General features: G+C 40.8%; 209 protein-coding genes, 8 tRNA genes, 2 rRNA genes and 3 pseudogenes (1 of these 222 cut by a window edge). 160 read left to right on the forward strand and 62 right to left on the reverse strand.

Annotated elements, in window-relative coordinates:
* The 9 genes from FTT76_RS00005 to hisC form a co-directional block, all read left to right on the forward strand.
* Positions 1–116 (forward strand): 23S ribosomal RNA (locus FTT76_RS00005); the annotation flags it as partial.
* A gap of 176 nt (positions 117–292) precedes the next feature.
* Positions 293–407 (forward strand): 5S ribosomal RNA (gene rrf, locus FTT76_RS00010).
* Positions 408–697: 290 nt separating this feature from the next.
* A complete protein-coding gene (locus FTT76_RS00015) occupies positions 698–2,152 on the forward strand; it encodes an RNA polymerase factor sigma-54 (protein WP_180113850.1) in 1,455 nt (484 codons plus the stop codon).
* 168 nt (positions 2,153–2,320) lie between these two features.
* The gene (gene hpf, locus FTT76_RS00020; protein WP_078191195.1) at positions 2,321–2,653 is read left to right on the forward strand and encodes a ribosome hibernation-promoting factor, HPF/YfiA family; all 333 of its coding nucleotides are present in this window, start codon (positions 2,321–2,323) and stop codon (positions 2,651–2,653) included.
* Between the two features lie 135 nt (positions 2,654–2,788).
* The gene (gene ibaG, locus FTT76_RS00025; RefSeq protein ID WP_078191194.1) at positions 2,789–3,040 is read left to right on the forward strand and encodes a BolA family iron metabolism protein IbaG; all 252 of its coding nucleotides are present in this window, start codon (positions 2,789–2,791) and stop codon (positions 3,038–3,040) included.
* Positions 3,041–3,046: 6 nt separating this feature from the next.
* Positions 3,047–4,303 carry a UDP-N-acetylglucosamine 1-carboxyvinyltransferase gene (murA, locus tag FTT76_RS00030; protein ID WP_078191193.1) on the forward strand — a complete coding sequence of 419 codons (1,257 nt, stop codon included), beginning with the start codon at positions 3,047–3,049 and terminating at the stop codon, positions 4,301–4,303.
* Positions 4,303–5,004, forward strand: coding sequence for an ATP phosphoribosyltransferase (gene hisG / locus FTT76_RS00035; RefSeq protein ID WP_180049009.1), 702 nt, complete (start codon positions 4,303–4,305; stop codon positions 5,002–5,004). The genes murA and hisG overlap by 1 nt, the downstream gene beginning before the upstream one ends.
* A gap of 200 nt (positions 5,005–5,204) precedes the next feature.
* Positions 5,205–6,506, forward strand: a complete 1,302-nt coding sequence (gene hisD / locus FTT76_RS00040) for a histidinol dehydrogenase (protein WP_180049008.1) — start codon at positions 5,205–5,207, stop codon at positions 6,504–6,506.
* A gap of 181 nt (positions 6,507–6,687) precedes the next feature.
* Entirely contained in the window at positions 6,688–7,785 is a 1,098-nt protein-coding gene (hisC, locus tag FTT76_RS00045; RefSeq protein WP_180049007.1) for a histidinol-phosphate transaminase, read from the forward strand.
* Between the two features lie 119 nt (positions 7,786–7,904).
* On the opposite strand, the gene pabB is transcribed toward hisC, so the two are convergent.
* Positions 7,905–9,245 (reverse strand): aminodeoxychorismate synthase component I, encoded by a 1,341-nt coding sequence (gene pabB, locus FTT76_RS00050; RefSeq protein ID WP_180049006.1) that lies wholly within the window; start codon positions 9,243–9,245, stop codon positions 7,905–7,907.
* A 255-nt stretch (positions 9,246–9,500) separates the two neighbouring features.
* On the opposite strand from pabB, the gene FTT76_RS00055 reads away from it, so the two are divergent.
* From FTT76_RS00055 to FTT76_RS00080, 6 genes are all read left to right on the forward strand, one after another.
* Positions 9,501–10,550, forward strand: coding sequence for a DUF6160 family protein (locus FTT76_RS00055; protein WP_168378499.1), 1,050 nt, complete (start codon positions 9,501–9,503; stop codon positions 10,548–10,550).
* A gap of 196 nt (positions 10,551–10,746) precedes the next feature.
* Entirely contained in the window at positions 10,747–11,580 is an 834-nt protein-coding gene (locus FTT76_RS00060; protein WP_180147036.1) for a C39 family peptidase, read from the forward strand.
* Positions 11,581–11,640: 60 nt separating this feature from the next.
* Positions 11,641–12,840, forward strand: a complete 1,200-nt coding sequence (locus tag FTT76_RS00065) for a hypothetical protein (protein WP_180009927.1) — start codon at positions 11,641–11,643, stop codon at positions 12,838–12,840.
* Positions 12,841–12,852: 12 nt separating this feature from the next.
* On the forward strand, positions 12,853–14,517 hold the full coding sequence (locus FTT76_RS00070) for an OmpP1/FadL family transporter (protein WP_168378502.1): 1,665 nt from the start codon (positions 12,853–12,855) through the stop codon (positions 14,515–14,517).
* Positions 14,518–14,531: 14 nt separating this feature from the next.
* Entirely contained in the window at positions 14,532–15,884 is a 1,353-nt protein-coding gene (filE, locus tag FTT76_RS00075) for a putative pilus assembly protein FilE (RefSeq protein ID WP_180049004.1), read from the forward strand.
* 22 nt (positions 15,885–15,906) lie between these two features.
* Positions 15,907–17,922 (forward strand): hypothetical protein, encoded by a 2,016-nt coding sequence (locus FTT76_RS00080; protein WP_180189949.1) that lies wholly within the window; start codon positions 15,907–15,909, stop codon positions 17,920–17,922.
* A gap of 65 nt (positions 17,923–17,987) precedes the next feature.
* On the opposite strand, the gene FTT76_RS00085 is transcribed toward FTT76_RS00080, so the two are convergent.
* Positions 17,988–18,536, reverse strand: a complete 549-nt coding sequence (locus FTT76_RS00085; RefSeq protein ID WP_180009934.1) for an NUDIX hydrolase — start codon at positions 18,534–18,536, stop codon at positions 17,988–17,990.
* A gap of 126 nt (positions 18,537–18,662) precedes the next feature.
* Between FTT76_RS00085 and FTT76_RS00090 the strand changes: the two genes are divergently transcribed.
* The 9 genes from FTT76_RS00090 to FTT76_RS00130 all read left to right on the forward strand — a co-directional run bounded on the left by FTT76_RS00090 (position 18,663) and on the right by FTT76_RS00130 (position 27,020).
* On the forward strand, positions 18,663–19,271 hold the full coding sequence (locus FTT76_RS00090; protein WP_078191182.1) for a CoA pyrophosphatase: 609 nt from the start codon (positions 18,663–18,665) through the stop codon (positions 19,269–19,271).
* Between the two features lie 35 nt (positions 19,272–19,306).
* Positions 19,307–19,837: a gamma carbonic anhydrase family protein gene (locus tag FTT76_RS00095; RefSeq protein WP_180009924.1), complete on the forward strand. Its 531-nt coding sequence runs from the start codon at positions 19,307–19,309 to the stop codon at positions 19,835–19,837.
* A 162-nt stretch (positions 19,838–19,999) separates the two neighbouring features.
* A complete protein-coding gene (gene tsaB / locus FTT76_RS00100) occupies positions 20,000–20,665 on the forward strand; it encodes a tRNA (adenosine(37)-N6)-threonylcarbamoyltransferase complex dimerization subunit type 1 TsaB (protein WP_180164997.1) in 666 nt (221 codons plus the stop codon).
* 12 nt (positions 20,666–20,677) lie between these two features.
* Entirely contained in the window at positions 20,678–21,502 is an 825-nt protein-coding gene (locus FTT76_RS00105; RefSeq protein WP_180189950.1) for an undecaprenyl-diphosphate phosphatase, read from the forward strand.
* Complete coding sequence (locus tag FTT76_RS00110) at positions 21,496–22,314, forward strand: class I SAM-dependent methyltransferase (protein WP_218945800.1); 819 nt, start codon at positions 21,496–21,498, stop codon at positions 22,312–22,314. The genes FTT76_RS00105 and FTT76_RS00110 overlap by 7 nt, the downstream gene beginning before the upstream one ends.
* Before the next feature lie 125 nt (positions 22,315–22,439).
* Positions 22,440–23,831: a C13 family peptidase gene (locus FTT76_RS00115; RefSeq protein ID WP_168378508.1), complete on the forward strand. Its 1,392-nt coding sequence runs from the start codon at positions 22,440–22,442 to the stop codon at positions 23,829–23,831.
* A gap of 28 nt (positions 23,832–23,859) precedes the next feature.
* Positions 23,860–24,705 carry an S-formylglutathione hydrolase gene (gene fghA / locus FTT76_RS00120; RefSeq protein ID WP_180189951.1) on the forward strand — a complete coding sequence of 282 codons (846 nt, stop codon included), beginning with the start codon at positions 23,860–23,862 and terminating at the stop codon, positions 24,703–24,705.
* Positions 24,706–24,837: 132 nt separating this feature from the next.
* Positions 24,838–25,944 (forward strand): YjgN family protein, encoded by a 1,107-nt coding sequence (locus FTT76_RS00125; protein WP_168378510.1) that lies wholly within the window; start codon positions 24,838–24,840, stop codon positions 25,942–25,944.
* 14 nt (positions 25,945–25,958) lie between these two features.
* Entirely contained in the window at positions 25,959–27,020 is a 1,062-nt protein-coding gene (locus tag FTT76_RS00130) for a M48 family metallopeptidase (protein WP_180021427.1), read from the forward strand.
* Between the two features lie 31 nt (positions 27,021–27,051).
* Here FTT76_RS00130 and FTT76_RS00135 read toward each other — a convergent pair whose 3' ends face one another.
* Entirely contained in the window at positions 27,052–27,348 is a 297-nt protein-coding gene (locus FTT76_RS00135) for a DUF2218 domain-containing protein (RefSeq protein ID WP_180189952.1), read from the reverse strand.
* 603 nt (positions 27,349–27,951) lie between these two features.
* On the opposite strand from FTT76_RS00135, the gene rpe reads away from it, so the two are divergent.
* From rpe to FTT76_RS00180, 9 genes are all read left to right on the forward strand, one after another.
* A complete protein-coding gene (gene rpe, locus FTT76_RS00140) occupies positions 27,952–28,638 on the forward strand; it encodes a ribulose-phosphate 3-epimerase (RefSeq protein WP_078192356.1) in 687 nt (228 codons plus the stop codon).
* A gap of 614 nt (positions 28,639–29,252) precedes the next feature.
* Complete coding sequence (locus FTT76_RS00145; protein ID WP_180040867.1) at positions 29,253–29,768, forward strand: hypothetical protein; 516 nt, start codon at positions 29,253–29,255, stop codon at positions 29,766–29,768.
* 46 nt (positions 29,769–29,814) lie between these two features.
* A complete protein-coding gene (locus tag FTT76_RS00150; protein WP_180073847.1) occupies positions 29,815–31,797 on the forward strand; it encodes a multicopper oxidase domain-containing protein in 1,983 nt (660 codons plus the stop codon).
* The gene (locus FTT76_RS00155) at positions 31,784–32,740 is read left to right on the forward strand and encodes a copper resistance protein B (RefSeq protein ID WP_180189953.1); all 957 of its coding nucleotides are present in this window, start codon (positions 31,784–31,786) and stop codon (positions 32,738–32,740) included. The genes FTT76_RS00150 and FTT76_RS00155 overlap by 14 nt, the downstream gene beginning before the upstream one ends.
* 302 nt (positions 32,741–33,042) lie before the next feature.
* Entirely contained in the window at positions 33,043–33,360 is a 318-nt protein-coding gene (locus tag FTT76_RS00160; RefSeq protein ID WP_078191168.1) for a multidrug efflux SMR transporter, read from the forward strand.
* Between the two features lie 55 nt (positions 33,361–33,415).
* Positions 33,416–33,733: a quaternary ammonium compound efflux SMR transporter SugE gene (sugE, locus tag FTT76_RS00165; RefSeq protein ID WP_078191206.1), complete on the forward strand. Its 318-nt coding sequence runs from the start codon at positions 33,416–33,418 to the stop codon at positions 33,731–33,733.
* A gap of 37 nt (positions 33,734–33,770) precedes the next feature.
* Positions 33,771–34,253 (forward strand): methylated-DNA--[protein]-cysteine S-methyltransferase, encoded by a 483-nt coding sequence (locus FTT76_RS00170; protein ID WP_168378519.1) that lies wholly within the window; start codon positions 33,771–33,773, stop codon positions 34,251–34,253.
* Between the two features lie 39 nt (positions 34,254–34,292).
* Complete coding sequence (locus tag FTT76_RS00175; RefSeq protein WP_180189954.1) at positions 34,293–34,946, forward strand: nuclease-related domain-containing protein; 654 nt, start codon at positions 34,293–34,295, stop codon at positions 34,944–34,946.
* A 62-nt stretch (positions 34,947–35,008) separates the two neighbouring features.
* A complete protein-coding gene (locus FTT76_RS00180; protein WP_180048992.1) occupies positions 35,009–35,377 on the forward strand; it encodes an SseB family protein in 369 nt (122 codons plus the stop codon).
* A gap of 92 nt (positions 35,378–35,469) precedes the next feature.
* On the opposite strand, the gene FTT76_RS00185 is transcribed toward FTT76_RS00180, so the two are convergent.
* Positions 35,470–36,402, reverse strand: a complete 933-nt coding sequence (locus FTT76_RS00185) for a tRNA-dihydrouridine synthase (RefSeq protein WP_180048991.1) — start codon at positions 36,400–36,402, stop codon at positions 35,470–35,472.
* 449 nt (positions 36,403–36,851) lie between these two features.
* Here FTT76_RS00185 and FTT76_RS00190 point away from each other — a divergent pair, with 449 nt between their 5' ends.
* Entirely contained in the window at positions 36,852–37,061 is a 210-nt protein-coding gene (locus FTT76_RS00190) for a cold-shock protein (RefSeq protein WP_067761877.1), read from the forward strand.
* A gap of 154 nt (positions 37,062–37,215) precedes the next feature.
* On the opposite strand, the gene FTT76_RS00195 is transcribed toward FTT76_RS00190, so the two are convergent.
* Positions 37,216–38,025 (reverse strand): inner membrane protein YpjD, encoded by an 810-nt coding sequence (locus FTT76_RS00195; protein ID WP_078191164.1) that lies wholly within the window; start codon positions 38,023–38,025, stop codon positions 37,216–37,218.
* A 138-nt stretch (positions 38,026–38,163) separates the two neighbouring features.
* Here FTT76_RS00195 and ffh point away from each other — a divergent pair, with 138 nt between their 5' ends.
* Positions 38,164–39,567, forward strand: a complete 1,404-nt coding sequence (gene ffh / locus FTT76_RS00200) for a signal recognition particle protein (RefSeq protein ID WP_078191163.1) — start codon at positions 38,164–38,166, stop codon at positions 39,565–39,567.
* A gap of 283 nt (positions 39,568–39,850) precedes the next feature.
* Positions 39,851–40,444, forward strand: a complete 594-nt coding sequence (locus FTT76_RS00205) for an alpha/beta hydrolase (RefSeq protein ID WP_180048990.1) — start codon at positions 39,851–39,853, stop codon at positions 40,442–40,444.
* A 143-nt stretch (positions 40,445–40,587) separates the two neighbouring features.
* Here the strand turns inward: FTT76_RS00205 and FTT76_RS00210 are convergent, their stop codons facing one another.
* The 3 genes from FTT76_RS00210 to FTT76_RS00220 form a co-directional block, all read right to left on the reverse strand.
* Positions 40,588–41,265: a hypothetical protein gene (locus FTT76_RS00210; protein WP_180048989.1), complete on the reverse strand. Its 678-nt coding sequence runs from the start codon at positions 41,263–41,265 to the stop codon at positions 40,588–40,590.
* A gap of 222 nt (positions 41,266–41,487) precedes the next feature.
* Positions 41,488–42,216 (reverse strand): type III pantothenate kinase, encoded by a 729-nt coding sequence (locus FTT76_RS00215; RefSeq protein WP_180048988.1) that lies wholly within the window; start codon positions 42,214–42,216, stop codon positions 41,488–41,490.
* 23 nt (positions 42,217–42,239) lie between these two features.
* On the reverse strand, positions 42,240–42,995 hold the full coding sequence (locus tag FTT76_RS00220; RefSeq protein WP_180048987.1) for a biotin--[acetyl-CoA-carboxylase] ligase: 756 nt from the start codon (positions 42,993–42,995) through the stop codon (positions 42,240–42,242).
* A 29-nt stretch (positions 42,996–43,024) separates the two neighbouring features.
* On the opposite strand from FTT76_RS00220, the pseudogene FTT76_RS00225 reads away from it, so the two are divergent.
* The 5 genes and pseudogenes from FTT76_RS00225 to ligA all read left to right on the forward strand — a co-directional run bounded on the left by FTT76_RS00225 (position 43,025) and on the right by ligA (position 51,319).
* A pseudogene (locus FTT76_RS00225) lies at positions 43,025–43,836 on the forward strand (sulfite exporter TauE/SafE family protein).
* A 147-nt stretch (positions 43,837–43,983) separates the two neighbouring features.
* Complete coding sequence (locus FTT76_RS00230) at positions 43,984–44,679, forward strand: GntR family transcriptional regulator (protein WP_078191157.1); 696 nt, start codon at positions 43,984–43,986, stop codon at positions 44,677–44,679.
* A 10-nt stretch (positions 44,680–44,689) separates the two neighbouring features.
* Positions 44,690–48,139 (forward strand): chromosome segregation protein SMC, encoded by a 3,450-nt coding sequence (smc, locus tag FTT76_RS00235; RefSeq protein ID WP_180189955.1) that lies wholly within the window; start codon positions 44,690–44,692, stop codon positions 48,137–48,139.
* 1 nt (position 48,140) lies between these two features.
* Positions 48,141–49,187 carry a cell division protein ZipA C-terminal FtsZ-binding domain-containing protein gene (locus FTT76_RS00240; protein WP_180189956.1) on the forward strand — a complete coding sequence of 349 codons (1,047 nt, stop codon included), beginning with the start codon at positions 48,141–48,143 and terminating at the stop codon, positions 49,185–49,187.
* Between the two features lie 98 nt (positions 49,188–49,285).
* Entirely contained in the window at positions 49,286–51,319 is a 2,034-nt protein-coding gene (ligA, locus tag FTT76_RS00245) for an NAD-dependent DNA ligase LigA (protein ID WP_180008502.1), read from the forward strand.
* 241 nt (positions 51,320–51,560) lie between these two features.
* Here the strand turns inward: ligA and FTT76_RS00250 are convergent, their stop codons facing one another.
* The 3 genes from FTT76_RS00250 to FTT76_RS00260 all read right to left on the reverse strand — a co-directional run bounded on the left by FTT76_RS00250 (position 51,561) and on the right by FTT76_RS00260 (position 55,495).
* The gene (locus tag FTT76_RS00250; RefSeq protein WP_180005021.1) at positions 51,561–53,024 is read right to left on the reverse strand and encodes an amino acid permease; all 1,464 of its coding nucleotides are present in this window, start codon (positions 53,022–53,024) and stop codon (positions 51,561–51,563) included.
* Complete coding sequence (locus FTT76_RS00255; RefSeq protein ID WP_168378529.1) at positions 53,024–54,058, reverse strand: methyltransferase; 1,035 nt, start codon at positions 54,056–54,058, stop codon at positions 53,024–53,026. Before FTT76_RS00255 ends, FTT76_RS00250 begins: the two co-directional genes overlap by 1 nt.
* A 66-nt stretch (positions 54,059–54,124) precedes the next feature.
* Positions 54,125–55,495 (reverse strand): uracil-xanthine permease family protein, encoded by a 1,371-nt coding sequence (locus tag FTT76_RS00260; RefSeq protein ID WP_078191151.1) that lies wholly within the window; start codon positions 55,493–55,495, stop codon positions 54,125–54,127.
* A gap of 173 nt (positions 55,496–55,668) precedes the next feature.
* On the opposite strand from FTT76_RS00260, the gene typA reads away from it, so the two are divergent.
* On the forward strand, positions 55,669–57,504 hold the full coding sequence (typA, locus tag FTT76_RS00265; RefSeq protein ID WP_180008500.1) for a translational GTPase TypA: 1,836 nt from the start codon (positions 55,669–55,671) through the stop codon (positions 57,502–57,504).
* Between the two features lie 290 nt (positions 57,505–57,794).
* Positions 57,795–58,226: a large conductance mechanosensitive channel protein MscL gene (gene mscL / locus FTT76_RS00270; protein ID WP_078192339.1), complete on the forward strand. Its 432-nt coding sequence runs from the start codon at positions 57,795–57,797 to the stop codon at positions 58,224–58,226.
* A 38-nt stretch (positions 58,227–58,264) separates the two neighbouring features.
* On the opposite strand, the gene FTT76_RS00275 is transcribed toward mscL, so the two are convergent.
* The 3 genes from FTT76_RS00275 to mutM all read right to left on the reverse strand — a co-directional run bounded on the left by FTT76_RS00275 (position 58,265) and on the right by mutM (position 59,966).
* On the reverse strand, positions 58,265–58,639 hold the full coding sequence (locus tag FTT76_RS00275; protein ID WP_180008498.1) for a hypothetical protein: 375 nt from the start codon (positions 58,637–58,639) through the stop codon (positions 58,265–58,267).
* A gap of 197 nt (positions 58,640–58,836) precedes the next feature.
* Positions 58,837–59,115, reverse strand: coding sequence for a peptidylprolyl isomerase (locus tag FTT76_RS00280; protein WP_078192338.1), 279 nt, complete (start codon positions 59,113–59,115; stop codon positions 58,837–58,839).
* Positions 59,112–59,966, reverse strand: a complete 855-nt coding sequence (mutM, locus tag FTT76_RS00285; protein WP_180008496.1) for a bifunctional DNA-formamidopyrimidine glycosylase/DNA-(apurinic or apyrimidinic site) lyase — start codon at positions 59,964–59,966, stop codon at positions 59,112–59,114. The genes FTT76_RS00280 and mutM overlap by 4 nt, the downstream gene beginning before the upstream one ends.
* A gap of 389 nt (positions 59,967–60,355) precedes the next feature.
* Here mutM and FTT76_RS00290 point away from each other — a divergent pair, with 389 nt between their 5' ends.
* From FTT76_RS00290 to FTT76_RS00305, 4 genes are all read left to right on the forward strand, one after another.
* A complete protein-coding gene (locus FTT76_RS00290) occupies positions 60,356–61,609 on the forward strand; it encodes a carbohydrate porin (RefSeq protein WP_180008494.1) in 1,254 nt (417 codons plus the stop codon).
* A gap of 18 nt (positions 61,610–61,627) precedes the next feature.
* Complete coding sequence (locus tag FTT76_RS00295) at positions 61,628–63,733, forward strand: TonB-dependent receptor (protein ID WP_180008492.1); 2,106 nt, start codon at positions 61,628–61,630, stop codon at positions 63,731–63,733.
* Positions 63,734–63,745: 12 nt separating this feature from the next.
* Positions 63,746–64,861, forward strand: a complete 1,116-nt coding sequence (locus FTT76_RS00300; protein WP_180008490.1) for an NADH:flavin oxidoreductase/NADH oxidase — start codon at positions 63,746–63,748, stop codon at positions 64,859–64,861.
* Positions 64,862–64,941: 80 nt separating this feature from the next.
* Complete coding sequence (locus FTT76_RS00305; RefSeq protein WP_180008488.1) at positions 64,942–65,871, forward strand: AEC family transporter; 930 nt, start codon at positions 64,942–64,944, stop codon at positions 65,869–65,871.
* Between the two features lie 72 nt (positions 65,872–65,943).
* Here the strand turns inward: FTT76_RS00305 and FTT76_RS00310 are convergent, their stop codons facing one another.
* Positions 65,944–66,750, reverse strand: coding sequence for a tetratricopeptide repeat protein (locus tag FTT76_RS00310; protein ID WP_078191142.1), 807 nt, complete (start codon positions 66,748–66,750; stop codon positions 65,944–65,946).
* 249 nt (positions 66,751–66,999) lie between these two features.
* Between FTT76_RS00310 and FTT76_RS00315 the strand changes: the two genes are divergently transcribed.
* On the forward strand, positions 67,000–67,245 hold the full coding sequence (locus tag FTT76_RS00315; RefSeq protein ID WP_078191141.1) for a hypothetical protein: 246 nt from the start codon (positions 67,000–67,002) through the stop codon (positions 67,243–67,245).
* Between the two features lie 207 nt (positions 67,246–67,452).
* Positions 67,453–68,637, forward strand: coding sequence for a sorbosone dehydrogenase family protein (locus FTT76_RS00320; RefSeq protein ID WP_180008486.1), 1,185 nt, complete (start codon positions 67,453–67,455; stop codon positions 68,635–68,637).
* A gap of 80 nt (positions 68,638–68,717) precedes the next feature.
* On the opposite strand, the gene FTT76_RS00325 is transcribed toward FTT76_RS00320, so the two are convergent.
* From FTT76_RS00325 to FTT76_RS00335, 3 genes are all read right to left on the reverse strand, one after another.
* Entirely contained in the window at positions 68,718–69,926 is a 1,209-nt protein-coding gene (locus tag FTT76_RS00325) for a YgcG family protein (protein WP_180008484.1), read from the reverse strand.
* A 98-nt stretch (positions 69,927–70,024) separates the two neighbouring features.
* Positions 70,025–70,750, reverse strand: a complete 726-nt coding sequence (locus tag FTT76_RS00330) for a folate-binding protein YgfZ (RefSeq protein ID WP_257224250.1) — start codon at positions 70,748–70,750, stop codon at positions 70,025–70,027.
* Positions 70,751–70,867: 117 nt separating this feature from the next.
* The gene (locus FTT76_RS00335) at positions 70,868–72,967 is read right to left on the reverse strand and encodes a multicopper oxidase family protein (protein ID WP_180008482.1); all 2,100 of its coding nucleotides are present in this window, start codon (positions 72,965–72,967) and stop codon (positions 70,868–70,870) included.
* A 591-nt stretch (positions 72,968–73,558) separates the two neighbouring features.
* On the opposite strand from FTT76_RS00335, the gene acnD reads away from it, so the two are divergent.
* From acnD to FTT76_RS00450, 23 genes are all read left to right on the forward strand, one after another.
* Positions 73,559–76,177 (forward strand): Fe/S-dependent 2-methylisocitrate dehydratase AcnD, encoded by a 2,619-nt coding sequence (gene acnD, locus FTT76_RS00340; protein ID WP_180008480.1) that lies wholly within the window; start codon positions 73,559–73,561, stop codon positions 76,175–76,177.
* Between the two features lie 83 nt (positions 76,178–76,260).
* Positions 76,261–78,021, forward strand: a complete 1,761-nt coding sequence (locus tag FTT76_RS00345; protein ID WP_180008478.1) for an ATP-binding protein — start codon at positions 76,261–76,263, stop codon at positions 78,019–78,021.
* A gap of 66 nt (positions 78,022–78,087) precedes the next feature.
* A complete protein-coding gene (locus FTT76_RS00350) occupies positions 78,088–78,249 on the forward strand; it encodes a hypothetical protein (protein ID WP_180008476.1) in 162 nt (53 codons plus the stop codon).
* Positions 78,250–78,380: 131 nt separating this feature from the next.
* A complete protein-coding gene (locus FTT76_RS00355; RefSeq protein ID WP_111884814.1) occupies positions 78,381–78,596 on the forward strand; it encodes a hypothetical protein in 216 nt (71 codons plus the stop codon).
* A gap of 127 nt (positions 78,597–78,723) precedes the next feature.
* Positions 78,724–79,299: a DUF4126 domain-containing protein gene (locus FTT76_RS00360; RefSeq protein ID WP_111884815.1), complete on the forward strand. Its 576-nt coding sequence runs from the start codon at positions 78,724–78,726 to the stop codon at positions 79,297–79,299.
* Positions 79,300–79,457: 158 nt separating this feature from the next.
* Positions 79,458–80,327, forward strand: a complete 870-nt coding sequence (locus FTT76_RS00365) for an IS982 family transposase (protein ID WP_180008583.1) — start codon at positions 79,458–79,460, stop codon at positions 80,325–80,327.
* A 78-nt stretch (positions 80,328–80,405) separates the two neighbouring features.
* Entirely contained in the window at positions 80,406–80,543 is a 138-nt protein-coding gene (locus tag FTT76_RS17775; RefSeq protein WP_373686525.1) for a DUF2569 family protein, read from the forward strand.
* Positions 80,544–80,760: 217 nt separating this feature from the next.
* Positions 80,761–80,970 carry a hypothetical protein gene (locus FTT76_RS00375; RefSeq protein ID WP_180004724.1) on the forward strand — a complete coding sequence of 70 codons (210 nt, stop codon included), beginning with the start codon at positions 80,761–80,763 and terminating at the stop codon, positions 80,968–80,970.
* 105 nt (positions 80,971–81,075) lie between these two features.
* Entirely contained in the window at positions 81,076–81,333 is a 258-nt protein-coding gene (locus FTT76_RS00380) for a hypothetical protein (protein ID WP_180004725.1), read from the forward strand.
* A 1,109-nt stretch (positions 81,334–82,442) separates the two neighbouring features.
* Positions 82,443–82,685 carry a DUF6868 family protein gene (locus tag FTT76_RS00385; RefSeq protein WP_078191128.1) on the forward strand — a complete coding sequence of 81 codons (243 nt, stop codon included), beginning with the start codon at positions 82,443–82,445 and terminating at the stop codon, positions 82,683–82,685.
* A gap of 106 nt (positions 82,686–82,791) precedes the next feature.
* On the forward strand, positions 82,792–83,493 hold the full coding sequence (locus FTT76_RS00390; protein ID WP_168378549.1) for a DUF1003 domain-containing protein: 702 nt from the start codon (positions 82,792–82,794) through the stop codon (positions 83,491–83,493).
* A 607-nt stretch (positions 83,494–84,100) separates the two neighbouring features.
* Positions 84,101–84,559 (forward strand): GIY-YIG nuclease family protein, encoded by a 459-nt coding sequence (locus FTT76_RS00395; protein ID WP_180008474.1) that lies wholly within the window; start codon positions 84,101–84,103, stop codon positions 84,557–84,559.
* A gap of 85 nt (positions 84,560–84,644) precedes the next feature.
* The gene (locus FTT76_RS00400) at positions 84,645–85,310 is read left to right on the forward strand and encodes a pseudouridine synthase (RefSeq protein ID WP_078191125.1); all 666 of its coding nucleotides are present in this window, start codon (positions 84,645–84,647) and stop codon (positions 85,308–85,310) included.
* Positions 85,311–85,807: 497 nt separating this feature from the next.
* Positions 85,808–86,743 (forward strand): hypothetical protein, encoded by a 936-nt coding sequence (locus tag FTT76_RS00405; protein ID WP_180027254.1) that lies wholly within the window; start codon positions 85,808–85,810, stop codon positions 86,741–86,743.
* 133 nt (positions 86,744–86,876) lie between these two features.
* Positions 86,877–87,263 carry a ribonuclease E inhibitor RraB gene (locus tag FTT76_RS00410; protein ID WP_168378552.1) on the forward strand — a complete coding sequence of 129 codons (387 nt, stop codon included), beginning with the start codon at positions 86,877–86,879 and terminating at the stop codon, positions 87,261–87,263.
* Between the two features lie 329 nt (positions 87,264–87,592).
* Entirely contained in the window at positions 87,593–88,039 is a 447-nt protein-coding gene (locus tag FTT76_RS00415; RefSeq protein ID WP_078191122.1) for an SRPBCC family protein, read from the forward strand.
* Between the two features lie 45 nt (positions 88,040–88,084).
* Positions 88,085–88,453 (forward strand): DUF488 domain-containing protein, encoded by a 369-nt coding sequence (locus FTT76_RS00420; protein WP_180009302.1) that lies wholly within the window; start codon positions 88,085–88,087, stop codon positions 88,451–88,453.
* Positions 88,454–88,609: 156 nt separating this feature from the next.
* Positions 88,610–88,951, forward strand: coding sequence for a zinc ribbon domain-containing protein YjdM (locus FTT76_RS00425; protein ID WP_168378554.1), 342 nt, complete (start codon positions 88,610–88,612; stop codon positions 88,949–88,951).
* Positions 88,952–89,113: 162 nt separating this feature from the next.
* A complete protein-coding gene (locus FTT76_RS00430; protein ID WP_180009304.1) occupies positions 89,114–89,476 on the forward strand; it encodes a 5-carboxymethyl-2-hydroxymuconate Delta-isomerase in 363 nt (120 codons plus the stop codon).
* Between the two features lie 265 nt (positions 89,477–89,741).
* Entirely contained in the window at positions 89,742–90,077 is a 336-nt protein-coding gene (locus FTT76_RS00435; protein ID WP_180009306.1) for a YegP family protein, read from the forward strand.
* Positions 90,078–90,260: 183 nt separating this feature from the next.
* Positions 90,261–90,944 (forward strand): DUF2939 domain-containing protein, encoded by a 684-nt coding sequence (locus FTT76_RS00440; protein ID WP_180004734.1) that lies wholly within the window; start codon positions 90,261–90,263, stop codon positions 90,942–90,944.
* 25 nt (positions 90,945–90,969) lie between these two features.
* Positions 90,970–91,416, forward strand: coding sequence for a nuclear transport factor 2 family protein (locus FTT76_RS00445; protein WP_218948513.1), 447 nt, complete (start codon positions 90,970–90,972; stop codon positions 91,414–91,416).
* Between the two features lie 504 nt (positions 91,417–91,920).
* Positions 91,921–92,973, forward strand: a complete 1,053-nt coding sequence (locus FTT76_RS00450) for a DUF1176 domain-containing protein (RefSeq protein ID WP_180009308.1) — start codon at positions 91,921–91,923, stop codon at positions 92,971–92,973.
* 79 nt (positions 92,974–93,052) lie between these two features.
* On the opposite strand, the gene FTT76_RS00455 is transcribed toward FTT76_RS00450, so the two are convergent.
* On the reverse strand, positions 93,053–93,820 hold the full coding sequence (locus FTT76_RS00455) for a hydroxymethylpyrimidine/phosphomethylpyrimidine kinase (protein WP_180009310.1): 768 nt from the start codon (positions 93,818–93,820) through the stop codon (positions 93,053–93,055).
* Positions 93,821–93,918: 98 nt separating this feature from the next.
* Here FTT76_RS00455 and FTT76_RS00460 point away from each other — a divergent pair, with 98 nt between their 5' ends.
* On the forward strand, positions 93,919–94,590 hold the full coding sequence (locus FTT76_RS00460) for an HAD-IA family hydrolase (RefSeq protein ID WP_180009333.1): 672 nt from the start codon (positions 93,919–93,921) through the stop codon (positions 94,588–94,590).
* A 28-nt stretch (positions 94,591–94,618) separates the two neighbouring features.
* Here FTT76_RS00460 and FTT76_RS00465 read toward each other — a convergent pair whose 3' ends face one another.
* Positions 94,619–95,068 (reverse strand): hypothetical protein, encoded by a 450-nt coding sequence (locus FTT76_RS00465; RefSeq protein ID WP_180004736.1) that lies wholly within the window; start codon positions 95,066–95,068, stop codon positions 94,619–94,621.
* Positions 95,069–95,368: 300 nt separating this feature from the next.
* On the opposite strand from FTT76_RS00465, the pseudogene FTT76_RS00470 reads away from it, so the two are divergent.
* Together FTT76_RS00470 and FTT76_RS17565 are read left to right on the forward strand one after the other, a co-directional pair.
* A pseudogene (locus FTT76_RS00470) lies at positions 95,369–96,538 on the forward strand (low temperature requirement protein A).
* Positions 96,539–96,631: 93 nt separating this feature from the next.
* A complete protein-coding gene (locus FTT76_RS17565; protein ID WP_228144741.1) occupies positions 96,632–97,045 on the forward strand; it encodes a TM2 domain-containing protein in 414 nt (137 codons plus the stop codon).
* Between the two features lie 40 nt (positions 97,046–97,085).
* Here FTT76_RS17565 and FTT76_RS00480 read toward each other — a convergent pair whose 3' ends face one another.
* The 4 genes from FTT76_RS00480 to FTT76_RS00495 all read right to left on the reverse strand — a co-directional run bounded on the left by FTT76_RS00480 (position 97,086) and on the right by FTT76_RS00495 (position 103,451).
* Complete coding sequence (locus FTT76_RS00480; protein ID WP_180009312.1) at positions 97,086–97,685, reverse strand: DUF805 domain-containing protein; 600 nt, start codon at positions 97,683–97,685, stop codon at positions 97,086–97,088.
* A gap of 64 nt (positions 97,686–97,749) precedes the next feature.
* Positions 97,750–98,358, reverse strand: a complete 609-nt coding sequence (locus FTT76_RS00485) for a DUF805 domain-containing protein (RefSeq protein ID WP_168378561.1) — start codon at positions 98,356–98,358, stop codon at positions 97,750–97,752.
* Positions 98,359–98,527: 169 nt separating this feature from the next.
* Positions 98,528–99,811, reverse strand: coding sequence for a ribonucleotide-diphosphate reductase subunit beta (locus FTT76_RS00490; RefSeq protein WP_078191110.1), 1,284 nt, complete (start codon positions 99,809–99,811; stop codon positions 98,528–98,530).
* Positions 99,812–100,619: 808 nt separating this feature from the next.
* On the reverse strand, positions 100,620–103,451 hold the full coding sequence (locus FTT76_RS00495) for a ribonucleoside-diphosphate reductase subunit alpha (RefSeq protein ID WP_180164137.1): 2,832 nt from the start codon (positions 103,449–103,451) through the stop codon (positions 100,620–100,622).
* A 588-nt stretch (positions 103,452–104,039) separates the two neighbouring features.
* Between FTT76_RS00495 and bfmR the strand changes: the two genes are divergently transcribed.
* A complete protein-coding gene (gene bfmR, locus FTT76_RS00500) occupies positions 104,040–104,756 on the forward strand; it encodes a response regulator transcription factor BfmR (RefSeq protein WP_067764711.1) in 717 nt (238 codons plus the stop codon).
* Positions 104,757–104,801: 45 nt separating this feature from the next.
* A complete protein-coding gene (gene bfmS, locus FTT76_RS00505) occupies positions 104,802–106,463 on the forward strand; it encodes a sensor histidine kinase BfmS (protein ID WP_180189957.1) in 1,662 nt (553 codons plus the stop codon).
* 91 nt (positions 106,464–106,554) lie between these two features.
* Here bfmS and FTT76_RS00510 read toward each other — a convergent pair whose 3' ends face one another.
* Positions 106,555–106,911 carry a hypothetical protein gene (locus FTT76_RS00510; protein ID WP_180009319.1) on the reverse strand — a complete coding sequence of 119 codons (357 nt, stop codon included), beginning with the start codon at positions 106,909–106,911 and terminating at the stop codon, positions 106,555–106,557.
* A 567-nt stretch (positions 106,912–107,478) separates the two neighbouring features.
* Between FTT76_RS00510 and ndhC the strand changes: the two genes are divergently transcribed.
* The 16 genes from ndhC (at position 107,479) to FTT76_RS00590 (ending at position 124,586) form a co-directional block, all read left to right on the forward strand.
* Entirely contained in the window at positions 107,479–108,027 is a 549-nt protein-coding gene (gene ndhC, locus FTT76_RS00515; RefSeq protein ID WP_078191106.1) for an NADH-quinone oxidoreductase subunit A, read from the forward strand.
* Positions 108,028–108,033: 6 nt separating this feature from the next.
* Positions 108,034–108,711: an NADH-quinone oxidoreductase subunit B family protein gene (locus FTT76_RS00520; RefSeq protein WP_078191105.1), complete on the forward strand. Its 678-nt coding sequence runs from the start codon at positions 108,034–108,036 to the stop codon at positions 108,709–108,711.
* An 87-nt stretch (positions 108,712–108,798) separates the two neighbouring features.
* Positions 108,799–110,586: an NADH-quinone oxidoreductase subunit C/D gene (gene nuoC / locus FTT76_RS00525; protein WP_078191104.1), complete on the forward strand. Its 1,788-nt coding sequence runs from the start codon at positions 108,799–108,801 to the stop codon at positions 110,584–110,586.
* A 14-nt stretch (positions 110,587–110,600) separates the two neighbouring features.
* The gene (nuoE, locus tag FTT76_RS00530; protein WP_078191103.1) at positions 110,601–111,110 is read left to right on the forward strand and encodes an NADH-quinone oxidoreductase subunit NuoE; all 510 of its coding nucleotides are present in this window, start codon (positions 110,601–110,603) and stop codon (positions 111,108–111,110) included.
* Positions 111,107–112,438: an NADH-quinone oxidoreductase subunit NuoF gene (gene nuoF / locus FTT76_RS00535; protein ID WP_180009321.1), complete on the forward strand. Its 1,332-nt coding sequence runs from the start codon at positions 111,107–111,109 to the stop codon at positions 112,436–112,438. The genes nuoE and nuoF overlap by 4 nt, the downstream gene beginning before the upstream one ends.
* An 11-nt stretch (positions 112,439–112,449) precedes the next feature.
* On the forward strand, positions 112,450–115,128 hold the full coding sequence (gene nuoG / locus FTT76_RS00540) for an NADH-quinone oxidoreductase subunit NuoG (RefSeq protein WP_180009323.1): 2,679 nt from the start codon (positions 112,450–112,452) through the stop codon (positions 115,126–115,128).
* A 3-nt stretch (positions 115,129–115,131) separates the two neighbouring features.
* Complete coding sequence (gene nuoH, locus FTT76_RS00545; protein WP_078191100.1) at positions 115,132–116,148, forward strand: NADH-quinone oxidoreductase subunit NuoH; 1,017 nt, start codon at positions 115,132–115,134, stop codon at positions 116,146–116,148.
* 18 nt (positions 116,149–116,166) lie between these two features.
* Positions 116,167–116,709 carry an NADH-quinone oxidoreductase subunit NuoI gene (gene nuoI / locus FTT76_RS00550; RefSeq protein WP_078191099.1) on the forward strand — a complete coding sequence of 181 codons (543 nt, stop codon included), beginning with the start codon at positions 116,167–116,169 and terminating at the stop codon, positions 116,707–116,709.
* Positions 116,709–117,227 carry an NADH-quinone oxidoreductase subunit J gene (gene nuoJ / locus FTT76_RS00555; protein ID WP_171262661.1) on the forward strand — a complete coding sequence of 173 codons (519 nt, stop codon included), beginning with the start codon at positions 116,709–116,711 and terminating at the stop codon, positions 117,225–117,227. Before nuoI ends, nuoJ begins: the two co-directional genes overlap by 1 nt.
* The gene (gene nuoK, locus FTT76_RS00560) at positions 117,227–117,535 is read left to right on the forward strand and encodes an NADH-quinone oxidoreductase subunit NuoK (protein ID WP_067665227.1); all 309 of its coding nucleotides are present in this window, start codon (positions 117,227–117,229) and stop codon (positions 117,533–117,535) included. Before nuoJ ends, nuoK begins: the two co-directional genes overlap by 1 nt.
* Complete coding sequence (nuoL, locus tag FTT76_RS00565; protein ID WP_078191097.1) at positions 117,532–119,421, forward strand: NADH-quinone oxidoreductase subunit L; 1,890 nt, start codon at positions 117,532–117,534, stop codon at positions 119,419–119,421. Before nuoK ends, nuoL begins: the two co-directional genes overlap by 4 nt.
* Position 119,422: 1 nt before the next feature.
* Positions 119,423–121,036: an NADH-quinone oxidoreductase subunit M gene (nuoM, locus tag FTT76_RS00570; protein ID WP_078191096.1), complete on the forward strand. Its 1,614-nt coding sequence runs from the start codon at positions 119,423–119,425 to the stop codon at positions 121,034–121,036.
* Between the two features lie 3 nt (positions 121,037–121,039).
* The gene (gene nuoN, locus FTT76_RS00575; RefSeq protein ID WP_078192290.1) at positions 121,040–122,584 is read left to right on the forward strand and encodes an NADH-quinone oxidoreductase subunit NuoN; all 1,545 of its coding nucleotides are present in this window, start codon (positions 121,040–121,042) and stop codon (positions 122,582–122,584) included.
* A 126-nt stretch (positions 122,585–122,710) separates the two neighbouring features.
* The gene (gene upp / locus FTT76_RS00580) at positions 122,711–123,346 is read left to right on the forward strand and encodes a uracil phosphoribosyltransferase (RefSeq protein ID WP_180009325.1); all 636 of its coding nucleotides are present in this window, start codon (positions 122,711–122,713) and stop codon (positions 123,344–123,346) included.
* An 85-nt stretch (positions 123,347–123,431) separates the two neighbouring features.
* Positions 123,432–123,725, forward strand: a complete 294-nt coding sequence (locus FTT76_RS00585) for a cold shock domain-containing protein (protein ID WP_078192288.1) — start codon at positions 123,432–123,434, stop codon at positions 123,723–123,725.
* Positions 123,726–123,830: 105 nt separating this feature from the next.
* Positions 123,831–124,586, forward strand: coding sequence for a cold shock domain-containing protein (locus FTT76_RS00590; protein ID WP_180009327.1), 756 nt, complete (start codon positions 123,831–123,833; stop codon positions 124,584–124,586).
* A 23-nt stretch (positions 124,587–124,609) separates the two neighbouring features.
* On the opposite strand, the gene gigC is transcribed toward FTT76_RS00590, so the two are convergent.
* On the reverse strand, positions 124,610–125,488 hold the full coding sequence (gene gigC, locus FTT76_RS00595) for a LysR family transcriptional regulator GigC (RefSeq protein WP_111884894.1): 879 nt from the start codon (positions 125,486–125,488) through the stop codon (positions 124,610–124,612).
* A gap of 85 nt (positions 125,489–125,573) precedes the next feature.
* On the opposite strand from gigC, the gene FTT76_RS00600 reads away from it, so the two are divergent.
* Entirely contained in the window at positions 125,574–126,335 is a 762-nt protein-coding gene (locus tag FTT76_RS00600; protein ID WP_180009329.1) for a ferredoxin--NADP reductase, read from the forward strand.
* A 428-nt stretch (positions 126,336–126,763) separates the two neighbouring features.
* Here the strand turns inward: FTT76_RS00600 and FTT76_RS00605 are convergent, their stop codons facing one another.
* From FTT76_RS00605 to FTT76_RS00625, 5 genes are all read right to left on the reverse strand, one after another.
* Entirely contained in the window at positions 126,764–127,507 is a 744-nt protein-coding gene (locus tag FTT76_RS00605) for an amino acid ABC transporter ATP-binding protein (RefSeq protein ID WP_078191089.1), read from the reverse strand.
* The gene (locus FTT76_RS00610) at positions 127,504–128,187 is read right to left on the reverse strand and encodes an ABC transporter permease subunit (RefSeq protein ID WP_168378570.1); all 684 of its coding nucleotides are present in this window, start codon (positions 128,185–128,187) and stop codon (positions 127,504–127,506) included. Before FTT76_RS00610 ends, FTT76_RS00605 begins: the two co-directional genes overlap by 4 nt.
* On the reverse strand, positions 128,187–128,930 hold the full coding sequence (locus tag FTT76_RS00615; RefSeq protein WP_180007506.1) for an amino acid ABC transporter permease: 744 nt from the start codon (positions 128,928–128,930) through the stop codon (positions 128,187–128,189). Before FTT76_RS00615 ends, FTT76_RS00610 begins: the two co-directional genes overlap by 1 nt.
* Before the next feature lie 70 nt (positions 128,931–129,000).
* A complete protein-coding gene (locus tag FTT76_RS00620; protein ID WP_180004747.1) occupies positions 129,001–129,948 on the reverse strand; it encodes a transporter substrate-binding domain-containing protein in 948 nt (315 codons plus the stop codon).
* Between the two features lie 337 nt (positions 129,949–130,285).
* On the reverse strand, positions 130,286–130,708 hold the full coding sequence (locus tag FTT76_RS00625) for a hypothetical protein (RefSeq protein WP_078191199.1): 423 nt from the start codon (positions 130,706–130,708) through the stop codon (positions 130,286–130,288).
* 348 nt (positions 130,709–131,056) lie between these two features.
* Here FTT76_RS00625 and FTT76_RS00630 point away from each other — a divergent pair, with 348 nt between their 5' ends.
* The 4 genes from FTT76_RS00630 to FTT76_RS00645 all read left to right on the forward strand — a co-directional run bounded on the left by FTT76_RS00630 (position 131,057) and on the right by FTT76_RS00645 (position 133,925).
* Positions 131,057–131,335: a hypothetical protein gene (locus tag FTT76_RS00630; RefSeq protein WP_078191085.1), complete on the forward strand. Its 279-nt coding sequence runs from the start codon at positions 131,057–131,059 to the stop codon at positions 131,333–131,335.
* A gap of 273 nt (positions 131,336–131,608) precedes the next feature.
* Positions 131,609–133,387: a mechanosensitive ion channel gene (locus tag FTT76_RS00635; RefSeq protein WP_180007507.1), complete on the forward strand. Its 1,779-nt coding sequence runs from the start codon at positions 131,609–131,611 to the stop codon at positions 133,385–133,387.
* A 69-nt stretch (positions 133,388–133,456) separates the two neighbouring features.
* On the forward strand, positions 133,457–133,639 hold the full coding sequence (locus FTT76_RS00640; protein ID WP_180189958.1) for a hypothetical protein: 183 nt from the start codon (positions 133,457–133,459) through the stop codon (positions 133,637–133,639).
* Between the two features lie 124 nt (positions 133,640–133,763).
* Positions 133,764–133,925 (forward strand): hypothetical protein, encoded by a 162-nt coding sequence (locus FTT76_RS00645; protein WP_162689753.1) that lies wholly within the window; start codon positions 133,764–133,766, stop codon positions 133,923–133,925.
* A gap of 91 nt (positions 133,926–134,016) precedes the next feature.
* Here the strand turns inward: FTT76_RS00645 and FTT76_RS00650 are convergent, their stop codons facing one another.
* The 5 genes from FTT76_RS00650 to FTT76_RS00670 all read right to left on the reverse strand — a co-directional run bounded on the left by FTT76_RS00650 (position 134,017) and on the right by FTT76_RS00670 (position 139,656).
* On the reverse strand, positions 134,017–135,216 hold the full coding sequence (locus tag FTT76_RS00650) for an NAD(P)/FAD-dependent oxidoreductase (protein ID WP_180007509.1): 1,200 nt from the start codon (positions 135,214–135,216) through the stop codon (positions 134,017–134,019).
* A gap of 33 nt (positions 135,217–135,249) precedes the next feature.
* Positions 135,250–136,140, reverse strand: a complete 891-nt coding sequence (locus FTT76_RS00655; protein WP_180025847.1) for a 1-aminocyclopropane-1-carboxylate deaminase/D-cysteine desulfhydrase — start codon at positions 136,138–136,140, stop codon at positions 135,250–135,252.
* 130 nt (positions 136,141–136,270) lie between these two features.
* The gene (locus FTT76_RS00660; RefSeq protein ID WP_180007511.1) at positions 136,271–137,389 is read right to left on the reverse strand and encodes an HlyD family secretion protein; all 1,119 of its coding nucleotides are present in this window, start codon (positions 137,387–137,389) and stop codon (positions 136,271–136,273) included.
* Between the two features lie 62 nt (positions 137,390–137,451).
* The gene (locus FTT76_RS00665; RefSeq protein WP_078192276.1) at positions 137,452–139,101 is read right to left on the reverse strand and encodes an MFS transporter; all 1,650 of its coding nucleotides are present in this window, start codon (positions 139,099–139,101) and stop codon (positions 137,452–137,454) included.
* A gap of 6 nt (positions 139,102–139,107) precedes the next feature.
* Complete coding sequence (locus FTT76_RS00670) at positions 139,108–139,656, reverse strand: TetR/AcrR family transcriptional regulator (protein ID WP_180007512.1); 549 nt, start codon at positions 139,654–139,656, stop codon at positions 139,108–139,110.
* Positions 139,657–139,963: 307 nt separating this feature from the next.
* Here FTT76_RS00670 and FTT76_RS00675 point away from each other — a divergent pair, with 307 nt between their 5' ends.
* On the forward strand, positions 139,964–140,167 hold the full coding sequence (locus FTT76_RS00675) for an NF038215 family lipoprotein (RefSeq protein ID WP_078191077.1): 204 nt from the start codon (positions 139,964–139,966) through the stop codon (positions 140,165–140,167).
* Positions 140,168–140,403: 236 nt separating this feature from the next.
* On the opposite strand, the gene FTT76_RS00680 is transcribed toward FTT76_RS00675, so the two are convergent.
* A complete protein-coding gene (locus FTT76_RS00680) occupies positions 140,404–140,862 on the reverse strand; it encodes a DIP1984 family protein (protein WP_168378581.1) in 459 nt (152 codons plus the stop codon).
* A 171-nt stretch (positions 140,863–141,033) separates the two neighbouring features.
* On the opposite strand from FTT76_RS00680, the gene FTT76_RS00685 reads away from it, so the two are divergent.
* The 5 genes from FTT76_RS00685 (at position 141,034) to FTT76_RS00705 (ending at position 144,524) form a co-directional block, all read left to right on the forward strand.
* Positions 141,034–141,657 carry a LysE family translocator gene (locus FTT76_RS00685; protein ID WP_180007513.1) on the forward strand — a complete coding sequence of 208 codons (624 nt, stop codon included), beginning with the start codon at positions 141,034–141,036 and terminating at the stop codon, positions 141,655–141,657.
* Between the two features lie 243 nt (positions 141,658–141,900).
* On the forward strand, positions 141,901–142,575 hold the full coding sequence (locus FTT76_RS00690) for a CsgG/HfaB family protein (protein ID WP_180007514.1): 675 nt from the start codon (positions 141,901–141,903) through the stop codon (positions 142,573–142,575).
* A gap of 33 nt (positions 142,576–142,608) precedes the next feature.
* Entirely contained in the window at positions 142,609–142,965 is a 357-nt protein-coding gene (locus FTT76_RS00695) for a DUF4810 domain-containing protein (protein ID WP_180007598.1), read from the forward strand.
* A complete protein-coding gene (locus FTT76_RS00700) occupies positions 142,962–143,642 on the forward strand; it encodes a GNA1162 family protein (protein ID WP_180007515.1) in 681 nt (226 codons plus the stop codon). The genes FTT76_RS00695 and FTT76_RS00700 overlap by 4 nt, the downstream gene beginning before the upstream one ends.
* A gap of 294 nt (positions 143,643–143,936) precedes the next feature.
* On the forward strand, positions 143,937–144,524 hold the full coding sequence (locus FTT76_RS00705; RefSeq protein ID WP_180007516.1) for a DUF4375 domain-containing protein: 588 nt from the start codon (positions 143,937–143,939) through the stop codon (positions 144,522–144,524).
* Positions 144,525–144,814: 290 nt separating this feature from the next.
* Here FTT76_RS00705 and metG read toward each other — a convergent pair whose 3' ends face one another.
* Positions 144,815–146,872 (reverse strand): methionine--tRNA ligase, encoded by a 2,058-nt coding sequence (metG, locus tag FTT76_RS00710; RefSeq protein WP_180007517.1) that lies wholly within the window; start codon positions 146,870–146,872, stop codon positions 144,815–144,817.
* 171 nt (positions 146,873–147,043) lie between these two features.
* Between metG and FTT76_RS00715 the strand changes: the two genes are divergently transcribed.
* Positions 147,044–147,838 (forward strand): hypothetical protein, encoded by a 795-nt coding sequence (locus tag FTT76_RS00715; protein ID WP_180007599.1) that lies wholly within the window; start codon positions 147,044–147,046, stop codon positions 147,836–147,838.
* 241 nt (positions 147,839–148,079) lie between these two features.
* Entirely contained in the window at positions 148,080–148,478 is a 399-nt protein-coding gene (locus FTT76_RS00720) for a hypothetical protein (protein ID WP_180007518.1), read from the forward strand.
* A 49-nt stretch (positions 148,479–148,527) separates the two neighbouring features.
* Here FTT76_RS00720 and FTT76_RS00725 read toward each other — a convergent pair whose 3' ends face one another.
* Positions 148,528–148,851, reverse strand: coding sequence for a hypothetical protein (locus FTT76_RS00725; protein ID WP_180007519.1), 324 nt, complete (start codon positions 148,849–148,851; stop codon positions 148,528–148,530).
* A gap of 346 nt (positions 148,852–149,197) precedes the next feature.
* Between FTT76_RS00725 and apbC the strand changes: the two genes are divergently transcribed.
* Entirely contained in the window at positions 149,198–150,469 is a 1,272-nt protein-coding gene (gene apbC, locus FTT76_RS00730; protein ID WP_180007520.1) for an iron-sulfur cluster carrier protein ApbC, read from the forward strand.
* A 501-nt stretch (positions 150,470–150,970) separates the two neighbouring features.
* Here the strand turns inward: apbC and FTT76_RS00735 are convergent.
* Genes FTT76_RS00735 through FTT76_RS00745 form a run of 3 tightly spaced genes read right to left on the reverse strand, consistent with a single transcriptional unit; the run spans position 150,971 to position 154,459 of the window.
* Complete coding sequence (locus FTT76_RS00735; protein WP_180007521.1) at positions 150,971–152,983, reverse strand: TRAP transporter permease; 2,013 nt, start codon at positions 152,981–152,983, stop codon at positions 150,971–150,973.
* The gene (locus FTT76_RS00740) at positions 152,980–153,474 is read right to left on the reverse strand and encodes a DUF1850 domain-containing protein (RefSeq protein ID WP_257222191.1); all 495 of its coding nucleotides are present in this window, start codon (positions 153,472–153,474) and stop codon (positions 152,980–152,982) included. The genes FTT76_RS00735 and FTT76_RS00740 overlap by 4 nt, the downstream gene beginning before the upstream one ends.
* Positions 153,452–154,459 (reverse strand): TAXI family TRAP transporter solute-binding subunit, encoded by a 1,008-nt coding sequence (locus FTT76_RS00745; protein ID WP_168379308.1) that lies wholly within the window; start codon positions 154,457–154,459, stop codon positions 153,452–153,454. Before FTT76_RS00745 ends, FTT76_RS00740 begins: the two co-directional genes overlap by 23 nt.
* A 437-nt stretch (positions 154,460–154,896) precedes the next feature.
* Between FTT76_RS00745 and FTT76_RS00750 the strand changes: the two genes are divergently transcribed.
* From FTT76_RS00750 to FTT76_RS00775, 6 genes are all read left to right on the forward strand, one after another.
* Positions 154,897–155,490, forward strand: a complete 594-nt coding sequence (locus tag FTT76_RS00750) for a LysE family translocator (protein WP_078192265.1) — start codon at positions 154,897–154,899, stop codon at positions 155,488–155,490.
* 112 nt (positions 155,491–155,602) lie between these two features.
* A complete protein-coding gene (dcd, locus tag FTT76_RS00755; RefSeq protein WP_005008040.1) occupies positions 155,603–156,172 on the forward strand; it encodes a dCTP deaminase in 570 nt (189 codons plus the stop codon).
* 245 nt (positions 156,173–156,417) lie between these two features.
* Positions 156,418–158,478 carry a hypothetical protein gene (locus FTT76_RS00760; protein ID WP_180007522.1) on the forward strand — a complete coding sequence of 687 codons (2,061 nt, stop codon included), beginning with the start codon at positions 156,418–156,420 and terminating at the stop codon, positions 158,476–158,478.
* Between the two features lie 10 nt (positions 158,479–158,488).
* Complete coding sequence (locus tag FTT76_RS00765; protein WP_168379306.1) at positions 158,489–159,178, forward strand: hypothetical protein; 690 nt, start codon at positions 158,489–158,491, stop codon at positions 159,176–159,178.
* A 30-nt stretch (positions 159,179–159,208) separates the two neighbouring features.
* Positions 159,209–161,389 carry a DUF6160 family protein gene (locus tag FTT76_RS00770; RefSeq protein WP_180048962.1) on the forward strand — a complete coding sequence of 727 codons (2,181 nt, stop codon included), beginning with the start codon at positions 159,209–159,211 and terminating at the stop codon, positions 161,387–161,389.
* Between the two features lie 50 nt (positions 161,390–161,439).
* Positions 161,440–162,747: a hypothetical protein gene (locus tag FTT76_RS00775; RefSeq protein WP_180007524.1), complete on the forward strand. Its 1,308-nt coding sequence runs from the start codon at positions 161,440–161,442 to the stop codon at positions 162,745–162,747.
* Positions 162,748–162,811: 64 nt separating this feature from the next.
* Here the strand turns inward: FTT76_RS00775 and FTT76_RS00780 are convergent, their stop codons facing one another.
* From FTT76_RS00780 to FTT76_RS00795, 4 genes are all read right to left on the reverse strand, one after another.
* Positions 162,812–164,527 carry a proline--tRNA ligase gene (locus FTT76_RS00780; protein WP_180007525.1) on the reverse strand — a complete coding sequence of 572 codons (1,716 nt, stop codon included), beginning with the start codon at positions 164,525–164,527 and terminating at the stop codon, positions 162,812–162,814.
* A gap of 96 nt (positions 164,528–164,623) precedes the next feature.
* Entirely contained in the window at positions 164,624–167,728 is a 3,105-nt protein-coding gene (locus tag FTT76_RS00785) for an efflux RND transporter permease subunit (protein ID WP_180007526.1), read from the reverse strand.
* A gap of 23 nt (positions 167,729–167,751) precedes the next feature.
* Positions 167,752–168,855, reverse strand: a complete 1,104-nt coding sequence (locus FTT76_RS00790) for an efflux RND transporter periplasmic adaptor subunit (protein ID WP_180007527.1) — start codon at positions 168,853–168,855, stop codon at positions 167,752–167,754.
* A 46-nt stretch (positions 168,856–168,901) separates the two neighbouring features.
* On the reverse strand, positions 168,902–169,495 hold the full coding sequence (locus FTT76_RS00795) for a hypothetical protein (RefSeq protein WP_373684136.1): 594 nt from the start codon (positions 169,493–169,495) through the stop codon (positions 168,902–168,904).
* A 343-nt stretch (positions 169,496–169,838) separates the two neighbouring features.
* Here FTT76_RS00795 and pilG point away from each other — a divergent pair, with 343 nt between their 5' ends.
* From pilG to FTT76_RS00825, 6 genes are all read left to right on the forward strand, one after another.
* Complete coding sequence (gene pilG, locus FTT76_RS00800) at positions 169,839–170,222, forward strand: twitching motility response regulator PilG (RefSeq protein WP_078191060.1); 384 nt, start codon at positions 169,839–169,841, stop codon at positions 170,220–170,222.
* A gap of 29 nt (positions 170,223–170,251) precedes the next feature.
* On the forward strand, positions 170,252–170,620 hold the full coding sequence (locus FTT76_RS00805; RefSeq protein WP_078191059.1) for a response regulator: 369 nt from the start codon (positions 170,252–170,254) through the stop codon (positions 170,618–170,620).
* Positions 170,621–170,626: 6 nt separating this feature from the next.
* Positions 170,627–171,163 carry a chemotaxis protein CheW gene (locus tag FTT76_RS00810; protein ID WP_180007529.1) on the forward strand — a complete coding sequence of 179 codons (537 nt, stop codon included), beginning with the start codon at positions 170,627–170,629 and terminating at the stop codon, positions 171,161–171,163.
* Between the two features lie 44 nt (positions 171,164–171,207).
* Positions 171,208–173,283 (forward strand): methyl-accepting chemotaxis protein, encoded by a 2,076-nt coding sequence (locus FTT76_RS00815; RefSeq protein WP_180004985.1) that lies wholly within the window; start codon positions 171,208–171,210, stop codon positions 173,281–173,283.
* Positions 173,284–173,445: 162 nt separating this feature from the next.
* On the forward strand, positions 173,446–177,960 hold the full coding sequence (locus FTT76_RS00820) for an Hpt domain-containing protein (RefSeq protein WP_180007530.1): 4,515 nt from the start codon (positions 173,446–173,448) through the stop codon (positions 177,958–177,960).
* 3 nt (positions 177,961–177,963) lie between these two features.
* Positions 177,964–178,431, forward strand: coding sequence for a hypothetical protein (locus FTT76_RS00825; protein ID WP_180004987.1), 468 nt, complete (start codon positions 177,964–177,966; stop codon positions 178,429–178,431).
* A 66-nt stretch (positions 178,432–178,497) separates the two neighbouring features.
* On the opposite strand, the gene dapE is transcribed toward FTT76_RS00825, so the two are convergent.
* From dapE to FTT76_RS00840, 3 genes are all read right to left on the reverse strand, one after another.
* Positions 178,498–179,631: a succinyl-diaminopimelate desuccinylase gene (gene dapE, locus FTT76_RS00830; protein WP_180007531.1), complete on the reverse strand. Its 1,134-nt coding sequence runs from the start codon at positions 179,629–179,631 to the stop codon at positions 178,498–178,500.
* A 121-nt stretch (positions 179,632–179,752) separates the two neighbouring features.
* Positions 179,753–179,902: an entericidin A/B family lipoprotein gene (locus FTT76_RS00835; RefSeq protein ID WP_078191053.1), complete on the reverse strand. Its 150-nt coding sequence runs from the start codon at positions 179,900–179,902 to the stop codon at positions 179,753–179,755.
* Positions 179,903–180,065: 163 nt separating this feature from the next.
* A complete protein-coding gene (locus tag FTT76_RS00840; protein WP_180007532.1) occupies positions 180,066–180,929 on the reverse strand; it encodes a DUF1853 family protein in 864 nt (287 codons plus the stop codon).
* Between the two features lie 88 nt (positions 180,930–181,017).
* Here FTT76_RS00840 and FTT76_RS00845 point away from each other — a divergent pair, with 88 nt between their 5' ends.
* From FTT76_RS00845 to FTT76_RS00895, 11 genes are all read left to right on the forward strand, one after another.
* On the forward strand, positions 181,018–181,452 hold the full coding sequence (locus tag FTT76_RS00845; protein WP_168379293.1) for a YbaN family protein: 435 nt from the start codon (positions 181,018–181,020) through the stop codon (positions 181,450–181,452).
* A complete protein-coding gene (gene elsL, locus FTT76_RS00850; protein WP_180007533.1) occupies positions 181,445–181,939 on the forward strand; it encodes a cell wall-recycling L,D-carboxypeptidase ElsL in 495 nt (164 codons plus the stop codon). The genes FTT76_RS00845 and elsL overlap by 8 nt, the downstream gene beginning before the upstream one ends.
* A 462-nt stretch (positions 181,940–182,401) precedes the next feature.
* Positions 182,402–182,477, forward strand: a tRNA-Val gene (locus FTT76_RS00855).
* Positions 182,478–182,506: 29 nt separating this feature from the next.
* Positions 182,507–182,583: transfer RNA gene (locus FTT76_RS00860), tRNA-Asp, on the forward strand.
* A gap of 47 nt (positions 182,584–182,630) precedes the next feature.
* Positions 182,631–182,707, forward strand: a tRNA-Asp gene (locus tag FTT76_RS00865).
* A 21-nt stretch (positions 182,708–182,728) separates the two neighbouring features.
* A tRNA-Val gene (locus FTT76_RS00870) sits at positions 182,729–182,804 on the forward strand.
* A gap of 13 nt (positions 182,805–182,817) precedes the next feature.
* Positions 182,818–182,894, forward strand: a tRNA-Asp gene (locus FTT76_RS00875).
* Between the two features lie 31 nt (positions 182,895–182,925).
* Positions 182,926–183,001 (forward strand) — tRNA-Val (locus tag FTT76_RS00880).
* A gap of 44 nt (positions 183,002–183,045) precedes the next feature.
* Positions 183,046–183,122 (forward strand) — tRNA-Asp (locus tag FTT76_RS00885).
* A gap of 98 nt (positions 183,123–183,220) precedes the next feature.
* A tRNA-Val gene (locus tag FTT76_RS00890) sits at positions 183,221–183,296 on the forward strand.
* A 97-nt stretch (positions 183,297–183,393) separates the two neighbouring features.
* A complete protein-coding gene (locus tag FTT76_RS00895; RefSeq protein WP_180007534.1) occupies positions 183,394–183,855 on the forward strand; it encodes a DUF2750 domain-containing protein in 462 nt (153 codons plus the stop codon).
* A 54-nt stretch (positions 183,856–183,909) separates the two neighbouring features.
* Here FTT76_RS00895 and FTT76_RS00900 read toward each other — a convergent pair whose 3' ends face one another.
* The 4 genes from FTT76_RS00900 to yccS all read right to left on the reverse strand — a co-directional run bounded on the left by FTT76_RS00900 (position 183,910) and on the right by yccS (position 190,491).
* Complete coding sequence (locus tag FTT76_RS00900) at positions 183,910–184,680, reverse strand: YdcF family protein (protein ID WP_180007535.1); 771 nt, start codon at positions 184,678–184,680, stop codon at positions 183,910–183,912.
* Positions 184,681–184,784: 104 nt separating this feature from the next.
* Positions 184,785–187,487, reverse strand: a complete 2,703-nt coding sequence (locus tag FTT76_RS00905) for a sulfite reductase flavoprotein subunit alpha (protein ID WP_180007536.1) — start codon at positions 187,485–187,487, stop codon at positions 184,785–184,787.
* Positions 187,488–187,676: 189 nt separating this feature from the next.
* On the reverse strand, positions 187,677–188,237 hold the full coding sequence (locus FTT76_RS00910; protein WP_078191438.1) for a YcxB family protein: 561 nt from the start codon (positions 188,235–188,237) through the stop codon (positions 187,677–187,679).
* A gap of 85 nt (positions 188,238–188,322) precedes the next feature.
* On the reverse strand, positions 188,323–190,491 hold the full coding sequence (gene yccS, locus FTT76_RS00915; RefSeq protein WP_180004996.1) for a YccS family putative transporter: 2,169 nt from the start codon (positions 190,489–190,491) through the stop codon (positions 188,323–188,325).
* Positions 190,492–190,626: 135 nt separating this feature from the next.
* Between yccS and FTT76_RS00920 the strand changes: the two genes are divergently transcribed.
* The 10 genes from FTT76_RS00920 (at position 190,627) to FTT76_RS00965 (ending at position 202,653) form a co-directional block, all read left to right on the forward strand.
* Positions 190,627–191,829, forward strand: a complete 1,203-nt coding sequence (locus tag FTT76_RS00920) for a multidrug effflux MFS transporter (protein WP_180007537.1) — start codon at positions 190,627–190,629, stop codon at positions 191,827–191,829.
* A gap of 644 nt (positions 191,830–192,473) precedes the next feature.
* The gene (locus FTT76_RS00925) at positions 192,474–193,754 is read left to right on the forward strand and encodes a DcaP family trimeric outer membrane transporter (RefSeq protein ID WP_180007538.1); all 1,281 of its coding nucleotides are present in this window, start codon (positions 192,474–192,476) and stop codon (positions 193,752–193,754) included.
* A 633-nt stretch (positions 193,755–194,387) separates the two neighbouring features.
* Positions 194,388–195,629 (forward strand): sodium/glutamate symporter, encoded by a 1,242-nt coding sequence (gltS, locus tag FTT76_RS00930; RefSeq protein WP_168379287.1) that lies wholly within the window; start codon positions 194,388–194,390, stop codon positions 195,627–195,629.
* A 59-nt stretch (positions 195,630–195,688) separates the two neighbouring features.
* Complete coding sequence (locus FTT76_RS00935) at positions 195,689–197,164, forward strand: sodium:alanine symporter family protein (RefSeq protein WP_180007539.1); 1,476 nt, start codon at positions 195,689–195,691, stop codon at positions 197,162–197,164.
* A 242-nt stretch (positions 197,165–197,406) separates the two neighbouring features.
* Complete coding sequence (locus FTT76_RS00940) at positions 197,407–198,399, forward strand: patatin-like phospholipase family protein (protein WP_218945489.1); 993 nt, start codon at positions 197,407–197,409, stop codon at positions 198,397–198,399.
* A 386-nt stretch (positions 198,400–198,785) separates the two neighbouring features.
* On the forward strand, positions 198,786–198,962 hold the full coding sequence (locus FTT76_RS00945; RefSeq protein ID WP_171262670.1) for a hypothetical protein: 177 nt from the start codon (positions 198,786–198,788) through the stop codon (positions 198,960–198,962).
* A gap of 282 nt (positions 198,963–199,244) precedes the next feature.
* Complete coding sequence (locus FTT76_RS00950) at positions 199,245–199,766, forward strand: acyl-CoA thioesterase (protein WP_078191431.1); 522 nt, start codon at positions 199,245–199,247, stop codon at positions 199,764–199,766.
* A 195-nt stretch (positions 199,767–199,961) separates the two neighbouring features.
* Complete coding sequence (locus FTT76_RS00955) at positions 199,962–200,558, forward strand: TetR/AcrR family transcriptional regulator (RefSeq protein ID WP_168379283.1); 597 nt, start codon at positions 199,962–199,964, stop codon at positions 200,556–200,558.
* Positions 200,555–201,760: an MFS transporter gene (locus tag FTT76_RS00960; protein WP_180007540.1), complete on the forward strand. Its 1,206-nt coding sequence runs from the start codon at positions 200,555–200,557 to the stop codon at positions 201,758–201,760. Before FTT76_RS00955 ends, FTT76_RS00960 begins: the two co-directional genes overlap by 4 nt.
* The gene (locus FTT76_RS00965) at positions 201,760–202,653 is read left to right on the forward strand and encodes a LysR substrate-binding domain-containing protein (protein ID WP_078191428.1); all 894 of its coding nucleotides are present in this window, start codon (positions 201,760–201,762) and stop codon (positions 202,651–202,653) included. Before FTT76_RS00960 ends, FTT76_RS00965 begins: the two co-directional genes overlap by 1 nt.
* 119 nt (positions 202,654–202,772) lie before the next feature.
* Here FTT76_RS00965 and FTT76_RS00970 read toward each other — a convergent pair whose 3' ends face one another.
* Positions 202,773–203,681, reverse strand: coding sequence for a DUF4349 domain-containing protein (locus FTT76_RS00970; protein WP_180007541.1), 909 nt, complete (start codon positions 203,679–203,681; stop codon positions 202,773–202,775).
* Positions 203,682–203,896: 215 nt separating this feature from the next.
* Between FTT76_RS00970 and FTT76_RS00975 the strand changes: the two are divergent.
* Positions 203,897–204,503: pseudogene (locus FTT76_RS00975) on the forward strand (glutathione S-transferase family protein).
* A gap of 977 nt (positions 204,504–205,480) precedes the next feature.
* Here the strand turns inward: FTT76_RS00975 and FTT76_RS00980 are convergent.
* Both FTT76_RS00980 and FTT76_RS00985 read right to left on the reverse strand, forming a co-directional pair.
* On the reverse strand, positions 205,481–207,085 hold the full coding sequence (locus FTT76_RS00980; RefSeq protein WP_180007543.1) for a bifunctional 3-(3-hydroxy-phenyl)propionate/3-hydroxycinnamic acid hydroxylase: 1,605 nt from the start codon (positions 207,083–207,085) through the stop codon (positions 205,481–205,483).
* A 343-nt stretch (positions 207,086–207,428) separates the two neighbouring features.
* Positions 207,429–207,650: a hypothetical protein gene (locus tag FTT76_RS00985; RefSeq protein ID WP_078191424.1), complete on the reverse strand. Its 222-nt coding sequence runs from the start codon at positions 207,648–207,650 to the stop codon at positions 207,429–207,431.
* A 568-nt stretch (positions 207,651–208,218) separates the two neighbouring features.
* Between FTT76_RS00985 and FTT76_RS00990 the strand changes: the two genes are divergently transcribed.
* From FTT76_RS00990 to FTT76_RS01010, 5 genes are all read left to right on the forward strand, one after another.
* Positions 208,219–209,232 (forward strand): GTP-binding protein, encoded by a 1,014-nt coding sequence (locus FTT76_RS00990; protein WP_180007544.1) that lies wholly within the window; start codon positions 208,219–208,221, stop codon positions 209,230–209,232.
* Between the two features lie 65 nt (positions 209,233–209,297).
* On the forward strand, positions 209,298–209,828 hold the full coding sequence (locus FTT76_RS00995) for a YaeQ family protein (RefSeq protein ID WP_078191423.1): 531 nt from the start codon (positions 209,298–209,300) through the stop codon (positions 209,826–209,828).
* Between the two features lie 114 nt (positions 209,829–209,942).
* A complete protein-coding gene (locus FTT76_RS01000) occupies positions 209,943–210,566 on the forward strand; it encodes an MgtC/SapB family protein (RefSeq protein ID WP_180007545.1) in 624 nt (207 codons plus the stop codon).
* An 80-nt stretch (positions 210,567–210,646) separates the two neighbouring features.
* On the forward strand, positions 210,647–210,985 hold the full coding sequence (locus FTT76_RS01005; protein ID WP_180007546.1) for an FKBP-type peptidyl-prolyl cis-trans isomerase: 339 nt from the start codon (positions 210,647–210,649) through the stop codon (positions 210,983–210,985).
* Between the two features lie 187 nt (positions 210,986–211,172).
* Positions 211,173–212,969 carry a diguanylate cyclase domain-containing protein gene (locus FTT76_RS01010; RefSeq protein WP_180007602.1) on the forward strand — a complete coding sequence of 599 codons (1,797 nt, stop codon included), beginning with the start codon at positions 211,173–211,175 and terminating at the stop codon, positions 212,967–212,969.
* Positions 212,970–213,114: 145 nt separating this feature from the next.
* Here FTT76_RS01010 and FTT76_RS01015 read toward each other — a convergent pair whose 3' ends face one another.
* Positions 213,115–213,561 carry a GNAT family N-acetyltransferase gene (locus FTT76_RS01015; protein WP_180007547.1) on the reverse strand — a complete coding sequence of 149 codons (447 nt, stop codon included), beginning with the start codon at positions 213,559–213,561 and terminating at the stop codon, positions 213,115–213,117.
* A gap of 435 nt (positions 213,562–213,996) precedes the next feature.
* Here FTT76_RS01015 and FTT76_RS01020 point away from each other — a divergent pair, with 435 nt between their 5' ends.
* Positions 213,997–214,485 (forward strand): hypothetical protein, encoded by a 489-nt coding sequence (locus FTT76_RS01020; RefSeq protein WP_180007548.1) that lies wholly within the window; start codon positions 213,997–213,999, stop codon positions 214,483–214,485.
* Here FTT76_RS01020 and FTT76_RS01025 read toward each other — a convergent pair.
* Genes FTT76_RS01025 through FTT76_RS01035 form a run of 3 tightly spaced genes read right to left on the reverse strand, consistent with a single transcriptional unit; the run spans position 214,467 to position 216,811 of the window.
* Positions 214,467–215,030 carry a TetR/AcrR family transcriptional regulator gene (locus FTT76_RS01025; RefSeq protein ID WP_180007549.1) on the reverse strand — a complete coding sequence of 188 codons (564 nt, stop codon included), beginning with the start codon at positions 215,028–215,030 and terminating at the stop codon, positions 214,467–214,469. The two genes, FTT76_RS01020 and FTT76_RS01025, sit on opposite strands and share 19 nt — an antisense overlap.
* A gap of 50 nt (positions 215,031–215,080) precedes the next feature.
* A complete protein-coding gene (locus tag FTT76_RS01030; RefSeq protein WP_180007550.1) occupies positions 215,081–215,971 on the reverse strand; it encodes an alpha/beta fold hydrolase in 891 nt (296 codons plus the stop codon).
* Positions 215,972–216,025: 54 nt separating this feature from the next.
* On the reverse strand, positions 216,026–216,811 hold the full coding sequence (locus tag FTT76_RS01035; RefSeq protein WP_180007551.1) for a crotonase/enoyl-CoA hydratase family protein: 786 nt from the start codon (positions 216,809–216,811) through the stop codon (positions 216,026–216,028).
* Between the two features lie 222 nt (positions 216,812–217,033).
* On the opposite strand from FTT76_RS01035, the gene pnuC reads away from it, so the two are divergent.
* From pnuC to FTT76_RS01055, 4 genes are all read left to right on the forward strand, one after another.
* On the forward strand, positions 217,034–217,618 hold the full coding sequence (gene pnuC / locus FTT76_RS01040; RefSeq protein WP_180005315.1) for a nicotinamide riboside transporter PnuC: 585 nt from the start codon (positions 217,034–217,036) through the stop codon (positions 217,616–217,618).
* Between the two features lie 77 nt (positions 217,619–217,695).
* Positions 217,696–217,995: a hypothetical protein gene (locus FTT76_RS01045; protein WP_180007552.1), complete on the forward strand. Its 300-nt coding sequence runs from the start codon at positions 217,696–217,698 to the stop codon at positions 217,993–217,995.
* A gap of 109 nt (positions 217,996–218,104) precedes the next feature.
* Positions 218,105–218,398, forward strand: a complete 294-nt coding sequence (locus tag FTT76_RS01050) for a hypothetical protein (protein WP_180007553.1) — start codon at positions 218,105–218,107, stop codon at positions 218,396–218,398.
* A 165-nt stretch (positions 218,399–218,563) separates the two neighbouring features.
* Entirely contained in the window at positions 218,564–219,061 is a 498-nt protein-coding gene (locus tag FTT76_RS01055) for a DUF2505 family protein (protein ID WP_078192225.1), read from the forward strand.
* Positions 219,062–219,112: 51 nt separating this feature from the next.
* On the opposite strand, the gene FTT76_RS01060 is transcribed toward FTT76_RS01055, so the two are convergent.
* Entirely contained in the window at positions 219,113–220,393 is a 1,281-nt protein-coding gene (locus tag FTT76_RS01060) for an MFS transporter (RefSeq protein ID WP_180007554.1), read from the reverse strand.
* 741 nt (positions 220,394–221,134) lie between these two features.
* On the opposite strand from FTT76_RS01060, the gene def reads away from it, so the two are divergent.
* The 8 genes from def (at position 221,135) to FTT76_RS01100 (ending at position 227,261) form a co-directional block, all read left to right on the forward strand.
* The gene (def, locus tag FTT76_RS01065) at positions 221,135–221,617 is read left to right on the forward strand and encodes a peptide deformylase (protein WP_180007555.1); all 483 of its coding nucleotides are present in this window, start codon (positions 221,135–221,137) and stop codon (positions 221,615–221,617) included.
* Positions 221,618–221,807: 190 nt separating this feature from the next.
* Positions 221,808–223,019 carry a GGDEF domain-containing protein gene (locus FTT76_RS01070; RefSeq protein WP_180007556.1) on the forward strand — a complete coding sequence of 404 codons (1,212 nt, stop codon included), beginning with the start codon at positions 221,808–221,810 and terminating at the stop codon, positions 223,017–223,019.
* 18 nt (positions 223,020–223,037) lie between these two features.
* Positions 223,038–223,190, forward strand: coding sequence for a hypothetical protein (locus FTT76_RS01075; RefSeq protein ID WP_180007557.1), 153 nt, complete (start codon positions 223,038–223,040; stop codon positions 223,188–223,190).
* On the forward strand, positions 223,180–223,416 hold the full coding sequence (locus tag FTT76_RS01080) for a hypothetical protein (protein WP_180007558.1): 237 nt from the start codon (positions 223,180–223,182) through the stop codon (positions 223,414–223,416). Before FTT76_RS01075 ends, FTT76_RS01080 begins: the two co-directional genes overlap by 11 nt.
* Positions 223,417–223,506: 90 nt before the next feature.
* Positions 223,507–224,547 carry a molecular chaperone DnaJ gene (locus tag FTT76_RS01085; RefSeq protein WP_180007559.1) on the forward strand — a complete coding sequence of 347 codons (1,041 nt, stop codon included), beginning with the start codon at positions 223,507–223,509 and terminating at the stop codon, positions 224,545–224,547.
* 170 nt (positions 224,548–224,717) lie between these two features.
* Complete coding sequence (locus FTT76_RS01090) at positions 224,718–225,086, forward strand: endonuclease domain-containing protein (protein ID WP_180007560.1); 369 nt, start codon at positions 224,718–224,720, stop codon at positions 225,084–225,086.
* A 283-nt stretch (positions 225,087–225,369) separates the two neighbouring features.
* On the forward strand, positions 225,370–226,371 hold the full coding sequence (locus FTT76_RS01095; protein WP_180007561.1) for a hypothetical protein: 1,002 nt from the start codon (positions 225,370–225,372) through the stop codon (positions 226,369–226,371).
* A gap of 5 nt (positions 226,372–226,376) precedes the next feature.
* Positions 226,377–227,261: an S-4TM family putative pore-forming effector gene (locus tag FTT76_RS01100; RefSeq protein ID WP_180007562.1), complete on the forward strand. Its 885-nt coding sequence runs from the start codon at positions 226,377–226,379 to the stop codon at positions 227,259–227,261.
* 45 nt (positions 227,262–227,306) lie between these two features.
* Here the strand turns inward: FTT76_RS01100 and FTT76_RS01105 are convergent, their stop codons facing one another.
* Positions 227,307–230,201 carry a valine--tRNA ligase gene (locus tag FTT76_RS01105; RefSeq protein WP_180007563.1) on the reverse strand — a complete coding sequence of 965 codons (2,895 nt, stop codon included), beginning with the start codon at positions 230,199–230,201 and terminating at the stop codon, positions 227,307–227,309.
* Positions 230,202–230,385: 184 nt separating this feature from the next.
* On the opposite strand from FTT76_RS01105, the gene FTT76_RS01110 reads away from it, so the two are divergent.
* Positions 230,386–230,686: the beginning of a hypothetical protein gene (locus FTT76_RS01110; protein WP_180007564.1), read on the forward strand. It continues 371 nt past the right edge of the window; 301 of the gene's 672 nt are visible here — the first part of the coding sequence; the start codon lies at positions 230,386–230,388; its stop codon lies beyond the right edge, outside the window.

Genomic DNA, 230,686 nt, shown 5'->3' on the forward strand with positions numbered 1-230,686 from the left:
CTTGGACTTTATGTCCACTAAAGAGCCGTTGAAGACTACGACGTTGATAGGTTGGATGTGGAAGTGCGGTGACGCATGAAGCTGACCAATACTAATTGCTCGTGAGGCTTGACTATACAACACCCAAGCAGTTGTATATATAGCATCAATTGATTCACATATAATCAATCAAACTTGATTTAGTTAACGCTTAAGAACAAAATATGCAACTTAGATATGATCTGTTAATAACTCATTTGACCAAGCAACGGCACTGAAAAGATAAGACCAAATGCAAAGTCATAACAGTTGTGCTGGCGACCATAGCAAGAGTGAACCACCTGATCCCTTCCCGAACTCAGAAGTGAAACCTCTTAGCGCTGATGGTAGTGTGGGGTTACCCATGTGAGAGTAAGTCATCGCCAGCTCATTATTCGAAACACCCCCTGATATCTCAGGGGGTGTTTTTTTATGTCGGGAAAAATAACAAGAACAATGGAAAACAAAAAATACAGTGACAGCCGGAGTAAAATGAATAAGAAATCTAATTATATAGTTAATTTATAAGGCGAATTGTTCCTAATAAAAGAATAAATTAGCTGAATAATGTGTCTAAAAAAGACAAAAAATCGGGCGTTCTCTTCGAAATTATGCTATAAAAAATAAAACGGCATAAAAATTGCTTATAAAGTGCGGTTAATTATAGGGGGAGTTATTAATGAAATTAGCGATGGGGTTAAAGGTTGCCAATTCCTTATCATTAACACCTCAATTACAACAAGCCATTCGTTTATTACAGCTTTCAAGTTTGGAATTGGAACAAGAAATTCAAATCCAACTCGACAGTAATCCTCTATTAGAGAAAGTTGAAGAACAAAATACCGTTGAAAGTTTAAATAGCTTACAAGAACAAGAAAGGGAAAATAAAGACTTAACCAATGAATTAAATGCCGATCATTTGCCTGATGAGTTACCGGTAGATACGGAGTGGGATGATGTTTATACGCATCAACCTACAAGTTTAGGTGCTGCTGAATTTGAAGAGCGCGAAGATAATCGGCAGGGGCATCAAAGTTTACAAGCACATATGCTTGAGCAAGTTAATCTTTTACACTTTTCTGTGATCGATAAACTAATTGCACACTGTATTATCGATGCTTTAGATAACAAAGGTTTTTTAGATTGTGACTTAAATGAAATTACCCAATCTGTTCAGCATCTTTTAGATTCTATGGATTATGAAGAAGAAGTCGAAGATGACGAAGTTTTGGTGGTTTTAAAGCATATTCAGCGTCTAGATCCTTTAGGGGTAGGTTCACGTAATCTCGCTGAATGTTTAATGGTACAAGTTGAAAATCTTCCTGAGCATATCGAATATCGATATGAAGCTATTTTATTATTGAAAAATTATGAATTGCTGATTAGTAATGAATTACCCAAGTTGATTAAGCAAACCGGTTTAAATACGGAACAGCTTAAACTAGCCATTTCTTTGTTAAAAACATTAAAAGCACATCCAGGGCAAGAGTTTGAAGATAAAGATTCAGACTATCAAATTCCAGATGTAGTGGTGCTAAAAAAGAATGAACATTGGTTGGTACAGTTAAATCCTGATGTAATGCCAAAGCTACGAGTGAATTCTTTCTATGCCAATATGATCAAGCGTGCAGATCAAAGTGACGATAATCAATATTTACGTAATCAAATGCTTGAAGCTAAGAATTTCATTAAAAGCATTGATGAACGACATAAAACTTTATTAAAAGTGGCAACCTGTATTGTGGAGCATCAACGAGCGTTCTTTGAACAAGGGCCTGAGGCAATGAAGCCTTTGGTCCTGCGAGATATTGCGGAAGAAGTTGAACTCCATGAATCCACAGTTTCCCGTGTAACCACAAATAAATATATGCTCACACCACGTGGATTATTTGAGTTGAAATATTTCTTCTCAAGTCATGTTGGAACATCGTCTGGTGGGGAAGCGTCTTCGACGGCAATTCGTGCAAAAATTAAAAAGTTGATTGCAGAAGAAAATACACGTAAGCCTTTGTCTGATAATGCAATTGCAGTTTTGCTTAATGCAGAAGGTATTGATGTTGCTCGTCGTACAGTTGCGAAGTATCGTGAATCGTTACATATTCCATCATCTTCAGAGCGAAAAGTGTTGATCTAAATTTGAAAATCTGACTATTCTAGAGGTTCATTATGACGAAATAATGAATCTCTTTTTTTATAAGGAATGGCCGAAATGATCTGATTGTGTAAATGTATGCTTCGCATATTGAGTTGGATGATTCGGCTTGAACTTTTCCAGTCCTGAAAGAAGGTGAGGGATAGAATTATGCAGATTACAATTCGTGGCCATCATTTAACAATTACGCCAGCAATAGAAGAAAATATTCGTCTTAAATTTGCGGAAATGACCAAACATTTAGATCAGGTCAATAGTATGCAAGTCAAACTGACTAAAGATCATCAGGTTGATAAACGTTCAAAAAAAGGTAGTGATAATCATATTGCGGAAGCGATTATACGATTACCTGGGACAGAACTTTTTGCACAAGCGTGCGCTGATGATATGTATACCTCGATCAAAAAATTGTCTGAAAAATTAAAAAAACAATTACATAAACATCGAAAAATGCAGCTCATTTATATGCCTTTAACGGTTTAGATTGTAAATTGTACAAAAAGAGGTTTTTTATAACCTCTTTTTTTATATATATAATGTATGTGACTAATGAATTATTTTTTAGATTTATAGTAAAATGACGGGTTTTACACCGTTAGTCCTATATGGGGTCTTGTGATGAATAGTGAACAGCTCACTGAAATTTTAAAAGCTGCTTTTCCAGAAGCTGAGGTTGCAGTTAGTGGGCAAGGCGGCAAATTTGATCTACGCATTGTCGATGATCAATTTGAAGGCAAACGTCCTGTTGCTCGTCAACAATCTGTTTATGCACCTTTGAACTCCTACATTGCCAGCGGTGAAGTACATGCAGTAACAATTCGTGCAATGACCAAAGAAGAATGGCGCAAAGCAAGCTTATTCGGAGCTTAATAATTAATGGATAAATTTCTGATTCAGGGCGGTACTAAGCTCGAAGGTGAAGTTCGTATTTCTGGTGCGAAAAATGCTGCATTGCCATTACTCGCTGCAACTATCCTTGCGGATACACCTATTACATTAACTAATGTACCAAATCTAAAAGATGTGAACACCTTAGTGAAATTGATCGCAGGTTTAGGTGTTCAAATCAGTTATGAAGGTGATACGGTTAAGGCTGATACTTCTAGCTTAGATAATCAATTTGCACCATATGAACTCGTGAAAACCATGCGTGCATCTATTTTGGTGCTTGGCCCGTTATTGGCGCGCTATGGTAGTGCAAAAGTGTCTTTGCCGGGTGGATGTGCAATTGGTTCACGCCCTGTAGATCAACATTTAAAAGCTTTAGAAGCACTTGGTGCTGAGATCGAAGTTGAAGCAGGTTATGTGCATGCCAAAGTGGATGGTCGTCTAAAAGGTGGCGAAGTTGTCTTTGATATGGTCACAGTTGGTGGTACTGAAAATATTCTAACTGCTGCGGTTCTTGCAGACGGTGTAACGACCATTCGTAACGCGGCTCGTGAACCTGAAATTACCGATCTTGCTAATATGTTGATCAAGATGGGTGCAAAAATCGAAGGTTTGGACACAGATACTTTGGTTGTTACAGGTGTTGAAAGCCTACATGGCTGTGAATATGCCGTTGTTGCTGATCGTATTGAGACAGGTTCTTATCTCGCTGCAGCAGCGATCACTGGCGGTAAAATCAAAACCACACATACTGATCCAAACTTGTTGGAGTCTGTGCTAGATAAATTTGAAGAAATGGGCGCGGAAGTTACGCGCGGTGAAGATTGGATTGAACTGGATATGATGGGTAAACGCCCGAAAGCAGTTAGTTTCCAGACTTTACCACATCCAGAATTTCCAACCGATATGCAAGCACAGCTGATGGCTGTGAATGCAATTGGTCGTGGTTTTGCCACAATTTCTGAAACGATTTTCGAAAACCGTTTCATGCATGTACCTGAATTAGCACGTATGGGTGCCAATATTCAGGTTGAAGGTAATGATGCTGTTGTTACAGGTGTAGAGAAATTATCTGCTGCACCCGTGATGGCAACTGATTTACGAGCTTCTTTCTCATTGGTTTTAGCAGCACTTGCCGCTGATGGGGAAACGTTGATTGACCGTATCTATCATATTGACCGTGGTTATGAAGATGTTGAAGCGAAGTTACAAGGTTTAGGTGCCCAAATTAAGCGAGTAAGTTAATGAGCGATATGAGAAACGATGATCCCAATTTTGACGTAATGGGCAATTTTGATCATGGTTTAACTTTAGCATTAAGTAAGGGACGTATCTTAAAAGAAACTTTGCCATTGTTGGAAACAGCTGGCATTAACTTATTGGAAGATCCGGATAAATCTCGTAAGTTAATTTTTCCAACGACCCATAAGCACGTACGTATTTTAATTTTACGTGCTTCTGATGTACCAACTTATGTTGAAAATGGTGCTGCAGATATTGGGGTGGCAGGTAAAGATGTGCTGATGGAACATGGTGCACAAAATGTGTATGAACCATTGGACTTAAAAATTGCCAACTGTAAGTTAATGACCGCAGGTAAAGTTGGCATGGTTCGTCCGAACGGTCGTTTAAAGATTGCAACCAAGTATGTCAATTTGACCCGTCAATATTATGCAAGCTTGGGCGAGCAAGTGGATGTGATCAAACTTTATGGTTCTATGGAACTTGCACCATTGGTTGGTTTAGGCGATTACATTGTCGATGTTGTGGATACCGGGAATACTTTACGTGCCAATGGTTTAGAGCCTTTGGAAGAAATCTGTAAAGTGTCTTCACGTTTAATCGTGAACAAAGCAAGCTTTAAACGTAAACAAACTTTGTTGAATCCGATTCTTGCACAGCTAGAAAAAGCCGTGGAAGAACGCGAGCAAGTAAAGAAAGCATAATTTGTTGAGTTGCTAACTATGCTGATCAAACCGCTCAAATTTGGGCGGTTTTTTATGAAAACTGAAAAATAATGATAAAACTGTATTTTCACCAATTTTAACGAAAGTTATTTTCAATAAAACTCCACATGAACACATGCGATAGATATCCACAAGCTGCGCTAAAACAGGTAAACTAATCTTTTCCAATAGATTACCTTGTGGGTAAATTGATGCGACGTTTATCGACTCAAGATCAAAACTTCAAGCAAGCTTTTGCTGACTTGTTGGCTTTTGAAACTGTGAATGATCCAGAACTTTTAAAAACCGTTGACCAAATCATTGCTGATGTTCGTCAGTATGGTGATGCTCATGTTCTTAAATTGACACAGCAGTTCGATCGACATCCAGCGCATCAATTCTCAGAATTAGAGCTGACGCAAGCACAACTGAAAGCAGCATTTGAGGGTTTAAGTTCAGAAGTGCGTGAAGCCTTAGAACTTGCTGCGAACCGTGTTCGTGAATTTCATCAAGCGCAAAAGCAAGACGGCTGGACTTATGTCGATGCTTTAGGCAATACGCTTGGTCAAAAAGTCACACCGCTGGACCGCGTGGGGATCTATGTTCCGGGCGGCTTGGCTTCTTATCCGTCTTCTGTATTGATGAATGCTGTGCCTGCGCATGTCGCTGGCGTGCCTGAAATTATTATGGTGGTGCCTGCGCCGAATGGTGATTTAAATCCATTGGTTTTGGCAGCAGCTTACTTAGCCGGCGTACACCGTGTATTTACCATTGGCGGCGCGCAAGCGGTTGCAGCATTGGCTTATGGTACACAAACCATCCCATCTGTGGACAAAATTACTGGCCCGGGCAACCGTTTTGTTGCTGCAGCAAAACGTGCAGTATTTGGTCAAGTCGGTATTGATATGATTGCAGGGCCATCCGAAATTTTGGTCTATGCAGAAGGTCAAAACAATGCTGAATGGCTGGCTATGGATTTGTTGTCGCAAGCGGAACATGACACTGTGGCTCAAGCGGTGTTCATTACGCCAGATGCGGATCTTTTAGATCAAGTGGAACAATGGATTGAAAAGCATTTAGAAGCTTTGCCTAAAGCAGATATTGCGCGAACTTCAATCGAAAACCGCGGAGCATTGGTTTTAGTCAAAGACCGAGCGGAAGGCGCCGAATTGATTAACCAAGTTGCGCCTGAACATTTGATGCTGTGCTTAGATGAAGCGCAGGAAATGGCTGAAGATATCCGCCATGCCGGCGCAATCTTCATGGGGCGTTATACACCAGAAGCGATTGGTGATTATTGTGCAGGTCCAAACCACGTGTTGCCAACCTCCGGCACAGCGCGTTTCTCATCACCGCTCGGTGTATATGATTTCCAAAAGCGCTCAAGTTTAATTATGTGCTCTGAAGATGGTGTGAAAAGTTTAGCGAAAACGGCTGATACATTAGCGCAGCAGGAAAACTTAGATGCGCATGCGCGTTCAGCACGCTATCGTTATCAGTAAGAAAATATAGACTAGGTGAAAAACCTAGTTTTCCAAAACTATAAACCTCTCCCTAACCCTCTCCTGAAAGGAGAGGGGAAATCTCATAAAATGAATATTCCTCTCCCTGAACGAGCTTTAAGGATTCCTTTAAAGCGAAGTGCAAGAGAGGTTAGGAGAGGGTGAAAAAGAGCAAAATAAAATGCCAAATATTACCGCTGAACAAATGCGTTTTTGGAGCCCTGATGTACGTGAATTAGAACCGTACACACCGGGTGAACAGCCTAAAATCCAAAATATTTTAAAACTCAATACCAATGAAAACCCGTATCCGCCATCGCCAAAAGTGGTGGAAGCAGTACAAAAAGTACTGGAAAATTCTGCTGATGTTTTACGTTTATATCCAGATCCAGATGCGTCAGAGTTAAAGCAAGCGATTGCAAAACAACAGCAAGTACCTGTTGAGCAGGTTTTTGTCGGCAATGGCTCTGATGAGGTACTTGCGCACATTTTTAAAGCCTTTTTTGTGCAAGAGCTGCCGGTTCTGTATCCTGACATTACCTACAGTTTTTATCCGGTATATAGCCAATTTTTTAGTATAGCTGCCAATACTAAAATTTTGCCGCTGAACGATGACTTTGAAATTGTGGTGGATGACTATAAACAGCCGAATGGCGGCATCATCATAACCAATCCGAATGCGCCTACCAGTATTGCTTTAGGTTTGTCTGCAATTGAGGAAGTGCTGCAAGCCAATCCGAATTCAGTGGTTGTGATTGATGAAGCGTATGTCGATTTCGGTGCGGAATCTGCTGTGGCTTTGGTTGCGAAATATGAAAACCTTGTGGTTTGTCAAACGACGTCTAAGTCGCGTTCACTTGCCGGTTTGCGCGTTGGTTTCGCGATTGCGCAGCCGCATTTAATCGCAGCGCTTGAAGCGGTAAAAAACAGCTTTAACTCTTATCCGATGGATCGTTTTGCGATTGCAGCAGCCGTGGCGTCATTTGAGGATCAAGCGTATTTTGAAGCGCAAAATGCCAAGGTGATTGCGAGCCGTGAAAAGCTTGTAGAGCAGCTGTCTGAGCTGGGCTTTAAAGTATTGCCATCTGCGGCAAACTTTATTTTTGCCTCACTGCCATCTAAAGATGCAGGTGAGTTGGCTGCTGAATTACGCGAACGCGGGATTATTGTGCGTTACTTCAATAAGCCGCGGATTAATCAGTTCCTGCGGATCACCATTGGCACCGATGAACAAAATCAGCGCCTTGTGGATACGCTTAAAAACGATATTTTGGCTTGATTGCTGCAAGCTACTATAAATTTAAATCTACCCTAATCTTCCTTTCGAAAAGGTGAGAAGCACTGCTTCGCAAGGGGAGGGTTATAAAAAAGCGATTCAATTGAATCGCTTTTTTTTGTTTAATCTGGCTTATACCAGGTATTTAACAAATCCAGCATGGCTTCGACTTTATCAAAGCATTCTTGATATTCAGCATCGCAATCTGATGCGATGGTGATTCCGCCGCCCGCCCACAGCGAAACCTGATCTTGGTATTTTTGAATAGAGCGGATTAAAATATTCCAAGAGCCTGTACCATCGTGATTAAAATAACCCATCGAGCCGCAATAGGCGCCGCGCGGGGAGCCTTCAAGTTCATCAATAATTTGCATCGCGCGAATTTTAGGCGCGCCGGTAATCGAACCGCCTGGCAGGGCAGACATCAGAACATCAAAAGGGTGTACATCTGTTTTCAGCACGGCCTCAACTTCACTGACCATGTGATGCACTTGATTAAAACTTTCAATATCAAAAAGTTTAGGTGTTTTTACAGAACCTATTTCTGCATAAACACTCAAATCATTACGCAGTAAGTCGACAATCATGACATTCTCAGCCATGTCTTTTTCAGATGATTTTAACCGTTGTTTTGACTGCGCATCTAACACTGGATCTTCATAGCGAGGCATCGTGCCCTTGATTGGCTTAGTAATAATCTTGCGTTCAGGTTTAAAATCTATAAAAAGTTCAGGCGAACAACTTAAAATTTCAAAATCATCAATACGTAAGTAGCCTGAATATGGTGCATCAGTCAGTGACCAAAATTCTTGAGCAGTATCTAAGAGTGAACCTTTAGCTTGAGCTGTAAATTCTTGGGTTAAATTAATTTGATAGCAATCGCCCGCTTTAATATATTCCTGAACTTGATCAAAGGCTTTTGTGTAGTCTGACTTGGACCATCTTGCAGTACATTTTTGTCTTAATTTAAATTGATTCTGAGCGATCTTGGTTTGAATTAGGTGATCAATGTAGTCGTAAATCTTAGCTGCAGAATGATCAGAACTATAAAAATACCAACCATCATTTTCTAGTCTTAAGTAACTAGAAAATTGCCCCAAAAACAAGCGAGGTTGCGCTTTGGCATGGAGGGAAATCTGTTGCTGCGCTGCATAATCATAACTAATAAAACCAGACCAGCCCCCAGAAAACCCACTGCCTAATTTTGAACATAAATCTTGGAAGGCGATATCTGGCAAGGGTTGAGTATCACATTCCTCATATTGATCTAAATTGGTACGGACATAAGTTTTAAGTTCATCATTCTTAAATTGCTGATATTGATTTGCCAAAAAGCAAATAACAGGTTGGTTTTGATCTTCTAAAAAAATCACATGTGACAAGGGTGCAAGCGCTTGCAAAATATTTTGAGCACTAACATTTTGTTTGAGAATAAATTTTTTAAAAGAAATCGGTTTTTGCATCAACAGAGAAATTAAATTTAAAGACTAAAATGGATTTTATACCATTCCTAATTCATTTGGCTTGCAAATACCGTTTATCGGTAAGAATTAGATTGCGACCAACGACAGTTGAACAAATTTCAGCTTGGATATAATTTAATCGAGCGAGCAAACAACTCAAGGAAAGATTTAACAGTTGTCACAAAATAATATTACAGCTGAATAAATCGAGTGGTTGAAAATCAAAAAAAATAAATACTCTTGGGAGAGTACCGTATGAAAAATTTCACTAAATTAGCTCTAGTTTCTTCAATCGCATTTAGTGCGAATGCTATGGCTATGCAAGCAATGGACGATGCTGCACTTAGTTCAACCACTGGTCAAGATGGTATTAACATCGGGATTGGTATTTCAAAAGTTGCAATCGAGAAACTTTACATTCACGATAATGACGGTTTAGCAACTGATGCAAAAAACGTTGTGACAGGTACAAAAGTTACTTTTGATACAACTACAACTCCTCCTACGCCAACAGGTTTTGCTGCAAATGCAGAAGTTTCTTCAACAAATATTGTTGGTGGTACAGGTGTAGCAGGTGCTCTTTTAATTAAGGGGAACGGGATAGCCGGTGATGCTAATGAAAAGCATGGTCTTGTAATTACTGCGAATTCACAAGCTTTGTTAGCAAGTCATAATTTGGCTGATTTACGTATTGACTCAGATGCTGGTAATTCTGCAAAAGGTGGAGCGTTTGTTAATATTGCAGCACAAGTTTCGGGCTTAGATATTAAAATTGGTGAAATTGGTGTGACTGCATCAGGTACGGCTGGTACAACAGGTATTCGTCGTGGTGGTGATGATAGCAACTACAATGCAATTCTTTCTGGTTTAACTTTGAAAACAGGTCAGATGGCTGCAAATATTCAACTTGGTGCAGCTCCACAGGGTGCAATGATCAAATTGAATACAACTATGATTGGTGGTTTAGAGATTCAAAATCTAGGTATTCTGGATGCATCAACTAAAAACGCTACACGTGCTGCTGGTGAAATCTTTATTGAAAGCATAAAAGTTGCTGATGCGGGTAAAACAGACTTAACCATTAACCAAGATATTAGTGTTTATGGTGCAGAAGGAACATCAAAAGGATATATTCAAATGGTGAGCAACTCTGGTCCAATTGATAACTATGTGAAAGGTGTTCATTTAGGTAGTCGTACTGCTGGTTCAATTGGTGATATCGAAGTTCAAGGCTTGCAAACATATTATAGCCCTAGTTTAGGTGTTTATAATCCAGGTTCTGTGATTACGATTTCTAGTAAGTAATTTAGAATAAAATAAGGCGCGTGTTGATCACGCGCTTTTTTTTACAAAAAAGTGCGGAATGACCCAACAAAGCATAAAAAAATGCTGTTTTTTTATAAAAAAAAAGGTATCTTGCATAATACATGGATGTAGAGCATTAGCTCTAAAAAATAATGAAAAAAGGCACATCATTGCCGATAACTAAAAGTTAGAACTTATGTTAGAGATAGCTGTGGGCTCGGCATTGATGTATTACTTTGCCAAAGAGTCCTTCGAATTAAAAGAAAAGCCAGTCGGAACAGTTCACTATACCGAAACATTGGATTCACGAAATGATTCCTTTACTCGGATGCACCGTGAATCTGTAAAAATTAAACCTGCCATAGAAGATCAATTTCGAGGCATCGTTCGGCAAGCCTACGACTACAGTTGTGGTTCAGCAGCCTTAACCACTTTATTAAATGGTTATGTAGGTACACAGCTGACTGAGCAACAGACCATGAATGGTTTGCTGAAATTTGGTGAAACTGAAAAAATTATCGAACGTCGAAGTTTCTCCTTATTAGACATGAAACGTTTTGTCGCTGCTGTCGGGCTAGACAGTGGGGGCTACAAAGGTGAGTTTTCAGATCTAGTTAAGCAAGGCCAACCTGCGATTGTTCCGATTTCATATGCTGGTTTTAAACATTTTGTGGTTTTTAAAGCCTATAAAGATGGGCGTGTTTATGTTGCAGATCCAGCACTGGGCAATATCAGTTTCGATGAAGTTCGATTCCAAGAAATATGGGAAAACAACACATTATTCTTAATCAATGTTGCGCCTGAGCAACGTAAAAATTTATTGGCTTTGCAAGATTCAGACTTGCGACATGTTGAAGATGCAACCGTGAACCGTTATGCATTGGTTGATATTCAATATCCGCAGTTTTATATGGAAAAAATTGCGGACAAAGCATCTACGATACGACTTGATAAAAATATGAATGAAGAGTCGGAGTCTTATGGTAAATCGAATTACAACTTTCTAAGGCTTTACTATAAGAGTAAATAATTAGATGAATGCGTATAACAAAGCGTCAAGATTAAAAAAATAAAAACGGTGGGAAGGAACATGAATCGTAAATGGATGAACAAAACACTACTAGCCATGAGTATTCAAGTGGTGATGGGGGTTGCATATGCAGCTGAAGAGCCAAGTCTAGGAGAGTATGATCCGGTTGAGCAAGAGACAGTTGTTGAAGAGTCGGCATCTCCTGTTACGGCAACCCAAGCTGATACTACACATGAAGCTACTGCCGAGCCAGAAATTGGACAGTATGAATCTGTAGAAGAGCCCGTACAAGCTGAAATGCCACAATCCGAAGTCGCTACTGCCAATGAAAAAGCATCGACAGCACTTCAGCAACAAGAAGGTGATGCGAGCCAAGAAGCGAATTTACAGGAAGTATTTAGCTCGAATGAACGTCAGTATTCATTGATTAAAAAAGGTGAAATATCATCTTTTTACGATATAGATTACACCTATTACCGTGATACACAGCTTGATATGGAAATGGCACAAGGCCAGCTTTATCAACTACGTGTACAAGAAAATGCAACACATTCGATGACCAATACATTTACCGTGCAATACGGTGTAATGGATAATTTGACATTCTCTGCATCTTTGCCTTTAGTGGCGAAAACTGATTTATTAAAAGATACTTCAACTGCAGGTTTAGGGGATATTTCTTTAGGCGCACGCTGGGAACCATTCCCACTGAAGCAAGGTCGTTTGCCTCTTATTTTATTTGGTAATTTGTCCACGAAAACTGGTGATAGTCCATACGAAATTAATGCTGTAAATGATCTAGCAACAGGTAAAGGTTACTATTCTGCAGGTATCGGTGCCAGCACACGTAAATATATTGATCCCGTTGTGTTGTTTGCATCCGTCTCGGCAAACTATGGTTTCAAAGAAACTGACTTAAACCAACGTCGTGGTTCGCGAGTCATTGAAGAGTTTGAACCGGGGATTAGTGGCGGTTTTGCATTCGGTTTTGCATACTCGTTTAACTACGATGTTTCCCTTACCATGTCATATCAACAAAGTTTCAATACCGGCGCAGAATTTACGTATAGCAGTGGCGAATCCTATTCACCTGCAGACCAAACCAGTTCAACTCTAGCGATTTCTTTAGGTGTACGTGTATCTCCAGAGACCATTGTGAATGGTACGGTGGGGTTAGGTTTAACTGAAGATGCACCAGATGTGTCATTAGGGTTGTCTTTCCCGTTGGATATTCTAGGTTTTGGAAAAAAACTTCGTTAAGAGGGCTGTCGTATGCGTAAAATTCGACTCAGCCCACTTGTTAGTGCGATCGTTTTAACGGGCTGTTCTAGTGCTGCTTTTGCACAATTGGGTACCAACCTTTCAGTTGATGTACGGTCACTTGCATTAGGTAATGCAGTAACTGCGGATCCTCCAGGAATTAGTGCAGTACATTTTAACCCTGCAGCATTAACTAAGATTGAAGGTTTGCAAACAGATATGCAGGGCATCATTGCAAACTTTGATATTCAACGTGAATTTACCGTTCCTGCGGGTTATAACGTTTTTGGTTATTCAGATGATCCATTAGTCTGTAATGATGGTCCTGAAGTGACGGCTGATATTTGTACGGACTTTAAAGATAAGGTTTCTGGTGATGTTGAATATGCATCCTTATATGTACCTGTCTTAAAAAAGATGGTGGATTTTGGTGCTGGACAACCCATTGCCGCGCCAACGATGGGGATTGCCTACAATCCACCGGGTTCTAAAGCAACATTCGCATCAGCTGTTTATGCACCTTTGATTGCGGGTTTTGGTGCTGAAAATGGTAACCCAGGTAATTTCATGGGGCAACAAGTTGCTCTAGAGCGTATTACTTATCTATCGCCAACAGTAGGCTATCAAGTCAGTGATGAGCTATCGATTGGTGGTGGTGTGGGGATGTCCTATCAAGCCATTGGATTGAAATCTGACCTGCGATTTCCCAATGAATTGATCGGCATGTTAAGGATGATTGATGAAGTCGTCTGTACACCATTTAAGGAAAATTCGGACATTATTACCGACATCTTGCTATTGGGGATGTGTAATACCGAAGAAGGGATGAATCCATTTGGCAAATTTGGTCAGATGGAATTGGCTTTAGAGCAGTCACTGAGCCCAAGTTACAACTTAGGGGTTTTGTGGGAGCCACGCGAAGATTTTAGTTTTGGTATGGTGTACCAAAGTGCAGCGAAAATGCGCATGAAAGGTCGTTATCGCATACAAAATGCGAAAGCACCTCAGGAGATGATTAAGGGATTAATGTCATCACCAACAGGTCAAATTTTAGCTGCAATTTTAGGTTTCCCAAATGCTGTGCCAAACTCGGAGTCGGGTTTGGTTTCGATGGATTTTGAATATCCACAGCATGTACAGGCGGGGATCAAATATAAGGTTATGCCTGATTTACAAATCAATTTTGATGTGGGCTGGACCGATTATCGTGCTTGGGACAAATTCCGTTTTGAATTCGACCGTCAAATTTCAGCGCTGAAAATTGCAAAATTATTATCTGAAAATGTGACCGATAATTCTTTGGCCTTACCTTTGAAATTTACGTCGCCTTGGAACTGGGGCATCGGTATTGAATATTCAGCAACAGATCGTTTGAAATTGCGTGCAGGCTATGAACCACGGAGTACCTCTATTCCTGACGGTAAGCGAAATACCATGGTACCAATTAATGGTGCGCAACTCTTTGGTATGGGGATTGGATATCGTTTTGATGCAGATACGGATCTAGATTTATCAATCGGCTTTTTACGCAGTAAAGATAATATTCCAGCGAATGGTAGTAGTCTGGCAAACTTAACCGGTGTGAATAACATACTTTTAAACCCATATGCTGGAATGAATGTAAAAACCGATACGAAAATCACCATCCTAGGATTAAATTACAGAACTCGTTGGTAGGATAAGCAAACAGAATGAAAAGGATTTTATTCATAAACGCGTTACTTGTACTGTCTGTGGTGCAAGTGTCGTATGCCTATGCCGGGGCGTTTCATACCATTATTGGGCCGGATGGGCGCCCAATGGTGGTACAAATACAAGAAAAAGCTGTAAAGAAACCCAAAGAAAGTTCTATAGCTAAAATGATTGATTCACCATCTGTACAGCAACACGTTACTCAACCATCTGTAAGCATTAGTCCGTCTCAAACCAAGACACCGATGACGCGTCAAACGAGTCCAACAGCACAGGCTGCTGAACCGGTGAAGTTTCAGAGTTTAAGTACACGTGAGCCGGAAAAACGGGATGATAATAAAGCTGTCACAGTCGATAAAATTAAAGAGGTCTCAGGTGATAACGTTCCCAAATCTGAAAAATCAGTACAAGAGTCAGGTACTTCAACAAAAGTTGTACCTTCAACCACATGGACCGAAAAGTTACAGCAATCAGAGCTAACCCAACCTAGTGCTCCGTATCAGGCCAAAGTTCAGGCTGAAAAAGATAAACCTATCGTCGAAAAAAAGATCCTTGCTGAGAAAGTTGTTAGCACTGATAAAGCCGTACAATCTTCAGGTGAAAACTTAGAAAATAATTCTTCAAAACAATCGACTCAGGTAAAACAAGAGCAAGGTTTTTCGACCATGGCCGGTGAAAAGTATGTCAATAATGAATATCTGGAAGATAAAGAGTTTAACTTAGAAGGCAAAAAGCGCTTTTACACCATGCCCGAAGGCGTTATTGACAGCAAGATGGGGCAAACGCGGATGCAAACGATTGAACGTGAAAAAGGTGTCAGTCGCTCCGTCATTGATAATTTATTTAAACGCAATCAACCCGAAGATACAGGCCCAATCACTTTAGCCACATCGTATTATCGGGTCTCACAAGCTGACACCATTCAAGGTTTAGGTCAGCAATGTTTTTCGAATAAAAAAATGAAGAAAGCCAAAGAGCTCGACTTAGCTCAAGATATTAATTTATGGCCTCGAGCACCGTTGTCGGACGAATTTGACTATGAAGTCGTAAAACTAAAATCACCATTACAAAATATTCGTATACATTCATTTGCATCCAAAGTACAAAGTCCTACATTTTATTGGCCATTTGCGGTATTTTTAGACAGAAATGGCTGTGTCATGGAAGGCGCAGGTGGATTTAAAAATAACCAAGGTGAAGCGGATCATCTTTACCATGAAAAAATAGAAGGCGTGATTCAAGTGCCTAAAGGTAGCCAGTATTTATTCTTAACGCCTTTAGCAACAGCAATAGACGTCGATGGCCGCGTATTAACCAATCAAGGCCAACTTAAATTAACAGCAATCCGTTAAGGACATAAGAAAGAGAATTAGGATGAAAAATAAAATTTTATTACCGTTTGCTTTAACGGCATTGGTTGCAGCGCTCAGTGGCTGTGGCGGTGAAAGTGCAAATGTGAATCCTGAAATTTATGATACCAGTACGACTAATGGTACTTGTAAAAGTAATACCGAAGGCTGTGTCGAGTTTGTTTTAGATTATCCAATTGAAGGTCTGAACTTTAATTGTTCGAGCGACGTTAAAAATACCTATATTACCTTGTTTGATCTAAAAGAAGGTGTTTCGACAGGTGCTTGTAAGATTGGCGATACGGTAACTTTCTTTGTCCAAGGTGAAAAATCACGTCGAATTGATTTGGGTAAAGTAGATTTGAAGCAAATTTCAAATGTAGCCAGTGGCACGACACCCCCACGTTTGACCTTATTGGATTTGGCTGCCGGCATCGCGGGTAAACCTGCTGCAACGATTTCAAATAGCGACGCAACGGTTAAAGTGGCCATGCGTTTAGCCAAAATCATTCAAGCCTTGGCATTGAAAAATAATAGCGCAGTTACAGCTACAGACATCCAAGCGGTTTATATCAACAATGCAGATAAAGTTTTGATTGATCAAATCACTCGAAATGTCGCGACAGCAGATTTCAGTATCAGTTCAGATACGGAATTTAATGACCTATTTACACCTTGGCTAGACCTGTCCGAAGTCAGCAATGAAAATGCATTTACCTTAGTTTCAAAACTCATGAATATCTCAACGGCTGCGGTATATCAGCCTGAGTTTGCGTTATTTTCAACTGATGGCGTGATTACCAATGCCAGTGGTTCAAATGGACTGGTGGGCTGTGATAAAAATGAATGTTTGCCGACCGATAGTTCAAAAGTCAATTTATTTGGTCATTTCATGTTAATGACGGACCGCCAAGGTATGACCTTTGGTAGTGGTTTACAGTGGAAGGGCAAAGTTGATCAACAGTTGAGTACCATTGGTGGTGTGAATGTCTTGCTCTTGACACAGGTACGACCAACACGTTTAACAGCAACGCCGCAGGACAATTGGATTGATCCGCTTACAAAGCAAATTGATAAACCTGGCATACTGGGTTTCCGTTTTGATGCGGAAGAAGCCAATTCTGGCCCGCTGATTATTAAACAAGGGACGCTACTTGCCGACAAAATGGTGGTCGGTACAGGTGGAAGTTTATATAAAACTTTGATGGGTAAAAAAGACGATTATGTTCTGACGGCCGATGATAAGAAAAAATTAGGCCTATGGGAGCAAAACATTAACCAAGTGCAATTTAAAGGCACGATGGATTTATACAAGCTCTATCCGCTGTCGTATTTAGACAAAAAAGTCTTTAAGTCTGTTGAAAATGTTGCTGCTGGACAAAATTATATCTTCCCGTTATATGCAGATTTAACCTTTAAATTTACCGATACCTCGATCAAAACAGTGAAATTGGGTGTGGTGATTGACCGTAATGGTGATATTCGCACAAATATACAATCTGGCGTGCCAGATGATGTATTTACTCGTCAAGATAGTCAAATTGTCGATTTGTCTACACACGCGACGGAAGGCTGTAGTGGAAAAGATGTGCTCGATCCACTGTTAATGAAAGATGACAAAGGTGTACAGCAATACCGTATCGGAACGACAACCCGTACCTTTACGCCTGAAGGGAATATTAATCCCAATACCATTTCGATTCGTATGATTTTAGCTGATCCATATTTCCACACGCTTGATGGTGCGTTAATTGGAATGAACTCAAGTGTGAAAACTTCAGCGGACACCTCAATGGTTGTGGGCGGTGCTTTAGTGCAGTTACACAATATGATCAATGCCAATGCAGGCACACGTCCCTCTGGCGTTGCTTTGACAGATTCGGATAATAAAGTGGTGAAATGGGGGAATAGTTTGGCCAGCTTTAGTTATATTTATAGCTTAAAAAATCCAAATGATACTGCAGCTGCTCAAACGGCGAAGTTAAGTGGCGGTGATATTTCCTTAGATTTAGCCCCTTGTTACACCATCAAGGCAAAATAATCGTTAAATATGAGTAAAATAAAAACCCATCTTATGATGGGTTTTTTAATCAAGAGACCAGCAAATTAACCTGTGTGATCGAGTCGCGTACCAAGGGTTTCGAGATGCATTTCAAATTGACCTGTTTTGCGGTCAGCAAAATAATGCCGCAGCGTTCTTTCCACACTTGGAAAGGCTAAATCATCCCAAGGAATTTCTTCTTCACTAAACAATCGAGATTCAATGGTTTCATCACCCGCACCAAACTCACCATTGATTAGTTCAGATTTGAACAAGGCATAAATTTGCCCAATACGGGGAATGTTATACATGCAATACAGTTGCTCAATATTGACTTCTGCTTCAGCTTCTTCGCGAGTCTCACGCGCTGCACCTTGCTCCATCGTCTCATAGAGTTCCATATAGCCAGCAGGTAATGTCCACAGCCCATAACGTGGCTCAATCGCACGACGGCAAAGTAAAACTTGATTGTCCCAAACGGCTAAAGCACCACAAATGACTTTAGGATTCACATAATGAATAAACCCACATGCGGTACAAATACGGCGTATCTGATGATCTCCAAGCGGGATCGCTTCTTTTGTTTTTTGTCCGCAGTTTGAGCAAAAGTTCATATTCATCGTCATGGATTGTGTGAACCGTCAGAATAACTTAAAAATAAAACTTTGGCATCATTTCTAACCAGCTTGGCCGAAATTCAGCTATGATGAAAACAAGATAATTATAAGGATGTAATGTGGATGGATGAGGGTTTATTGACTCAGCGATTGCAGCAAAGTTTACGTTTTTCTAAGCGTATTCAACCTGCGCATGCTGCTGTATTGATTGCGATTACCCAAGAAGATAATCCACGTATTTTATTGACCCGCCGCTCACTCTATATGAATAATCATGCCGGTGAAGTGTCCTTTCCCGGTGGCAAACGTGATGCCCAAGACACCAGTAATATCGTGGTGGCGTTAAGAGAAGCCCAAGAAGAAACCGCTCTAAATCCATTTGATGTGCAACTTTTGGGTGATTTGCCAATGCAAAAAGCACGGAATGGGATGTTGGTTAAACCGATCGTGGGGTTGATCCCGCCTGATGTAAATTTGATACCTCAACCCACTGAAATTGACCGTATTTTTTTTGCATCATTAAGACAGCTTTTAGAAACACCGCCAACGCCATATGAAGTTCGTTTTGCCCAGCAATCACTATATTTCCCCAGTTTAAGAGTTGAAAATGAAATCGTTTGGGGTTTGACTGCACGGATGTTGATTTCCTTATTTCAATATGGTTTGAATTATCAAAAAGAATGGCCTTTTTTATTAAATTCTCCTTCATTTCATTTGGGCCGTGAGCCTTAAACCTTTTTTAGAAAGTCAAAATAGGATGTTTGATCATGTTGTACAAGTTTCAAGGATATAGCCCGAAAGCCACACATCAACCTTGGGATGGTTGGGTTGCAGAAAATGCAACGGTCATTGGGCAAGTTGAATTAGGCCGAGAAGTGAGTGTCTGGTTCGGAGCCGTCATTCGAGGGGACAACAGTCGTATCAAACTGGGTGATTTTACCAATGTACAAGAAAATGCGGTGCTGCATACCGATGCGGGCATTGAAATGATCATTGGTGATTATGTCACGATTGGGCATCAAGCCATGCTACACGGATGTACCGTAGGTGATAATAGTCTGATCGGAATCAATGCCGTGGTTCTAAATCATGCTGTGATTGGTAAAAATTGCATCATTGGTGCGAATGCTTTAATTCCAGAAGGGAAGGTGATTCCGGATAATTCTGTTGTGATGGGTTCACCGGGTAAAGTCGTCAAGACTTTAGATGAACAAGCCGAAGCACGTCTAAAAATGAGTGCCTTGCACTATGCCGCTCATTTTAAACATTTTACTCAACTCGAAGTCGCTGAACTTTAGAACGCTATACATGGTAAGCAAAAAAGCCTCGACGTTTGTCGAGGCTTTTTTATAGATTAAATACAGAAAGCGCTGAGTCTGTGGTGGAAAATCTCGCGAACTGCGATGGAGTGGAGTATCATATTCAACGTTTTTTAAGATTAAATTTAATTAAGGTTGCGCATGAAATTACTGGCATTGGAAACTGCCAATGAGCAGTGTTCCGTCTCGATTGTAGATGAAACTCAAGAGCTTTATTTTCAACTCGATTTACGGGCAAAAGCGCAGACGCAAACCATTCTCCCAATGATTGAGCAAGGGCTTAATCAAACTGCTATTGAGTTAGCGAATTTAACTGCGATTGCCTTTAGTCGTGGGCCTGGCTCATTTAGTGGTGTTCGTATTAATGCAGCGGTAACACAAGCCTTGGCATGGGCCAATGACGTACCTGTTGTTCCAGTATCGACTTTGCAAGCTTTGGCTCAAGCGGCGCATCGTGTACATGGTTTGACCCAAGTAACGGCAGTCCTTGATGCACGCATGCAAGAAGTGTACATCGCCAGCTATCAACTCGATGCCAATGGCATTATGCAGGCTGTTGATGAAGAACAATTATTAAGCTACGCCGATGCCACACCACAGATCAAATTTACTGTCGTGGGTTCTGGTAGTGAGCTCATTCAATCAGAACAAACACAATACAAAGACTTAAGTGCAACAGCACAAGATATTGCTACTATTGCCCGCGAAGCGGCGCAAAGAAAAGCATGGGTGAGTGCTGAACTTGCATTGCCCGTATATTTACGAGATAACGCCTGGAAGAAAATTTCAGAACAAGGCAAGCCATAATTAGGGTTATATATGGATCTTCTACTGCTGCTCAAAGCGGCAATCATGGGTATTGTTGAAGGTATTACCGAATTTTTACCGATTTCAAGTACAGGGCATTTAATTCTGGCTTCAGAATTAATGAACTTTTGGACCAAAGAAAAAAGTGATGTTTTCGTGATCGCAATTCAAATGGGTGCGATTGCGGCGGTGATTTATGAATACTGGGGCCGCCTGTGGGGCGCAGCAACCGGTATGGTGACTGGTGAAGAAAAAGGTCGCCGTTTAGGTTTTGGCTTAATTCTCGCTTCGATTCCAATCGTATTGATTGGTTTGACGTTTGGTCAGACGGTGAAAGAGCTGCTGTTCAATAACATTGCGATTGCTATGGGGTTGATTATCGGTGGTTTGATCATTATTTGGATCGAAAAAAATCCACCGCAAGTGCGTGCCAAAGAAGTAGAAGATTTAACCATTAAAGATGCGATTTGGATTGGTTTAATTCAAGTTTTGTCTTTAATTCCAGGGACTTCACGTTCAGGTGCGACTATTATTGGTGCCATGTTCTTAGGGGTTTCTCGTAAAGCAGCCACTGAGTTTTCATTCTTTTTGGGTATTCCGGTTATTGTCGGTGCAGGTTTGCTGGATTTATATCAAAGCTATTATGTATTTCAAGGCACTCAAGATTGGACTGTGATCGCCGTTGGTTTAATCGTTTCATTTGTCTCTGCATTGATTTTAATTCGTGCGCTTGTCGCTTATGTGGCAAAACGTGATTTCATGATTTTTGCGTGGTATCGAATTGTTTCAGGTTTATTGATTTTATTGTTCGCATTTACAGGCTGGAAATTATGGTAAGCGAAATCCGCTTATACACAGAACAAGAGTTTCATGAGAAAGCACAGCAGTATTCTGCTGTGCTTTCTTCACGTGGTGTATCTGTAAATATTGAATTGATTGAAAAATTAAACGCGCGTTTTTTACGTTTAAACTCTGAACTCAGTTTGTGTGTCGATGCAGATGGTTTGTGGTTAGCGGCCAATGGCATGAAGATGCAACCCGATTGGAAAGCAGAAGTGGGGCGTTTAAAGCGAGCATCCTTAAAGTCTGAGATGATTGCACGTGCGTGTAATTTGGCTGAAAAACCACAGCTTGTAGATGCAACCGCAGGGCTAGGGCATGATAGTTTATTGATGGCCCATTTGGGTGCGCATGTGACCCTTGTGGAACGTCATCCAATTTTATTTACCCTATTGGAAGACTCACATCAACGTGCGCAGCAAGATGCGTTTTTAAGTTCGGTTGTAGCTCGAATTGAATTGGTCTTTTCAGATTCGGCAGATTATTTGAAACATTTGTCGACGACCAATCAAATCTTTGACGTGGTTTATCTCGATCCGATGTTTCCGCAGCGAGATCAAAACCAGCAAGCCGTCAAAAAGCAAGCTCAGGTCAAAAAACAAATGCAATTATTGCATTTGCTGTTACCTGAAGATGGTGAGATGGATTTAGGTGATAATTTACTGGATTTAGCACAAAAAATTGCTAAACGTGTCGTGGTTAAACGTCCACGATTGGCGGTTTTTTTAGCGAATCAAGAGCCACAACATCAGTGGCAAGGTGATGCTTGTCGCTTTGATGCATATTTCCAACATGATCTTGTGACTTAAAATGATATTTGCTTCAATATTGTTCAAAGATTTGTTATATAGTTAAAAAATAGCATTGCTAAAAACGACATCAGGCATAAAATTATTTGTGCAATTAAGCGAGCCAAGGCCACCATCAGAACTATATGATTGATTTCAAACCCTCCATCAATTTTTGGCATGATTTTAAAAGCAACCAAACTGCGGGGATGTGGTTATTTTTGGGGTCTCGTCGTTCTTTACAAATCGTTCGACCATCGATTTTACAATTGGTGTTTTGGGGGATTTTAGGTGGTTGTGCCAACAGTTTATTTAGTTGGCTCAGCACGGGGCGTATTGGCGAATTTAATGCCCAAGGTCTCATTAGCTACGCATTGTGGCCATTTATTGCTTTAATCGTGGGGATTTTCCTGTCACAACGTGTGAATAATCCACGGTTAATGTTGGTCCCAGCATTGCTTTGGTTGGTGCTTGATACGCACATCATGTTGTTTCAATGTTTGATTCAATATTTGGGAGATCTCGATTTTCTTCCATACTTCTTGTACGACTACATTCCAACGTTATTCATTATTCTATTTGTTTGGCAAAGTCTGGCTGTCGTTTGGGTATTTTCACGTGAGCTGAAATGGCCATGGTGGGAGCGAGCACTGATTATGGGTGCGACGCTATTTACTTTGGTCGTGTGGCAAGTCTCAGTCAAAGATCAGCCGATTTGGAAAGTAGAAGAAGTTCCACCAAGCTTTGCTGAAGATGCCTTCTATGCACAAAGTCGTTTGCTGAATAAGTCTTTAGACGCAGTGGAATATGGTGAGTTTGCCCAATCCCATTGGTACTTCTTAGGGGTGGCAGGTGCGAGTTATCAAGATGTCTTTAAACTGGAAATTGAACGGATTAAAGAACAGTTTGATACACGTTTTGGTACTTATGGACGTTCGGTTGAGCTTATCAATAACCCTGCAACGCGCACTGAAATTCCGCTGGCATCTAAAACCAGTATGGAGTTGGCGCTGCGTCGTATCGGTCAGCAGATGAACCGAGAAAGTGATGTCTTATTTTTATATATGACCTCACATGGTTTACCAAATGTCTTTGAAATGGAAAATGCACCTTTGGATTTGGCGCAAGTCGATCCTAAATGGTTAAAAGAAGCCTTGGATGCATCCGGAATTCGTTGGCGTGTGATTGTGATTTCTTCATGTTATTCAGGCAGTTTTATTCCAGCACTACAAAATGATAATACTTTAATCATTACTGCATCGGCAGCTGATCGACAGTCTTTTGGCTGTTCGAATGAAGCTGAATACACCTATTTTGGTCGTGCGTTCTTTGATCAGGCGATGCGTGAGCAGACCAGTATTCAAGCGGCATTTAATGAAACCAAAGCGACTGTAGCGAAATGGGAAGCAGCGCAAGGTTTCGAACCTTCTGAGCCACAGTGGTCGATGGGGAAAAACATGGCATTAATGTTGCCTCAATTAGAACAACGATTGTTCCCGCCGACGACTACTGCACCGGCTACGACGGTTACGCCTTAAAAGATCAAAAAAGTTTAGGATAAAGATCATGGAATTAGTACAACGAAATACTTGTTTTGCTGGTGAGCAGCGCATTTATCAATTGGATTCTTCAAGTCTAAAGACCGCGACAAAGTTTGGTATTTTTCTGCCAGAAGTAGCCTTACAAGGCCAAGCGTGTCCTGCATTGTTTTATTTGGCGGGATTAACCTGTACTGAAGAAACCTTTGCCATTAAAGCGCATGCTCAGCGTTTAGCTGCGCAGCTTGGCCTGATTTTAATCAGCCCTGATACTTCTCCACGTGGGGAACAGGTAGCACAAGGTGATCATTGGGATATTGGGCAAGGCGCAGGCTTTTATATTAATGCAACGGAACAACCGTGGGCCGAGCATTATCAAATGGAACGTTTTCTTACTGAAGAATTGTATTCGCTGGTACAGGCTGAATTTCCGGTACAAAAAGGTGCGATTGGCATATTCGGACATAGTATGGGCGGTCATGGGGCATTAACTTTAGCGTTGAAGCATCCTGACCTGTTTAAATCGGTTTCTGCTTTTGCACCGATTTGTGCGCCGAGTCAGTGTCCATGGGGCGAAAAAGCCTTTAATCAATATCTAGGTTCAGACCGACAGCAGTGGCTTCAGCACGATGCTACAGCTTTAGTGAAATCTAAAGGGGCTTTGTTTAAAGCCATTTTGATTGACCAAGGTATTGATGATCAATTTTATAGCCAGTTAAATCCGATGTTGTTTAAGCAAGCGTGTGAGCAAGTTGGGCAGCCACTCGAAGTGCGTGAACATGCAGGCTATGATCATGGTTATTATTTTATTCAAAGTTTTATGGATGATCATTTGCAATTTCACGCTGTCCAATTGCAAACAGTAGTTCATTAATTTAAAAGTCAGTGGTTAAAAAAATATTGAGGCACAGCTTGCTTTGATATACGTATAAATAAGGCATGGTGATGAGCATTGCCATGCAAATGAATAAATTCGACATACCAAAAAAAATAATTTAGGGTACTTATGCAAAATTCACAATTGGAAACGCCGCTTCCGCCAGAGCTGCCCGTGATGAATCCACCGAGTCTATTTGGTGAGACAGAACAGGCTGATGTTTTGGGGCGAAATTATCATTTTAGGTTTAAAGGTAATGCGTCTGAATATTTCGGTATTTGGATTGTGAATATCTTACTGACGATTGTCACGCTTGGACTTTATGCGCCTTGGGCAAAGGTCCGCCGTTTACGTTATTTTTACGGTAATACTTGGGTATTTCAGCGTCGTTTTGACTTTACCGGTTTGCCTACAAAAATTTTAGTTGGACGAATCATTGCGTTAGTGGTCTATGGTGGTTTCTCTTTTGCTATAAAGTATTCTTGGGAAGCTTTCTTAGCGGGCTTTGTCCTGATCTTCTTTGCGGTTCCTTGGCTCATTCGATCTACGATTCGTTTCCGTGCTCGCAACAGTAAGTTTAGTAATAGCCGATTCTTTTTTTCAGGGACAAATAAAAGCGCATATTGGTGCTTTGTTAAATGTCTTGCGGTGGTTGTCTTTACCCTTGGATTGTTTACACCAGTTGCGGTCTGGCTATATAAACGTGAATGTCTGAATCATTTGTATCTGGGGCAGTTGAAATTTAATCTGAATAATACGTGGGGCGATTATATGCGCGCCATGTATGTGCCTTTATTTCTGTTTATGGGCTTTGGTGCATTGCTGGCAGTAATCTTTGCAATACTGTTTGGTAGTTCAGATGGTTTAAATGACGCATCTTATGTCTTCATTATTTTTGGTATGTATTTGATTGGCTATATGTTTATTTGGCCACTCACAGCTGCACGTATTTTTATTACCACTTGGAATAACACCACGTTGAGCCGCAGTCAGTTTCATACGGACTGTAATCAATGGCGCTATGCATGGATTGTCTTGAGTAATTGGTTGGCTAAAGTGATTAGCCTCGGTTTACTGACACCATGGGCAGTTGTGCGACTATATAAATATCAGACGGAATCTTTGCATTTAATGTTGGTCGATGATCCTGACCAATTACAAAATCAAATGCAGCAAGATCACAATGCAATTGCTGAAGAATTATCCGATATTTTTGACCTAGATATTTCCTTATAACACAGGTGAATTACATGAAAACATCAGTAGTGAATGCAACCTATTATGATGGGAAAGTGTCAAAACCCTTTGTTGCTCAAATCAGCGCAGATGGGGAACATGCCGTGATTGTGCGTTATGGTCAAGACCTAGAACAAACGCAGCATTACACCTATCAAGATATGACGCTGATTGGAGCGTTAGGTGATATTCAGCCAGTGATCGAGTTAAAGGACGATGCTCGTTTAGAGTTTCATCAACCCTTGCCGGAGTGGTTTAATCTCGATGTGAAGTCGCGTTGGCATTCGATTTGGAAATTAGAGCGTTCACCTTCTCTAATCATTTTTAGTGTGATTTTTGTGGTGGCTTTTGCTTTTGTCTTGATTAAATGGGGCATACCTGCGGCGTCACATGTGGTGGCCAATCAACTGCCTGAGACCGCTTTAACGAGTTGGGGCGATCAGGCGGAAAAATATATTATCGATATGACTGAACCCACAAAATTGCCACAAGCACGCCAAGACAAACTGAAACAAGAATATCAACAATTGGTGGCTGAAAATCGTCCTGCGAAGTTGTTATTCCGCGGTGGTGGTAGCATCGGTGCAAATGCATTGGCGATACCCAATAACACCATTATCGTGACAGATGAGTTGGTTAAATTAGCGAAAAATGATTATGAGCTCATAGGTGTGCTTGCACATGAGCAGGGGCATTTAGTTCAACGCCATAGTTTGCAGCAAAGTTTGTCAGGTTTAGGCATCAGTATTATTTTGTTGATGATTACAGGGGATGGCTCTGACATTCTCACCAGTTTGCCAGTGGCTGCGGTGGGTGCGAGTTACTCACGAGACTTTGAATCAGAAGCAGATTTATATGCCTTAAAACAACTTTCAAAACATCAAATTCCAACGGCACATTTTGCAAACTTCTTACAACGTATGGAAGATGAAGCTGATGGTGAAACAGCAAAAGAGAAAGGTACAAGGGATGAAACTGCCAAAGATCAGAGATCTTGGACAGACTTCTTTGAGTCACATCCAGCGACGAAAGCTCGTATTGATGCAGTTAGAAATTATCAATCACATCAGCATTGAGTGAAAGGCTTTGACAATATGGCGACGTAGACTACGGTTCGCGTTGCCATGTTGCACTGAGTTCTTCTTGTCCCATGCGGATTAAATGATCTAAAACCACATGTTCCAATTGATCTAGATTTGCACTTGGATCTTGGGCTGAAATTACTACATCTAAAAATGCAGCTTGTGGTAGAAGGCTGACCTCTGCGGAGGGTAGTTGAATCTTGAATGCAGTATTTTCTCCAATGATCTGTTCATTGACTTCAAATTTATGTTTCCAATGATTAACTAAGCGCTTAGCAACACGTGCTGCTTGGGCGGTGGTGATGTATGTTGAACTTTTCATAGATGCAATTTTATTATTAAGTCGTCAGTCCTTTAACTTAGCAAAGTACATAGATGCCCGTTAAGTCTAAAAATGCAACGCTGTGTTTCTACCGCAGTGGTCTTTATTCATATTAATCACTGATGTTACGCACGCAAAAAATAATTTTGCATTTTTAAAATGATATTTAAGTCAATTCGACGGAGTCTTACATCTAGGGCTTAAATAAAGGGATTAGCCTTCGGCTGGAGGTACTCTTACGAAACGATGTTTCTCATTAGGCAAAATGAGAAGCGAAGCTTCGCAACGAAACCATCTTGCAGAGCAATGCTCCTCACCGCAAAACTCGCTCTCTAGCGTCTATTTATTTAAAGTATTGCAAAAAAAAATTGATGAGAAGTCGTGCTGTCTCAAACAATTGCGGATGACGTTACCGCGTATCGTTCTTTTATTTGAACCAATTTCGCTTCTGATGTTACTGCGTAACATCAGTTCATCCTAGGTTTCTTTATTAGAGAGATCTCAATCATTGGCATCGAAAAAACGACTAAGGGCATGGGCAGCGAATAGGGGGACAATTTGCTATAATGCGTCAATCACTCCCTTTTCAAAGCTAGGTTTTTCATGTCCAAGCCATTCTTAATCGCACCTTCAATTTTGTCAGCAGACTTTGCGCGCTTAGGTGAAGAAGTTGAAAATGTTCTAGAAGCCGGTGCAGATGTTGTTCATTTCGATGTCATGGATAATCATTATGTACCGAACTTAACTTTTGGTGCGGGCGTTTGTAAGGCATTGAAAAAATACGGCATTAAGGCGCCAATTGATGTGCATCTAATGGTTTCACCGGTAGACCGTATGATTGGTGATTTCTTGGAAGCTGGCGCAGATATCATCACTTTCCACCCAGAAGCGACTGACCATATTGACCGCTCTTTACAGTTAATCAAATCTGGCGGTGCGCAAGCGGGCTTGGTGTTTAACCCTGCGACACCTCTGCATTATTTAGACTACGTTTTAGATAAAGTTGACCAAGTCTTGTTGATGAGTGTGAACCCAGGTTTTGGTGGTCAAAAGTTCATTCCAATGACCTTGGAAAAGCTGCGTCAAGCACGAAAAATTATTGATGCTTCAGGTCGTGATATTCGCTTAGAAGTGGATGGTGGTGTTACTCCAGCCAATATTCGTGATATTGCTGAAGCCGGTGCAGACATGTTTGTTGCAGGTTCAGCGATTTTTGGTAAGCCTGATTATAAAGCTGTGATTGATGACATGCGTTCAGAGTTGGCAAAAGTGCATGCTCAAGAGGCTTAAGCCTTTGGGTATAAGTTATTCCTCGCTTGTGGATAACTATATGGATAACCGTATGGATATCTGTGTAGATAACTATATGGATAACTTGGATAAATTATAAACGATTGTGCATCAATGGTTTAATAATTAGACGTATTAAGTATAAAAAGGACTCAATTGAGTCCTTTTTTTATGGAGTAAAGTGTTTGAAATGCTGTATGTTTATTAATCTATGGTAAATAATTAATCAGTTTAAAAAATAACTTTTATGTTTTAACTGGAAGATATGCGCTGATTTTTATGACAGCGCAATAAATTTAAAACTGTTGTGAATAACTGCACAATTAATTATGCTGTTAGCAACTATTGAGATACGCTGCGACTGGCAAAACACATCATCGATCGCACTAGATAGTGCTTTTAGATATTTCTGAATGTATCGTTCATGATGGATAAATCGGTCGAGCTGCATGTCATGTTGATACAAATGTCATGTGATTGCATTTGAATCGTAAATAATATCATCATGGTGTTTCATGCGGATTTCGGCTGAGCCGATCGCGTGATGTTTCTAAAGATGTGTTAATAGGGATATATTGTCACAGTGCATCATTGGGTTGAATTAGGATACTAAATTGTTTAATTTTTTGCGTAAGCATCTTGGCTTTGCTTGGCTCATGGCATTTGTCATGGGGTGGAGCAGTGTGGTCAGTGCACAGCAAAATTTTCAACATCAACAAATGATGACAGCGAATGCCCATCAGGCACCAGTTCATGCAGCACATACTGATCCTTCACGTTCAAATATAGCAAATTGCCATCAAAATCAGCGGCAAGCTGTTCCAGAGCATGCAGCACATCATGGCAAGCAGCCGACACCTGAAGTCATTTCAATGATGGACTGTCATCAATCTTTAGATTCGCCATCTGCACAGCAAGATGGTCTGGTGCATCATTCATCGATACAAAACACAGACTGTCAGGACTGTACACTCGCACATTGCCAAATCAGTACCTCTTATGTCGATAGCGCCTTGGTCGCATTGCAGACCTTCCATGTGCATCACTATGCAGAACCTCCTCGTTTCATTTTTGCTGGACAGCATTTAAAAGGCTTTTGGCAAGAAATTCTAAGACCTCCGCAAGCTTAACCTGAGTATTAAATACGTTTTTTCGTTATTTTATAAAGGTTAAGTCATGTCTAATTTATTTAAATCAGGCCTCGTGTTCGGGGTATGTCTGCTGTCTCCAACGTGGGCGTTTGCAGCCATTAAAGAATATCATCTGAATATTGATGAAAAGACCATCAATTTGACTGGTAAAGCGGTCAAGAAAATCAGCGTCAATGGTCAGTTTCCAGCACCATTACTGGAGTTTGAAGAAGGCGATGATGCGGTCATCCATGTGCATAATCAGCTCAAAAAACAAAATACCTCAGTGCATTGGCATGGTCTATTACTGCCCGGCTTAATGGATGGTGTCCCCGGCTTTAATGGTTTTAATGAAATTCAGCCTGATGGTAGCTTTACTTATAAATTTAAAGTCCGTCAAAGCGGAACCTATTGGTATCACGCGCATTCCAAAGGCCAAGAACAAGACGGATTGTATGGCGCTTTGGTAATTTATCCGAAAGGTAAACAAGCACTTGCCGTACATGAACAGACGCAACGTGATTATGTGGTCATGCTGTCTGATTTTCATGAATCATCTAGCGCTCAGATTATGGCAAATCTGAAAAAGTCTGCCGAATACTATCAAAATCAGCGTGAAACAGTTTCAGATGTATGGACGCAAATGCAACGAACGGGTTTGAAAAATACTTGGCAAGACCGTTCGATGTGGAATCAAATGCGTATGCTGAAAACGGATTTGTCTGATGTAACGGGTTATACGTTCTTATTGAATGGTAAAACTCCAGAACAAAACTGGACAGGTCTATTTAAGCCTAACGAAAAAGTTAGACTTCGTTTTGTAAATGCTGCGGCCATGTCGTTTTTTGATGTGCGTATTCCTCAGCTCAAAATGACGGTGGTCAGTGCAGACGGTCAAGCGGTCAAGCCGGTCGCTGTGGATGAATTCCGCATCGGTGCTGCAGAAACCTATGATGTGATCGTAGAGCCTAAATCTGCGCATTATCAGATTGAAGCTGAGTCGATTGATCGGACTGGATTTGCGATTGGCACTTTACATGATGAAACGCAGCCTCAGCACTCAGGTATTCATATACCAAAAGCACGGCTACGCGCTTTGCTGACCATGGAAGATATGGGGCATGGTTCAATGTCAGGTATTGACCATAGCAATATGGGACATATGGCTACAGGTTCAACCCAAACTTCAGCAATCCAGCAAGTGAATGCTCATGAGCACAGCGCGCATACTGTCGATCCGTCAAAGATTCAGCCGAATCAAGCACATGATCATGCAGCTATGGGACATGACATGGACCATTCTCCAGTGACTGCACATACTACTATGCAGCATCCAGAGATGCATAAACAGAACATGTCTGATTCAGCGCATGCCAATATGGATCATAGTGTGATGGATCATTCATCTATGAACCACTCCTCAATAGATTCATCTATGAAACATGATATGCATACAGCGATGGAGCATGCACAGTCTAAAGGAGAGATGCGGGCAGTTGAAAATTCAGCAACGGTTATGGGTTGGGCCAATGCTTCAACACCTGTCGGTGATAAGGCACTGCAATATAGTGATCTAAAAGCGTTAACCCCGCAGCCTGATACACGTGAACCGACGCAAGACTTGGTCATTCATTTGGGTGGAACTATGGAACGCTATATGTGGACCATGAATGGCAAAAAATTTAGCGAAGCTGGACCACTAAAAGTGAAATATGGTGAGCGAATCCGACTGAAATTTGTCAATGACAGCATGATGGCGCATCCGATGCATTTACATGGCATGTTTATGCAATTGGAAAATGGGCAAGTGTCTTCTGAAATGCCAAATAAACATACGGTGATTGTGCCGCCGGGGAAAACAGTGACGGCTCTGTTAACGGCCAATGAATTAGGGGAATGGGCGATTCATTGTCACTTGCTGTATCACATGTCTGCAGGGATGATGAATAAACTTGTGGTCGCAAATGTCGCAGAGAATACGAAAACGGCATCTGTACCGCAAAAGGAGGTGTCTCATGCGCATCATTAAACCATGCACATATACGGTTCTAAGTTTAGCTTTGGCATCGGTCACTCAAATGACCATGGCGCAAGATGCACATCACAGCATGCCGATGTCAGCTCAACATGAGTCGCATTCCTCACATGATTCGTCGCATCAAGTGATGCAAACAAGGATCGAATCGAACAAGATGGAGCATACTGCAGAACATGCAGAACATGCAGAACATGCAGAACATGCAGAACATGCAGAACATGCAAATGCATCATCTATTGCGTCACGTGCTGCTTCTGCGCAGTTTCCTGTTGATCATAAGCGTGAACATGGTGGACAGATTTATCAAGCGACTGAGATAGACAATCGATGGCTCAATAATGCCGATGGCAGTGGAAGTTTAAAGACCGAAATTGAGAGTCGAATCGGGACCGATGAAAATAAGCTCTTTATCAAACTACATGCCGATAAAGCAGAATCTCAAGATGCTGATTATGCGGCTCAAGTGATGTATAGCCGTATGATCTCCGACTTTTGGGATGCGCAAATTGGCGCACGTTATCGGGTCGATGAACATCAAGTGATGGACAAGGAACAGTTTGATGCTGCGGTGGGTCTGCATGGTCTGGCACCGTATTTCTTTGAAACTGATGCTTATCTATATCTTGGTACAGATAATCAGGTCAGTTTTTCTTTAAAAACCGAACGTGATCTGCTGCTGACGCAAAAACTGATTTTAAAACCGTATCTAAACCTAGATGTAGTGCTGAGTGATGACTCTGCCTATGCACAAAAAACAGGACTCAGTTCTGTATGGCTAGGGCTAGAAACACGCTATGAAATCAATAAAAAGTTAATGCCATTTATCGATGTTGCTTACAGCTACGAAAAAGGAAATCAGCATACGGCATGGCAAGCTGAAACTGGAAGTGAAAAACAATGGTGGTATGGCGCAGGACTTCGTCTGAAGTTCTAATCGGCCAATAGACCAAATAAAGAGGGCATCATCAATAGGTTTTGGTGATGCTTTTTTTTTATGTCTGAATCTATCCTTTGAACAGACATGCCATGTTTTGGTGCAATTCATCTGCACAAGTTTTTTCCTTAACTGAATAACGGCCTAGATTTGGTCAAAAAATGTAAAGAATGCACTAAAATTCAGCATATTTGCTATACTGAGACGATATTCGGAGGAACGACCTCCCTTACATCTTTGTTCAAAGCCAGTAAGAAAAATCGTCAGGACGACCTGACTCTACTAATATGGAGGAAGGCATCATGGCCTGGGTTGTTCTAGTATTCGCTGGTATTTTTGAAATCGTTTGGGCCTATTCGATGAAGCTCTCAGAAGGCTTTACAAAACTTGGCCCAAGTTTAGTCACTTTATTTTTTATGATCCTGAGCTTTGGTTTATTGGCCTATGCCATGAAAACGTTGCCTCTAGGAACGGCTTATACCATTTGGACAGGAATCGGCGCGATTGGCTCTTTCCTCGTGGGTATTTTTATACTCGGTGAGCCTGCAACTGCCATGCGGATGTTAGCCGCAGTACTGATCATTTCTGGTCTAATCTTGATGAAATTATCTTCAAGTTAATATGTTCTAAAGCACAGCGGTCATTGACCCCTGTGCTTTTTTTATGGGTAAAAATATGGCTTGGGTTTTATTAATTGTAGCGGGATTGCTTGAGGTAGTCTGGGCATATTGTATGAAAGTCTCTGAAGGCTTTAGCAAACTGACGCCAAGTATTTTGACCATTGTTTTCATGATCGCAAGTTTTGCTTTATTGTCTTATGCAATGAAATCCTTACCGCTGGGTACAGCCTATACAGTATGGACAGGCATTGGTGCAGTGGGTTCATTTATCCTCGGCATCGTTGTATTGGGTGAGCCTGCCAATGCCATGCGTATGCTAGCTGCGGTCCTGATTATTTCAGGACTAGTCTTGATGAAATTATCGTCCTCCTGAATAATGAAGTGTTGCGATTTTGAGCTTGGAGTATGTCATGCAACTTTCTTATCAGTTTTTAGATTCACCCGTTGGACAATTAAAACTTGTTGCACATGAAACCGCATTGGTGGCTGTTCTTTGGGAAAATGAAAACCCTAATCGTGTGCGATTGGCGGCTTTGGTTGAAGATCTGCAACACCCGATTTTGCTCAAAACCGCACAGCAATTAAATGAATATTTTGCAGGTAAAAGACAGCAATTTGACTTGCCGCTAGACTTTGAAGGCACCGCATTTCAGCAACAAGTTTGGCAAGCTTTACTGACGATTCCTTTTGGAGAAACTCGCAGTTATAAACAAATTGCAGAGCAGATCGGCAATGTCAAAGCCGTACGTGCTGTCGGTGCAGCCAATGGTAAAAATCCAATTTCAATTATTGCACCTTGTCATCGTGTCGTGGGCGCAAATGGAAAATTAGTGGGTTTTGCGGGTGGTCTAGAAAATAAAGAAATATTGTTAAAAATTGAGAAATTACAATAAAATAGAAAATATACTTATTTAAAATAATGAATCAAATTAATGAATATTTCTCAAATCTTTGCACCCTTCATTTCGACGTTGTGGTGGCTAATTCCATTGTTACTGATTGTGGGGGCAATCAAAGCATTTAAACCTTATTTAAAGGGGAAAATGGGGGAGTTTGCTGTCGCCGTTCATGTCAAACTTTATTTGAAAGACCATTATATCTTGTTAAATGATTTGACCTTACCAGATGGCGAAGGAGCTACAACTCAAATTGATCATCTTCTTTTAAGCCCATTTGGTGTGTTTGTGATTGAAACTAAAAACTATAAGGGCTGGATTTTTGGGAGCGAGAGACAAAAACAATGGACGCAAAAGATTTATAAAAAAAGTTTTAAATTTCAATATCCAATTCACCAAAATTATAAACATATGAAAGTGTTAGAACAGGTGTTGAGCGATATTGTGGATAAAGACAATATGCATTCTGTGATTGTTTTTATGCCTGAAGCAGTGTTTAAAACAGAGATGCCGTCGAATGTATTTCGGGGTACAGCTTGGGTGGACTATGTTCAAACCTTTCAGCAACCCGTGGTCTCTGAAATGAAACTTAAACGAATACAGTTGCGTTTAGAAAAAGAAATTTTAGAAAAATCGTGGAAAACAAATCGACAGCACGTTGAAGATTTAAATCAACGGCATAATTCATAAACTTCCTGTATGCTGTGGATGGTGAACAGTATCTGACTGATAAAAATAGACGGACAATAACAATGAACGACACGCTTCAACATCTTTATGAATCGACTTTAGATCATCCTGAGCAATACCAAGACTTTTATCAGCAACTTTTAGCCAGCCAAGTGTATTGTCTGGGTGAGCGTGATGCTGAGCAGCATTTACATTTTCAATTGATGGAAAAGGAGCAGGGCGAGCAAGCCATTCCATTCTTTCTGAGTCTTGCGATGCTTCAACAGGATGTTGGCGCAGACGCAGAATTTGTCATGATCAGTGCTGAAAAATTGTTTGCCATTACCAAAGGCGCAAGCTTGGTGATGAACCCGACTTCGGAACATCCGAAAGAGTTTTTGGCAGATGAGATCGATGCAATTTTAGAGTTTGCCAAACAACAAAGCCTTTGAACACTGTAGGTGTAATCAAAGGCTCTGCGGCTACGCTGAGATAGCTGTTTTCACACTTTTTCGTTTTCATATTGGGCGATGTGCTTTAAAACTTACATACCGGCTTTGAGTTTTTGCACGATTTCATCAAGTGGTTTGACACGTTTTACTTCATCCCAAAGGACTTTGGCTTCTGGATAGTGCTTCGACATCATGCCGAGCCATTGTTTATAACGACCGACCATATTCATTTCTTTTTTATACGAACCGTTTAAGAAACGAATTTGTAAGCCAAGCAGTTCATGCCATGTAATCAGCGGCTCATCGGTATTACGACGAATACACTGTGTAATGTCAGGGGTGGTCACCGCAGCACGACCAATCATCAGGTCTTCACAACCAGATTCGAGTTGGCATTGTTTGGCATCGGCATTGTTCCAAATTTCACCGTTGGCAATCACGTTAATTTTCAATGCTTCACGAATGGGTTGCAACTGATCCCAAAAGGCAGGCGGGGTATAACCATCGGCTTTGGTTCGCGCATGGACTGTAACCCATGCGGCACCCGCATCTTCGATGGCATGCGCATTTTCCATGGTGAAGTTATGATCCATATAACCCAAACGCATTTTTGCCGATACAGGAATATGACTCGGAACAGCATCACGCACAGCTTTGACTAACTCATACACCACTTCAGGCTCATCTAGCAGAACTGAACCGCCACGGTGGCGGTTGACGGTTTTTGCAGGGCAACCAAAGTTCATATCAATTGCAGGGGCACCAAGTTCTACCGCGCGTACAGCATTTGCCGCGAGCATAGTGGGATTGTTACCTAAGAACTGCACATGAACCGGTGTTCCTGCTGCAGTTTTGCCCTCATTGTTTAGTTCAGGACAATAGCTATGATAAATATGGTCGGGCAGGACAGAGTCCGTGACACGGATAAACTCGGTTACACACCAGTCAAAACTCCCCACATGCGTCAACACATCTCGCATAATTGGGTCGGTTAAGCCTTCCATCGGCGCAAGAACAAGTTTCACGGTCACACAGCCAAAAATTGAAAAACGGAGTTATACGTGGTTTTGAAAGGGATGTCTAGGTTTTGTGCTTCTGGTGACGCGGAATACGAAATCACAAAATTTTATGTAATTATTTGGTGAAATTAGGACCAAAGTCGTAAAGTCTTGACTGACATAAAACTTAAACAATAAAATGAGTAAATACAGATGGATAGTAATAATAAGAAGATGGCTTTTACTGTTGTTTTTTAATGGAATCAACAACATATACTGTGCTTGAATATTTTAAGATTTCATGTATGATGGCAGCAACTAGAAAAAAAGTATTGTTTCGTAAATTTTCTTTAAGTATCGCAGTGTTAGTCATAATCCTTCGTTTTTTACAGAAATGAAGTTCAATTCTTTATTATTTTCCAAGTTATAGTCAGTCATCATCCAATGGCTAAATCAACAAATTAATAGGTATTATTATGTCTAATACAGTTACTGGTACAGTTAAATGGTTCAACGAAACTAAAGGTTTCGGTTTTATTGCACAAGACAACGGTCCTGACGTTTTTGCTCACTTCAGCGAAATCACTGGTTCTGGCTTCAAAACTTTGCAAGAAGGCCAAAAGGTTTCTTTCAGCATCGCTCAAGGTCAAAAAGGCCCGAATGCTGTAAACATCGTTGCTCTATAATTTAGACGTAATGAAAAAAAAGCGCTGTATAGCGCTTTTTTTATGCCTGTTATTTCTGTGTGAATAATCAAGCTATAAAAAAAAAAGAGAGCCTTAGCTCCCTTCGTAATAAAACTTACTTCTTTATAAAACTTAAAATCGTTTCATCGTCGACTTAGCGGCCTAAAACCATTTCTAAAATAAACTTAGAACCAATAAAGCCGACTGCCAAGAGACAAAAACCAATGATGGTAAAGCGAATGGCTTTTTGACCACGCCAGCCGAATCGATAATGCCCAATGAGCAAGGCACCATAGACGAACCATGAAATGATGCTAAAGGCAGTTTTATGCGCCAAATGCTGTGCAAAGAAGTTATCGATGGTGAAGAAACCAAACCCAAGTGCCACGGTCAGTAGTGCAAAACCAGCAATCAATAAGTCAAATAGTAAAGATTCCATGGCTTGGAAGGATGGAAGCAGGCTCACCCATACACGCTTTTTCTGCTTGTTTTTTAGTTCACGGTCTTGTAAACGCAAAATAACCGCTTGAATAGTTGCCATCAGCAGGACGGCATACGCGGAAAGCGACAAAATAATATGGATGTCTAAACCCAGCGAATGTTGTTCTATAAATTGATTTTGTCGACTAAATGCGAAGCCCAAAATCAACCCTGTCGCTGCCACAGGAATGCCCAACAGGTTCATTGCCAGCACAGGTCGATAGGTACTAAATAACACACTGAGCAATAGCATGAGACCTGAAGTGAAAGACATCAGGTTGAACACGTCATAGTTCACACCCATAGGCGTCAACATGTCGTTATATAAAACACCTGCATGCAATAACATGCCTAAACCAAGTACAACACCAATAAACCAATGGTTCGGCGCACGTTTAGACATTAAATGGCTGAATAAATACCAAAAAGACGTGGTATAAGCGATTAATGCTAGGATCGTGTAAACCAAGGGGAGACTGATCATGTCAAACCTTTTTCAGGATGTTGAATATTCATTTATATAAATTCTGCAAGAACTAAAGTATCCTATAGCATTCTATGCATAAATTTTCTATTTTAAGAAACAATTTTTTGCTCATGGCTATTTTAAGCGGATTTTGCAATGTTTGATACCTTAACAGAACGACTCACGCAGAGTTTAAGAAATGTTACTGGCTCAGGGCAGCTAACCGAAGACAATATTAAAGATACGTTACGCGAAGTACGTATGGCACTTCTTGAAGCCGATGTTGCGTTACCTGTAACTCGTGAATTCATCGCGAAAGTTAAGGAAGAAGCATTGGGCCAAGAAGTGATGACTCAGTTATCACCGGGGCAGGCTTTCGTCAAAATCGTTCATGACGAATTGACCAAAATGATGGGTGAGGCGAATGAAAGCCTAGACCTAGCGGCAAAACCACCAGTTGTTGTGCTACTTGCAGGTTTGCAAGGTGCGGGTAAAACAACCACTGCGGCAAAACTTGCACGTTTCTTACAAGAACGTCAAAAGAAAAAAGTAGCAATGGTGTCTGCCGACGTTTATCGTCCAGCAGCGATTAAGCAGCTACAAACGGTTGCAGGTGAAGTTGGCGCGATTTTCTTTGAATCAAGCGCAGACGAAAAACCAATTACCATCGCTAATCGTGCGATTGAGCAAGCAAAAATTCAATTTGCTGATGTCTTGATTGTCGATACAGCAGGTCGTTTACATGTAGACGACGAAATGATGGATGAAATTAAAGAGCTTCATGCAGCAATTAAGCCGACTGAAACATTGTTCGTGGTTGATGCCATGACCGGTCAGGATGCGGCGAATACGGCAAAAGCCTTTAATGATGCTTTGCCTTTAACAGGTGTGATCCTGACAAAAACGGATGGTGATGCACGTGGTGGTGCGGCACTTTCTGTTCGTGCTATTACTGGCAAGCCGATTAAATTCTTGGGTATGGGTGAAAAACTCGATGCCCTAGAGCCATTCCATCCTGAACGTATCGCACAGCGTATTTTGGGTATGGGTGACGTACTTTCTTTGGTCGAAGAAGTTGAACGTAAAATCGACAAAGAAAAAGCCGAAAAAATGGCGAAAAAACTGCAAAAAGGCGGTAGCTTCAACTTTGAAGATATGCTGATGCAGTTTGAACAAATGAACAAAATGGGCGGTATGATGGGCTTCCTGGATAAACTTCCAGGCATGAGCAACTCAGGGATTCAAGATGCAATTGCACAAGCAAATCCTGAAAAGCAAGTGAAGAAAATGGAAGCGATTATTCAATCGATGACCATTAAAGAACGTCGTAACCCAGACTTGATGAATCCAAGCCGTAAAAAACGTATTGCAGCAGGCTGTGGTATGGATGTTGCTGAAGTGAATAAACTCATCAAGCAACATGCGCAAATGGCGAAAATGATGAAGAAATTTGCCAACCCAACGGGTATGGCAAAAATGATGAAATCATTAGGCAATATGCAAAAACAATTTGGCGGCGGTGGCATGGGTCCATTGTTTGGCAGTAAAGATCCGAAGTAATTTGGACTGAAAAAAAGGCGCTTTCTGCGCCTTTTTTTATGGCTGCAATTTGACGAGACTGTGCGTTCAAGTAAAGTGGTAGGGTACATTTGATAGCAAGTACTGGATGAAGGAATCTTGCTATACCAGCAGATAGATACCGAACTGAGCTAAATCATTACAAAAAGATGCCAAATTGACATTGAGAGCGTGTAGGTGACAGGTTTAAAACAGAGGTGAAAATTTGCCGAACTGCAAATTGAAAGCTTCACTAAAAATAATCACCTAAAATAAGAATCAAATCATGAATACACCGCATACGCCAGAAAGCCAAAAGATCTATATTGTTCATGGTCATGATGCATCGCCTAATGATCATTGGTTTCCTTGGTTGGGACGAAAGCTGCAAGAAGCAGGACATTATTCTCGACGCATCGTGATGGCAAATGCGGCACAACCTGATTTTGACCATTGGCAGAAATTTCTAGCGTTGCAAATGCCTGATTTGGATGAAAATACCATTGTGATTGCACATGGTTTGGGGTGTTTAACCACGCTGCATTATCTCAATCAATATTTTGAAAAGCATGGCACACGGATTAAAGCGGGCGTTTTTGTATCGGGTTTTAAAAGTAGTTTACCGACACAACCTGAATTAACCGCATTTATTCAACGTGCAAAAATGGATAGTGGTGTTTTACAGACCTATATGCCAATTTGTATCAGTTTGATTTCATCCAATGATCCTATCGTGCCGCCGCCGGTTGCGATCCAATTGGGCAATTTTATAAATGCACAAATTTATGAGGTGAAAGAAGCGGGGCATTTCACAGCACAGGATGGCTTTTCTGAGATTCCACAACTGTGGCACGTATTAAAGCCGATTTTAACGGCTTAGGTAGGTTGTATGCGCGTGTTTAATAGATCGCGTGTTTTGTAAATCAGGTAATCGTGAAAACTAAAATTGATCATGCAATAGGTGCAATTGAAGAGAAAAAAGGCGCAATCTGCGCCTTTTTGTTTGATCGATCTTTTGATAGATCAGTCGAGTTCTAAAGCAACACGTTCACGAATGTCGTCAATGTCATCATTGGCTTCGCGACCATCTTCCTGCCATGCTTTATAAGCACCAACATATTCACCATCGGTATCGACGACATATTCAGCCGCAATTTTTCCTGAGGCATACCATAAGCGATAGGCATCATTGCCATTTTCATCGACTTTATACGCTGCGCCACGTTGTCCTGTTGGATAAAACTCTTCACCTTGGATGCTCACGCCATCTTGATTCACAAAGGTTGATTCTACTTTGCCGTTTTTGCGATAAAGTGTTACTGGGCCTTCGATGTCACTGCCACTAAAACTAAATAGTTTCATCGGATCTTTGACCCAAGCAGGTGAGGATTGAGGGGTTTTGGTTTCTTGGTAAAAATCTTGAACTAAAAAATCTCCTGTGGCATTACGACCTAAAAGTACACGGTAATAGCCGTCTTTGACTGGGGTCATGTAATAACTTGAATCAATATACGATACGCAGCCGCAGTAATCGGGATTATCTTCATCTCCAAAATAGCCCAAAACTGCTTCAGAGGTGCTGAGCTGTGATTTGATTTCGGCAGGGATTTTAGAGTTGGCTAGATTTTGTGTCGTGGTACAACCGCCGAAGAATAATGTAGAGGTGAGCAGGCTTAAACCCAGTAAATTTTTAAATTTCATATCTATACTCTTCGTCTTATATTCTATCTTGAAAGACATTTTTAAATTATAAAGTTGCTGATGTATCTGTCGATCATCGCAGGCTATTGTAATTCGTTGGGCGAAAAAAGGTCATGAATCGCGATACAATTTGTAATTATGCTTGTATGAAATGATTGTAAAAAAAGCGTGATGATCATTGATCATCACGCTTTCACAGTTTGCTATCAAAAAATGGCTAAATTACACGCCATTTACATAACTTTGTAGGCCTCGAAGCAGCAAATCTGCTTCGACAGCTGGCTGATATTGTTCTAAATAGCGTGCAAATAGCGCAGCATCGCCACCGGTTAAAATCAACTGACTTGGATATTTGTCGAGAACCTTTTCAATGGTGCTGACCAAGCTGAGCAAGATGCCATGATGAACAGCATCTATGGTGTTTTTACCAGGAGACAGCTCATCAAAGGTGGCATCTGGAATTTTAATGCCTTTGGTGTTTTGGATGAGCGAATCACGTTGCAAATACAAATTTGGCAAAATATAGCCGCCTAAATGTTGTAAGCCATCCGTTAAGTCAATGGTGAGTGCCGTGCCACAGCTAATGACACAGTATTTTTGTGTAGGGTCTTTGACCACAGCCAGCATTTGCAGCCAACGGTCGATCCCGAATTTACTGGTGTCTTCATATGCACAGCGTAAGCCCGCATATTCGGCATGTACTTTGGCAATAGTGACAGGAACGGCTAAAAATTTAAGAATTTTTTGAATCCGATCATTATTTTTTTTGTCGAGTACCGAGGAAATCCCGACCTGACCTAAGTCCAAACTTTTAAAGTGCTGGATTAAACCGAGTAGGAGTTCGGCAGGCGACTGTAAATGCAGTTCCGCAGCATGCTCTATAATTTGATCGTGTTCGGTAATCCAGTATTTCAGCCGGGTATTACCGACATCGAGCCATAATTTTTTCATCAGTAGGCCTTTGCAATCCTGTTTTATGGTTGATCTGCTAAACGTAAGCGACCTTGGAAATGATTTTCTAAGTGCTGCGAAGTTTGGATGTTGATCGAACCATCATTTTCAATACCGAGAAAGCGGCCTTGGCTTTTGCCTTGCAGGTGTTCAAGTTCAACGGGCTGTTGCATAAATGCAGCATAATGGTTGAATCGTGCAGCGAGGTTATAGCAGTTATGATCGAACCATTCACCTGCAAGTTGAATCGCTGCATATAGTTCAGAAATTAACTGCAAACGGTTTGGCGAGGGAAGTCCGAGTTCAGATAACGAGGTTGCACGTTGCTCAATTCCTGCGGATGGAATCGGAAATAAGTTCATGCCAACGCCGACAATCGCTTGATGTGGCGAAATCGGCTCAATCAAGATCCCGCCCCATTTGCCTTGTGGGCTATACAGGTCATTGGGCCATTTCACTTGTAAAGCGAGATTTTGCAAACTTGGCATTTGTAAGATATTTAAGGCAATTTCGAGTGCAAGCCGTCCATCTATCGCTGTTTGTAAATTCAGCAATGTGCTTAAATAGATATTACCAACGGGTGAGACCCATTGATGATCGCGTTGCCCACGCCCCTGAGTTTGCTCTTCACTGCATACCAAAACATGTTGAATGCCTTTTTTGGCAATCTCACGAACATCGTCATTGGTCGATGTGGTAATGGGCTTCAGTAATAAAACTTCAGGCGGCTGAGGTACTGTGCTCAGCAATTGCTGTAAGTGTCTGGTCTCTAAATCCATTTGAATCTGAGAGTTGTGGAATAATATTGATGGAGTTAATCATATATTTACTGATTGGTGCAATCGCTGGTTTTGCTGCGGGGCTATTTGGTGTTGGCGGTGGCCTGATTATTGTGCCGATTTTATTCATTGTCTTTACCCAACTTCAATATGATCCCAGTGTGATTATGCACATGGCGGTGGGCACATCTTTAGCCACGATTATTGTGACCTCACTTAGCTCGGTTTCGGCGCATCATAAAAAAGGTGCCGTGCTGTGGAATGTCTTTCGGAATTTGTCACCGGGTTTGGTGATCGGTTCATTTCTCGGTGCAGGCATTGCAGATTATTTATCAGGGCAGGGTTTGCAACTGTTAATTGGCTTTTTTGCGGTCTGGGTGGCCTTTAAAATGTTTCGCGGTGCAGCGACACCAGTCGATCCGAATAAACATTTACCCTCACAAGCCATGCAAATGGCAGCAGGGGGGGTATTGGGATTGCCTCTGCGATCTTCGGTATTGGTGGAGGTAGCTTAACCGTCCCGTATTTGAATAAAAACGGCGTCATTATGCAAAAAGCGGTCGCAACCTCTGCTGCATGTGGTTTACCGATTGCGATTGCAGGGGCACTCGGCTTTATGTGGTTTGGTCATCATGCCGATATCGAGGTTCCCAATACCATTGGTTATATCCATATTTATGCATTTATCGGGATTAGTGTAATGAGCTTCATCACTGCGAAATTGGGTGCGAAAGTGGCTCATATGTTGTCACCATTTATGCTAAAGCGTTGTTTTGCATGCTTATTAACAACAGTTGGTTGCTATTTTATTTATCAAGGTGTGCAAGCCTTTGGCGCTTGATTGTCCGTTTTGACTGACAAAATTGGCTTTGTTGACACAAGATTGTCAGACAATGTCATGTTCAATTAGGTTGCTTATCGTTTCTAATGCAAATAGATTGAGTGTAAATCTGAACATTGCATCTTATAAAAAAAAGATAGGAACAGTATGCAACAACAAGAAGCGGACAGTTTGTCAGAACAAATTGCCAAACACATCGGTGAACAAATCATTCGCGGTGAGTTGGTCGAAGGCGAGCGTATTCAGGAACTTAGAATTGCGGCCGAATTGGATGTGAGCCGTGGCTCTGTTCGTGAAGCTTTATTGATTTTAGAACGGACCCAGCTCATTGAAATCTACCCACGCCGTGGCGCCTTAGTCTCTGAAATGTCGGCTTTACAAGTGCGTTCATTATTTGATATTGCAGCATTATTGTTGGGTCAAATTGTGCATCGTATGGCGGAAACGTGGCGCAGCCATGAAGCTGAACGTATTCAGTTATTACTTGAACAATTAGACGTGGAAACTCGCCAAGGCAATACCGAAAAGTTTTATGATCTGATTTTTCAGGGCATGGCTCGTCAGCATGAAATGGTGGGAAATACCTACTTGATGCGTTATTACCAAGAATTGTTGCCATCACTCAGACGTAGTTATTTCCTGACACTGAATATTTCACGACGTGAACTACAAGAATCTTTTGATTTGTTTAAATTAGTGACTGATGCAGTTTTAATCAGAAAATCACATCAAGCCACTTTATTTATGGAAGATTTTTGTCGACACTTACGCAACCTTGTGTTGGAATCACTAACACGGATGAAACAAATCGAATTAGCGTGGGCGAGACGTTCACGCCGCTGATCAGGACATTATGCGTTTAAGCAGTTTAAAACTTTCCGGCTTCAAATCTTTTGCCGATAGCACAACTCTAAAATTTGAAGGCAACCGTAGTGCGGTTGTTGGACCGAACGGCTGTGGTAAATCCAATGTGATTGATGCCATTCGTTGGGTTATGGGTGAATCCAGTGCCCGTCAATTGCGTGGTGGCACCATGCAAGATGTTATTTTTACCGGAACGGCAAAGCGTAAACCAGTCGGGATGGCGAGTGTTGAACTGCGTTTTGATAACACCTATGGCAAGTTAGGTGGTGCTTATAATGCCTATACTGAACTGGCAGTTCGCCGTCAGGTCAATCGTGATGGTAAATCCGAATATTTCCTCAACGGCACCAAATGCCGCCGTCGTGATATTACTGATATTTTCTTAGGTACCGGTTTAGGTCCGCGTTCGTATGCGATTATTGAACAGGGCATGATCAACCGTTTGGTCGATGCCAAACCTGAAGAAATGCGCGTGTATATTGAAGAAGCCGCAGGGGTTTCTCGCTATCAAGCCCGCCGTCGTGAAACTTTACAGCATCTAGAACACACCACTCAAAATTTAGAACGCCTCGAAGACATTGCATCAGAACTGAAATCTCAGCTGAAAACCTTAAAACGTCAGTCTGAAACGGCAGTGCAATACAAAGAATTAGAAACCCAGATTCGTACTATTAAGATCGAAGTGCTGTCTTTCCAATGTGAACAAAGCACGCGTTTACAGCAAGAATACACGCTTCAGATGAATGAGCTCGGGGAAACCTTCAAACTGGTTCGTTCTGAGCTGAACACCCTTGAGCATGACTTATCTTCCACCAGTGCTTTATTTCAACGGCTTATTCAACAGTCCACGCCATTACAAAGCGAATGGCAACAGGCGGAAAAGAAACTGTCTGAGTTGAAAATGACGCTGGAGCAAAAGCAGGGTTTATTTGCACAAAATTCGGCAAGTTTGGTGGAGCTTGAAAAGCAAAAAGCTCAAACCAAAGAACGTTTACAGCTATTAGAGTTACAACTGGAAACGCTGCAAGAACAGCAAGATGGATTTGTTGAGCAATTACAGCGCCAAGAAAGCAGTAGTCAAGATCAGACTCAACAATTGGCCGATTTGAAAGCTCAGCATCAACAAGCAGTTCAACAATTTGAACAATGCCGTGGGCAAGTCGAAAAGCAGCAACAGCAAAAGCTACAGATGTTGGCGCAGAGTGAACAATTGACCAAAAATATTGGTCGTATTGAGCAACAACGTGAGACCCTGCAACAGCAACGAGGTCAAATTCACCATCAGGCGCAGCAAGATGAGTTGGAGCAGTATCAGCAAGATAAGCAACAACTCGAACAGCAAATTGTGCAACAAGAGCTGGTGATTGCCGAAACGCAAACACTGCTTGCAGCTGCACAAGAACAGCAGGCACAGCATAAAAATATGATGCTGCAGCTAAAGTCAGAAATACAGGTGCTGTTGTCAGAGCAGAAAAACCTAAATCAATTGATGATTAAAGCTAGTCCAAAGCAGCAAAGTCAGCGTCAACATTTAATGCAGCAGTTGCAGTTGAGCACACAGGGTAAACAGCATGCACAACTGGTCGAGAAATTTTTGTCTAAATGGCTGAGTGCCCAAGTCTTGGGACACAGTGATAATTTTCAAGACAGTATTGCACGTCAGGTCAAAGGCAGTCATCACACCGCAGCACAAATCGTTGGATTAGACGCTTTGGCGACGTGGATTGAAGCACCACAGCTTTCAATCTGGCAGCAGGTCGCGATTGCTGAAACATTGACGGTGGCATTGAGTCATCAGGCTAAACTGGCTGCTGGTCAGTCGATACTCACGCTCGATGGTTATCATGTCGGTGCGGATTGGGTGATTGGTCTAGACTATGATGAGGACAGCCAAGCAGGGCAAGGTGCATTGAGCCACCGTATTCGTTTAGATGAATTGACTGAATTACTTGCAGAGCAGCAGCCAAAGCTGACGCAACTAGAAGGCCAATTGCCTGAGTTGCAAAATGCCGTACAAGCTTTACAGCAAAATCTGCAACAGCAACATAGCCAATTAAAAAATTGGCAAAAAGACATTCAAAATGCTGATGTTGCGATTGCGAAGGTACAAAGTTCCAATCAGGCATTTGCATTACAAAAGCAGCAGTTAGAAGATCAATTGCAGCAACTTGAAGCGCAGCTTGAAGAAGATGCCATGCAAAAAGACGATTTGGAAATAGATCTGCATGCGCTGACGATGAAGCTTGAGCAAGCCTTGCCCAATTATAAAACCTTGCAATTCCAAGTTGAGGAATTGAGTCTAGCGCTGGAAAGTGCTCAGCAAGTGGCATTACACAGTCAGCAAGAATTGGAAATCGTGCGTCGTCAGTCTGTACAGACGAAACAACAGATTGAATTATTAGAAAAAGACACGGTGTTTTTGAAAGCGCAAACTCAGCAAATTATTGGACAGATGGAACAAGCAAAGAAATTTGTTGATCCTGTACAGTTAGAATTGCCTGCGCTTGAGTCACAGTATTCAGAGCAAGCCCAAGTCACTGAACGTTTACAAAAAACCTGGAATGACTGGCAGCTTGAACTGAATAACGTGCAGAGCAAACAGCAGACATTGACGGAACAACGCCATTCACATCAACAGCAAGATGAAAAATTGCGTACGCAATTGGAAGAAAAGCGTTTGGCTTGGCAATCCGTGCAGTCTGATTTGCAGCATTATTCTGAACAGCTGAAAGAAATGAACAGCGAAATGCTGACGGGCTTAAGCATTGATGTGATATCCCATCAGCAAAAACTCGAAAAAGCACAGCAGCAGTTTGATAAATTGGGCGCAGTCAACTTAGCTGCGGCAGAAGAATATACTGAAGTTTCTAAACGCTTTGATGATTTAAGCCACCAAATTGATGACTTGCAAAAGACCGTTGAACAACTGCAAGCTGCGATGAAAAGCATTGATCAGGAAACGCGAAAGTTGTTTATGACCACCTTTGATAAGGTCAATGCAGAACTTCAAGAGTTGTTTCCGAAAGTATTTAATGGTGGTGAAGCAAGTTTAAGCCTTGAAGATGGTTGGCAATCGGGTGTAAAACTGATGGCACGACCACCGGGTAAACGAAATAGCTCTTTAGCATTATTGTCAGGTGGTGAAAAGGCACTGACCGCATTGGCTTTGGTTTTTGCGATTTTCCGCCTAAATCCTGCACCATTTTGCGTTTTAGACGAAGTCGATGCACCTTTAGACGATGCAAATGTAGGAAGATTTTGTAATCTTGTAAAAGAGCTTTCAGAACAAGTGCAATTTATCTACATTACACACAATAAACTGGCAATGACAATGGCAACTGACTTACTTGGTGTGACCATGCCAGAACCAGGAACTTCAAAATTAGTGACTGTGAATATTGAGCAGGCCAAAGAATACGGTTTAGCTGCGGAGGCATAACATGGAAATCACCACTATAGCTGGGATTGTAATCGCTGTAATTATCATGGTTGTGGGCATTCGAATGATGTTTCGTAAACCTGCGGATGCAGCGCCATCACTCGACACCGAATTACATATTGACCCTGATAGTCAGCAACCTGTTATTCCGCGCCATGTACGAAATCAGTTAAATACATCTGAAACCACGCCACGTGTAGAGCCGACTTTGGCTGAGAAAAAAGTTACAGCGGTTGAAGCGACTGAAACTGTTCAAGCGAATGTAACGCAAGAAGCAACGGCAACGGAACCAACTGAGCAGAGCGTTGAAGCTAAGACTGAGGCGACTACGACGGATCCCGTTTCAGTTGAAAAAGCTCAAACTGCAACAGAAGACAATACATTGTCTACAGAAACAACAGAATCTGCAACGGTTGCAACTGTAGCCACCGATGCCAATCACGCAGCGACTCCTGCGACGAATGTTCAGGCTGACGCTGTTCCTGCAGAAAAAGCACCAGAATTTAGTGTAAATAGTGCAATTGAAAAAGCTGAAATTAGCGATTTTGATGAAGAAAGCAGTATTTTGGATGCGCATTTACATGAACAAAAAATTGTTGATGAAGAAAGTGCTTTAGCGACTGCGGAAACTTATATCGCCTTAAATGTGTTCCCTGATAGCCGTGCCTTGTCGGGTGAAAAAGCATTAAAAGTGTTACTCAAATACGGCCTGCGTTTTGGCGAAATGGCCTGTTTCCATCGCTATGATGAAGAAGGCACAAAGTTATTATTCTCTGTATTACAAATGAATAATGATGGCGCTGCGCAAGGTTTTGATCTTGAAACTTTATCGACTGAAGAAGTAAAAGGTTTGGCTTTCTTCTTGGCGCTGCCACACAGCGATGTGCAAAATGCCTTTGATACCATGGACAGCATTTCACGTCTAATTGCACGTGAAATTGACGGTACTGTGTATGATCAAAATAACCAAGAATTTACACAGCAGATGCGTGAACATTGGCGTCATCAAGCGATTGATTATCGTCAAGGTCAAGCTATCGAAGTCTAAGCGTCTTTGATTGAAACTCACCGAGTGGGTTTCTATAATAGCAACAGATAATGAAATTTGAGGGCGGAGCATGAACCGCCCTTTTTTATGGTGAATGTATGACACAACAATCCACTGTCGTTGCACAGATGCGACAACTGATTCAACTCTTGGCGAAGCATAACCATGCCTACTATGTCATGGACACGCCAGAAATTGAGGACAGTGAATATGATCAACTTTTTCACCAATTAAAAGCCTTAGAAGAGCAATACCCTGATTTAGTACAACCTGATACACCAACTACAAAAGTGGGTGGAAAGGCCTTATCTAAGTTTGAATCTGTAACCCATGCAGTACCCATGTTGTCATTGGGTAATGTGTTTAATGCAGAAGATTTATTTGCCTTTGCGCGTCGTGCGGAAGAGCGCTTGCCGAATCAAAAAATTGAATATGATGTCGAATTAAAATTTGATGGACTGGCCATTTCTCTCTGGTATGAAAATGGCATTTTAGTCCGTGGTGTGACACGGGGTGATGGTGAAACTGGGGAAGACATTACCCAAAATGTCAAAACCATTCGTAATTTACCTAAAGTACTGACTTCTACACAGACTGAAATTCCAAGTCTGCTTGAAGTCCGTGGTGAAGTCCTGATGCCAAAGTCAGGCTTTGAAAAGCTTAATGCTGAAAATGAAGCCAAAGGTGAAAAAACCTTTGCCAATCCACGAAATGCAGCAGCAGGAAGCTTACGTCAACTCGATCCTGCAATTGCGGCTTCGCGTCCTTTGGCTTTTTATGCCTATGGCATTGCACAGTGTGAACCACATCATGGGCAAATCACCATGTCTGCAAGTCTTGAGTGGCTGACACAGTTTGGTTTTGCTGTCGGTGAACGTCACTTTATATGTGACAGCATTCAGGACGTACAAGCTGCATATGAGCAAATGATCATTGATCGTCCAAGCCTGAGCGTTGAAATTGATGGCATGGTGATTAAGGTAAACAGCCTGAAGCAACAGCAAACACTGGGCTTTTTAAGTCGTGAACCGCGCTGGGCAACGGCATATAAATTCCCTGCAGTTGCAGCGCTCACGACGGTTGAAAATATTGATTGGCAAGTGGGGCGTACAGGGACTTTAACTCCAGTCGCACGTTTAAATCCTGTTGCAGTCGGTGGCGTAACGGTTTCCAATGTCACTCTACATAATATTGGTGAAATTCACCGTTTAGATGTACGTGTAGGAGATACGGTCAGTGTCTACCGTAGCGGTGATGTGATTCCAAAAGTGGAAAAAGTATGGCCTGAATTCCGTCCTGTAGATACGGTAGAAGTTCAGTTACCTGTATGTTGTCCAGTCTGCGCATCTCCAGTGGTGATGCCAGAAGGTGAAGCCTTGGCACGTTGTTCAGGTGGTTTGTACTGTGCTGCACAGCGTATTGAGGCGATTCGTCACTTTGTATCGCGTAAAGCTATGGACATTGAGGGCTTAGGTGACCGTTGGGCGGAATCACTTTTACATTTGGATTTACTCAAAGATGTTGCTGATATTTATAGCTTGCATGAGCATCGTGAAAAATTACTGACCATTGAAAAAATGGGTGAGAAGTCGGTTCAAAACCTCATTGACTCCATTGAAAATAGTAAGAAAACGACGCTAGGTGCATTTATTTATGCACTCGGCATTCGAGGCGTGGGTGAAACCACGGCACGCATGCTCGCGAATACTTTCCAAACTTTTGATGCGATTCGTCATGCAGATCTCGAATCCTTGAAAAAAACGCCAGACGTTGGTGATATTACCGCAGAATGGATTGTCGACTTTTTCCAAGCGCCGCATAACCTCGAAGTGGTTGATCGTTTGTTGGCAGCAGGGATTCATTGGGATGCACCCGTTGCACCAAGTCGTCAGCCACTGAATGGCGAGAGTTGGGTGATTACAGGGACTCTGAGCACCATGGGTCGTGATGAAGCGACGCAAATGCTACAAGCCTTAGGCGCACGTGTCAGTGGTAGTGTTTCGGGTAAAACCAAATGTGTAGTTGCAGGTGAAAAGGCAGGTTCTAAATTAGAAAAGGCTGAAAAGCTGGGTGTACCTGTGATGAGCGAAGACGAGTTTATTGCCTTTGTACAACAGCAAAATGCTTCTTAAGTATTGAAAAATTTAACCTGAAAACGTAGTTACTTTTGAACAAACGCCTGATGCATTGCATTGGGCGTTTTTATTTGAGCGCTTAAAAATGATCGAATGAATAGATAAATTGGCGGTTATAGGTGAGACAGCGTACTTTAAATAGACACTAAGCATTTTGTTAAAGCGTGAATGTATTGAGATACAATTTTAGCCATAAAAAAGCAGCCCTGAAGCTGCTTATTTTTATTCAATGATCACATTATTCTTGATCAACTTTCATTGGTTTTACATCCATTTCTTGATAGGAAACCAACTTAGTTTTGTGTTTCCACTTATAACCGAACCAAATGGCAAGGAATAAGAAAATACCAATATAGGTAGAAACAACGGCCAACCACTCACCATCTAAAACGGCTTGATAGTTCTGACCAAGGACCACGATGGCACACAAAATAAAGGCAAACCACGGTGCAAATGGGAAGAATTTTGCACGGTAAGCAAGATCTTCCAATTTATTGCCTTGAGCCAAGTAGCCTTTACGGAAGCGATAATGTGAAACTGCAATACCGAGCCACACAATAAAGCCACACATACCTGACATGTTCAGTAACCAGTTAAAGACCGCTTGTTCACCGATAAATGTGGTTAAGAAGCACAGTGCCGCAATCGCTGTAGTTGCATAAAGTGCATTCATTGGTACGCCACGTGCATCTAAGCGACCAAAGACTTTCGGCGCACTGCCTTTACGTGCCATATCAAACAGCATACGGGTAGAGGAGTACATACCAGAGTTACCCGCTGATAAAATCGCAGTCAAGATCACCGCATTCATCACCGATGCAGCAAAGGCAAAACCTGCTTTTTCATACAGTAAGGTAAATGGTGATAGTGCAATATTTTCAGTAGATGCTGCTTGTAATAAACGTGGGTCATCATAGGCAATAAGAGTGCCGATAATGAAAATACACACGATATAAAACAACAAGATACGCCAGAAAATTTGCTTGATGGCAATAGGAATGGTCTTTTCAGGATCTTTCGATTCACCTGCAGCCACACCAACCATTTCAGTCCCTTGGAAAGAGAAACCGGCAATCATGGCGACACCAATCAAGGCAGATAAACCACCGACAAATGGGGCTTCACCCTTGCTCCAGTTGGCAAATGTTTCTACACCCGGTGTCAGCATGATTTTGCCAATCATAAACAGACCGATAATGATAAAGGCAACAATTGCGAGCACTTTAACAAGCGAGAAGAAGAATTCAGATTCACCAAAGCCTTTTACGGTCAGCGCATTAATGGCAAAGACGATTGCGAGGAAAATCGCACTCCAGTAAAAGCCCGGAATATCTGGAAACCAGAATTTCATAATGAATTGGACTGCGACCAATTCAAATGCCACGGTAATCGCCCAGTTGTACCAATAGTTCCAACCCAAAGCGAAGCCGAAACCGCCCTCGACATATTTGGTGCCGTAGGTAAAGAATGCACCCGAAGTTGGGTTATGTGTTGCAAGCTCACCTAAACTGGTCATCAAGAAGTAAATCATGATACCAATTAAGCAGTATGCGAGCAGGGCGCCACCCGGGCCTGCATTGGCAATGGTTGCACCTGAGGCAAGGAATAAACCTGTACCAATTGATCCACCAATTGCAATCATGTTGAGATGGCGAGCACCCAACTTACGCTGAAGCTGAGCTGGTTTTTGAGTTTCGCTCATCATTGTTCCTTAAGATTTTTTTGCGTGCTCGCAAACAAGACTTTAAATCCTTGTTGGTCGGCTTTGATTGTACATTGACCATAATGCTGCTCAATTAAAGTCGGATAATTGAGGAATCGGTTGGCAACAATCCAAAGCTCACCCCCAGACTTCAAATGTCTGCGCGAAGTTTTGCATAGATTTTCACTGGCATTGTAGTCGGTTTGAATCCCTTGATGGAAGGGTGGATTGCTGACTATGGCATGTAAAAATAGTGGTGCATCCTCGATTCCTGTGACCGCTTTAATTTCAAGTTGTTCAGGTTCAAGCAAATTTTGTTCAAATGTCATTTGTGTAGACGCCAGTGCAAAGGCATCTACATCCATGGCAAAAATACGATTTTTAGGATTCAGTTTGGCTAAATATGCACTGATAACACCCGCTCCACAGCCAAAATCAGCAATTTTGCCCGAAGTCATCTGTGATAAATAAGGCAATAAGGTAGCCGTACCCACATCTAAACGGTTCTGGCTAAAGACACCCGGCAGTGCGCAAATCGTAAGCTCACCATTTGGGGTTTCAACTGGATATTTTTGCACCCAATCTTGCAGTGGCTTCAGTGTGACAGTTTTTTCCAATAGGGTTTGCCACATTTGACAGTGACGCGCGCTATCAATTTTTAGTGTTTTACCAAAGGGCTGTAATTGTTTTGCAGCGCGTTCAACACCGCCTTTTTTCTCACCCACGAGGAAAATAGATGCACCTTGAGCAAGATGACTTGCGACATTGTGTAATAAATAATTTAGCAGTTCTTTTGATTTCGGAACAAAAATAACCGCTTGATCAAACTGACCTTCAGGAAAATCGACACCAAAATGGACGTTTGACTGTTGATTTTGAAAGTACTGAAAATCATTAAAATTCCAGCACCAAATCGATGGCTTAATATTGTCATTCAATTGACTGAGTAAGTCATCTGTCGGTGCATTTACGAAAAGCACGCGATCTTGTAATAAATCGATCTGTCGTATAACGACTTCACTTGTGAGATCCATAGATTTCTCCATCATAAAAAACACTGCCTAGGGCGGAACCTAGGCAGTGTTCTTTGACAAATGAACTTACTTCTTCACTTCAGGAAGAACAATATTCAAAATAAGGGCAGCGATACCACCAGTGGCAACGCCTGAACTGAAGATATTACGGAACAATTCAGGAAGATGTTCAAGGATTTGTGGTACTTGTGCAACACCTAGACCCAATGCCAATGAAATCGCAATGATTAATAGTGCGCGGCGGTCTAAATGAATGCCTGACAAGATATTGATACCCGAGGCAGCCACGGCACCGAACATGACCATCACAGCACCACCAAGCACGGCTTGTGGAACCGCTTGAATGACACCTGCTACAGCAGGAAGTAAGCCTAAAATAACCAAAAGGGCAGCAATCCAAATGCCCACATAGCGGCTTGCAACACCTGTTAACTGAATGACACCGTTGTTTTGCGCAAATACAGAACTTGGGAACGTGTTAAAGATACCGGCAAGGAATGAGTTTGCACCATTCACCAATACACCACCTTTAATACGCTTCATCCATTCAGGACCATCTACAGCTTGATTTGAAAGCTTAGAAGTCGCGGTAATATCACCAATCGCTTCCAAGGATGTCACAAGGTAGATAAATGCCATTGGAATGAACAAGCTCCAAGAGAAGCTTAAGCCAAAGTGCATCGGTGTTGGAATTTGAACCAGTGGCGCATCTTTTAAACCATCAAAGTTTAAATGACCCATAAAGCCTGCAAGGATGTAACCCACGACTAAGGCAATCAGGATGGCAGAACTCTTTACCCATGTAATACGTACACGGTTCAGTAAAATGATAAGTGCCAAAACGGTACAAGACATGATGAGGTTGTCTGCATTGGCAAATGTTTTATCGCCCATGGCTTGATAACCACCACCCATGCTGATCAGGCCTTCTTTAATTAAAGTCAGACCAATCAATAACACCACGATACCTGTTACCAATGGAGTGATCAGTTTTTTCACCCACGGTAAGATCCGTGATACGCCCATTTCAATGAATGAACCCGCGATCACCACACCAAAGATAGATGCCATCACTGCTTCTACAGGTGTACCTGCCGCAACCATTGCAGAACCAATACCGATAATAGGACCAATAAAGTTAAAGCTGGTTCCTTGTACAATCAGTAGACCTGCACCAAATGGACCGACTTTTTTACATTGTAAAAAGGTTGCGATACCAGAGATCACCAATGACATCGAAAGAATCATATTGGTGTCTTCTTTTGACACACCAAGTGCCAAACAGATCAGCAGACCCGGCGTCACAATTGGGACAATAATGGCCAATAAATGTTGAAACGCAGCGAGGAAAGCAATAAAAGGTTTTGGTCGATCATTCAATCCATAGACTAAATCGAGTTGATCTTTTGCTTCGGGAGATTGGTTTAAATCAGACATGCGGCACTGAAAATTAAGGCTAGGTGGCGCTATTCTAATCTGTTTACACAGCTTTACAAAACCAAAAGCGTGCCAGTCGTCAAAAAAAATGCGATTGTCAATAAACTGTCACTACTAAAATCTATATTTTTTCTGTATAATTTGCCCTCAAACTTTAGGCGTATCGAATTCACATGTCAGATATTAAAACTCTCCGTAACATTGCCATCATCGCGCACGTCGACCATGGTAAAACTACTCTTGTAGACAAACTTTTACAGCAATCAGGTGCTCTTGGCGATCGCGCAGGCGAGATCGAACGTGTAATGGATTCGGGCGCTATTGAAAGCGAACGTGGTATTACCATTCTTGCAAAAAACACTGCAATCAAATGGTTAGACAAACGTACTGATACTGAATACCGTATCAATATCGTGGACACCCCGGGACACGCCGACTTCGGTGGTGAAGTAGAACGTGTAATGTCAATGGTTGACTGCGTACTTCTTCTTGTTGACTCTCAAGAAGGCCCAATGCCACAAACTCGTTTTGTAACGCAAAAAGCGTTCGCACGTGGTTTGAAACCAATCGTAATTATTAACAAAGTCGACAAGCCAAACGCTCGTCCAGACTGGGTAATTGACCAAGTATTCGATTTGTTCGACAACCTTGGTGGTTCTGACGAACAGTTAGACTTCCCAGTTGTATATGCTTCAGGTCTTCGTGGTGTGGCTGGTCCATCTCCAGAAGAACTTGCTGAAGACATGACTCCATTGTTCGAAACAATTGTAGACATCGTTGAACCCCCAGCGGTTGACGTTGACGGTCCATTCCAAATGCAAGTGTCTTCACTTGACTATAATAGCTTCGTAGGTGTTATCGGTGTTGGTCGTATTCAACGTGGTTCAGTGAAATTAAACACTCCTGTAACTGTAATCGACAAAGACGGTAAAACACGTAACGGTCGTATCTTAAAAATCATGGGTTACCATGGTTTAGAGCGTATCGATGTTGAATCAGCTTCTGCTGGTGACATCGTTTGTGTAACGGGTATTGATGAACTTCATATCTCTGACACAATCTGTGATCCAAAAGCAGTTGAAGCTTTACCTGCACTTTCTGTAGACGAACCTACAGTATCGATGACTTTCCAAGTAAACAACTCACCGTTTGCTGGTAAAGAAGGTAAATTCGTAACTTCACGTAATATCCGTGAACGTCTAGATCGCGAATTGATTCACAACGTAGCATTACGTGTTGAAGATACTGACAGTCCTGACCGTTTCAAAGTATCTGGTCGTGGTGAGCTTCACCTTTCAGTTCTTATTGAAAACATGCGTCGTGAAGGCTTCGAAATGGGCGTATCACGTCCACAAGTAATCATCAAAGAAATTGATGGTGAAAAACAAGAGCCATACGAAAACGTAACGTTTGACGTTGAAGAGCAGCACCAAGGCGCTGTAATGGAACAAATGGGTCACCGTAAAGGTGAAATGACCAATATGGAAGTTGACGGTAAAGGCCGTATCCGTATTGAAGCAACAGTTCCTTCACGTGGTTTGATTGGTTTCCGTTCTGAATTCTTAACTATGACTTCAGGTACAGGTATCATGACTTCAAGCTTCTCGCACTACGGTCCTATGAAACAAGGTACTGTGGCGAAACGTCAAAACGGTGTGTTGATTTCTATGGTTCAAGGTACTTGCTTGGGCTATGCGCTATTCAGCTTACAAGACCGTGGCCGTCTATTCGCTAAACCTCAGTTAGAAGTTTATGAAGGTATGATCGTTGGTATTAACTCGCGTTCAGACGACATGACTGTTAACCCAACTAAAGCGAAACAGTTAACTAACGTACGTGCTTCTGGTACTGATGATGCGTTGACTCTCGTTCCGCACATTGAATTTACGCTTGAACAAGCGCTTGAATTTATTGAAGACGACGAATTAGTTGAAGTAACACCTAAGTCAATCCGTATCCGTAAACGCTGGTTGACTGAAAACGAACGTAAACGTAACCGTAACGGTTAATTTTACAGTTTCAAAAAAACCGCTGACTTAGGTTAGCGGTTTTTTTATGCGTGGGTGTTTTGAATAAAAATGCAAAAATTGAATGACTTTATTCATTTAATTCGACATGCATAATTTTGATAAATCCTTTTTAATAGAATGTATTACCAAATTCAAAAATGTTTTGTGTGAATTTTTATACATGGTATTTAGAATCTAATATAAACCAAGTAAATTAGGTGGAAATAGTTATACAGATATAATGTATACTTCGTCACAAAATTAAAGCTGAAAAAATTTCTGGAGATCACATGAGTATTATTCAAGAATTTAGAGAATTTGCCGTAAAAGGCAACGTGATGGACTTGGCTGTCGGTGTCATCATTGGTGGTGCTTTCGGTAAAATCATCGATTCCATGGTAAAAGACATTATCATGCCTTTTATTTCTTGGATCCTTGGTGGTGACGTTGATTATTCAAATTGGTTCTTAGTATTGGGCGATAACCCAAACAATTTAACCACGCTAAAAGCAGCACAGGATGCAGGCCTTAATGTTTTGGCTTACGGTAACTTCTTAACTATCTTAATCAACTTCTTGCTTTTGGCATGGGTCGTATTCTGGTTAGTGAAATTGATGAACAAATTGCGCCGTCAAAAAGTTGAAGAGCCAGCTCCAGAGGCGACTCCAGAAGATATCGAATTACTTCGTGAAATTCGTGATGAATTAAAACGTAAAGGTTAATCCTTTAGCAGTGAAAACGGCGCTTAAAGCGCCGTTTTTTATTGTGAATTTTGTTGAGGCGTCATTTTCATAAACTTAGGTTCTGATGTCGAAAAAACAATGCCATTTCGAATGCCTGTAAATACTTCATTTGCTTCTTCAGGTGATTCGGGTGCGCAGGCTTGTTGACCTAATATAAATAAGACTAAAGGGGGATTTTTGGATAATTTGCTAATTTGCTGTATCGCATCATACCATTTTGATTCATCGTTACGATTCCCATCTAAATCTAGTGCCAACTGGACTTCACCATGAGGGTTCATATCTTGATCATCATATAATGCTTGGATAAGTGCATGCTTTCGTTCACCTCGAATGATTGTAAAATCTGTTGTATCGACAGTGCCAAGACGAAAATAGTTGTAATAGCCCAATGGAATGTCCTTTATTTATTATTAAGTAGAATTGATTTAGTGCAATGTTATCTGGTTGCTATGATTTATATTATATGATTGAAAACCGCCAGCCAATGTTCTGAACGATTGAAAAAAATACTGGGATTATGTGCTTTAAGATGAAAAGCACATATTCGCGATATACTCGTTATAGCATGTTCAATGTGGGTGCTATGTTACATCCGAAACTTAATTTCTAATAAATGCCAGCCAAATTGGCTTTTGATCGGACCATGCAGTTCACGTTCGGGTAGGGTAAATACCGCCTTATCAATTGGACCAACCAGTTGGCCTTTTTTAATGTCGCCAAGCTCACCGCCTTTTTTACCCGAAGGGCATGTCGAATGCTGCTTTGCAATTTTGGCAAAGTCCGCACCGCCTTTGATTTTCTTTTTCAGTTGCTCACATAGTTCTTTATCTTTGACTAATATGTGGCGAACAATCGCAGACTTCATGCTTTATTTCCTTTCACGGTTTTCTTAGTCAGCATTTTAACCTTTTTTAAAGGCTGACACTCTGGGCAAAACACCGATGCACGTTGCCCTAGTTTGATATTGTGCAAGATGGTTTCACAGTTGATGCACATTTCACCGGCACGTCCGTAGGCGAGCAGAGTTTGTTGGAAATAACCATTTTCGCCCATCGCATTGGTGTAATCACGTAACGTCGAACCGCCTAAATCAATTGCCTGTTTTAAAATACGTTTGATTTCGATGACCATTTTTTCAACTTGTTCAAAACTCAAACTTGATGCAGGCTGCGCAGGGTGTATGCCTAAGTTAAATAAGCTTTCCGTTGCATAGATATTGCCCACACCGACTACGATGTGATTGTCCATGATCGATACTTTGATACTGGTCTGCTTATTTTTAAATTTTTGGAATAAGTATTCAGCATTAAAGTCATCACTCAGCGGTTCAGGGCCAAGCGTGTCAATCAGTTTGCTTTGAGATGATGCATCTAACCATAAAATACAGCCAAAACGGCGTGGATCGTGATAGCGTAATTGCATATCTTCAAAATGAATCACCAGATGATCATGCTTTCGTAATGCTTCATGACCTTCACAAATCCGAAAACTGCCAGACATGCCCAAATGCCACAACATGCTGTCCTGTTCAAATTCAGCCAAAATATATTTTGATCGACGGCTGAGCTGAAGCAGCTTTTGTCCGACGAGTTTTTGAATGTCGTCAGGAATAGGCCAACGCAGGCTCGACTGAAAAACCTCAACTTTGAGAACCTTTTCATTCAATAATGGCAATAAACTGGTTTTAGTGGTTTCTACTTCTGGTAATTCAGGCATAAAAGTCGAAGCAATGGATCATTCAAGTTATGCATACTATTGGGTCTAGCCCTACAGAATGCAAGTTTCATCGCGGCCTAAGGGAGTGTATGAATAGGTTATTGATTATTAATTGTGAGAATAATAAACCAACAAGTCACAATAATGAGTTTGAAAAAGCGATCAGAAGTTAAACAATTGAATTAATAGATATATAAGATATTGAAAAATAATCACTAAAAATATTACATAACAATAGATTTATTTAAAGTCACTTATTGATAAATTAAAGTTTTGTGAATGATAAAAATAATGCTGAGATAGAACGTGAAAAATTATGTAATTTTTGTGACATTAGATTTCAAGCCATGTGGCTTGTCTAGAGACTCTCTCCAGATTTAGGTTTTACCATGAAAAAATACAGTCTAGCTCTTCTACCTGCATTTGTTGCAGCAGCCATGACACATGTTCACGCCGCAGAAGCATTCGACACTAAAGATCAGTACATGCTCGGGGATTGGGATGGTAAACGTAACGAACTTGCACAACAAGGTGTGAAGTTTGAGGCCAATATTGCTGCTGATGCTGCCTATCTTGCCGATGGCGGTCGTAATCCGGGACATTCAGCAACGGTAGCCAGCCAATTGTGGTTAGGTACACAGCTTGATATGGAAAAACTTGCAGGTTGGGATGGCGTGACTGTGCGTGCTGTAATGACTGCTCGTCAAGGTCAAAGTACCTCAGTTCGTGATTTGCAAGGGGATGTTCCTCAATTGGCAAATGCACAAGCCAATTTTGGTCGTGGTAATCAGAAAACTCGCTTATCTGAACTGTCTATTGAAAAGCAATTTAAACAGCAAGGCTTAAGCATTAAAGCAGGCCGTTTAGGTTTGGGCATGGACTTTAACGTGATGGGCTGTGACTTTGCCAGTACTGCGTTTTGCGCTGCGCAAATGGGTAAATGGCAAGGCAATATTTGGATGAATACCCCAGTTTCACAGTGGGGCGCACGTGTGAAGCAAGAGCTTAGCCCAGAACTTGCTGTACAAGCGGGTGTGTATGAATACAACCCTGAAAATGCTTTGGAACGCCATGGTTGGAATTTGGATACCGATGATGCCGATGGTGTAACTATTCCTGTAGAAATCATTTGGACACCGAAAGCATTGGTGAATGGCTTACCGGGCAGCTACCGCTTTGGTGCGATGTACAACACTGCAGATAATGTAAAAAATCAAAAAGACATTATTTCGGGTGAAGCTGAAGATCGTACCTTTGGTGGTTGGGTAGCGATTGAGCAACAGTTAACGTCTACAGGTGAAGGCAAACGTGGTTTGCATAGCTTTGCCAATTTTACTTGGCATGATCGTGTCACCACAAAAGTTGATAACTCACAGCAGTTGGGTTTGAAATACATTGGATTGGCCGATCGTTTACCTAACGATATGGTTGGCTTGGGCGTGAACCGTGTACATGTCAATGATCGACTTTCTGCTGAGAAATTTGATGCAAGTGCAGAATATAATGTCGAGTTGAACTATAGCCATAACCCGACGAAATGGTTGATGATTCGCCCTAGTTTACAATATGTGATTAACCCAGGCTCAACAAATCGAGTTGATGATGCTTTCCTAATTGGTTTAAGCTCTAAGGTAATCTTCTAATGTCAAAATAGGTGCTCTATGCAAAGTAAATTTAACGTCACATCATTTAAGACACATTTACTTTGCCTGACGGCATGTATTAGCCAACAGCTGTATGCAGAAACAGGTTCTACGGAACCTGTTTTACTTCCTGAGATTACCATTGAAGCACCACGAACCAATACCACGTGGTTAAAAACACCTGCATCGGTATACCGTGTACAGCAGGCTGAAAATAATAACAATACTGGAGTGAATCTGTCCGAAACCTTAAAAGGTGTGCCCGGACTACAACTGAATAACCGTGAAAACTATGCACAAGACTTGCAACTCTCTATGCGAGGCTTTGGCGCACGTTCAACATTTGGTGTGCGTGGTATCCGTTTATATGTTGATGGAATCCCTGCGACCATGCCGGATGGTCAGGGACAGACATCAAATATCGATATGAGTAGCTTAAATCATATCGAGGTATTGGGCGGGCCATTTTCCTCTTTATACGGTAACTCTTCGGGTGGGGCGATCTTAACAACAACCAAGCAAGGTACTGGAAAAGACTCTATCGAACTCGGCTATTCGGGCGGCAGTCATCATAAAAGTCGTGCTGATATTGTGCTGCAAGGTGGCTCAGAACAGGCCAATGAACCTAGCTATGTTGTGAGTTCTTCTTATTTTGAAACCGATGGCTACCGTGATCATAGTGCTGCAAATAAGGTACTCAGCAATGCAAAACTGACGTGGGATTTGGATGATGGTTCCAAGGTCAATTGGATTGTGAATCATGTGGATATCAATGCCGATGATCCACAAGGTCTGAATCGGGAGCAATTGCGTCAAAATCCGAAACAAGTTAATGATGCCAATAATACCTATGATGTACGTAAGGAAATTAGCCAAACTCAAACTGGGTTGACGTGGAAAAAACCATTGAATGAGCAGCATGAACTCAATGCAATGGTGTATATGGGGCAACGTGATGTGGTGCAGTATCAGTCCATCCCCAAAAATCCACAAAATAATGCGCGCCATGCAGGTGGTGTGATTGATTTTAGCCGTGATTATTATGGAACAGATATTCGCTGGACAGGCAAAGACCTCTTGCCGAATACGCGTTTAACTGTAGGCCTTGCCTTTGATTATATGGATGAAGACCGTAAGGGCTATGAAAATTTTGATGCCAATGGAAATTTTGGCAAGAAAGGCAATATTCGTCGAAATGAAAATAACACCTTGTGGAATTTAGATCCCTATGTACAAGCTTCATGGAATTTTTTACCTAATTGGACTTTAGATACAGGGCTACGATATAGCAATGTTCATTATGAATCTGACGATAAATATGTCGTGGGTTTAAATAAGGATGACAGCGGTAAAACTGACTTTGACAAAGTTTTACCTTCAGCAGCAGTAAGCTTGAATATTGCGCCTCAACTGAATGCCTATGCCAGTTATGCCAAAGGTTTTGAAACACCAACCTTTACAGAAATGGCCTATTCTAAAGATGACGGCATGAATTTTGATTTAAAACCAGCCAGTAGCGATAACTACGAGCTTGGGCTTAAATCACAAAATGTATGGGGGAATTTCACTGCAGCGGTGTTCCAAAGCAAAACTCAAGATGACATCGTCTCTGCAGGAAGTATCAATGGTCGAGCAACCTATAAAAATGCCGATAAAACCTTACGTGAAGGTGTTGAGCTTTCGTGGAATAAACAGCTATGGCGAGATTTAAGCGCGCAAGCAAGCTACAGTTATATCGATGCCACTTTTGATGCCGCAATTCCTGACAGTGATGTCGTCAAAGGCACTTATATACCGGGTATCGCCAAAAACCAAGCGTTTGCCGCACTGAATTGGCAGCCAGATATTGGCTTTAATGCCGGCCTAGATGTTCGCTATATGGATAAAGTCTATGTCGATGATGCCAACAGTGATGCCGCGTCGAGCTATACCGTGGTTTCTGCCAACGCAGGTTATGTGTGGAAACAAGCAGATTGGAAAGTCAAAACCTATGTACGTGCAGATAATTTGTTTGATGAGAACTATGTCGGTTCAGTGATCGTCAATGATGGAAACGGACGCTTCTTTGAACCCGCAGATGGTTTGAATTGGAGTGCAGGATTAAGTGTGACCAAAGCCTTCTAAAAGGAGAGTAATGTGGCGTTGTTATTTCAACCAATTCAGTTTGGAACATTGGGGCTGAGTAATCGAATCGTGATTGCACCCATGTGTCAATATTCTGCCAATGAGCAAGGGGAGTTAAGCTATTGGCATGAGCAACAATGGGCGAATTATGCTTTGTCAGGTGCCGGACTTTGTATCGTCGAGGCAACGGCTGTGCAGGCAGAGGGGCGCATTAGCTATGCAGACCTCGGCCTTTGGAATGATATGCAACGCGCACAGATGAAGGCACTATTGGCCAAGGTGAAATCACTTTCACCTATGCCATTTGCTATCCAACTGGCACATGCGGGTCGTAAGGCATCGACAGATAAACCTTGGGCAGGACGTGGACAATTACCCCCAGATCACCCTCAAGGATGGCAAACTGTTTCAGCAAGTGAGTTGCCCTTTAATGTCACAGATCATGCACCCCATGCTTTAAGTCGAGATGAAATCCAGCAGATCATTCAAGACTTTGCCGATTCAGCAAAACGAGCGGTAGATGCAGGCTTTGACTTAATTGAGTTACATGCCGCACATGGTTATTTGCTGCATCAATTTATGTCGCCATTGTCGAATCAGCGTAGCGATGAATATGGTGGCAGTCTGGAAAATCGCATTCGGCTGACGCTTGAAGTGTTCCAAGCCATGAAAAATACCGTTCCTGAAGATTATCCAATTGGGGTACGTATTTCCGCAACTGACTGGATGGAATATACTGAAGCACCGAGTTGGGATCTAGACTCGGCTGTTGGCTTGTCAAAAGCGCTTGCACAACTAGGCACAGCCTATATTCATGTTTCTAGTGGCGGCTTAGATGTTGCGCAAAAAATTCAATTACAAGCCAGTTATCAAGTGCCTTTTGCTGAAGCCATTAAGCAAGCCGTTCAGGTTCCCGTCATTGCTGTGGGTTTAATTACCGAAGCAATGCAAGCCGAAGGCATCTTACAATATGGCATGGCAGATGCGATTGGTCTTGCTCGTGCAATTCAATATGACCCGCGTTGGCCATGGCATGCCGCTGCTGAACTCGGTGAAAACCTAAAAATTTCTCCGCAGTACTTACGCTGTCAGCCGCATGCACAAAGAAGTCAATTTACGGCTTTCTAATTTTCAAAATTTATAGCGTCCGATCTACACTCTCAGGTTGAGGGTGTGGATGGCAGAGTCTATTACACAGGATATTTCGTATGGTCTTTGAGGTGATTGGTCCAATCTTTTTTCTTTTGGCCTTGGGATATCTGTCTGTAAAATGCAGTTTATTGAGTAAAGAACAGGTCGGAACCATTGGTGCATTTGTGGTTAAGATTGCACTGCCGGCTTTGTTTTTTCAGTCATTAGCTTCTAAAGATTTGCATCAAATTTGGTATCCCGGCTATTTCTTTGTTTATACCGGAGTCACGTTTTTACTGTATGGTATGGCCTATTGGCTATTGTCGACACATTTTAAAAATAATATGTCGCAAACAGCGGTACTGTCATTAGGCGCTGGCATGTCAAATACAGGCTTAATTGGCACTGCAGTGCTAAGCTTGTTGGTCGGTCAAAATGCGATGACCTATACCTCACTAATCGTCATTATTGAAAGTGTGCTGCTGATTCCAACGGTACTGGTCCTTGCGCAATTAGGAAGTTCACAGCAAAAAGCCAATATTGGCGACATCATCAAAAATACCTTAATGACCCTGTTAAAAAATCCACTCTTTGCAGGGGTAATGCTAGGGATTGGGTTTGCAATTTTCCAAATTCGTTTGCCTCATCAAATCAATGATGTACTAGCGATGTTAGGTCAAACGGCTTCACCACTGGCACTGTTTGCAATTGGTGGAGGGATTGTCGGTATGAGCTTAAAGTATGTGAATGCTCAGAGCTTCTATTTGGTGATTTCAAGCAACTTGGTGATGCCTTTACTGACTTATTTAGGCTTACGTTATTTGACCGATGTCAGCCAAGAGATGTTATATGCAGGGACGATTATTGCCGCATTACCGATGCCGACGATTTTTGCCATGCTTGGACAAGTTTATGGCTTAAATGAAAAGACCTTAACGCCTTTGTTGATGAGTACTATCTTGGGCTTTGTCGTAACAGGTGTATTAATCAGTCTGTGGTGGGCGTGATTTTGATCAGCTCAAGATTTGCTTAAACCCATGAAAAAGCCCTGCATGTGCAGGGCTTTTTTTAATGCTCAATTAACTCTTTTTCGCATTGGCTTTAGGTGCTTTGGCTTGTTCAGCAATCATTTTATCCACGGTTGCCAAAGATTCTTTGGCTTGTGGAATATTTTCTTTGGCTAATGCACTGAATATTTTTTTAGCTTCAGGCAAATTTTGCGGGATGATATTGCCATTTACAAACATATTGCCCACCGCCATCAATGCAGGGACATAGCCTTTTTTTGCTAACTCTTGAATGCTATTTAGACCTTGCTGAATAGGCTTTTCATTTTTAGCTTTAAAGCCCGCACTGATGTCATAAAGTGCTTTGGCATGAATCGCAGGGTAGTTGCCTTTTTTAATCAGCGGATCAAGTTTGCTGAGTGCCAATTTATCTGACTCAGGTTTATTTTCTGCAAAAAGTAAAATGGCATAGTCGATGGAGGCATCGTCAAAACCTGCCGAAGATGCGCGTTCTAAATATTGTTTGGCCTTATTGGTGTCTTGTTTTAAGCCCAGTGTGCCCGTTGCATAATTTTTACCTAAAACATAGTTAGCAACAGGGTAGCCTTTGGCTGCAGCCTGTTCATAGAGTTGGATGGCTTTTTTCTCATCCTTCGCTACGCCTTGACCTGTTTGAGTAAGATAGCCCAAATTATAAATGGCCTGAGCATTACCTTTTGCTGCAAGCTTGCTCAGTGTTTGGTAGGCGCCATTCATATCTTTGGCCTTGACCATGGCTTCCACTTTAGCAAATTCAGGATCGACGGCATCTGTTTTAGTTTCAGCAAAAGCGAATTGAGTGCTCATTGCCAAAATGCTTGCAAGTAGGATTTTTTTCATCTTAAAACCTTTTTTAAATCATGCACATAATTCCATTTATGTGTTTTGGTGGTTATTTTTGTCGGTTTTTACATCATAGGTAGATTTACGTAAATGTAAAGTGAGGAATTGTGATTTAAAGCGTTTTTATAAAATAATGTTGATTGCCGTTAGCACTTTAAATGCCATGACTTTATTGCATCAAAAGCCTTTGCAAAAAAGCAGGACTCTGATTTAATCGCGCATTGTTATTTTCTCAGAGGCAGCGCGATGTTTATTAAAGGCATTAAACGCAATTACGATAAAATTAATGCAGATGAATCGATTGCAGATGAAGATAAAATTGATGCGCTTTTGATGAAACTGGGTGCAGAGTTTTTAGTCAGTAAAGAGGATCGTGTTTATATTTTCAAAAAAGGCGATTTAGAAGCTAAATTTGATGCCAAACATGCGCGCGCCTATCATTTTAAAGAATATGTATGCAAAGACATGAATAAGTTGTTTCATGGATTTTGATTAAGATCATGATTTAAAAACGAAAACGTGAGGGGGAATAAAGTTCCTCCTTATTTTTGATTGTTGTGTACTGCAACAGCGTATGTAATTTAAAAAATCTTTATTTTCAAAAGTATAATATTTTCTAAAAATATAAATTGAATAAAATAGATACAAGGCATCTATGATGAATACAGATATACATGATTCATTGAGATGTATTTAAATATGATAAAAATAAGCGCCATCTTGATCCTTGGTTTCGTCTGTTCAATGACCAGTTGGGCTCAACAACCCAAGCTTGTACCGCATCCAATCCATTTAAAAAATGGCAAGCAGTTTTCATTAAATTTGCCTGCGCAGTATGAAATTATTCCTGCTGCCGAAGGTCTCAAACGTGTTCGTTTTTTAGCGCAAGCACCTGATCGCAGAATGTTTGTCACGGATATGTATGATCTAACAGATAATAAAAAAGGTACTGTATATATATTGGATGATTGGAATGCTGACACAGGTAAATTTGGCAAAATCATTCCTTATCTGACCGGTTTGAGAAATCCAAATTCAGTTCAGTTTTATACCGATGCTCAAGGACAGGATTGGCTCTATTTGGCGGAAACGCACCAACTGACACGGCAAAAATTCAACAGAGGTGAAACTCAGCCTTCGAGTAAGGCTGAAGTTTTAGCGACATTTCCTGATTATGGTTTGAGTTATAAATACGGCGGTTGGCATCTGACGCGGACGATTGCAGTCGGTGGAAATGGAAAGATTTATGTGTCGGTTGGCTCGAGTTGTAACGCCTGTGTAGAAAAAGAAAAAGTGCGAGCATCCGTCATCGAGATGAATCCTAATGGTTCAGAGCAACGGATTTATGCGACAGGTTTGCGTAATGCTGTTGGTCTAAAATGGATCGGTAGATTTCTATTTGCAACTAATCAAGGTTCTGATCATTTGGGAAGTAAAAAGCCAGATGAAACTTTTTATGCGCTAAAACAGGATGTCGATTATGGTTGGCCCGCATGTTATTCATGGCAGGGCAAAGTCTTGGCGGATGCTAAATTTAAACGTGCATCAGGCTGTAAAAATGTTCCATCGCCCTATGCTTATTTCCCTTCGCATTCCTCAGCACTGGGTTTTGATTATTTTGATCATCCAGACACAGATGCCACCATTAAAAATGCATTTTTAGTGGCCTTGCATGGCTCTACCGACGAAGCGATTGGCCATGGCTATCAAATTGCAATTATGCGTAAAGGACAAAAACTTGAAACCTTTATGGATGGTTTTTTAGTCGGTAAAAAGGTGTATGGGCGACCTGCTGATATTTATAAGATCGATGAAAAATCTTTTTATTTTTCAGATGATCGGGCAGGGGTGATTTATTATGTGAGGGAAAAAATGAGTGATTAAAAAGCCAAAGTTTTTAGGCTTTGGCTTTGAGTGATTGGATTTAAAAAAATTAATCTTTAATCGTCACGTCGTTTTAGGTATTACCATGAACCCGATGCGCCGCCGCCGCCTGAGCTGCTTCCTGATGAAGAACTGCTGCTTGACGATGAAGAGCTGTAACTAGAGGAAGAAGACTGACTTGATTCGCTCGTTTTATTGAAAGGATTTAAACGCTCATATTGTTCATCCAACATTTTTTGACGTGCTTTTTCTTGTAAATATTGATTATAAAAAGCGGTGAGATAGGTATTTTCAGTCCCTGCTCTGAATCGATATAAAAACACTGCATATCTTAATAAAAGTAAAATAAAACAAGTGGTTATGGATTTTAATATAATGAATGATATTTGAGGATAGAATTCGATGAAGTAAAAAATGCCGAAGCCAAATAAAGCAAAAATCTGAAGTGGTAAGCTGTATAAAATAGTTTTAAGTAATCTGTATGGTTCATTGAAGGGAAGAAATATAGTCAACATAAAAGGGGCATAAAGAGGAATAGATGCGCAAAGTAAAAATGCAATTTTTCCAAAATTTAAATAACCAAAAATCAAAAGATGAATAAAAATTTCAAAGATAAGGAGTCCAATAAAAGCACCTAAGGCACCATTAGTACCAAATTTAATAATCACTTTTGTGTAACACCAATAGAGTGGGATACACAATAAGAATGATAGAGATATTCCAGCTATTGTTTTTAGAATGTGATCTATTTTTTGATCTTCGTTTTTAGGTTTACCAAGAGTAATTGATTTATCTAGTAACTTTTTTTGTGTTTCTTTAAAGCCATTAAAATAGTCATTATTTTGGAAATTTGGAGCGAGGGTGTGTCGAATTATGCGCCCAGCTTCTATATCAGTTAAATCTCCCTCTAAACCATAACCTACCTCGAACCGCATTTTACGATCATCTTTTGCAACCAAAAGTAGTAAGCCGTTATCGAGCTTTTCATTGCCAATTTTAAGTTTATTGAATATCTCAAGTGCATATTGATCAATAGCTTTTCCATTGGTCGAGGGAATCATCAAAATTTTAAAGTCGATATGCTTTTGCTGATAAAGCTGCTCGTTTTGCTTTTTTAACTGGACAATTTCATCGCGGGAAAGCGAGTTGGTTTGATCGACCACATTGCTATTTTTTAGCTCTTCCAATACCGCTGAATTTATCTCGGCATAAATATTTGGCGATATAAAACAACTGAAGAGAATGAGGCAATTTAATAAGAAAAAGCGAAATGGGAAAGGGATGAGCATTTTTATAAATCTTTATAGTTTGTTGTAATTTTAAATAGTAATCAGAATAAGAGCCAAACAGCTTTTGTAATTTGGCTCTTATTTAAAAATTAAGATGCTTAAGCAGGACGTGCCACATCACCATTTAATGCTTCAGGCAAGGCTAAAACAGTTACATCTAACTCTTCTAAAGCTTCTAGGCGTGCCACAACTAAAGCCACGTAACCATTTTCAACAGCCGCGCTATTGACCACTTGTACGCCTTTATTCAGCTGTTCGCCTTGTGCAGGAGCAGTACCTGTACCTGAAATCGCATGCAACCAAGCTTTCGGTTTGGCTTTAAACCATAAACGTGCAATCACTTCCTGACCCAAATAACAACCTTTGTCATAGTGGACGCCTTCACGCTGATGTAGACGTAACTCTTGAGGTTGGAACACATGTTCAATGGCTTGGTCAATATAGGCCTGACCCGCTTGAATGGCTTGAACTTCCCATGCTGCAATATCCGTCGGCGCCGAAGCAAAAGTCGTGTCATCACCGGCTAAACTTGGAAAAACTGCACCAGTTTCTTCAAGTTTCATCTTAGAAAATGCACCAAATTTTTTAATATGTTTGGCAAATTCTTCGGCTTGATCTGCTGTAGTGACAATAGAAAAACTTTCAGCACTGTGTTTGGTGAGCCATAAACCAAAGTGAATACGGCCTTTGAGGTCGCAGATTGCAGTATAACGTGTTGCATTTTCTTCAAGGCGTTCAACATGCAAAGTCACTTGCCCTTGTAGAAATTTTTGTGCATCGACACCGTTGAGAGAAAAAGATGTGAATGCCATAGACGTTGTCATGACCAGCCTCAGTATAAATTTTAGATATCATTAATCATGTTATTTTGCAGCAAGCCGCAGTGTTAGGCAAACAAAAAGCCCATATTGATACGGGCTTTTGTACAGCAGAGATCGGTCTTAGTGATTGTGTGTAGGCATATCGCTTGCAGTCATATCCATAGTGGAATGATGCGAAGGCGGTTCACTATTACAATCATATTGATCGCCACAAATACGCACGGTTTCCATCATGCCTTGATCTTCATGGTCTAAAATATGGCAGTGCAGCACAAAGTCGCCTTCAAATTTTTCGTATTTACTGCGTACAAAGATTTTATAGCCCTGTTTAACAAAGAGTGTATCTTTCCAAACGCCTTTCATTCCATGATATTGCGAGTCAATATTTCCTGCACCATCTTTATCTGAGCTGCCGATCGCACTGACATCGACACCATTTTCATTCAATATTTTCACCACTTGGAATGGATTGACATGAATATGGAAGGGATGACTGGCAACATTACTGCTTAACTCCCACTCTTGAGTTTGCCCGATTGGAAGCTTGCGGACATAGCTATGGTGGGTATGGTCTTCATCATGGTAGGCATCGCCAAAGCTGATCAAGGTACCTTCTTCGGCATGACGAATACCAAATTTAAAGCTGCCATCTGTATTGAACAGAATGTCAAAGTTGGTGATTTGCTTCGTCATCGTTTTGAGCATTTCATCGACTTCAGCAGTCATTAAACTCGCATGAGAGATAAAGGCTGATAAATCACCCTGTTCGAGCTGTGCAATCACTTCTGGTGCCAGTTTTAGTTGGGTGGCCTGACTTTTTAAAAAGTTAAACGGCGTTTGCTGCGGTAGTTGAGTTGCTTGCACATTGACCCAACCGAGGAGCTGTGTATTGAGTTTTTCTTCTGGTGCACGACGAAGTAACGGACTTGATTCAGGCGCATTAATTTCATCTTCTAGATTCAGCTTGGTATCGTATACACAGTATTTATTGGTGGTCGGGAAGGAGAGCATGGCATCAAAGCGATAACCCGGTTGAAAAATTTCAACCCCTTGCTTTTGGATTTTTCCCATGGTCAAGCCGTCTTGTGCAAGGGTATATAACGGTAATGTTTTCAGTGTTTTAAACTGTGAAGACATCGACTTGCTTTGATACTTTTGACATTCACTAAGGGTTTGCTCTGCGGTAAAGTGCGCAGAATCAGGTAGTTCTTTGATGGTCAAACCAATGGTGTCACGGATACCGCCGTGAATCATGCGCCAGCGGTGGTATTGGTTCTGATCCACCTTAATTTCACCAAACATTTTGCCATTGATACTGGTAAAACGATTTTCATCCGCCCATGAGGTGGGTATATCGAGTTTTGAATAATCTTCTAAGCTATAGATGCAGGGTGTACCATTCACTTGGCTTAAATTGCTGTCGCAATCTTCATTGTATTGAATCTGCTGGAATAGCATGATTTTTTCATGGTCATACTGCTGGGTTTTTTGATTTTTCCATAAGATGTCCAAATCTCCAGTCTGCTGAATTTGCCCCTGACGAATGACAGGTTTTCGCTCTCCCTCAATAATCAAAGGGCCAGCCATGCCACTTGAGACCTGAATCGCGGTTGAACCATGCACATGCGAGTGATACCAAAATGTTCCCGCAGGATGATTCGGTTCGATCTTAAATTCGTAATGAAAATCTTGCTGAGGTTTTAAGCTCAAAAATACGTTGTCACTATTTCCTTGCGGGCTAACCCAAAGACCATGTGTATGTAAATTTGTGGTGTTAAAACAGTTCCCTTGGTTAATATTGGTCACTGGACTTGGACAGGTCTCCGTCGATTCAACAGGGAGGTGATTGACCAGATGAATTTTTAAATTGTCACCTTGTTTCGCACGAATTTGTGGGCCAACCAGTACATCAGAGACACTGCCATCGCTATTTTTCGAGTTCCAGAGTTCAGGTTGAGTCAGATAGCCTCTGACCTGTAATAGGTCATTTTCACCCGTTTCAGGGTCGTATAAGGCTTGGCGTTTATAGGCAATTAGCAGTTCATGCTCACCTTGTGCATTGGCTTTCAAACGTGGTGGATTCGAGACGACAGTCGGTGAGTCCGCTTCCTCTTCTTGAATCGTCGAATCTGTTGTCGATTGGTCGTTGTCGCCACAGGCAATGAAGCTGAGACAGCTTAAGAGGCAGCCAGCCCCAATGATGGTTTTAAATTTTGTCATGATCTTTCCCCAAAGCATAATGACGGTAGAACAGTAGTCGCTGATTTATTTAGCTAAGGTTTTGTATATATTGTGATTATTTTGGCGAGTACAGCGAATTACTGTGCTTGTATGTCGTGCTTTTATTATCTGAGAGAGGAGTGATTCGACGCTATCCCTGCAAATAGGGATAAATTGAGAATTAAGATGAAATAAATGATAAAACAGTGTTTTGATTCACATTGTGACTTTGAGGCGCAATGAGCTAATGAAGTAATTTAATACCTTGATTATTAAATACTAAAATTGATAAGACTGATTTTTAATCAATTTGGTTGATATTTAGATTAAATATTATGCAGTGCAATTTTTCTTAGACTAAAGAATGAGGCGGATTTGCAGCTATTTTTCAAAAAAATTCACATTTAGAGAGAATATTCCAAAGTTAGTGTAACTAAATATTTCAAAAACCCCTATTTTTATATTTAACTCTATGAAATATATGAGATTTGGGAAATGGGTTTTCGGCAGTGTAGTATGCCTATCGAACAAAGATGAATTGTCTATGAAAAAGACAACGCAAAAAAATGAAAGACCGAGGGCAGGAACGCTATGAACAACAACTACCGTAAACCGCTGCAAGGCACCCAGCTAGAATACTTCGATGTACGTCAAGCCGTAGAAGATATTCAGCCAGGCGCATACGCAAAACTCCCATATACATCTAAAGTTCTTGCAGAGCAGTTGGTTCGTAAATGCGACCCTGCAATCTTAGAGCAGTCTTTAAAAGAACTGATTAACCGTAAACAAGACCACGATTTCCCTTGGTACCCTGCACGTGTGGTGTGCCATGACATCTTAGGTCAAACAGCATTGGTTGACCTTGCAGGCTTACGTGATGCGATTGCTGACCAAGGCGGCGACCCGTCAAAAGTCAATCCTGTTGTTCCAACGCAGCTCATCGTTGACCATTCTCTAGCTGTAGAATTTGGCGGTTTTGACCCTGACGCATTTGAGAAAAACCGCGCAATTGAAGATCGTCGCAACGAAGACCGTTTCCATTTCATTGAATGGACCAAAACAGCATTTGAAAATGTTGATGTGATCCCTGCGGGCAACGGTATCATGCATCAAATCAACTTGGAGAAAATGTCTCCAGTGATTCAAAACCGTGATGGTTTAGCTTTCCCTGATACTTGCGTGGGTACAGACTCACATACGCCGCATACTGATGCATTGGGTGTGATTTCTGTCGGTGTCGGCGGTCTAGAAGCTGAAAACGTGATGCTCGGCCGTGCATCTTGGATGCGTCTGCCAGACATCATTGGTGTAGAACTGGTGGGCCAGCGTCAAGCGGGCATTACTGCAACTGATATCGTGTTAGCGCTTACAGAATTCTTGCGTAAAGAACGTGTCGTCGGTGCTTATTTAGAGTTCTTCGGTGAAGGTGCAGACAGCATGTCTGTAGGTGACCGTGCAACGATCTCGAATATGACCCCTGAATATGGCGCAACGGCAGCGATGTTCTACATTGACCAAAACACCATTGATTACCTGACTTTGACAGGCCGTGAAGCGGATCAAGTGAAATTGGTTGAAAGCTATGCCAAAGAAATTGGTCTTTGGGCGTCGGATATGACAGCGGCAGAATACCCGCGTGTACTACGTTTTGATTTATCACAAGTCACTCGTAATATTGCAGGTCCATCGAACCCGCATGCGCGTGTATCGACGGCTGACTTAAAAGCCAAAGGCATTGCAGGAAACTTAGAAGCAGCACGTGCGCAAGAAGCAGAAGGTTTAATGCCAGATGGCGCGGTGATTATTGCTGCCATTACCTCTTGTACCAATACCTCTAACCCCCGTAATACCGTTGCGGCAGGTTTGTTGGCACGTAAAGCAAATGAATTAGGTTTAGTGCGTAAACCTTGGGTGAAATCATCATTTGCACCGGGTTCTAAAGCAGCCGCTTTATACCTAGAAGAAGCAGGTGTACTCGGTGATTTAGAAAAGCTGGGCTTTGGTATCGTGGCATATGCATGTACCACGTGTAATGGTATGTCAGGTGCTTTAGATCCAAAAATCCAACAAGAAATTATTGATCGTGATTTGTACGCAACTGCGGTACTTTCAGGTAACCGTAACTTCGATGGTCGTATCCATCCTTATGCAAAACAAGCGTTCTTGGCTTCGCCTCCACTCGTTGTGGCGTATGCCATTGCAGGGACGATTCGTTTTGATATCGAAACCGATTCACTGGGTAATGACAAAGACGGTAATCCAATTTACTTAAAAGACATTTGGCCGTCTGATGCTGAAATTGATGCATTGGTGAAAGAAGCGGTGAAGCCTGAGCAGTTTAAGAAAGTGTATATCCCAATGTTTGACTTGGGTGAGCGTGAAAAAGCGGCAAGTCCACTATACGACTGGCGTCCGCAAAGTACCTATATCCGCCGTCCGCCGTATTGGGAAGGGGCATTGGCTGCACCACGTACACTTGCAAATATGCGTCCGCTTGCGATTCTGCCTGACAACATCACCACAGACCATTTATCGCCTTCAAATGCGATCATGATGGATTCGGCAGCGGGTGAGTATCTGCATAAAATGGGTGTACCTGAGGAAGACTTCAACTCTTACGCAACCCACCGCGGTGACCATTTAACGGCACAACGTGCAACATTTGCCAACCCGAAATTGTTCAATGAAATGGTGGTTCGATCTGACGGTACGATCAAGCAAGGTTCAAAAGCGCGTGTAGAGCCAGAAGGCGAAGTGATGCGTATGTGGGAAGCGATTGAAACTTATATGAACCGTAAGCAGCCGCTCATCATTATTGCGGGTAAGGACTATGGTCAGGGTTCGAGCCGTGACTGGGCTGCTAAAGGTGTGCGTCTTGCGGGTGTAGAAGTGATCGTGGCAGAAGGTTTTGAACGTATTCACCGTACTAACTTAGTAGGTATGGGCGTGTTACCGCTTGAGTTTAAAGCAGGAACAGACCGTAAAACTTTGAAGTTGGATGGTACTGAGCTATATAGCGTGATTGGCAATATCGCGCCTCGTTCTGACTTAACTTTAGTCGTTGAGCGTTCAACTGCAGATGGAAAAAATGAAATCATTAAAGTGCCTGTGACTTGCCGTTTAGACACTGAAGAAGAAGTGCATGTGTATGAAGCGGGTGGTGTGTTACAACGCTTTGCACAGGACTTTTTAGAAGGGAATGTAGCTTGAGACTTTAAGCCGATATAATTGATTTCGTTGTAAAAAGACCCTATCTTTGTGATGGGGTTTTTTTAAATTAAAGTGAACTGAAAGTGCATAATTTAGCAGAAGTAACAATTAAAAATTTTAAATCTTGTCAGGCAACTTTTTTAAGGTTAGAGCCTTTTACTGCCTTAGTTGGATACAATAATGCAGGAAAATCAAATTGTTTAACAGCTATACAATGGTTAATACGCAAATCTAGTTTTTCAGAAAAAGATTTTTACGATGAGTCTCAACCTATAGAAGTAATTGCAACGATTAAGGGTATTTCTAATGAGTTACTAGATTTAATGCCTTTAAACCAAAGAAAATCTATTGAAGAACAAATTGTTAGTGGTGAGCTTAGGATTAGAAGGTTACAAGAAAAACCAAATGCAAAAGTTTCAGAAATAAAATTATCCGTTTGGGATTCTATATCAAATGATTGGATTCCTAATCCAACAGGAATAGATAATGCAATTATGATTTTATTACCTGAACCAATTCGTATTGGTGCAATGGAAAATGCAGCTGAAGATGCAGCAAAATCAAAAACGACGACTACTATTGGGAAACTTTTAGCTGAAATTTTAGCACCGCTAAAAGCTACTCATGAGGCTGAATTAAATCAACATTTAAATGAAGTGGAATCAAGAATTTCTAGTGAAGGAAGCCAAAGATTTGGTGAAATAGGCTTGATTGATAATGGGGTAAATCTGAAGATAAATGATTTATTTCCTGGAATGAGTGTACGATTACATTTTGAGACTCCTAATATTGATGATCTGATAAAAGCTGGAACTCTAAAAGTATTTGAAGGGCAAGGAAGTGGTCGTGATTTTCAATCTTATGGTCATGGAGCGCAACGCTCAATACAAATAGCATTAATTCAATATTTAGCTGAAATTAAAAGAACAAGTAGCAATCAATTATCTACGACATTGTTATTAATAGATGAGCCTGAGTTGTATTTACACCCGTTTGCAATTGAACAGGTAAGAGAGTCATTATTAACATTATCTAAAAATGGTTATCAAATAATCATCTCGACTCATTCAGCTCAAATGATTACTGCTGAGGGTGCAGAAACAACTTTATTAATCAGGAAAGATGCTAATACAGGAACTTATTCAAGAACTAGATTAGTTGATGCAATTCAGAATGTCGTTCCAAATTCAACTCATCAGATGGAGCAGTTATTTAGTTTGACTCATTCAACACAATTGCTTTTCGCTGAAAATGTGATTTTAACTGAAGGTAAGACAGAGTTTAGATTATTACCATTTTTATTTAAGAATATTTCAGGATTAACAATGGGGCAGGAGAAGCATGCTTTGGTGGCACAAAGTGGTGTTAATGATACACAGAAATCATTAGCAATTTTAGTTGAGATGGATTTACCAGCAAAGGCTATATGTGATCTTGATTACTGTTTTAATGGGGCTATTACTCATAATTTCTTATTAGCAAATGATAGTGATATTTTAGCGCTAAAGGTAATTTTACAAAATATTTCACAAGCAAAAGGTATTACTATAAATGCCACTACCGGGTTACCTCAAAAAAATCAAAATATTACGGTTGCAAAGGCTTATGAAATTTTAGCTAGTGAAACAAATGCAATACCATTAATTGATTCATTGCATGGAAAAATGAGAGCGCAAAGTATTTGGATTTGGAAAAAAGGTGCAATAGAAGCTCATCTTGGTACAGTTAGTAAAACAGAGAGTGAATGGTTTCGATTTAAGCAAGATGTATTAAATAATGGGATGCCTGCCACTTGTAATGACTATCAGGGAATTGTTGATTTAGTGGACTGGCTGAGAAGTTAGTTTTAATTAATCTAGTTCCATCTTACTAAGATGGAACTAGAACGCTCTAAATACTAGGAGTTTAAAATGCCTATAGAAAAAGAGACACCACATAAAATTGAAGAAAATGTGCGTCAAAATGAAACCATTGACATAGAAAAGCTATTTAAATCACTTTCTGAAATGCCTAGTGACTTCTATGCAGAAACAAGAGTAGACGAACCACCGCAAGAACGAAAAGCAAAGTAAATTAGAGATAAAAAGAATTTCTGCGTGTAGACGAACTGCAAGTAGAAAACTAGCTCAGCAAATCGCTGTAAACCCACCAAAATTTCCATTCGAAATTATGCTTTGCCTAAATGCCATTATCAATTGTCGAAATGACCAATAGACATTCATCACAAGAGGGTTATACTGAATCTACCATTTCTAAAAACACATGGAGAACAAAAATGGTTACTGCTGGTCAAAAACCCGGAACAGGCTTCTATTTTTGTGTTCAATGCGGACACCGCGTCTACTTAGAAATTGGTACTGATCGTTTACCACCGTGTACCAAATGCCAAGGCAATCAATTTAACAATAAGAATGCCTAAGCTGCAAAACACTAACAGTTATCCGCTGTTTAGAAAGAAAAGCCCTATCACTCGATAGGGCTTTTTGCTAACGTTTAACACTGCATCTATAAAAACAAATTGTACGTTTAACCGTTCGGAGAAGCCCATGGAAACAATATTAGGACTGTGTATTGGTATTGGCTTAAGTGCTGCTTGTGGCTTCCGTGTCTTTGTACCTTTATTGGTGATGAGTGTTGCTTCCATTTTAGGACTATTTGAACCGATGAAAGGATTCGAATGGCTGTCTATGCCTGCGGTTTGTATTGGCTTAGCAATTGCGACGGTTTGTGAAATTGCAGCTTACTATATTCCTTGGGTAGACAATGCCCTCGACACCATTTCAACACCTGCAGCGATGATCGCAGGGACCATCGCTACAATGGCAGTAAGTTCAGGTGAAATGTCACAGTTTGCCAGTTGGGCGGCAGCAATTATTGTCGGAGGTGGTACAGCAACAGCAGTACAAATGAGTACCGTCGCTGCGCGTGGCGTATCTACCGCAACCACAGGTGGCGTTGCAAATCCGATCTTATCTACAGGGGAATGGATTGGCGCTGCAGTCTTGTCAGTATTGGCTTTTTTAGTCCCATTTTTCGTGGTGATCTTAGTGATTGCAATCGTGATCTGGTTGGTTCGCCGCATACGCCAAAAACGAACTGTACAGGTCGATACCCCTTTATAAACCAGTCAAGATTCCACTCTAAAATGAATCCATCTTTTAGAGTGAGTGATCTGCGTTATGCTTAATAAACCCGAATCGCGGATAAGAAATAAACTTGAAAATAAGAAGACTAGAGCCATCAGTTGAGTTACCACACAAAACTCACAACTCTAGTCCTAATGTTCAATAGTACCGAATTATTCTGCGTAATTGATGATTTCTTTCTTAAATTTGAAGCAACTTATTGGAACTTTCTCAAACAAAATAGCCATTCTTTAAGAATCAGACGTGCTCATCTGACGATCTCGGAAATCTGCTTTATTGCCATTTGGTATAAATGTTCTTATTTCAGCAATTTCAAAGCCTTTTTCATATGGTTAAAAGAAGATAAAAGACATTTGTTTAAAAGCTTACCATGTTACCAACGGATGATTCATCTGATCAATATGCACCAATTAGCAATACATGCTTTACATGTGGCTCTGATGAAAGGTCAAAATACCCAATATTTGTGGATTGATTCAACGACTTTGCCAGTCTGTAAAAATCAACGTATTCAACGCCATAAATCATTAGCTCAAATAGCATCTCGTGGTAAAAGCTCGATGGGCTGGTTTTATGGCTGTAAGCTACATATTGCGATGAACCCATTTGGTGAAATCGCTTGTTCTGCTTTATCAAATGGGCATATAGCTGACATAAAAATGGTTGAGCAATTGGCTGACGGCTTAGAAGCAAAGCTATATGGAGATCGTGGTTATATCAGCCAGGAACTAAAAAGTAGGTTAAAAGATCAAGGTATTGATTTGATTACTTACCATCGAAAAAATATGCAATCCATCCAACTATCTGCATCAGATGAATATCACTTAAGACAACGAAATAAGATAGAAACGTTATTCAGCTTATTGAAAGGACAATACAATTTAGTGACGAGTAAAGCTCGTAGTATTCATGGATTTCTGAGTGGGATTTACGCATCGTTATGTGCATATCAACTTAATCATCAAAATAAACCAACAATTCAAATTATGGAATTATTGGCTTAAGCGGGATTCGGGTTAATAAATATAGAAATAAAAATCCGAAACTGAGTTTTTCAGTGGTTGATAAAGATTATATAAATTATAAAAAGTGCTACTGAGACAGAGAGCATCATACAGTTAGCGACGAGTAATATAGGTTGTCTGATTTGGACGCCGTATTTGTTAATGCCAGTTCGGGTGAAAAATACCTTTATTCAACATTCCAAGCACTCGGCTTAAGCGCAAAAAATGAAATCGAGCAATCCCACCTATCCATCCTAAAAGAGCACATCATTCTGCGTTTAAGTCATCCAAGAGACGCCTAAAAATATCTTTAAAATATGGTTGATTTTTAAACAACAAAGGCATAATTTTAGTATGTGATTATAAATCACATAATTTTTATATGGATTTATTAATCTTTGAATTTTATAAAAAATAATGAGGGGAATGGTAGATGATTAAATTTATAGTCGATGAAAATGCCTTAACGAATGGCTCGCATTTAATTCACAATGGTTCGCAAGGATGTGTAGACATGCCGCAATTTGACCAGCAAATATTGATTGGTTATTTTGCCAATTTCGAACTCGCTTATAAGCGTGCACGAATGAGCTGGCCAACAGAAAAAGTTGTCGGTTGCGATAAATGCTGTAGTCAAAGCTAGAAATTCAACATGCATTAACCTTGAAATAAAGCTGTATATCCAAGAATAATGGCGCAGAAATTGCTAACTAAAACAGGTAATCGCGTTATTAATAGGATATACAGCATGACCACAGAAACCATCCGTTCTACAAAATATCCAGCAGTGGCACATGCCTATGCAGCATGGCCTTTGATCCTGATCATAATTGGTGGTGCGATTGGACTGGTATATGCCGTGATTGCTTATTTGATCAATCTCAAAATATATGCATCAGACCTCAGTCGAATGAATAAAATTTTGGCCAATTTACTCTGTGGTATGGCGGCATGTAGTGGTTGGTGGTTTAGCGCACAGTGGGTACAAAGCTATTTAGCTCATTGACCAATAATGCATTGAATAGATCATCCATTAAATAACTGATGTTACACACTTAAAAGTAGTTTTGCATTTTTAAAATGATTTTTAATTCTATTCGACGGCATCTTATATCTAGGGATTGAATAAAAGGATTAGCCTTCGGCTGGAGGTACTCTTACGAAACGTTGTTTCTCATTCGGCAAAATGAGAAGCAAAGCTTCGCAAGGAAACCATCTTGCGGTGCAATGCACCTCACCGACAAAACTCGCTCATTACCGTCAAATTATTCACAGTATCGCAAAAACATTTTTGATTAAAAGTAGCCCTGTCTAAAACACTTGCGAATGACGTTACCGCGTATCGTTCATTTATTTGAAGCAAATTGCGCTTCTGATGTTACTGCGTAACATCAGTTCAATAAGTAGAACAAAGATAGATCTAGATCATTAGTTACTCACTGAGCGGTGTTTTGTGAGTCATGATTAATGTAGATAATTCAAATGAAGGGATGAATGTTCAGTGGCGATACATTTTTTAATTTGCCACTGTGTTTGCACGTTTAATCTATTGTGAAAGAAAATTTTCTTATAATTGGGCAAATCTGCAGATAAAAAACGCTGAAATGAGCTGAAAAGATAAAATATCCTGCTAAACCTAAAATGGCTGAAAAAATTTGCTGAATTTGCAGAAAATTAGAAAAACTTAGGAAATTAATCCCGATGCCCTTTGGTTAAAGTATATCTCAAGGGTGTGATAGAGATTGAAAAGAGTAGCATGCTGTCAGTGGTGCAAAACACGCGTACAGTACTCACCCAAAAGGTCTCGATTCAGCTTAGGACGCTATAAACCAGAAGTTTATAGGCTATAAGATCATGACTTACAAAGTGATGATAGTTGAAGTAAACAACATTGTTTTCTCTTATACCACCCCAAAAATTTAAGCCAAAATAAAAAACAATAATTACTCCTTTAATCCGCACAAAACAAACCACACCAGTGAAATCAGCACAAGCTCAAAGATCGTCAGGCATCTCTCATAAAATAGTCCAAATCTAAGCGGAAATTTAAAAGCAATATTCAATTGCTCGAAAGGGGCATAAACTAAGGATAAAAATACGCTTAGGAGATTTGCCATGAACTTGAGTCATTTAAGCGATTTCTTGCTGTATAGCTTAGTGATTAACTATCTGATTTTAATCATTTGGTTTGTGGTATTTGTCTTTGCTAAAGATTGGATGAAACGCCTGCATGGGCAGTGGTTTAAGCTGAGCGATCAGCAGTTTGACGCTATTCATTATGGTGGAATGGCTGTCTATAAAATTGGTATTTTACTTTTGAATTTAACCCCCTATATTGCATTGCACTATCTAAAATAGGCTTAACCATAAAAAATACTGAGTGTAAAAGCACAAGCTGCTTGCATTAAATTTAGGCAAAACAGTATGCTCAAAAGAACATAAAATTCAATTGGGCAAGGCAAGAATGAACGGGAAAGTAGAATGCCGTACTTGTTTGGTGTGCAAAAAAAGTTTCCCACTGAAAAATATGATTCCAATGGGAACCGTGCGTAAAGTCATTACAGAAGAAATTGCACAGGATTTTCCTGAATCTGGTGCTCAGGACTATATATGCCAAACTGATTTGACCAAATACCGTATGCAATATGTACAGTCAATTCTGAACTCCGAACAAGGCGAAGTCTCCAATTTAGAATATGAAGTGCTGAACAGCATGCAGCAGCATGATCTGATTAGCAAAAATGTTGAAGAAAAGCTGGATCAGCAGTGGAGTTTTGGCGAAAGGCTAGCGGATAAAATTGCAACATTCGGCGGTAGCTGGGCATTTCTTATTTGTTTTACATTGTTTTTAGCGGTGTGGATTTTAGTCAATACGGTGGTGATGGTGAAGCACCCTGCTGATCCTTATCCTTTTATTTTGCTGAATTTGATGTTGTCTTGCCTCGCTGCCATACAAGCGCCCATTATTATGATGAGCCAGAACCGTCAAGAAGCTAAAGACCGCATGCGTTCGGAGAATGATTATCAGGTGAATTTAAAAGCTGAATTAGAAATTCGCCATTTACATGAAAAGATAGATCATTTGTTGATGCATCAATGGGATCGTCTTGCCAAGATTCAGGAAATTCAGCTGGATTTGCTGTCTGAAATGAGTAAAAAGAAGTAATAGTTTGCTTTGAACAGCATAAATAATTGTTGTTTGAGTACTAAGTTGTGGCGGAAATTCTCGGAAAAAGTCATTTATAAGATGGAAAAAATGCTAAAAAATGATACAAGGAGAAAATATTTTCAATATATCTTTAAATGTGAAAAATATTTTTAAAATAAGCCAAAAACAGTAATTTTCAGGGAAACAATCCCTCTTCGATATCACTACTATATATCCCAAGGGTGTTACAGAGATTGAAAAGAGTAGCATGCTGTCAGTGGTGCAAAACACGTGTACAGTACTCACCCAAAAGGTCTCGATTCAGCTTAGGACGCTATAAACCAGAAGTTTATAGGCTATAAGATCATGACTTACAAAGTGATGATAGTTGAAGTAAACAACACTGTTTTCTCTTACACCCTAAAAAATTTTAAAGAATTCAAACGAATAATAAATCCTTCCATCTTTTTCAAAATTCCAAACTTCGCATTCATTCCCAACACACTTTGATTATTGCTGATGTAATAAATATCACGCAGAAGAACTCAAACTTAATCTAAGCTTCAGATTGTCCTTTTTCACAAAGTTGTTATGCTTAACTGTCTAAATTTTAAATAATTTTGTTATGGGTTATCTGGATCAATTGATACAGGATTGTCTGCAAGCACAGCAGACTAAAGCGGAATGTATATTTGAGTTTTCAAGTTTTGATGATCTTGCTCAACACGCACATTATATTTATGTAATAGAGCAGGTCGGTGGCGATATACAGCAGACATATCAGGACTATGCCGCATTTAAGGCATTGAAAACCCATGCCTGTGCCAAGTTAAATCAACCCAATCATATCCTGTATGTTGGATCATCACGGACAGGTATCAAGAGTCGTTTAAAACAACATTTAGGTTTTGGGCCTAAACGAACCTATGCCTTGCATTTATCGCAGTGGTTTCAGGGCAAATATCGCATCACACTACATCAGTATCCTTTAACCACGAGTGCAAGCATCTTACAGTTACTGGAGGATGATTTGTCTCATTCATTAGCACCAGCCTTTGGTAAATTGGGGACCAATAATCGTTAGGGTTAGACCTGATCGGCCAAAGTCGATTGACAGCGAATTAGTCAGTTGTTATTTTGCCGACATTCTCCCAGTACACAGTCTATCCATGCCTTTAGATCCCAACTTTGTCTATGCGCCGCCTCAAGGTCCTCTACGTATTTTGTATGAAGATGCAGACTTGGTTGTTATCGAAAAACCGGCGGAATTGTTGTCGGTTCCGGGACGTTTGCCTGAGCATCATGACAGTGCCTACCTTCGTGTTTTGGAGCAGTATCCTGCTGCAAAAATTACCCATCGTTTAGACATGGCAACATCAGGCATTTTGATGTTTGCGAAACACCGCGATGCAGAAGTGGCAGTGAGTAAAATGTTCCAAGCGCGGACGGTTCAAAAGCAATATGTGGCTTTAGTTCAGGGCAAACTTGAAGGTGAGGGCAGTGTTGAAGTGCCCCTCATTACGGACTGGGAAAATCGCCCACGTCAGATGGTGCATTTTGAATTGGGCAAACCCTCAAAAACCTTGTATCAAGCCATTAGCTATGACGCAAGCAAGGACATTAGCCGAGTATTATTAACACCAGTGACAGGGCGTTCTCATCAGCTACGTGTACACATGATGCATATTGGGCACCCAATTACAGGGGATCAACTGTATCACCCGAATGCAAAACAGAGCTCACTCGGACGGATGGCGTTACATGCTTGCGATCTGGCATTTACCCAGCCTTTAACTCAACAAGCTGTTCATATTCATTGTGCGGCAGAATTTTAAAGCATATTCATGTGAATGCTCATTGTTCATAAAAACTGCTGCATTGAATTAAAACCTTTGGGACTCGTAAAAAGCGCAGAATATCTACAGCTTTAAATAGGTTTTTCTGCTTAAAAATGATTCATGATATACACTATATCCCCAATTCTGGGGATATATAAATAATTTAAATATCTCTATAAAGTATGTGAAAAATTTAGAAAGATTGATATTAAATTTCTTTGTAGCTTTTAGTAAATAAACGCCATTTTTAAGGTTTTATTATATTTTCTAATGAATATTGAATGATTACTTTTTTAATATAAAAATATTTTATTAAAATGATTTAAAACAGCATTTTAGTTAAATTGTGTGCAAGTGTGTATTTGGTCAGATAAATACAGTTTTTTGCATTTATTCTGCTAATATGAAATAAATTATTGATTTTAATTTTTATAAATTAGGTTTGTTTTGGGGAATAAACTTAAATTATTGAAGCTTATTTTGAGGATTGGCAAATGATCAATATTGCTTTAATTGTCCTTATCATCCTATTAATTGTGGCTCTCCTTTTTGTTTATAACCGCAAATTGAAAAATGATAAAACCCTACGTTCACTGCAGGAAAACTTCGATCGTGCGCGGTTAAAACTGGCTGAAACAGAGTCGCAACAAGATGAACTGAATTATGAAATCAGTCAATTACGCATTCAAAACAGTGGCTTAAAAATCCAAGTCGATAAAGTAGCGAAATATCAACATATTGTGGATATTGAACAATATGTTGAGTATCGAACTTTACAGGCAGATGGCTTGTTAGAAGTCACCAAAGCCAATGCAGATATCATGTTGAATGATATTCGCGCCAAGATCGAACAAGTGCGTCAGTATTTGAGCAAATATCAAGAAAAAGCCAAATTACAAACGCAGGAACAAGCCCGTGCCGAGTTAAAAGGTTTATATAGCCAAGCGCTGGATCAGCAGCATTTGGAAAACATCAACCGTGCTTTGGACAACAAAATACGGGGCTATCAGTCAGCGTTCTTTTTGCCTTTACAGAGTATTTTAGATCAGCTGATGGATGGTATGAATGAATCTGCGGCAAAGCAAAATTTGACTGCGGTACGTTGCAAAATGATTGATGCAATGGAGCAGCAATCGACTGCAAACTGTAATTATGTTGATGAAGAACGTCGTTTGGCTGCGATGCAATTATTTACATTGGTGTTTAATAGTCGTGCTGATTTGTATTTAGCCCAATTAAATACCAAAAACTTAGGTGAGCTATTGCAGGCTTTGGCGGATGATTTCACCTTGCTCAATGCGCATGGTGTACATTTTAGTCAGGCACGGGTACTCGACAGTTATCTACAATTACGCTTAGAAGAATTGAAAATGGCAGCTTTGGTTTTACATCTCAAAGAAACTCAGGCCCACATGGATGTTGTGGTTTAATTTGAATTGTTATCAGAAAGATCACTTCGGCGGTCTATTTCTGATTAAAGAGATTTCGCTAATGCAAATTGCAACAATTATCCGTTAATCTAAGTCAACAGAATAAAATTCATAAACGATAAGGGAAAGTACAATGACTCGTGATTTTAAACAATTTCCAGATGATGATAATGGCAATGTGCTGTGGCAGATGCAGCAAGATGGTGATGATTTATCTGTGCCGCACGAAATCGAATATTCAATTGCCTTTTCGAACGAAGCGCAGGCTGAACAGTGTGCATTGTATTTATTGAAAGAAGAGCAAAAAATTTCGTTGTTCCAAGATGAAGAATCAGATCGCGTGGAATGGATTATCACGGTCTATGTCTATATGGAACCTGATTATGAAGATATCGTTGATTTAGAGCAGTGGTTTATTAAAATTGCGGAACAACATTCGGGCGAATATGATGGCTGGGGTTGTATGGCTTATATCTATGAAGATGATGATCTGGAAGAAGATGAAGCACAATTGAGCTAAGTCTCACTATTGCATCTTTAGCAACAAGAACCCAGTCTTTCAACTGGGTTTTTTATTATTTAAATTTTAGAGAAATTGTGTAAAATTTTGATTTTTCAATATTTTTATAAAAATCAATATAAATGCAGCTCACAAAACATAACACGGCATTGCGTTAAAGTGATGGGATCAATCTGTAGGATTCACTATAGTATTGAACAGCAATGACCTTTCTCGCATGTCTCAAAGCTGTTTCATTTAGAACGTTTCAGTGTGATAAAAATGGACGATAAAGCGAGGGTGAATGCATGTGGATGATTCAGTGAAAACAATGACACAAGGACATCATCATGAGCAATACTGTTCGATTACATCGTGTTTTTAGTGCGCCTGTAGAGCGCGTTTATCGTGCCTTTGTGGAGCCAGATGCTTTGGTGAAATGGATGGCACCGCATGGATTTACGGCCCATGTGGAGCATTCGGATGTGCGTGTAGGTGGCTCGTACCGCATGTCGTTTCAAAATTTTTCAACGGGAACCACACACGCTTTTCATGGTGATTATCATGAAGTCGTGCCGAATCATTTACTGCGCTATACAGACCAATTTGATATGCCAGAGTTAGCTGGTGAAATCGAAGTCACTGTTGAGTTTAAAGCGGTCTCCGTAGGAACCGAAGTGACGATTGTACAGGCAGGGTTGCCGAGCGTTATTCCACCTGATGCCTGTTATTTGGGGTGGCAGGAGTCTTTACAGTTGCTGGCTTTTTTAGTGAATCCAGCGATCCCCGATGAATAATCTGAAGAATGATCGAAAAACTATAAATAGGCGAAGGAGGGCTTAATGACTGTACACATTAAACGTATTTATGATGAGATAAGCCCAGACGACGGTAAACGCATTTTGGTCGATCGCTTGTGGCCGCGTGGTATCAGTAAAGTGAGCGCAGAGCTAGATTTGTGGCCGAAGGCATTGACGCCATCTACAGATTTACGTCGTTGGTATCATCAAGATGAGGCAATGGCTTCTCGATGGGACGAGTTTAAACAGCGCTATTTGCAAGAAATACAGCCACATCAAGCCGAGTTGGAACAACTACGGGCATGGGAAAAAGAGGAGCCACTAACCTTACTCACAGCGGCTAAACATACGGATAAAAATCATGCGCATATCTTAAAAGCGTTAATATTAAACACCTCATTAGATATCTAAAATTTAAACCTTCAAGTGCTGTAGCGTTGTGAAATTTACGACCTTCACAAGGTGATTAAACCATACGATATTTATGGTTTTTAAGTTCATGAAATACATAAAAATGTTATATTAAGTTTTTATGGATTTTTACATCCATCTTTTTTGAGGTCTTTTATGTCTTTACCCAATTGTCCCCAATGTAATTCTGAATATACCTATAATGATGGTGACTTACTGATTTGTCCTGAATGCTCACACGAATGGCGTGAAGGCGAAAGCGCTGCAGATGAACAGGTGCTGATTAAAGATGCCAATGGCAATGTATTGGCCGATGGCGACACGGTTACTGTGGTGAAAGATCTTAAAATTAAAGGCTCATCGTCAGTGGTGAAAGTTGGTACCAAAGTTAAAAATATTCGACTTTTAGCTGATGCAACAGATGGTCATGACATTGACTGTAAAATTGATGGTATCGGGGCTATGAAACTCAAATCTGAATACGTGAAAAAAGTTTAAGTTTCGTTTTTGTTCGCTCTAAAGCAACCTTCAAGCATCCTAAGCGAAGTCAACACTTGGCTTAGGATGTCTACTTAAACATGAAATTGATATCTAATCCGCTATAGATTTTACTTTTCAGCCTGCATAATAGACGCATTACAGGTTTGAAATGTCTTTACTATGCCGCATATTCATTTGGAATATTCCAATAACCTTGACGTCGAAGCTCGACCTTTACTTAAAGCGCTAAACGCTGCCTTATTTGAATCGGGTCATGTGAGTGCCATCAATGATATTAAGAGCCGTGCTGTCGCTCAACAAGATTTTGTTGTGGGCTTGGATGAACACGCTCAACATGCGTATATGCATGCCAAAGTTTCATTATTGACGGGTCGAACGGTCGAAGTGCAAAAGCAAATTTCATTGTTGTTATTGGACGTGCTGAAACAACATGTCACAGCTTCAGTAGTAGAAGTGCAACTTTGTGTGGAAATTTTAGAAATGAATAAAGCGACGTATTCAAAGCAGATCGTGAGTTCTTAAGACATTCATTACATGCAGAAACGCGCATATATTTTGAAATACATCATGCTGTAAAAATGATGAAATCTGACTTCGGTCGGATTATTTTTTATTGGAATTATTTATTAAAAAATCCCTTTTTGATTAAATTTTGAGCTTTATACTGATCAAAAAAGACATTGAAAAATGTGACCGAGTTCATTTATATTCTGTAGATCAGGTTGAATTTCCAACAACAAATCCTGATCGAATAATAGATAAAACAATGAAAATGAAGGGGTAACCTATGTCGGGATGGTACGAGATCAGTCACTCTAATGATCAGCAGTTCCGTTTTGTTTTAAAAGCGGGTAACGGTGAAATCATTTTAACGAGTGAATTATACAAAGCGAAAGCATCAGCACAAAACGGGATTGAGTCTGTACAAAAGAACAGTGCAGATGACAGCCGTTTTGAACGACTGACAGCCAAAAATGGCAAACCTTATTTCAATTTGAAAGCGGCAAACCATCAAATTATTGGAACTAGCCAATTTTATGCCAGTGAGCAATCGCGAGATAAAGGCATTGAATCAGTTAAAACCAATGGTGCAAGTACCCAAATTAAAGATCTAACAGTTTAAATTTGCAATAACCTGATAGAGATAGTTGAAAGGGAATAAACCCTGATGGCTCATCAAAATCACTAGGTCAAAAGCAATATGGTTCTCAGATAAGTGCTGTTGGGTTGGACGCTATTCAATCAGATCAGGCTTATTTGACGGTACAAGGAAGTACCACAACTTCACTGGCTAGAGTGGTGAACGATGAATAAGCAGAATCATATTTTGTATTATGGGCTCATTACGATTTTGATCATCGTCATGGGTTGGATGATTGCGTCTCCGTATTGGGTGTTGTATCAAATACGTCAAGCCTATGAGCACAATCAACCTGAAAAAATTGCTCAATATATCGATTTTGCGGCAGTCAAATCGAGTCTAAAACCACAAGTTGAAGACCTCATTCAACAGAAAACTGGGCTACAGCATTTACCCGAATTTGCCCAGTCTTGGGGTGGGCAGCTCAGCACAGTCCTCAGTGCAACGCTAGTCGACAGTCTGGTCAATCCAACCAGTATCATGCTGCTTTTACAAGGCAAAGCATTAAAAGAGTCGATCCAACTACCAGAAATAACCAAACTGACCAATCCGAGCATGATTAGCCCAGGGATTGAACTATTCACGCATGCTGAAAATAAGGTCGCAGAACAACCTTATGCGTCAACACTATCCAAAAATGACGAAACTGCAACCGCTGTTGCTTTAAAGCAAAGCCAGCCACTTGAACCCAAAGCCAGCTATAGCGCTTGGAATCGATTTGATCTGTATGTGCCGCTCCAAGGCCTAAGCGAAGAAAAATATACCGTATTTAGTATGCAACGCCGCGGTTGGAGCTGGAAGATCGTTAAAATTCAACTTCCAAACGCCGCCCAGAACAATGCTTCATAAAAAATAAAATAAATAGGTGCCAGAGATGCAAGATAAAATCAAAATAGTTGGTGACCAACAGGCCGCTGACGAAATTCTGCAATTTTTAGCCAATTGGGATGAGGTCATCTGCCAATTGAAAATTGAAAATATTGCTGAATCCTGCGCAGCAGATGTGTACTTTTTTGATGCCAGTTGTGAAATGCGTGGCTTAATGGCATATCAAAAAATGTGGGAATTTTATCGGGAGTATTTTCGTGAAGGCTTAAAGGTATTTAGGCGGGAATTGGTCATCCATGCAGATCCTGATATTGCCTTTCTGCACTGTTATTCCAAAATTGATGATCAGAGCGGGATACCGACGCCGGGGATCTCGTGGTGTCGTAATACCATTGGGATGAAAAAAACGCAGTCTCAATGGAAGATCGTTCATCAACATATTTCTGTTCCCGTGGATATTGTGACTCATCAAAGTAAAGTAATTATCTTTTAATTCATCTGAAAACACAGCCATGTCGCTCTGTTTTTTTTTTGCAAATCATTACATGAAATTCGTATGCAGTTCTAAAACTTCAGCCTAAATTAAAAATAATGACCATCGTTCAGAAGGGCTTTGTTGCACAAATATTTAAAATGAATACTTCCTCAATTTACTAAAATTTAAGTCACAACTCGGGTAACCGCATTCGCTTTTTATACAGGCGTTGCGCTTAGAGGTCGTAATAGTGTTGCGTTGTGAAGTTTCTATATTTTAAATCGGCAGCCGAATCAAATGGCTGCAAATGACTATAGATGATATGAGTCTCTTAAAAGGACTGGCGGCAGATTTGATGAATACGCTCAGTGATGAAAATGCGAAACGAAAAAAATGTGAAGAGATACAGCAACTGAATGATTCATCTCTATAAATTTAAATCATGTAGCAGATCCATTTAAACTGGAGTTTCAGTGAAAAGCATTCTAAGATGGCTCTAATATAATTATTCGAGCCAAAGACATGAACAAAAATAATGTCATCTGGCAACTTTTATTGGGCTACGTTGCTGCATTGGGTTGTAGTGTGAGTTTTGCTCAAATTCAAGGAAATTATTTTTCACATAAGGATTGGGAAATCGCTTGTGATAATACGGGGACTTGTCGCGTTGCAGGTTATCAGGCGGAGGGCAATCAGCCCGCTATTTCTGTATTATTACAACGTGCTGCGGGCGCTCAAGCGCAAGTCAGCGCACGAGTGAAACTCGATCCTGAAACGTTAAGTGCGGCAAATAAACCACTTCAACTTTACACTTTAGGTAAAAATCAGGGAACTGTGCAGCTTGATGCCAAAACTGCGGAAGGTCAGTTAAGTGCAGCTCAAACTCAAAAACTGATTCAAGCCTTACAAGCCAATCAACCGATTGTGTGGAAAGGCAACAACAAAACATGGTTATTGTCTGTGCAGGGCGCTAGTGCAGTTTTACTCCGTATGGATGATTTTCAAAAGCGCATAGGGACAAATTCGGCATTATTGCGTAAAGCCAATAGCAGTTCGGCCAATGTACTCAAACCTAAAAGTATTCCGAAAGTGTATATTCAAAATTATAGTAAGGGTTTACAAACGCGGTATGCCGTCAATGCTCCCACAGCCAAACAATTATTTGGATTGATAAAGAAAAAAACGACAGTGGAAGATTGTCCTCAACTCTTTGATGCAAATTTCTTAGAGGATGATCGAGTCGTGGTGTTTCCAATCAATGGAAAAAATGCCTTGGTCGAAGTGCCATGTTGGCGTGGGGCATATAACAGTGGTAATGGCTATTGGCTGATGGATCGTAACTTAAAGCAAATCAAACAACCCGTGACCTTTTCTGGAAGTGGGTTTAGTGAAGGACAAATTTTCTCCAACCAACGTGGACGAGGCATTGGTGATTGTCAAAGTAAAGGGGAATGGTCGTGGAACGGTCAGCGCTTTATCCAAACTTATATGGCAAAAACCACACAGTGCAAAGGATTTGCTGGCGGTGCATGGGAAATTCCAACCTTAGTATATTGGGTTCAACTCGACTCTTAATTACAAAAAGCCCTGATATACAGGGCTTTTAAATCATATAAAGTAGTTTTTATCTGCTTAACATGAATAACCAACAATACTAAAAACGTTTTGGAATTTTTTGTCCGCCCACAACAGGTGATTCAGCGATTTTCAACACACCAAATAGCCATGTTTCGGCATGATGAACAGCCGCTTTGAGCTCATCACCTAAGGCTAAACGCCCAGCTATAAAACTCGCCAATGAGCAGCCTGAGCCGTGATATTCCCCATCTAGTCGTGGACAACGGGTTTCAGAAACTAATTCACCCTGAATGTACAACGAGTTTTGGATATAGTCTGGCGTATTTTCATGGCCACCTTTTACTAATACCGCTTGAGCGCCCATCGCAAAAAGTTTTGCTGTAGCTTTAGATATGTCGTCTTCACCTGTGAGTGCGCGTAATTCTACGGTATTAGGTGTAAGCACAGTGGCAAGTGGAATTAGTTCTGCAAAGGCTTTGACCAAAGTTGCTTGATCGCCCAAAGAGCCACCACTATTGGCAACTAAAACGGGGTCGAGAACATAATGATATTCGGGATGTTCACGTAAAAACTCAGCGAGAGCCGCGATATTTTCAGTCGTTCCTAGCATTCCTGATTTTACACAGCGAATAGGGAGGTCACCGACGACAGCATGTGCTTGGGCCAGCAATAACTCACGAGAGGTTGCTTCAAACGAATACACTCGTTGTGAGTTTTGAACGGTTAATGCTGTACACGCAATGGCAGCATGTGCGCCACTTTGACCAATGGCTTCAATGTCCGCTTGCAGTCCTGCACCACCTGAAGGGTCAAGACCTGAAAAGCACAGTACAGTAGGGCGCACAATGATGTCCTTATTACACAAAATTTGCGATAGTATAGGCAACTTTGAGCGAACACTCGATAGTATTTTTGCAGAAGTGAATGGATAAGGTAAAAGCTGTGATTAAGAATATATTGATCGATCTCGATGGAACATTAACAGATCCAAAAGTTGGCATTACCACTTCAGCACGCTATGGACTGGCGAAAATTGGACATCCTATTTCGGATGAGACCAATATCGATTGGATCATTGGACCACCTTTGAAAGCCTCTTTGGCCAAAATCCTCAATGTCGATATGCATAATGTACTTGCAGATCAGGCTTTACTTGGTTATCGCGAGCGCTTTGCCGTTACGGGCTTATTTGAAAATAAAGTGTATCCTGCGGTTGCCGACACTCTAGCAACTTTACAACAGCAAGGCTTTCACTTGTACGTCGCTACAGCAAAGCCGACGGTCTATGCCCGCCAAATTTTAGAACATTTTGATTTGGCAAAATATTTTACTGTGATCTATGGCAGTGAACTGAACGGTGAGCGAACCAACAAAGGCGATTTAATTGAATACATTTTGCAGCAAGAACAGTTGGATGCGAAGGAATGTGTGATGGTGGGAGACCGTGAGTACGATATTTTAGGCGCGCGCCGTAATGCTGTGCCGAGTATTGCTGTGAGCTATGGTTATGGTAGTACAGAAGAAATTCAAATGGCTGCACCAGCGCTAGTAATTGACGGTTTTAACGATTTGATTTCGAGTATTGAGCAATTGCAGCAGCAGAAAGTGTCGTAGTTGCACCGAACCTAATGAATGATGCTGATTATTTAAAGATAATCAGCAAAATGAGCAAGATCACCCCACAGAAAAGCCATTTGAGCAAAGGAGACTCATCATTTTTGATGGTTTCTGCTTCGAGTGCGATACCATGTTTGTCGTAAACAAATACAAAATGTGCATTTGCGCTTAGAGCCATTTCTTGAATGGCTTGTAGCTCGAGTGCGCTGACTTCTTCACTTAAGCGTTCTTTTAACTGAATAAAAATAACCGGCTGTCCAAACTCATACCACTTGAAGTGGATCTGTTGTATGAGTTGGTTGAAGCACTGTTCTGCAACATGATAGTTTCGGACAAAACTTCCACGTTCTATAAAAGCCAGAGGGCAGTTTTGTTCAGCTACAATTTGATGATCACGCGTTAAAACTTGCATTTGATCATAATGAATCTGTACCCAAACTGCGTCAGGAAAAGACGCTAATTTTTCTTCTAACATTACTTTTAGGTTTCATTATTATTTTAGTGGATAGCAGTATGTCATTAAAATTTAGAGAAAAATATAGCTGAGATATAAAAAACACATCGATCTATCGAGTTTTTATCTTAAAACGTCTTTCGCAGTTTTGTCACTTTGAATTTTTAACTTCTACAATTGAAATATCTAAATCTTAAGTGTGTTTTTAAAGCCATTATCCTTTTTCTAGAAAACTGTTTCTCATCTGATTTATGTAATCGATCTTGTAACTGTTTCAGGCTTTTGAAAAAATTCAGACAGAAAACAATAAAGCTGAATGCTATGTCCAAATCATTTTTATTCCCTAGTCAGTGGCTCAAACCTTTGCACCCACGTGATCCACATGAGCATCATCGTGTCGCGACCTCTTTAGAATTGCTTTTTGACTTGATCTTTGTCGTGGCGATCGCAACAGCAGGGCAGCAACTGCATCATGCCATTGTTGAAAATCATTTAGCTCAGGGTTTAACGCTGTATGGCATGGTGTTTTTTGCCTTGTGGTGGGCGTGGATGAACTTTAGTTGGTTTGCTTCGGCGTATGATAATGATGATGCGCTCTATCGAATCTTAACTTTCGTACAGATCATTGGTTCTTTGGTCATTGCTGCAGGTATTCCAAGCGCTTTTCAAAAGCAGGATTTTGACGTAATTGTGATTGGTTATGCCATTATGCGTCTGGGCTTAGTTACGCAGTGGTTTCGCGTTGCAAAGCATGATCTGTCCCGTCGGAAAACAGCATTACGCTATGCTTTTGGCATCATACTTGTGCAAGTGGGGTGGCTGTTCTTTCATTTTTCACCGCTGCATTTCACCGTTTATCTTTTCATTTTGCTCGCAATTGCTGAACTGTCTGTGCCAGTTTTTGCAGAAGCTGCAAGCCGTACACCGTGGCATGCGCATCATATTGCAGAGCGATATTCACTGCTCACCATTATCGTTTTAGGCGAATCTATTGTCGGCTGTTCGATTGCGATGACTGATGCATTAACAAATCAGCGTTTTAGTACTGAACTGATCTTTTTGATGGTAGGCGGTCTGATGATGATGTTCACCATGTGATGGTCTTATTTTGATACCAGTATTGCAGAGCGTTTAAATAGCCGAAAAATGGCATTTACTTGGGGTTATGGACATTTCTTTGTCTTTATTAGTATCGCGGCGATTGGTGCTAGTTTAGCTGCCGCAGTCGATGTGGTTTCGCATGAGGCACTGATTAGTTCTGAAAAAGAAAGCTACTTTGTGGCGATCAGCCTCGTGATTTATACGACAAGTTTATATTTACTCCATGAATTGCATCATCAAAGTGGCTTTAGAAAACTTTTATATCCTTTAACCGTGGTGATTGTTTTATGTATTCCGTTGTTTATTACTCCTGCGGGTTATGCAATATTTGCGATGGCAGTGGTATATGCATTGAGATTGATGTTTACAAAATGCTATTTGGCAAGATAAGTTAATGATATGATATTCATCAATAATTCGTTATATTGCTGATGAAAATAACGTCCAAGAATCATCAAATAAAGATAAAACATAGAGGATTATATGAAAGGGCAAATACTCGATTTTTCTGTTCAAAATAATACAGGCATCATCAGCGGAGATGATCAGAATCGTTATCAATTTTCTGGAAGCGATTGGAAAGGACAAACTGTTCCTGCTCGTGGACAATTTGTTGATTTTGAGACAAGTGGAATGGGTTACGCAACCGATATTTACTTAGTCGCTGTGCCGAATGCTTTAGGCACGCAATACGGTCAAAAGAGTCGAATTGTTGCTGCACTCTTAGCATTCTTCCTTGGTGGATTTGGTATCCATAAATTCTATTTGGGTCGTATTGGATGGGGGATTGTGTATCTACTATTCTGTTGGACCTTTATTCCATCCATTGTTGCTTTTATTGAATTTATTATTTATCTATGCACTTCAGATGAAGATTTTGCGCGTAAATATGGCTAAAGTTTTTTGTTAAAAGATAAGGCGCATTGTGCGCCTTATTTTATTGTTGCAGATCTCTAGCGGGTTGACCCCATTGGTTGTTCTCGGCTTTGGTGTCTGTAGCCCACCATATAATCAGTGGGATGATCCCAATGATTGTGAGCATTAAAAGTTGCCACCAACCTGAACGTCCCGTGTCATGTAGTCGACGTGCGCCAACAGCTAAGCTAGGAATAAGTAAAACGATATTGGTAATATTTTCTAGCCAAGGTTCACTGTCAATAACGAAATCGCAAATAGAGGCAAGTATAGTGACCAATATACAAAATAGCCAAAAGAACCAGAACTCTTTACGTCGAGCACGTCCTTCAAATTCAGCAAACTTTTTCAGTGGTTTGAATGACCACGCGAAAAAGTCATAGTTTTCCTCTTTTTCACTGTAGTTTGCTCGCGTATTCGTGGAAAAACTTTGTTGGTGTAATGCAATATAGACTTGAATCGCTTGCCCACTTTCATCCAAAGCAAAATCAACCTGTTCTCCACGTGTAGGTGGTCTTTGACCTCGCCATTCATGACCAGCAAATTGATAGTGTTTTCCATCTTCAGCACTAATCACCCCAGTATTAGTTTGAATCGAAAAATCTAGTATTTGTCCTTTCATATTTTTCCTGAGTTAATGTGCTGTAGATAGGGTGGCTACATAAATAGTAGCCACGATTTTTTATTTATTTGGCAGGTTGTCCCCATTGGTTTACTTCAGGTTTGGTTTCTGTTGCAAGCCAAATTAGAACCAGAATTGGTCCAACGAGCGGAATCATTTGTATTAACCAATACCAACCAGATTTATTAATATCATGTAAACGACGTACTGCAACGGAAAGGGACGGAATAACCATTGCTAAGATGAAAATACCTGTGAATATTCCTTTGGTTCTAAGCACTGAATCGACAATCAGAGTAATAATCATTGCGATAAGATAGACCAATACAAAAAACCAATATTCTTTACGGCGTGCACGTCCAGTAAAGTTGGCATAATTTTTTAGACATTTGACAAACCAATCAATCATGTTGAATTTTGATTCAGCTTGGTCTTGGTTTGAAATTTTATCGAGTTGCTGTGAAATTTGTTGAATAGGATTACTGCTGCCAAGAGCATTGAATACTTGAACAGCTTGACCTTCTGGACTGATATCGAAATCTACATGATCGCCGCGTTTAGGTGAGTTTTGGCCACGCCATTCTGCACCTGTAAACTCATAACGGTTTTGATCATCTCCACTGATAATGCCTGAATTGGTTTGTACTGAATAATCTAATATCTGACCTTTCATTCTGTCCTCTTTTATTATGTGATTTTTATTAATTGATGTATTTTTATACCGTTTTATATTAGCAGAATATGAATTAAATTAAATGCATAGATTTGCTTGGGTGAATGAAATTCTTCATAAAAAAAGCGGAACACTTTGTTCCGCTTTTGATATTTCGCTGAAAAATTTATTACCAGCTTAACGCTCCACCAGTTTGGTAGTCAGTTACGCGAGTTTCAAAGAAGTTCTTCTCTTTACGTAAGTCCATCATTTCTGACATCCACTGGAATGGGTTATTCACACCAGCAAATTGTTCAGGTAAACCTAATTGGCTCAAACGACGGTTACAGATGAACTTCAAGTATTCTTCCATCATGCCTGCATTCATACCCAATACACCGCGTGGCATAGTGTCACGTGCATATTCGATTTCAAGCATTGTACCTTCAAGAATCATTTGAATGATTTCTTCTTGGAACTCAGCAGTCCATAGGTGAGGGTTCTCGATCTTGATTTGGTTGATCATGTCGATACCAAAGTTCAAGTGCATAGATTCATCACGTAAGATGTATTGGAATTGCTCAGCAACACCATTCATCTTGTTACGACGACCCATAGACAAGATTTGGCTGAAACCACAGTAGAAGAAGATACCTTCAAGTACGCAGTAGAACGCGATCAAGTTGCGAAGCAAGATTTGGTCGTTTTCAGGTGTACCTGTTTTGAACGTAGGATCACTTAAAGATTGTGTATATTTCAGACCCCAAGCTGCTTTACGAGCCACTGAAGGAATTTCACGGTACATGTTGAAGACTTCGCCTTCGTCCATGCCTAAAGATTCGATACAGTATTGGTAAGCGTGCGTGTGAATCGCTTCTTCAAATGATTGACGTAAGATGTACTGACGGCATTCAGGGTTGGTGATGTGACGGTAGATTGCAAGAACCAAGTTGTTTGCAACCAATGAATCCGCAGTCGAGAAGAAACCTAAAGAACGCATAACAATGGTACGTTCATCTTCGGTTAAGCCATTTTCAGACTTCCAAAGTGCGATGTCATGATTCATGTTCACTTCTTGCGGCATCCAGTGGTTTGCACAACCGTCTAGATATTTCTGCCAAGCCCATTCGTATTTGAACGGTACAAGTTGGTTTAAGTCAGCGCGGCAGTTGATCATCGCTTTATCGTCAACTTGAACACGCTGAGCACCCATTTCTAGCTCTTCTAAGCCAGGTGCAACGTCTAGATTTTCTAGAGCGTTAGATGCTCTTGCCAACGGATCGGTTGGATCTGTTGGTCGATTTGTACTGGTTCGAGCGGGTTGTGCAGCTGCCAAATTCGGCGATGAGTGCTGTGCATTAGATACCACTTGCGAATCAGTCGTTTTTTGCGGTTCGACGGGCGCAGGCTGGTGAGCTTGTGCAGCTTGTTTCGGTTCATCATCTTCGAAATCGTCCCAACTTAGGATAGACATAACAGTTCTCTCTTCGTTGCTTTATATCTTTTATAGACATCCAGCGTCGCTGAGATGTCCTACTATACGCTCAATTTGTGTAAGCAAAATTAAGTTTTGTCGATCACTGCTCTAAAAGTGTTCGGTAGAGCAAATATCCCCACTACTTATTTTGATTACGCGATTTATATGCCTTAAACCAGAAATAGGCGATCGGGACATAAAAAGTCAAAATAAAGGAAACCACCAAGGCGATAAGCCCTAACTGATAGTTATGCGTCATATGTGGCATGGGGTAGTTTCCTTAAAGTCTTTAATAAGAGGCCTATAGGCCTCTCATGTTTACCACAAGCTTAGCTGAGCGTGGTTTGGAAAACTCCGGCAGTGTGAACGAACATATTCAGTTCGATTGAATCGAACTCGAGTATAGTCGCAAACACTAACAGGTTTATCCAATGAGCACATTACTCTCATCAGCAACTCCTTTTTGTAAAAGATGCTTTCAGAGGAGTGACTCATACCCTAAACTTTGCTAAAGTATCTTTCGTTAGATCGCCAAATTTAACATTCAATAACTTTAGCATGTCAGGGAAGTATTTCCTCTGAAAGCTTGGGTTTTGAAACTAATGGTCTGTCACTTGTGATAGGCCATTTTTTATTGCTTAAACTTTATAAATCTCTACATCCGCACCTCCTATTTTATTTTTATTCAGTTTGGAATCCCCCTAAATCCCCCTTTTGCAAAGGGGGACTTGCATCCCGCCATTTGCTTCGAGGAATCTCCCTCCTTTATTAAAGGAGGGTTGGGGAGGATTTAAAACCTGTCAGATTACTGACAAGCTTCACAATCAGGGTTGTCAATTGAACATGCCATTGGCACTGGAGCTGCTTGACCAAAACCTTCTTCTTCAGCAGCAACTTCAGCTTTAGGTTCTTCTTTCGCAACAGCAGTTACAGGTGCTGCAACAGTAGCAGGCTTAACCGCGTTCAATGCACCAGTGTTAATGGTTGATTTCTCAGCAGACGTCGCACCCAATGCACGTAGGTAGTAAGTGGTTTTTAGACCACGTAACCATGCCATTTTATACGTCATGTCGAGTTTCTTACCGTTTGCACCAGAGATGTAAAGGTTAAGAGACTGAGCTTGGTCGATCCATTTTTGACGACGTGATGCAGCATCAACAATCCAACGTGGCTCAACTTCGAACGCAGTCGCGAAGATTGCTTTAAGCTCTTCAGGAATACGTGCGATTTTTTGAACCGAACCTTCGAAGTGTTTCAGGTCGTTCACCATTACAGAATCCCAAAGACCGCGATCTTTTAACGCACGCACTAGGTACGGGTTGATCACTGTGAATTCACCAGAAAGGTTAGATTTCACATACAGGTTTTGGAATGTTGGTTCGATTGACTGTGATACGCCACAAATGTTCGAAATGGTTGCAGTTGGTGCAATCGCCATCACGTTTGAGTTACGCATACCGTCTTTTTGAACTTTAGTACGTAAAGTATCCCAGTCCAAACGTGTTGTACGGTCAACTTCGAACATACGGTCAGGACGTGCTTTTTGTACGATATCTAAAGAGTCAATTGGCAAGATACCTTGATCCCAAAGTGAACCTTTAAATGTCTCGTAAGTACCACGTTCAAGTGCCAAGTCGCTAGACGTTTGGATTGCGTAGTAAGAAATCACTTCCATAGATTCGTCAGCGAACTCAACCGCAGCATCAGAACCATAAGCCAATTTCATTTCGTATAAAGCATCTTGGAAGCCCATGATACCCATACCCACTGGACGGTGTTTCAAGTTCGAGTTACGAGCTTGAGGAACAGCGTAGTAGTTGATGTCAATCACGTTGTCGAGCATACGAACAGCAGTTTTTACTGTACGAGCAAGTTTTTCACGATCTAACACACCGCCTTGAACGTGTTGTACAAGGTTGATTGAACCTAAGTTACATACTGCGATTTCATCTTCGTTCGTGTTCAGCGTAATTTCTGTACACAAGTTAGAAGAGTGAACTACACCAACGTGTTGTTGTGGTGAACGTAAGTTACATACGTCTTTGAATGTGATCCAAGGGTGACCAGTTTCAAACAACATAGACAACATTTTGCGCCATAAGTCTTTCGCACGGACTTTCTTATGTAGCATGTTGGTTTCTTTCGCAATGCCTTCGTAGTAAGCATAGCGTTCAGCAAATTCTGCACCTGTTAGGTCATGCAAGTCAGGTGTTTCAGATGGTGTGAACAGAGTCCACTCAGCATCTTCGAATACACGTTGCATAAACAAGTCAGGAACCCAGTTCGCTGTGTTCATGTCATGGGTACGACGACGGTCATCACCTGTGTTCTTACGAAGTTCTAGGAATTCTTCGATGTCCAAGTGCCAAGTTTCAAGGTATGCACATACTGCACCTTTACGTTTACCACCTTGGTTTACTGCAACAGCAGTATCGTTGGCAACTTTAAGGAACGGTACAACACCTTGTGACTTACCATTCGTACCTTTGATGTACGAGTTAAGCGCACGAACTGGCGTCCAGTCATTACCTAAACCACCCGCCCATTTAGACAGCATTGCGTTATCACGCATTGCGCCATAAATGTTGTAAAGGTCATCTGAAATTGTTGTTAAGTAACAGCTAGATAACTGTGGACGTAAAGTACCAGAGTTAAATAGAGTAGGCGTAGACGCCATGTAATCGAAGCTAGACAATAAGTTATAGAATTCGATTGCACGTTCTTCACGGTTGTCTTCGTTCAATGAAAGACCCATTGAAACACGCATGAAGAATAATTGTGGTAATTCGAAACGTACGCCATCTGAGTGGATGAAGTAACGGTCAAATAAGGTTTGTAGACCTAAATAAGTAAATTGGTTTGAGCGTTCTGGTTGAATCGCAGCAGCCAATTTTGCAAGGTCAAAGTTAAGTAGTTCTGGAGAAAGAAGATCAAGTTCGATACCTTTCTTCAAGAAAGTTTCTAAAGCGTCGCCTTCATTCGTGTCAGTATCTAAACCTAAGAACTCTAAACCTGTAGCAACAAGGTCATTACGCAATAAACGCGCAGTCACATATGTATAGTTTGGTTCTTGTTCGATACGTGTACGAGTAGCCATCATCATGGTCGTTGAGATGTCTGACTCTTTTACGCCGTTATAAAGGTTTTTTACAGTCTCATCGATAATCGCTCGAACATCGATGCCTTCTAAACCTTCAGCTGCTTTAACAATATTTGCCTCAAGCGCGCCAAGATCAAGCGGTTTAAGCTGACCGTTTGAACCTGTCACTTGTAAAGTAGGGTGATGGTGAGCACCAGTTTGTTTACGAGCTTCGGCACGTTGTTCGCGGTAAATCACGTAAGAGCGAGCAACTTTTTGCTCACCTGTACGCATAAGCGCAAGTTCAACCTGATCCTGAATTTCTTCAATATGAATGGTACCGCCAGAAGGTAAACGACGGTTAAAGGTATTCAATACCATCTCAGTTAATTGAGAGATACGGTCATGAATACGGCTGGAGTCAGCGCTTTGCTGGCCTTCAACGGCCAAGAACGCTTTACCAATCGCCACAGAGATTTTTTCTGCATCAAAAGGTGCAACGTCACCGGTGCGTTTAATCACCTGAATTTGACCAGGGGTTGAATTCGTTACGCTCATGCTAGCATAGCTCCATTTGTCATCTATTTTTATGTTAGGACCGTTTGAACTGGGCAATTTTTATGCCACAGTGTTTGAGGTTTAAACACAAGACCTAGTGGTTTAAAAATTTATTGAACACAAGATACGGGAAAATTCAGGGTATATCAATATTGACATTTTACTAAATACTTTGAACATTTCTGGCAGAAATCCATCTCAAAAAATCCCTATTTTTTATCTTTGTTATATATGCCTTATCCGACAAGGGCATAGCATAGCAAAGTCGAAAAAGAGTGCTTATAGATAACATTGTGGATAACTTTAGAAAGCGTAAAAAGTTGTGAATCAACCAGTCAGTTTTTATCCGATGAAAATGTATCCAAATTTATAATTGTTGCTATTGTGAGCAATAGGTCATGGAAATGATCGGTAAATAAAATTGCAGAAATATGGCAGGTTAAAATTTATTACAAAATACGATATTGATGTATCAGTTTCGTGAATGCCATCTTGTTTACAATGTAAACGTGTGTATATTGCAAACTATGTTTAAGCGTATCTATCGGATTTCAAATAGGATACGCCCAATCAAATAAGGGGCAATCAATGAGCCAAGAAGAAAAGTTACCTAAAATTTTAATTGTTGAAGACGATGAGCGTCTTGCTCGTTTAACTCAAGAATACTTAATCCGTAACGGACTTGAAGTTGGGGTAGAACCAGACGGTAACCGTGCAATCCGCCGTATTATCGCTGAACAACCAGACATGGTATTACTTGACGTAATGCTTCCGGGTGCAGATGGTTTAACCATTTGTCGTGAAGTTCGTCCGCATTACCATCAACCAATTTTAATGTTGACTGCACGTACCGAAGACATGGACCAAGTTTTGGGTCTAGAGATGGGTGCAGATGACTACGTTGCAAAACCTGTTCAACCTCGCGTTCTACTTGCGCGTATTCGTGCATTATTACGTCGTACAGACAAAGCACCAGAAGATGAAGTTGCACAGCGCATCGAATTTGATGACCTTGTGATTGATAATGGTGGTCGTTCTGTCACGCTCAATAATGAGTTGGTTGACTTTACTAGTGCGGAATATGACCTTTTATGGTTATTGGCATCTAATGCGGGTCGCATTCTTTCTCGTGAAGATATCTTTGAGCGTCTTCGTGGTATTGAATACGATGGTCAAGACCGTTCAATCGACGTGCGTATTTCACGTATTCGTCCAAAAATTGGCGATGATCCTGAAAACCCGAAACGTATTAAGACCGTACGTAGTAAAGGTTATTTATTCGTAAAAGAAACCAACGGCATTTAATGTAAAATGCCGTCCCTCAGTTTGGCAAAGTAGGACACTTTTTACGTGTTTAAACACAGTATATTTTTGCGCGTCTACGCGGGACTACTGATATTAGTCTTCTTAGTCGCTACATTTGGCTATTTGCTGGTACAGATCATCAACTACCAGCGCGCGCAAGAATATCGTGAGTCGCTTACTGACGGCTTGGCTTTCATTATTAGTGAAGGTATTGCACGTCAGCCAAACGAACAGCAAAAGTCGGATTGGGTGTCAGATGCATCTGATCTACTTGAGTTGCCGATCTATTATGTTAAAGCCAATCAGGTTGATTTAACCCGAGCGGAAACCAAGCGTATAGAAGAGCGCAAAGCTGTGGTGCGTTGGGACGCACAAACTACGGCAGCCTATATTATTATTGGCTTAAAAGATGACCCTGCGCATCTGCTGTATATCAAAGCCGATAATATTTCAGAACGCCAAATGAAGGCGTTGCCTGTCTTTATACTGGATTATTTGGTTTATTACCCAGGTCAAGAAAAACAATATCTTGAAAAAATTCAGCATCATTTTTCATATCCAATTTCAATTCAAAATGTTCAGAGTTTACCTTTAGATTCTGAGCAAATCGGCCGATTACGCTTAGATCACAGCATTATTTTGTATCGTGACAGTGCGACGGAGCGCGGCACGACCATTTCGATTGTATCGCCAATTCCAAGTTCAACTTCAGAAGTCTTGGTCATGGGGCCGGTACCATTATTTAATTGGATGCCTTTCCAGTTGGCAGCCGGTATTACGCTACTAAGCTTATTTGTCTTGAGCTTGGGTGTTTATGGTCTATTGGTGCCGATGCAACGTAAGTTACGTGCTGTAAATTATGCGTTAAATAAAATGAAGGGCGGGGACTTAACTGTACGTCTGCCTGTCGAAAGTACCGATGAATTTGGTACCTTGGCATCGAGCTATAACTCAATGTCAGATCATATTGAACGTTTAATTGAAGCACAGCGTGAGTTGATGCGCGCGGTATCGCATGAACTGCGAACACCTGTGGCGCGGATTCGCTTTGGTGTAGAAATGATGGCGGATGAAGATGACTATGACTACCGTCAGCAGCAAGTTGAACAAATCGACAAAGATATCGAAGCCCTCAATACCTTAATTGATGAAATCATGACTTATGCCAAGCTCGAACAAGGCATGCCATCTTTAGAGTTTGAAGATGTCAGCTTGTTTGAAGTTTTAGATCAGGTCTTGATTGAAACCGAAGCCTTAAAGACTGGGAAAACTTTGGAATTGCAAGCACCACCGATTGGGGTGATTGTGGAAACCGAGCGTCGCTATTTACATCGCGTTGTACAAAACTTAGTGGGCAACGCAGTGCGTTATTGTGATGATAAAGTGCTGATCAGTGGTGGTGTGAATGATGAAGGCATGGCCTATATCTGTGTTGAAGATGATGGCCCTGGTATTCCGGAAGAGGATCGTAAGCGTATTTTTGATGCCTTTGCACGCTTAGATGATAGTCGTACCCGTGCTTCAGGGGGCTATGGTTTAGGTTTATCGATTGTCAGCCGTATTGCTTACTGGTTTGGTGGAACAGTTGGGATTGATGAAAGTCCAACATTGGGCGGGGCGCGTTTTACCATGACATGGCCTGCGACACGTTTTAAGAAAAATAAACCGAAGCTAGATGGTAAAGAGCTGAGTGCCAATGAAAGCTAAGCAGCCTAATAAATCTACCTCAGCTGCATTTGGCGAATGATACATAAAAAAAGCCATTCAATTTGAATGGCTTTTTTTATCAGGTTTTTACTTATTCGGTAATCGTTGCATCAGGTTCAATAATGGGTTTGCCATTTTTCAGAGCAGCAAGGGCATCTGCATTGAAATCGATGAGTAAAGAGTTGTTTTTAGCATCGATAGAATAATTGCTAATGAGTTTTTGGTCGCCGTTTAGGGTCTCAATTTTATATTCATCTACAATATTCATAATCCCGCTAAGGTTGGTGGTTGCAGAAGCTAAATCTTGACGTAATAACTCATAGATATCGCGTAAATCAAAAATGGCATTTTGAGCATCAGGATGCTTATCTAAGTAGTTTTTAATATGGTGAATCACCAATTGCGCAGATAGAAAATAATCAGGTTTATGCGTAAATTCTAAAGTCATTATTGTCTCTCCGTTGTGATTGCTTTTTGTGTTTTAACTACAAATATCACACTCTTTATAGGTCGTGTCAAAGAATTGCAAAAAAGCCACAAGAAGCTAAAAAAAGGTCTTTTTACATAGACTCAATACGGTTCAGTTTTCAGTTGAAGAAAAGACCAAAATCAGAAGAAGTGAATAAAGAAACAACAAAGTTGAGGTGGGGGAGTATTTATTTAATAAATGACGCAGTTGATAAAAATACGGCAATTTGAATGTGTATGCTGAGATATGAAGGGTTTGTTGATGAAACTGAACAGTCATAATTTTCTGATAAAATCACATAAATGTAATAATTAATAAAAAAATGCAATCTAATCTAATTAAGCGATTAATCCTAATTTTAAGGGAGTAAACCCAATTTAAATGCTGAAATGATTAAAAAATCATCCTAAAGACGAATACCGATAAGCTAGCAAGAAGCCTCCTCAATCAGGTACAATTGGCGGGATTAATTTTGTGTTTGGTGTATTTGAAGGCCAATACATACATTCTTTGTTAATAAATAGGCCTGCCAGGAGTTATCCCCGCATGAGTGCCATTACTCCATACGATTGGGCAATTATTGCCTTCGTGATCGGCGTTACATTCCTTTGCGTCTTTATGCTGACCGTCCCTTTACTCCTTGGGGGTAAATCATGGGGTCGTGCTAAGCAAGAGCAGTTTGAGTCAGGTGTAGTAGGTGCTGGTGGTGCACGTATTCGCTTGTCTGCGAAATTCTATTTAGTTGCAATTTTCTTCGTCGTGTTTGATATCGAAGCACTTTATCTTTATGCATGGTCTACTTCTGTTCGTGAAGCAGGCTGGTTTGGTTTTACAACCGTGGTTATTTTTGTGGTCGATTTATTGATTGCTTTAATTTACGCGGTAAAAGTAGGTGCATTAGATTGGGCGCCTTCTGATAAGCGTAAAGCTGCAGGTAAAGCGTTGAAAATTGGTTCACCAAATATGGACATCGCAGAAATCACACGCTTTAACTCTATTGAAGAGTTGGTTATGGACCCTACAGGTCAAATTCCAGCGCAATCATCTGGTCGTGTGAAATCTAAGTCACCGACTGCATCATCTGACAAGGAGTAAGACGGGATGAAATATACATTAACCCGTGCGAATCCGGATGCTGATCAATATCCACTTCAAGAGCGTCAAATCGTTACCGATCCGCTTGAAGAAGAAGTGAATAAAAATGTGTTCATGACTCGTTTAGAGGATGTTGCACATACAGCAGTAAACTGGGGTCGTAAAAACTCAGTTTGGCCGTTCAACTTTGGTACATCTTGCTGCTACGTAGAGTATGCAACGACTTTAACAGGCGTGCATGACTTGTCACGTTTCGGTGCCGAGGTTATTCGTGCTTCACCACGTCAGGCTGACTTGATGATTGTTGCAGGTACATGCTTCATGAAAATGGCGCCTGTAATTCAACGTTTGTACGAGCAAATGCTTGAGCCTAAATGGGTAATCTCAATGGGCGCATGTGCAAACTCTGGTGGTATGTACGACATTTATTCAGTTGTACAAGGTGTGGATAAAATCATCCCTGTCGATGTGTATATCCCGGGTTGCCCACCACGTCCTGAAGCTTTAATTCAGGCATTGATGTTATTGCAAGACCAGATTCAACTTGAGCGCCGTCCTTTATCGGCCGTGATTGGTGATGATCTTAAGCCAGTGTATAAGCCAAAGATGATGCCAGAACGTGACCGTAAGAACGCACAGCGTATTGCAGTGAAAAACTTACGCTCAATGGATGAAATTAAATAATCACTGCGACGAAATATTGATACACCCGGACTGGGTGTAATTGTCGTTTTGATTGACTGAATTTGTATTAAATAGGAAGCCAAGCCAATGGCTGAAACTGACATTGCTATGCCAGAATCAACTCCAGTTGATTCCCGCCCTGCATTTGCAATTGTAGAAGAGCTCAAAACCAAATTTGGTGAGAACTTCTACGTGCAAACGACTTTTGAAGACTTTCCAACAGTCTGGGTTGAGCGCGCACGTGTACAAGAAGTTTTAATGTTCTTGCGTACGGTGTCACGTCCATACGTGATGCTGTTTGACTTGTCTGCGGTTGATGAGCGTTTACGTACACACCGCGATGGTCTGCCTGCATCTGACTTCACTGTGTTCTATCACTTGTTATCGTTAGAGCGTAACAGTGATATTCGTATCAAGGTTGCATTAGCTGAGAATGATGTAAACATTCCAACGGCAACGAATATTTGGCCTAATGCCAACTGGTACGAACGTGAAGCTTACGACATGTTCGGTATCAACTTCGAAGGGCATCCAATGCTCCGTCGTATCTTGTTGCCAACATATTGGGAAGGTCACCCGTTACGTAAAGAATATTCTGCGCGTGCGACTGAATACACGCCTTATCGCCAAAACCAAGCGAAACAGGATTACGAACAAGAACATCTTCGTTTCGTACCTGAAGATTGGGGTATGAAGCGTGGGAACGATGATGAAGACTTCATGTTCCTAAACTTGGGTCCTAACCATCCATCTGCGCACGGTGCCTTCCGTGTGATCTTGCAGTTGGACGGTGAAGAAGTGAAAGACTGTGTACCTGACATTGGCTATCACCACCGTGGTGTGGAAAAAATGGCTGAGCGTCAAACATGGCACTCATTCATTCCGTATACAGACCGTGTTGACTACTTAGGTGGTTGTGCGCAAAACATGCCTTACGTTCTTGGCGTAGAGCAAATGGCAGGGATTACGGTTCCTGATCGTGCACAATGTATCCGTGTCATGATGTCTGAATTGTTCCGTATCAATAACCACTTATTGTTCATTGGTACTGCGATTCAGGATGCCGGCGGTATGACCCCAGTATTCTATATGTTCGCTGACCGTCAAAAAATCTATGACGCGATCGAAGCGATCACGGGTTACCGTATGCACCCAGCATGGTTCCGTATCGGTGGTACAGCGCACGACTTGCCAAACAACTGGCAGCACCTCATTCGCGAAATCCTAGATTGGATGCCGAAGCGTATGAACGAGTACTACACTGCGGCACTGAAAAACTCAGTGTTTATCGGTCGTACCCGTAATGTTGCTCAGTATGATGCAAAATCAGCATTGGCTTGGGGTGTAACAGGTACAGGTCTACGTGCTACAGGTATTGATTTCGACGTTCGTAAATACCGTCCTTATAGCGGCTACGAAAACTACGACTTCGATGTGCCTTTAGAGTACGAAGGCGATGCTTATGCACGTGTTCTTGTTCACTTCCGTGAAATTGAAGAATCACTGAAAATCATCAAACAATGTTTAGACAACATGCCTTCTGGTGCATACAAAGCAGACCATCCATTGGCTGTTCCACCACCAAAAGATAAAACTTTACAAGACATCGAAACATTGATTACGCACTTCTTGAGCGTGTCATGGGGTCCTGTAATGCCAGCAGGCGAAAGCTCTGTAATGGCGGAAGTGGTAAAAGGTGCGTCGAACTACTACTTGACTTCAGACAAGTCAACGATGAGTTACCGTACACGTATCCGTACACCAACCTTCACGCACTTACAGCAAATGCCTTCTGTGATTAACGGCAGCTTAATGTCTGACTTAATCATTTATTTAGCGACAATTGACGTCGTAATGGCTGACGTGGATCGCTAAGGGGTAATCGCATTATGATGATTTTGACTGACAAAAAACCACGTGTGAACGTTGAAGGGATTTTAACTGCGGAAGAAATCCACGATATCGAACATCACATTGGTCACTATCCGTACCCACGCGCAGCATGTCTTGATGCGCTGAAGTGTGTACAACGCCGTAATGGCTGGGTAGATGATGCACAGATGAATGCTATTGCTCAATTGCTTAGCATGAGCCTTGCAGACTTAGAAGGTGTTGCTACTTTCTATAACCGTATTTACCGTCAACCAGTTGGTCGCCACGTAATTTTATTATGTGACTCGATTGCTTGTTTCTTGATGGGTGCGGAAACACTTGCTGAAGCATTCCAGCGTGAATTAGGCATTTCATTTGGTCAAACGACTGCAGATGGTCGCTTTACTTTATTGCCAATTTGCTGCCTAGGTAACTGTGACAAAGGTCCGACGTTAATGATTGACGAAGACACTCACGGTTTAGTTGAAGTGACTTCAATTAAACAGTTATTGGAGAAGTATGTATGAATACTGAACCAAAACCAATTTATGGCGACGGTAACCCAGAAACTCACCCATTAACTTGGCGTTTGAGCAAACAGGAACACGTTCGCAGTGCAGATGATTACGAAGCACTTGAAGGTTATGCCGGCTTTAAGAAAGCTGTTGGCATGCAACCGAAAGAAGTGCTTGAAGTGATCAAAGCTGCGACTGTAAAAGGTCGTGGTGGTGCGGGCTTCCCAGCAGGGATCAAATGGTCGCTTATGGCACCAAATGATAACTCAGGTCCTCGTTACCTCATCTGTAATGCCGATGAAATGGAACCAGGTACCTTTAAAGACCGTCTGTTGATGGAAAAACTTCCTCATCAGTTGATTGAAGGTATGTTGATTGCTGCTTATACATTAGAAGCAACACAAGGTTATATCTTCATCCGTGGTGAATACATTGAAGCGGCTCAATACTTAAATGAAGCATTGGACCAAATTCGTGCCAAAGGCTACTTGGGTGAAAACATCCTAGGTACAGGTTGGAACTTTGAGTTACACGTGCATACCGGTGCGGGTCGTTATATCTGTGGTGAAGAAACTGCATTGATTAACTCGCTTGAAGGTCGCCGTGCGAACCCTCGTACTAAACCGCCATTCCCACAAGTTGCAGGTGCTTGGGGGCGTCCTACGATTGTTAACAACGTAGAGACTTACAACAACTTACCCGCAATTATGCTTCGTGGCCCTGAATGGTATATCGGTTTATCAGAAGGTAAGTCGAAAGATCCAGGTACTAAAATCTACGGTGCATCAGGTAAGGTGACTTTCCCAGGTCTTTGGGAACTTCCATTTGGTACAACTGCGCGTGAAGTGATTGACGATCATGCTGGTGGTATGCGTGATGGTTTAAAACTCAAAGCATGGTTACCGGGTGGTGCTTCTACAGACTTCCTTGCTGCTGAACACATTGACCTTCCTATGGATGCTGAAAGCATCATGAAAGCAGGTTCACGTTTAGGTACGTGTTTGCTCATGGTGGTTGATGAAACTCAGTGTATGGTTTCTGCGACACGTAACTTAGAAGAATTCTTTGCGCGTGAATCTTGCGGTTGGTGTACACCATGCCGTGATGGCTTACCTTGGGCGGTTAAAGCGCTTAAAGCCTTGGAAGATGGCACAGGTAAGAAAGAAGATATCGATCACTTACAAGAACTTACTCGTAAGCTTTGGATTGGTAAAACTTTCTGTGCGCATGCTCCAGGTGCGATGGAACCGTTAATGGGCGCACTCAAACATTTCCGTGGCGAGTTTGAAGCTAAAGTCGTAAATGCGGCAGCTCAAACTAGCAACGTAGAACAAGCTTAAGGAATTCGACTATGGCTACAATTCATGTCGATGGAAAATCGTATGAAGTCAACGGCTCAGAGAACTTGCTACAAGCATGTCTTAGCCTTGGCATCGACATCCCATACTTTTGTTGGCATCCATCCTTAGGTTCTGTCGGTTCTTGCCGTCAATGTGCTGTGACTCAATACGCGAATCCTGAAGATACTCGCGGTCGTTTAGTTATGTCATGTATGACGCCTGCATCTGACAATACCTACATCTCGATTGAAGATGACGAAGCAAAAAATTTCCGTGCTTCTGTTGTTGAATTCTTGATGACCAACCACCCACACGACTGCCCAGTCTGTGAAGAGGGTGGTCATTGTCATTTACAAGATATGACTGTAATGACTCAGCATGACCGTCGTCGTTACCGCTTCACAAAACGTACGCATTACAACCAAGAGCTAGGCTCTTTCATTTCTCATGAAATGAACCGTTGTATCGCGTGCTACCGTTGTGTGCGTTACTACAAAGATTATGCAGGTGGTACGGACTTTGGTGTGTATGCAAACGCTTCGCGTGTTTACTTTGGTCGTCCAGAATCAGGTACTTTAGAATCTGAATTCTCTGGTAACTTGACTGAAGTTTGCCCAACAGGTGTATTCACAGATAAAACTCACTCTGAACGCTATAACCGTAAATGGGACATGCAGTATGCGCCAAGCGTATGCCAAGGCTGTTCTTCAGGTTGTAACATCTCTCCGGGTGAACGTTATGGCGAACTACGTCGTGTAGAAAACCGCTTTAACGGTGACGTGAACCAATACTTCCTTTGCGATAAAGGTCGTTTCGGTACAGGTTATGTGAACCGTGAAGATCGTCCACGTCAACCACAATTCCGCTCTGGTGCAAATGTGACTACAGTTTCTGTAGACCAAGCATTGGATACCGTAATTGAAAATATCCAAGGCAAAAAAGTATTGGGTATCGGTTCACCACGTGCGTCACTTGAATCAAACTTCGCGCTTCGCGAACTTGTAGGTCAAGACAACTTCTCAACAGGTATGTCTCAAAAAGAGCAAAAACTTGTTGAGCTTGCAGCTTCTATCATGCAAACCGAAGGTGTTTATAACCCAGGTATGCGTGAAATCGAAAGCTACGATGCTGTGTTGATTTTGGGTGAAGACTTAACTCAAACTGCACCACGTATGGCTCTATCTGTTCGCCAAGCTGCGAAAAATAAAGCCAAAGAAATGGCTGCAGAGCGCCGTACGCAAGAGTGGTTGGCTGAGCCTGTACAACGTATTGCTCAAGATGCGAAATCTCCGATTTACATCCTTGCTGCAACTCAAACACGTTTAGCTGATGTTGCAACAGGTGAAGTTGTTGCATCACCTAACGACATTGCACGTTTAGGTTTTGCGGTCGCAGCTGCTGTCAAAGGTGAAGTGATCTTAGGTTTGGATGACGATGCAAAAGCATTTGCACAAACCATTGCTGACACTTTAAAAGCTGCGAAAAAACCATTAATCATCTCTGGTACAAGCTTGCAAGACGCATCAATCATGGAAGCTGCTGCACAAGTTGCACAGAACCTTGGTAATGCGGGCTTAACATTGACTGTTCCTGAAGTGAACTCAATGGGCTTAGCGATCTTTGGTGGTCAAAGCTTAGAACAAGCATTTGCACAAGATTACGATACCGTGATCGTGGTGGAAAATGACCTTTATCGTCGTTTACCAGCCGCTCAGGTGAATGCTGCACTTTCTGGTAAAGAAGTGATTGTACTTGATCATTCTGAAACTGAAACTGTGAAGAAAGCCAACATCGTACTTTCTGCTGCTTCATTTGCTGAAGGTGACGGTACTGTTGTCTCTCAAGAAGGCCGTGCACAACGTTTCTACCAAGTGTATGACCCAAGCTACTATAAACCTGAACTTGCGATCAAAGAATCTTGGCGCTGGTTACATGCCATTGAAACTGGCGTGAAAGGCAAAGCCATTTCTTGGACACTTCTTGATGACGTGATCGAGTCAGTAGCGAAAAACGTTCCTGCACTTGAAGCGATTCAAGATGTCGCACCAGATGCTGGCTTCCGTGTACATGGTCTGAAAGTGGCACGTGAACCACGTCGTTACTCAGGTCGTACAGCGATGCGCGCACCACTTTCTATTCATGAACCAAAACAACCAGTCGATAAAGACTCTGCGTTGACGTTCTCTATGGAAGGTTATGTAGGTAACCAAACTCCAGCTTCACTTGTACCATTTGCTTGGTCTGCAGGTTGGAACTCTCCACAAGCTTGGAACAAATTCCAAGACAACGTGGGTGGTCACTTAAAAGGTGGTGATGCAGGCGTTCGTTTATTCGATCGTTTAGCGAAACGTCCAGCACGTACTTTCGTTGCACCTGCACCTGTTGCGGTTAATGGTGAAAGCTTCCGTCTTGTACCGATGCATCACATCTTCGCTTCTGGTGAATTTACAGTGAAAACACCTGCGATGGAATCACGTATTCCTGAAGCAATGTTTGCTGTGGGTGAGCAAGATGCAGCACGCTTAAATGTTCAAGATGGTCAACGTATCGCTGTGAAAGCAGGGGATGCAGAAATCATCCTTCCAGTTCAAGTGATTGAATACTTACCTACAGGTTATATCGGTTACCCAGTGGGTCTTGCACCTACAGTATCGCTTGCAGAACCTGTTTCAGTCGCGGTAGGAGTGTAATTCATGGAACAAGAATTAATCCGTCAAACGCCGCTGTGGGCTGAAAACTGGCCAATCGCCTATTCAGTTCTTCAAGCAATTGTGATCTTACTGGTTGTGGTATTGATCGCTGCGTTGATGTCTTTTATTGAACGTCGTTTACTCGGCTTGTGGCAAGACCGTTACGGTCCGAACCGTGTAGGTCCGGGCGGTATGTTCCAGATTGTTGCCGACATGCTGAAAATCATGTTCAAAGAAGACTGGACACCAAAATTTGCTGACAAATTGACTTTCCGTATGGCTCCAGCAGTGGCGATGGCAACTGCGGTGCTATCGTTCATGGTTATTCCTGTTTCACCTTATTTAGGTGTTTCAGACATGAGCATCGGTCTATTGTTCTTTATGGCAATGGCTGGTATTGCGGTATACGCAGTATTGTTCGGTGGTTGGTCATCAAATAACAAATACGCATTACTTGGTGGTTTACGTTCTGCTGCTCAAACCATTTCTTATGAAGTGTTCTTGGGTATTTCACTAATGGGTGTGGTTGCGATTGCAGGCTCATTCAACATGCGTGAAATTGTTGAAGCTCAACGTGATGTTTGGTTTGTTATTCCTCAGTTCTTAGGTTTCTTGATCTTCGTGGTTGCGGGTGTTGCGGTAACTCACCGTCATCCATTTGACCAACCAGAAGCAGAACAAGAATTGGCGGAAGGTTACCATGTTGAATACGGCGGTATGAAATGGGGTATGTTCTTCGTTGCGGAATACGTCAACGTAGTACTGATCTCTGCATTAATCGTGACTTTATTCTTCGGTGGTTGGTTAGCGCCTTTCAACCTAGATATTCCATTCATTCCAGCTGCGTTCTGGTTCATTATTAAAACAGCATTCTTTGTCATGATGTTTGTCTTGGCTCGTGGTTCTTTAATGCGTCCACGTTATGACCAAGTCATGAACTTTGGTTGGAAAATTTGCTTGCCATTGGCGTTGGTTAACCTTCTGGTAACTGGTGCTGTGATTCTGATGAATCAGGCCTAAGACAGCAGGGAGAATAAAATGTTTAAATTTCTAGCTGGATTTGGGTCAATTGTACGTTCGTTGTGGATGGTATTCTCACACGCGACACGTAAACGTGACACCATTTTATATCCAGAGGTTAAAGCGGAAGACATCGTACCACCACGTTTCCGTGGTCGTATCGTGTTAACGCGTGACCCTGATGGTGAAGAGCGCTGCGTTGCATGTAACCTTTGTGCGGTTGCATGTCCAGTCGGCTGTATTTCACTACAAAAAGCTGAAAAAGAAGATGGTCGTTGGTATCCGGAATTTTTCCGTATCAACTTCTCACGTTGTATTTTCTGCGGTATGTGTGAAGAAGCATGTCCTACAACTGCGATTCAAATGACACCTGACTTTGAGTTAGGTGAGTATGTTCGTCAGGACTTAGTTTATGAGAAAGAAAACCTTCTTATCTCAGGTCCTGGTAAATACCCAGACTATAACTTCTACCGCGTAACAGGCATGGCTGTTGCTGGTAAAGATAAAGGTCAGGCTCAACGCGAAAGCACACCAGTTGATGTACGGAGTCTATTACCATGATGTGGCCATTTTATTTGATGGCGCTTGTGGCCATCGTCTCTACCGTTCGTGTTGTAACTAACACGAACCCAGTACACGCTTTATTAAGCTTGATTATCTCTTTACTTGCAGTTGCAGGTATCTTCATGATCGTGGGTGCGCCGTTTGCCGGTGCCCTCGAAATTATCGTTTACGCTGGCGCAATCATGGTGCTATTCGTATTCGTCGTGATGATGCTGAATCTTGGTCAAAATACAGTTGAACAAGAAAGCAAATGGCTGACTTCTTCAGCGTGGGCATATCCTGCGTTGATGAGCTTTCTAATGGGTCTAATCCTTGTTTGGATGTTGAAGTCAGACTACACAACTGCAGGCACTGTCATGGGTGCTCAAGTTGTCGGTCCGAAAGAAGTGGGTACTTCACTCTTTACTCAGTACTTATTGCTGGTTGAAGTTGCTGCGATGTTATTGCTTGGCGCACTTGTCGCTGCATTCCATCTTGGCAAACGTGAGCCAGGTGCAGAAGAGGACAAAGAATAATGGGCAACATCCCTTTAGAACATGGTTTGATCGTTGCAACCATTCTTTTTGCACTGGGTTTTTACGGTGTGATGGTTCGACGCAACCTACTATTTATTTTAATGAGCCTTGAAATCATGATGAACGCTGCTGCTTTAGCGTTCGTTTTGGCAGGAAGCGCATGGGCACAGCCAGATGGTCAAGTGATGTTTATCTTGATCTTAACGCTTGCTGCAGCAGAGGCGTGTATCGGTCTTGCGATCGTCCTTCAGTTCTATCATCGCTTCCATCATCTGGATGTGGATGCTGCTAGTGAGATGCGCGGATGAGTTATTTATATTTAACAGTACTTTTCCCGCTAATTGGTTTTATCCTGTTGGCGGCAGGTCGTAAAAATCTTCCTGAATCAGTTGCTGCAATTATTGGTGCAGGTTCAGTTGGTCTTTCAGCTTTATTTGCTTTAATTGCGGGTATTGACTTTGTTAATAATGGTTCAGTTGCAACAACTCAGCATCTTTGGACTTGGTTCAGTGCAGGTAACTTAGCACCGGGCTTCACGCTTCATTTAGATGGCTTATCATTATTGATGATGGGCATGATTACAGGTGTGGGTTTCTTAATTCACATCTTTGCAACATGGTACATGCGTGGCGAAGAAGACTTTGCACGTTTCTTCTCATACTTCAACCTATTCGTAGCAAGCATGCTGCTTTTAGTGTTGGGTGACAACTTAGCGTTGTTATTCTTGGGTTGGGAAGGTGTAGGTCTATGTTCATACCTATTGATTGGTTACTACTACCAAACACCTGCAAACGGTTTTGCTGCAATTAAAGCATTCACTGTGACACGTGTGGGTGACGTATTCTTACTGATTGCATTGTTCTTGATCTACCAACAATTCGGCACTTTAAACATTGCAGAAGTTGTGGCTGCTGCGCCAACAGTTTTGGCTCAGAGTTCTTCGATTGCAATTTGGACTGCATTGATGTTGTTCTTGGGTGCTGCAGGTAAATCTGCTCAGATCCCATTACAAACATGGTTGGCAGATGCGATGGCTGGTCCTACACCAGTATCTGCATTGATCCACGCAGCAACAATGGTAACAGCAGGTGTTTACCTATGTAGCCGTATGTTCAGCGTGTTTGAACAAGCGCCAGAAGTGATGATGTTCATCTCAATCACAGGTGCGGTAACATTGTTGGTTGCGGGCTTTGCTGCATTGGTACAAACAGACATCAAACGTATTCTTGCTTACTCTACTATGAGTCAGTTGGGTTATATGTTTATGGCTGTAGGTGCTGAAGCTTACCAAGCCGGTCTATTCCACATGCTGACTCACGCATTCTTCAAGGCATTATTATTCTTGTCTTCTGGTGCTGTGATTTTGGCTTACCATCACGAACAAAACATCTTCAAGATGGGGGGGCTATTCCACAAAAACAAATTCTTGTTTGCTTGTTTCGCGATTGGTGGCGGTGCATTGGCAGCGATTCCATTCATCACGATCGGCTTCTTCTCGAAAGATGCGATTCTTGGTGCGGTATGGGTGAAAGGTCAAGCGATTGCAGTTTATGACTGCTTGTACTGGACTGGTGTAGCAGGTGCGTTCTTAACTTCAATTTATACATTCCGTCTTATTTGGGTTGTATTCTTTGGTAAAGAAAACACGCCTTACCATGAAATCAAAGGTGTTACTTACTGGGGTCCATTGGCGATTCTTGCAGTGCTTTCAACTGGTTTAGCTTATGTATTAAAAGCACCAGTAACGAATATTTTAAATGCTGCACAAATCCCAGCGTTTAATATTCCAGAAGCGCTAGAACATGGTATGCATAGCGCTGAATACACAGCTGTTGGTATTGCACTTGCAGGTCTTGCAGTGGGTGTGGTGTTATTTGCCTTTGCTTATGGTGCAGTGAAATCGTTCGCGAAAACTTCACTGGGCGCGGGTCTTGCAAATATCTGTCGTAATGCACTTGGTTTCGATGCTTTGTACAACATTGTTTTCGTTAAGCCTTATTTGCTACTGGCTAAAATCTTTGGTCGTGATCCAATTGACGGCTTATGGCTTGTATTGCCTGCACTTGTTAAAGGCGGTAATAGCTTTACAAGTTCACGTCAAACAGGTTCATTGCGTGAATACGCATCTAGTATGGCATTCGGTACGTTTGCATTACTATTGATCCTGGTCGTGATTCAGGTCGTGGGGAAATAAAATGGAAACTCCAAACAATTTAATTCTACCCGCTCTGATCCTTATTCCGTTCATTGCAGGTTTTGTATGCTGGCTTGTCGATAAACTCGACAAGCACTTACCACGCTATATTGCCTTAATTGGTATGCTATTAACGTTGGTGTTAACCGTCGTTTTATGGCAAAGCGGTACTTATAACTACGAGTTGGGTACACAAGCTCCACAGTGGGCTGCTCAATTTAACCTACCGTGGATTACCACTTTAGGGATTAACATTCACCTTGCGGTGGATGGTCTTTCACTGCTTATGGTGGGTTTAACTGCATTACTGGGTGTACTTGCTGTCGGCTGTTCATGGGGTGAGATTCAAAAGAACGTTGGTTTCTTCCACTTAAACCTACTGTGGTCTTTAGGTGGTGTGATCGGTGTATTCTTAGCGATTGACATGTTCCTATTCTTCTTCTTCTGGGAGATGATGCTAGTACCAATCTACTTCTTGATCGCACTTTGGGGTCATAAAGGGGCAGAAGGTAAGTCACGCGTTTACGCTGCAACTAAATTCTTTATCTATACTCAGGTTGCGGGTCTGATCATGTTGATCGGTATCTTGGGTCTAGTGGTTGTTGGCTTCCAACTTCACGGTCAAATCAGCTTTAACTATGACTTCTTGATGAGTGTTGCACACACTGTTGAGGCGAAAGCTCCAGCACTTGCGTATGCATTCATGATCTGTATGTTCATTGGTTTTGCGGTAAAACTTCCAGTTTTCCCATTACACGGCTGGTTACCAGATGCACATGCACAAGCACCTACAGCGGGTTCTGTCGACCTTGCAGGTATCTTGATTAAAACTGCGGCTTATGGTCTTTTACGTTTCGTTATTCCATTCTTCCCAGTAGCATCTGCTCAGTTTGCTGACATCGCGATCATTCTTGGTCTAATCGGTATTTTCTACGGTGCATGGTGTGCATTCCAACAAACAGACATGAAACGTCTGCTTGCGTACACATCTATTTCGCACATGGGCTTCGTACTTCTTGCTTTGTATGCAGGTAACATCCTGACATTCCAAGGCTTGATGATTATGATGCTGGCTCACGGTCTATCTTCTGCTGCATTGTTCATTATGTGTGGTCAGGTTTACGAACGTCTGCATACACGTGACATGCGTTTGATGGGCGGTATCCGTGGTCAGTTCCAATACCTTTCATTCTTCTTAATGTTCTTTGTTGCGGCACTTGTAGGTATTCCGGGTCTAGGTAACTTCATCGGTGAATTCCTGATCTTGATGGGTTCTTATGACAAGTTCCCTGTGTACACAATCCTTGCTGCAGTAAGCTTAGTATTTGCCGGTCTTTACGGTTTAATCCTGATCCACAAAGCGTTGTTTGGTACACCAAACGAAGAACAAAAACAGCATTACGCAAATCCGTTGAAAGACTTAAATGCGCGTGAAGTTGTGATTCTTTTAATCTGTGCTCTTGGTCTAGTATGGCTTGGTCTATTCCCACAAACTTTCCTTGATATTTCAAATTCAAGCATGGCGTGGATTGCAAATAGCTATATTCCAGTTCAAGAAGTCGTTGATGTTGTGCAGCAGATTGCTGTACAACCTGAAAATGTGGAGATGCAATAAGCCATGGACTTCACAATGTCATTTTCTGAGCTTATGCCATTAGCTCCTGTGATGATCGTGGCTTTAACTGCGATCGTCGTGATGTTGCTAATTGCAATCAAGCGTAACCACAATTTAGTTGCAACGACTTCCGTTATCGGTCTGAACCTTGCAGCCTTTTATATTATTTTTGTTTTCGTTGCAGGGCAGTATGCACCTGCAAACGTAATGAATTTGTTCATCGTAGATCCATTTACGATGTTGTACCAATTCGTGATTTTGATTGCAGCACTTGCTTGCTGTACATTGTCACATGCGTATATCGAAACCTATAAAGATAACCGTGAAGAACTTTATATCTTGATGCTGTGCTCTGTAACAGGTGCATTGTTAATGGTTGCAAGTTCTCACTATGCGTCATTCTTTATCAGCCTTGAGTTAATGTCGATTCCTGTATACGGCCTATTGGCTTATACACACCAACGTTCACAGTCGCTTGAAGCGGGTGTGAAATACTTGGTGCTTTCAGCAACCGCTTCTGCGATGTTGTTGATGGGTATGGCTTATGTATATGCGTATACAGGTACAATGGCATTCGTTGCTGAACCAGGCAAAATGTTCACAACATTCAGCCAACCGGGTGTAGTCCTTGGTCTTGCACTGATTGTATTTGCTGTTGCATTTAAATTGTCTCTTGCGCCATTCCACAAATGGACACCAGACGTGTATGCAGGTGCGCCAGCGCCAATCGCGACATTCTTAGCGACTGTGGCTAAAGTGGCAATGATCGGTCTATTCGTTCGTTATTTCTTGGCTTCTGGCTTAATCCTTTCTGACAGCTTCATCACGATCGTGACCATCATTGCAGTATTGTCTATCCTTGCGGGTAACTTACTAGCAGTACGTCAAGTGAACTTGAAACGTATCCTTGCATACTCTTCAATCGCTCACTTTGGTTACTTACTTGTTGCGATTGTCAGTGCACGTAATACTGACTTTGTTCAAGTACAAGGCTTTGCAACATTCAGCAGCGTCAACGTTTATGTGATTACTTATGTATTAACAACGATTGGTGCGTTCGGTGTTGTGACACTGATGTCTAGCCCTTACAACAACAAAGACGAAGCAGGTAGTCTTGCTGAGTACCGTGGTTTGTTCTGGCGTCGTCCAGTGTTGACTGCAACACTCACTGTCATGATGTTATCTCTTGCAGGTATCCCATTAACAGCGGGCTTTATTGGTAAGTTCCTTGTGATCAAAACAGCAGTTGCTGGTGGTTCATGGTTCTTAGCTGCAATGGTGATCCTTGGTTCAGGTATCGGTTTGTACTACTACCTACGTGTGATGGTTGTGATGTACATGACTCCACCGGAAAACCCACGTATCGACGCTGTCGATCATTGGGGTCAAAAAGTGGGTGGTATTATGGTGCTTGGCGCAGCTGCACTTGTGTTGTTGATCGGTGTATATCCAGATCCAATCATTGCAGTTTCTCAAGTGGCATACTTTGCGATCTCACCTGAATTACAACAGTTCATTTTTAGCTTAATTCAAAGTGGTTTTAACTAATGAATTAAGCAATTAATTTGCTTATTACAAAAAAGCCTCCTGTAAAGGGGGCTTTTTTATTTTTATCATTTGTTAAATAGCTTTATAATGGTTGAAATTTTATCTTAACCTTTTAGGTGTTCTCCCGTGGCTATCCATGAAATCCGTCATCCGCTTATTCGACATAAACTCGGCTTACTTCGTCGTGCAGATATTAGTACTAAAAACTTCCGTGAGCTTGCTCAAGAAGTGACTATGCTTCTGACTTATGAAGCAACGAAAGATTTACCAATGGTCGATCATGAAATTGATGGTTGGAATGGTAAAGTAACTGTAGATCGTATTGCCGGTAAAAAAATAACAGTCGTACCGATTTTACGTGCAGGTATTGGTATGTTGGATGGTTTCTTAAACCTGATTCCAAGTGCAAAAGTATCTGTATTGGGTTTAGAGCGTGACGAAGAAACTTTAGAAGCGCGTACTTACTACAAAAAATTAGTACCAGACGTACAAAACCGTTTAGCCATGATTATTGACCCAATGCTTGCAACAGGTTCATCGCTCGTCGCTGCTATTGACGTTCTAAAAGCCAGTGGTTGTAAAGATATTCGTGTCATGGTGCTTGTAGCAGCTCCAGAAGGCATTAAACGTGTGAATGAAGCTCACCCAGATGTGACCATTTATACAGCATCTGTAGACCAAGGTTTAAATGAAAACGGTTATATCGTTCCTGGTCTTGGCGATGCAGGCGATAAAATTTTCGGTTCAGTTCAAAAAGAATAATTTTTGCATCATGAACAGAAAAGGGGCTTTTATAGCCTCTTTTTTATATACTAAAGACATTGGAATAAATGGAATAGGGTACTTTATGAAGTCCGAACAATATAAAGGTAAAGTGAAGCAGTACAATCCTGAAAAGGGCTTTGGCTTTCTTTCATGTGAAGAAGGTGATGTATTTTTCCATATCTCTGACTTTCCCGCAGATGGTGTCGAGCCAAAACGTAATGATCGTGTGAAATTTAATGTGGTGAAAAATGGTGATCGTTATAAAGCCATAAACATTGAGCGTGAAGAAGACAAATCTGCAAAAGCTAAAAAATCTAAAGTAGTGGCAAATAACCAGTCAATTACTTCAGCTTTGCTTTCGAATTTGCGTAAATAATGTGATTGTAAGATTTCATGGAAATCTTTGAAATAAAAAGAGGTCTATCTGGCCTCTTTTTTATTATGATAAGAGTATTAAAAGAAAAGATGAGAGACAATTTTTATGTTTAAAGAGGGGAAAATCAAAAGCTATAACGTTGAGCGCGGCTTTGGATTTATACAACAAGATCAAGCACAGGATTTATTTTTTCATATTCGTGATTTTCCTAGCCGACACATCGAACCACGTGTTGGAGAAAATCTCAAATACAGGATTGAAGCAGATCAAGGTAAATTTAAAGCGGTAAATATCATCCGTTTAGATTTGAAAAAAAAGCAGTCCACTCATGAACAGATAAATCCGCCATTTGAATCAATGACAGATCGAGTGAACGATCAAGCTACTCCTCACGATACAGCCAAAGTCACAGTTTGGGGCAGTAAAATCTTCAGCATGATTGGACTCATTGTAATTCTAGTATTAGCTGTGGCTGTTTATGGGAAATATCAGCAGTACCAAGAACAGAAGCAGCTACATTTACAACAGCTCATGCAAGAAAATGAAAACATTGTAAAAGAACAACGTAAAGCTCAGGGGGATTTACCCGATCGGGTGCTGACTGAGCAAGGTGAAAAAAATCTATACGGCACAGCTTCAACGCAAGCTCAGTCTGTTGTTCAATACACTGCGCAGGCACCTTCTTCAAGTGATACGCCAAGGGCAGTAGAGAAAGCACAGTTTAGTTGTGATGGGCGTACGCATTGTAGTCAGATGCGTTCATACGAAGAAGCAGTGTTCTTTAATAATAATTGTCCAAATACGAAAATGGACGGCAATAATGATGGCGAACCATGTGAACGCCAATTTAAAAATAGATAAAAAAGCGCCTTAAGGCGCTTTTTTTATTTTTCACAAAATTGCATAAAGGCTTTGAGACCCGGTCCTTGGTATTTCTGACGATGTACCAACATGAATAATGGACGGGCTAGTTGCCAGAACGGCGTATCTAAAACCACCAATTGACCTTTTTCACGTAAAGGCTCAATCGCAAGTTTAGAAATACATGACATACCAAGACCACCTGCCACGATTTTTAGAATGGCTTCGTTATGACCCAAGGTTAAACGTATATTGGCATCTGGCAGGTCTTTTAAAATTGCGTTGTCAAATACTTCACGTGTGCCTGAACCTTCTTCACGTAAGATCCATTCCACGTTATCAAAGTCAGCTGCAGTGAGTGCACGATCCAACTTCGCTAAAGGGTGCTCTGGTGAACAGCACACGGCAAGTTCATCGTCACGCCAGTGAATACATTGCAACTGTGGCAGATGGCATGAACCTTCAATTAAGGCCAAATCCAACTGAAATTGGTTTACCGCTTCAATCATTTGGCGGGTATTGCCGACTTGAAGTTGTAAATGTGCTTGAGGCTGAATTTGTAAGAAATCTGCCATGAGGTCTGGCATCAAGTAGTCACTGATGGTTAGGGTCGCACCTAAACGCAGATCAATACTTTGTAGTTCGCCTTTGGCTGCTTGTTCAAAAGCTTCGCAGCGCCCTAAAATCTCCAAAGCTTGTGGCAATAAAAAACGACCCAAGTCATTCAATTGCAAGCGTTTACCAAGTCGGTCAAACAGTGGAGCACCGAGACCATCTTCGAGGTCTGCCAATGCCATACTTGCTGCACTTTGAGTAAGTTTGACAGCATCACTGGCTTTGGTAACGGTACCTTCTTGAGCGACTGCTACAAAAACAGCCAACTGGCGTAAAGTCATGCGCATGAATCAGGCCTTAACATTTAAAAAATATTAATAAATTATGCTGTCATGCTAACATGAGCACAGTCTGTCACGCCACGTTCAAATCATGTCAATTGAAAAATTTAGCTTAGAAAAGGTTTTATCTGTACACCGTTGGACCAATACTTTGTTCAGTTTTACCATGACACGCCCTGCACATTTTAAATTCACCGCTGGTCAGTTCGCACGAATTGGTTTGAAAGTGGGCGATGAATTGGTGGTTCGTGCCTATTCTGTGGTGTCGTCACCTTTTGATGAAACTTTAGAATTTTTCTCTATCGTCGTTCCAGATGGTGCGTTTACTTCAAATTTGCAGCATCTACAAGTGGGCGATGAGCTGTATTTAGAAAAAGTCCCTTATGGCTTCCTCACCTTGGCGCGTTATCAGTTGCCATTGCCAAAGGACTTATGGCTGTTGGGGACAGGAACGGGTCTTGCACCATTTTTATCAATGCTACAAGACTTTGAAACGTGGTCTAAATACGAAAAAATTAATCTAGTCTACAGTGTGCGTACAGCATCAGAACTGGCTTATGTCGAGCGTATTCAAGAAATCTCCGAGACCTTTGGCGAAGGGCATACGGGCTTCAAATTTATACCTATTGTGACACGTGATCCAAATGCACCGCTGCATGACCGTTTACCAGTTTTAATTGAAAATGGCGAGTTAGAACAGGCGGCAGGCTTAGCGTTTAATGTGGAAACGACGCATGTCATGTTGTGTGGTAATCCACAAATGGTTGATGACACCAAGGCGGCATTAAAGGCGCGTGGTTTGACTATGAACCGTCGTGGTGAAGGCAATATTGCTGTAGAAAATTATTGGTAATCTGCCATGAAAAAAAGCTCATCGATGGATGAGCTTTTTATTTTCGGAAATTAAATAACTGATGTTACGCATGCAAAAGTAATTTTGCATTTTTAAAATGATTTTTAAGCCAATTCGACGGAGTCTTACATCAAGGGAATGAATAAAGTGATTAGCCTTCGGCTGGAGGTACTCTTACGAAGCACGCTTCTCATTAGGCAAAATGAGAAGCGTGCTTCGCAAGGAAACCATCTTGCGGTGCAATCACCTCACCGACAAAACTCGTTCACAAGCGTCTAATTATCTAAAGTATCGCAAAAACATTTTTGATTAGAAGAAGTTCTATCTCAAACACTTGCGGATGACGTTACCGCGTATCGTACTTTTATTTGAATCAAATTACGCTTCTGATGTTACTTCGTAACATCAGTTAAATAAACGTTTTGATGTTAATGCAGAATTTTATTTAAGAACTGCTGCGCTCGTTCACCACGAGGAGCATTAAAGAAATCATCTTTGCTGCAGTCTTCTACAATTTTTCCTTGATCCATAAAGATCACTCGGTCTGCAACCTGACGAGCAAAGCCCATCTCATGGGTTACACACATCATGGTCATACCTTCTTTGGCAAGACCCACCATTACATCAAGCACTTCGTTAATCATCTCTGGATCAAGTGCCGAAGTTGGTTCATCAAACAGCATGGCAATCGGGTCCATACTGAGCGCACGTGCAATGGCAACACGTTGTTGCTGTCCACCTGATAACTGTGCAGGAAATTTAGCGGCATGCGCACTCAAACCCACACGATCTAAATAAGCCAAGCCTTTTTTCTTGGCTTCGGCTTCTGATCGACCCAAGACTTTAACCTGCGCAATGGTCAGGTTTTCGGTAATGGATAAATGTGGAAACAGTTCAAAGTGCTGGAACACCATACCGACACGACTACGCAATTTATTTAAATCGGTTTTTGGGTCATTAATGGAAATACCGTCGACTAAAATCGTACCGGCTTGAAAAGGCTCAAGTCCATTGACGGTTTTAATGAGCGTTGATTTGCCTGAACCTGAAGGTCCACACACGACAACCACTTCACCTTGTTTAATTTGAGTCGTGCAATCGGTAAGCACTTGAAAATCTTTATACCATTTACTGACATTTTGGAGGTCAATCATCGTTTTTTGATCGGTCATACACTTAACCTCCGTTGTAATTTTTTAACTGCATAGGTAGCGATCATACTAATAGTGAAATACACCAGACCGGCAAACAGAATGTATTGAGTTAACAATGACATGAGGTCGCCTCGAACATAGTTGGTGCGGAAAAAGTCTAACAGTCCGATGGCATATACCATGGTTGAATCTTGGAACAGAATGATGGTTTGCTGTAAAAGCAGTGGCGTCATTTTGCGAAAAGATTGCGGCAAAATAATTAAGCGCATCGCTTGGCTATAGCTCATACCGAGAGCATAAGCTGCAGAAGTTTGACCTTTAGGAATTGACTGAATCCCGGCACGGACAATCTCTGAAAAGTAAGCCGCTTCAAATAGCATGAAGGCCACAATACTCGACACGAGGGCAGTATCAATCGTCAGATAGTTACCTGTAATCCCTGTGTAGATAAAGGGTACGGCAAAGTAGAACCACATCAGCACCAAGAGCAAAGGAATAGAACGAAAAAGGTTCACATAGCCTTTAGCAAAAATATTAAATACTTTAATCGAGGACAGGCGCATCAACGCCAATAAAGTCCCAATAAAGACACCACCAATGGTTGCCGTGATCACCACTTTTAGCGTGATGCTGAAACCATGCCATAGTGCAGGGCCAGACGCTTGGAGGTCTTGAATAAAAGAACTGAGCCATTCCATTATTTATCTCCTGCAATTAAGCCAGGAACGCGTAGGCGTTTTTCCAGAAAATTCATGAAACCAATTAAACAGATGTTGATCACGATGAAAATAATGGTGACGTAGGTATAAATTTCGATGGTGTTTTGCGTGTATTCACTGATGGTTTTCATCTGCGAAATGATTTCTGCAACACCGACCAAAGACGCGACTGAGGTGTTTTTGACACAGTTGGTCAACTCAGAGCTGAGAGGTGGCAAAATCGTGCGGAATGACTGCGGTAAGATCACATAGCGGTATAGTTGAGCCGTACTAAATCCCATGGCATAACCTGCATTGGTTTGCCCCAAAGGAAGCGCTTCAATACCTGTCCTGACTTGCTCACAGACTCGTGCAGCTGTAAAAAGACCCAAGCCGACACTTGCAGAAATTAAGGCGGTCGTATTTGCCCCAAGGTCATTCATCCACCAGCTTTTAATCGCATCGGGGAGGAAGTTGGGTACAACATAGAACCATATAAACAGTTGAATCAATAAGGGTACATTTCGGAAAATAGTCACGTAGGCCGTACCAATACCTCGTGCTACAGGACTCGGTAGGGTACGCATAATACCCAAGATGCTGCCAAGCACCATCGCAATGCTCCATGCCACCAAAGCGATGACAAACAGCCAGCCGATCCCAATTAAAATCCAATTCAGGTAGGTCGAATCACCTACACCTGTAGATTGGAACAGCACACCCCAATTCCAGCTATAATTCATAGGAACTCCCTATAATGAGCTTAAGCCAAAATCCGTTTGGCTTAAGCATCTTTAGAATGTTTAGGGAAAGTTATTCGTCACGGTCATGTGGATTGCTAATCAATGCTTTTAATTGATCAGACATCGGGAAATTCAAATTGATATTTTTTGGTGGAATTGGCGTTTGGAACCATTTTTTATACATGTCATTGATTTCACCAGAGCTATAGGTCGCTTTGATTGCATCATCAACCACTTGTTTAAAGCCAGTATCGCCTTTACGTAGCATACAACCATAAATTTCTTGAATCGGTGCTGTACCCACGATTTCCCATTTATTTGGATCTTTGGCTTTCGATTTTTCACCCGCCAGCAAAATATCATCCATCATAAATGCCGCTGCACGACCATTTTGTAGCATGAGGAAAGACTCAGCGTGGTCTTTGGCAGAAATGACTTCACCAATACCTAACTCTTTTTCATGTTGACGAATATAACGCTCAGATGTAGTTCCTGCCGTGGTGACTAATTTTTTACCTTTAAGGTCAGCGAAGTCTTTAATCCCAGAGTCTTTTGCAGTAAGTAAGCGTGAACCCACTTCAAAGAAACCTGTTGAGAAATCAACTTGTTGTTGGCGTTCTTTATTGTTGGTGGTTGAACCACACTCTAAGTCGACGGTGCCATTAGAAACTAATGGAATTCGGTTTTGGCTGGTCACTAAGTTATAACGGATTTTTAAATCGGGAAGATTTAATTGTTTTTTTACTGCTTCAACTACTTTTAATTGAAGATCATGCGCATAACCCACAGGTTGGTTTGGATTATCTGCGATATATGAAAATGGAATCGATGAATCGCGATAGCCTAAAACAATCGTGCCCGATTTTTTGATCTTATCTAAAGTCCCTGAGTCAGAAACAGCAGCTTCACTTCCTGCAGCTTTATCCGTTGTAGGTGCTTTATTGTCACTACATGCGCTAAGCCCTAAAGTGAGCGCACTTGCACAGAACAAAGTTGCTAAATGTTTTTTTGACGTCATCGTTAAAACTCCTTTTACCCTGATTTAATATCCACTTTTTATGATCTTGTTACGTATTTAGTTTTATTGCTCTGTTTTTAAGAATGTTTCAACAATAAAAAAGAGATCATTTTCTACATCTTAGGTGATAAATCGAACAAGGCTCAAGCAAAATTTATTGCCGAATTGTTACTAAGAAATGGGATAAGTTATGAACATTTTTTATAAGAAAGTTTGCTATAAGTCATTAAATATAAAATAATTTAATTTTATTGTGAAATAGATAATGAAAATAAAAGGGCATAAAAAAACCTCCAAATGGAGGTTTTCGGGATTAAACTTTAGTTTAATCTCCGTGTTAATGCACAAACATATCCATAAATTCACGAATTTCTTGAATCGCTGTGTCTACGTCGGAAGTCAACCAAGTCGGTTCAAAAAAGCCAGCATAATGCTCCAGTCGATCTTGGGGAACAACTAAGCGAATCGGGCATTCTTCTTCGAGCAAGCGCCAAGGAATAATAGGCACTTCATTATCTAAAAAAGCCGCAATATTTCGAATATCAATCACCATCGCATTGATGCATTCAGGGAATGGCATCACTGAAAACTCTTCAGTACGTCGGCGGAAATATTCCAAATCACCCCATTTCAACACATAACTTGGCTTACTAAATTCAATAATGCCAATAAGATGCTGATCACGAGTGTAATGAAGGGAACATTGATGAGTGACGTCAGTGTCAAGATCAAGCGTTACACCTTGTTGATGGTACGCCATAGATTTGATAACAGGTGAAAAATAAGGTGCATGATTATAGCTCATTTCATTCATCAAAAGCAGAGAATTCCATCTAGCTCAAAAAAGCATTTATTTTTGCAACACTTGATACTCTGAAAATGAATACGATTGAAATGGTACATTCATTTCATGCTCCGATATTTTTACCTTAGCGATTGATTTTAAATCTAAAAATCAGTCATCTATTTAAACAGCAAGACGGATGTAAATTGAACTGATCTTTCAAGTTACATGTTTTCACGGATTGTAATTGTTCTTCACACAACAAAGGATATTGTATTGTTAGTATAAAAAGTGAACGACGAACAACAAAATAGCGAGGGGAATATGACACACGATTTTAATAAACCGCCCCATACCACCAGCGCAGAAGAAACAACACAAAAAAAACGTATCCCAGTGTATATGCTAATTTTAGTGGGTATCTTCTTAATCGCGTTATTGTTTTATATGTTTGCAGATATGAAACCGTCTGCTTCGGATGCACCACCTGATCATCCTGCACCCAATGCACAAACTGCAACTGCCAATGATACGACTAGCGGTACAGCGGGGGATGAAGCTGTTGCCAATGATTCAAATACTGCAACTGCGACAGATCATTGATGATAAATACATGAGTCAGATTTACATGATTGCAAGATCTGAACCTTAAGCATCTCATCAGAATGACACAAATAAAGCCTTGGTTATGCCAAGGCTTTTTTACATTCAATTGTGAGCTTTTGTTGGAGTTATGCATACTTTGGTTGATTAAAAAATACGCAAAAACTAAGGTGGAAAAGAAAGCTTAAGTTCAAAGCATTAATGCTGTGTGATACGCGGCATACGTAAAAATGCACATAACAACAGATCATGTATAACAATGAGGGCGAACGTATGAATGATTATCTGGGTGGTCCGCGTGGCCGTTTTGATGCCATGTATTATTGGGAACAGTTTCACCCCATTTTAAGTGCAGTAGCAATTCTCCTGATAGGTTGGGTCATTGCTTTATTGGTTGCTGCTGGCGTCAAAAAAGTTCTGCAAAAATTAGGTACAAATCAAAAACTTTCAAATGCAACTGGGCACCGTTCCAATGTTGAAAATATAGTCTCCAGAGTTGTGTTCTGGATAATTTTGATCATTGCCGTCATTGGTGCACTCAATGTACTGAATTTGACTAGTGTCAGTGGCCCATTCAGTAACATGATTCAGCAGTTCTTGTTATTTATTCCACAGCTCTTGGCTGCGGTAGCTGTAGGTTTTATTGGTTGGATCGTGGCGAGTTTGGTCAAAGTCGGTTCAAAGAAACTGCTTGATAAAACCCAACTCGATGAAAAACTTAGTTCTGAGGTTGGTGTCAGCCCAATCAGTCAAAATATCAGTGAAATTGTATATTGGCTGATTTTGTTACTTTTCCTACCGATTGTTTTATCGATCTTGGGTTTGAACGGTCTATTGTTCCCAATCCAAAATATGGTCACTGAAGTTGTTTCTTATCTTCCCAATATCTTTATTGCCGGTGTCATCGTCTTTGTGGGGTACATCTTGGCGAAGATTGTGCGAGGTATCGTGGAAGGCTTGGTGAACAGTTTGAGTTTGCAGCAGCAAGTCGAAAAAGTGGGCATGTTTAAAAACGCAAAACTTGCTCAAGTTTTGGGTAATTTTGTCTTTGCTATAGTTATTATCACTGCTTTAATTGTGGCTTTCGAAGCACTTGGTATCGAGGCGATTTCTCAGCCTGCAACAGCCATGTTGCATGAGATCATGTATGCGATACCGAACATCATTGCCGCAGGTTTAATCTTAATCTTGGCTTATGTGGTATCACGTTTTGTGGCACGTCTAGTGGTAGATGTGATCTCGGGTACTGGTGTCGATGCTGTACCAGAAAAATTAGACATTCAACGCTTTTTGGGCAATACCAAAGTGTCGGATGTGGTCGGTTGCCTGATCGTATTTTTCACCATGTTGTTTGCGGTATCTGAAGCTGCTAACCGTTTAGGCTTTGAGCAAATCAGTGCCCTTATTGCTATGTTTATCCAGTTCGGTGCAAGTATTTTACTTGGTGCTGTAATCTTGGTGGTGGGTTTCTGGCTTGCCAATATTGTGGCAAATGTGGTGCAACGAGGGGAATATAACAGTTCACGTTGGTTAGGTAATTTGGTTCGTGTGCTGATTATGGGCTTGGTTGTTGCCATGGGTTTGCGTGCCATGGGTATTGCCGACTCGATCGTGAATTTGGCCTTTGGTTTAACTCTCGGTGCGGTTGCAGTTGCTTTCGCTTTGGCCTTTGGTTTAGGTGGTCGCAATCCGGCGGAACGATTGTTATCAGATCTTATCGATAAAGCGAAACGTGAAGCCAACGAACCGAATCCAGTACAGGAACAGGCGAAGGCAAAAACCACCTTTAATACGCCTACATCGTCTGTAGCGAGTCCAACGCCATCAACATCTGTGATGACTTCTGAAGTGAAAATCGACGATGGCTATCCAAACATTCAACAGGCTGCACCCGGCGTCAGTGAAAAAGAAACGGCCACGCCAGATCAGTTGGATGTAAACCCAAGTGATCAACCACAAAATAATCCATTTGGATCGACAGGCGAGGCTGAAAAACAGGTCGATGCACCTTCGGCACCTGTAACTCCGCCAAAACCGGATGACCCTAATTAACCTGTTCCGTCTTTAGAAAATCGGCCACGCTTAAGTGGTCGATTTTAATGCTCTATTAAGGAATATTGTATGGCAAAAGCACCGAATAAATTTTTAGCCCCAGTGATTATTGCAGGGATCACGGTGGGTTTTTTGGCAAGCGCACGACGCTTTATTTTTGCAAAATCAAAACGCACTAATTTGGGGCAGGCAGAACAATCACCGCCAAACAGTGAAAAAAATTATACCAATCAGTCCAAAAATAATGATTGAAATTTACCCGAAAATTGGTATTTTAAGTAATAGTGATATATGGAATATTACTTAAAATATAAAAACTTAGGATTCATATTGCTGTCATGAATGACACTTATGATCCGTGCAAAGGAATGGCAAAATGGGGGTAATTTCAATGCTCAATACTTTAGTATCGACACTCAAACAAACCGCAAGTGTGCAACCACAACATATTTCAGTTGCCGTTGAAAAAATGGATTTGACGATTCAACGAACTTCGACGTCGTCGGTATCATTATTTAAAACTGACTATCTTGAATAAATCAGATCGGATAAGAAAAAGGGCTGAATGAATCAGCCCTTTTTTATGCAGAGATCATCTGCAGGTTATGTTTAATTAATTCTTGTCGAGATCAGACGTATTCGGAAGCTGCATGCGCAGAAGCCCATGCCCATTGGAAGTTGTATCCACCTAAATGACCTGTTACATCAAGTACTTCGCCAATAAAGTACAAACCTTTCTGTTTTTTACTTTCCATGGTTTTTGATGAGACTTCAATGGTATCGACACCACCCAGTGTAACTTCAGCAGTACGGTAACCTTCAGTGCCTGATGGTTTTACTTCAAAGCTTTCTAAACGGCTTGCAATGAGTTCTAGTTTTTCATCACTGATATTGCCAATGGCTAATTCAGCTTGTTCAGGCCAAATCAGATTTTGTAATTCCACAACCACGCTTTTCGGTAAGTGTTCATTGAACAGTGTGCGCAGTAACACTTTTGGTTGACTAGATTTCTTAGATTTGAGGAAATCTAAAACATCTAAAGTTGGCAGGAAATTGATGTTAAAGCGTTGACCGACATCCCAGTAGTTTGAAAGCTGCAATGAGCTTGGGCCACTTAAACCGCGGTGAGTAAAGAGTAAAGCCTCGGTAAAACTATTTAACTCATTCGATAACGTGGCTTCAACAGCATTGCCGCTCAAGCGTGTGGTGACTTCTTTAAAACTATCTGAGAAAGTGAAGGGTACTAAGCCTGCGCGAGTGGGGTAGACAGAATGACCAAATTGTTTGGCAATCTCATAGCCAATTCCTGAACCACCTAAAGTAGGAATAGAAAGACCGCCACTGGCAATAACCACCGATTCTGCTTCAAAATAGCCTAGATTGGTTGCCACTTGAAAGCCTTGTTCTGGCAAGGCATTGACTGCTTTTACTTCACAGTTGGTTTTAATATCCACCAAGCCTGTTTTGTCACATTCTGCCAATAGCATGGCGAGAATTTCTTTTGCACCATTTTGGGTAAATAACTGCCCATGTTTGCGCTCTTCGTACTCAATGCCATATTCGCAGACCATACCAATGAAGTCCCAGTTGGTATAGCGAGTTAATGCTGAAATAACAAAGTGCGGATTATGTGAAATATAATTTTCTGGTTCGACATATAAATTGGTGAAATTGCATTTACCGCCGCCAGACATTAGGATTTTTTTGCCAACTTTATTAGCTTTTTCAACCACCAAAACTTTGCGTCCACGCTGCGCCGCTTTAAATGCCGTCATTAAGCCTGATGCGCCAGCACCTAAAACAAGGACATCATATTGATTTTGCGACATGGTAAGTTTCCGCGTGGAAGAAAGGACGCAGGATTATACGCTTTTTAGCGCTTCGGTTGAACCTTTCAGGCGACCTTGTAGGCCACCAGTATGAATCACTAAAACACGTTGATGGCTTGTAATTTGACCCCGCTCAATCATGCAGAAAATACCTCGCAGCATTTTAGCCGTATAGACCTGTTCTAATGGAATCGCATAGCGTTGCTCAAAGTCATGCATAAACTGTAAAAGTTCCGGCGTTGTTTTGGCATAGCCACCACAGCAAAATTCATCACTGATGCTCCAATTGGTTTTCTGCGTCAGCTGAGCAACATCGTCGCAAAGAAAATTGCCTTTGAGCGCTGAAAAGCCAAGAACATGTTGATGTTCAGCACTGGCTTCAATCAAGCCCGTTATGGTTCCACCTGTACCGACTGCACAGCAGATGAGATCAAAATTTTTTTGATTTTCATGGCTTAAGATTTCTCTACAGCCACGGATAGCCAATGCATTGGTTCCACCTTCAGGAATGACATAATGTTCGGGAAATTCCTGTCGTAATTGCGCTAAAGCGTCTGCTTGTTTCTGTTCTCGATACTGTTGGCGTGTGACAAAACTGAGCTGCATACCAAACTGTTCGGCGGTGGCTAAAGTAGGATTTCGGGCTTGATGTTGTAATTCTTCTCCACGAATGATGCCTAGACTACCGAATCCAAATAAATGTGCAGCATATGCTGTGGCTGCAATGTGATTTGAATAAGCACCGCCAAAGCTAAGCACCTGTTTAAACCCTAATTTCTGCGCCTCAATAAAATTATATTTGAGTTTATAAAATTTATTGCCTGATATTTGTGGGTGTACCAAGTCCAAACGCTTAATACACAAATCAACCCCTTGATATTGAATAGTCTGCTCAGGAATGGCGTGGGCGATAGATTCAAACATGTTGGTAATCGTTATCTTGGTGGTTAGAGGTCAAATAGGTAGGCATTGTAAAACGGTAGGTGCGGAAGATGAAATCCTTTACATCTTGTTCAGCTCAACTTTACTTAATGCACTTCACTACCAGCATCCGCTAACTAGCAACATCAACAGAGGTCACGACAGACATACCGGGTCTTAAGTTTTCCAAACCTTGTTGATTGGGATCAATCGCAATTTTCACGGCAATGCGTTGCACGACTTTGGTGAAATTTCCTGTGGCATTGTCAGGTTTCAATACACTAAATTCAGAACCAGCCGCAGGGGAGATTTGCTCAACTTTGCCGTAAAATTTTTGATGTTTCATGCCATCGACGCTGAACCACGCTTTTTGACCAATATGCATATCTGCAATTTGCGTTTCTTTAAAGTTGGCAGTCACCCAGCGCTGCTGTGGAATCAAATACATCAGTTGAGTGCCTGCCGCAACATATTGACCAATACGCGGGCTGACTTCGCCAAGTTGACCATCCATAGGTGCCACAATCGTGCTGTAGTCTTTGGTGGTCACTGCCTGATCAAATTGTGCTTTAGCACTATTCACTTGCGCTTTAAGCCCTGTCGCTGCAACTTGTGCAGTTTTGAATGATTCTTTGGCAACCAGTAAATTGGCTTCTGCTTGATGAAGTTGGGCCAAACTATTTTTAGCGTCTGCAATCGCTTTATCTTGTTCTGATTTCGATGCAGCGCCAGTATTGCCGAGTTGTTGGTAGCGCGTCATTTGTGCAAGAGCTAATTCATAGGCCGCACGTGATTGGTCCACTTTCGCTTCGGCTGCCGTAATATCTGCTCTGCGTTGTTCAATGGCCTGGCTTTGATTGGCAAGTGAGTTCTGTGCTTGTTCCACCCCAGATTCAGCCTGTGTGACTTTTTGATCATAGGTCGTTGCATCGATATGCATAAGCACTTGACCTTTTTTCACATGATCAAAATCCGTCACCAAAACATCTTTCACATAACCATTAATTTGTGATGAAAGCACCGTGGTTTTGCCTTTGACATAGCTATTTTCAGTCGACTCGATACTGTTATGAAATGGACCAATCCGCCACGCCCATAAGATCAGTGCAATCCCCAACAAGAGGATAATCAACATGAAAACCAGGGTACGCTGCGGCGTAGAAATAAGCTTGCTCGATGGCGCAGGCATAGCGGTTGCTGTTTGTGGTTGCTGCGGTGCTGCTTGCTCAGTGGGTTTATGGTCTTCGGTCATGTTGTTCTCAATATCAATTAGGTCATTGGGCGGTTGCTTATGTTGTTTAAGTCGGGAAAATTTTAACTACTATCCGTGCGTTGCTGTTGGCGTAATTGATATTTATTTTTGCCCATCAGCAATAAACCCCAAAGCAACAATAAAACGGCGAATATGCCATTTAAAAAAATCACATCGTTATAGGCTCGAACTTGGGCTTCTCGAGTGATGGTTTGATTAAGGCTACGTATGGCTTGTTGTTGATCTAAATTAGGGTCTAAAGAATATTGATGCGCACTTTGCGCCAATTGTTGTAGGCGCTGTTCGACTATAGGGGAGGTTTGCGATAAATCATTATAAATCTGTGCCTGATAAGTTTGGGTACGCATTTGCTGATAGGTCGAAAAGAACGATGATCCAACCAGTCCCCCAAAGGTCTGTGTCGCAGAAAACAGCACGATAAACGTCACCATGTGCGATGGGCCTTTTTGCAAAGCACTGACAATGCCTGTAAGCAAAAGTGGGCCAATAAACATGCCACTAGCAAAGCCCACCAAAAACTGACTCCAATAAAAATCATGCGGTCGTACATCACTGGTCAGGTGGTAATCCAGTGCACAGGCAAAGAGCACGAGACCTGCTGCACCGAGCAGATGAAGCACAATTTTTTCTTTGGAAAAGGTCAGGGCACTAAACACTGTGCCTAAGACAATTCCGATCAGCACAACGGTATAAAAAGAAACGAATTGGTCGGGTCCCATGCCCATGGTTTTCAAAAAATTCACTGCCGCATAGCTTTGTTCAGACATGAGAAAGCGAATGGCAAAGGCACCAATAATAAAACTCACGGTAGACGATGTTCCGAGCCAGCGTGTGACAATAAGGGGGTTGACCCGAAAATGTTCATAGGTCAGACCAACAACTAAAAGAATCAAAGCGGCGATGAGTAAATAGGCCAACCATTCAGCTTCAAACCACCAAAGAATCGGGCCTTGAGTCAACACGATACATAGCAACGCAAAGCCGGGTGCCAATAATGCAAAGGTGAATAAATCTTGCTTTTCAAACACTTCGATACGTAGACTGCGTGGCAGTTTTAGAGAGACCACCATCGCCAAACAACATAAGGCTAAACCTAATTCAAAGGTATAGAAAATAGACCAATCATTTACATCGACCAGATAGGGCGACATGATCCATGCCAGCGGTATACCCAACTGCTGAAAGCCCAAAGCCAGATAAAGCCCACGACCAAAATGAGCACGTTTAAAGGCTTGCATGATGTAATACATCCCAAGCGAACTGAGTGGAGCTGCAAGTAAGCCACTGATCACCCGTGCAAAAATTGCCATTTCATAGGTATGGACAAATAAATGCAGCACCATCACCGCGATAAATAATACCAAGCCAATTTCTGAAAATAGCCTAAGTCCATATTGTTGGCGGGCTTTAAATAAGATCAGGTTAGAGCTGACATTGGCCATAACAAATGCCGCAGGGATCCATGCCGCTTCTGAAGGCGTTAATCCATATTCACCTTGTAGAAGGGGTAAATTTGCCGTGATAAATCCATTACTTAAACTCCCCGAGATCGCAACAAATAAACCGATAAAGAAGTATAAAAAACGCTTATAGGTGGGATGTGCAATGGCAGCCGGAGAGCCGGGCAAAGTCGGTTTTTCTTCGGGTGTCCAATCCGGAGCAGGTTCCAATAAACGCGGTGATTTGGACATGACGTGTTACCCGCAAATACCATGTAGTAAAAATTCCACGGCACGTTTGGCGAGTTTTTCCTGATCTGCCTCGGTATGGCCTTGCAAAGCTGCACGTAAAATGGAGGTGACCATGGCATAGTCTGCCGGTTTAAAGTCTGCTCGGCAGCGACCATTTTGAATGGCCTGATCAATCATCGGTTGCAAAATGGCATCACGTCGTTGGTATATTTCAACCATGGCAGGATCATCCCGATCGATCACACGCCAATATTCCATTAAAGCCGTGAGATAGGGAATATTATAAATATGGTCTTGAATGAGGCGAATAAATCCATCATCGAACTGTGCATAATTAAGCGCACGCTGTTCAAGTCGGTTCAAGGCAGCTTGCATTAAGGCGAGTACCAACTCACGACGGTCATTAAAATTACGATAAAACGTCGCACGTCCAACTTGAGCCTGATTGATGATGAGTTGTAAAGGCGCATTGATCCCGTGAATACGGAATACCTCAATCGCAGCTTCTAAAAGCACTTCTCGGTTTTGCGCAGCGAGTTGTTGACGTGTGGACATTATTCTTTGACATCATCATTCTAAATTTATCTAGCTATTAAACGGACAAAAGTGTCCGAAATAAAATCGTATTCGATAGCAGTTTTGTAACTTGTCTTCTATGTGGTTATAAGAAAATGAATAAATTATTTATTTTAAAAAGAAAATATTTTTCTATCGGCATCAATCTGCATCCGCATTGGAAAGACCGCCGAGACATAATTCCTGACAATTGACCCTAAATCGGCAGATAAATAAGGTGAATATCTGCACAAAAATGCTATGCTGAATTTATAAGCAAGATAATTATAAAAATGGAGGGCATCCAATGAGCAAATTAAGTCGGGCTGTGCTGCCTATGCTGTGCCTGTGCAGTTTTTGGATGGTGGGTTGTGATACGACTGACGAATTGCATCGTCCTCAAAACGAACATCGCACCATGATCATTGGTGGTGTCCCTGTAAATGACCATGACTATAAATTACCCCGTGAGGATGTTGCACTCAATGAAGCCGCTGCGGATGACGACTAGCAGATAGATCCGTCAAAAATAGGGTGGACATACTGTCAGTACACGGTAGTGAGACGTGACATGTAAAGAGTCACAGATGCAGTGTGCTACGTCACATGTGTGAACATTTTGAAGTAGACGTCTTACTTCTGCAGTTTAGTTTGTTGGATTAAAGCCTTACAAACATTTAAAAAGGCTCTGTACTCGCCCAGTATGCCCGAACTGGAATGAACCGCGGTTCAATTGATTAAATCAGGTCAATCTATTAGGTCTATTTGCCAATTGGATGCCTGAATTTCTAAGTTATTTTGTCTAAGTTGCTGACTAATGCTATCGGCTTGTTTCTGTAAATCTGCCACTGCAATGGTTTTAATCCAACGGATTTCACTTGAGCTATAACGACCATTTTCACGGCGTGAGCTGTCAATCGCTTGTTGCAAGATACGATGCTGTTGGGTCAATAAATCACGTTCATTGAGGACCGAAAGCATGCAGCGTCCTGAACTGGTTTTAGCCTGTGCGTTGGTGGCGTGAATCTTTTCAATTAAGCCATAAAGTTCTGTATTTACAGCAAATGCTTCTTGAATTAAAGCATTTGGTTCTTCGCTGGGTGCATCACCTTCTTGAATGAGCACGTTGTTATTGATTCGTTGTTGCAGCGAGGCCAATTTAGTTTGTAAGTCACTGCGTAAAAGTAGGGCTTCGGCTAATTTCATTGTCTTGATATTAATTTGTACTTTTAGCGATCATGCGATGGATTAATGCGGTATTCAAGTTATTTATAGTGAAAAATTTGGTCAATTAAAATAAACACTGCAAATTATAGGGAGAAATTCAGAGATTCTATCTGTAAAATTGCCACGAATTTAAGTGAAAACGGTGTGACAGTGGAATCATTTTGGATATTAGGCTCGATTGCGGCAGCACTATTACTTGGTGCAATGAGCCCGGGGCCAACGTCAATTTATGTGGCGAAGAATTCCATTGCGATTTCACGTAAACACGGTTTATTTACCGCGCTTGGTACAGGTTTAGGCGCTGCAATATTTGGGCTATTAGCGGTATTGGGTTTGCAGGCATTTTTATTGGCTGTACCTTCTGCTTATTTGGCTTTAAAAATTTGTGGTGGTTTATATCTGCTTTGGATGGCATTTAAAATTATAAAACATGCCAAAGAACCCATCGAAGCAGGCGATGCGAGCAGTTCGGAAATGTCACTCCGTCGTGCATTTACCACTGGTTTAATTACCCAGTTGTCGAATCCGAAAATTGCAATTGTGTTAGCCAGTATTTTTACGGCACTTTTACCGAAAGAGATTCCAACGTATTTTTACTTTGTACTGCCAGTTTTGTGTTTCTTTATCGATGCAGGGTGGTGCTCATTGGTCGCTGTGGCTTTGTCAGCAGAAAAACCACGTAAAGTCTATTTGAAGTTTAAAGCGGGTTTTGATCGGGCAGCAGGGGCAGTGATGACAGTGCTTGGGTTAAAGCTGATTTTTGGGATGAAGTGATTGAACTTAGCTCCCCAAAAAAAGCCTCTACGAATAGAGGCTTTTTTATGCTGAAATTTTTGAGGTCAAATGTATCTTTGCAGGCTGTCGCGTATTAATTCTGCTATATGTGTTGGTAGAGCTGAGTTAAAAACAAGTTAATTAGATCGATATTGTTGCTATTAAACGGGTAAATTTCTTCATTTATCATGTTATTTACTGTTATTATTTGTATGCTTTTTATATAAATATCAGAGGGATGATATGTCTAATAAAATTTTATTAATAGCTGCATTGGGGTGTATGTCTTTAACAGCTTGTTCAACAACAGAGACTTCTAGAACTATACAAGCGCCGCAAGTCACAGCAGCAACCGCAGCGGTTCAATATACTGGTGTAAAAACACCTGTTTCGATTGGTAAATTTGACAATCGCTCAAGCTATATGCGTGGTATTTTTTCGGATAATGTTGATCGTTTAGGTGGTCAAGCAAAAACAATTTTAGAAACGCATCTTCAGCAGTCTGGATATTTCTCTGTACTTAACCGCGATAATTTATCTGAATTACAGCAGGAATCTGGATTCAGTAAATCTGCGCAGTCGATTAAAGGTGCGCGTTTTGTATTAACTGGTGATGTGTCTGAGTTTGGTCGTAAAGAAGTGGGTGATCACCAGCTTTTTGGTGTACTAGGTCGTGGTAAAACTCAAATTGCTTATGCAAAAGTTAATCTAAACATTGTAGATGTAAAAACGGCTGAGATTGTACACTCTGTACAAGGTGCTGGTGAGTACGCACTCAGCGAACGAGAAGTACTTGGCTTTGGCTCTACTGCATCTTACGATTCAACATTAAATGGTAAAGTTTTAGATTTAGCTGTACGTGAAGCAGTGAATAATCTTGTGCTTGATTTACAGACTGGCAAGTGGTCTAACAAGTAATAGGATGTTGCTGTGAGACATATTTTTTTATTGATGAGCGGTCTTATTTCGCTAAGTTTGGTTGGGTGCGCAACTGCGCCAAAGTCATTGTACAGCTGGGGTGAATTTCCACAGCAAACTTATTTATCTTTAAGTTTGCCTGAGAAAGCGATGCCACAAGATCAAGTATTAAAACTTGAAAAAGACGTTGAAAAAGCTAAGGCGAAAAACTTAGCTGTTCCGCCTGGACTGTATGCACATTTGGGACTGCAATACCTAAATATGAATGATGCACCGCGTGCGATTCAATATTTTGAGCTTGAGCGTCAGGTCTATCCTGAGTCGACTGTATTAATGGATCGTTTATTGAAAAAAATGACGGGTCAAACTTCAGCAGGAGCAAAAAAATGAAGCATTTAAAAACTTTATTTACAGTTACTGCCGTTGTTGGCTTATTAACGGGTTGTGCAACTGCACCTAAAAATACACGTGATTTAAGTACCTATACTGCAAATATGCCAAAATCTATTTTGGTGATGCCACCTGTGAATGAATCACCTGATACTCGTGCAACCAATAGTTACTGGTCGACTGTGACGGTGCCAGTAGCTGAAGCTGGCTATTACGTTTTTCCAATCAGTGTTGTTGACACCATGTTTAAAGAAAATGGTGTTTATAACGGCGCAGATGCACAAACGATTAGCCCTAAAAAGCTTCAAGAAATCTTTGGTGCTGATGCTGCGCTTTATGTCAAAGTGAAGGAATACGGTTCTAAGTATCAAGTTATTCAAACTGTTGCAACGGTTGCTGTTGAAGCGAAGTTAGTTGATCTAAAAACAGGTGAGTTACTTTGGGAAGGAACTGAAAAGCAAGTGCTGTCTAACAGCAACAATAATGCTGGTTTAGTCGGTATGCTAGTGGGTGCTTTAGTTGACCAAATCTCGAATCATTTAAGCGATAAAGCTTATGTGTTGTCTGGGACAGTTAGTCATTTACTTTATTCACCTCGTTTAAGTGAGCAGAAGGGCTTGTTGTATGGGCCTCGTTCGCCAAACTTTGCGCAGAATGGATTAAGTCCGCAGAAATAATAAAAAGCCCCTCTAGTTAGGGGCTTTTTAGTTGTTATGTTTATGTGTTGATGAGAATACGTGCAAAGAATAGGGGTTTTATATTTTTCATGGAATTCTTATAGCTTGTAAGATAGTGGATGTTTTTAGCATACATTAGGTTGTTTTTCCTTTTAATAAAAAAATTGATCGTTTCTCGAATATAAATGTGATTATTTTTGGTTAAATTTTTATTTTTTAAGTAGGAATAATCTTATTATTGGAAGTTGCTTAGGGTAATGTGTATCTGCAAGCATAAAATATATGGAGGTGTAAATGGAAACAAGAATTGCTTGTTTGACTTGTAAAGCACTTATTTTATCTGATACGGCAATAAAGAATCAGGGTTTATGTGTTCCTTGTGCTAAAGGCTATAGAAACCAAATAGAAGCAGCTAAGAAATACTACGATGAGGAGAAAAAATATAGAGCATCTGAAGAATATGTATATTGGTTGAATTTATCACAGCAGGTATCTGATTTAGCGGATTTGAAAAAACTAAGTTTTGAGAATCAAGTCTATTTTGTTGTGAAAATATTAATTGCAGAAGTTTTTAATGGTGGATTTGATCAATATTTTCATAATAGCTCAGGCGATTATTATGCTGAAACGATACAAGCTCTAAAAGCGTTACAGGCTTTTGAAAGTTTAGAATTATTAGAAAGTGCGAAAATACTATTATTTGGTGCTTTAGAGGTTCCAGTTGAGCAAGGATTAAGATTTAATATTTTAAAAAACAGCACCGAAGCTGAAAGTATTCAATTGGATCAGTTGGATAAATTTTTTGGGGAGTTTCCAGATCAACTTGATCAAAAGCTACGTCAATTTGTCGAAATGAATCATTTATTTAAAGTATATGAGTAGCTAAAAGTGATTCTTTGCAATACGACAAGGCAAATGCTGAAGTTCTAAAATTTACAGCTGATTTGCTCGATTTCATAAAAAACAGAACTAGTCACAGAGCATTGTTTTAGATGGTAGGCGACATGGATGTCGCCGTTCACTTGTGATACATGGACGCACCATCAAGTAAACAAAAGATTTTTTGTTACCTTGCGAAGCAGTGCTTCTCATCTCCTAAAAGGAGAGGGAACTTTTAGGCATAAAAAAAGCCCCTACAACGTAGAGGCTTTTTCCAATCTTAATCTTAAAAGTTAAGACACTTTATCACCAGCTTTAGCACCAGATTCAGGTGAAATTACCCAAACACCTTCGCCATTACCCGCAGCTAAAACCATACCGTTAGAAATACCAAAACGCATCTTACGTGGTGCAAGGTTAGCCACCATCACCACTAATTTGCCTTTTAAGTCTTCAGGTTGGTAGAACTCACGAATACCGCTAAACACGTTACGTGGCTCAGCTTCGCCGACATTTAAGGTCAATTGAAGCAGTTTGTCTGAACCTTCAACGTGAGCAGCTTCTAAAACTTCCGCTACACGTAAGTCAACTTTCATAAAGTCTTCGATACCGATAATTTCAGCTTCGCCAACTTTAAGCTCAGGTTTCTTTTCAGCTTTCTTCTCTTTTTTCTTCTCAGCTTTTGGTGCTTCCGCAGGTGCAGCTAAAGAGTCTTTAGACGCATCAACCATAGCAGCAACAGCTTTTGGATCTACACGCTGCATTAATGGTTGGAATTGAGCAATTTCATGATCCACCAAAATCGTTTTACCAGACGCAAAGTCGAAAGATTCTAATTTTAAGAAGCTTTGAACTTCTGCTGCCAAGGTAGGAAGTACTGGTGCAAGGTAAACAGCCAATTGACGGAATAGGTTAATACCTACTGAACACACGTCATGTACTTGTTGTTCTTCGCCTTCAATTTTCGCTAAAGCCCAAGGCTTTTTCTCGTCGATATATTGGTTGGCTTTGTCAGCAAGCGCCATGATTTCACGGATTGCCGCAGAGAATTCACGTGCTTCATATTGAGCAGCGATTGATGCACCTGCATCAATAAAGCTTTGTACCAATTCAGGCTCTGCACACGTTGCAGAAAGTTTGTTATCAAACTTGGTGTTGATGAATTTCGCACAACGGCTAGCGATGTTTACCACTTTACCAACAAGGTCTGAATTCACTTTTTGAACGAAATCATCAAGGTTCAAGTCAGAATCTTCAACTTTGTCAGAAAGTTTAGACGCGAAGTAGTAACGTAAGTATTCAGGGTTCAAATGCTCAAGATACGTTTCTGCTTTAATGAATGTACCACGAGATTTAGACATCTTCTGACCGTTTACAGTCAAGAAACCATTAACGAATAAGCTTGTTGGGGTACGGTAGTTTGCACCTTCAAGCATTGCAGGCCAGAACAACGCGTGGAAGTAAACGATGTCTTTACCAATGAAGTGATAGACTTCATTTTGAGAATCCTTTTTCCAGTAATCGTCAAAGCTTAGGTCAGGACGTTTGGTCTTGATGTAGTTTTCAAAGCTCGACATATAGCCGATCGGTGCATCTACCCAAACGTAGAAGTATTTGTTTGGCGCATCTGGAATTTCAAAACCGAAGTAAGGTGCATCACGTGAGATGTCCCAGTCAGATAAACCTGCTTCAAACCATTCATCCAATTTGTTGGCAATCGACACAGGTAGACGACCTTCATCACGTGTCCATTTTTGTAGGTATTCACCAAAGTTCGGCAGTTTAAAAAAGTAGTGATCTGAAGATTTCTCTACAGGAGTCGCACCACTTAAAGTCGATTTCGGATTCAACAATTCAGTTGCGTTATAGGTTGTACCGCACACTTCACAAGAGTCGCCGTATTGGTCTTCTGCTTTACATTTTGGGCATGTGCCTTTAATGAAACGGTCAGACAAGAACATCGCTTTTTCAGGGTCAAACAATTGCGTAACAGGGCGTACAGCAATGTTGCCTGCTTCACGGTTCTTAATATAAATCTCAGAAGCGCGTGCTTGGTTTTCAGGGCTGTTGGTTGAGTCGTAATGGTCAAAGTCAACTTTAAAGCCAGCAAAGTCACGCTCATGTTCTTTTTGAACATTGGCAATTTGCTGTTCAGGTGTAATACCGTTTGCTTCCGCACGGAGCATGATCGCTGTGCCGTGAGCATCGTCCGCACATACATAAGTCACGTTATGACCCATTGCACGCATCGCACGTACCCAAATATCTGCTTGGATATAACCGAGTAAATGACCCATATGAATTGGGCCATTCGCGTATGGAAGGGCGTTAGTAACTAAAATATTACGCACGGATATGACTCTCTCATTCGTATTTATGCAATGGGCTGTAATTTTACATGAGATAGCCAGTACTTGCACAAGGGAATAGGTGAAATCTTTGCAAAAGTAAAAAATTCTATATTGCTGACACAATTACAGTGATAATAGGGCATAACTGTGATGCCTAAGAGTAACAAGCCCATGTATGAAGATGACTATGAAGACGATCAGCCAATCACTCGTATTCCTCAAAATGAACAGCGTCATAAATTGGGGCATCACATTATTAAAGATGCGCAGCAATATTTAGAACAGATTTCAGCAGATGAACATGCCTTACTGATTCAAACTCTGCGTCATTTGGCACAAGATGAGCCTTATTTCGATATTTTGGCCGATGAATTAGATCAGCCGGTAGAAATGAAAGTAGCGAATGATGCTTTAAATTTATTGTATTTTTGGCAACTGCTTCATCAACATGAAAATGATGCAGACTTTGATTTTCTGAATGTCATCAATAGCGAGTTTTTCCAAACTGAAATGTTGAAAGCCTTTGATGCTTTGAATATTGGTGAACATAAAGCAGCGCGCCGTCAGGTACTTTTAGATGCGTTTAAACTGTATAAATTAGACATTCATGCAGGCTGTATCCCAGTGTTATATGCACAGCTTGAAGGCATCTTGACAGACGTGCTGATTCAAACGGGTTTCTTAAGTCAAAATGGCACTAAATTTGTCGATGTCTATAAAATTGTACCGGGGCTTAAAGGCAGTGAAATTAAAAGCCTTTGGCACAAATCTAAAATTGCCAATGAGTTAAATCCGTATTTTGCCGAATTGGCGGCCTATCAAATGGATAACAGCTCTACCGTAGCGATGACCCGTCATAATATTTTGCATGGTACCGATGTCGCGCATTTTAATCAGGGACGGAGTTTCATCCTGTTTATTTGGCTGTTTTCCGCAGTGAGCTTTATGAGTACGGTCAGCAAATAAGTTTAATTTCAAGAGATCAATGCATAGGAGTGGCATTGATCTCTTTGCATTACATCATCCTTTAAAATTAAAAGCATAGAGTAAAATCGACCATACATATTTGTATCAAGCCATTGTGAAAATAGGCAATCACATGGCGTTTTCCTGTGGTTGATTTGTTTCTAAATGCGTCTATTTCAAGTATCTGCTTCAAATCGCGTTATAACTATTGTTAGACAATAACAGAGAAGAGGCGAGAACGATGACAACTGAAAATAAAATTGATCAATTGAAAGATAAAGCGTCAGAGTTGGGTGATGATCTAAAGCTCAAAGCCAAAGAGGCTCAACTTGAAGGTGAAAAAGCACTCGATGGTACAAAGCATAAAGTTGAAGAACTCAAGCTTGAGGGTGAAAAAACCTTAAATGACGCCAAACATGAACATGCAGAACAGCATGCTGAAACCAAAGACCGTCTAGAGCAGTTAAAAGCAGAAGCGAGTCATAAATTTGATGAAGCCAAAGTCAAAGCTTCCGAACTTAAACATGAGGCTGTCGAAAAATTTGATGAACTAAAAGTGCAGGCGACAGAGAAATTTGACGAGTTAAAAAAGAAAGCCACTGACACACTGAATAAGTTTAAAAAAGATGATCAAGCTTAATTGGGGCTGATCAAAAAAGCCGTTCTATCAAGAGCGGCTTTTTTAGGATTCATTGTTTTAATCCATCTAAATTTTCAGTCTTAATATTTTTGACTTGATCATCGACTACGGTAATCACGTAGCGCATATTAGCAATTTCATAGGTGTAATCTACTGCTAGTTTTGCAGGTTGATTTTTCTCTTGCAGCGGATAAGACAGCATTTTCATCGGAGAAGCTTGCATACGCGAGCGCATGAGATCGAGGCTATCACCAATCGCCACAGTTTGTCGGTCAGGTGTTTGAATGGCTTCAGTCGCAATTTCTGCATAGGCTGCTGAAGTCAGGAGCATCAAGGCACATAAAGTCGTTTTATACACAGACTTCTTATACATAGTCTTCCCCATTTTTAAAATTAAAAGCACAAAATGTGCCGTTGAATGGCACATCCATCGCTATGATTATTTTGTTGAAACGATTGAAATATAGACTGAAATTACGCTGTAAATGTATGGTTGAAATGTAATCAATTTAAAATTTAATTGCATTGGTTTAACCGCATAGATCAACTACAAGGGCATTTTAAGTGTCGCACGTTTGAAAACTTGTTTGAAAGCTGACTAAATTACTCAACTTTATAAGCTTATAGGGATAAGTCATTCATCTCCCTCTTACTCTGTGGCAGATGAACAGGTAAACTATCGCTATTATCTTTTGATGTTCCTGTTTGGAGACAACATAATGTCGTGGCTTTCTTCTCTAAAATCTGTGTTTTCACCCTCCCAAGAGGTGAAAGAGGAGGAAATCCAACAGGTTTTACAAAACTATGTACTTCCCAATTCGAATAATGCCTTAAAAGACCGTATTACTCAGGTGAATGTGCAAGGTCAGATCTTACAGATCACGATTAATACCTTTCCTTCAGAAGCCGATGACTTACAAAAAATCCATGATGATTTGGCTGATGCGTTAGAAAAATGCGGTATTAACGAGCTGAATATGCATGTGATTCAACAAAAAACAGGGCATAAATCTGAAGGTGGTTGTGGTCATCATCATGCAGAAGGCGAAATTTGTTCTAGCCAAGAAAAAGCTGATAGTTCAGCTGCAAAAAGTCAGTTACCTCCAGTTGTGGATGCGTCTGCGAAAACACCTGAAGCACCTGCCGAAGTTGATCCGAATAATCCACCGATTCAAAAAGCGGCTCCACAACAGCGTGATGTACCGAAACATCCACGCATTAAAAATGTCATTTTGGTGTCATCTGGTAAAGGTGGTGTGGGTAAATCGACCACCACTGTGAATTTGGCGCTCGCATTACAACAGCTGGGTTTAAAGGTTGGGGTATTAGATGCAGACATCTATGGTCCAAGTATTCCAACGATGCTCGGCAATGCAGGCCGCACGCCGATGATTGAAGCTGAGCAATTTGTTCCTATTGAAGCATATGGTATGGCTGTGCTTTCAATTGGTCACTTAACTGGGGATCACAATACGCCAGTGGCTTGGCGTGGGCCGAAAGCGACAGGGGCGTTAATGCAGCTCTTTAACCAAACTTTATGGCCTGATCTGGATGTATTGGTCATTGATATGCCACCAGGCACAGGTGATATTCAGTTGACGCTTGCACAGCGTATACCGGTGACAGGTGCTGTGATTGTGACGACACCACAAAACGTTGCATTAATGGATGCGACCAAAGGCATTGAATTGTTTAACCGTGTACACATTCCCGTGATGGGTGTGGTTGAAAATATGTCGACTCACATCTGTTCAAACTGCGGGCATGAAGAGCAAATCTTTGGCACAGGTGGTGGCGACCAACTTTCAGCCCAATACGACATTCCACTCTTAGGTCGTTTACCGTTGAACGTACAAATTCGCGAAAATGCCGATGCAGGGAAACCGTCGGTAATTGCTGGTGATGATGCTGCTGAAAGCTACATGGCGATTGCACAAAAAGTTGCAGATGCATTACCTCAGGCTGAAAAAGATAAAAACCGTATTTTCTAAGGGTGAACTGAAATTTAAGTTGATCGTATTAAAATCTGGCCTCGTGCCAGATTTTTTATAACGTGGTATTGGGAGTGTTTGAAAATTATGAGTACTGAACTTTAGACATTCAACGATGTCTATGAATTACACATCTAAAAAACGATTTGCACAATTTCTTATTTTTCCTGCGATTATAAGCCGTCTGCTAAGGATAAAATTCTTGAGGCATATCAAAGGATGTCGCGTTTGTACTTAGTTTTTACAAAATAGCTTTCACGATATTTCTATTATTTTGGCTAGGATCAATTCTCTGAACGGCAGTAACTGTACAAACGCATTGTGTCTTAGATTTTTTGCCAAATGTCCTCTGTTACAAGGGGCTTAGCATTGAAAAAATATAGAGGAACAAATAATTTTAAATATTATTTGAAGTCATTAAAACCCACCCATCAAATGAGGGTACGCCTTAGTCTAAGAAATTAAAAAGCCCGGTAATTACCGGGCTTTTTAATTGGTTTTTTAGGAGGAAAGAGACGGGTTTGCTTTACGTTTAGCAGTGATAATATTCACCGTAATTGCGATGATGACCATGATAATGCCTACAATATCTGTAATGGTTTCTGGAATAATCATACACAGCGCACCCACACCTAAAAAAATACGCCAGAACCAGTTGAGATAAGTCTTGAAATAACCTTCAACTGCGGAGCCTAAAGCGAGAATTCCTATCACTGAAGTGACAGTAATACTCACTATAGTTGTCCATGCAGGAAAGGCAAATTCTCGAGCATTGACTGCAACATTGGTGGTATCAATCATCAGCATGGCAGGGTTATAAACGAATAAAAATGGAACAATAAAACCAGCAAGAGATAGTTTTAAGGCCTGAAACCCAGTGCGCATTGGATCACCGCCTGCAATTCCTGCGCCCGCAAAGGCGGCAAGGGCAACTGGTGGGGTGATGTTTGCAAATAAACCAAAATAGAACACAAACATATGCGCGACTAATACAGGGATATCAAAGTTTGCGAGTGCTGGTGCTGCCATGGTGGCAGTAATGATATAGGCCGGAATAGATGGAAGCCCCATGCCTAAAATCATCGATGCAATCATGGTCAAAAATAAAGTGAGAAAGAGACTACCTGCACCTAAACTCATAATTGAAGAAGTCATTACTGAACCAAAACTTGTCAGACTTACTACGCCGATAATAATACCAACGACAGCACAAGCAGCCATCACAGATAATGATTGTTTGGCTCCATCAACGAGCGCATCTAAAATATCTTTTACACCCATTCGTGTTGATTTTCTTATAGCTGCTACAAAGATGGTCAGGACGATGGTGTAGACAGCAGCATAGCTCACAGGAATATTTTGAAATAAGAAAAAGACCAGTGCCAAAATTGGAATAAGTAAATGTCCACGCTCTTTTAGAACTTCTTTTACTTTTGGTAAATCAGCTTTAGGTACGCCTTTCAGATCATCTTTACCCGCACGGAAATGAACTTGAGCCATGACGCCAAGGTAATACAATAAAGCAGGTAATAAGGCGGCTAGTGCAATTGTGCCATAACTCACGCCAGTTGTTTCGGCCATAATGAAGGCACTCGCACCCATGACTGGTGGCAAAATTTGTCCACCAACGGATGCACTGGCTTCAACGGCACCAGCAAAATTCTTGTGATAACCAATCTTTTTCATCAATTGAATAGTAAATGAGCCTGTACCAACAACATTGGCAACAGCAGTGCCATTAATACTGCCCATAAATCCACTTGAAATTACAGCAACTTTGGCAGGCCCACCTTGTTTATGTCCAGCCAGCGCCATGGCAAGATCATTGAATAATTTCCCCATACCTGATTTTGCAAGAAAAGCACCAAAAAGGATAAATAAGAAAATAAAGGTGACGGATGCACCAATTGCCGAAGAATATAAGCCTTCGGTTTTTAAATACATATGTCCGAAAATGTCGCTGATGGTATAAGGGCGAGTAAGTAATCGATCTGGCATCCAATCAAAGTGACTGATAAATGTATAGGTCAGGAAAATTAAACTTAAAATGGGCAACATCCACCCCATGACCCGGCGAGTTGCTTCTATGACTAATACCACACTCATAATTGCAAACGCGATATCTAAGGTATTTGGAATACCACCTCGAGTGGTCATAATAGATTGATATTCTTTCCATAAATATAAAAAACTGAAGATGGAAAGCAAAGCCAAGAACCAATCGAGAAGTGAAATATGCTGTCGGGAGCTTGTTTGACGAGCTGGATAGAGTAAAAAAATGAGTGCTAGGCCAATAGCGACATGGGCTGCACGCTGTATTAACTCAGGTAAAGGATTAAACGTAATAAATAAATGAAATAATGAATAAAAGATCGCTACAAATGCAACAAAGTAGGTAACAGATTTGCTCATATTGATTCGAGTAACAGATTCCCGATCAAATTTTTCTAATATGGCTTGTTGTTGTTTCTCATCGAGTTGTTCTAATACAACTTTATCTTCTTTGGAATTCATAGGCATTCTCCAATCCACCAAGACTTCCATTTGGGTTGATATTGAACCGAGATGTTGACCAAACTATAGTCTGGGTAACTTTGAAAAATAGACCAAATTTTTTGGTCAGCGAGGATCGTGCCTTGCATATTTCTAGAAATCACCCAGTTGATTTCATCTATATTTTGATTGACCCGCATTCTAATCACACCATTTTTTTGAAACTCAATGGGATAATTTGAGGGTGTACCTGCACCAAATGAAATCAAATCGGTGTGGCGCAGTAAAAACGTATTCTTTTGACGCTGATATTGTTCAGACCAAGCCGTCTTTTCTACTGAATGCTTCCACTGTAAATCAAATTGATCAGTTGAAATTTTGCATATATCAGTTTCAACTCTAACCTGCGTATACAGTGTTGGATAGCTAGCATAGATTAAGAAGAACAATATAAAAAATGCAGTATAAACTGCATTTTTTTGAAGCTTATTATTTTTTAGCCACTTCATCATAGTAGCGTTTCGCGCCTGGATGTAGAGGCGCTACAAGGCCTTGTTGAGCACCTTCAAGCGTGATTTCTGTTGCTGCTTGGTGTGAAGTTGCCAATTGAGGCAAACTGTCAAAGAAAGTTTTTGTTAGTTTGTAGACATCATCATCCGATATATCTGTGCGAACAACTAATGCATTTTTAATTGCGGCAGTTTGAATGTCCGCAGTATTGCCATATGTGCCTTTTGGAATAATCATCGGTAAGAAATAACTTTGATCTTTAGCTATTTCTTTGACTTTATCTGCATTGATTGAAACCAACTGTAGATCAAAGCTTTGTTGAAGTTCCATGAGTGATGAATTTGGAATGCCACTAGTCAGGAATGCTGCATCAAGCTTGCCACCTTTTAAAGCATCAGCGGCTTCAGCATAGCCCAAATAATCAACTTTAATATCTTTATAGGTGATTCCAAAACCATTCAACAGTGTACGTGCATTTACTTCTACACCTGAATTTTGTGCACCTACAGCGATACGTTTACCTTTCAAATCTTCGATATTTTTGATCCCTGATTTTTTAGAGGTTACGATTTGTACGTAGTTGGGATAAAGCGCTGCGACTTGGCTGACATTCTCAACTTTACCATTTGCGAAACTTCCTGTTCCGTTCAGTGCTTCTGTTAAGCTGTCACTCATAACAAATGCCATTTCAACTTTATTCTGTTTCAGAAGGTTTAAGTTTTCGACGGATGCACCTGTAGTTTGAGTCTTAGAATTTACACCAAAGGTTTTGTTATAAATTTCTGCAAGACTTGTCCCAATCACATTGTAAGGTCCTGATGCCCCACCAGTTGCAATGGTTACGAACTTGGTTTGAAGTTTGTCAGATGTAGCAGTTTCTGCGCTTTTTCCTTCCGTGGTATTTTTTGAAGTAGATTGATCATTTGAGCAAGCAGTAATACACGCCAAAGTAACCGAGAGTAACGTGAGTTTTGTCCATTGGTTCATAGAAACGTCCTTTTACACATAAATTTTGAATATTGATTTGATGAGTTTTAATTTTAATTTCCACTACTCAATTGAACATAACTTAATCAATTATTTTTGAAAAGTATTTTTTTTTGATTTTTTAGTCTCCAATAAATAATGGTTATGCGTAAGAATGGCATGGAGCTATATCGTTTATTTTAATAATATTTTGTTACGTGTAAAAACTGTAGGGTATACATGGAATCATGTGAAATTTCTTTTATAAATATAAGTTCAAACTATTTCTTTGAATTGTAAGGTGCTCTGAATGACTGTTCAGCTAAGGTTCTGTTTTTTCTATTTAAGTTACTGAATTTATAATTAAATAAGGAGTTTTTTATAAGCATTTCTATTTTTTATTTTGCTAATACGAAACAACTGAATTAATCTTCGCGGATTAAGTTTGAGGTCAAAGTATGATTTCATGGTTTTTTATTGGTCTAGTTATCAGTATTTTGTTAACGCCGGGACCAACCAATACGCTACTCGCATCTTCGGGTATTCAAGTTGGGCTACGTAAATCATTCCGACTCATTCCAGCGGAAGCCTTTGGTTATCTTATTTCGATTAGCCTATGGGGTTTTCTCATTGGTAAAATTTCCGTACATCTGCCTTTACTGCCGACCATTTTAAAACTGTTTAGTGCTGGCTATATTCTATTTTTGGCTATGCGATTATGGCGTACAGCAACTGTTGCTGAAAATTTTAATCAAAAGGGCATTCGTGCACGCGAACTCTTTGTTGCGACGTTATTAAACCCCAAAGCATTATTATTCGCATCTGCGATTTTTCCTGCATTGGCTTGGCAAAATGCGCAGTATTATGTAGCTCACATGCTGATCTTTTTGTTGTTGATCGTTCCTATTGCATTTTTTTGGACCTTCCTTGGTTCAGTTTTGGCATCGAATAAAATTAGTTGGCTCAATCAAGCCAATTTACAACGAACAGCATCGCTAGTCTTGGTTAGTTTTTCGATACCACTGAGTTATTCTGCGATTTTAAAACTTTAAATTGATTTGAAAATGACTAAATCCGCTTAGTTCGGCAAAGCTTATTTTCATTAAGTTGGATTTCAGTTAAAGTACCACGCAATAATTGATTTAAGTTTTTGGATAGAGATAAATGGCTATTAAGTCTGATCGTTGGATTCGCGAAATGAGCGAAAAACACGGCATGATTGAACCGTATGCAGAAAACCAAGTCCGTTATGATGAAAATGGCGAAAAGCTTATTTCGTATGGCGTGTCGAGCTATGGTTATGACGTGCGCTGTGCTCGTGAATTTAAAGTCTTTACCAATGTTCATTCAGCAATTGTTGACCCTAAAAACTTTGACGATAAAAGCTTTATTGATATCGAATCAGACGTTTGTATCATTCCGCCAAACTCGTTTGCACTAGCACGTACAGTCGAATATTTCCGTATTCCACGTAATGTGTTAACCGTTTGTTTGGGTAAATCAACCTATGCTCGCTGCGGTATTATTGTCAATGTGACGCCTCTTGAACCAGAGTGGGAAGGTCACGTGACTTTAGAATTTTCGAATACAACCAACTTGCCTGCACGTATTTACGCGGGTGAAGGTGTCGCACAAATGTTGTTCTTTGAATCAGACGAAGTGTGTGAAACCTCTTATAAAGACCGTGGTGGTAAATACCAAGGTCAAACCGGTGTGACTTTACCGAAAGCTTAATCCTTCGGATTTAGTTTAAAAAAAGCGGGCGAATTAGCCCGCTTTTTTGTTGGGTCATTCATCGGAAAATAGACCATTCGGTGGGGAAGTTTTTGCAATTGAGTAATTATTCAGCATAATAAAAAGTTAAGTGACTGGTCTATCACAAGTCTCCATTTAAGGAATAAATGGACAATAACATCAAAGCCAGTTCTCAGGAATAAATATAAGAGAGATGCAGAGCATCTGATAAAAGGAAGGTCGAGATGACTCAATTCACCCAGGCTAAGTTATTCCGCCAGAGTTGCTTAGCAGCCGCAGTCAGCATGTTTGCTGCACCATCTGTTTATGCGCTTCAAGATTTATCAGATGAAGCACTTTCAGCCACAACGGGTGAAGGTGTTGCACTCACTTTAGAAAATTTCAAAATGGTCTTTCAAGGCCCAAATGACCGTTCTGCGGCTTCTAGTTATGCATCTGCTATGGTTGATCCAGGGAAAAACGATACAGGTTTTATTCGGATTATTCCTACAGGTGAAAACTATGAACAATTAGGGCAGCGAGCTTACGATAAAATCTACAAAGCAGCTTATGTTGATGCTTATCAGCAAGGGCGAGTTACGGGCTATAACGGTGTTTATGACTCAACTTTCTTAAGTTCTAAAAGCACCTATGAGACCAATAATGCTACACGAGTAACCAATGAAACCATAACAACATATTCAACAGAATATCGTGGTCGATTAGTACAGTCTTATCTTGAATCGCCAACGATGCAGGCATATTACAATCAGCGTTATGATGATTATTACAATGGTTCATCGTCTGGTTTGAAATTAGAAGATGATGGTACAACGAAAGAATCAATTACACCGTGGTTAAAAGAAAAGTCTCAAGCTGCTGCTTTAAAAAATACCTATGAAATGATTGAGTTACTATACGGTAACAATAGTACGGGTAATTTACCGACCACTTCGACTTTTTATAAAAATTATGTCTCAGGAAAAATTACACGTTCAAATCTTATTGATCCAACAAAAGATGCTCAGTTAAATGCCAAAGCGGCAGAAACCCTCAATCAGTTGGCAACAGACTATGCCAAGCTTGAAGCTCAAAAGGCAAGCGATGCAGCATTAGCAACGGTGAAAAAAAATGCTGAGATTACAGCCAAACAAATTGCATCTACTGCAACCGTATCGAGCCTCAGATCGAAAGCAGATGTTTTTATTTATGGTTTAGCATTATCCAATAGCAAAGACAAAAATGGCAAAAGTTCATTAGCAACGCGCTATACAGACCAAGGATTTAATTGGGGTACAGCAGAAAACCCATGGCTTTTCCATGCGGGTAATCAAGATGTTGAACAATTTGCGAAAGATAATAAGGGGAATGTTGGTTACTTAGCGATTGAGGCACCATTAAAGAAAATTGCGGCAGATGATGCATCTAACAACATCAAGCTTGGTTTGTGGATGGATGTATTTTCACGGTCTTTAAATTCAAGTAATGTCGTCGATCCGATTACCGGTGCGCCGACTAGCGGCTTAGATAAAGACTATCGTTTACGTACTCAAATTGTTGCGAATGGCCTGAGTTTTAATGGTTCACAAGTTCGAATTTTTCAAACCCTAAAATCTACAAATACAAATTACAACCAAACCTTAGGTTTAGCCAGTTTAATTCGTATTAATACCAATGATCGTGCTGAGTCACTGAGTATCAATGATGGAGATTTGGATGCTCGCGGCATGCGTATCAGTACAGCTGCACGCCCTGAATTGGATGATGGAACAGCAGCGACACCAGCGATGGATCGATCTGCAGCTCCAATCTTTCATGAAACTGAAGGTCTATATTTATATAGCCCAAATATCAATTTAGTTTTAGGAAATATGTATCAGCCCTTTATTGTGGGTTCAGAAGGTCGAAATATTATTTTGGAAGTGACACGTATTCCAAATGTACCTTCTATTTACAGTAAAATTTATACTTACTATACGGATATCGCTGGTAATACCACAGGTACATCGGGTTTAAATGCCTCAGACTTTAAAGGATCAACCTGTAACGTCTATAGTTGTGGCACGGAGTTAAAAGCAAACTCTTCAGATGCGACAGCACTATATCAAGGACGTAATGCAACACACAGTAGCATTGCGATCGGTACAGTAGAGCGCTTGCCTGGTAATCTGTTGAATGCAAAAAGTACGGATACTGCGACAGGTGTGGTGTTTAAAGGTGTCAATGGACAAAGCACGAATTTAGGATCTGTTGCCATAGATGGCGTATTGATTCAGCACTTAAAAATAAGAACAACAGGGCTGTAGGAGAAATCACATGTATAAAATTTTATGCGCTGTTGTTTGTGCTGCACTGACACAAACTCATGCAGGTTTAGTGTCTATGGATAATAGGGAACTTACCGCTGCAACCGGTCAAGGCGGTGCAGATCTCAGTTGGACACTTTCCTTAAATCATCAATATGCCAATGATATGTCAAAAAACAACATATCAATCATGGATGCGAATGGTAAAACAACGCAAGCATTTTATGGATATCAATGTTCATCCAATGAGTTTTGTCGCTTAGCACTTGCGCCCAATAATCATGTGGATGCAAATGGTAATAAGAAATGGTTGGTGTTTAAACAGTTTCAAGGAACGTTACAGATCGATCAATTTTCACTAGATGGTGTGACGATTATCAATCGTGAAGGTAATCCACAAACGGCTATGCAGTTGACATTTTATGATGATAAGCCATTAAAAATTAGGAATTTAGGCTTTGCTACGTTGGCGGTGGAAACAGGTACGACAGGTAAGGAAGGTTATGAGAATACCAGTACTTATACGACCTATACCGAAAAGAAAGCTGATGGAACAACTTCAACTTTAGCTGTGCCTGATTTTGATCGTGGTTCAGAACAAGGATTTATGGGTGTTAATGTGCACGGCAACATGCACATGAGTGGAAAGTTAAACATCTTCAGTTTTAACTGCACTGGAAATGGTGCAGGTCGCTGTTAATCAGCTGTGACTGAATATAAGGATATAGTGATGAAAAAAATAACAACTTTAACGGCACTCGCAACCAGTATTTTACTTGCTCAACATGCATATGCTTTTGAAGCGATGACCGATGAAAGCTTGGGTGCAGTTACTGGCCAAGATGGTATTTCGATTACCTATGAAGTTTCTAGAGTCAAAGTTGATCAGTTAAATTGGGTTGACCCAACTGACCAAAATAAGATGAAAATGGGTTTGCACAATGTACAAATAGATGGTGTTGGGCAAAGCACCATTACATCAAAATTAGATTTTGATGTGGGGACGACGGATGCTGGTGTAGGCATGCGTATAGCTGCAAGTGTCAGTCCATTTACGGCTGTTGCACAAAATATTATGCTGCTGTGTCAAGGTGCAACGTGCCAAACGCCTACGCAAAATTTAGGTTCACTTACGATTGCAACATCTTCACCTTTAAAAGTATTACTTGAAACCAGCAATGGTCTATTTAACCGCAATGATACGGCGTATATGGAATTTCAATTGCAAAATGCCAGTATTAGTCATGGGATGAATGGACATAGCGTAACCTTAAAGGATTTTAACTTTAACTTTGCGGGTTCAGGTTATATGTATGTCGCAGCAGATGAAGGTATTGTCCTCACCACAAAATCAACGGGAAGCAAAGACCATACGATTAACCTTGGACGAGTAAAAGATACATCAGATGTTCATAGTTCACGTAGTGATGCAACAAACCCTGGAGTGAATATTGATCTACGCTATGGTACTGATGGTGGTGCGCAGCGGAATTTAATTCGTATGGGAGCATCGGGTGCTGTCACCAATGCACGAGTTGCCTTAAATGCCAATCAAGACGGAATTAAAGATTTTGGTCTAGCAACGAAGGCTTCTGGATATGAGTCCGTTGGTTTAGGTGGTTTACATTTAGGTGTGCGCGCGGATTTCACTTCAAAGGATGATCCTAGCCTTGTTGCAGGTCAAGCACCGACAACCTTAGAAATTGGCCATACGGGTATTGGTAGTTATGCCATTGAATTTTCTAATTTAACGTCTTTAGTTGCTGATAAAAATGCCTATATTGATTTTGGCGATATTTATATCAATACCATTCAAGCGAAAAGCCTTGATTTTCTAGTGAATGATAAATTAAAAGCGACATTAGGTTTAACCAATAATGTTTTGACCCAAAACCTGTCAAATCAAACGGCAGGTGGAAATTTTGCCTTAGTAGCGATTCGTGGTATGGATTTTCAGTCCATCGCACGTACAGCACGATTTATTTCTGATAACTCAATTGCTGCAATTGCAAGTAATGACAATAGTTGGGGGATTGGTATTCCAATTTACAATATGAATGCCAATGTTGCATTATCAGAGAAAAAATATAGTTATAAAAATACGACTGAAAAATCAGGTATTGGCTATAACCTCGTGATGAGCACGGATGGTTATGGTGTTGATAAAAAAACAGGAACACCAAGTACGACCTCTATTATCTTGATCGATGGTAAAAAAGGCTTAAATGGCCAAGAAGTCAATTATTATGCAGGCTTGCGAAACATCAATGCGCTGATTCAATCTGATGGTGTGATTGGCTATGAAAATGACGGTATCTATGTACGTGCAGATAATTTATTGATTGCAGCCAATGCCGAGTTAGCGATTGGTCAACTTCCGGGTTCAACCTATAACTGTGCGACTACAGCTTCTGTCAAATGTGGGACTACAGTACCTTTAGATAATTTCTCTAAACGTGATGATGTGTTGACGAATATTGCGTTTAAGCTCGATGGTAAGGGGGAGCTATTTATAGTACCGGGTCTAAATGACAGTGCAGAAAATAATTATTTGTCTTTCCGTGGAAGCTTTGAATTTAAAGCCTTAACAGATGCTGAAAAGAAAGATCAAAAAGTTATGGGAAGCTATTTAAGTTTGATGAATGAAGATGTAAATGCTAGCGGTGTCGTTTCAGCTTCAAGTATCAATATTAATAAAATGCAGGGTGAACTCGGATTTGATGCTCGGATTAAAATGAAGCAAGATTCGGTAGAGTTTGATAATCAGGTGAAATTTAATCCAACCAATAATATGTCTAAAGCGTTTCGTGCAGAAGTATCGATGTTAACAAATGGCAATATGCAAAAGATGGCGGATATAGCCCTAACCGGTGGAACAATGCGAAGCACCATGGGGATTACTCCACGCTAATAATATTAAATCAATAACAAATAAATAAAATAACGAACAGGGAATTTGTTATGAAAAAGAAGTTAATCAGAGGTTTGATCTTCTCGACATTTGCGATGAGTAGCTTATCTCATGCAATGATGGCTTTAGATGATGAAAGCTTATCAAAAGTTGATGGTCAAGCATTACTCTCCATGGAATATACGCAGGGGTATAATTCTGTGGATGAGAGTGGACAAGCCGTAGACCAATCCAATGTCGGCTTTTATAAGCTTGGTTTAGAAGCTGAAATGGAGCTCAATGCCAATATTAAAAAGCTGCAATTGGGTTGTGGTGGTGCAAATGGCTCAGGTGCTTGTGATATTGATATCGATCATATTTCATTGAGTGGATTGCCTGTAAATAGCAATTATACGTCTGATGAACGTGCGGCAACTTCTGCTTTGTTGACCAATCCTTTTATCGAAATTGCAATTAAAGATCCCAAATCAGCTGCAACTCGTGAAGTGATGGGCTTTCGTCTGAGCGCTGAAAAAATTTCTGGGTTAATGACATTAGGTACAGAAAATAGTAATACACCCAATGGTATCAACACCTTTAGTGGGTATATGAAAACCAAAGCGTCTGCGGGTGTTGCAACAACTGCCGAGCGTGTGATGGACTATGCTTCTACGCAGCAATACATTGAAGGGGCAGTTAAGGGGACATTATTTGGTGCTGAAGTTGATCTACCGCTTCACTACAAATCAGATAATTATTCTTTTAATTTAAAATCAACCACAGCACCTTTTACAATTCCAGCCACTGTCGTGAGCGGGAATAGAATTAAGGATAATATTGCGGTATTAAAAGGCACAGGTACAGTTGATCGTCTAGATTTTAGTGGTCCATTAGAAGCTCAGATCTCTCTACTTGGGTTAAATATTAATTTGAATAAAGACGTAACAGGCTATCTTACTGGACTACAAACCGATATTACGGTAAATCAAAGTTTAGGTTTGATCCATGCACTTTATCTAAATAACCCTGCTTCGTTATCCTTACAAGCTCAAAAAATACTATGGCCTGGAGCTGCAGTTGCAGCAGAAAGAGGTTGGTGGTTGGCGATGGAAGATGAGGTCGATTTGGGGAGTATTACACCTTCAGACAAAGTGGCGATTACGGATGAAGTATTGAAACAAACGATCGCCGGAATTAACCATGACCTAAGTACCAATGTTCGTAACTGTGGAGATTTACTTTTTGGTTGTGTTGCAGGTTCGGCTTTGGATGTTAAAGAGATTAAAAACCCGTCATTAATTGATTTCCCATTAAACAATTTAAAACTTTCTGGACAGGAGTTTCGTTCTAACTGCTTCGGCGGGCTGAAATTCTGTTAAGGCTTAAAGTATTTAATATAAAAAAATCCCGCACTTAGCGGGATTTTTTTATATTTAGCGCAAATTATTTTGCAATTTTCGCTAAAAGGTCTTCTTTACTGAGGTTGCTTGATTCTTCATCACGGCGACCTTTGTACTCAAATGTACCAGCATCCAAACCTTTCTCGCCAATGACAATACGGTGTGGAATACCTGTTAACTCGATATCAGAGAATTTAACACCTGGACGTTCATTACGATCATCTAGAAGAACATCATAACCAGCAGCAGTTAATTCTGCATACAGTGCTTCAGCTGCTTCTAACGTGCGCGGTGATTTATGCGCATTCATTGGCACAATAGCAACTTCGAAAGGAGCAATTGCAGACGGCCAAATAATCCCTTTGTCATCGAAGTTTTGTTCAATTGCAGAAGCAACAACACGGGTTACACCAATACCATAGCAACCCATAGTCACAACGAGAGGTTTGCCGTCTTCACCTAAGACTTTACAGCCAAGTGCTTCAGAGTATTTTTGACCCAACTGGAAGATATGACCAACTTCGATACCACGTTTAATCAAGATTGTACCTTGACCGTCTGGAGAAGGGTCACCTTCAACAACATTACGAAGGTCATAAACTTCGGTGTATTGTGCATCACGTTCCCAGTTTACACCTACAGCATGTTTATCGACTTGGTTTGCACCAGCAACAAAGTCTGAAAGTACAGACGCTGCACGGTCAACAATAACTGTAATGCCTTTTTCGGTTAAGCCTTGAGGGCCACAGAAACCAGCCGTTAAACCTAAGTCAGCCAATTGTGCTTCAGTTGCAAAGGCCAATGGAGCAGCAATTAATGGGTGTTTTTCAGCTTTAATTTCATTCAGTTCATGGTCGCCACGTAGGAATAAGGCAACCACTGGCGCAGCTTTACCTTCTTCAGCAACACCTTGAACCAACAATGCTTTTACAGATTGAGCAGGTTTTGATTTAAGGAATTCAGAAACATCAGCTATGGTTTTTTGATTTGGTGTATCAATAATTTCAAGTGCTTTAGTCGGAGCAGCACGTTCACCAACTAGTACGGCTTCAGCCATTTCTACGTTAGCAGCATAATCTGACTCTGTAGAGAATGCGATGTCATCTTCACCGCTAGAAGCAAGTACGTGGAATTCATGAGAACCCGAACCACCAATTGAACCTGTATCCGCTTGAACTGGACGGAAATTTAAACCTAAACGCGTGAAAATCTTGCAGTAAGCTGCATACATGTTGTTATAGGTTTCTTGTAAAGAGGCTTGGTCAACATGGAAAGAATAGGCATCTTTCATGATGAATTCACGTGAACGCATCACACCGAAACGAGGGCGGATTTCGTCACGGAATTTGGTTTGTACTTGGTAGAAGTTTGCAGGCAATTGCTTATAGCTTTTCAACTCATTGCGAGCAAGATCTGTAATCACTTCTTCATGTGTAGGGCCAAGTACAAAGTCATTGTTATGACGGTCTTTAAAACGTAAAAGTTCTGGACCATATTGTACGAAACGACCTGATTCTTCCCATAAAGATGCAGGTTGAGTGACAGGCATCAGGACTTGAAGTGAACCAGCACGATCCATCTCTTCGCGGATAATCGCTTCAACTTTATTTAATACGCGAACGCCCATCGGCAGCCAAGTGTATAAACCTGAAGCCAATTTACGAATCATCCCGGCACGAAGCATAAGCTGATGTGAAATAACTTCAGCATCGTTTGGGGTTTCTCTTAACGTTGCAAATAAAAAGCGACTCGCGCGCATGGAAACTGTCCTAAAAAATTAAGCGTTAAAGTGGAGAGTATACAATAAAAAATGAGGTGAACATTTTCCAAAGTCACCTCATTTTAGATTTTGTCATTATGACATGATTTTTTTGGCCTGACGTGCAAGGAAGTTTCGGAAATCATCCAAATAGGTAAAAATCACTGGAACAACCACGAGTGTCAGTAAGGTAGAGGTAATCACACCACCAATCACGGCATGTGCCATTGGCGCGCTTTGTTCACCGCCTTCACCCAGACCAAGTGCAAGCGGAACCATACCCATCACCATTGCGCTGGTGGTCATTAAAATGGGGCGTAAACGGGTTTTACCTGCTTCAATAATCGCTTCATAACGATTTACCCCATGATCCATGGCTTTTTTAATAAAGTCGATGAGTAGAATTGCGTTCTTTGTCACCAAGCCCATGAGCATAATAATCCCGATAATGGAAAAGAGGTTCATGGTTGAATTAAATAAGAATAGGGCTAAGAACACCCCAATCAATGATAAGGGCAATGACGCCATAATGGCTGCAGGGTGAATGAAGCTATTAAATTGTGAACCCAAAACAATATAAATAAACACAATAGAGAGCGTAATCGCTGTCATTGCATAACCCGCTGATTCAGCCATATCTTTATTGGCACCTTGCGTGACAAAACTATAACCCGGTGGCAAGTCGAAATTTTTCTCAATCTCATTGATTTCGGCTCCAATATCACCCGCGGGACGACCTGCCGTGTTGGCTTCAACCATCACTTCACGTGCCAGATCACGACGGTTAATTTGTGAAGCACCCAATGTTTCTTCAAAGCTAGCCACACTTGCCAATGGAACCAAGATAGGTAAGCCTGTGGCATCGGTTTTTTGCGATGTGATGTACATGCTTTGAATGTCTGTTGGTAGTCGACGCTGATCTTCAGTGAGACGTAAATTTACATCATAGGTTTCGCCTTTATCATCCTTCCACGTTGTTACATTATCCCCCGCAAGAAGAGGGCGTAACACATTGGCGATCTGATTGACGGATAAACCTAAATCACTGGCTAAAACGCGATTGATATGTACACCTAGCGTCGGTTTAGGTTCTTTAAGCGAGCTTTCTAAGTCGACAATACCTTCGACTTTGGCAACTTCAACCAAGAATCGATCTGAAATGCGTTGTAACTCATCTAAGTCTGGGCCTTTAATCGAGATCATGACCGGCTTTTGACCGCCCGAAACTGTTTCATCAGCTGAGGCAATCGAGGTAATAGTAATTCCTGCCACATGTTTTAAACGGGTACGGAATTCATTGTTGAGATCCGTTAAGGTTTGACTACGCTCTGTACGTGGTGAAACGGTGACACGAATGCTGGCATGGTTTTTACCGCGATCAGTGGCACTATTAATGGCACCATAAGTGGCTTTGACTTCTGGATGCTGGCGAATGATACGATCGACTTGCTTAAGCTTCGCCTGTGAATATTCAAGGGTTGCATCAACGGGTGTTTCAAATTTGATCCGAATTTCACCTTTGTCTGGTACCGGTACAAATTCGGTTCCGATCAGTTTGGATAAACCCAATGCACCAAATAATGATGCGACGGCGATTAAAAGGGTGATGAGACGGAACTTTAAAGCAAGCTTGAGTAATTTTTCATAATGATGGCTTAAGTTATCGAGCTTGCCCGAAATCCAGTTAAAAAAGCGTTTGATTTTGCCGGGCTTTTTATTTGGATCGTGGCGTTCTGCCCAGTGAGCAGACAACATCGGGTCAAGGGTGAAACTCACAAACATCGAAATCAGTACAGCGGTACTAACGGTTACACCGAATTGATAGAAGAAACGCCCAATAATACCGCCCATAAATGCCACAGGTAAAAATACCGCGACAATGGTCAAGGTCGTGGCCAATACAGCTAAACCAATTTCTTTCGTGCCGTCGAGTGCGGCGGTGACATGGTCTTTGCCCATATCGGCATGGCGGACAATATTTTCACGAACCACAATGGCATCATCAATGAGTAGACCGATACTCAGCGAGAGAGCCAGTAGGGTCATCATGTTGATGGTAAAACCAAAAATCCAAACAAAGGTGAGGGTGCCCAGTAGCGAAATCGGTAGGGTTAAACCTGTAATAGCTGTCGAACGAAATGAACCGAGAAATAGCAAAACAATGAAGACTGCAAGTACAGCACCTTCAATAATGGTACGTGCCACATCTTTAATGCTGCCACGAATACCTTTTGAAGAATCAACCACAATTTCTGCGGTCGTGCCTTGTGGTAATTGCTGTTGAATTTTACTTAAAGTTTTACGGGTATTATCAACCACCTCAATCACATTAGAGTCCGAACTTCGCAGAATGTCGACAGCAACGGCTGTTTTACCATTCAGATAGGCACTCGACTCCATTTCGGCTTGGCTATCTTCTATCTCGGCAATTTGTTTGAGATAAATCGGCGCGCCATTTTTATTGGCAACCACTAAATCTCCAAAAGAATTTGGGTGAATAACCCGAGATTTAATTTCGACCACCAATTCTGAGTTCTTTTGTTTTAAGGTTCCTCCCGGAACTTCAATATTTTCAGATTTTAGGGTGTTTATAACTTGATCGATCCCAATCCCGAAACTTTGTAATTTTTGCGGATTTACTTGTATTCGAATTTGTCGCTGCGCATCGCCCAATAAATTGACCGTACCTACACCGGGAACTGTTCTGAGCTGTGGCACAATCCGTTGATTGAGATAGGAACTCAAATCACGTAAAGACATGTCCTTTGATTCAAAAACAATCGACATAATCGCACTGGCAGTAGGGTCGTAGCGTTCTACAATGGGGTCATCAATTTCATCACGAAATTGTGCGGTTACCGGTGCAATTTTATCTCGAATATCCTGTGCAGCTACAGAGGATGAGACGTCTAGATTAAATTCGACAATGACCGTGGATAAACCTTCACTGGACTGTGAAATGACTTGCTTAAGGCCTGAAATGGTATTGATTTGATCTTCAAGCTTCTTGGTGATCTCAGATTCGACAGACTCAGGAGAAGCACCCGGATAGTTGGTGTAGACCACAACAAAAGGGAAGTCGACATCAGGAAACTCTTCAACGCCCATACGCTGCCAAGAAGCGAGTCCTAGCACCATCAGACAGAACATCATCATGATGGTGAAAACAGGATATTTCACACTAATTCGGGTTAACCACATAACAACTGTCCTGCCTTATTCTTTTAATTTTGGCTGATACTTACATCTTGTTTGATATCTGAATCATTAAATTTAATTCGGCTGATCAGATCACTATTTTGTAAGCCCTGAACAATCGCTGTGTTATTGCTATAACTCTGATTCAAAATTTGTACAGGTACTTTGGCAATTTTATTTTGACGAATGACCCAGACGTAAGGTTTATCTTTTAGACTTTGAATGGTGTCGAGTGGAATTTTTTGGCCTGAAATATTATCCGTGCCTAAGATGTGGCCTTCGACAAAAGCACCAATACTTAATGAAGTAATAGTTTCATTTGGGGCTGCAAAAAATTCAATTTGACGACTAGCCTGATCGGCAATTGGTGAAATCCGGCTGATTTGTGCTGTGAGTAAATTGCTATTACCTTGGATGCTATATTCAATCTTTTGTCCAATTTTCAGTGCAGCTTGCTGATCACTTGGTAATTTGGCTTGAATTTCTAATTGGTCTGGATTGACGATTTCAAAAAGGGTTTGTCCGGCAGCAACCGTTTGTCCCGGTTCAACATCACGTTTGGTAATCACGCCTTGGATAGGGCTATAAATGGTGCCGTCTTGATTGGCTTTACGTGCAATATCGACATTGGCTTGTTGAGCGCGAACATTTTCCATTTGAGCTTGGTAATCGACACGACTTTGTTCAAACTCTACTTTGGAAATAAAGCCTTGATTCAGCAAACGCTGTTTACGGTCCATCATCAGTTTAGCTTGATTGGCTTGAGCTTGTGTGGATGCGAGGTTCGCTTGAGATTGAGCAAGACGTGCTGCGTTGTCTTGATTATTTAAATGCACCAACACTTGGCCTTTGCTGACACGTTGTCCGACCTCTGCATTAACATTGGTTGCAGTCGCAGTGACTTGGGCTTGAATACTGCTCTGATTGACTGCCCGAATGGTGCCTGTAAAGGCTGTTTTTGAAATGGCGTTGCCTTGTTCGATCGTCACCAGATCTTGTTGAATCAATTCAATCTTATTTTCTGGTTTTACACTTTGCTGCGGATCTTCTTTTTGACATGCAGCCAAAGTCAGGCTTATGCAAAGCAGGCTAAGCTTTAAAAAAGGGGATGATTGCTGTGCAGATTGCATAATGGTCCTTATATCAGCGGTCTACAAAAGCAATTGAATAACAAGTTTATTCCATCGCTTTTAAACGCGTAATAATTCTGTCGTATTCAGCTTCTGTATTTCGATAGCGAGTTTGTAACGATTGAATGTATTCTTTTTTCGCTACCATATTTTTTTGATTATTATCCAACATTGTTTTTAATTTTGCCGGAACGGTTTCACCTTTTCGAAAATGTTCACGTTCTTGGCGAACAAATAATACACGATCATTTTGTAATTGTTTTAATTGTTCTTGTTCAAACACGATCTGTTTACGTATACCCGTCAGTGCATCACGCTTTTTAATGGCCGCAGTTCGGCTATTGGTATAGGCTTTTTTAAGTTTGATATCTGATGCTTGCTGACGTGCTTGAGCCGCACGCTGAGGAGCTTGTCTAACATCAGCTTCAGCATTGTAGGGGCGGTTACGTTTAATCACTTGCATATTTTGATCAAGTGCTTCATAACCATAGCGGATGTGATTTGGTGTCACATTGGTACTGATGTTTGCTACACCTTTACTGTCATAGTAACGATACCAAGTCGCCTTTTGTGGTTGCTGCGTATTGGTTGGTGCAGCAAATAAAAGCGGGGTATAAGCCAGTAAACAAGTCGTCAGAATGACTTTTTTTGAGAAATGTTTAAGGCCAATCAAGTGAATTTTTTTTGTAAACGGGCTCAACCTTGTACTCCCCAGTTTAAAGTTGACTAAATTACTTATTTTAAAGTAATAATCTTGCTATAATATGCTTAATTAAGACAATTAAATACTATTCCAAGTTAAAAAAAAATCGTTGGTCATCGGAAAGTGTGAAGCAGTTAATAAAAACAAGAAATCTTGTGTGTTTTCGCAGAAAATGTTCATTGAAAACGCAAGTAAAGATATGTTAAAAATGTTCACAACTTGTAAATAATAATGCTGCTAACTTAATTGTTTGTACATCCTCAATGGGTAGGGTCAATAAATGGACGATAAATTCCAAAATCTAAAAGTCATGGTAATTGATGATTCAAAAACCATTCGTCGTACGGCCGAAACGCTGCTTCAGCGTGAAGGATGTGAAGTAGTCACTGCTGTAGATGGTTTTGAAGCACTTTCAAAAATTGCAGATGCGAATCCAGATATCGTATTTGTCGATATTATGATGCCACGTCTAGATGGCTATCAAACTTGTGCCCTGATTAAAAACTCTCAAAATTATCAAAATATTCCTGTGATTATGCTTTCAAGTAAAGACGGTTTATTTGATCAGGCGAAGGGTCGTGTTGTGGGTTCGGATGAATACTTAACTAAGCCATTCAGTAAAGATGAATTGCTAAATGCAATCCGTAATCACGTTACAGCTTAATTAGATTTTTTATTTTTTGGGGAAAAAGCATGGCACGTATCCTAATCGTTGATGATTCACCAACAGAAACATTCCGTTTTAAAGAAATTTTAGGTAAACACGGATTTGAAGTGATTGAAGCTTCAAATGGGGCAGATGGGGTGACGATGGCTCAAGCTGAGTTACCTGATTTGGTCTTGATGGATGTGGTAATGCCGGGTGTGAATGGATTCCAAGCAACACGTCAAATTGCACGTGGTGCGACCACCAAACATATCCCGATTGTCATTGTAAGTACCAAAGATCAGGCAACTGACCGTGTTTGGGGTAAACGCCAAGGTGCTTCTGATTATCTAACTAAACCTGTAGACGAAAAACAATTAATTGATGTGATTAAGCAACACCTCAATGCAGGATAAAGCTCTATGGCAGCAAATGGATTTATCGAATTACTTCGAATCGCAAAACGAGGAAACAAGAACTACGTTTCCACTGAAAATGAAGTAAACCGATGGTCAGGCATTGCTTTTGAGATGATGGGGCAATATTACGTTGCTCCTTTAGGTGAAGTAGCTGAAGTGATCTACCCACCAAAATATACGCCAGTTCCCAACACCCAACCTTGGGTGATAGGACTAGCCAATATTCGGGGACGCTTACTTTCTTTGTCTGACCTAGCACAATATATAACCGGTCATCGAAGTAGTTTTTCACCCACTCAAAAAGTTTTATGTATTAGTCATAATGACCATTATGTCGGTTTGGTAGTCGATCAAGTTTTGGGTATTCAACACTTTAATAAGAAAAGTTATTTTTCTAAACATAATGAGTTGGATCGAAATTTACAGGAATATTGTCAGGGGTATTTCCACCAGCATAACCAGCAGTGGAATGTATTTCTCTTCAGTCGTTTACTGCAAAATCCAAAATACATGAACGCATCTATAAAATTTATAAATTAATTGTCGCGCACGAACGAAAGAAGGCGTAATCGGGGAGAAGCTGAATGGGCTTTAAACTTAAAAAGAAAAATACGGGTGAAAGCACCAGTGGTCGTAAAGGCGGTAATGCTTTTCTGGCAAAACTGCAATCACAGACAGATCAATTATCTCGAGTTTTTGGTGATAGTGAAAAATCCAAACCATTTATTTATGGTGCGATTGGTTCATTAGTACTGGCAACGATCATTTTATTATACCTATTCTATAGCGTTCCTCGCGGTAACCAATTGACGCAAAGTTTGGGTGAACTCCGTCTTCTTTCGCAAACAATTTCGCGTCAAGCAACTGAAGCAACAGCTTCGGGTACTGAAGATGCAATGAAAAAATTAATTGCTTCTCAAGATTCGTTCAAAGAAAACTTAGAAACTGTAAAAGATATTCATGCAAATACCGATGCGCTGAAATCTGTAGATACGCAGTGGGCTGAAGTTTCAAAAAGTATTGACTTGATTACTTCGCAACAAAAAATCATTAACAAGCTATATGACACGAACATCGCGATTGGTGAAACCATTCCGGGGATTCAGGCGGAATATAACTTGATGGTCGACCAAATGGCACGTCAAGACATGCCTTCGAACCAGGTGGTTATTGCGAAAAACCAAGTATTCATTGCGGAACGTATTTTACGTTCGATCAGTTCGGTGCTTTCAGGTTCTGATAGCTCACGTGAGTCTGCGGATGACTTCAGTGCAGATACGGAAACCTTCGGTTTGTACTTAAATGCTCAATTGGACGGTAGTGCAGAGCTCGGTGTACAGCGTATTGAAAGCCCTGAATTACGTGAATCACTTGAAGGTATTAAAGCCGAATATGACGACGTATTAAAATCAGCTTCAGCGACGATTTTGAAAAACTCAACGCAAATTGTGAACGTACGTAAAGCATCTTCACAAATTTTTGCTGAGTCAGACAATTTGTTGGGTAATTTAAATCAATTGTCTTCTAACACTGGTCTGAAAACCATTTTACCTGCGGTACTGTTGATTCTTGCATTAACTGCCTTCTTGATCTGTGTATTCAAACTTCTTTCTTTACGTGGTCAATCGGATAAATTCCGTGTAACCCGTCTTCAAGAAGAATATGACCGTAACCAGAACGCGATTTTACGTTTACTCGATGAAATTGCCGATCTTGCAGACGGTGACTTGCGTTCGTATGCGACGGTATCTGAAGACTTTACCGGTGCGATTGCCGACTCGATTAACTTCGCAATCGACCAATTACGTGACCTTGTATCGCGTATTACAGAAACTTCTCAAGAAGTTGCACAATATACGGCGAATACGCAGGGTATTACCAACCAGCTTGCAGAAGCATCTGAGCATCAGGCGCAAGAGATTGCTGGTGCATCTGCCGCGATTAACGAAATGGCAATGTCGATTGACCAAGTATCTTCGAACGCTGAAGAATCAGCTGTCGTAGCAGAACGTTCAGTACAAATTGCTGCAAACGGTGCAGATGTTGTAAACCGTTCAATTGAAGGTATGGACACGATTCGTGAGCAGATTCAAGAAACTTCAAAACGTATTAAACGTTTGGGTGAGTCTTCTCAAGAGATTGGTAACATTGTCGCACTGATTAACGATATTGCCGACCAAACGAACATCTTGGCATTAAACGCAGCAATTCAGGCGTCGATGGCGGGTGAGGCAGGTCGTGGTTTCGCCGTGGTAGCGGATGAGGTACAGCGTCTTGCGGAACGTTCAGCGTCTGCAACCAAACAGATTGAAGGCTTGGTAAAAACCATTCAAACGGATACTAACGAAGCCGTAATTTCGATGGAACAAACGACTTCGGAAGTTGTACGTGGTGCGAACTTGTCTAAAGATGCCGGCGTAGCACTGGATGAAATTCAGTCTGTATCGGGTAACTTGGCGAAACTGATTGCAAACATTTCGGATGCTGCAAAACTTCAGTCTGCTTCTGCAGGTCATATTGCGACAACGATGAACGTTGTACAAGAAATTACCTCGCAAACCACCAGTGCAACATTTGATACTGCACGTTCGGTATCTGAATTGGCGAACATGGCTGAATCATTACGTGAATCTGTATCTGACTTTAAACTCCCAGAGTAAGTCAGGCGCAAACCTGCAGTACCTTAGCTACGGCTAGGGTACTGCACCGATTACAGATAACACATCGATAAGGTGAACTTAACGTCACAGTTAAGTCTTAGGTGATGGTTACAATTAAGTTTGAGCAACCTTCTTGGTGGCAAAACATAAGAAGCCTTAGCTATGAAAGAAATATTAAAAAATTTAGTTGAAACAACTACGCTTCCTGAAGATAGTTATCTTGATCAAGATGCAGAAATTTTAGAGATTTTTGTTGAAGAAATAGAAGAAATCTTTGAAGAACTAGCGGGTTTATTTACAACTTGGTTGGAAAATCCACAAGATAAAGACACTTTAACGACGATTCGTCGTCATTTCCATACCCTGAAAGGTTCAGGTCGTATGGTCGGGGCAAAATCGGCGGGTGAATCTGCATGGGCAGTTGAAGATACGCTGAACCGTGTTATTGCGGGTTCAGTACAGTTAACGCCGACCGTTCAAAAGTTTGCACAAACAGTTTTAAATGTTTATCAATATAAGCTCTATCCACGGTTTAAAAATGTTGCCGAATTGGATGTTGACTTACGTCCATTGGTTTTAATGGGGCAACAATTACAACAAAATATTAGCCTTGAGCCTGCACTCGAAGAATTATTAAAACTGGCAGATCAATTAAAATCTGAAGATGCTGTCACTGGTTTAGAGCTGACTGAAGTTGAAACTACAGAACATGTGGAAGTAGTTGAAAGCACGATCGATGCAGTGGCCGAATCAGAAACAAATCTTGAGCAAGTGGATGCAGATGCATCACTGGTCGAAGAGACTGTGAGCATTTTTATTGAAGAAGCTGAAGAACATCTACAAACGATTGATCAGTTCCTCCAATCTGATGATAGTAAATCACAAGACTATAATGGCTTGATTCGCGCGCTACACACCTTACGTGGTAGTTCGTCGATGGCACAAATCGAAGAGATTTTTGAAGCCAGTTCAAAAGTTGAAAATTTATTCAAAACCTTATTGCAAGACGAAATCGTATCGAGCTCGAAAGAAACTGCTTTATTGATTCAATATGCTGAATTTGTTCGTGATTATTTACACGTGCTCCGTTCAGGGGATAAGGCAAATCTTGCGTCTATTTATGAAACCTTCAAAGCCGCTTGGGATGATTATGGTTTTGCAAGCCAAGATCAATTGGCGCCTGAAGATAATCCGCAAGGTTTGGTTTCTAAACTAATCGAATTAAATATTGATCAGTTATTAGATGCTGAATTTGAGTTTGATAAACGTGCTCTAGCTGAATTCCCAGACTATATTCAACAGCTCAGTCAACAAGCTTTAGAGTTGATTGAACATACGGATAATCGTGCGTCTGTTGGTATCCATGATTTCACGACTCAAATGCGTGCAGCGTATCAGTCTTTAATTGAAAAGCCTGAATTGCTCCATGCTGATTATGGATATGAATTATTTGCGCAAGCACATCAAGAGTTCATTCACTTATTTGACACTTTAGCTGCGGGTCAGCGTGTAGTGTTAAGTGAAGAGGTTCAGCGTTTCTTAAATGAGCTGACTGCATTTGTTCAACAAGACATTGAAGCAGTTGCAGCGACGACTACACCAGAAGCTCATGTAGTTGCTGAACCTGTTGCCACAGTAGAAGATAAAGCCGCTGTTGCAAATACAACAGCAGTAGACTTTGCACAATTAAGTCAGCGTATTCAACTTGATCATCAACAGATGCAAGCGGCTGATGCGAATAATGACTTTGATGAAGATCTTTTAGGGATCTTTATTGAAGAGGCAGAAGAATTATTGGTGGGGATTGACCAAGACCTCAGTACTTGGACACGTGATCAGACCAATACTTCAGCTTTGAATAATTTAATGCGCTATTTGCATACCCTAAAAGGTGGTGCAAATATGATTGCCGCGTCTCATGTGGGTTTAATTTCGCATGAATTAGAGTCGATTTATGAGCGCATTATTCGTCAGCAAATTTCGATTACGCCTGCGTTAATTCAAATTATTCGTTTAGTGCAGGATGATATTTCAGATCGTATTCAAACCATTCGTGACCAAGGGATCGACTACCCAGCGAATAATGTGATCGATATTCTCAAGAATATTCAGTCAATTGTGGCAGGAGAGCGTTCAGAAGCTGTTGCATTGGCTTCGGCCCCTATTTCTGCTGAAACTGAACAAACAGCAGTAGAACCAGATGTATCGGTGTCAGAGCCGATGGATGTTGCTGAAGACACTGCAGAAGCAGTGGTTGAAGCTCAAACGACTGCTCACACTGAGTCTGCTGTTGAACATCTTGAACATGCGGTTGCTGAACATGTTGAGCATCCAGATGACGATCTACGTTCTGTCATGGAAGAAACCTTCCTTGAAGAGTCTGAGGAAATTCTTGAACAAGCCGTTCAATTATTAAATCAATGGACTGAACAACGTAGTGACCGTAACGTATTGCTTCAATTACAACGTGCTGCCCACAGTATTAAGGGTGGTGCGCGTATGGTTGAAAATGAACCTGTTGCCGCAATTGCGTATCAACTTGAGACGACGTTTGAGCATTTCGCGGTTCATCATTTCAACTCAAATGCATATGACGGCTTACTCAAAACGACGTTGGCATGGTTAAAAGAAGCGATCTTCAACCACGACTATAGTAATTTTGACAGCATCAAATTGAGCCTAGAATCCATTCAGTATGTGGATGTTACGGTTCAATTGCCAAACCGTGTTGCAGAATTAGAACAAGGTATTGTCAGTAAAGGCTTTGAATTTATTCAAGGTGATGGTGTTGAACCTCCATCTATGTTGGGTGAATGGTCTGAAGCCAATTCGTCTGATAACAGCAATGAGATGATTCGTATCTCGGCTGATCTCGTCGAGAAGATGATTGACTTATCAGGCGAAAACTCGATTAACCGTTCACGTATTGAGATGGACTTAGGTCAGCTAGGCAATACCTTGAATGAAATGGAGTTAGCAATTAAGCGACTTGCTGACCAGTTACGTCGAATGGATGGTGAGCTTGAGTCACAAATTATTGCCAAACATGGTTCTGAAAATTCACGCTATGCGGATTTCGACCCATTGGAGATGGACCAATATTCATCGATTAACCAATTGTCAAAATCTCTAGCCGAATCTGCGTCGGATTTGGTTGACTTCAAGAGTACTTTGGCAGAAAAAATCCGTGATGCGGAAGGTTTGCTATTACAACAATCACGTATTCAGTCAGAAATTCAAGAAAGTCTGATGCGTACCCGTTTGGTGCCATTTGATCGTTTGTTACCACGTTTACAACGTATTGTGCGTCAAACCTCTTCGACCTTGAACCGTCCTGCAGAATTGATTGTTCAAAATACAGAAGGTGAATTGGACCGTACGATCTTAGAGCGTTTGGTGACACCATTTGAACATATGCTGCGTAATGCGGTCGACCATGGTTTAGAAGATACTGCTGACCGTTTGGCTTTAAAAAAGCCAGAAGTAGGTAGCATCGTCTTGAACATTAGTCGTCAGGGTACTGATGTACTGGTGTCTTTCAGTGATGATGGTAAAGGGATTGATGAAACCAAAATTAAAGACAAAGCCTTAAAACTTGGTTTAATCAAAGCGGATCAGTTCCTCGATAAACAAGAAATCTTGCAATTGATCTTCCATCCAGGTTTCTCAACGGCACAATCGGTAACGCAAATTTCGGGTCGTGGTGTTGGTCTGGATGTGGTGCAAAGTGAAATTAAAGCCTTGGGTGGTCATGTTTCCGTTGAGTCTGAGTTAGGTAAAGGGACGACCTTTACGATTCGTGTACCAACGACGGTAGCGGTCAGCGATGCCTTGATGGTGAAAGCGGGCGATCAGCAATATGCGATTTCATTAGCGCAAATTGAACGTATTGTCCGTATTGCACCTACGGCACTCGAAACTTACTTCAATAGTAAGGATGACGTGTTTAAAATTGACAACACCAATTACAAACTACGTTATCTATCAGAGTTTGTGGGTAATCAGCCAATTCCACGTTTAAATAATGTTGGCCATTCATTGCCTGTATTGCTAATAAAAGGCAACAGTGGTCAAACCATTGCTTTATTGGTAGATCAGCTGGTGGGTTCACGTTCTCAAATCGTGGTGAAACCAATTGGTCAACAATTTACCAGTGTGGCCGCGATTGCAGGTGCCACGATTCTAGGTGATGGTCATGTATGTTTGATTTTGGATGGGCAAAATATTGCACGTCAAATTCAAACTACGCAGCGTGTTAAACATTCAGCTGAACAGCGTGATTTGGGCCGTCAATCCAATGCACGTCGTTTAGTGATGATTGTCGATGACTCGGTGACAGTACGTAAGGTGACTTCACGCTTACTTGAACGTCAAGGTTATGACATCGTGACCGCGAAAGATGGTGTAGATGCAATTGAGCAGCTTGAAAATGTCCGTCCAGACTTGATGCTACTCGATATTGAAATGCCACGTATGGATGGTTTCGAAGTGACAAACTTAGTCCGTCACCATGACATTCACCGTGACTTGCCAATCATTATGATTACATCGCGTACTGGTGAAAAACATCGTGAGCGTGCATTTAGCTTAGGTGTGACTCACTATATGGGTAAACCATTCCAAGAAGCTGAATTGCTTGCCAATATTGAAGCTTTAATTGCAGAAAAGCAGGGGTAATCTATGAGCCAAAATACTGTTTCTCAGGTTGTCAGCGATAAAATTGATCAGCAGGAACTGCAACATCTCATTACGGTTTCTACCGGTTTTATCGATGCTTATATCATTGATTGTCATGGTAAAGAGCCAATGTTGTTACCACAAAATATTGTTCTTTCAGCGCTCGATAGTGCAACCAATGTTCCTTTTGTTGAATGGCATGAATTGAAATTGCCTGTTTTCTCAGTCAATGATCCTGCAAAAAATCAGGGTGTGGCTTTGGTCATTGAAGGGGATGATGTTGGACAGCGTTTTGCACTGATGTGTAATGAGATGCCGAAAACCATTCGTTTGCGTATTTCTGAAGTGGTTGATGAAGAAAAAGCCGTGAAAGACGCCAATATTTTCCAATATGTACGCATGGCCGATCAGGTATTTCATATTCCAAATTTAGCCAATATTCAAAACAGCATTGGGCTTCAAGCGGCTTAATATTTGCAAAAACGAGATATAAAAAAGGAACTCAATGGAGTTCCTTTTTTATATTGCAGAGAATACTTAAGCCAACAGGTTTTCTAAAATCTTTTCGTAAATTTCAGAAAGTGGCTCCAACTCTTCCACATTGACGTGTTCATTGATTTGGTGAATCGTGGCATTCAAAACACCCAATTCAAGCACCTGTGCACCTGTAGGCGCAATGAATCGACCATCAGAAGTACCACCACTGGTCGAAAGTTCAGTTTCTGTCCCAGTAACATCTCGAATGGCATCACGTGCGGCATTCACTAACTCACCGACAGGGGTGAGGAATGGAAGACCAGATAACGTCCAAGAGATGTCATATTCAACACCATGACGATCTAAAATTTCCAAGGTACGTGCTTTGAGTTCATCTGCCGTTACTTCTGTTGAATAACGGAAATTAAACAGTAAATTCATCGTGCCCGGAACAACGTTGGTTGCACCTGTGCCGGCATTAATATTGGAAATTTGGAACGACGTTGCAGGGAAGTATTCGTTACCATTGTCCCACACGGTATCGCAAAGCTCAGCCAATGCTTTTGAAGCTGTATGGATTGGGTTGATTGCTAGATGTGGGTAAGCAACGTGACCTTGTTTACCTTTAACTGTTAAATTGGCATTTAGCGAACCACGACGACCATTTTTAACAATATCGCCAAGTGTGTTGGTGCTTGAAGGTTCACCCACCAAACACCAAGTCATTTTTTCATTACGCGCTTCTAAAGTTTCAACAACTTTGACTGTCCCATTGATCGAAGGACCTTCTTCGTCAGAGGTAATGAGAAATGCAATAGAACCTTTATGGTTTGGATGTTTCGCAACAAAACGTTCGGAAGCAACAACCATAGCTGCCAACGCGGTTTTCATATCTGCGCTGCCACGACCATATAGTTTTCCGTCGCGAATTTCAGGAAGAAATGGGTCAGAACCCCATGCATCCAAGTTACCCGTAGGTACTACATCCGTATGACCTGCAAAGCAAAATACTGGTGCTTCAGTCCCTTTACGTGCCCAAAGATTATCTACATCATCAAAACGCATATTTTCAATGTTAAAGCCAATTTTGGCTAAACGATCCGCCATAATGTTCTGGCAGGTATGGTCAATCGGTGTCACCGACGGTTGGCGAAGTAGTTCTAGGCTGAGATCAAGAGTTGCTGTTGAGGTCATGCTAAATACAGAAGTCAAAAATGTCGCAATATAATAGGCGAATCAACAAGCGAAGGGAAATTTAGACGTAAAAAACCCTATTAAAAAAATAGGGCTCTTTTATAAATTCTTGGGAAAGAAATTAATTGCGGCGAATTTCTTCCGAAGTTTTCTCAGCAGTATTGGTTACAGCATCTCCAGCTTTAGATACGTCTTTACCAACACCTTTTACTGTATTACAACCTGTCAGTACGAAAGCAACCATAAGTGATGCAGCTAAAATTTTTTTCATTGAATGTAATCTCCATTATGAAAGAATAATTTTTAGAAGACTAAATTATTCTGTTGTGAGATTTAGATTAAAAAATAGCCGTATCAAACAGTAGGTGGTTTTTACGGTGGTTGAGTAAATTAATGTAATTTCTACTAAACTACAAATTTCGCCTTCCGTTATTTTAAGTGATTTGCGGTAAAACCAAGCGTGGTTGTCTATACATATAATAGCTTTCATCACTGCTTTTTTTATACAGGCCATCTGTCCACCAATGAGCGGTTGCACTCGTCGGTTGCTGCTGCACGCAGATCCATTCATGTCGTTGTAGGCGATAATAGCCTTGACTCCTAGATGGAATGACATGTCCCCATTGACCTATTCTACGCGCAGGATTGACCCAGTTTGGCAATGTGTTGGTACTCTGAATAGGTAAATATAATTGACCCTTTAAAACGCAATAGCGTTGTTGAATCTGCTGCCCAAGTGCTTCATCAAATTGGAATTGTTTTTGGGTAAAATGATTAAGCTTTCGAGCCAAAGTATCACTACGATTTAAGCCATACCAATAAGGTAATTGAAAATCGCGCTCGGCTAGATAATATTTTAAAGCCACTTCCCAATGTTCAACTTCACCACTTTCGGTATTTTTTAAAACAAAATCGAGTTCACCTACTGTACGAGGGCCGTCAATTTTTTGAATGCTATGTCCGAGTAACTGGTAGGGATGGTATGGGTGATCGAGAAGCCAAAACCACATAAACATTTCGAAACGTAAACCAAGACGAGTACTTTTTAATTTTTGTAAAAATTCTACTAATGCACTTGGGTGTTGTTCGAGTTGTTTTAAACGGGGTAGGTAGGCTTCAAAATGTTTTTGCCAAAGCTCGCTTGGATGAAAATGAAAGGGATAGCGGATTTCGAGTTCATAGGGAATTTGCTGCAGAATATTTGGGCTGGCAATACAGAAAGCCAATTGGCGAACTAAGGGCTGTTTAAATTGCAACCATGGCTCAAAATAAGACGACGTTGTCGGGGTTACAGCCATATTGAAACCTTTCGAATAATGCAGAATAACAACGGATAATTGTTAAAAACATCTTATACTACCTGAATTGAAAGTTCAGGGTAGCGGTATGAAGACGTTGTTTTGGCGAAGCTTAGTGGTTGTCTTTGTCATTTTAGGCTTTATAGGGGCTTTATTGCCGGGAATGCCCACGACAGTCTTCTTAATATTAGCAGCATGGGCAGCTTCAAAAGGCTGGCCACAAATGGATGCTTGGTTATTGAATCATCCTAAATACGGCCCAACCCTACGCGCTTGGCGCGAAAATGGCACCGTCCCCCGCAAAGCAAAATGGTTTGCATCGATCATGATGTTTGTGAGTGGTCTGATTATGCTTTTTACTTCTGCACCGATTGCCGTCAAGATTTTCACGGACTTAACCATGTTGATCGTTGGTATTTGGTTATGGACACGACCTGAGCCAAATCAGATACGGACTATTGAAACATCGCCGCAGACACAACCAGTAGATAAAGATAAGCAGAAAGAGCAAGAGCATGTCTGAATATACCCAAGATCAAGCCGATATCCTGATTAACTTGAAAGATCAAACTTTAACTTTGCCGAAGCTCAATAAGTTTTATCTAATTTCATCGGGTAAAAATGGCATTGGTGAACAAGAAAATAGTGGTAAGACTCCACGTGGTTGGCATCAAATTGCGGAAAAGTTTGGTGGACAACAACCTCAAAATGCAGTTTTTAAAGCACGTCAGTGGACAGGTGAGGTTTACGACGAGCAACTTGCCGCATTACATCCTGAGCGGGATTGGATTTTATCTCGAATATTGTGGCTCAGTGGTTTGGAACCCGGCTTTAATGTGGGTGAGGGCTGTGATACTTATCAGCGTTATATTTATATTCATGGCACACCAGATACTGAACCAATGGGTATACCTATGTCACATGGTTGTATTCGCATGCGAAACAGCGATGTTGTAGAACTTTATCAATTGATTCCATTAAATGCGCTGGTTTACATCACTGAACATTGAACACGTCGTTAAAAGCACAAGCCATGAAAACCGAAGTTCATGGCATCAAAACAAAGATTTGAAAAATTAAAGTGAGTTTGAAAGGCGTTTTTTTGTCAGGACTTTTGTCAGGACTAATGCTCGCAAACTAACAGAAAATCGTGTTTGAATGTATTTTGTGCACTGCGGTGTTTTAGAATGCAGTGTGTGTGGTGAATTAATCGTCGGTTCGCTGAATGATTAGTTATGAGTCCACGCGAAAAACTGTTTTTTATGTGAATGATGCAGAATATAAGTCCTATTTTTAGTAATAAATTTACAGGTTTATAGCTAAAAAATGTTCAAAAATACTGATTTTTCCGCAATATAACTTATTTTTTAATCACTCAAACAGAAAAAGTGGAAAAGAGTTAGAAAAGCGTTTGACAGACCGTGAGGATTCTCTATAATGCACCTCATCAAACGATGAACATGTTTTGAAAAGGGCGCTTAGCTCAGTTGGTAGAGCGTCTGCCTTACAAGCAGAATGTCGGCGGTTCGATCCCGTCAGCGCCCACCAAACCTTTTCAGCGTTAAGATATTTAGAGTGCAGCGGTAGTTCAGTTGGTTAGAATACCGGCCTGTCACGCCGGGGGTCGCGGGTTCGAGTCCCGTCCGCTGCGCCACTTTAAATCTTAATTCGTTTGAACCACAATAGCGACATTGTGTAAGTGCAGCGGTAGTTCAGTTGGTTAGAATACCGGCCTGTCACGCCGGGGGTCGCGGGTTCGAGTCCCGTCCGCTGCGCCATTTACATGATAGATCTTTTGAGGGCGCTTAGCTCAGTTGGTAGAGCGTCTGCCTTACAAGCAGAATGTCGGCGGTTCGATCCCGTCAGCGCCCACCATATTTTTTGCGATGCAGCGGTAGTTCAGTTGGTTAGAATACCGGCCTGTCACGCCGGGGGTCGCGGGTTCGAGTCCCGTCCGCTGCGCCATTTCAAAGAATATAATTTTTGTACCCTTTAAGGGCGCTTAGCTCAGTTGGTAGAGCGTCTGCCTTACAAGCAGAATGTCGGCGGTTCGATCCCGTCAGCGCCCACCATATCTTTTAAGATATAGGTTGTGTTTCGAAAGAAACTACGTGATGCAGCGGTAGTTCAGTTGGTTAGAATACCGGCCTGTCACGCCGGGGGTCGCGGGTTCGAGTCCCGTCCGCTGCGCCATTTATCTTAAAAATCTCTGTTCAAGAGAATGCCTTTAGAAAAATCTTCGATTTTTCTCTTGCGCTCAGACAAAGATTCGCTTTGTTACTCTTCGCTCAGGGCGCTTAGCTCAGTTGGTAGAGCGTCTGCCTTACAAGCAGAATGTCGGCGGTTCGATCCCGTCAGCGCCCACCATATTCTTCTATAGAAACTTCTTTATCCAAAAGCTTGCCTAAATTTTCTGATTTACATAGAATCCGCTCTATAATAATTTTAATATTGTATGTGATCTATGAGAAATCCATATCAGCGCAAGGCAGCGTCTAAAACTCAAACCACAAATTACAATCCTCAAGAAACCTATAAACAATTTATTGAAAATATGGTCGCTCAAGGTGGCGTGATTGCGTTATATCAAGATGGTTGGGCACTTTGTGCGACACCTACAGGTCAACGTTCCTTCGCTATTTGGCAAAACCGTGGTTTGGCACGTTTATTAATTAAAGACAATTGGTCCAATTATGAAATTCAGGAAATTTCATTAAAAGACTTTATCGAAAAAGTCATTCCGTTTTTACGCAGCGAGAGCACTACGGTATCTTTAGATTTGACCCCAGAAGGGCAAAATATTTTGGTTGCGCCTGAAAAGATGCTGTTAGATATTAAAAATTATTTATATCAAGTTTATCAACAGCGGCCAGAAGTCTTTGAAAACCTTAAAATTCCTTTGCCACGTAGTATTCGTTTAAATTAATGGTTTATTTACAGTATAAAAAAGCCCTTGTTCATTGGTCGAACAAGAGCTTTTTTAATATTCATTGAGTACAAAACCACTCAAAAAGGCAAAATATTCACGTAACCAAGAGTTGTAGCGGATGTACAGCGGTGTAGGTGCTGCAATGGTATACACTTGTGTATAGCCTAACTTTCGTGCAATTGCTTTTGCACGTGGGAGATGAAAGTCACTACTGGCAATGGCTATAGGTGCATCAGGCGAAATTTGATGTTGTTTTAAAATCAATTTACTGTTGATCAGGTTGAGTTCTGTACTGGTACTTTTACTTTCTTCATATAGACGTGCGGCTGAAATGTCATAGTATTGAAGTAAATAGCGCTTCATGACAGAAGATTCGGTCATTTTTTCATTAAAGCCTAACCCACCCGTCATGATCAAAATAGTATTGGGCTGTTGCAATGCATACGGCGCTGCGGCATCGAGACGTGCCTTTAAGGTCGGAGAGGGTTGACCATTTTCAATACCACTACCCAAAACGATGATGGCTTGGACGGAAGTAAATGGCTTGGATTGCTGGCTATTGAAGTGTAAATACGCAAAAAACAGTAAAAGGCTCAATAGCCAAAGCCAAAACAACCACCATGTAGCACGCCAGAGCCTTTTGAGTTTAGGGTATTGATCTAAAATATTGTGAATTTGAGTTGCAAATAGTCCAAATAAAAGAAAAATACACCCAATGACTAAGGGCAAAAGGATGCCTAAATGAATTTTATCTAATGTAAGTAACCAAATGGCATCTACGCAGAGCAGCAAGCCTACACAAAGCAGTAGTATTCTTTTCATGCAAAAAATTAAAGCAGTATTCGTATTTGGCCTAAGTATAGCGTGAAAAAAACCAGACACGAGGTCTGGTTTTTAGTTGGGACTATTTATGAGTAAACATCTTATTAATAAACATCACGGCGGTAGCGCCCAGCTTGACGCAGTTCAGCAACAACGTCTTCACCTAATATATCAATCAGTGCGTGGTCAACGTCCGTTGCCATACCGTTGATACTACCGCAAACGTAGATCACGGCACCTTGTTCTACCCATGATTTTAATAAGGTCGCATGGTCACGTAGCTCATGATGCACATAGCGTTTCTCCGCTTGATCACGAGAGAAGGTGAGGTCTATGCGTTGAACTAAGCCCGTGTTTTGCCATGCTTCAATGACGTCTTGATAAAAGAAATCATGTGCGTGTTGGCGCTCACCAAAAATCAGCCAGTTTTGCGTATAGTCTTGACGAACTCGTGTATGTAACAGGCTGAGTAAACCAGCAATACCTGTACCGTTACCAATACAAATCACAGGACGATTATCTGCAATCAGATGGAATGATTCATTGGTGCGAATACGCAGTTGTAGTGTGCTGTTGATCGCTGCATGTTGTGTTAACCAACCAGAGCCTAAACCAAGCTCACCATCCGCATTGGACTGCTGACGTACCACTAAGCGTAATACTTGCTGACTTGGAATACTGGCAATGGAGTATTCGCGAGTTGGAAGCGGTGGAAGCTGTTCGAGCAAATAATCAAGATTGGCAAATGGTTCAACATCCGTATTTAGGTTGCGATCCAATAATGCATCTTCAATGCGTTGCTGAGTAGAATCAACCACTTGCTGACTTTGAATTTGGTACTTTTGCATGAAGTTTGCAATACGTTCAGCACTATTACCCGGCTGAATCTCTGCAATATCACCCGCTTGCCAATTGGCTTCATGTTGCGGTTTTAACTCAATATTAAATGCAGGGGCACCTAAACTGTTCGGGTTGAGTAGATCACGTTTGGTCAATGTCCATGCATCAAAAGTTTTTTCAATTTGCATGTGCTGAAGTTCAAGTTTAGTCGCTTTGGCTAAAGCGCTATTCCATGCTTGAATGGCTTGGGTGTCGCCATTATTGACTTCAATTGTGTCAAACAGGGGCTTCGCAGCATTACTTTGCATCCAGCGATGAATCGCATGACCAAAGCTACAGAACGTATCCGGATATTCTTCAGAGCCTAAAGCTAAAACGGCAAACTGAACATGACTCAAATCGAGGCGTTGTGTCATCAGTTTACGTTCAAAGCTTGAAGCGAGATCAGGCGCTTCTCCAGTGCCATAGGTACTTGCAACAAATAAAATCTGAGCGGCTTGCGTTAAGTCATCAGCAGAAAGTTGCTGAACAGCTTTCACTGTGACGGGCTGACGAGCCTCTTGTAAGCTTGTTGCTGTACGCCATGCCAATTGTTCAGACTGACCTGTTTGTGATGCATAGCAAATTAACCAAGGCTGTGCATTTGGGTCGATGGTAACTGGTGCTAAGCTTTGACGGGCTTGCTGTGTCAGTTTTTTCTGTTTACGACGTTTGAGATAGAGCATCCATCCTGTGACAAAGAACAGCGGCATCATGAGGGATGCAATAACCACAAAGAACTGATAAATCGGTCCGAAGAAACTACCGCGATGTACAGGCAACATGCTGGTCATGATTTTTTCATTTAGCTTTTTATCTTCGTATAACTCGATATCGGTAAGAGCATCCGTTTTGTAGTTATAAGTCGCTTTGTTGCGCGCACGCTCATGTTGAGGGACGGCATCCACAAAGTTAATTTCTAATTCACCATTGGCTTTTTTCGGAATATTAAAAGTGACACTTGAGTATTCACGACCAATATTTTGATTAAAGCCATTCCAACTTTGCGTAAGGGCAATATTCACTTGTTCTGGTTTTAGACCACGTTTTTCTCCGCGACCTTCAGCACCATGTTTATTTTCTTGAGCGCCGTGTTCAGAGGGACTCGACGTTGCAGGATTTCTTTCAGAACGTGCTTGGTGTTCGCCATGAGTTTGTTTTGCCTCAGTGGCTTGTTTTTCACCACCTTGCTTTGCACCCGCTTGTTCAGCAGGTTGTCCATTCGGTTTTGGACGTTCTTGTAACTGGGGCTGTGGACGTTCAACGCCCATGACTTTAAACATGCCATTACGCCACCAATCATAAGACCAGTACAGACCTGTACATGCCAAAATGAGATAAAAAACAATCACCCATGTGCCGACGACTGCATGTAAATCCCATAGGAAATTACGTCCTTTGAGTTTCGGTTTTACTGCAAGCCATTGTTTTACAGAATGTCTTTTTGGCCAACGCAGATACAAACCACTCAATACAAAATAAATCAGCATCAGTGTACATGCGCCGGTAATTTGTTTACCTACAGGGCCAACAGTTAAATTACGGTGTAGTTGCTGTACAAACTGGAAGAATTTTTGACCTTTGATTTCAGGTAAAACTTCGGCTGTATAGGGGTTAACCATCATGTTATAGCCACGACGAGCACCTTCCTTGACAATATTCACGGTACTTGAGGCGGTAGCATCTGAGGCAATAGAGATGCTGTTAATTTTCATGTCAGGATCAGACTGACTAAAGTGCTCATAAAGCTCAGCAGGGGTTAGTTTAGGCTGCTGTTGAACCTGAACTACATAACTGTCCTGATTGATTGCTTTAAGTATTTGCTGTTCATAGGAATAAATGGCACCTGTAACCCCCATGAGCGAGAGTATTAAGCCGGCACTAATCCCCAAGAACCAGTGAATCTGGAAAAGGGTTTTCTTAAACATGATGGATTTAATATTGATAAAAGGTTGCTGAATTGCGACGAATTATAAACGATGATGTAGTAGAGAATGTGGAAAAAGTAAGTAATATTCATTCTCATTATTGTAATTATCAATGATCATTCGAAAATTAAACAGATAAAAAAACCTCCAAAAAGTGGAGGTTTTTTTATACATAAATGTCTGTTTGGCTTAAATTGCTTTAGCTGGGCCTACAGTTTCATTTAAGTGCTTACGAATGGTCGAAAATGGAAACTTCTTGCTATCCATACGTTTAGGCAAGATGTATGCACCGTCTTGACCCTTCACTTTAAAGTTTAAAAGGATGAAGTCTTTAGTGTCATACCATTCATGAATGTCTTTCCAACCGACAGTCATCGTCCCCATGTTTGCGCCCATACGTTGCTGCATAGAGATCCCGTGCGGCTGAACACCCATACGAATGCCTTTAATTTCTTGTACAGGGACTTCGTTCAGTTTGCGTTTCGCATACCACTCGATACCGAATTTACGCACAAGGAAGTAAATCACAACACAGACAATAGCTACCCAGCAAAATACTGTTGAATAGTTCTTAATAAAGATGAGGCCCAAGAGTGCCAGTGCAAGAATTGCACCCATAATTAGCCATGCTTTTTTGCCAATTTTGAAGTTACTGCGAGACAGAACAAGTTGAGCATAACGTTGTTCTTCTTCAGAAATTTCATAAGCCACTGGCTCTAGCGTGTAGGCATATAAATTTTTTGCGGTCATAGTGAAAGTAACAGATTTAAAACTGTAAAAAGTTTAGCATTATTTATACCAATTCAGTGAGTATATTGTTCCAAAATCATCCAAATTATAGCGAAGCCAGTTCAGTCGATGCCTGATCATGCTCATGACTTAGATTTTGTTTCAATTGGCTAAATTGGTTCAACACGTTAAACATCAAAGAAAGCTGCTGTAGCACGATCAAGGATTTTTGATCTTCCTCACTGTTTTGTGACAAACGCTGACGGATTTCTTGCAACATATTTTGCGCCGTTAAGTCCGGTACTTCGTCTCGCAGTAATGCACCTTGAATGTCATCCGTGGCTTTATCCAGTAAATTTAAGACCTGTTGATCTTGAATTTTTTCACGATGCGCACCTAAGGCTGCGATATAACTAATAAAGGTATGATTGAGACACAAAAACTCAAAGGCTAAAGCTTTTTGAGTCGGATCGGTATCGGGTTCGGTGGCTAAGGTGGAAATCAGTGATGCTACTTCTGCATCGGTATTATGTGCTGCACGACGGACCACACGATAATTCAAGCCGTTATTACGACCAGATTTGTATTGTTCAACCACTTCGGCCAAATAATCACACTGCGCTTGAATCGAACGGCTGATGGTTCGAGGCAGGCGACGGAACTTCCAGTCTGGGAAAATGAAACTCACACCAAACCATGCCAAGGCACAACCAATCAGTGTATCAATCATACGCGGCATAGCTGCGGCAAAACCCATGCCATCTAAGTTAAAGTTGATCAGCGCCAAAATGGTAATAAATGCAGTGGCTTGTGCATATTGCTTACTGCGTAATTCAAAAAACAGCACGCCACTTAAAATGAGTAGCAGTAACTGACCTTCGACAGAAGGAACAAAATATAAAATCGCATAACCTAAAATAATTCCGACCAAGGTTCCAATGATACGTAAATAGAGGCGGCGCTTGGTGGCGTTAAAGTTCGGCTGGCTGACAAACAGGGCAGTCAATAAAATCCAATAGCCATAACTGATATTGGTGACTTGGACAAAAATATAACCAATAAATAACACGGTCGACAAACGCACAGCATGACGGAACAGCACCGACTCAGGACTCAAATGTTGTTTGAATCGAATGACGATGTCATCCCAACCTTTTAAATCATCATCTTTTAAACGATTTTCAATCAGGGCTTGTCGGTCAATATAACGCTCGGTTTCGACATTACGTAATTGCGCATCGATGCCTTTTAGGTTTTGGTATAAAGCAAATAAAGAGTTGATCCAGACCTCATCGTATTTTTGCTCTTCACGCAGCTTTTCGAGTGACAGTTTTAGATTATGAAATGCATGCTTAAAACGTTGATTATGATGATAGGGTTTTCGCTGTAAGATGCTGATACTTAAATCTTTACAGGCTTTGCCTTGAATCGAAAGCACACGTTGAAAGCGAAATAAAATATCACTATGTTCAAAAATACGGGTCAATTTTTGATAATCAATATGCGCGGAATCGGCACGTTCATGAATGTCTTGCGCGACAAAATAATATTGTAGGCTACGACGTGTATCTTTTTGTCCACGGTCGCCTTTTAAACGCGTTAATAAGGCCGTTTTCATATCGTTGAAAATGCCAATCAATTTGCCATTTTCGAGCGACAGCTCGATCAAACTTTGCTGATAACTTTCCGGCGTCATATCGACATCGAACAAGTTAGATTTTGCAAATAAGAAGTCACCAAGGGACGAATAGCTTTGCGCCAATTTGTCCTGAACTTGACGCACTGGAAATAGTAGAAAGCTCAAAGTCGAAAGCAGTCCGTACCACATCGCACCGATGACCAATAAACCTGCTTGTGTATACCAATTTTCAAAAAGTTCGACCCCAAGCATGGAATACACGGAGATCACCAAACAGCCATAAGAAATGGTGGCATAGCGACGACCCAATGAACCCAAAAGAATCCAACCGATACAAGACACAATCAGGCCCAATGCAAATAAGATCGGATGCGGGAACAACAGATAAATGGATACCGCAGTAACAAAGAACCCGATATAGGTATAAATTTGATTGAGCACACGGACTGAAAAGCGGTCGTCGATATCACTTAGACCTGCGGCAACCACACCCAAGGTGAGGGGAATGGTCATCAATTGCTGATCTAAAAAATATGGGACAAAGGCTGTTCCTGCGAAGGCAATGACCATGCGCAAGTTATACATAAAGGTCGTGTTATAGGTTGCTTGTTTCAGTCGTGCGAGCCAGGCGTTCAAAATTTTTCCTTTGCTAAAGCGATGGGGCAGTAAGCAATGTGTATCGTGTGAATTTTCACATTGAAGCCAAGAAATAATACTATGTGCAGTGTAAACTTGTCTGCAAAACTTGCTTGCGATAAATGAATTATTCTTATGAAAAGCGCCGAATCACAAAAGGAATTTTCTCAACGCTGGATTGTCTTATTGGCGTTGCTCACTGCTTTGGGGCCACTTTCAATCGATATGTATTTGCCGGCTTTACCTCAAATGGCCGATGATTTTGGTGTCACAACGCAACAAGTGGCCAATAGTCTTCCAGCGTATTTCTTGGGTTTGGCGATTGGACAGTTAATTTACGGGCCGGTCAGCGACCGCATTGGGCGTAAAACACCGCTATATTTCGGTTTGGTTTTATATATTTGTGCCAGTTTTCTGTGTGTCTTTGCCAAAAGTGAATGGAGCTTGATCGCGGCTCGCGTTTTGCAAGCCTTGGGTGGCTGTGTTGGTGTGGTGATTGCCCGTGCAGCAATTCGTGATCGCTTAAGTATGCAAGCTTCTGCTCAAGCCTTTGCCAGTATGATGATCGTGACAACAATTGCACCGATCATTGCACCTACTTTAGGCGCATGGGTATTGCAGGTGTTTGAATGGCAATACATATTTGCGGTATTGGTACTTGTCGGTATTTTTTGTCTTTTCTGCGTACATTTTTTCTTTCAAGAAACCCTGCCTGTTGAGCGACGCTTAAAATTAAGTTTGAAACAAGTCTTAGGTTTATATGGTGCGATTTTACAGGACGAAACTTTCCGTAAACCGATGCTCACAGGCTGTTTTTCTGGCGCAATTTTATTTTGTTATATCAGTGGCTCATCTGCCATTTTGATGGATGGTTATGGTCTGAGCCAACAGCAATTTGCTTATGTATTTGGGGCGAATGCTTTAGGGATTATGGTGTTTTCAACCCTCAATAAGAAACTTGCAAATCGACTGGATGTTCGCCATAGTTTGCAATTGGGTAATGCACTCCAATTGTGTGGTGTGCTGATCTTATTGGCGGCAGGATTATTTAATCTTTCCTCTATCATTGTTGTAATGTTGGGCATGTTCTTATGTGTTGCTTCAATCGGCTTCACTGGTCCAAATGCGATGGCATTGGCGATGTCTGAACAAGGCTCACGAGCTGGCACAGCCAGTGCAATCATGGGAAGTATGCAATTTGCCTGTGGTCTATTGGCCGGAGTGTTTTTGAACTTTTTAGTATGGTCAGCGCTAATCAATATGGCTCTGATTATGCTGCTATTTGTGGTTGTTGCAATGTTCACCATGCGTAGTTTAAAAGCTTCAGCCATGGGTTGAACTAAATGCAGGTGATGACGTTTAGCAGGTCTGACTTAAACGTCGGTCATCAACGTACGTGTATTATTGATCAAATATCCGCGTCACTCATTATAAATGTTCATCATTCATAACTTTCAATGAGGGCGCTATTTATCGCACCTTGAGCTCAATTGCTGTTTGCTCGAAACATATATCTAAGTAATCATGCATTTGAAAATAAAAAGAGAAACTGTAGATCGCTGTTGTCCTACCTTTATGAAATAGAGCAACTGATAAATAAGTATTATTTGCATTAAACACAGTGCTTTATGCTGGATCAATACATTGTGAATGTCTCTATCGGTAATGTGTCGGATTTTATCGTTTTTATGACATACCTATAGAGTATGGATTTTTACCTTTAAGGTATGAGTGTTGAGCTTTTTTGCCATCTGAATCGGCTAAGTCTGAATTTTAACTAAATATTTCAGTCTATTTTCAGTGATGGATTCAGCGTTTTTGCTTTTTGCTTTCAAGTATTTCGTTATTAAGGGCTGCAAGTTGGGACTTTAATGCGACTAAAGCACGGATATGCAGCTTGAAATTTGTCCGCTCAAATAGGCGAATAACAAAGCGCCCAGAGTTAGGGCATACAACAATGACAGGACAATAGAGAGCTTAGGATGAAAACTCAAACTGTATTCCACCCAATGAAAACCCTTGTTGTTGCCATGAGTTTGGCTACGGTCTCAATGGCTCATGCAGGCAGCAATACTTCTGAAATTGAACAATTACGTGCAGAAGTTGCAGAACTGAAAAGTTTGATTAAAGCGCAGCAGCAAGTTCAACAACAGCAACAAACAGAGATTCAGCAAGTTAAAGCGCGTCCTGTTGCACCACCACCGCCACCAGCTACTCCAGCTGCAAGCTTGAAATCTAAAACAGGTGCAGATGTAAGTCTTTATGGTTTTGTTCGTGGTGATGCAAACTACATCATTGAAGGTGCGGATAACGACTTCAACAACGTACATACGTCTAAAGAAGAAGCACGAGATAAACTTCGCGCAACTGCAAAAACCACACGTTTTGGTTTAGATTTTACAGCACCTGTCGGTGGTGATAATAAAGTGGGCGGTAAAATTGAAGTCGACTTTGCAGATGCAAGTGGTTCAAATGATGGACTTCGCTTACGTCACGGTTACTTAACCTTTAACAACTGGTTATTTGGTCAAACGACATCTAACTTCTTGTCTAGCCATGCACCAGAAATGATTGATTTCAATACAAACTTGGGTGGTGGTACTACACGTATTCCTCAAGTTCGTTATAACTACAAATTAGCTCCAGATACTCAACTATTTGTTTCTGCGGAAGAAGGGGATAGTAAAGGGACTGTTGCTGCAGATCCGACATATCGCCTTCCAAACTTAACTGCCAAAGTGACTCAAGGTTTTGCTGCAGGTAAAGGTACCGCTTCAGCTCGTGCATTGGTTGAAAACTACAAATCTAAAGCTGCGGATGATACAGAAACAGCTTGGGGTGTAGCAGCGGGTGCATCTTATGCAGTGACTGATCAATTGAAATTGAATGGTGATGTCTCGTATACAGAAGGCAACAGCAACTATTTATATGGTTCTAACTCGGCTTACTCTGTTGTAGATGGAAACATCGAGCAAAACAAATTCACTGCTGTACAAGTGGGTGCAACTTATAAGTTTAATGAAAAACTACGTTCGACTTTAGCTTACGGCGCGCTATTTGCGGATGATGGCAGCGCGTATGCGAAAGATGCATTGAATTCAAATGCGAACGAAGAAGCACAGCAAGCTTGGATTAACTTTATTTACGCACCTGTAAAACCAGTTGAACTTGGCTTGGAATATGTGAACGGTAAACGCAAAAACTTTGCTGGTGAATCTTATAACGATGACCGCGTTGGCTTAATGGCTAAATATAGCTTCTAAGCTCAAATCATCGATCAGAATCGATCAAAAAAGCCTGACTTAGTTCAGGCTTTTTTTGTTTAAACAGAGGATGTATTAACACAAATGAACTCACAGCACTAAACAGATAGATTCATTAAATCGCCTGAGTCATGATGTCGTACTGGTTAAAGCAGGCGTTGAACCACGTACAGTGTATAGATCACGCTTAAATCTTTAATATTTTATATAGATAAAAAATACGAATGCATTTAAATAAAAACAATTGGATATAACTTTAAATTATAGAAAAATTAACTTTTTGTAATAAAAAGTACTGAAATTTTATTGTTCAGGCTGCATAATGTGCGACTTTTCAGAAATAGTGCGAAACAGTACAGACATACACAATGTTCTGTCATTAAATTTGCTTCATTTGAGGCTGTTTCTCAATTTAAAACTTTTAGCGATTTGTTAGTCATTTTGAGTTGATTTTTAAAGCTCAGACTTACTTATTTGAATCAGATGATGAATATTTTTCAAACTCTTTAGCTTGAGTCGTTTAATTGCATTATTGATTTGAAATTACAAAATGTAGTTGTATTTCAGACCATAAAGGCAGCTAATGCTGATAGAAGAGCTTTAAAAATATTCAAATAATTTTGGACAAATTATATGGAATTTAGTTTTAACGCGTTTTATACCTTAATCGCAGCGGTAATTGTGCTTTTGTTGGGACGGTTTCTAGTTAATCGTATTGGCTTTTTAGGCCGATATAACATTCCAGAGCCTGTTGCCGGTGGTTTAGTTGCCGCGATTATTTCTTTGGTGGTACACAGTCTTTGGGGCTATAGCATTACAACGAGTAGTGAATTACAAACGAGTTTCATGCTGATTTTCTTCGCTTCTATTGGCTTAAGTGCAAACTTTGCCAAATTAAAAGAGGGCGGAATCGGCTTGGTCATCTTTATCGTCGCTGTTGCTTCATTCATCATGGTGCAGAACCTCGTAGGTATCAGTCTTGCGACGGTGCTAGGTATTGACCCTCTTATTGGTTTGATTGCAGGTTCTATTACCCTTACCGGTGGTCATGGTACTGCAGGCGCATGGGGTGAAATTTTAGAAGTTCAACATGGCATTCAAGGTGCATTAGCCTTAGGTATGGCAAGTGCGACATTTGGTTTGATTATTGGCGGTATTATCGGTGGTCCACTGGCTAAGCTATTAATTAACCGCTATCAACTTGCAACGCCTCGTACTCATGAACAAATTGAAAAAAGTGATAACACTCCTCTAGCAGATATTAATTCAACAGAATATGTGCCGTTTGAATATCCGCATCGAGTTCGTCTTATTACAGCAGATAATGCGATTACCACATTAGGTTTATTTGCAGGGTGTTTAGCATTTGCGGACTTCATGACCGATTTTAGTAAAGGTACTGTATTTGAATTACCGACATTTGTTTGGGCATTGGCTGGTGGTGTAATTTTGCGAAATGTACTGGAGGGTATTTTCCGTGTACAAATTTTTGACCGCGCTATCGATGTATTTGGTAATGCATCTCTATCTTTGTATTTGGCGATGGCATTGTTGTCATTAAAGTTATGGCAATTGTCCGATCTCGCTGGCCCACTTGTAGTCATTTTGGGTGCACAAACGCTGACGATGGCTTTGTATGCTGCTTTTGTGACTTTCCGTGTCATGGGTAAAAACTACGATGCTGCTGTTTTATCAGCAGGTCACTGTGGTTTTGGTATGGGTGCAACCCCGACGGCTGTGGCAAATATGCAAGCGATTACAAATATGTATGGCCCTTCACATAAGGCATTCTTAATTGTGCCGCTATGTGGTGCATTCTTTGTTGACTTAATTAATGCGACGGTTATTCAATTAATTCTCAAATTTTTCGCTTAATTCTACAAAGGCTCTAATTTAGAGCCTTTGTTTTTGTATTCGCATTTTAGGTATTGATTATGGATGAACAATTAAATGCAACTCTCATGGGCTGGGTCAAAGTTTTTAATGATCCGCTTTGGGATTTCTTAGTCGTATTCTTAGTGGCGGTTGGTATTTTCTATACCTTAATCACTGGCGCAGTTCAGATTCGTCTATTTTTTCATAGTATTAAAGTGATGAAATCTAGCCGTAAAGAAGGCGATGATGAACATGGGATTACACCATTCCAAGCCTTTGTGACGGGACTGGCCAGTCGTGTCGGCGTAGGTAATGTCGCAGGTGTTGCAATTGCGATTGCAATTGGTGGGCCAGGTGCAGTGTTTTGGATGTGGTTTACCGCATTTTTAGGCATGAGTTCAGCATTTGTGGAATCTTCACTTGCACAGCTCTTTAAAGTGCGTGATACGCAAAATCAGCAATTCCGTGGTGGACCAGCGTATTACATTACACAAGGTTTAAAGCAAAAGTGGTTGGGTGTGGTTTTTGCCATCGCGCTGATTTCAACCTATGGTTTTGTCTTTAATGCGGTGCAAGCCAATGCGATTACAGGTGCGACCTCACATGCGTGGGGCTGGGATAAAGCCAACATCATTTTAGACTTAGGTGGTTTCGGTTTTGAAATCTCTTGGGTGGGCTTATTCTTGGTGCTCATAACTGCGCTGATTATTTTTGGCGGGATTAAACGGATCGCCAAAGTTGCAGAAAGATTTGTGCCCTTTATGGCTTTGCTTTATCTCGCAGTTGCTTTCTATGTTGCATTTGCTAACTTTGCGATTCTCCCAGATATTTTCCAGTTAATTTTCAGTAAAGCCTTTGAATTTGATGCAGCAGCAGGTGGTTTTTTCGGTGCCATGGTTTCTATGGCAATGATGCAAGGGATTAAACGTGGTTTATTCTCCAATGAAGCCGGTATGGGTTCTGCACCCAATGCTGCGGCAGCTTCAGACGTTAAACACCCAGTCAATCAAGGCTTAGTTCAAATGCTCGGTGTATTTGTCGACACATTTGTGGTGTGTACCTGTACGGCCATCATTATTTTGGCGTCCGGTTTGTATGAAAATGCAGGCTTTGAAGGCGTTGCTTTGACGCAAATGGCGCTTGAGAGTCAGATTGGTGCTTGGGGAGATGACTTCCTTGCCATTATCTTGTTCTTATTCGCTTATTCTTCAGTAATCGGTAACTATGCTTATGCTGAAGGTAATGTACAGTTTATCAATAACAATCCTAAAGTGATGTTTATATTCCGCGTATTCGTCCTCATGATGGTGTACTTTGGTTCAATCATGAGTGTGCCACTGATTTGGAACTTAGCAGACCTCTTCATGGGTGTGATGGCAAGTATTAACCTCTTTGCGATTCTATTGCTGACACCATTTTTATTGATGCTGTTGAAAGACTATACCTCACAGTTAAAACGTGGCGTAAAAGAGCCCGTGTTTAAAATGGATGAGCATCCAAAATATAAGGATCGCGTTAATTCCGATATTTGGTAAAGTCAAAAATTAACTTTAAAAAGCTCCGTTATCGGGGCTTTTTTTGCTAGACAATGTTTTGGATCTTGATGTGGAAATTCTGCTAGACACTGAAATTTTGACAGCCAATGACTTTCTAGGTTGTATGTCAATATAATGTGCATCGGTCAGAGGCATTAACGAATAATAACAGTGACGTGAATGTGGACTGATTAGACTACTTTTTCTCTTCAAATCTCGAGTTGCATTTGGAATATCTCTCAATGAAAAGCATAACTGTTTTGATGACTGCATTCGCAATCAGCCTTGTAGGTTGTCAAAGTGTGGGCTCAAAAACGGTCAGCGCTGAAACAACCGCACAAATTCGGACTTATACCCCAGCACCTGCTCAAGTGGCGAATAACCGCATTGACTTTAAAAAAGTGAAAAAGCAGGAAAAGCGTCCGATTGTTGCTTTGGTTTTAGGGAGTGGTGGGGCACGTGGTTATGCGCACATTGGCGCCATTCAAATACTTGAACAGCAGGGAATACACCCTGATTTTATTGTCGGAACCAGTGCGGGCAGTATTGTGGGTTCAATCTATGCATCAGGTAAAAGTGCCAATGAGTTAAGAGATATCGCTTTGAATATGAAAGCCAATGATGTTCGAGAAATACGTTTGGACAAAAAAGGCTTTTTTGACGGTAAAAAAGTTGAAGATTATATCAATGAGCAAGTTGATGACGTGCCTTTAGAGTTGCTAAAAACCCCAATGTATGTGGTGGCAACCGAGTTAAAGGATGGCAAAAAAGTCGTGTTCAACTATGGCAATACGGGGCAGGCCGTTCGTGCTTCGGTGTCGATTCCGAGTATGTTTATTCCAACGATTATTGAAGACAAAGAATATGTTGATGGTGGCTTGGTCAGTCCTGTTCCTGTGGACGTTGCACGCGATTTAGGGGCAGATATTATTATTGCGGTGGATATTTTGGCACGACCGATTCATACCGAAACGTCGAATGTATGGGGCTTGTTTAACCAAAATATCAATATTATGCAAAATCGTTTAGCTCAAGAAGAGCTCAAGCGAGCAGACATTGTGATTCAACCTGATTTACGTGAAAAAGCACATATATTTGATGTAAAAGGTCGTGAAGTGACGATGCTTGCAGGTGAAGAGGCAACCTTAGAAAAACTTGGAGAGATTTCTCGGGTTTATGCTGAACATCAATATAGCAAGGGACATCATATTCCTTATTTAGCAGCCAAAGACTAGGTTGGTACGATCCGTAAATTGACATGCATCCTGTTCACCTAGCAGGGTGCATTTTTATTTCAGCTAAGCATTTTAATTTTTGCTCTCAGCTCTTCCCATGCTCAATAGTATCTAGTAATCATTAATATATTGGATGTTGATTGGTTTTAGGTCTTAATCAAAAGATTTGCCAAATATAAAAATCGTAATAATAAGAAAATATACAGTTAATTATTTGAAATTAATTAAGAAAATCATATTAATTGGTTTTACGTAGATTTTAAGAGTATATACCTATATTAGCGTTTTTATTCATGTGCTTACGTTTACCAATACTGTTGAAGTGTTTAGAATATCATCAGGTTATTAATACTTAAAACCAATAAATATTTTAAAGGTGGCTGTAGATGAAAACGCTTGATGTAGGACAAAAAGTAAAGCTTGCGATGATGGAAGAGAGCGTATTTATTGTCACTCATGTACATGTAGATAATTCTTACACGCTAGAAAGTACCAATGATGGTGGACAAAAAACCAGCTATGACAACGTATCTTTCGAGATGTTAAAAGTCTTAGAAGATTAAGTTTAATGCCGTGCTATGTTGAATCGATGAACAACGCGTTTTAATGAATATGTTTTAAATATAAAACACAGCATAGCTTGGATTAAAAAAAATTGATAGATAGCGCGATAACTACTTGTTTATCGGGTGTATATCGTTATCAATATATATTTTACTGAATGATGGTATGATCACTATAAATAATAATGATGGTTTTTTTGCCGATTTGAACATTTAATTTTGATTAAAATCTATATAATAATCACATTAATCATTGTTATATCACGAGTCTAGAGAAACAAGATGTCCCCATTAGATCAAATTGCGAATGCACTAGACGACCAGTCAGAATTATCGATGTCAGTTTTAATGACTCCTGACATGGCGAATTTTTCGGGTAATGTGCATGGTGGAACGATTCTAAAATTGTTAGACCAAGTCGCGTATGCTTGTGCAAGTCGCTATTCTGGTAGCTACGTGGTGACACTATCAGTCGATAAAGTAAATTTTAAAGAACCAATTCACGTGGGTGAGTTAGTGACTTTCCTTGCAAGTGTGAACCATGTAGGTCGTACTTCTATGGAAATTGGTATTCGTGTTGAAGCGCAGAACATTCAAAAACGTACAGTGCGTCATACCAATAGTTGCTATTTCACAATGGTCGCTGTTGATGATCAAGGTAAACCAAAACAAATTCCGGCATTAAATCTAGATAATGACTGGAAACGTTGTCGCTTCGAAGCTGCGGAACATCGTAAAGTGGCGCGTTTACAGGAAAATCATCATCCTTCTTGCAGTATTTATAAAAAGTCGACACAAAGCTAATCGCTTTGGTGGCTGAATATTTGAAAAGATCGCTTAAGCGATCTTTTTTTATTCTGAAATTCGTCTGGAGAGTGCAGTAAGGATTTTAATTCCGAGTGTGCGACTAAAGTTTATTCTTCACAGCTCAGTTAATGATAGTCATTCAGTCCAATACTGTTTAATATAAAACGATACGTAGCGTTTCGTTTTTAAATTATGAGTGAAACTGAAAAAACTTCTCGGCGTAAGCAATGTATCTTACAAGCGGTCACAGATGCTTTGGCGGAAAGTGATTATCGAAGCATGACCATTGAAGATATTGCCGCTCGCGCAGGCGTTGGAAAATCGACGATTTACCGTTGGTGGAAGCATAAGTCCGATCTGGTTTTCGATGCTTTTAAAGCGCACACCGCCTCGGTGTTTGAACTCGATTTATCACAAAGTTTAGAGTTCAATCTAAATCAACAATTGCTCAAATTATCACGGGCTTTAAATCAGCACGTGGGTCGAGCATTGCTAGTGGTTTTGGCAGAGCATCGTGAAGCAGCAGGTGAGTTTTTTAAACAGTATTTGTTACCTCGACGTGAAGCGACACGTGAGCTGATCCAATTGGCCATTCAACGAGGCGAAATTCGCGCGGATTATCCTTTCGAACTCATGTTGGATATGTTGTATGGCCCGATTCATTATCAGATCATTTTCTTTAACACTCAGCCAGATGAAGACTATATCAAGCGACTGGTGCAGTTGGCGCTAAACCCGATTTTTACGGAGCACCAAGCCACGCGTAGCAGCGAGGCAATGACCTCATGACTACTCAACATCAGGCATCGTTATGGAACAAGTCTTTTGTTTTTTGTCTGTGTAATAACTTGTTTTTATTTAGCTATTACTTTGCGCTGCTGACCATATTACCCATTTATATTATGAAAGAATTGGGTGGTTCGATTCAGCAAGCGGGTATGGCTTTAACGCTGTTTTTGGTGTCATCCATTGCGATTCGTCCCTTTTCCGGCATGATTGTTGAGCGTTTTGGTAAAGCCAATTCTGTACGTATTTCAGGCTTTATTTTTGTCGTTTTTGCGCTGAGTTATTTGTGGATTGACAGCATGTGGTCGTTGTTGGTCATTCGTTTTTTACATGGTTTTTGGTTCAGTATATTAACCACGGTCAATGTTCCCATCGTAAATGATTACATCCCAGATCATCGAAAGGGCGAAGGCATGGGCTACTTTGTCATGTCGACCAACTTAGGAGTGGTGATCGGGCCATTTTTAGCGCTGAGTATGATTCAATCCAGCAGTTTTAGTACCTTATTTGCAGTATTAGCCTTATTGGTTGCAGTGGGCTATATTTTTACGTGGTTGGTTCAAATACAAGAACACGTACAGCATAAATCAAGTGATCAAGCGAGCCAATCCGCAGCCATCCAATGGCGTGATGTGATAGAAACACGGGTACTTGCCATCAGTTTTGTGGCATTGCTGACCGCATTTGCATATTCGAGTGTGATGAGTTTTATCACCGCTTATGCAGAGTTGAAGCATTTACTCGCTTATACCAGTATCTTTTTTATTGTCTTTGCTGTGTCGATGTTGCTCGTCCGTCCTTGGGTTGGCAAAGTCTATGATCGTAAAGGCCCGAGTGCAGTCATCTATCCATCATTTATTTGCTTTGCCATTGGTTTGGTGGTTGTGAGTTTTCTCACGAATCAATGGGTGCTTTGGATATCGGCAGTTTTTATGGGCATCGGCTACGGTTCAGTTTTCCCATGCCTGCAAACGGTCGCGATTCAAACGGTAGAAAAAGCCCGAATGGGACATGCGATATCCACCTTTTTTGCCTTGTTTGATATTGGCCTTGCTGTCGGTTCGGTCATTATGGGTGTACTGATTGCATACTTTGGATTTCAGGCAACCTATTTATTTTGTGCGGTGATGGTGCTGTTCACTACGTGGATGTATCGTTTATTCGTGGCAAACCAATTTAAACGCAGTGCTTTAGGAGCTGAATAATGGAATTACGACATCTACGATATTTTGTTGCGGTTGCCGAAGAGCTAAATTTTACCAAGGCTGCGCAGCGAATGTGTACTGTGCAACCTTCTTTAAGTCAGCAAATTAAAGACTTAGAACAGGAAGTTGGGGTGCAATTATTGATGCGAACCAACCGAAAAGTTGAGTTGACTGCAGAAGGTCAGGCCTTTTTAAAAGAAGCGCGTTTGAGTTTAGAACATGCTGAAAAAGCCATGATAGATGCGCGTCAAATTGCGCAGCTCAGTAAAGAACAACTGAATATCGGCTTTGTTCCTGTGGCTGAAATGAAGGTCTTTCCTTATATCATGCCGAATATCCGTGCTCAGTTTCCTGAGTTAAAAATTCATTTTCATAGTTTAATGGATGTCGATCAGATCAGTGCAGTGCGTAAAGGGGAAATTGATATTGCCTTTACCCGTTATGTCGAAGAAAGCCCTGATATAGAATCTGTTCAGATTTTTACTGAGCCTTTGGCGCTGATTGTACCGAAAAATTCGCCTGTGGCAGAACAGCGGCACATTAGCATTAAAAACATGAATAATCAGGATTTTATTATTAGTGATGAACATTCATCACCTGAGCTATACCGAATTATTCAAGATTTCTTTAAGCAAAATAAACTGAATGTGAACTTGGTACAGCATTCGACCAATATTTTGTTAAATGTCAATTTGGTCGGTATGGGCGTGGGGTGGAGTTTGGTACCGTCTTATGTCATTCCATTGCTCGGTGATAAAATATTGGTTAAAAGTACGGTTGAACCTTTGCCGACCATTGGTTTGTATGCGAGCTATCGAAAAGATCGTAAAAATGATGCAATCGAATTGATTTTAAAAGTCTTAAAAGAGCAGTTCTATATGGGCTTTTTCTAAGCCTTTAAATATTGCCCTAAGATTTAAATAAAAAAATCCTGAATTAAGCGCTTCGGGATTTTTTATTTATCGTATTTTTAATCAAAGACTCAATGATAAGTTGCCTTTATCGCTCTGATTTATTTAAACCATTTTTGTAAATAGGGTTTCATCACGCGGTAGGCAATCAAACCGATAAAAATAATCAGATAGAGTGGCCAAATCGTAATGAGAATAACCAGTAGGCTCAACACAAATTGCCAACCTTTTTGAATACCATACCACGCTCTTTGCCAGAAACTATCGCCATTTAACTGCGCAACAGCATCAAGGTTAATATCGATATGTTCACGGACAGTGGCAGGTTGAGTAAAGCCAATCACAATCGTGCTATAGCGGACACGATCTTGAACTTCTAAGCGAGTCAGGCGTGAGATTTCATTGACTTGCGCTGCTGCTACATGGTCTGGCACGACCGTTGTTTGCGACATTTTTTCTTCGAGTAGTTTTAGCTCATAGCGTTTTGCCGAATATTGCTGACGGTTCAAAAAATGCATAAGGGGCAACAGTTGATTAACGAAATGTGCAGCTTTTTCACTTGGCACACGAATGATCATTTCCGCTTGCGGATTTATTTTTTCAAAGATTTTAATTTTGTCGTCAGCAATCGGGTAGGATTGACTCTCTTGCACCACAAAGTCGATATTTTTCTGTTCAATAAAGCCACCTAAACTTAGCGTGAGTTTTTCAATTTCTAAGGCCGTTTTAACCACATCTTTCGACTCAAAACTGACATTGGCTTCTCGAACCATTTTACGAGAGGCTTCGGCTGGGTTGACCTGCTCATTTAAAATAGTTTCAGGTTTTTGTGTTGTTGCAGGCGTGGTAGACGGCTCATTGGAAGTGCTTTCCGCTGCTTGATCTTGCTGTGTACTGACTTGAGCAGGTTGTGCATCTGCGCTGGCTTCAGTTGCCATTTCTTCGGTTTTCTTGGAACAGCCTGAAATTAAAATCACCGTAAACATGGCAATTAAATATTTATTTTTCATCGATGTAGAGCTCAATTGTTTGATTATCAGAAAGTCGGAGTAAATACTTTTTGCTTTAAATATAAATTCAAATTTAGCGTAATTATTAGTCGGGCGTATTGTATCGGAAAGTGTTTAAAGCACGGATGAACGCAACATAATTCTACATAAAGCCGCGTATAGTAATAGACAGAACAACAAGGATGAAAATAAGGATATCTACAATGAACCCAGCAATGAAACTCTACAGCAATCCACGCTCACGCAGTAATACCATTCTGCCTTTATTAAAAGAATTAGACATCGAGTCAGAAGTTGACATTATTGAAGTGCCATATGAAGAGATGCATCAAGCGGCATATCTCAAGATTAACCCCATGGGCAAAGTTCCCTGCTTGGTCGATGGTACTGCTGTGATCAGTGAAACTGCAGCCATCTTTAGCTATTTAGCCGATAAATTCAGTGACAAAGGTTTAGCACCCGCATTGGATGATCCAAAACGGGGTGAATATTTGAAATGGATGTTTTTTTGTCATGGTCCGCTGACTGAAAATGGACATGAAAAATGTCGGCATTAGTACTGAGTTGATGGATGAAAAACGTGGCAGTTTGAGTTTTGGTAATGAAAAAATACTTTTAGATTTTATTAAAACAGGGCTTGCGCAGGCACAGCCATATCTGTTGGGGGATAAAATTAGCGCAGCAGATTTGTATTTAGCTTATTGGATGGTGTATGCCATTTCATTCAAAATATTGCCATATTTAGATGAATTTAAACCTTTTATTCAGCAGATTCAGCAACGTGAATCGGTAAAATATGTGCATTGGTTTCAGTCGGTTTAACTTGGATGCTTATTTGATTGTTGGCTGAACGTGGCGTTGCTATATGTCTAATCATGTAACTCTTTCTTTGGAACAACAAAGAAAGAGTTTTAAATATCAATCACTAAGATGGTAAAGCGATTTTAATTATTGCCTAGATAATGTATGGCAAATGTTGAGCTAAATTAAATAGACTCAATCATTGTTGGTTCTATTTAAAAAATCATGGGCTTCATCGTCAGATAGAGGTGGGCCTAAATCTCTTTCAAGTTTGGCATATATTTCAAGCAGTCTTTTTTGATGTGGGTCCATATCTAAGGCACGATGCTGCTGATATGTTAATTGATCATCAATCCAATCATAATCCTGAATCGCAGACCCGGCGAAACTGGTTTTCAAATGGAGTTTGTAATAACCAGAAAAGTAGTGTTTCTTGGTATCTAGACAGAGATAGGCGAATGTAGATCAACCACTTTCGGGAAATTTAAGGCGAGTTCGGCAGGGCTTCTTTTCTAGTGTAAATATGGGTGAATAGACTTGGCCTTTTAGAATGATATTTTTATCTTGACCAAAATATTGAGTTTGTAATGCAAATAAAGCAAGAATCACTGTGGTGAGAAAAAAGCTGGCAATGACTGCATAAAAAAAATGAAATGTATAAATGGAAGGACAAAAAATTAGATTCTTCGTTTTTGTTCACATCTTTTTCTAAGCGTAATAAATAGCAATTCAAAGAAATAAGAAAACAGAGGCAAAAAACGAAAATAGCTAACCAACTATTGGCATGAAAATGATGTATCTCTACGAAAATGAGTGAACAGATAAAAATAAAGCCCAACAAACTATAAATGAATAATTTCTGAAATCTTTTTTGCATTTTGCGAAGCTTATAATTATGTATTGAACGATTATAGCATGCGATGTTTATAGTGATTATAGAAAAAATCACCATGCTTTATGCATGGTGATTTTTAATTCTTGCAGATCTATTTGGATTATTAAGCATGCAATTTTGCAAACAATTGTTGGCTCACGCTGTCTAAAGTTTGTGGAATTGCAATCGCTGCAACAAAACGGTCTGGGCGAAGAATCGTAACAGATTCAGTGGTTTTACCAAACCAACCACGAATATCGGTACCAATATCACCAATCGTAATCACATTGTCGTACTTGGTGCGATTTTCATTGCTAAGCTGAACAGCAGGCAATACTTGGATAAATTTAACGCCCAATTTTTGCCATTTTTTCATGGTCGCATCTGACAGACCCCATTTCGGATCGACGCCCCAAGCAATGATTGCAAAGTCGTTACCGATGACTTCATCAAGTAGGACTTTTTCACCAGATTCAAGTTGAACATATGGTTGAATGAACATTTTACCCACAGGTGAATCTTTAACACCGTTATTGATCAATGCACCATCGTTGTACTTCGGCATTGGCTTGAAGCGCATTTCCAATAGATATTGTTTGATCGGTTTGATGTAATTGAGCGCATACGCGATACCATCACGCACGAAACCTTGCCATTTTTTTGGTGGCGCAAGGACATGACCCGCCATTACAGAAAGATCAATCATCGCTTTGGCATGATCTTTACGTTCAACTTGGTATGTATCTAAAAGCGCTGGGCCAGCTTTGCCTTGTACAACCATTGCAACTTTCCACGCAAGGTTGAACGCATCACGCATACCACTGTTATACCCTTGACCTTGCCAAACTGGCATGATGTGCGCAGCATCGCCTGCAAGTAAAATACGGTCTACACGGAATTTATCTGCAATACGGGCATTGTGGGTATAAACACGCTGACGAATCACTTCAATACCGTCGGTCGTTGGAAGCACTTTCGACAATAATTTGGCAATGTTTTCAGGTTTGCTTAATTCTTCTTGAGTCTCCCCAGGCATCACCATAAATTCGAAACGACGAATACCGTGTGGAAGAGCAGCAGATACATAAGGACGCACAGGGTCACAGCATAGGTAAATGTGTGGCGTTGCAAGTGGGTCATTATTGATGTCGATCACGATCCATTGGTTCGGTGCAGTTTTACCATCGAAGCCGATGTTGAGGGTACGACGTACCACTGAGTTACCACCATCACAAGCAATCAAATACTGCGCTTGAATTTTTTCAGCTTCACCGTCTTTATTTTGAATATTGAGCGTTACACCATTGGCATCTTGGCTAAAATCAGACAATTGACGAGAGAATAAAACATTTGTGGTTTCGTACTGTTTTAAACCTTGTAGCAGTACATTATCGACTTGCGGTTGAATAAAGGCATTACGACGTGAGAAACCAAATTCACGAGTGAGCGGTTGAATGTCTGCGAAACAACGACCTTTAGGGGTTAAGAAACGCATCGCGTGGTTCGGTGTTGTATGCGGTAACACTTGGTCCACTAAACCTAATGATTGGATGGTACGTAATGATTCATCATCAATACCAATCGCACGTGGGTAGTCAATCAGGCTGTCTAGTTGTTCAATCACAGTGACTTTGACACCTTGCTTACTTAAGTAGTTTGCAATGGTTAAGCCGACAGGACCTGCGCCCAGAATGGCAACTTCCGTTGTGTAATTTGCTTTATTGCTCATGCGTAAACATCCAATCACTTCACATATGCCACTATTAAGTTCTAAACCGAGACTTTCAACAAGCTAGGCATAAGTCGAAACGATGAATCGAATTGTCGTGTTTTTTGAAGGGTTTTATTTTAAGTGAATGATATATATTTATTTATATGAAAATCATCAATCATTTTGAATGATTTATCAATCATTAAAATCTATTAATCAGTGGCTTTGAGCATAAAAAAGCCGAATCATTTTTCAATGATCCGGCGACTTTAATTCATTTAGCACAACATTCTATTAGTGAGGGATAAATGTTGAGCAGCAGACTAAATGAATTTAGCGTGTGGAGTACGCTATCCGTCTATTACTGAGCAGGTTGAGCTGGTGCAGAACCTTCAGCATTTGCTTCTGAAGCAGGTTGAGCAGCAGTACCTTCAGCAGCAGTTGTTTCAGTCGCTGGCTGTTCTTGAGTGCTAACCACTACTTTTTCTTGTTCAGGTGCTTCTTGTTTATCTTTGCTGGCAGCAAAACTTGTTGCAGCTGCAGCAGCTAGAGTAGAAGCAAGTAAAATTTGAGTTAATTTCATTTTGAGCATCCTTATATATTTTAGTAAGTCCTGAAAAGATCATCACGTCCATCAGGAGAGAACTCATGCTAAATCGAGAAAACCGAGTGATCAATGCGAGCAACAAAGTGAAACAAACTGGTTAACTGGATGAATACATAACCGTCCATCCTGTGTTTTAAATGTAAAAAAATATCGGAATCTTCATTTAACTTTGCAAGAAAAAATGACCAAATCGACTTCATGATTCATTCATTGTTTACATGATGATTACATCGAAGTCGTAATTAAGCTGAATCCAGAATTTTCACTAAAATCCAAATGTAAGGATTCTTTTCGATATGGCTATTTTTTTAAATATAAGAGTTAACTTTGCCAATAAAATGTGACCAGATATGTCATGCATTCATGCAAATGGAATAAATAGGCTGTTTAACAGCCAGATCATCATTCAATGCCTCGGATACTAGGCTGATCTATGCTTTAGGAAAATGAAGACGGAGAAATGAAGACTAGGCTTGCAGCATTTTTTTGAAATCATTATGGTAAAGGCCATCAATCATTGGCTATTTATTTGAGTGACTCACTTTTGAAATTAGTTTCTACCCACGGTGCGATTCCGGTTCATATTATTTCTGGCTTTTTAGGTGCGGGTAAAACCACAGTTTTACAGCAGCTATTAAAGCAAAAGCCAGCGGGCGAAACTTGGGCCGTACTGATGAATGAGTTTGGGCAAATCGGGGTCGATCAACAGATGTTGCCGCAAGATCAGGGCTTTGCGGTGAAGGAATTATTGGGTGGATGTCTATGTTGTAGCAGCCAACTGCCGATGCAAATTGCGTTGTCACGGTTATTGTCAGAGGTGAAACCCGACCGACTGTTTATCGAGCCAACAGGTTTGGGGCATCCTGGACAACTTTTGGAGCAATTGACTGAGCCACATTGGCATCCGCATTTAGCCATGCGGGCATTGGTGACCGTGGTTGATGGCTCACGCTTACATGATCAAGAGTGGACTTCGCAAAATCTGTATGCCGATCAACTCAAAGTGGCACAAATCGTGGTGGTGTCTCATGTCGATTGTATGAGTGATGCCGATCAAGCTGGTTTGGAACGACTCAAACAAGCGTATTTACCGTATCAGCAGCAATGGATCAATGTTGTCAAAGGTGATTTAAAACTGACACACATTGATCTCGCCTATGTAGGGAGTCCTCGTAAAATTCAGCCTTTATTGGCGATGCAAAAGCAAATGCCGGTTGATGTACCCACAGAAATTAAACAGTTGCCTTATCATTATGTTGAATCCGCTCAGGGCTATAGTGTCGCAGGTTGGAAACTCCCAAAACGTTGGATTTTCGACTTTTTTGAGCTGTTAGATTTACTCTGTGAGCAGCAAGATTGGCTACGGATCAAAGGTATTTTTCAGACAGACCAAGGTTGGAAAACCTTTAACTTTAATCCTGATCAGTTTAATTATCAGTCGAGCGAGGAAAGTATCGATAATCGTGTCGAAATTATTTACCAAACTGAACGTGAATGGCTCGAATTTGAAGATCGCTTAATGCAGTGTCGTATCGATGCCGATAAAGCGGAGAAATAAGTAAATCAACGCAGCAAAAGCTTGCTAAATCTTATATGCTAAGCGCCAAATTTGAGGACTTTACCATGGCGCTAAAAGCTACAATTTATAAAGCAGATTTGAACATTGCCAATATGGATGTACACCAATATGGTGATTATCAATTGACGATGGCTTTGCATCCTTCTGAAACGATTGAACGTTTGATGGTACGTGTCTTGGCATATGCACGCTATGCAGATGAAGCATTAGAATTTACCAAAGATCTTTTCGAAACAGACGAACCAGCGCTGTGGGAAAAAGATTTAACAGGTCAATTGGTGAAATGGATTGAAGTCGGTTGCCCTGACGAAGACAAAGTCAAAAAAGCCAGTGCTCGTTGCCCACACGTTGCTGTGATTACCTATGGTTCTTCAGTAGACGAATGGTATAAACGCAACAGCAAACTGAAAACCCTGAAGAATGTTGAAATTTGGCAATTATCTGAAGCGAGTACAGCTGCCATTCAAGAGTTATGCGAACGAACCATGTCTTTACAATTAAATGTGATGGATGGCGAATGGACTTTGATTGGTGATAAAGCTCAAGCGGTGATTGAATGGACACAATTGCAATAAGCATTTGATGTGATTTAACTCATCACGATGGATGTGAGTTCAGGCTTGCATCCTGACTATAAAATTCGGTATATCTACAAACAATGAGAAAATTTTAAAGATGGGGAGCAGCCGATGTACCCTGATTTTTATTTGTTATTTGTGGCGCTTATGATTGGCGCTGTCATTGGTGCGGAACGTGAGTACCGAAGTAAGTCGGCAGGTCTGCGCACCATGATTATGGTCAGTTTAAGTTCATGTTTATTTACTATCTTATCGTTACGTATCGGCGTTGATAGTCATGATCGAATTGCGGCCAATATTTTGACTGGCCTCGGCTTTTTGGGTGCGGGGGTAATTTTTAAAGATGAAAATCGAATTTCAGGCATTACCACAGCAACTACCATTTGGATGACCGCTGCCTTAGGCATGGCTGCGGGAGCGGGCTATATCGTGCTGAGCTTGATTGGTACGGTGATTGTGCTGATCGTTTTAATTGTTTTGATTTATATTCAAGCGTGGATTGAAGCGAAAAACCAAGCACGGAGTTATCGTATCGTTTGTCACTTTCGACAACAAACGCTGGATGACTATGAAGAGCTGTTTAAAACCTATCAAATGCAAGTGGTTCGTAGTGTGCGACATAAAACTGAACATAAAATCAGTGGGCGTTGGATCTTAATTGGCTCTGCGACAAACCATAGAAAATTAACTCAAGATCTAATGAATGATCAGGATATTCTGGAGCTCAATTTTTAACAGCGTATTTACTACGGCATCCAAAGTAATCCTGTTTATAATAGGGTTTTATTTTGATTGCGGCATTTGAGGTTGAGAGCATGAGCAAAGAATTAGAAATTATTGACTTAGTGGTAGGCGAAGGTAAAGAAGCGGTTAAAGGCGCTTTGATTACAACACACTATACAGGCTGGTTAGAAGACGGCACTAAATTCGATTCATCACTGGATCGTGGTAATTATTTTGAAACGGTAATTGGTACAGGCCGTGTGATTAAAGGTTGGGATCAGGGCATCATGGGGATGAAAGTCGGTGGTAAACGTAAGTTAATCGTGCCATCACATTTAGCTTATGGTGAGCGTAAAATGGGCAGTGTGATTCCTGCCAATTCAAATCTTATTTTTGAGATTGAATTGTATGACGTAAAAACTCGCGATTAATAGATCAATAGTTTTAGATCAATGACATGGACGTTATTGATCAATTGGATAAAATAGTAGTTGTTATTTTTGTCTTTTACCGTAGATTAGAATAATTGCTCGAGTATAAACGCAGGAATCAAAGCCGTTGTCTTTACAGTTGCCTTGCACCAGATTGTTCTGGGTTCTTACCTTTATTATTTTTACATTGGCACTCACTGTATCGACTGCTCAAGCACAGTATGAAACTGCTCCTAAATCGTTTTATTTAAAACATCAAAACGAAGTTAACCAAATCTACTTCACGGAAGACACCAGTAGCCTCTTACAAGGCAAATGGTTGTTTTATCCAAATCAATTTTTAACGTCTCCGAGTTCGGTTCTAGTCGGTCAAACGGTCTATCTGCCTGCATCATTTAAAGACATCACAGGGGACAGTAAAGGTTTTGGGACATTTACTGGACATTTCCAAATCCCTAAACAATTTATTGGTCGACGTATCGCGGTATTGATTCCAAATCAGTACGGTGCGTATCGGGTATTTTTAAATGGTGATGTGATCGTTCGTTTGGGCGAGGTGGGGCGTACTGAAGCAGAACAAAAAACGGAGAATGCACCGCGAATTGCCTATTTTGTGGCACAAGATGAATATTTCACTTTAACCATTCAGGCTTCAAGTTTTAACAGTATGCATGGCGGGTTTGAAAACCCAATGCGTATTGGTATCGCCAAGACAGTAAACCGCCAATTCCAACAACAAATGATGAGTATTGGGATGGTGTCGGGCGCCGTCTTGGGTGTGGGACTATTTACGATCCTATTTTCTGTTTTCCGAGGTTTACGCGGTCGCAATAGCCGAAGTAACTTGGTGTTTGGCTTATTTATTGTCTTTTTAGCACTCCATAATTTATTTTCAGCACCTTATGCCTATACCACTTTTACCGATATCAATTGGTTGTGGGGCACGCGATTAGAATACTTATTTACCTATTTGGCATCGATTTTCTTTTTAAGTTATATCCACTTGCTCAGTCGTCGCTATTTATTTACCTTAAATTATCAGATCGCGATTTTGCTGTTGTCGTTGAATATTTCAGTGACTTTTGTTTCGACGCCTGAAATTTTTCAACCTTTGGCAACTTACAGTTTTGCCTATGTGATCGTTGTTCTAAGTAATTTTGCTTATGGTTTTTACGTAACACTGAAAAAGAAAGAACCGTATTCAAAATTAAATTTAATCGCGGTTATTTTCCTGTGCATTACCTTTTTAAACGACTTTTTGCTGATGATGAATTTGATTGATTCAGTCAATTTATCGTTCATTTCAACCAGTTTGTATGCCTTGTTGATCATGTTTCAGCAATCGCACCATTATGCACAGCAGTCGATGCATACGGAACAGTTGAATAATAGTTTGCTTGAGCTAAACAGTTCACTCGATCAGAAAGTCAAAGAGCGCACCTTACAGCTCCATGAGCTGAATAAAAAATTAGAGCTACAAATTCGTATTGATGCCTTAACGGGGGCATTCAACCGCCGTGCACTGAATGCTGAAATTCAACGCTTATATTCGGAGGTCCGTTTTCATAGTCACCGAACATTGGTCTTTGCGATGTTAGATGTCGATTATTTTAAAAATTATAATGACCACTATGGACATCTTAAAGGCGATGAGGTGTTACAGCAGATCGTGAAAACCATGCAAAACACCCTGCCAAGTTCAGCCTATGTAGCTCGCTACGGTGGAGAAGAGTTTGCCATATTGATGCATGATGTTCCGTATGCGATTGCCCAAGAGCAATTACAATTGGTACTCGAAGCCATGCGTGATGAACAGCTTGAACATGTTAATCGGGGTGATGACAAAAATTATGTCACACTGAGTTTGGGCATGGCATGGATGGATAAGCAAAATGACTTCGAAAGTATCGAAGCTTTAATGAAGCATGCAGACTATTATTTATATATGGCCAAACAGGCAGGACGCGATCAACTTAAGCCTTGATACCATGAATTGTATAGGTTTAAAAACTCTGAGGTGATATCGCTAGTATTCTTTGCCAATCCTTATTTAGATTCATTTATCTTTAAATTCATCTATACAATCATCTTATTTGAAAATCTGTCCCTCTACGAACTTTATCTCTCTACTAGCAGAGTTGTTTGACTAATTTAAGAGGTACATCAGCAGGCTCAAAATCTTGATGTGCGACAAAGCCATATTTTTGGTAAAAGGCGAGTGCAGTATGGGTACTTTCTAGACTGATCTCGGTAATATTCTTTTTCCGGACACAGTGAATCATGTTTAACAATAACGCCTTACCAATGCCTTGGTACTGACGTTCAGGGCAAATATAGTTCAGTAAAATTTGTCCTTGATCACTGACTAAAATAAAGCCGACCACTCGATTATCACTGACGTAGACCCAACTGTCGTTGTAAAGCATCCACATTAGAATATTTGATTGATTTGCCTCCTCAAGCCAAGTTTGAATCACACTTTCATTACGTTGATGGTCCTGGATACATGAACGAATGCTGTTGTGAATCACGTGAATAATTTCGGGTATATCCTGAATTTGTGCTTCGCGTATCATAATTTTTTCTTTTTATAGAAAACTCCAACAGCCTGTCATTTCAGAAGATATCGCCTTGTGCTTAAAGAGGCTTCTTGTTGCGTTTTATGTTTTTTTGCAGCCATTGCGCCGTTGGGTTGGGTTTTTATTTCAAAATTGTTGCAAAATTTACAAATGTATATTTATAAGTTAATCGTTAAATACGGATAAATAACCACATAAATGCATCTAACTATACTGTTTTTAAAGTAATAATAGATCTTTTAGAAATGTATACATACTCAATGATTTCAGCAGGTGTAATAGTTTGAAATAAATTAGCAAAGAAAATAGGCAAGATTTCAGCTTTAAAATAGTTTTGTATGAATTTTAAACGTTATTGTGCGTTATATTAGTCCATAAAAATATTCGATGATTCAAGATGTGCATGCGCGTCATCGGCAGTAGGTTGTTATTATGGTTAATTTTATCATTGTGATGTGTATTCTGATTGCGTTGTCTGCAGCAGGAATCGTGGTCAAAAAAATAATAAAAACAGAAAAATATCGTCAAAAATATACGCGTTACCAAGCACCAAAAAAATCGAAAAGTATCTCTTTAGCATCGAATGATGATGCTATTCGTGACGTCGATCATGTCATTGAAGTAGATGAATATGAACAGCAACTTTTTGATGATATTGCGGAAATTTTCTTTCAACAACAATACAAATTAGATTCGCTACAGGCAGCCGAACAGTTACAAGAAGTTTTTTTACGTCGCATGCCAGTCAATTGTAAAACTCAAATTCGCCAATTAGATCTGAATGAATGGTCGATTTATTGGAGTTTTTACAATCAATCGCTCGAGTATTATTTAGGCCGATACGGTGAGTTTTATACACATGTCGACCGTTTTGGCGAAGAACATAAAATTGAATATCGCTATCAAGACTCCGCAAGTTGAAGCAAAATGCGATCTTGGACTAAATCGAGATAACTCAAATCATCGGTTATTCGGGCCATTAAAATTGCGCCTTCATAATCCGCCAAGCTGATTTTGGCAAGTTGCGCGGCATGTTCGATGCTCATGCATCGCTGAAAAAACACTTCAAAGGCGAGTTGCCACTCGTGAAAGATGGACTGTAATTTCGCAAAAATCTCGGTAGGCAAATGTTGACGTTCCATACTTAATATCCCGACTAAACAACCTAATCCACCTTGGCTAAAAAACTGGATGGCCAGTTGATGGATGTGCGGGTAAGTCTGTTGAGGTGATGCAGTGGATTGCTGTAATTGCTGAAAAATACTGTGCTTTAACTTCACGTGTGTCAGGTTTAAAATTTCCATCAGCAAAGCGTCTTTATTCGGATAGTCATAATAAAACGCAGCTTTTGAGAGTCCACAGGCTTCAGCCAATTTCCCCATGCTGCAGCCCATATAGCCATAGCGTTTAAAGGCGTGTGCTGACTGTAACAACAGATGTTCAGAGGTGTTTTTCCGTGGACGCATGTATCTCTCTATCCGAATAATTCAATGTGCAATGTATGAAGTAAATTGGTCTAGGCGACTAATAGCTCGTTAAACCTTCCAATCACTTCCTGCCATAAGGGTTCAGCACCTTTGCGGAAATATCCCATATGACCAATCTGTTTTAGACCATAATCTTGCGCTTCAATATTGATATAGTGCATTGACGCTTGCGCATAATGCTGCATAAAAGCGTGTCGTGAATTGGGTAATGCCCAGTCATCATCGAGTGCAGCGACCGCATAAATCGGCGTTTGAACAGCAGCATATTGTTGAGATAACTCACTCAGCTCAGGGTCGGCAAAGAAATAGGTTGGGTTTTTACACCAACGGCGCCATTGTTTATAGACATCGACAGGGAGGTCAGCGCCCATATTGAGTTTGCTCCAAGGCAAATATCCTTTGACGGCAACCATTGGCGGAAAAACGATATTCCACATCACATGAACCTTCATTTTTTCTTTAAAGGGCATATAGCCATGCCAACCTACGCCAGTGCCAAAACAATACATGGCACGTATCTGATCGTGATTTGAGGTGAGGCCTAATGCTTGACCGCCATAGGAGTGTCCCACTAGAAAAGTTTCCTGACCGTGTTGTTGCATATAAGCTATGGCACCAGAAAGGTCATAACGTCCCCAGTCGAGGTAGGACATCTTAAAGCCTTTAAGTTTTGACGGTGCAGAACGTCCAATACCACGATAATCAAAAGTCAGTACTTGATAACCGAGTTCTGCGGCATACTCGGCAAATCGACGGTAAAATTGTTGAGGTACACCTGTCGCACTTGAAATAATAATATTGGCCTTAGCGGCAGTATTAGGCCGATATTCAACGCCTGAAAGCGTATAACCATCGGTTGCAGGGAAACTCACGGGTGTACTATGTATTTCTTGCGCTGCTGGTTCTAAATCCGTTGACATAATTTTTCTCTGGATGGGCAGGACGGAAAGGGTTTACTCAGTTTAAATAAAGGCTTACTTGCCCTGAAAATTGGCTGCGCGACGTTGTAGCATGGCCATCACGCCTTCTTGTACATCTTGTGTTTTTAGTAATGGCTGTAAGTGCTGATCTAATTGAGCAAAGGCAGCATCGGCTCCCAAATGCACACCTTGCTGTGCTGCAGCGAGTGTTGCCTGAACCGCCAGTGGTGCAGCCTGCGCAATTTGTTCCGCAAGTTCAATGGCACGAGATAAGGGTGCTTGGTCAGTGATTTCAGTCACCAAGTTCATGTCATATGCCGTTTGCGCATTGAAACGTTCACCTGTGAGTAAATAGCGCATGGCTTTATTCCAACCCGCTGCTTGGACAAAACGAACTGTTGCACCACCAAAAGGAAGAATGCCACGTTGCACTTCCATTTGAGCAAACTCCGTGTGACGCTGTGCGATCACGATATCGGCATTCAGCATGAGTTCAATACCCGCTGTAAAACAGAACCCTTGTACCGCGACCACAACTGGTTTTTTTCGTTGTCGTGAGTTGGTTCCCCACGGATTAATTTGCTGATCAGGAAAATTAAACAGCCCGCTGCCAAGTTTGGGTTGTAGTTCGACCAGATCTAGACCCGCAGTAAAATGATCGCCATGAGCAAAAATCACCGCACAGCGTAAATTTGGATCATCTTCATATTCAGTGAGCGCCAGTGAAAGGTCATGAATTAAATGACTGTCAAACGCATTTCGTTTATCTGCACGGTCCAAACCGATTAAATAAAGATGACCACGAATTTCTCGACTTACACGACCTTGTTGTTCTGACATTTGGATAATTCCTTCTAATTATTCTTTATGCATAGCTAAGTTTTTAAAAGATTGTTAGAAAACTGTCAAAACTGATGCGTTCAAAACATCAAAATCATCGTCTGGTGGATGAGTGGTTTGATTTAAAATTTACAGAGTTGATATGAAATAGTGTGTGATATAGCTTGCCTTTGGGCTGATTTTTTCCATAATAGCTGCAGCTTTTTTAAGGCCCAATCAACCATGTCGAACTTAGAAATATTTGCAGTTATTATTAGCTTAATCGGGGTGAGTTTAACCATTAAGCGAAATATGTGGTGTTGGTGGTTTAACTTTGCAGCTTTTTTGCTGTATGCCTACTTGTTTTATACCTACAAACTTTATGGCGAAACCATTTTGCAGTTTTTCTTTGTGGTGGTGAACTTCTACGGTTTTTATCACTGGTTGAAGGGCAAACAACAAGATCATGACATCCGTATTGAACCGATTGCGACCAAACTCGTGATCTTTCAAATGCTCTTAGCAGCGGTGGGCGGTTTGATTTTTGGTTTAAGTTTGCACTATTTTACCGATGCAGCCGTACCGATTTTGGATGCACAATTGGCCGCGTTTAGCTTACTCGCAACGTATTGGACCAGCCGGAAACATATTGCTACTTGGGTGCTTTGGGTATTTGTCGATATTATCTATGTGGGTATGTTTATATACAAAGACCTGTATCTCACTGCGGCGTTGTATGCTGGTTTTGTGGGCTTGGCGGCATTTGGTTGGTGGCAATGGACACAAGTCAAAAATAAACAGCAGCAACAGGCGATGAAAGCTTTATAAGGATCATTGGGTGATGGCAAAGCTACTTTTAATAGCCGATTCCGAACCCGATGAATAAGTAAAGAGCGTGCAGAGTCATGATTATCGACTTTCAACTTGAGCAGCAACTGCGTTTTGATCGACAAGCTGGGTTTCTATTGCAGCAAAAAGCGAGCTTTTTTCAGTTTGAACAAATAGCAGATGTGTATAACGCTGAATGGCTCAATGCATTTCCACAAGGCACGCAATGTAGCATCAGCGGTTTGGATGATGGTGCAGATGAATACGGCATCCAAATCAGTTACAAACACCAAAGCGTTTTGATCGATTATTCACAAGTAATCAAATTGGTACACCGTGATCGGGATGGTGTGGTGCATAGCATGATCTTAAATTAACAACTTAAATTAAACTGAGATTTATAAAAGCAGTACCACAAAGATTTGTTATAGAAATATAAAAATAAGCGCAAGAAGAAATGAAAAGATATGGGAAGCTATTAAAGCAATGACGCAACTTGATCCCAAAGATTCAACATTTGAAATTTTTAATCAGCTATGTTTTGAACTGTTTCATCATTATGGCTCGCACTGCACGTCTTTTGAACCTAGCGCTTTAATACATGCAAAACCAATGCAACAGCTTCCTGAACAAGCCAGCTTTGATATTTTTAGCCTCGACTTTGGTCATTGGTACGCAAAGTTGTCCTACGCGGAGATGTATTTAAAAATTGATGCGGGCTGGGAATTTCAGCTCGAGTTTAAAGATCAGCATGGGCAAATCTATCAAAAAGTCCTTTAAGGCAGAGTCCAATGAGTTGCAGTATGGCAATTCTGTTTTTTCAGTTTGGTTTCAGGTCAATGACAGCCACAGCGCTTTCCGATTTAATCCAAAGCACAGTTTTAGCAACTGTAGACTGGGCGAAATAAAACAATAAAACCAATATTGACCTGAAGGATTACGAGAATGGCACATCAATTTACCGTCAATGCCACAATTCATGGCGTTTCACTTGAAGATTTTAAACGACTAGCCGCAGATATCAGCTTGCATGAAGCGGTGTGCAAACGCATACCGGGTGAAAATCTAGAAATTTTAGAATCAAAAAAAACAGGTGATATGTATACCTTAAAACGTGCCTATAACTTGGATGTAAATATTCCAGATATTGCCAAGAAGTTTTTAAAAGATGCGTTTCGTCTGAAACGTACGGATATTAGTAATTTGGCGGCATTAACCTCTGACGTCAAACTAGATCCGAACCTACCGCTCGAAGCCAGTTGTAAACGAAGTGTCAGTGGTGATGCAACACAAGTGAGTTTCAATTTGGACTGGACGGTGAAAGTCAAAGTTCCACTGATTGGTGGATTACTTGAAAAACATGCAGAAGGTGAAATTCGTCGTTTTAGTCAGCTTGAGATTGAAATTGTAGAAGATGAATTGCGTAAAAATTTAAAAGCCTGAATTGATTTGAAAGCAAGTTAAAAAAAGCGGTCATTGACCGCTTTTTTATTTTTAGTGCGAAGTTTTTTCAAAACGTTGACGATAAAGCATCGCAGTAAAGAAGGTCACCAAACAGACGCTCCATATATAATACATGGCGCCAATGTTGCTGTATAAACTCAACCATTGAACCAATGGCAAGGTGATACCACCCGCGATGGCATAGGCCAAATTGTATGAAAATGAAATGCCCGAGAAACGAATCTGTGCAGGGAACATTTTCACCATACTATAAGACACCATACCAACCGTGCCTGATGCCAAACCGAGCAGCATATAGAGCGCAAACACGGTCGATGCTGCCACATGGCCCAAGCTGTTATAGAACACGCCCGCAATTATCGCAACAAGGAGGGAACCGAATAACATCACTTTACCCGCACCGAAGCGATCTGCCAAAAGACCTGCCAAGATACAACCGACCATTTGCATCACAATAGCGGCACTTTGCATTTTAAAGGCATCGGCCCGTTCAAAACCAAAGGCGCCCGTGAGTAGATTTGGCATCGCTAAAATCAATACAACAACGCAGCCAGTTAAGAACCATGTAAACAGCATACCAATCACAACGCCTGTTTTGTGCTGTTGCAGCACTTGTTTCACAGGAAGCTCTTTAGCCAATTGTTTCTTTTCTTGCATGGCTTTAAATACAGGCGTTTCTTTTAAATAACTGCGGAGATAGAGCGCAACAAAACCAAAGATTCCGCCTAGAATGAATGGAATCCGCCATGCCCAATCATGGATTTCTGACTCTGTAAATTGTAATGAAATAAACAAAGACATCAGTGCGCCCAATAGGATACCTAAAGATAAGCCAGCAGTGAGTAAGCCATTGGCGATCCCAATTTTTTGCTCAGGCACATGCTCTGAAACAAAAGTCCATGCCGCAGGGATTTCACCACCAATCGCGATGCCTTGAATCACACGCATCAGTAGGAGCAAAAGTGGTGCTGCATAACCAATACTTTCAAAAGTCGGCATCACACCGATCATCAGTGTAGGTAGAGCCATGAGTAAAATAGACAAACTAAATAAACGCTTACGACCAATCAAATCGCCAAAATGCGCCATCACCACACCACCCAACGGGCGGAAAAAATATCCGGCTGCAAAAATACCGTAAGTATTCAGCATCGCCCAAAATGGACTGAGTCCAGTGGGGAAAAACAGTTCCGAAATAATTTTGGCGTAAAACACATAAATGACAAAGTCATAAAACTCGAGTGCGCCACCGAGGGATGACAGTCCGAGGGTACGTTTATCTTGACGAGTCAGGCGTGGCTGAGCTTCCATGCAAATATTTTCCAGCAGCAAATAGCATTTGAGGATTTTAGTGATTCAAATTTTTATTGAATAATCAAACTTTGTTGCCTTATTAAAAACTTATAGTTATGAAAATATCGTGAATTAAGAACAAAATAATATAGATAAAGTCGTATTAACTTAAAGAATGATTGGTGATGGATGGCGTTAAATCTTGGAATATAAATGATAAATATCAATAGTATAGGGCGGTGTGATCTGCTATTTTACTTTGTGCTCTATATAAACCATAAAAGATTCAAAGCCATAGCATGCCGTTGTTTTATACTCAGAACCGATAATAATGCATATTGCATGGTTGTTTTTTTTTAAATAACTGATGTTACGCAGTAACATCAGAAGCGTAATTTGATTCAAATGAAAGAATGATAAGCGGTAACGTCATCCGCAAGTGTTTGAGACAGGACTCCTTCTAATCAAAAATGTTTTTGCGATACTTTGAATAATTTGATACTAGTGAACGAGTTTTGTCGGTGAGGTGCATTGCACCGCAAGATGGTTTCCTTGCGAAGCTTTGCTTCTCATTTTGCCTAATGAGAAACATTGTTTCGTAAGAGTACCTCCAGCCGAAGGCTAATCCCTTTATTTAAATCCTAGATGTAAGACTTCGTCGAATAAACTTAAATATCATTTTAAAAATGCGTAATTACTTTTACGTGCGTAACATCAGTTAAATAATTTAAGCCCGCTAGACTTAAAAAGGATAAAAACATGAGTCATATTGCTGCTGTTGCACAGCGTGGTGAAGCAATTTTGACGCTCACTGCCGCAGAGGTGCAAGCGTCTGAAATAGGTTCTGCATGGTTAATTGCATTGAGCGAAACACTGCATGCCACCATGCTTGAGCGTCAAGGCGTAGGCATTGCGGCGCCGCAAATTTATGTTTCTAAGCGGGTGATTATCGTGGCTTCACGTGCAAATTTACGCTATCCCGATGCGCCTGAAATGGAGGCGATCGTGATGGTCAATCCAGTGATTACATCTCGATCTACGACCACAGTTTTGGGTGAAGAAGGCTGCTTAAGTGTGCCGAATGCACGAGGACAAGTCCCGAGAGCCGAGCAAATTCACGTGCGATATTTGACCCTTCAAGGTGAATTCAAAGAGAAAACCCTGAATGGCTTTCCTTCACGGATCGTACAACATGAGGTCGATCATCTGAACGGGATCTTATTCACCGAGCGTTTAGAATAAAAACCGTGCTATTCCAAAAAGATAAAAGTGACCAATTGAGCTAAAAAAATAGCGGAAAAGTAATTTGAATAGTGGTGTAAGTGAAGTTTAAAGGCTTCAAAGGTTGCACTTTTAACTGTGAAAATAGGCTTTCTTTTTGAAGTTAAAACCTTGTATAACTAGCGAAATAATAAAATAAAAAAGAAGATTAATGGGGAAAAATTGGGGCAATGCTGTCTGTACGAAATGGGGCGTACAATGGCGTAAATTGAAGCATCTTTTGTTTGAGTCAGACTATCTCATCATCAATTGGTCTGACTACGATAAAGGGCGTTTACTTCTCATCTTTGGCATGCTGAGTCAAGTTAGCGTGTTGAAGTGGTGCATCATGAATTTTTATTATTCGACCAATCGGATTTGGTTTAATCCGAGTGAACTCAAGTTCAGGATCATCGTCGCTTGTATAGTCCTACTCAGTTATGGCGTATTGGCAGTACTCAGTCTTTATTTCAAAAAATATTTAAATTTTAGACTGTTTTTTAGCTATTTTGCGCCCGTCCTGTTTGGGATCGGCATGATCTATGGTGGCTATATGATCGGGATCTATAGTCCTGCCACTATGGCGGGGACGGTCAATCTGCTGATGGTCGGTTTGGTTTTTTATCGTCCTGCAATTATGCTCAGTATTACATTTCCGATCACACTGTTTATTGGCTACATTTGCTATCAAACTTCGATTGACCATCTAGAATATGCACCGATTTTCAGCCCAGCTTTAAAACAGAGTGAGTTTTACGACAATGCCTTTTGGCTGATGAGTATGGCGGAGTTGTATTTACCCATATTGATCGTCAGTGCAGTGTTTTTTCAGATTTTGCTTTTACAGTGGCGACACCGTGAACAAAAGATGGAAGTCCTCAGCCGTGTCGATGGGCTGACCAATGTGTTTAACCGACGTTATGTTAGTCATGAACTTGATACACTCAGCAAACAGACACAGCCTGAATTTGCAGTGGTTTTGCTTGATCTCGACCATTTTAAATTGATCAATGACCAATATGGACATGATGCAGGAGATGCCGTTTTACAACGTGTTGCTCAAATTTTAAATGACAATACTCGTGTACAAGATGTGGTTGGGCGTTATGGCGGTGAAGAATTCATTTTAATTCTAAAAAATCAGAGTTTAGAGCAGGCGATAGACGTGGCTGAACGCTGTCGATTGGCAATTTTTGAAGCTGAAACCATGATAGCCAACCATCAAATGTTGAAGATTAGTGCAAGTTTTGGTGTGGCAACAGCAATTGAGGGAACACCGTCTGCTGTGGTCACGCGTATGGCCGATCAAGCGCTGTACATGGCAAAGCAACAAGGTCGTAACCAAGTACGCAGCTTTCGTGAGTTAAACTTGGCAGAAGATTAAATAATTTAAATGATAGTTATGCAGCAATTACAATTTCAGCTCGGATTAGCGCAGCTCCACTTTCAGACCGAGCAAAAGAATATTCATTTTGATCATGGCTTAGCGGCGTGGGTACAAAAATGTGTTCAACAGCGCTTCATCTGTAATGAGGCAGCGACTATTGCAGAATGAACCTGTCGCGAATAACCATATTGTTTTAGATCTGACTAATATTTCTTTGATACACGATGTTGGTGTCCGAATGTTGTTTGAAGGTGTAGATCGTTTAATTGCGGATGGTCATCGCGTGGCAGTGATCGACTCTGAGCATCTTTTGGAACAAAGTCGAAGTCATGCAGGACATGAGGTGGTGGTTCGGGAAGAGTTGAGTCAATATTTGCATCGGTTTGAGCGTTAATTCATAAAACGTGATTTTTGATTTAGGCAAAGTGCTCAAAAGTTTAGTGCTTAGATCGGCTATAATTTTCTTTTTGCGTTAAATTTGCTTATGTCTTTTGAGTTAAAAGTCAGTTTACTCCCGAGTGTTGAAGCTTTATCCCCACAGCATAAAAAGCTGAACAAACTGATTGAGCAAATCGAACAGCAAAAGCAAGACTTACAGCTTTGGCAAAATGCCAAAAGTGAGATTCAGAGTTATATCCAACTGAAACTTGTGCCGATATATCGTGATTTGCATGCGGTGTACTACCGTCAGCTTGCACAGCTTTGGTTGCACATACAGCAAGAAGACTTTGCCAAAGCGGATTTAGCTCAGCTCGATGCCAAGCTTGCGAAATTGGCAAAGCAGTTGAAAAAATCCAATTACTTAAATACTGCCGAACTTGAAAAGGTTGCTGAGGTGGATGTTTTTTATCAGCAGCATCATGCACATAATCAAAAGCCGAATAAAAAAGCTAAGTTGACCCAAACTGAACAGAGCAAAGTAGAAGGTCATTTTGATGTTGAACAAGAAGCTACAGAACAACATGAGTCTTATGAAGAATGGGACAGTGAGCAATATCAACGTGAAAAAGAAGAGCATCAGCGTAAACGGTTAGAGCAAAAACGTGAGCAAACTGAAAAGTTAGTGAATCAATCACTGAAAACCGTGTATTTAAAAATCACCGCTATGATTCACCCAGACCGTGAACCTGATGAAGCTAAAAAAGCGGAAAAAACCGAGTTGCAGCAAGTGGTGAATCAAGCTCATGAAGCACAGGATTTGTTTTATTTATTAAAGCTGCAATTACAGCTTGAAACCAATAAAGGCAAAAGCCCTAAAGCTTTAACTGATGAACATTTAAAGTTTTATAAAACGGCTTTAGAGGCTCAAAGCCAACGCCTAGCCAGTCAGATAGATGACATTACGGATAGTTTTCACTGGAGCGAAAAGCCGAAGCCGAAAAATATGCAGGTGAAAGATGTGTATAAGGTGATTGATGGCGATGTTGCAGTGCTGAAAGAGCAAGTGAAGTGGGAAAAAGAACGGCTGAAATATATGGAGAAGGTGAAAGGGTTGGAAGTGTTGTTGGGGAATGGGGTTTTATAAAATCACCTCTCCCTAACCCTCTCCTGAAAGGAGAGGGGAAATCCATTACATATCAAATTTAAGTTATAAATTTGGATGTATTAGTGGGGCTGAAATTTCATAATAAAAATTAGATTCACAATGAATGTTCCCTCTCCCTATGGGAGAGGGCTAGGGAGAGGGAAATAAAAATGAAAATAGACCCTGTATTATTAGAGTTTGCCAAAAACATGCGCCACACAGCCACCGATGCTGAAAACCTCATGTGGCAAATTCTACGTGCCAAACGTTTTATGAACCTGAAATTCCGCCGTCAGCATGTGATCAAACTTTATATTGTGGATTTTTACTGTCATGAAATTGGTTTAGTGATTGAGTTGGATGGTAGTCAGCATGGAACGAATGATGCGATTGAATACGATGCTGAGCGAACTAAGTTTTTAGAGGCTTTGGGTTTAACTGTTGTACGATATTGGAATTATGATGTGTTGGGGAGGACGGATGTGGTGTTGGAGGATTTGTGGAATTTATGTCTTGAGCTGAAAGTAAATCAAGAATGAAAAATTCCCTCTCCCTCGGGGAGAGGGCTAGGGTGAGGGTAGAATTTATAATGGAAAAAACTAGAAGCACCTCTCCCTAACCCTCTCCTGAGAGGAGAGGGAACACCATTGTGAAATTCCTATACTCATTGAATCTAGCATTACTCACTCCCCCGTTATAGAAATTAAAAATAATAAAAACAATAATTTAATTAATATTGTAAAGAAATGACGATTTTTTGTTGAAAAAATGTATATAACCCATATTTATAAAAGAATGCATTTAGAAATAAGAGATATAAAAATGGCAAGAACGATTAATGGTGCACTTACTCGATTAGTTGAAGATAAAGTTAATTTGGTAAAAAGTCGCACTGATGCAGGTAGAAGAAGCAGAGATCACTTGCTAGAGCAAATTAAAAGACTTAATGACAATAGTTTGGAAAAGCTAGATTTTGCAGAAACCTATAATTTGCCATTTGGCTCATTTTCTAGAAGAACTAAAGTTAAACCACTTGATGATATCGATCAAATGATAGGTCTAAATGGTGGCAAACTAGTATGGAATGAAGCTACCAATTATGATGAAGCTATTATTTCAATTCTAAATCCATTGGATAAAGGGATTTGGTCTCAACTTCTGAATGATGATGATACTTTGAGTCCTATTAAGGTTCTGAATAGATTTAAGCGCATGTTGAGTGGAATGAGCGGGTATCAAAATCCACAATTAAACAGACGTCAGCAAGCTGTGACATTTCAAATGACCAGTAATGAATGGAACTTCGATTTAGTTCCATGTTTTTATACTCAAAGTGGAGTTTATTTAATCCCAAGTGGGAATGGTAATTATTGGATGCAAACTGATCCAAGGAAAGATCAGACTTTAGCAACGGAAGTTAATCGACAGCATAATGGAAAAGTATTAGAAATTATTCGTTTGATGAAATATTGGAACAAACAAGATAGAAAGCCGTCTATACCATCATCATATTTGTTGGAAGTTATGTTGTTATATTTTTATAAATCAAGATGGTTGACAACAGCAGGAACTTTGCAAGAAGAAGTTGAAAAAAGTCTAATTTATATACGTGATAATATTTACTCTTGGGTTGAAGATCCAAAAGGGATTGAAGGTAATATCAACAGATTAGATCATGATGTTCAAAATAAAATTCATGCACGTGTTACCAATGACTTGGAAAATATTAAATATGGTAATTACTATGAAAGTATTGGTGAAAAAGAAAGAGCCTTTGAATATTGGGAAAAAGTATTGGGTTCATTTTTTCCTGCTTATGGATGATTTAAGTGTCTAATATCTTACATAAGCAAAATCTAGACGAAAATTTAAGATTTTTAGCAGCTCAAAGACAAATAAATAGTGACCTTAAAGCAAAAAGGTCAATAGTAAGGCTGTTTAGTATTCTGATATTTGCCATAAGTGTCTTGGTCTTAAATAATTCTATACAGGCAGATGATACTTATTCTGTAATTAGAGAGTTATTTTGTATTGGTGTTGCTATTGTTTCTTATTTTTTAATATGGGGTTTTGAGTCTGATAGGGAGTCTGCATCTAAATTTCAAAAAAAATTTGATAGTAATTTATTCGATTTGAATTATGACATAACAACCCAAGATGAGATAAAAGCATCAAAATATGCTGAAAAACATAATTCAAAAGTAGGTAATCTAGAAAAGATTGAAGGCTGGTATACATCAGCAATTGGTAATAAAGCATTTCCAGAAGATATCATATCTTGTCAAAAGCAAAATCTTATGTGGACTAGAGAACTTAAAAAACATTATGTAATATTTTTATCTATTTTAAATTTTCTAATTTTAGGTGGTTCTTTATTCATTGTTTTTTCTTTCTGGTCTGATGGTTTCTATTCTAAACAAAAAATGATTTATGAAATTATCATTTTTTATTTATGTTATATGAGTGCTTTTTTGATGCCATTGATAAAACATATTTTGGACTTATATAAACTTAATAGGTGTATTTTTTTGTTTTGTGAATTAAAAGATTTAGTTGGGATGTCCTTCGCAAAAAAAATGAACATCGCTCTGATTTCAAAAATACAAAATTGTATTGATGACTACCGTAAGTCTAATTTATCTGTACCAGATTTTTTTGCTGAAGGTCGTAAGTATGTGTTGGAGGCTAAATCTAAAATATGGGTAAAAGATTAAAAAAACCCCTCACTAAGAGGGGATTTTTTGAATCAAACTACAGCATTAAAGCGCTGCAATCTGCTCCATATTCGCTTTAATCTTCGCTAACTGGTCAGCAAACTCAGCAAGTTTAACTTTCTCGCCTTCAACTACAGCAGCAGGAGCTTTCGCAACAAAACCTTCGTTAGAAAGTTTAGTCGCAATTTGGTCATGCTGCTTTTGAACCTTGTCTAAGTCTTTTTGTAGACGACCCAATTCCGCTTTCGGGTCAATTAAACCTTTCATTGGAACAAATACTGATACATGACCTACAACAGATGAAGAAGACAATGGTGGTTGTTCAGCATCAGCCAAGAAGGTAATGCTTTCAACTTTTGCCAATGCTTTGAACAATGGTTCAATACGAGCGATTTGAGCTTTTTCCGCATCCGTCGTGTTTTGAAGTAGAACAGGCAACAAGCGAGCATTACCTAAGCCCATCTCACCACGAATGTTACGTACCGCACCAATCAAACCTTGCAGCCATTGCATATCTGCTTCAGCTTGTTCATTCACTAACGCTTGGTCAGCAACAGGGTACTGAGCTAACATGATTGTTTCGCCCGAAATGTTCAGTTTTGGCGCAAGTGTTTGCCAGATTTCTTCTGTTAGGTAAGGCATCAATGGGTGAGCCAAACGTAAAGACGCTTCCATTACAGCAAGAAGAACACGACGTACTTCAGCTTTACGTTCAACCGATACGTTTTCGTCATTTAGAACAGGCTTAGTCAGCTCTACATACCAGTCACAGTATTCATTCCAAATGAACTCGTAAATCGCTTGTGCAGCCAAGTCTAAACGATAAGTCGCGAATGCTGTTTGCACTGCTTGTTCAGCTTTTTGCAGACGGCTCACGATCCACTGTTCAGGCAATTCCCAAAGATCTTGACGAGCATCGATACCAATCACTTGCTCTTCGCAGTTCATCATTACGAAACGAGTAGCGTTCCAGATTTTGTTGGCAAAGTTACGGTAACCTTCAACACGTTTCATATCGAACTTGATGTCACGACCTGTGTTTGCAAGCGCACAGAAAGTGAAACGAACAGCGTCCGTACCGTAAGATTGAATGCCTTCAGGGAATTCTTTACGGGTAGATTTTTCAATCTTCGCTGCTTGTTTCGGGTTCATCAAACCAGTTGTACGTTTTTGTACTAAAGTTTCAAGATCAACGCCGTCAATCAAATCTAATGGGTCAAGCACGTTGCCCTTAGATTTAGACATTTTCTGACCTTCTCCATCACGAACCAAACCGTGAACGTACACAGTTTTGAACGGCACTTGTGGCGTACCATCTTCATTCTTCATGAAGTGCATGGTCATCATGATCATACGCGCAACCCAGAAGAAGATGATATCGAAACCTGTTACCAACACATCAGTCGGGTGGAAAGTATTTAAGAAATAGTTTTCTTTATCTTTCGCAGCGTCGCCTGTCCAACCTAAAGTTGAGAATGTCCAAAGACCTGAAGAGAACCAAGTATCGAGTACATCTTCGTCTTGTTTTAATTCAACTTCAGGTGCAATGCCGTTTTTCGCACGAACTTCAGCTTCATCACGACCTACAAATACGTTGCCTTCAGCATCGTACCAAGCAGGGATACGGTGACCCCACCATAATTGACGTGAGATACACCAGTCTTGAATGTTGTTCATCCACGCCATGTACATGTTGCTGTATTGCTCAGGTACAAATTTGATGTCGCCATCTTTAACCGCTTTAATTGCAGGCTCAGCAAGAGGAGCGATCTTCACATACCATTGGTCAGTTAGAAGTGGCTCAACGATCACGCCTGAACGGTCACCGCGAGGTGGCTTCAAGGTGTACGGTTGAATTTGATCTAACCAGCCTTCAGCTTCAGCTTGAGCAACCAATTTTTTACGTGCAGCAAAACGTTCTAAACCAATGTAGTCCGCAGGGGCAGGAATGGTTTTAGAAATTTGCTCGCCCGCTTTCGCGATGTATTCAAATTCAGCAAGAACTTCAGCATTTTTGTTGAAGATGTTGATGATTGGAAGTTCACAGCGTTTGCCCACTTCATAGTCATTGAAGTCGTGCGCAGGGGTGATTTTCACACAGCCTGTACCAAATTCTTTGTCTACATATTCGTCTTTAACGATTGGAACAGCACGGCCTGTAATTGGCAAGATAATGTTCTTGCCAACAAGCGCTGCATAGCGTTCATCATCAAGCGCAACCGCAACAGCTGTATCGCCAAGCAATGTTTCAGGACGAGTGGTCGCAACGACAATGTGATCTTTGCCGTCATGGGTGCGGATTGATTTGTCTTCAAAGAAGTATTTGAAGTGCCACAGTGAACCTGCTTCTTCTTTATCAGACTCAACTTCTAAGTCAGAAAGGGCAGTTTGTAGTTTAGGGTCCCAGTTCACAAGGCGTTTACCACGGTAAATTAAGCCTTCTTCATGTAGCTTAACAAACACTTCTTTAACGGCATTTGATAAACCTTCATCCATGGTGAAGCGTTCACGTGACCAGTCTACAGATGAGCCTAGACGACGAATTTGACGAGTAATGTTACCGCCAGATTGTTCTTTCCATCCCCACACTTTTTCGATGAACTTTTCACGGCCTAGGTCGTGACGGCTGATGCCTTCAGCGCCCAATTGACGTTCAACAACCATTTGCGTTGCGATACCGGCATGGTCAGTACCCGGCTGCCAAAGGGTATTTTTGCCAGACATACGGTTATAACGAGTCAACGCATCCATAATGGCATTGTTGAAACCATGACCCATGTGCAAGCTACCAGTGACGTTTGGTGGCGGAATCATAATACAGAATGAATCACCTTTTTGAGATGGCTTGAAGTAGCCTCTCTCTTCCCAAGTCTTGTACCATTTTTTTTCGATCTCGGTCGGATCGTAGGTCGTAGCAATATTTTGCGCTGAATCAGTCATAGTCTAAACAGATCAAAAGTGGATAAAAAATTAGATCTATTGTAGCAAAAAAAATGGTGAATTAGGGATGTTGGGCGAATGTTAACTTTTAGGATTTGGCAGTAAATAAAAGAGTCCGTATGATAGGACCTAAGATAAGAAGTATCCATTGATCCCAAAACTAAGATAAAAGGAGCAATATCAAATGACTTATTCTATTTCTTTAAAGATTCAACCTACGACATATCAACGTTTTGAGACGATTCATCAAAAACTCAATGAAGGTGAAACAGAAAGTCAGTCCAAAGCCTTAGGGGATAATTTAGCGGATATTGCATGTGAAATTTTAGATCAAGTTTTTGGCCAAATGGCGCGCATGAATAAGTCTGGAGACAATGAATCCGAAAAAATTATTCAGCAAATACGTGAAACGACCCGTAAATATATGCCGTGGTCGGTGTCTTTTTTCAGCAATGACCGCCTTGTACCGATGGTAAATTATTTAT

This window comes from Acinetobacter sp. YH01009 (assembly GCF_013420765.1).
GTDB lineage: Bacteria > Pseudomonadota > Gammaproteobacteria > Pseudomonadales > Moraxellaceae > Acinetobacter > Acinetobacter amyesii.

Bases quoted from the DNA above. Each gene is read 5' to 3' on its own strand.
- dcd (WP_005008040.1), top strand. From the start codon at position 155,603: ATGGCTATTAAGTCTGATCGTTGGATTCGCGAAATGAGCGAAAAACAC.
- ligA (WP_180008502.1), top strand. From the start codon at position 49,286: ATGACACAACAATCCACTGTCGTTGCACAGATGCGACAACTGATTCAA.
- FTT76_RS01055 (WP_078192225.1), top strand. From the start codon at position 218,564: ATGGCACATCAATTTACCGTCAATGCCACAATTCATGGCGTTTCACTT.
- FTT76_RS00740 (WP_257222191.1), bottom strand. From the start codon at position 153,474: ATGATGAAGTGGCTAAAAAATAATAAGCTTCAAAAAAATGCAGTTTAT.
- FTT76_RS00675 (WP_078191077.1), top strand. From the start codon at position 139,964: ATGAGCAAATTAAGTCGGGCTGTGCTGCCTATGCTGTGCCTGTGCAGT.
- acnD (WP_180008480.1), top strand. From the start codon at position 73,559: ATGAACAACAACTACCGTAAACCGCTGCAAGGCACCCAGCTAGAATAC.
- FTT76_RS00240 (WP_180189956.1), top strand. From the start codon at position 48,141: ATGGAAATCACCACTATAGCTGGGATTGTAATCGCTGTAATTATCATG.
- FTT76_RS00180 (WP_180048992.1), top strand. From the start codon at position 35,009: ATGAACGACACGCTTCAACATCTTTATGAATCGACTTTAGATCATCCT.
- FTT76_RS01050 (WP_180007553.1), top strand. From the start codon at position 218,105: ATGACGCAACTTGATCCCAAAGATTCAACATTTGAAATTTTTAATCAG.
- FTT76_RS00430 (WP_180009304.1), top strand. From the start codon at position 89,114: ATGCCGCATATTCATTTGGAATATTCCAATAACCTTGACGTCGAAGCT.
- hisC (WP_180049007.1), top strand. From the start codon at position 6,688: ATGCCAAATATTACCGCTGAACAAATGCGTTTTTGGAGCCCTGATGTA.
- FTT76_RS00410 (WP_168378552.1), top strand. From the start codon at position 86,877: ATGACTCGTGATTTTAAACAATTTCCAGATGATGATAATGGCAATGTG.
- FTT76_RS00280 (WP_078192338.1), bottom strand. From the start codon at position 59,115: ATGAAGTCTGCGATTGTTCGCCACATATTAGTCAAAGATAAAGAACTA.
- FTT76_RS00735 (WP_180007521.1), bottom strand. From the start codon at position 152,983: ATGAATTCCAAAGAAGATAAAGTTGTATTAGAACAACTCGATGAGAAA.
- FTT76_RS00940 (WP_218945489.1), top strand. From the start codon at position 197,407: ATGAAAAGCATAACTGTTTTGATGACTGCATTCGCAATCAGCCTTGTA.
- FTT76_RS00400 (WP_078191125.1), top strand. From the start codon at position 84,645: ATGCCTTTAGATCCCAACTTTGTCTATGCGCCGCCTCAAGGTCCTCTA.
- nuoJ (WP_171262661.1), top strand. From the start codon at position 116,709: ATGTGGCCATTTTATTTGATGGCGCTTGTGGCCATCGTCTCTACCGTT.
- FTT76_RS17565 (WP_228144741.1), top strand. From the start codon at position 96,632: ATGAAAGGGCAAATACTCGATTTTTCTGTTCAAAATAATACAGGCATC.
- FTT76_RS00720 (WP_180007518.1), top strand. From the start codon at position 148,080: ATGACAACTGAAAATAAAATTGATCAATTGAAAGATAAAGCGTCAGAG.
- FTT76_RS00640 (WP_180189958.1), top strand. From the start codon at position 133,457: ATGGCAAAAGCACCGAATAAATTTTTAGCCCCAGTGATTATTGCAGGG.
- FTT76_RS00295 (WP_180008492.1), top strand. From the start codon at position 61,628: ATGCAAAGTAAATTTAACGTCACATCATTTAAGACACATTTACTTTGC.
- nuoH (WP_078191100.1), top strand. From the start codon at position 115,132: ATGGAACAAGAATTAATCCGTCAAACGCCGCTGTGGGCTGAAAACTGG.
- FTT76_RS00695 (WP_180007598.1), top strand. From the start codon at position 142,609: ATGAGCGGTCTTATTTCGCTAAGTTTGGTTGGGTGCGCAACTGCGCCA.
- FTT76_RS00805 (WP_078191059.1), top strand. From the start codon at position 170,252: ATGGCACGTATCCTAATCGTTGATGATTCACCAACAGAAACATTCCGT.
- FTT76_RS00905 (WP_180007536.1), bottom strand. From the start codon at position 187,487: ATGTTTAAGAAAACCCTTTTCCAGATTCACTGGTTCTTGGGGATTAGT.
- FTT76_RS00760 (WP_180007522.1), top strand. From the start codon at position 156,418: ATGACTCAATTCACCCAGGCTAAGTTATTCCGCCAGAGTTGCTTAGCA.
- FTT76_RS00365 (WP_180008583.1), top strand. From the start codon at position 79,458: ATGTTCAATAGTACCGAATTATTCTGCGTAATTGATGATTTCTTTCTT.
- dapE (WP_180007531.1), bottom strand. From the start codon at position 179,631: ATGACCTCAACAGCAACTCTTGATCTCAGCCTAGAACTACTTCGCCAA.
- FTT76_RS00375 (WP_180004724.1), top strand. From the start codon at position 80,761: ATGATTAAATTTATAGTCGATGAAAATGCCTTAACGAATGGCTCGCAT.
- FTT76_RS00655 (WP_180025847.1), bottom strand. From the start codon at position 136,140: ATGTTTGAATCTATCGCCCACGCCATTCCTGAGCAGACTATTCAATAT.
- FTT76_RS00250 (WP_180005021.1), bottom strand. From the start codon at position 53,024: ATGAGCGAAACTCAAAAACCAGCTCAGCTTCAGCGTAAGTTGGGTGCT.
- FTT76_RS00510 (WP_180009319.1), bottom strand. From the start codon at position 106,911: ATGACTTTAGAATTTACGCATAAACCTGATTATTTTCTATCTGCGCAA.
- FTT76_RS00380 (WP_180004725.1), top strand. From the start codon at position 81,076: ATGACCACAGAAACCATCCGTTCTACAAAATATCCAGCAGTGGCACAT.
- FTT76_RS00110 (WP_218945800.1), top strand. From the start codon at position 21,496: ATGGTAAGCGAAATCCGCTTATACACAGAACAAGAGTTTCATGAGAAA.
- FTT76_RS00780 (WP_180007525.1), bottom strand. From the start codon at position 164,527: ATGCGCGCGAGTCGCTTTTTATTTGCAACGTTAAGAGAAACCCCAAAC.
- FTT76_RS01005 (WP_180007546.1), top strand. From the start codon at position 210,647: ATGAGCAAAGAATTAGAAATTATTGACTTAGTGGTAGGCGAAGGTAAA.
- FTT76_RS00215 (WP_180048988.1), bottom strand. From the start codon at position 42,216: ATGAAAAAATTATGGCTCGATGTCGGTAATACCCGGCTGAAATACTGG.
- FTT76_RS00135 (WP_180189952.1), bottom strand. From the start codon at position 27,348: ATGAAAAGTTCAACATACATCACCACCGCCCAAGCAGCACGTGTTGCT.
- nuoG (WP_180009323.1), top strand. From the start codon at position 112,450: ATGGCTACAATTCATGTCGATGGAAAATCGTATGAAGTCAACGGCTCA.
- apbC (WP_180007520.1), top strand. From the start codon at position 149,198: ATGTCGTGGCTTTCTTCTCTAAAATCTGTGTTTTCACCCTCCCAAGAG.
- FTT76_RS00260 (WP_078191151.1), bottom strand. From the start codon at position 55,495: ATGTCTGATTTAAACCAATCTCCCGAAGCAAAAGATCAACTCGATTTA.
- FTT76_RS00055 (WP_168378499.1), top strand. From the start codon at position 9,501: ATGAAAAATTTCACTAAATTAGCTCTAGTTTCTTCAATCGCATTTAGT.
- FTT76_RS00765 (WP_168379306.1), top strand. From the start codon at position 158,489: ATGTATAAAATTTTATGCGCTGTTGTTTGTGCTGCACTGACACAAACT.
- smc (WP_180189955.1), top strand. From the start codon at position 44,690: ATGCGTTTAAGCAGTTTAAAACTTTCCGGCTTCAAATCTTTTGCCGAT.
- FTT76_RS01025 (WP_180007549.1), bottom strand. From the start codon at position 215,030: ATGCGTCCACGGAAAAACACCTCTGAACATCTGTTGTTACAGTCAGCA.
- FTT76_RS00355 (WP_111884814.1), top strand. From the start codon at position 78,381: ATGACCAATAGACATTCATCACAAGAGGGTTATACTGAATCTACCATT.
- FTT76_RS00395 (WP_180008474.1), top strand. From the start codon at position 84,101: ATGGGTTATCTGGATCAATTGATACAGGATTGTCTGCAAGCACAGCAG.
- FTT76_RS00815 (WP_180004985.1), top strand. From the start codon at position 171,208: ATGGGCTTTAAACTTAAAAAGAAAAATACGGGTGAAAGCACCAGTGGT.
- FTT76_RS00745 (WP_168379308.1), bottom strand. From the start codon at position 154,459: ATGAACCAATGGACAAAACTCACGTTACTCTCGGTTACTTTGGCGTGT.
- nuoE (WP_078191103.1), top strand. From the start codon at position 110,601: ATGATGATTTTGACTGACAAAAAACCACGTGTGAACGTTGAAGGGATT.
- FTT76_RS00230 (WP_078191157.1), top strand. From the start codon at position 43,984: ATGCAACAACAAGAAGCGGACAGTTTGTCAGAACAAATTGCCAAACAC.
- FTT76_RS01060 (WP_180007554.1), bottom strand. From the start codon at position 220,393: ATGGAAGCTCAGCCACGCCTGACTCGTCAAGATAAACGTACCCTCGGA.
- FTT76_RS00390 (WP_168378549.1), top strand. From the start codon at position 82,792: ATGAACGGGAAAGTAGAATGCCGTACTTGTTTGGTGTGCAAAAAAAGT.
- FTT76_RS00950 (WP_078191431.1), top strand. From the start codon at position 199,245: ATGTCCCCATTAGATCAAATTGCGAATGCACTAGACGACCAGTCAGAA.
- mscL (WP_078192339.1), top strand. From the start codon at position 57,795: ATGAGTATTATTCAAGAATTTAGAGAATTTGCCGTAAAAGGCAACGTG.
- FTT76_RS00070 (WP_168378502.1), top strand. From the start codon at position 12,853: ATGCGTAAAATTCGACTCAGCCCACTTGTTAGTGCGATCGTTTTAACG.
- FTT76_RS00490 (WP_078191110.1), bottom strand. From the start codon at position 99,811: ATGTCTATCCTAAGTTGGGACGATTTCGAAGATGATGAACCGAAACAA.
- elsL (WP_180007533.1), top strand. From the start codon at position 181,445: ATGTCTGAATATACCCAAGATCAAGCCGATATCCTGATTAACTTGAAA.
- FTT76_RS00615 (WP_180007506.1), bottom strand. From the start codon at position 128,930: ATGAATTATAGCTGGAATTGGGGTGTGCTGTTCCAATCTACAGGTGTA.
- FTT76_RS00425 (WP_168378554.1), top strand. From the start codon at position 88,610: ATGTCTTTACCCAATTGTCCCCAATGTAATTCTGAATATACCTATAAT.
- murA (WP_078191193.1), top strand. From the start codon at position 3,047: ATGGATAAATTTCTGATTCAGGGCGGTACTAAGCTCGAAGGTGAAGTT.
- nuoK (WP_067665227.1), top strand. From the start codon at position 117,227: ATGGGCAACATCCCTTTAGAACATGGTTTGATCGTTGCAACCATTCTT.
- FTT76_RS01015 (WP_180007547.1), bottom strand. From the start codon at position 213,561: ATGATACGCGAAGCACAAATTCAGGATATACCCGAAATTATTCACGTG.
- FTT76_RS00415 (WP_078191122.1), top strand. From the start codon at position 87,593: ATGAGCAATACTGTTCGATTACATCGTGTTTTTAGTGCGCCTGTAGAG.
- FTT76_RS00205 (WP_180048990.1), top strand. From the start codon at position 39,851: ATGAATACACCGCATACGCCAGAAAGCCAAAAGATCTATATTGTTCAT.
- FTT76_RS01105 (WP_180007563.1), bottom strand. From the start codon at position 230,201: ATGACTGATTCAGCGCAAAATATTGCTACGACCTACGATCCGACCGAG.
- mutM (WP_180008496.1), bottom strand. From the start codon at position 59,966: ATGCCTGAATTACCAGAAGTAGAAACCACTAAAACCAGTTTATTGCCA.
- FTT76_RS00770 (WP_180048962.1), top strand. From the start codon at position 159,209: ATGAAAAAAATAACAACTTTAACGGCACTCGCAACCAGTATTTTACTT.
- FTT76_RS00485 (WP_168378561.1), bottom strand. From the start codon at position 98,358: ATGAAAGGTCAGATATTAGATTATTCAGTACAAACCAATTCAGGCATT.
- FTT76_RS00970 (WP_180007541.1), bottom strand. From the start codon at position 203,681: ATGAAAAATAAATATTTAATTGCCATGTTTACGGTGATTTTAATTTCA.
- FTT76_RS00625 (WP_078191199.1), bottom strand. From the start codon at position 130,708: ATGGCGTACCATCAACAAGGTGTAACGCTTGATCTTGACACTGACGTC.
- FTT76_RS00175 (WP_180189954.1), top strand. From the start codon at position 34,293: ATGAATATTTCTCAAATCTTTGCACCCTTCATTTCGACGTTGTGGTGG.
- FTT76_RS00600 (WP_180009329.1), top strand. From the start codon at position 125,574: ATGTCAATTGAAAAATTTAGCTTAGAAAAGGTTTTATCTGTACACCGT.
- FTT76_RS00085 (WP_180009934.1), bottom strand. From the start codon at position 18,536: ATGAACTTTTGCTCAAACTGCGGACAAAAAACAAAAGAAGCGATCCCG.
- FTT76_RS00845 (WP_168379293.1), top strand. From the start codon at position 181,018: ATGAAGACGTTGTTTTGGCGAAGCTTAGTGGTTGTCTTTGTCATTTTA.
- FTT76_RS00620 (WP_180004747.1), bottom strand. From the start codon at position 129,948: ATGACGTCAAAAAAACATTTAGCAACTTTGTTCTGTGCAAGTGCGCTC.
- FTT76_RS00160 (WP_078191168.1), top strand. From the start codon at position 33,043: ATGGCCTGGGTTGTTCTAGTATTCGCTGGTATTTTTGAAATCGTTTGG.
- ibaG (WP_078191194.1), top strand. From the start codon at position 2,789: ATGAATAGTGAACAGCTCACTGAAATTTTAAAAGCTGCTTTTCCAGAA.
- FTT76_RS00065 (WP_180009927.1), top strand. From the start codon at position 11,641: ATGAATCGTAAATGGATGAACAAAACACTACTAGCCATGAGTATTCAA.
- FTT76_RS00360 (WP_111884815.1), top strand. From the start codon at position 78,724: ATGGAAACAATATTAGGACTGTGTATTGGTATTGGCTTAAGTGCTGCT.
- filE (WP_180049004.1), top strand. From the start codon at position 14,532: ATGAAAAGGATTTTATTCATAAACGCGTTACTTGTACTGTCTGTGGTG.
- FTT76_RS00330 (WP_257224250.1), bottom strand. From the start codon at position 70,750: ATGACAACGTCTATGGCATTCACATCTTTTTCTCTCAACGGTGTCGAT.
- FTT76_RS00385 (WP_078191128.1), top strand. From the start codon at position 82,443: ATGAACTTGAGTCATTTAAGCGATTTCTTGCTGTATAGCTTAGTGATT.
- FTT76_RS00155 (WP_180189953.1), top strand. From the start codon at position 31,784: ATGCGCATCATTAAACCATGCACATATACGGTTCTAAGTTTAGCTTTG.
- FTT76_RS00965 (WP_078191428.1), top strand. From the start codon at position 201,760: ATGGAATTACGACATCTACGATATTTTGTTGCGGTTGCCGAAGAGCTA.
- FTT76_RS00645 (WP_162689753.1), top strand. From the start codon at position 133,764: ATGGGGGTAATTTCAATGCTCAATACTTTAGTATCGACACTCAAACAA.
- FTT76_RS00680 (WP_168378581.1), bottom strand. From the start codon at position 140,862: ATGAAATTAGCCGAAGCCCTACTTTTACGCAGTGACTTACAAACTAAA.
- FTT76_RS00520 (WP_078191105.1), top strand. From the start codon at position 108,034: ATGAAATATACATTAACCCGTGCGAATCCGGATGCTGATCAATATCCA.
- FTT76_RS00955 (WP_168379283.1), top strand. From the start codon at position 199,962: ATGAGTGAAACTGAAAAAACTTCTCGGCGTAAGCAATGTATCTTACAA.
- FTT76_RS00785 (WP_180007526.1), bottom strand. From the start codon at position 167,728: ATGTGGTTAACCCGAATTAGTGTGAAATATCCTGTTTTCACCATCATG.
- FTT76_RS00650 (WP_180007509.1), bottom strand. From the start codon at position 135,216: ATGTCGCAAAATCAATATGATGTCCTTGTTTTAGGTGCTGGCGCATCA.
- FTT76_RS00315 (WP_078191141.1), top strand. From the start codon at position 67,000: ATGTTTATTAAAGGCATTAAACGCAATTACGATAAAATTAATGCAGAT.
- FTT76_RS00995 (WP_078191423.1), top strand. From the start codon at position 209,298: ATGGCGCTAAAAGCTACAATTTATAAAGCAGATTTGAACATTGCCAAT.
- typA (WP_180008500.1), top strand. From the start codon at position 55,669: ATGTCAGATATTAAAACTCTCCGTAACATTGCCATCATCGCGCACGTC.
- FTT76_RS00835 (WP_078191053.1), bottom strand. From the start codon at position 179,902: ATGAAAAAAATTTTAGCTGCATCACTTATGGTTGCTTTCGTACTGACA.
- FTT76_RS01030 (WP_180007550.1), bottom strand. From the start codon at position 215,971: ATGTCAACGGATTTAGAACCAGCAGCGCAAGAAATACATAGTACACCC.
- pilG (WP_078191060.1), top strand. From the start codon at position 169,839: ATGGACGATAAATTCCAAAATCTAAAAGTCATGGTAATTGATGATTCA.
- FTT76_RS00465 (WP_180004736.1), bottom strand. From the start codon at position 95,068: ATGTTAGAAGAAAAATTAGCGTCTTTTCCTGACGCAGTTTGGGTACAG.
- FTT76_RS01095 (WP_180007561.1), top strand. From the start codon at position 225,370: ATGGCAAGAACGATTAATGGTGCACTTACTCGATTAGTTGAAGATAAA.
- FTT76_RS00060 (WP_180147036.1), top strand. From the start codon at position 10,747: ATGTTAGAGATAGCTGTGGGCTCGGCATTGATGTATTACTTTGCCAAA.
- bfmR (WP_067764711.1), top strand. From the start codon at position 104,040: ATGAGCCAAGAAGAAAAGTTACCTAAAATTTTAATTGTTGAAGACGAT.
- FTT76_RS00350 (WP_180008476.1), top strand. From the start codon at position 78,088: ATGCCTATAGAAAAAGAGACACCACATAAAATTGAAGAAAATGTGCGT.
- nuoC (WP_078191104.1), top strand. From the start codon at position 108,799: ATGGCTGAAACTGACATTGCTATGCCAGAATCAACTCCAGTTGATTCC.
- FTT76_RS00985 (WP_078191424.1), bottom strand. From the start codon at position 207,650: ATGAAATTAACTCAAATTTTACTTGCTTCTACTCTAGCTGCTGCAGCT.
- nuoN (WP_078192290.1), top strand. From the start codon at position 121,040: ATGGACTTCACAATGTCATTTTCTGAGCTTATGCCATTAGCTCCTGTG.
- FTT76_RS00945 (WP_171262670.1), top strand. From the start codon at position 198,786: ATGAAAACGCTTGATGTAGGACAAAAAGTAAAGCTTGCGATGATGGAA.
- fghA (WP_180189951.1), top strand. From the start codon at position 23,860: ATGGAATTAGTACAACGAAATACTTGTTTTGCTGGTGAGCAGCGCATT.
- FTT76_RS00980 (WP_180007543.1), bottom strand. From the start codon at position 207,085: ATGAGCAATAAAGCAAATTACACAACGGAAGTTGCCATTCTGGGCGCA.
- FTT76_RS00590 (WP_180009327.1), top strand. From the start codon at position 123,831: ATGTTTAAAGAGGGGAAAATCAAAAGCTATAACGTTGAGCGCGGCTTT.
- FTT76_RS01045 (WP_180007552.1), top strand. From the start codon at position 217,696: ATGATTATCGACTTTCAACTTGAGCAGCAACTGCGTTTTGATCGACAA.
- FTT76_RS00255 (WP_168378529.1), bottom strand. From the start codon at position 54,058: ATGGATCTCACAAGTGAAGTCGTTATACGACAGATCGATTTATTACAA.
- FTT76_RS00090 (WP_078191182.1), top strand. From the start codon at position 18,663: ATGGATGAGGGTTTATTGACTCAGCGATTGCAGCAAAGTTTACGTTTT.
- pabB (WP_180049006.1), bottom strand. From the start codon at position 9,245: ATGCAAAAACCGATTTCTTTTAAAAAATTTATTCTCAAACAAAATGTT.
- FTT76_RS00810 (WP_180007529.1), top strand. From the start codon at position 170,627: ATGGCAGCAAATGGATTTATCGAATTACTTCGAATCGCAAAACGAGGA.
- FTT76_RS00895 (WP_180007534.1), top strand. From the start codon at position 183,394: ATGAGAAATCCATATCAGCGCAAGGCAGCGTCTAAAACTCAAACCACA.
- hisG (WP_180049009.1), top strand. From the start codon at position 4,303: ATGAGCGATATGAGAAACGATGATCCCAATTTTGACGTAATGGGCAAT.
- FTT76_RS00495 (WP_180164137.1), bottom strand. From the start codon at position 103,451: ATGAGCGTAACGAATTCAACCCCTGGTCAAATTCAGGTGATTAAACGC.
- FTT76_RS00705 (WP_180007516.1), top strand. From the start codon at position 143,937: ATGGAAACAAGAATTGCTTGTTTGACTTGTAAAGCACTTATTTTATCT.
- nuoM (WP_078191096.1), top strand. From the start codon at position 119,423: ATGGAAACTCCAAACAATTTAATTCTACCCGCTCTGATCCTTATTCCG.
- FTT76_RS01000 (WP_180007545.1), top strand. From the start codon at position 209,943: ATGTACCCTGATTTTTATTTGTTATTTGTGGCGCTTATGATTGGCGCT.
- FTT76_RS00790 (WP_180007527.1), bottom strand. From the start codon at position 168,855: ATGCAATCTGCACAGCAATCATCCCCTTTTTTAAAGCTTAGCCTGCTT.
- FTT76_RS00405 (WP_180027254.1), top strand. From the start codon at position 85,808: ATGATCAATATTGCTTTAATTGTCCTTATCATCCTATTAATTGTGGCT.
- FTT76_RS00635 (WP_180007507.1), top strand. From the start codon at position 131,609: ATGAATGATTATCTGGGTGGTCCGCGTGGCCGTTTTGATGCCATGTAT.
- FTT76_RS00900 (WP_180007535.1), bottom strand. From the start codon at position 184,680: ATGAAAAGAATACTACTGCTTTGTGTAGGCTTGCTGCTCTGCGTAGAT.
- FTT76_RS00725 (WP_180007519.1), bottom strand. From the start codon at position 148,851: ATGTATAAGAAGTCTGTGTATAAAACGACTTTATGTGCCTTGATGCTC.
- FTT76_RS00325 (WP_180008484.1), bottom strand. From the start codon at position 69,926: ATGCTCATCCCTTTCCCATTTCGCTTTTTCTTATTAAATTGCCTCATT.
- gltS (WP_168379287.1), top strand. From the start codon at position 194,388: ATGGAATTTAGTTTTAACGCGTTTTATACCTTAATCGCAGCGGTAATT.
- FTT76_RS00080 (WP_180189949.1), top strand. From the start codon at position 15,907: ATGAAAAATAAAATTTTATTACCGTTTGCTTTAACGGCATTGGTTGCA.
- FTT76_RS00195 (WP_078191164.1), bottom strand. From the start codon at position 38,025: ATGATCAGTCTCCCCTTGGTTTACACGATCCTAGCATTAATCGCTTAT.
- FTT76_RS00910 (WP_078191438.1), bottom strand. From the start codon at position 188,237: ATGACCGCAAAAAATTTATATGCCTACACGCTAGAGCCAGTGGCTTAT.
- FTT76_RS00095 (WP_180009924.1), top strand. From the start codon at position 19,307: ATGTTGTACAAGTTTCAAGGATATAGCCCGAAAGCCACACATCAACCT.
- FTT76_RS00660 (WP_180007511.1), bottom strand. From the start codon at position 137,389: ATGACCGAAGACCATAAACCCACTGAGCAAGCAGCACCGCAGCAACCA.
- FTT76_RS00935 (WP_180007539.1), top strand. From the start codon at position 195,689: ATGGATGAACAATTAAATGCAACTCTCATGGGCTGGGTCAAAGTTTTT.
- FTT76_RS00700 (WP_180007515.1), top strand. From the start codon at position 142,962: ATGAAGCATTTAAAAACTTTATTTACAGTTACTGCCGTTGTTGGCTTA.
- FTT76_RS00435 (WP_180009306.1), top strand. From the start codon at position 89,742: ATGTCGGGATGGTACGAGATCAGTCACTCTAATGATCAGCAGTTCCGT.
- FTT76_RS00775 (WP_180007524.1), top strand. From the start codon at position 161,440: ATGAAAAAGAAGTTAATCAGAGGTTTGATCTTCTCGACATTTGCGATG.
- FTT76_RS00115 (WP_168378508.1), top strand. From the start codon at position 22,440: ATGATTGATTTCAAACCCTCCATCAATTTTTGGCATGATTTTAAAAGC.
- FTT76_RS00665 (WP_078192276.1), bottom strand. From the start codon at position 139,101: ATGTCCAAATCACCGCGTTTATTGGAACCTGCTCCGGATTGGACACCC.
- FTT76_RS00630 (WP_078191085.1), top strand. From the start codon at position 131,057: ATGACACACGATTTTAATAAACCGCCCCATACCACCAGCGCAGAAGAA.
- ndhC (WP_078191106.1), top strand. From the start codon at position 107,479: ATGAGTGCCATTACTCCATACGATTGGGCAATTATTGCCTTCGTGATC.
- FTT76_RS00290 (WP_180008494.1), top strand. From the start codon at position 60,356: ATGAAAAAATACAGTCTAGCTCTTCTACCTGCATTTGTTGCAGCAGCC.
- pnuC (WP_180005315.1), top strand. From the start codon at position 217,034: ATGTCGAACTTAGAAATATTTGCAGTTATTATTAGCTTAATCGGGGTG.
- FTT76_RS00690 (WP_180007514.1), top strand. From the start codon at position 141,901: ATGTCTAATAAAATTTTATTAATAGCTGCATTGGGGTGTATGTCTTTA.
- FTT76_RS00420 (WP_180009302.1), top strand. From the start codon at position 88,085: ATGACTGTACACATTAAACGTATTTATGATGAGATAAGCCCAGACGAC.
- FTT76_RS00960 (WP_180007540.1), top strand. From the start codon at position 200,555: ATGACTACTCAACATCAGGCATCGTTATGGAACAAGTCTTTTGTTTTT.
- sugE (WP_078191206.1), top strand. From the start codon at position 33,416: ATGGCTTGGGTTTTATTAATTGTAGCGGGATTGCTTGAGGTAGTCTGG.
- FTT76_RS01070 (WP_180007556.1), top strand. From the start codon at position 221,808: ATGGGGAAAAATTGGGGCAATGCTGTCTGTACGAAATGGGGCGTACAA.
- tsaB (WP_180164997.1), top strand. From the start codon at position 20,000: ATGAAATTACTGGCATTGGAAACTGCCAATGAGCAGTGTTCCGTCTCG.
- FTT76_RS00480 (WP_180009312.1), bottom strand. From the start codon at position 97,685: ATGAAAGGACAAATACTAGATTTTTCGATTCAAACTAATACTGGGGTG.
- FTT76_RS00825 (WP_180004987.1), top strand. From the start codon at position 177,964: ATGAGCCAAAATACTGTTTCTCAGGTTGTCAGCGATAAAATTGATCAG.
- FTT76_RS00220 (WP_180048987.1), bottom strand. From the start codon at position 42,995: ATGGATTTAGAGACCAGACACTTACAGCAATTGCTGAGCACAGTACCT.
- FTT76_RS01075 (WP_180007557.1), top strand. From the start codon at position 223,038: ATGCAGCAATTACAATTTCAGCTCGGATTAGCGCAGCTCCACTTTCAG.
- ffh (WP_078191163.1), top strand. From the start codon at position 38,164: ATGTTTGATACCTTAACAGAACGACTCACGCAGAGTTTAAGAAATGTT.
- hpf (WP_078191195.1), top strand. From the start codon at position 2,321: ATGCAGATTACAATTCGTGGCCATCATTTAACAATTACGCCAGCAATA.
- FTT76_RS00605 (WP_078191089.1), bottom strand. From the start codon at position 127,507: ATGACCGATCAAAAAACGATGATTGACCTCCAAAATGTCAGTAAATGG.
- FTT76_RS00610 (WP_168378570.1), bottom strand. From the start codon at position 128,187: ATGGAATGGCTCAGTTCTTTTATTCAAGACCTCCAAGCGTCTGGCCCT.
- FTT76_RS00335 (WP_180008482.1), bottom strand. From the start codon at position 72,967: ATGACAAAATTTAAAACCATCATTGGGGCTGGCTGCCTCTTAAGCTGT.
- FTT76_RS00105 (WP_180189950.1), top strand. From the start codon at position 20,678: ATGGATCTTCTACTGCTGCTCAAAGCGGCAATCATGGGTATTGTTGAA.
- FTT76_RS00190 (WP_067761877.1), top strand. From the start codon at position 36,852: ATGTCTAATACAGTTACTGGTACAGTTAAATGGTTCAACGAAACTAAA.
- FTT76_RS00210 (WP_180048989.1), bottom strand. From the start codon at position 41,265: ATGAAATTTAAAAATTTACTGGGTTTAAGCCTGCTCACCTCTACATTA.
- nuoL (WP_078191097.1), top strand. From the start codon at position 117,532: ATGAGTTATTTATATTTAACAGTACTTTTCCCGCTAATTGGTTTTATC.
- FTT76_RS00925 (WP_180007538.1), top strand. From the start codon at position 192,474: ATGAAAACTCAAACTGTATTCCACCCAATGAAAACCCTTGTTGTTGCC.
- FTT76_RS01090 (WP_180007560.1), top strand. From the start codon at position 224,718: ATGAAAATAGACCCTGTATTATTAGAGTTTGCCAAAAACATGCGCCAC.
- FTT76_RS00170 (WP_168378519.1), top strand. From the start codon at position 33,771: ATGCAACTTTCTTATCAGTTTTTAGATTCACCCGTTGGACAATTAAAA.
- FTT76_RS00715 (WP_180007599.1), top strand. From the start codon at position 147,044: ATGTATGAAGATGACTATGAAGACGATCAGCCAATCACTCGTATTCCT.
- FTT76_RS01085 (WP_180007559.1), top strand. From the start codon at position 223,507: ATGTCTTTTGAGTTAAAAGTCAGTTTACTCCCGAGTGTTGAAGCTTTA.
- FTT76_RS01020 (WP_180007548.1), top strand. From the start codon at position 213,997: ATGGTTAATTTTATCATTGTGATGTGTATTCTGATTGCGTTGTCTGCA.
- FTT76_RS00750 (WP_078192265.1), top strand. From the start codon at position 154,897: ATGATTTCATGGTTTTTTATTGGTCTAGTTATCAGTATTTTGTTAACG.
- nuoI (WP_078191099.1), top strand. From the start codon at position 116,167: ATGTTTAAATTTCTAGCTGGATTTGGGTCAATTGTACGTTCGTTGTGG.
- FTT76_RS00585 (WP_078192288.1), top strand. From the start codon at position 123,432: ATGAAGTCCGAACAATATAAAGGTAAAGTGAAGCAGTACAATCCTGAA.
- FTT76_RS00125 (WP_168378510.1), top strand. From the start codon at position 24,838: ATGCAAAATTCACAATTGGAAACGCCGCTTCCGCCAGAGCTGCCCGTG.
- nuoF (WP_180009321.1), top strand. From the start codon at position 111,107: ATGAATACTGAACCAAAACCAATTTATGGCGACGGTAACCCAGAAACT.
- rpe (WP_078192356.1), top strand. From the start codon at position 27,952: ATGTCCAAGCCATTCTTAATCGCACCTTCAATTTTGTCAGCAGACTTT.
- FTT76_RS00670 (WP_180007512.1), bottom strand. From the start codon at position 139,656: ATGTCCACACGTCAACAACTCGCTGCGCAAAACCGAGAAGTGCTTTTA.
- FTT76_RS00450 (WP_180009308.1), top strand. From the start codon at position 91,921: ATGAACAAAAATAATGTCATCTGGCAACTTTTATTGGGCTACGTTGCT.
- FTT76_RS00440 (WP_180004734.1), top strand. From the start codon at position 90,261: ATGAATAAGCAGAATCATATTTTGTATTATGGGCTCATTACGATTTTG.
- FTT76_RS00320 (WP_180008486.1), top strand. From the start codon at position 67,453: ATGATAAAAATAAGCGCCATCTTGATCCTTGGTTTCGTCTGTTCAATG.
- FTT76_RS00445 (WP_218948513.1), top strand. From the start codon at position 90,970: ATGCAAGATAAAATCAAAATAGTTGGTGACCAACAGGCCGCTGACGAA.
- FTT76_RS00305 (WP_180008488.1), top strand. From the start codon at position 64,942: ATGGTCTTTGAGGTGATTGGTCCAATCTTTTTTCTTTTGGCCTTGGGA.
- def (WP_180007555.1), top strand. From the start codon at position 221,135: ATGAGTCATATTGCTGCTGTTGCACAGCGTGGTGAAGCAATTTTGACG.
- FTT76_RS00150 (WP_180073847.1), top strand. From the start codon at position 29,815: ATGTCTAATTTATTTAAATCAGGCCTCGTGTTCGGGGTATGTCTGCTG.
- FTT76_RS00840 (WP_180007532.1), bottom strand. From the start codon at position 180,929: ATGGCTGTAACCCCGACAACGTCGTCTTATTTTGAGCCATGGTTGCAA.
- FTT76_RS00015 (WP_180113850.1), top strand. From the start codon at position 698: ATGAAATTAGCGATGGGGTTAAAGGTTGCCAATTCCTTATCATTAACA.
- FTT76_RS01035 (WP_180007551.1), bottom strand. From the start codon at position 216,811: ATGTCAGAACAACAAGGTCGTGTAAGTCGAGAAATTCGTGGTCATCTT.
- FTT76_RS00130 (WP_180021427.1), top strand. From the start codon at position 25,959: ATGAAAACATCAGTAGTGAATGCAACCTATTATGATGGGAAAGTGTCA.
- FTT76_RS00820 (WP_180007530.1), top strand. From the start codon at position 173,446: ATGAAAGAAATATTAAAAAATTTAGTTGAAACAACTACGCTTCCTGAA.
- FTT76_RS00920 (WP_180007537.1), top strand. From the start codon at position 190,627: ATGAAAAGCGCCGAATCACAAAAGGAATTTTCTCAACGCTGGATTGTC.
- gigC (WP_111884894.1), bottom strand. From the start codon at position 125,488: ATGCGCATGACTTTACGCCAGTTGGCTGTTTTTGTAGCAGTCGCTCAA.
- FTT76_RS00310 (WP_078191142.1), bottom strand. From the start codon at position 66,750: ATGAAAAAAATCCTACTTGCAAGCATTTTGGCAATGAGCACTCAATTC.